The organism is Enterobacter sp. MGH119 (assembly GCF_001037675.1).
GTDB lineage: Bacteria > Pseudomonadota > Gammaproteobacteria > Enterobacterales > Enterobacteriaceae > Enterobacter > Enterobacter hormaechei_C.
The window spans coordinates 365,826-596,511 of the sequence record NZ_KQ089929.1; the positions used below are offsets into that span (position 1 = coordinate 365,826).

The 230,686-nt window shown below is 54.4% G+C and carries 208 protein-coding genes, 7 tRNA genes, 2 pseudogenes, 1 riboswitch and 1 other annotated feature (1 of these 219 running past the window's edge); of the genes and pseudogenes, 119 read left to right on the forward strand and 98 right to left on the reverse strand.

The genetic code is table 11. The annotated features are described in order from the left end of the window. From galS to mglC, 4 genes are all read left to right on the forward strand, one after another. Positions 1 to 196 carry the 3' portion of an HTH-type transcriptional regulator GalS gene (gene galS / locus SK53_RS01660; RefSeq protein ID WP_048208345.1) on the forward strand. It extends 827 nt beyond the left edge of the window, so only the last 196 of its 1,023 coding nucleotides appear in the window; its start codon lies beyond the left edge, outside the window; it ends in the stop codon at positions 194 to 196. Between the two features lie 294 nt (positions 197 to 490). Next, positions 491 to 1,489: a galactose/glucose ABC transporter substrate-binding protein MglB gene (gene mglB, locus SK53_RS01665; protein ID WP_003859322.1), complete on the forward strand. Its 999-nt coding sequence runs from the start codon at positions 491 to 493 to the stop codon at positions 1,487 to 1,489. A 79-nt stretch (positions 1,490 to 1,568) separates the two neighbouring features. Further along, on the forward strand, positions 1,569 to 3,089 hold the full coding sequence (gene mglA / locus SK53_RS01670) for a galactose/methyl galactoside ABC transporter ATP-binding protein MglA (protein WP_003859320.1): 1,521 nt from the start codon (positions 1,569 to 1,571) through the stop codon (positions 3,087 to 3,089). Positions 3,090 to 3,104: 15 nt separating this feature from the next. Continuing rightward, on the forward strand, positions 3,105 to 4,115 hold the full coding sequence (mglC, locus tag SK53_RS01675) for a galactose/methyl galactoside ABC transporter permease MglC (RefSeq protein WP_003859318.1): 1,011 nt from the start codon (positions 3,105 to 3,107) through the stop codon (positions 4,113 to 4,115). A gap of 38 nt (positions 4,116 to 4,153) precedes the next feature. Here mglC and SK53_RS01680 read toward each other — a convergent pair whose 3' ends face one another. From SK53_RS01680 to SK53_RS01705, 6 genes are all read right to left on the reverse strand, one after another. Next, positions 4,154 to 4,591, reverse strand: coding sequence for a helix-turn-helix transcriptional regulator (locus SK53_RS01680; RefSeq protein WP_003859317.1), 438 nt, complete (start codon positions 4,589 to 4,591; stop codon positions 4,154 to 4,156). Further along, entirely contained in the window at positions 4,588 to 5,937 is a 1,350-nt protein-coding gene (locus tag SK53_RS01685; RefSeq protein ID WP_023314540.1) for a type II toxin-antitoxin system HipA family toxin, read from the reverse strand. The genes SK53_RS01680 and SK53_RS01685 overlap by 4 nt, the downstream gene beginning before the upstream one ends. Before the next feature lie 134 nt (positions 5,938 to 6,071). Then, positions 6,072 to 6,782, reverse strand: coding sequence for an outer membrane permeability protein SanA (sanA, locus tag SK53_RS01690; RefSeq protein WP_003859314.1), 711 nt, complete (start codon positions 6,780 to 6,782; stop codon positions 6,072 to 6,074). A 127-nt stretch (positions 6,783 to 6,909) separates the two neighbouring features. Further along, entirely contained in the window at positions 6,910 to 7,794 is an 885-nt protein-coding gene (gene cdd, locus SK53_RS01695) for a cytidine deaminase (RefSeq protein ID WP_048208347.1), read from the reverse strand. Between the two features lie 128 nt (positions 7,795 to 7,922). Then, a complete protein-coding gene (locus SK53_RS01700) occupies positions 7,923 to 8,618 on the reverse strand; it encodes a CidB/LrgB family autolysis modulator (protein ID WP_003859310.1) in 696 nt (231 codons plus the stop codon). Continuing rightward, positions 8,615 to 9,010 (reverse strand): CidA/LrgA family protein, encoded by a 396-nt coding sequence (locus SK53_RS01705; protein WP_003859308.1) that lies wholly within the window; start codon positions 9,008 to 9,010, stop codon positions 8,615 to 8,617. Before SK53_RS01705 ends, SK53_RS01700 begins: the two co-directional genes overlap by 4 nt. 168 nt (positions 9,011 to 9,178) lie before the next feature. Here SK53_RS01705 and dusC point away from each other — a divergent pair, with 168 nt between their 5' ends. The 3 genes from dusC (at position 9,179) to SK53_RS01720 (ending at position 12,680) form a co-directional block, all read left to right on the forward strand. After that, a complete protein-coding gene (gene dusC / locus SK53_RS01710) occupies positions 9,179 to 10,114 on the forward strand; it encodes a tRNA dihydrouridine(16) synthase DusC (RefSeq protein ID WP_003859306.1) in 936 nt (311 codons plus the stop codon). A gap of 332 nt (positions 10,115 to 10,446) precedes the next feature. After that, the gene (mdtQ, locus tag SK53_RS01715) at positions 10,447 to 11,865 is read left to right on the forward strand and encodes a multidrug resistance outer membrane protein MdtQ (protein ID WP_048208349.1); all 1,419 of its coding nucleotides are present in this window, start codon (positions 10,447 to 10,449) and stop codon (positions 11,863 to 11,865) included. A 50-nt stretch (positions 11,866 to 11,915) separates the two neighbouring features. After that, the gene (locus SK53_RS01720; RefSeq protein ID WP_074135101.1) at positions 11,916 to 12,680 is read left to right on the forward strand and encodes an SDR family oxidoreductase; all 765 of its coding nucleotides are present in this window, start codon (positions 11,916 to 11,918) and stop codon (positions 12,678 to 12,680) included. Positions 12,681 to 12,736: 56 nt separating this feature from the next. On the opposite strand, the gene SK53_RS01725 is transcribed toward SK53_RS01720, so the two are convergent. Beyond that, complete coding sequence (locus SK53_RS01725; protein WP_022651512.1) at positions 12,737 to 13,309, reverse strand: DedA family protein; 573 nt, start codon at positions 13,307 to 13,309, stop codon at positions 12,737 to 12,739. A gap of 157 nt (positions 13,310 to 13,466) precedes the next feature. Between SK53_RS01725 and SK53_RS01730 the strand changes: the two genes are divergently transcribed. Continuing rightward, positions 13,467 to 14,054 carry a Yip1 family protein gene (locus SK53_RS01730; RefSeq protein WP_048208351.1) on the forward strand — a complete coding sequence of 196 codons (588 nt, stop codon included), beginning with the start codon at positions 13,467 to 13,469 and terminating at the stop codon, positions 14,052 to 14,054. A 167-nt stretch (positions 14,055 to 14,221) separates the two neighbouring features. Then, positions 14,222 to 15,145 (forward strand): D-alanyl-D-alanine endopeptidase, encoded by a 924-nt coding sequence (gene pbpG, locus SK53_RS01735; protein ID WP_048208353.1) that lies wholly within the window; start codon positions 14,222 to 14,224, stop codon positions 15,143 to 15,145. Positions 15,146 to 15,241: 96 nt separating this feature from the next. On the opposite strand, the gene SK53_RS01740 is transcribed toward pbpG, so the two are convergent. Beyond that, the gene (locus SK53_RS01740) at positions 15,242 to 15,796 is read right to left on the reverse strand and encodes a GNAT family N-acetyltransferase (protein ID WP_003859289.1); all 555 of its coding nucleotides are present in this window, start codon (positions 15,794 to 15,796) and stop codon (positions 15,242 to 15,244) included. A 102-nt stretch (positions 15,797 to 15,898) separates the two neighbouring features. Next, entirely contained in the window at positions 15,899 to 17,656 is a 1,758-nt protein-coding gene (dld, locus tag SK53_RS01745) for a D-lactate dehydrogenase (protein ID WP_048208354.1), read from the reverse strand. A gap of 189 nt (positions 17,657 to 17,845) precedes the next feature. On the opposite strand from dld, the gene bglX reads away from it, so the two are divergent. The 5 genes from bglX (at position 17,846) to SK53_RS01770 (ending at position 24,031) form a co-directional block, all read left to right on the forward strand. After that, complete coding sequence (bglX, locus tag SK53_RS01750; protein ID WP_047054757.1) at positions 17,846 to 20,143, forward strand: beta-glucosidase BglX; 2,298 nt, start codon at positions 17,846 to 17,848, stop codon at positions 20,141 to 20,143. A 136-nt stretch (positions 20,144 to 20,279) separates the two neighbouring features. Next, positions 20,280 to 21,197, forward strand: a complete 918-nt coding sequence (locus SK53_RS01755; RefSeq protein WP_003859284.1) for a glycine betaine ABC transporter substrate-binding protein OsmF — start codon at positions 20,280 to 20,282, stop codon at positions 21,195 to 21,197. A gap of 12 nt (positions 21,198 to 21,209) precedes the next feature. After that, on the forward strand, positions 21,210 to 22,367 hold the full coding sequence (locus SK53_RS01760) for an ABC transporter permease (protein ID WP_048208356.1): 1,158 nt from the start codon (positions 21,210 to 21,212) through the stop codon (positions 22,365 to 22,367). After that, entirely contained in the window at positions 22,360 to 23,310 is a 951-nt protein-coding gene (locus SK53_RS01765) for an ABC transporter ATP-binding protein (protein WP_048208358.1), read from the forward strand. Before SK53_RS01760 ends, SK53_RS01765 begins: the two co-directional genes overlap by 8 nt. Beyond that, positions 23,294 to 24,031, forward strand: a complete 738-nt coding sequence (locus tag SK53_RS01770) for an ABC transporter permease (RefSeq protein WP_017383373.1) — start codon at positions 23,294 to 23,296, stop codon at positions 24,029 to 24,031. The genes SK53_RS01765 and SK53_RS01770 overlap by 17 nt, the downstream gene beginning before the upstream one ends. Here the strand turns inward: SK53_RS01770 and SK53_RS22410 are convergent. Together SK53_RS22410 and mlrA are read right to left on the reverse strand one after the other, a co-directional pair. Further along, positions 24,006 to 24,119, reverse strand: coding sequence for a protein YohO (locus SK53_RS22410; RefSeq protein ID WP_022648678.1), 114 nt, complete (start codon positions 24,117 to 24,119; stop codon positions 24,006 to 24,008). The two genes, SK53_RS01770 and SK53_RS22410, sit on opposite strands and share 26 nt — an antisense overlap. 69 nt (positions 24,120 to 24,188) lie before the next feature. After that, positions 24,189 to 24,929: an HTH-type transcriptional regulator MlrA gene (mlrA, locus tag SK53_RS01775; protein WP_003859273.1), complete on the reverse strand. Its 741-nt coding sequence runs from the start codon at positions 24,927 to 24,929 to the stop codon at positions 24,189 to 24,191. 218 nt (positions 24,930 to 25,147) lie between these two features. On the opposite strand from mlrA, the gene SK53_RS01780 reads away from it, so the two are divergent. The 3 genes from SK53_RS01780 to SK53_RS01790 are packed head-to-tail and all read left to right on the forward strand — an operon-like array spanning position 25,148 to position 28,063. Next, on the forward strand, positions 25,148 to 26,833 hold the full coding sequence (locus SK53_RS01780) for a sensor histidine kinase (protein ID WP_023300577.1): 1,686 nt from the start codon (positions 25,148 to 25,150) through the stop codon (positions 26,831 to 26,833). Further along, positions 26,827 to 27,546 (forward strand): two-component system response regulator BtsR, encoded by a 720-nt coding sequence (btsR, locus tag SK53_RS01785; protein WP_022648676.1) that lies wholly within the window; start codon positions 26,827 to 26,829, stop codon positions 27,544 to 27,546. The genes SK53_RS01780 and btsR overlap by 7 nt, the downstream gene beginning before the upstream one ends. A gap of 46 nt (positions 27,547 to 27,592) precedes the next feature. Beyond that, the gene (locus SK53_RS01790; RefSeq protein ID WP_015572337.1) at positions 27,593 to 28,063 is read left to right on the forward strand and encodes a YehS family protein; all 471 of its coding nucleotides are present in this window, start codon (positions 27,593 to 27,595) and stop codon (positions 28,061 to 28,063) included. A 109-nt stretch (positions 28,064 to 28,172) separates the two neighbouring features. Here SK53_RS01790 and metG read toward each other — a convergent pair whose 3' ends face one another. Next, positions 28,173 to 30,206: a methionine--tRNA ligase gene (gene metG / locus SK53_RS01795; protein WP_048208360.1), complete on the reverse strand. Its 2,034-nt coding sequence runs from the start codon at positions 30,204 to 30,206 to the stop codon at positions 28,173 to 28,175. A 137-nt stretch (positions 30,207 to 30,343) separates the two neighbouring features. Between metG and apbC the strand changes: the two genes are divergently transcribed. Continuing rightward, positions 30,344 to 31,453 (forward strand): iron-sulfur cluster carrier protein ApbC, encoded by a 1,110-nt coding sequence (apbC, locus tag SK53_RS01800; RefSeq protein ID WP_003859263.1) that lies wholly within the window; start codon positions 30,344 to 30,346, stop codon positions 31,451 to 31,453. A gap of 89 nt (positions 31,454 to 31,542) precedes the next feature. Here the strand turns inward: apbC and SK53_RS01805 are convergent, their stop codons facing one another. After that, on the reverse strand, positions 31,543 to 32,022 hold the full coding sequence (locus tag SK53_RS01805) for a GNAT family N-acetyltransferase (RefSeq protein ID WP_032609688.1): 480 nt from the start codon (positions 32,020 to 32,022) through the stop codon (positions 31,543 to 31,545). After that, the gene (locus tag SK53_RS01810; protein WP_003859260.1) at positions 31,973 to 32,305 is read right to left on the reverse strand and encodes an RcnB family protein; all 333 of its coding nucleotides are present in this window, start codon (positions 32,303 to 32,305) and stop codon (positions 31,973 to 31,975) included. The genes SK53_RS01805 and SK53_RS01810 overlap by 50 nt, the downstream gene beginning before the upstream one ends. A gap of 480 nt (positions 32,306 to 32,785) precedes the next feature. Here SK53_RS01810 and SK53_RS01815 point away from each other — a divergent pair, with 480 nt between their 5' ends. From SK53_RS01815 to SK53_RS01825, 3 genes are read left to right on the forward strand one after another with little or no spacing between them, the layout of a single operon-like run. After that, a complete protein-coding gene (locus tag SK53_RS01815) occupies positions 32,786 to 33,925 on the forward strand; it encodes a polysaccharide export protein (protein ID WP_032609687.1) in 1,140 nt (379 codons plus the stop codon). Then, positions 33,925 to 34,374: an arsenate reductase/protein-tyrosine-phosphatase family protein gene (locus SK53_RS01820; RefSeq protein ID WP_003859256.1), complete on the forward strand. Its 450-nt coding sequence runs from the start codon at positions 33,925 to 33,927 to the stop codon at positions 34,372 to 34,374. The genes SK53_RS01815 and SK53_RS01820 overlap by 1 nt, the downstream gene beginning before the upstream one ends. Further along, positions 34,374 to 36,572, forward strand: a complete 2,199-nt coding sequence (locus SK53_RS01825) for a polysaccharide biosynthesis tyrosine autokinase (RefSeq protein WP_048208363.1) — start codon at positions 34,374 to 34,376, stop codon at positions 36,570 to 36,572. The genes SK53_RS01820 and SK53_RS01825 overlap by 1 nt, the downstream gene beginning before the upstream one ends. Positions 36,573 to 36,616: 44 nt before the next feature. Here SK53_RS01825 and SK53_RS01830 read toward each other — a convergent pair whose 3' ends face one another. The 4 genes from SK53_RS01830 to SK53_RS24005 form a co-directional block, all read right to left on the reverse strand. Further along, a complete protein-coding gene (locus SK53_RS01830) occupies positions 36,617 to 38,083 on the reverse strand; it encodes a pyridoxal phosphate-dependent decarboxylase family protein (RefSeq protein WP_048208365.1) in 1,467 nt (488 codons plus the stop codon). A gap of 18 nt (positions 38,084 to 38,101) precedes the next feature. Then, positions 38,102 to 39,478, reverse strand: a complete 1,377-nt coding sequence (locus SK53_RS01835; RefSeq protein ID WP_003859250.1) for a diaminobutyrate--2-oxoglutarate transaminase — start codon at positions 39,476 to 39,478, stop codon at positions 38,102 to 38,104. Between the two features lie 311 nt (positions 39,479 to 39,789). Beyond that, complete coding sequence (locus SK53_RS01840) at positions 39,790 to 40,233, reverse strand: hypothetical protein (RefSeq protein WP_003859249.1); 444 nt, start codon at positions 40,231 to 40,233, stop codon at positions 39,790 to 39,792. Positions 40,234 to 40,417: 184 nt separating this feature from the next. Next, positions 40,418 to 41,473 carry a YadA-like family protein gene (locus tag SK53_RS24005; protein WP_071886174.1) on the reverse strand — a complete coding sequence of 352 codons (1,056 nt, stop codon included), beginning with the start codon at positions 41,471 to 41,473 and terminating at the stop codon, positions 40,418 to 40,420. A 615-nt stretch (positions 41,474 to 42,088) separates the two neighbouring features. Further along, positions 42,089 to 42,185: riboswitch (TPP riboswitch) on the forward strand. Positions 42,186 to 42,220: 35 nt separating this feature from the next. Between SK53_RS24005 and thiM the strand changes: the two genes are divergently transcribed. Genes thiM through SK53_RS01865 form a run of 3 tightly spaced genes read left to right on the forward strand, consistent with a single transcriptional unit; the run spans position 42,221 to position 44,577 of the window. Further along, on the forward strand, positions 42,221 to 42,991 hold the full coding sequence (gene thiM, locus SK53_RS01855; protein ID WP_048208367.1) for a hydroxyethylthiazole kinase: 771 nt from the start codon (positions 42,221 to 42,223) through the stop codon (positions 42,989 to 42,991). Continuing rightward, positions 42,988 to 43,788, forward strand: a complete 801-nt coding sequence (gene thiD, locus SK53_RS01860; RefSeq protein ID WP_003859244.1) for a bifunctional hydroxymethylpyrimidine kinase/phosphomethylpyrimidine kinase — start codon at positions 42,988 to 42,990, stop codon at positions 43,786 to 43,788. The genes thiM and thiD overlap by 4 nt, the downstream gene beginning before the upstream one ends. 42 nt (positions 43,789 to 43,830) lie before the next feature. Then, positions 43,831 to 44,577 (forward strand): GntR family transcriptional regulator, encoded by a 747-nt coding sequence (locus SK53_RS01865; protein WP_003859242.1) that lies wholly within the window; start codon positions 43,831 to 43,833, stop codon positions 44,575 to 44,577. On the opposite strand, the gene SK53_RS01870 is transcribed toward SK53_RS01865, so the two are convergent. Genes SK53_RS01870 through SK53_RS01880 form a run of 3 tightly spaced genes read right to left on the reverse strand, consistent with a single transcriptional unit; the run spans position 44,551 to position 47,779 of the window. Next, complete coding sequence (locus SK53_RS01870) at positions 44,551 to 45,504, reverse strand: PfkB family carbohydrate kinase (RefSeq protein WP_003859240.1); 954 nt, start codon at positions 45,502 to 45,504, stop codon at positions 44,551 to 44,553. The genes SK53_RS01865 and SK53_RS01870 overlap by 27 nt on opposite strands. Further along, positions 45,501 to 46,505: an ADP-ribosylglycohydrolase family protein gene (locus SK53_RS01875; protein ID WP_048208369.1), complete on the reverse strand. Its 1,005-nt coding sequence runs from the start codon at positions 46,503 to 46,505 to the stop codon at positions 45,501 to 45,503. The genes SK53_RS01870 and SK53_RS01875 overlap by 4 nt, the downstream gene beginning before the upstream one ends. After that, positions 46,502 to 47,779, reverse strand: a complete 1,278-nt coding sequence (locus SK53_RS01880; RefSeq protein WP_003859236.1) for a nucleoside permease — start codon at positions 47,777 to 47,779, stop codon at positions 46,502 to 46,504. The genes SK53_RS01875 and SK53_RS01880 overlap by 4 nt, the downstream gene beginning before the upstream one ends. 248 nt (positions 47,780 to 48,027) lie before the next feature. Between SK53_RS01880 and fbaB the strand changes: the two genes are divergently transcribed. After that, entirely contained in the window at positions 48,028 to 49,080 is a 1,053-nt protein-coding gene (gene fbaB, locus SK53_RS01885; RefSeq protein ID WP_000129585.1) for a class I fructose-bisphosphate aldolase, read from the forward strand. Between the two features lie 57 nt (positions 49,081 to 49,137). Here fbaB and yegS read toward each other — a convergent pair whose 3' ends face one another. The 11 genes from yegS to yegD all read right to left on the reverse strand — a co-directional run bounded on the left by yegS (position 49,138) and on the right by yegD (position 66,669). Continuing rightward, the gene (gene yegS, locus SK53_RS01890) at positions 49,138 to 50,037 is read right to left on the reverse strand and encodes a lipid kinase YegS (RefSeq protein WP_023314523.1); all 900 of its coding nucleotides are present in this window, start codon (positions 50,035 to 50,037) and stop codon (positions 49,138 to 49,140) included. 170 nt (positions 50,038 to 50,207) lie between these two features. Further along, entirely contained in the window at positions 50,208 to 50,813 is a 606-nt protein-coding gene (locus SK53_RS01895) for a hypothetical protein (protein ID WP_050871419.1), read from the reverse strand. Positions 50,814 to 50,820: 7 nt separating this feature from the next. Continuing rightward, positions 50,821 to 51,786 carry a hypothetical protein gene (locus tag SK53_RS23720; RefSeq protein WP_048208372.1) on the reverse strand — a complete coding sequence of 322 codons (966 nt, stop codon included), beginning with the start codon at positions 51,784 to 51,786 and terminating at the stop codon, positions 50,821 to 50,823. A 409-nt stretch (positions 51,787 to 52,195) separates the two neighbouring features. Continuing rightward, positions 52,196 to 53,557, reverse strand: a complete 1,362-nt coding sequence (gene yegQ / locus SK53_RS01905; RefSeq protein ID WP_022651495.1) for a prephenate-dependent tRNA uridine(34) hydroxylase TrhP — start codon at positions 53,555 to 53,557, stop codon at positions 52,196 to 52,198. Between the two features lie 605 nt (positions 53,558 to 54,162). After that, on the reverse strand, positions 54,163 to 54,885 hold the full coding sequence (gene baeR, locus SK53_RS01910; protein ID WP_015572364.1) for an envelope stress response regulator BaeR: 723 nt from the start codon (positions 54,883 to 54,885) through the stop codon (positions 54,163 to 54,165). Further along, positions 54,882 to 56,285 carry an envelope stress sensor histidine kinase BaeS gene (gene baeS / locus SK53_RS01915; RefSeq protein WP_006811258.1) on the reverse strand — a complete coding sequence of 468 codons (1,404 nt, stop codon included), beginning with the start codon at positions 56,283 to 56,285 and terminating at the stop codon, positions 54,882 to 54,884. Before baeS ends, baeR begins: the two co-directional genes overlap by 4 nt. After that, positions 56,282 to 57,697, reverse strand: coding sequence for an MFS transporter (locus SK53_RS01920; protein ID WP_003862087.1), 1,416 nt, complete (start codon positions 57,695 to 57,697; stop codon positions 56,282 to 56,284). The genes baeS and SK53_RS01920 overlap by 4 nt, the downstream gene beginning before the upstream one ends. Continuing rightward, positions 57,698 to 60,775, reverse strand: a complete 3,078-nt coding sequence (gene mdtC, locus SK53_RS01925; protein ID WP_045350252.1) for a multidrug efflux RND transporter permease subunit MdtC — start codon at positions 60,773 to 60,775, stop codon at positions 57,698 to 57,700. Beyond that, positions 60,776 to 63,898 carry an MdtB/MuxB family multidrug efflux RND transporter permease subunit gene (locus SK53_RS01930; RefSeq protein ID WP_022651491.1) on the reverse strand — a complete coding sequence of 1,041 codons (3,123 nt, stop codon included), beginning with the start codon at positions 63,896 to 63,898 and terminating at the stop codon, positions 60,776 to 60,778. Further along, positions 63,898 to 65,100, reverse strand: coding sequence for an MdtA/MuxA family multidrug efflux RND transporter periplasmic adaptor subunit (locus tag SK53_RS01935; RefSeq protein WP_022651490.1), 1,203 nt, complete (start codon positions 65,098 to 65,100; stop codon positions 63,898 to 63,900). The genes SK53_RS01930 and SK53_RS01935 overlap by 1 nt, the downstream gene beginning before the upstream one ends. 216 nt (positions 65,101 to 65,316) lie before the next feature. After that, on the reverse strand, positions 65,317 to 66,669 hold the full coding sequence (gene yegD / locus SK53_RS01940; protein WP_048208374.1) for a molecular chaperone: 1,353 nt from the start codon (positions 66,667 to 66,669) through the stop codon (positions 65,317 to 65,319). Between the two features lie 130 nt (positions 66,670 to 66,799). Between yegD and alkA the strand changes: the two genes are divergently transcribed. Further along, on the forward strand, positions 66,800 to 67,672 hold the full coding sequence (alkA, locus tag SK53_RS01945; protein ID WP_003862082.1) for a DNA-3-methyladenine glycosylase 2: 873 nt from the start codon (positions 66,800 to 66,802) through the stop codon (positions 67,670 to 67,672). Here the strand turns inward: alkA and SK53_RS01950 are convergent. Next, positions 67,637 to 70,966 (reverse strand): diguanylate cyclase, encoded by a 3,330-nt coding sequence (locus tag SK53_RS01950; protein WP_048208376.1) that lies wholly within the window; start codon positions 70,964 to 70,966, stop codon positions 67,637 to 67,639. The two genes, alkA and SK53_RS01950, sit on opposite strands and share 36 nt — an antisense overlap. 342 nt (positions 70,967 to 71,308) lie before the next feature. Here SK53_RS01950 and udk point away from each other — a divergent pair, with 342 nt between their 5' ends. From udk to asmA, 3 genes are all read left to right on the forward strand, one after another. Further along, on the forward strand, positions 71,309 to 71,950 hold the full coding sequence (udk, locus tag SK53_RS01955) for a uridine kinase (protein WP_000130320.1): 642 nt from the start codon (positions 71,309 to 71,311) through the stop codon (positions 71,948 to 71,950). A gap of 91 nt (positions 71,951 to 72,041) precedes the next feature. Beyond that, positions 72,042 to 72,623: a dCTP deaminase gene (dcd, locus tag SK53_RS01960; protein WP_013097886.1), complete on the forward strand. Its 582-nt coding sequence runs from the start codon at positions 72,042 to 72,044 to the stop codon at positions 72,621 to 72,623. Positions 72,624 to 72,646: 23 nt separating this feature from the next. Then, entirely contained in the window at positions 72,647 to 74,497 is a 1,851-nt protein-coding gene (gene asmA / locus SK53_RS01965) for an outer membrane assembly protein AsmA (protein ID WP_048208378.1), read from the forward strand. Positions 74,498 to 74,610: 113 nt separating this feature from the next. Here asmA and SK53_RS01970 read toward each other — a convergent pair whose 3' ends face one another. Further along, positions 74,611 to 76,194, reverse strand: a complete 1,584-nt coding sequence (locus SK53_RS01970; RefSeq protein ID WP_023314474.1) for a TerC family protein — start codon at positions 76,192 to 76,194, stop codon at positions 74,611 to 74,613. A gap of 693 nt (positions 76,195 to 76,887) precedes the next feature. Between SK53_RS01970 and SK53_RS01975 the strand changes: the two genes are divergently transcribed. The 32 genes from SK53_RS01975 to ugd all read left to right on the forward strand — a co-directional run bounded on the left by SK53_RS01975 (position 76,888) and on the right by ugd (position 112,354). Next, positions 76,888 to 78,024: a polysaccharide export protein gene (locus tag SK53_RS01975; RefSeq protein WP_003862079.1), complete on the forward strand. Its 1,137-nt coding sequence runs from the start codon at positions 76,888 to 76,890 to the stop codon at positions 78,022 to 78,024. Between the two features lie 6 nt (positions 78,025 to 78,030). Next, positions 78,031 to 78,474 carry a low molecular weight protein-tyrosine-phosphatase Wzb gene (wzb, locus tag SK53_RS01980; protein WP_003862078.1) on the forward strand — a complete coding sequence of 148 codons (444 nt, stop codon included), beginning with the start codon at positions 78,031 to 78,033 and terminating at the stop codon, positions 78,472 to 78,474. A 2-nt stretch (positions 78,475 to 78,476) separates the two neighbouring features. Beyond that, positions 78,477 to 80,639, forward strand: coding sequence for a tyrosine-protein kinase Wzc (gene wzc, locus SK53_RS01985; RefSeq protein WP_015572374.1), 2,163 nt, complete (start codon positions 78,477 to 78,479; stop codon positions 80,637 to 80,639). A 151-nt stretch (positions 80,640 to 80,790) separates the two neighbouring features. After that, positions 80,791 to 81,633: a colanic acid biosynthesis glycosyltransferase WcaA gene (gene wcaA, locus SK53_RS01990; protein WP_003863502.1), complete on the forward strand. Its 843-nt coding sequence runs from the start codon at positions 80,791 to 80,793 to the stop codon at positions 81,631 to 81,633. Beyond that, positions 81,633 to 82,124 (forward strand): colanic acid biosynthesis acetyltransferase WcaB, encoded by a 492-nt coding sequence (gene wcaB, locus SK53_RS01995; protein ID WP_003863505.1) that lies wholly within the window; start codon positions 81,633 to 81,635, stop codon positions 82,122 to 82,124. The genes wcaA and wcaB overlap by 1 nt, the downstream gene beginning before the upstream one ends. Further along, the gene (gene wcaC, locus SK53_RS02000; protein ID WP_048208380.1) at positions 82,121 to 83,338 is read left to right on the forward strand and encodes a colanic acid biosynthesis glycosyltransferase WcaC; all 1,218 of its coding nucleotides are present in this window, start codon (positions 82,121 to 82,123) and stop codon (positions 83,336 to 83,338) included. The genes wcaB and wcaC overlap by 4 nt, the downstream gene beginning before the upstream one ends. Continuing rightward, positions 83,313 to 84,533 carry a colanic acid polymerase WcaD gene (gene wcaD, locus SK53_RS02005; protein WP_003863508.1) on the forward strand — a complete coding sequence of 407 codons (1,221 nt, stop codon included), beginning with the start codon at positions 83,313 to 83,315 and terminating at the stop codon, positions 84,531 to 84,533. The genes wcaC and wcaD overlap by 26 nt, the downstream gene beginning before the upstream one ends. Positions 84,534 to 84,549: 16 nt before the next feature. Then, positions 84,550 to 85,296: a colanic acid biosynthesis glycosyltransferase WcaE gene (gene wcaE / locus SK53_RS02010; protein WP_003863510.1), complete on the forward strand. Its 747-nt coding sequence runs from the start codon at positions 84,550 to 84,552 to the stop codon at positions 85,294 to 85,296. Positions 85,297 to 85,312: 16 nt separating this feature from the next. Continuing rightward, entirely contained in the window at positions 85,313 to 85,861 is a 549-nt protein-coding gene (gene wcaF / locus SK53_RS02015; RefSeq protein WP_003863512.1) for a colanic acid biosynthesis acetyltransferase WcaF, read from the forward strand. Positions 85,862 to 85,885: 24 nt separating this feature from the next. Beyond that, the gene (gmd, locus tag SK53_RS02020; protein ID WP_003863514.1) at positions 85,886 to 87,007 is read left to right on the forward strand and encodes a GDP-mannose 4,6-dehydratase; all 1,122 of its coding nucleotides are present in this window, start codon (positions 85,886 to 85,888) and stop codon (positions 87,005 to 87,007) included. 2 nt (positions 87,008 to 87,009) lie between these two features. Next, complete coding sequence (locus SK53_RS02025; RefSeq protein ID WP_015572377.1) at positions 87,010 to 87,975, forward strand: GDP-L-fucose synthase; 966 nt, start codon at positions 87,010 to 87,012, stop codon at positions 87,973 to 87,975. Between the two features lie 2 nt (positions 87,976 to 87,977). Next, the gene (locus SK53_RS02030; RefSeq protein WP_003863519.1) at positions 87,978 to 88,457 is read left to right on the forward strand and encodes a GDP-mannose mannosyl hydrolase; all 480 of its coding nucleotides are present in this window, start codon (positions 87,978 to 87,980) and stop codon (positions 88,455 to 88,457) included. Beyond that, positions 88,454 to 89,677: a colanic acid biosynthesis fucosyltransferase WcaI gene (gene wcaI / locus SK53_RS02035; RefSeq protein ID WP_048208383.1), complete on the forward strand. Its 1,224-nt coding sequence runs from the start codon at positions 88,454 to 88,456 to the stop codon at positions 89,675 to 89,677. Before SK53_RS02030 ends, wcaI begins: the two co-directional genes overlap by 4 nt. A gap of 3 nt (positions 89,678 to 89,680) precedes the next feature. Then, positions 89,681 to 91,117 carry a mannose-1-phosphate guanyltransferase gene (gene cpsB / locus SK53_RS02040; RefSeq protein ID WP_003863522.1) on the forward strand — a complete coding sequence of 479 codons (1,437 nt, stop codon included), beginning with the start codon at positions 89,681 to 89,683 and terminating at the stop codon, positions 91,115 to 91,117. 109 nt (positions 91,118 to 91,226) lie between these two features. Further along, entirely contained in the window at positions 91,227 to 92,597 is a 1,371-nt protein-coding gene (cpsG, locus tag SK53_RS02045) for a colanic acid biosynthesis phosphomannomutase CpsG (protein ID WP_048208385.1), read from the forward strand. Positions 92,598 to 92,725: 128 nt separating this feature from the next. Then, a complete protein-coding gene (wcaJ, locus tag SK53_RS02050) occupies positions 92,726 to 94,120 on the forward strand; it encodes an undecaprenyl-phosphate glucose phosphotransferase (protein WP_003863525.1) in 1,395 nt (464 codons plus the stop codon). Between the two features lies 1 nt (position 94,121). After that, positions 94,122 to 95,600, forward strand: a complete 1,479-nt coding sequence (gene wzxC, locus SK53_RS02055; RefSeq protein WP_045897078.1) for a colanic acid undecaprenyl disphosphate flippase WzxC — start codon at positions 94,122 to 94,124, stop codon at positions 95,598 to 95,600. Positions 95,601 to 95,615: 15 nt separating this feature from the next. Next, on the forward strand, positions 95,616 to 96,896 hold the full coding sequence (gene wcaK / locus SK53_RS02060) for a colanic acid biosynthesis pyruvyl transferase WcaK (RefSeq protein WP_006811234.1): 1,281 nt from the start codon (positions 95,616 to 95,618) through the stop codon (positions 96,894 to 96,896). Then, positions 96,893 to 98,113: a colanic acid biosynthesis glycosyltransferase WcaL gene (wcaL, locus tag SK53_RS02065; protein ID WP_023314466.1), complete on the forward strand. Its 1,221-nt coding sequence runs from the start codon at positions 96,893 to 96,895 to the stop codon at positions 98,111 to 98,113. The genes wcaK and wcaL overlap by 4 nt, the downstream gene beginning before the upstream one ends. Positions 98,114 to 98,125: 12 nt before the next feature. Further along, entirely contained in the window at positions 98,126 to 99,517 is a 1,392-nt protein-coding gene (gene wcaM, locus SK53_RS02070; protein ID WP_048208388.1) for a colanic acid biosynthesis protein WcaM, read from the forward strand. A 174-nt stretch (positions 99,518 to 99,691) separates the two neighbouring features. Then, a complete protein-coding gene (gene galF, locus SK53_RS02075; protein WP_048208391.1) occupies positions 99,692 to 100,588 on the forward strand; it encodes a GalU regulator GalF in 897 nt (298 codons plus the stop codon). Positions 100,589 to 100,946: 358 nt separating this feature from the next. Then, positions 100,947 to 102,032 carry a dTDP-glucose 4,6-dehydratase gene (rfbB, locus tag SK53_RS02080; RefSeq protein WP_045896142.1) on the forward strand — a complete coding sequence of 362 codons (1,086 nt, stop codon included), beginning with the start codon at positions 100,947 to 100,949 and terminating at the stop codon, positions 102,030 to 102,032. Beyond that, positions 102,032 to 102,931 carry a dTDP-4-dehydrorhamnose reductase gene (gene rfbD / locus SK53_RS02085; protein ID WP_045896141.1) on the forward strand — a complete coding sequence of 300 codons (900 nt, stop codon included), beginning with the start codon at positions 102,032 to 102,034 and terminating at the stop codon, positions 102,929 to 102,931. The genes rfbB and rfbD overlap by 1 nt, the downstream gene beginning before the upstream one ends. A gap of 52 nt (positions 102,932 to 102,983) precedes the next feature. Further along, on the forward strand, positions 102,984 to 103,862 hold the full coding sequence (gene rfbA, locus SK53_RS02090) for a glucose-1-phosphate thymidylyltransferase RfbA (RefSeq protein WP_045896140.1): 879 nt from the start codon (positions 102,984 to 102,986) through the stop codon (positions 103,860 to 103,862). Between the two features lie 3 nt (positions 103,863 to 103,865). Next, positions 103,866 to 104,402 carry a dTDP-4-dehydrorhamnose 3,5-epimerase gene (gene rfbC, locus SK53_RS02095; protein ID WP_045896139.1) on the forward strand — a complete coding sequence of 179 codons (537 nt, stop codon included), beginning with the start codon at positions 103,866 to 103,868 and terminating at the stop codon, positions 104,400 to 104,402. Between the two features lie 47 nt (positions 104,403 to 104,449). Continuing rightward, positions 104,450 to 105,577 carry a hypothetical protein gene (locus SK53_RS02100; RefSeq protein ID WP_126501384.1) on the forward strand — a complete coding sequence of 376 codons (1,128 nt, stop codon included), beginning with the start codon at positions 104,450 to 104,452 and terminating at the stop codon, positions 105,575 to 105,577. Then, on the forward strand, positions 105,570 to 106,406 hold the full coding sequence (locus SK53_RS02105) for a polysaccharide pyruvyl transferase family protein (protein ID WP_049126683.1): 837 nt from the start codon (positions 105,570 to 105,572) through the stop codon (positions 106,404 to 106,406). The genes SK53_RS02100 and SK53_RS02105 overlap by 8 nt, the downstream gene beginning before the upstream one ends. A 28-nt stretch (positions 106,407 to 106,434) precedes the next feature. Beyond that, a complete protein-coding gene (locus SK53_RS02110; protein ID WP_048208395.1) occupies positions 106,435 to 107,490 on the forward strand; it encodes an EpsG family protein in 1,056 nt (351 codons plus the stop codon). After that, entirely contained in the window at positions 107,487 to 108,305 is an 819-nt protein-coding gene (locus SK53_RS22420) for a glycosyltransferase family 2 protein (protein ID WP_072050905.1), read from the forward strand. The genes SK53_RS02110 and SK53_RS22420 overlap by 4 nt, the downstream gene beginning before the upstream one ends. Before the next feature lie 33 nt (positions 108,306 to 108,338). Next, positions 108,339 to 109,421, forward strand: a complete 1,083-nt coding sequence (locus tag SK53_RS02115; RefSeq protein WP_048208396.1) for a DUF1972 domain-containing protein — start codon at positions 108,339 to 108,341, stop codon at positions 109,419 to 109,421. A 135-nt stretch (positions 109,422 to 109,556) separates the two neighbouring features. Further along, a complete protein-coding gene (gene gndA, locus SK53_RS02120) occupies positions 109,557 to 110,963 on the forward strand; it encodes an NADP-dependent phosphogluconate dehydrogenase (protein WP_045896134.1) in 1,407 nt (468 codons plus the stop codon). 224 nt (positions 110,964 to 111,187) lie between these two features. Further along, positions 111,188 to 112,354 (forward strand): UDP-glucose 6-dehydrogenase, encoded by a 1,167-nt coding sequence (gene ugd, locus SK53_RS02125; protein WP_045343191.1) that lies wholly within the window; start codon positions 111,188 to 111,190, stop codon positions 112,352 to 112,354. Between the two features lie 49 nt (positions 112,355 to 112,403). Here ugd and SK53_RS02130 read toward each other — a convergent pair whose 3' ends face one another. Next, the gene (locus SK53_RS02130; RefSeq protein WP_048208398.1) at positions 112,404 to 113,408 is read right to left on the reverse strand and encodes an NAD-dependent epimerase; all 1,005 of its coding nucleotides are present in this window, start codon (positions 113,406 to 113,408) and stop codon (positions 112,404 to 112,406) included. Positions 113,409 to 113,600: 192 nt separating this feature from the next. Between SK53_RS02130 and wzzB the strand changes: the two genes are divergently transcribed. Further along, positions 113,601 to 114,581, forward strand: a complete 981-nt coding sequence (gene wzzB, locus SK53_RS02135) for an LPS O-antigen chain length determinant protein WzzB (RefSeq protein ID WP_048208399.1) — start codon at positions 113,601 to 113,603, stop codon at positions 114,579 to 114,581. A gap of 39 nt (positions 114,582 to 114,620) precedes the next feature. On the opposite strand, the gene hisIE is transcribed toward wzzB, so the two are convergent. The 9 genes from hisIE to hisL all read right to left on the reverse strand — a co-directional run bounded on the left by hisIE (position 114,621) and on the right by hisL (position 121,837). Next, the gene (gene hisIE / locus SK53_RS02140) at positions 114,621 to 115,232 is read right to left on the reverse strand and encodes a bifunctional phosphoribosyl-AMP cyclohydrolase/phosphoribosyl-ATP diphosphatase HisIE (protein ID WP_048208401.1); all 612 of its coding nucleotides are present in this window, start codon (positions 115,230 to 115,232) and stop codon (positions 114,621 to 114,623) included. Further along, positions 115,226 to 116,002: an imidazole glycerol phosphate synthase subunit HisF gene (gene hisF / locus SK53_RS02145; protein ID WP_003859481.1), complete on the reverse strand. Its 777-nt coding sequence runs from the start codon at positions 116,000 to 116,002 to the stop codon at positions 115,226 to 115,228. The genes hisIE and hisF overlap by 7 nt, the downstream gene beginning before the upstream one ends. Further along, entirely contained in the window at positions 115,984 to 116,721 is a 738-nt protein-coding gene (gene hisA, locus SK53_RS02150) for a 1-(5-phosphoribosyl)-5-[(5-phosphoribosylamino)methylideneamino]imidazole-4-carboxamide isomerase (protein ID WP_045330397.1), read from the reverse strand. The genes hisF and hisA overlap by 19 nt, the downstream gene beginning before the upstream one ends. Then, positions 116,721 to 117,311 carry an imidazole glycerol phosphate synthase subunit HisH gene (gene hisH / locus SK53_RS02155; protein WP_032609636.1) on the reverse strand — a complete coding sequence of 197 codons (591 nt, stop codon included), beginning with the start codon at positions 117,309 to 117,311 and terminating at the stop codon, positions 116,721 to 116,723. Before hisH ends, hisA begins: the two co-directional genes overlap by 1 nt. Further along, the gene (gene hisB / locus SK53_RS02160; protein WP_003859487.1) at positions 117,311 to 118,378 is read right to left on the reverse strand and encodes a bifunctional histidinol-phosphatase/imidazoleglycerol-phosphate dehydratase HisB; all 1,068 of its coding nucleotides are present in this window, start codon (positions 118,376 to 118,378) and stop codon (positions 117,311 to 117,313) included. Before hisB ends, hisH begins: the two co-directional genes overlap by 1 nt. Then, positions 118,375 to 119,436, reverse strand: a complete 1,062-nt coding sequence (hisC, locus tag SK53_RS02165; protein WP_048208404.1) for a histidinol-phosphate transaminase — start codon at positions 119,434 to 119,436, stop codon at positions 118,375 to 118,377. Before hisC ends, hisB begins: the two co-directional genes overlap by 4 nt. Beyond that, positions 119,433 to 120,737, reverse strand: a complete 1,305-nt coding sequence (hisD, locus tag SK53_RS02170; protein WP_048208406.1) for a histidinol dehydrogenase — start codon at positions 120,735 to 120,737, stop codon at positions 119,433 to 119,435. Before hisD ends, hisC begins: the two co-directional genes overlap by 4 nt. A 5-nt stretch (positions 120,738 to 120,742) precedes the next feature. Beyond that, positions 120,743 to 121,642, reverse strand: a complete 900-nt coding sequence (gene hisG / locus SK53_RS02175) for an ATP phosphoribosyltransferase (RefSeq protein ID WP_003859492.1) — start codon at positions 121,640 to 121,642, stop codon at positions 120,743 to 120,745. Between the two features lie 45 nt (positions 121,643 to 121,687). Then, positions 121,688 to 121,811, reverse strand: a sequence feature (His leader region). Continuing rightward, complete coding sequence (gene hisL, locus SK53_RS23465; protein ID WP_099516347.1) at positions 121,787 to 121,837, reverse strand: his operon leader peptide; 51 nt, start codon at positions 121,835 to 121,837, stop codon at positions 121,787 to 121,789. (Overlaps the previous feature by 25 nt.) 172 nt (positions 121,838 to 122,009) lie before the next feature. On the opposite strand from hisL, the gene SK53_RS02180 reads away from it, so the two are divergent. From SK53_RS02180 to plaP, 4 genes are all read left to right on the forward strand, one after another. Next, positions 122,010 to 122,834 carry an SDR family oxidoreductase gene (locus tag SK53_RS02180; protein WP_023314447.1) on the forward strand — a complete coding sequence of 275 codons (825 nt, stop codon included), beginning with the start codon at positions 122,010 to 122,012 and terminating at the stop codon, positions 122,832 to 122,834. 41 nt (positions 122,835 to 122,875) lie between these two features. Further along, positions 122,876 to 123,805, forward strand: coding sequence for a LysR substrate-binding domain-containing protein (locus SK53_RS02185; RefSeq protein WP_023314446.1), 930 nt, complete (start codon positions 122,876 to 122,878; stop codon positions 123,803 to 123,805). Positions 123,806 to 124,024: 219 nt separating this feature from the next. After that, entirely contained in the window at positions 124,025 to 124,087 is a 63-nt protein-coding gene (gene yoeI, locus SK53_RS23470) for a membrane protein YoeI (protein WP_099458931.1), read from the forward strand. Continuing rightward, positions 124,077 to 125,435 carry a putrescine/proton symporter PlaP gene (gene plaP / locus SK53_RS02190; protein WP_003859499.1) on the forward strand — a complete coding sequence of 453 codons (1,359 nt, stop codon included), beginning with the start codon at positions 124,077 to 124,079 and terminating at the stop codon, positions 125,433 to 125,435. The genes yoeI and plaP overlap by 11 nt, the downstream gene beginning before the upstream one ends. Positions 125,436 to 125,558: 123 nt before the next feature. Here plaP and sbcB read toward each other — a convergent pair whose 3' ends face one another. Beyond that, the gene (sbcB, locus tag SK53_RS02195) at positions 125,559 to 126,995 is read right to left on the reverse strand and encodes an exodeoxyribonuclease I (RefSeq protein WP_023314445.1); all 1,437 of its coding nucleotides are present in this window, start codon (positions 126,993 to 126,995) and stop codon (positions 125,559 to 125,561) included. 191 nt (positions 126,996 to 127,186) lie between these two features. Between sbcB and dacD the strand changes: the two genes are divergently transcribed. The 4 genes from dacD (at position 127,187) to SK53_RS02215 (ending at position 130,584) form a co-directional block, all read left to right on the forward strand. Continuing rightward, complete coding sequence (gene dacD / locus SK53_RS02200; protein ID WP_047740833.1) at positions 127,187 to 128,359, forward strand: serine-type D-Ala-D-Ala carboxypeptidase DacD; 1,173 nt, start codon at positions 127,187 to 127,189, stop codon at positions 128,357 to 128,359. A 118-nt stretch (positions 128,360 to 128,477) separates the two neighbouring features. Continuing rightward, positions 128,478 to 128,951 carry a DNA gyrase inhibitor SbmC gene (gene sbmC, locus SK53_RS02205; RefSeq protein WP_023314443.1) on the forward strand — a complete coding sequence of 158 codons (474 nt, stop codon included), beginning with the start codon at positions 128,478 to 128,480 and terminating at the stop codon, positions 128,949 to 128,951. Positions 128,952 to 129,042: 91 nt separating this feature from the next. After that, positions 129,043 to 130,101, forward strand: coding sequence for an FUSC family protein (locus SK53_RS02210; protein WP_003859506.1), 1,059 nt, complete (start codon positions 129,043 to 129,045; stop codon positions 130,099 to 130,101). Positions 130,102 to 130,248: 147 nt separating this feature from the next. After that, positions 130,249 to 130,584, forward strand: coding sequence for a DUF496 family protein (locus SK53_RS02215; RefSeq protein ID WP_000450410.1), 336 nt, complete (start codon positions 130,249 to 130,251; stop codon positions 130,582 to 130,584). A gap of 147 nt (positions 130,585 to 130,731) precedes the next feature. On the opposite strand, the gene SK53_RS02220 is transcribed toward SK53_RS02215, so the two are convergent. After that, positions 130,732 to 130,807 (reverse strand) — tRNA-Asn (locus SK53_RS02220). A 226-nt stretch (positions 130,808 to 131,033) separates the two neighbouring features. Here SK53_RS02220 and emmdR point away from each other — a divergent pair. After that, positions 131,034 to 132,452: a multidrug efflux MATE transporter EmmdR gene (emmdR, locus tag SK53_RS02225; protein WP_048208407.1), complete on the forward strand. Its 1,419-nt coding sequence runs from the start codon at positions 131,034 to 131,036 to the stop codon at positions 132,450 to 132,452. A 103-nt stretch (positions 132,453 to 132,555) separates the two neighbouring features. Then, positions 132,556 to 132,631 (forward strand) — tRNA-Asn (locus tag SK53_RS02230). Between the two features lie 135 nt (positions 132,632 to 132,766). On the opposite strand, the gene SK53_RS02235 is transcribed toward SK53_RS02230, so the two are convergent. Then, complete coding sequence (locus SK53_RS02235; RefSeq protein WP_048208408.1) at positions 132,767 to 134,221, reverse strand: AMP nucleosidase; 1,455 nt, start codon at positions 134,219 to 134,221, stop codon at positions 132,767 to 132,769. A gap of 76 nt (positions 134,222 to 134,297) precedes the next feature. Beyond that, positions 134,298 to 135,614, reverse strand: a complete 1,317-nt coding sequence (shiA, locus tag SK53_RS02240) for a shikimate transporter (RefSeq protein ID WP_017383305.1) — start codon at positions 135,612 to 135,614, stop codon at positions 134,298 to 134,300. Positions 135,615 to 135,870: 256 nt separating this feature from the next. Here shiA and pagP point away from each other — a divergent pair, with 256 nt between their 5' ends. Continuing rightward, positions 135,871 to 136,446, forward strand: a complete 576-nt coding sequence (gene pagP, locus SK53_RS02245; protein WP_023324932.1) for a lipid IV(A) palmitoyltransferase PagP — start codon at positions 135,871 to 135,873, stop codon at positions 136,444 to 136,446. On the opposite strand, the gene SK53_RS02250 is transcribed toward pagP, so the two are convergent. The 3 genes from SK53_RS02250 to SK53_RS02260 are packed head-to-tail and all read right to left on the reverse strand — an operon-like array spanning position 136,443 to position 141,552. Next, the gene (locus SK53_RS02250; protein ID WP_023324931.1) at positions 136,443 to 137,408 is read right to left on the reverse strand and encodes an acyltransferase; all 966 of its coding nucleotides are present in this window, start codon (positions 137,406 to 137,408) and stop codon (positions 136,443 to 136,445) included. The genes pagP and SK53_RS02250 overlap by 4 nt on opposite strands. After that, positions 137,405 to 140,467, reverse strand: coding sequence for an efflux RND transporter permease subunit (locus SK53_RS02255; RefSeq protein ID WP_048208410.1), 3,063 nt, complete (start codon positions 140,465 to 140,467; stop codon positions 137,405 to 137,407). Before SK53_RS02255 ends, SK53_RS02250 begins: the two co-directional genes overlap by 4 nt. Then, positions 140,467 to 141,552 (reverse strand): efflux RND transporter periplasmic adaptor subunit, encoded by a 1,086-nt coding sequence (locus tag SK53_RS02260; protein WP_048208411.1) that lies wholly within the window; start codon positions 141,550 to 141,552, stop codon positions 140,467 to 140,469. Before SK53_RS02260 ends, SK53_RS02255 begins: the two co-directional genes overlap by 1 nt. 472 nt (positions 141,553 to 142,024) lie before the next feature. Here SK53_RS02260 and SK53_RS02265 point away from each other — a divergent pair, with 472 nt between their 5' ends. From SK53_RS02265 to ldtA, 3 genes are all read left to right on the forward strand, one after another. Further along, complete coding sequence (locus tag SK53_RS02265) at positions 142,025 to 142,456, forward strand: universal stress protein (RefSeq protein WP_003859525.1); 432 nt, start codon at positions 142,025 to 142,027, stop codon at positions 142,454 to 142,456. A gap of 47 nt (positions 142,457 to 142,503) precedes the next feature. Beyond that, positions 142,504 to 145,197, forward strand: a complete 2,694-nt coding sequence (locus tag SK53_RS02270) for a cation-transporting P-type ATPase (RefSeq protein WP_032609618.1) — start codon at positions 142,504 to 142,506, stop codon at positions 145,195 to 145,197. Positions 145,198 to 145,259: 62 nt separating this feature from the next. After that, a complete protein-coding gene (gene ldtA, locus SK53_RS02275; RefSeq protein ID WP_003859528.1) occupies positions 145,260 to 146,183 on the forward strand; it encodes a L,D-transpeptidase in 924 nt (307 codons plus the stop codon). Between the two features lie 92 nt (positions 146,184 to 146,275). Here ldtA and SK53_RS02280 read toward each other — a convergent pair. Next, positions 146,276 to 146,351, reverse strand: a tRNA-Asn gene (locus tag SK53_RS02280). Between the two features lie 320 nt (positions 146,352 to 146,671). Between SK53_RS02280 and nac the strand changes: the two genes are divergently transcribed. Beyond that, on the forward strand, positions 146,672 to 147,589 hold the full coding sequence (gene nac / locus SK53_RS02285; protein ID WP_003859531.1) for a nitrogen assimilation transcriptional regulator NAC: 918 nt from the start codon (positions 146,672 to 146,674) through the stop codon (positions 147,587 to 147,589). Between the two features lie 96 nt (positions 147,590 to 147,685). Continuing rightward, a complete protein-coding gene (cbl, locus tag SK53_RS02290) occupies positions 147,686 to 148,636 on the forward strand; it encodes an HTH-type transcriptional regulator Cbl (protein WP_003859532.1) in 951 nt (316 codons plus the stop codon). Between the two features lie 99 nt (positions 148,637 to 148,735). On the opposite strand, the gene SK53_RS02295 is transcribed toward cbl, so the two are convergent. The 6 genes from SK53_RS02295 to SK53_RS02320 form a co-directional block, all read right to left on the reverse strand. Beyond that, positions 148,736 to 148,811: transfer RNA gene (locus SK53_RS02295), tRNA-Asn, on the reverse strand. Positions 148,812 to 148,978: 167 nt separating this feature from the next. After that, positions 148,979 to 151,168 (reverse strand): TonB-dependent siderophore receptor, encoded by a 2,190-nt coding sequence (locus tag SK53_RS02300; protein ID WP_023324924.1) that lies wholly within the window; start codon positions 151,166 to 151,168, stop codon positions 148,979 to 148,981. A 26-nt stretch (positions 151,169 to 151,194) separates the two neighbouring features. Next, on the reverse strand, positions 151,195 to 152,520 hold the full coding sequence (locus tag SK53_RS02305; protein ID WP_048208413.1) for a lysine N(6)-hydroxylase/L-ornithine N(5)-oxygenase family protein: 1,326 nt from the start codon (positions 152,518 to 152,520) through the stop codon (positions 151,195 to 151,197). After that, positions 152,517 to 154,259: an IucA/IucC family protein gene (gene iucC / locus SK53_RS02310; RefSeq protein ID WP_075262505.1), complete on the reverse strand. Its 1,743-nt coding sequence runs from the start codon at positions 154,257 to 154,259 to the stop codon at positions 152,517 to 152,519. The genes SK53_RS02305 and iucC overlap by 4 nt, the downstream gene beginning before the upstream one ends. Further along, positions 154,256 to 155,203, reverse strand: a complete 948-nt coding sequence (locus SK53_RS02315; protein ID WP_003859536.1) for a GNAT family N-acetyltransferase — start codon at positions 155,201 to 155,203, stop codon at positions 154,256 to 154,258. The genes iucC and SK53_RS02315 overlap by 4 nt, the downstream gene beginning before the upstream one ends. After that, a complete protein-coding gene (locus SK53_RS02320; protein ID WP_048208415.1) occupies positions 155,203 to 156,945 on the reverse strand; it encodes an IucA/IucC family protein in 1,743 nt (580 codons plus the stop codon). Before SK53_RS02320 ends, SK53_RS02315 begins: the two co-directional genes overlap by 1 nt. A 138-nt stretch (positions 156,946 to 157,083) precedes the next feature. Here SK53_RS02320 and SK53_RS02325 point away from each other — a divergent pair, with 138 nt between their 5' ends. Next, positions 157,084 to 158,283 (forward strand): MFS transporter, encoded by a 1,200-nt coding sequence (locus SK53_RS02325; protein ID WP_048208416.1) that lies wholly within the window; start codon positions 157,084 to 157,086, stop codon positions 158,281 to 158,283. A 3-nt stretch (positions 158,284 to 158,286) separates the two neighbouring features. Here SK53_RS02325 and mtfA read toward each other — a convergent pair whose 3' ends face one another. Then, positions 158,287 to 159,084 (reverse strand): DgsA anti-repressor MtfA, encoded by a 798-nt coding sequence (mtfA, locus tag SK53_RS02330; RefSeq protein WP_003859539.1) that lies wholly within the window; start codon positions 159,082 to 159,084, stop codon positions 158,287 to 158,289. 266 nt (positions 159,085 to 159,350) lie between these two features. Here mtfA and SK53_RS02335 point away from each other — a divergent pair, with 266 nt between their 5' ends. Beyond that, positions 159,351 to 160,253 (forward strand): L-proline-binding transcription factor PsrA, encoded by a 903-nt coding sequence (locus SK53_RS02335; protein WP_003859540.1) that lies wholly within the window; start codon positions 159,351 to 159,353, stop codon positions 160,251 to 160,253. On the opposite strand, the gene SK53_RS02340 is transcribed toward SK53_RS02335, so the two are convergent. The 3 genes from SK53_RS02340 to SK53_RS02350 all read right to left on the reverse strand — a co-directional run bounded on the left by SK53_RS02340 (position 160,225) and on the right by SK53_RS02350 (position 163,877). Continuing rightward, entirely contained in the window at positions 160,225 to 161,013 is a 789-nt protein-coding gene (locus tag SK53_RS02340) for a substrate-binding domain-containing protein (RefSeq protein ID WP_048208418.1), read from the reverse strand. The genes SK53_RS02335 and SK53_RS02340 overlap by 29 nt on opposite strands. 6 nt (positions 161,014 to 161,019) lie before the next feature. Then, on the reverse strand, positions 161,020 to 162,321 hold the full coding sequence (locus SK53_RS02345) for an MFS transporter (RefSeq protein WP_003859542.1): 1,302 nt from the start codon (positions 162,319 to 162,321) through the stop codon (positions 161,020 to 161,022). 260 nt (positions 162,322 to 162,581) lie between these two features. Then, complete coding sequence (locus SK53_RS02350) at positions 162,582 to 163,877, reverse strand: serine hydrolase domain-containing protein (RefSeq protein WP_048208420.1); 1,296 nt, start codon at positions 163,875 to 163,877, stop codon at positions 162,582 to 162,584. 95 nt (positions 163,878 to 163,972) lie between these two features. Here SK53_RS02350 and SK53_RS02355 point away from each other — a divergent pair, with 95 nt between their 5' ends. Continuing rightward, positions 163,973 to 164,878: a LysR family transcriptional regulator gene (locus SK53_RS02355; RefSeq protein ID WP_048208421.1), complete on the forward strand. Its 906-nt coding sequence runs from the start codon at positions 163,973 to 163,975 to the stop codon at positions 164,876 to 164,878. Here SK53_RS02355 and fumA read toward each other — a convergent pair. Then, positions 164,867 to 166,516: a class I fumarate hydratase FumA gene (fumA, locus tag SK53_RS02360; protein WP_048208423.1), complete on the reverse strand. Its 1,650-nt coding sequence runs from the start codon at positions 166,514 to 166,516 to the stop codon at positions 164,867 to 164,869. The two genes, SK53_RS02355 and fumA, sit on opposite strands and share 12 nt — an antisense overlap. Before the next feature lie 52 nt (positions 166,517 to 166,568). Continuing rightward, the gene (locus SK53_RS02365) at positions 166,569 to 168,077 is read right to left on the reverse strand and encodes an anion permease (protein ID WP_003859551.1); all 1,509 of its coding nucleotides are present in this window, start codon (positions 168,075 to 168,077) and stop codon (positions 166,569 to 166,571) included. A gap of 609 nt (positions 168,078 to 168,686) precedes the next feature. Here SK53_RS02365 and SK53_RS02370 point away from each other — a divergent pair. Together SK53_RS02370 and SK53_RS02375 are read left to right on the forward strand one after the other, a co-directional pair. Continuing rightward, entirely contained in the window at positions 168,687 to 171,467 is a 2,781-nt protein-coding gene (locus SK53_RS02370; RefSeq protein ID WP_023324913.1) for a flavocytochrome c, read from the forward strand. A gap of 58 nt (positions 171,468 to 171,525) precedes the next feature. Then, the gene (locus tag SK53_RS02375) at positions 171,526 to 172,488 is read left to right on the forward strand and encodes an FAD:protein FMN transferase (protein WP_048208425.1); all 963 of its coding nucleotides are present in this window, start codon (positions 171,526 to 171,528) and stop codon (positions 172,486 to 172,488) included. Here the strand turns inward: SK53_RS02375 and dcuR are convergent. Together dcuR and SK53_RS02385 are read right to left on the reverse strand one after the other, a co-directional pair. Next, a complete protein-coding gene (dcuR, locus tag SK53_RS02380) occupies positions 172,469 to 173,188 on the reverse strand; it encodes a two-component system response regulator DcuR (protein WP_003859556.1) in 720 nt (239 codons plus the stop codon). The two genes, SK53_RS02375 and dcuR, sit on opposite strands and share 20 nt — an antisense overlap. Beyond that, positions 173,185 to 174,801 (reverse strand): sensor histidine kinase, encoded by a 1,617-nt coding sequence (locus SK53_RS02385; protein WP_045350305.1) that lies wholly within the window; start codon positions 174,799 to 174,801, stop codon positions 173,185 to 173,187. The genes dcuR and SK53_RS02385 overlap by 4 nt, the downstream gene beginning before the upstream one ends. A 153-nt stretch (positions 174,802 to 174,954) precedes the next feature. Between SK53_RS02385 and SK53_RS02390 the strand changes: the two genes are divergently transcribed. Then, positions 174,955 to 175,818: an N-acetylmuramic acid 6-phosphate etherase gene (locus SK53_RS02390; RefSeq protein ID WP_003859560.1), complete on the forward strand. Its 864-nt coding sequence runs from the start codon at positions 174,955 to 174,957 to the stop codon at positions 175,816 to 175,818. A 55-nt stretch (positions 175,819 to 175,873) separates the two neighbouring features. Here the strand turns inward: SK53_RS02390 and ompC are convergent, their stop codons facing one another. After that, positions 175,874 to 177,040: a porin OmpC gene (gene ompC, locus SK53_RS02395; protein WP_003859562.1), complete on the reverse strand. Its 1,167-nt coding sequence runs from the start codon at positions 177,038 to 177,040 to the stop codon at positions 175,874 to 175,876. Positions 177,041 to 177,324: 284 nt separating this feature from the next. On the opposite strand from ompC, the gene SK53_RS02400 reads away from it, so the two are divergent. From SK53_RS02400 to SK53_RS02410, 3 genes are read left to right on the forward strand one after another with little or no spacing between them, the layout of a single operon-like run. Then, positions 177,325 to 178,026 (forward strand): phosphohydrolase, encoded by a 702-nt coding sequence (locus SK53_RS02400; RefSeq protein WP_045350306.1) that lies wholly within the window; start codon positions 177,325 to 177,327, stop codon positions 178,024 to 178,026. A gap of 43 nt (positions 178,027 to 178,069) precedes the next feature. Beyond that, positions 178,070 to 179,503 (forward strand): DNA cytosine methyltransferase, encoded by a 1,434-nt coding sequence (locus SK53_RS02405; RefSeq protein WP_057979973.1) that lies wholly within the window; start codon positions 178,070 to 178,072, stop codon positions 179,501 to 179,503. Then, positions 179,484 to 179,975: a very short patch repair endonuclease gene (locus tag SK53_RS02410; RefSeq protein ID WP_023324908.1), complete on the forward strand. Its 492-nt coding sequence runs from the start codon at positions 179,484 to 179,486 to the stop codon at positions 179,973 to 179,975. Before SK53_RS02405 ends, SK53_RS02410 begins: the two co-directional genes overlap by 20 nt. Here the strand turns inward: SK53_RS02410 and yedA are convergent. Next, entirely contained in the window at positions 179,947 to 180,861 is a 915-nt protein-coding gene (gene yedA / locus SK53_RS02415; RefSeq protein ID WP_003859569.1) for a drug/metabolite exporter YedA, read from the reverse strand. The genes SK53_RS02410 and yedA overlap by 29 nt on opposite strands. Positions 180,862 to 181,039: 178 nt before the next feature. On the opposite strand from yedA, the gene SK53_RS02420 reads away from it, so the two are divergent. From SK53_RS02420 to dgcQ, 3 genes are all read left to right on the forward strand, one after another. After that, positions 181,040 to 181,951, forward strand: coding sequence for a DUF808 domain-containing protein (locus tag SK53_RS02420; RefSeq protein WP_048208428.1), 912 nt, complete (start codon positions 181,040 to 181,042; stop codon positions 181,949 to 181,951). A 77-nt stretch (positions 181,952 to 182,028) separates the two neighbouring features. Next, positions 182,029 to 182,211, forward strand: coding sequence for a YodC family protein (locus SK53_RS02425; protein WP_003859574.1), 183 nt, complete (start codon positions 182,029 to 182,031; stop codon positions 182,209 to 182,211). Positions 182,212 to 182,295: 84 nt separating this feature from the next. After that, on the forward strand, positions 182,296 to 183,996 hold the full coding sequence (gene dgcQ, locus SK53_RS02430; RefSeq protein ID WP_048208430.1) for a cellulose biosynthesis regulator diguanylate cyclase DgcQ: 1,701 nt from the start codon (positions 182,296 to 182,298) through the stop codon (positions 183,994 to 183,996). Here the strand turns inward: dgcQ and SK53_RS02435 are convergent. Beyond that, positions 183,981 to 184,781, reverse strand: a complete 801-nt coding sequence (locus tag SK53_RS02435) for a mannosyl-3-phosphoglycerate phosphatase-related protein (protein ID WP_003859579.1) — start codon at positions 184,779 to 184,781, stop codon at positions 183,981 to 183,983. The genes dgcQ and SK53_RS02435 overlap by 16 nt on opposite strands. A 295-nt stretch (positions 184,782 to 185,076) precedes the next feature. Then, on the reverse strand, positions 185,077 to 185,304 hold the full coding sequence (yodD, locus tag SK53_RS02440) for a YodD family peroxide/acid resistance protein (protein ID WP_017383339.1): 228 nt from the start codon (positions 185,302 to 185,304) through the stop codon (positions 185,077 to 185,079). A 128-nt stretch (positions 185,305 to 185,432) separates the two neighbouring features. On the opposite strand from yodD, the gene dsrB reads away from it, so the two are divergent. Continuing rightward, positions 185,433 to 185,621 (forward strand): protein DsrB, encoded by a 189-nt coding sequence (dsrB, locus tag SK53_RS02445; protein WP_003859583.1) that lies wholly within the window; start codon positions 185,433 to 185,435, stop codon positions 185,619 to 185,621. Between the two features lie 99 nt (positions 185,622 to 185,720). Here dsrB and rcsA read toward each other — a convergent pair whose 3' ends face one another. From rcsA to fliF, 14 genes and pseudogenes are all read right to left on the reverse strand, one after another. After that, a complete protein-coding gene (rcsA, locus tag SK53_RS02450; protein ID WP_003859584.1) occupies positions 185,721 to 186,344 on the reverse strand; it encodes a transcriptional regulator RcsA in 624 nt (207 codons plus the stop codon). Positions 186,345 to 186,634: 290 nt separating this feature from the next. Next, positions 186,635 to 187,427, reverse strand: a pseudogene (fliR, locus tag SK53_RS02455) (flagellar biosynthetic protein FliR); the annotation flags it as partial. A 6-nt stretch (positions 187,428 to 187,433) separates the two neighbouring features. Beyond that, positions 187,434 to 187,703 (reverse strand): flagellar biosynthesis protein FliQ, encoded by a 270-nt coding sequence (fliQ, locus tag SK53_RS02460; RefSeq protein WP_003859587.1) that lies wholly within the window; start codon positions 187,701 to 187,703, stop codon positions 187,434 to 187,436. Positions 187,704 to 187,713: 10 nt separating this feature from the next. Then, positions 187,714 to 188,451 carry a flagellar type III secretion system pore protein FliP gene (gene fliP, locus SK53_RS02465; protein ID WP_003859589.1) on the reverse strand — a complete coding sequence of 246 codons (738 nt, stop codon included), beginning with the start codon at positions 188,449 to 188,451 and terminating at the stop codon, positions 187,714 to 187,716. Then, positions 188,451 to 188,825: a flagellar biosynthetic protein FliO gene (gene fliO, locus SK53_RS02470; RefSeq protein ID WP_003859591.1), complete on the reverse strand. Its 375-nt coding sequence runs from the start codon at positions 188,823 to 188,825 to the stop codon at positions 188,451 to 188,453. Before fliO ends, fliP begins: the two co-directional genes overlap by 1 nt. 2 nt (positions 188,826 to 188,827) lie before the next feature. After that, positions 188,828 to 189,241 carry a flagellar motor switch protein FliN gene (gene fliN, locus SK53_RS02475; protein ID WP_003859592.1) on the reverse strand — a complete coding sequence of 138 codons (414 nt, stop codon included), beginning with the start codon at positions 189,239 to 189,241 and terminating at the stop codon, positions 188,828 to 188,830. Further along, a complete protein-coding gene (gene fliM / locus SK53_RS02480; protein ID WP_003859594.1) occupies positions 189,238 to 190,242 on the reverse strand; it encodes a flagellar motor switch protein FliM in 1,005 nt (334 codons plus the stop codon). The genes fliN and fliM overlap by 4 nt, the downstream gene beginning before the upstream one ends. 4 nt (positions 190,243 to 190,246) lie before the next feature. Further along, positions 190,247 to 190,717, reverse strand: a complete 471-nt coding sequence (gene fliL / locus SK53_RS02485) for a flagellar basal body-associated protein FliL (RefSeq protein WP_003859598.1) — start codon at positions 190,715 to 190,717, stop codon at positions 190,247 to 190,249. 106 nt (positions 190,718 to 190,823) lie between these two features. Continuing rightward, positions 190,824 to 192,038, reverse strand: a complete 1,215-nt coding sequence (gene fliK, locus SK53_RS02490; RefSeq protein WP_032609585.1) for a flagellar hook length control protein FliK — start codon at positions 192,036 to 192,038, stop codon at positions 190,824 to 190,826. Next, positions 192,035 to 192,478, reverse strand: coding sequence for a flagellar export protein FliJ (gene fliJ, locus SK53_RS02495; RefSeq protein ID WP_006811155.1), 444 nt, complete (start codon positions 192,476 to 192,478; stop codon positions 192,035 to 192,037). Before fliJ ends, fliK begins: the two co-directional genes overlap by 4 nt. Positions 192,479 to 192,499: 21 nt before the next feature. Continuing rightward, positions 192,500 to 193,870 carry a flagellar protein export ATPase FliI gene (fliI, locus tag SK53_RS02500; RefSeq protein ID WP_032609583.1) on the reverse strand — a complete coding sequence of 457 codons (1,371 nt, stop codon included), beginning with the start codon at positions 193,868 to 193,870 and terminating at the stop codon, positions 192,500 to 192,502. Continuing rightward, complete coding sequence (gene fliH / locus SK53_RS02505) at positions 193,870 to 194,577, reverse strand: flagellar assembly protein FliH (RefSeq protein ID WP_048208433.1); 708 nt, start codon at positions 194,575 to 194,577, stop codon at positions 193,870 to 193,872. The genes fliI and fliH overlap by 1 nt, the downstream gene beginning before the upstream one ends. After that, positions 194,570 to 195,568 carry a flagellar motor switch protein FliG gene (gene fliG, locus SK53_RS02510; RefSeq protein WP_003859608.1) on the reverse strand — a complete coding sequence of 333 codons (999 nt, stop codon included), beginning with the start codon at positions 195,566 to 195,568 and terminating at the stop codon, positions 194,570 to 194,572. Before fliG ends, fliH begins: the two co-directional genes overlap by 8 nt. Continuing rightward, positions 195,561 to 197,243 (reverse strand): flagellar basal-body MS-ring/collar protein FliF, encoded by a 1,683-nt coding sequence (fliF, locus tag SK53_RS02515; protein ID WP_017383346.1) that lies wholly within the window; start codon positions 197,241 to 197,243, stop codon positions 195,561 to 195,563. The genes fliG and fliF overlap by 8 nt, the downstream gene beginning before the upstream one ends. A gap of 229 nt (positions 197,244 to 197,472) precedes the next feature. Between fliF and fliE the strand changes: the two genes are divergently transcribed. Continuing rightward, positions 197,473 to 197,787, forward strand: a complete 315-nt coding sequence (gene fliE / locus SK53_RS02520) for a flagellar hook-basal body complex protein FliE (protein ID WP_048208434.1) — start codon at positions 197,473 to 197,475, stop codon at positions 197,785 to 197,787. Positions 197,788 to 198,889: 1,102 nt separating this feature from the next. Here the strand turns inward: fliE and SK53_RS22280 are convergent. Then, positions 198,890 to 200,752 (reverse strand): acyltransferase family protein, encoded by a 1,863-nt coding sequence (locus SK53_RS22280; RefSeq protein ID WP_053070159.1) that lies wholly within the window; start codon positions 200,750 to 200,752, stop codon positions 198,890 to 198,892. Positions 200,753 to 201,147: 395 nt separating this feature from the next. Here SK53_RS22280 and SK53_RS23290 point away from each other — a divergent pair. Further along, positions 201,148 to 202,063, forward strand: a pseudogene (locus SK53_RS23290) (DUF4113 domain-containing protein); the annotation flags it as partial. A 294-nt stretch (positions 202,064 to 202,357) separates the two neighbouring features. Beyond that, a complete protein-coding gene (gene yedD, locus SK53_RS02530) occupies positions 202,358 to 202,771 on the forward strand; it encodes a lipoprotein YedD (RefSeq protein WP_003859613.1) in 414 nt (137 codons plus the stop codon). A 506-nt stretch (positions 202,772 to 203,277) separates the two neighbouring features. On the opposite strand, the gene amyA is transcribed toward yedD, so the two are convergent. From amyA to fliD, 4 genes are all read right to left on the reverse strand, one after another. Further along, a complete protein-coding gene (amyA, locus tag SK53_RS02535) occupies positions 203,278 to 204,765 on the reverse strand; it encodes an alpha-amylase (protein ID WP_003859614.1) in 1,488 nt (495 codons plus the stop codon). A 98-nt stretch (positions 204,766 to 204,863) separates the two neighbouring features. Continuing rightward, entirely contained in the window at positions 204,864 to 205,235 is a 372-nt protein-coding gene (gene fliT / locus SK53_RS02540; protein WP_003859615.1) for a flagella biosynthesis regulatory protein FliT, read from the reverse strand. Further along, on the reverse strand, positions 205,235 to 205,645 hold the full coding sequence (gene fliS / locus SK53_RS02545; protein WP_006811147.1) for a flagellar export chaperone FliS: 411 nt from the start codon (positions 205,643 to 205,645) through the stop codon (positions 205,235 to 205,237). The genes fliT and fliS overlap by 1 nt, the downstream gene beginning before the upstream one ends. A gap of 30 nt (positions 205,646 to 205,675) precedes the next feature. Further along, positions 205,676 to 207,088 (reverse strand): flagellar filament capping protein FliD, encoded by a 1,413-nt coding sequence (gene fliD, locus SK53_RS02550; RefSeq protein WP_032659217.1) that lies wholly within the window; start codon positions 207,086 to 207,088, stop codon positions 205,676 to 205,678. A gap of 267 nt (positions 207,089 to 207,355) precedes the next feature. Between fliD and SK53_RS02555 the strand changes: the two genes are divergently transcribed. The 8 genes from SK53_RS02555 to sdiA all read left to right on the forward strand — a co-directional run bounded on the left by SK53_RS02555 (position 207,356) and on the right by sdiA (position 214,934). Continuing rightward, positions 207,356 to 209,083 (forward strand): FliC/FljB family flagellin, encoded by a 1,728-nt coding sequence (locus SK53_RS02555; protein ID WP_032659212.1) that lies wholly within the window; start codon positions 207,356 to 207,358, stop codon positions 209,081 to 209,083. 163 nt (positions 209,084 to 209,246) lie between these two features. After that, positions 209,247 to 209,966, forward strand: a complete 720-nt coding sequence (locus SK53_RS02560; RefSeq protein WP_003859623.1) for an RNA polymerase sigma factor FliA — start codon at positions 209,247 to 209,249, stop codon at positions 209,964 to 209,966. A gap of 54 nt (positions 209,967 to 210,020) precedes the next feature. After that, the gene (gene fliZ, locus SK53_RS02565; protein WP_015570235.1) at positions 210,021 to 210,572 is read left to right on the forward strand and encodes a flagella biosynthesis regulatory protein FliZ; all 552 of its coding nucleotides are present in this window, start codon (positions 210,021 to 210,023) and stop codon (positions 210,570 to 210,572) included. A gap of 86 nt (positions 210,573 to 210,658) precedes the next feature. Beyond that, positions 210,659 to 211,459, forward strand: coding sequence for a cystine ABC transporter substrate-binding protein (gene tcyJ / locus SK53_RS02570; RefSeq protein ID WP_003859627.1), 801 nt, complete (start codon positions 210,659 to 210,661; stop codon positions 211,457 to 211,459). Positions 211,460 to 211,562: 103 nt separating this feature from the next. Beyond that, positions 211,563 to 212,549, forward strand: a complete 987-nt coding sequence (gene dcyD / locus SK53_RS02575; protein ID WP_048208438.1) for a D-cysteine desulfhydrase — start codon at positions 211,563 to 211,565, stop codon at positions 212,547 to 212,549. 21 nt (positions 212,550 to 212,570) lie between these two features. After that, the gene (gene tcyL, locus SK53_RS02580; protein ID WP_003859632.1) at positions 212,571 to 213,239 is read left to right on the forward strand and encodes a cystine ABC transporter permease; all 669 of its coding nucleotides are present in this window, start codon (positions 212,571 to 212,573) and stop codon (positions 213,237 to 213,239) included. Next, complete coding sequence (tcyN, locus tag SK53_RS02585) at positions 213,236 to 213,988, forward strand: L-cystine ABC transporter ATP-binding protein TcyN (RefSeq protein ID WP_003859634.1); 753 nt, start codon at positions 213,236 to 213,238, stop codon at positions 213,986 to 213,988. Before tcyL ends, tcyN begins: the two co-directional genes overlap by 4 nt. Before the next feature lie 223 nt (positions 213,989 to 214,211). Next, the gene (gene sdiA, locus SK53_RS02590; RefSeq protein WP_003859639.1) at positions 214,212 to 214,934 is read left to right on the forward strand and encodes a transcriptional regulator SdiA; all 723 of its coding nucleotides are present in this window, start codon (positions 214,212 to 214,214) and stop codon (positions 214,932 to 214,934) included. A gap of 64 nt (positions 214,935 to 214,998) precedes the next feature. Here sdiA and SK53_RS02595 read toward each other — a convergent pair whose 3' ends face one another. After that, positions 214,999 to 215,223: a DUF2594 family protein gene (locus SK53_RS02595; RefSeq protein ID WP_003859644.1), complete on the reverse strand. Its 225-nt coding sequence runs from the start codon at positions 215,221 to 215,223 to the stop codon at positions 214,999 to 215,001. 464 nt (positions 215,224 to 215,687) lie between these two features. Here SK53_RS02595 and uvrY point away from each other — a divergent pair, with 464 nt between their 5' ends. The 7 genes from uvrY (at position 215,688) to SK53_RS02630 (ending at position 219,962) form a co-directional block, all read left to right on the forward strand. Further along, the gene (uvrY, locus tag SK53_RS02600; protein ID WP_003859647.1) at positions 215,688 to 216,344 is read left to right on the forward strand and encodes a UvrY/SirA/GacA family response regulator transcription factor; all 657 of its coding nucleotides are present in this window, start codon (positions 215,688 to 215,690) and stop codon (positions 216,342 to 216,344) included. Continuing rightward, positions 216,341 to 218,173 carry an excinuclease ABC subunit UvrC gene (uvrC, locus tag SK53_RS02605; RefSeq protein WP_048208441.1) on the forward strand — a complete coding sequence of 611 codons (1,833 nt, stop codon included), beginning with the start codon at positions 216,341 to 216,343 and terminating at the stop codon, positions 218,171 to 218,173. The genes uvrY and uvrC overlap by 4 nt, the downstream gene beginning before the upstream one ends. A 56-nt stretch (positions 218,174 to 218,229) precedes the next feature. Next, positions 218,230 to 218,778 carry a CDP-diacylglycerol--glycerol-3-phosphate 3-phosphatidyltransferase gene (gene pgsA, locus SK53_RS02610; RefSeq protein WP_003859652.1) on the forward strand — a complete coding sequence of 183 codons (549 nt, stop codon included), beginning with the start codon at positions 218,230 to 218,232 and terminating at the stop codon, positions 218,776 to 218,778. A gap of 163 nt (positions 218,779 to 218,941) precedes the next feature. Further along, positions 218,942 to 219,017 (forward strand) — tRNA-Gly (locus SK53_RS02615). 51 nt (positions 219,018 to 219,068) lie between these two features. Next, positions 219,069 to 219,142, forward strand: a tRNA-Cys gene (locus SK53_RS02620). Between the two features lie 11 nt (positions 219,143 to 219,153). After that, positions 219,154 to 219,240, forward strand: a tRNA-Leu gene (locus SK53_RS02625). A 278-nt stretch (positions 219,241 to 219,518) separates the two neighbouring features. Beyond that, complete coding sequence (locus SK53_RS02630; protein ID WP_032634721.1) at positions 219,519 to 219,962, forward strand: hypothetical protein; 444 nt, start codon at positions 219,519 to 219,521, stop codon at positions 219,960 to 219,962. A gap of 139 nt (positions 219,963 to 220,101) precedes the next feature. Here SK53_RS02630 and SK53_RS02635 read toward each other — a convergent pair whose 3' ends face one another. The 8 genes from SK53_RS02635 to SK53_RS02665 form a co-directional block, all read right to left on the reverse strand. Then, complete coding sequence (locus SK53_RS02635; protein WP_048208443.1) at positions 220,102 to 221,112, reverse strand: tyrosine-type recombinase/integrase; 1,011 nt, start codon at positions 221,110 to 221,112, stop codon at positions 220,102 to 220,104. Beyond that, complete coding sequence (locus SK53_RS22430) at positions 221,112 to 221,339, reverse strand: DUF4224 domain-containing protein (protein WP_072207491.1); 228 nt, start codon at positions 221,337 to 221,339, stop codon at positions 221,112 to 221,114. The genes SK53_RS02635 and SK53_RS22430 overlap by 1 nt, the downstream gene beginning before the upstream one ends. Positions 221,340 to 221,379: 40 nt before the next feature. Next, complete coding sequence (locus SK53_RS02640; RefSeq protein WP_048208445.1) at positions 221,380 to 222,213, reverse strand: hypothetical protein; 834 nt, start codon at positions 222,211 to 222,213, stop codon at positions 221,380 to 221,382. Positions 222,214 to 222,356: 143 nt separating this feature from the next. Further along, a complete protein-coding gene (locus tag SK53_RS02645) occupies positions 222,357 to 222,569 on the reverse strand; it encodes a hypothetical protein (protein ID WP_048208446.1) in 213 nt (70 codons plus the stop codon). After that, positions 222,556 to 223,590 carry a chromosome partitioning protein ParB gene (locus SK53_RS02650; RefSeq protein WP_048208448.1) on the reverse strand — a complete coding sequence of 345 codons (1,035 nt, stop codon included), beginning with the start codon at positions 223,588 to 223,590 and terminating at the stop codon, positions 222,556 to 222,558. Before SK53_RS02650 ends, SK53_RS02645 begins: the two co-directional genes overlap by 14 nt. After that, positions 223,590 to 223,949, reverse strand: a complete 360-nt coding sequence (locus tag SK53_RS02655; RefSeq protein WP_226868919.1) for a hypothetical protein — start codon at positions 223,947 to 223,949, stop codon at positions 223,590 to 223,592. Before SK53_RS02655 ends, SK53_RS02650 begins: the two co-directional genes overlap by 1 nt. 461 nt (positions 223,950 to 224,410) lie before the next feature. Continuing rightward, complete coding sequence (locus tag SK53_RS02660; RefSeq protein ID WP_156174849.1) at positions 224,411 to 224,683, reverse strand: hypothetical protein; 273 nt, start codon at positions 224,681 to 224,683, stop codon at positions 224,411 to 224,413. A 199-nt stretch (positions 224,684 to 224,882) separates the two neighbouring features. Next, on the reverse strand, positions 224,883 to 225,539 hold the full coding sequence (locus SK53_RS02665; RefSeq protein ID WP_032634713.1) for a LexA family protein: 657 nt from the start codon (positions 225,537 to 225,539) through the stop codon (positions 224,883 to 224,885). Positions 225,540 to 225,638: 99 nt separating this feature from the next. Between SK53_RS02665 and SK53_RS02670 the strand changes: the two genes are divergently transcribed. The 10 genes from SK53_RS02670 to SK53_RS02715 all read left to right on the forward strand — a co-directional run bounded on the left by SK53_RS02670 (position 225,639) and on the right by SK53_RS02715 (position 230,683). Continuing rightward, entirely contained in the window at positions 225,639 to 225,836 is a 198-nt protein-coding gene (locus SK53_RS02670) for a Cro/CI family transcriptional regulator (RefSeq protein WP_032634882.1), read from the forward strand. 25 nt (positions 225,837 to 225,861) lie between these two features. Further along, on the forward strand, positions 225,862 to 226,332 hold the full coding sequence (locus SK53_RS02675; RefSeq protein ID WP_032634711.1) for a YmfL family putative regulatory protein: 471 nt from the start codon (positions 225,862 to 225,864) through the stop codon (positions 226,330 to 226,332). A 240-nt stretch (positions 226,333 to 226,572) separates the two neighbouring features. Further along, positions 226,573 to 226,752, forward strand: coding sequence for a DUF4222 domain-containing protein (locus SK53_RS22435; protein ID WP_063945205.1), 180 nt, complete (start codon positions 226,573 to 226,575; stop codon positions 226,750 to 226,752). Then, entirely contained in the window at positions 226,742 to 227,620 is an 879-nt protein-coding gene (locus SK53_RS02685; RefSeq protein ID WP_048208454.1) for a conserved phage C-terminal domain-containing protein, read from the forward strand. Before SK53_RS22435 ends, SK53_RS02685 begins: the two co-directional genes overlap by 11 nt. Further along, a complete protein-coding gene (locus SK53_RS02690; protein ID WP_006809182.1) occupies positions 227,617 to 228,111 on the forward strand; it encodes a hypothetical protein in 495 nt (164 codons plus the stop codon). The genes SK53_RS02685 and SK53_RS02690 overlap by 4 nt, the downstream gene beginning before the upstream one ends. Beyond that, complete coding sequence (locus SK53_RS02695; RefSeq protein ID WP_048208456.1) at positions 228,111 to 228,770, forward strand: MT-A70 family methyltransferase; 660 nt, start codon at positions 228,111 to 228,113, stop codon at positions 228,768 to 228,770. Before SK53_RS02690 ends, SK53_RS02695 begins: the two co-directional genes overlap by 1 nt. Continuing rightward, on the forward strand, positions 228,767 to 228,994 hold the full coding sequence (locus SK53_RS02700) for a hypothetical protein (RefSeq protein ID WP_032659073.1): 228 nt from the start codon (positions 228,767 to 228,769) through the stop codon (positions 228,992 to 228,994). Before SK53_RS02695 ends, SK53_RS02700 begins: the two co-directional genes overlap by 4 nt. Beyond that, on the forward strand, positions 228,991 to 229,311 hold the full coding sequence (locus SK53_RS02705) for a LexA family protein (RefSeq protein WP_045617017.1): 321 nt from the start codon (positions 228,991 to 228,993) through the stop codon (positions 229,309 to 229,311). The genes SK53_RS02700 and SK53_RS02705 overlap by 4 nt, the downstream gene beginning before the upstream one ends. Next, positions 229,308 to 229,697 carry a RusA family crossover junction endodeoxyribonuclease gene (locus SK53_RS02710; protein ID WP_045325138.1) on the forward strand — a complete coding sequence of 130 codons (390 nt, stop codon included), beginning with the start codon at positions 229,308 to 229,310 and terminating at the stop codon, positions 229,695 to 229,697. Before SK53_RS02705 ends, SK53_RS02710 begins: the two co-directional genes overlap by 4 nt. Beyond that, complete coding sequence (locus SK53_RS02715; protein WP_048208458.1) at positions 229,694 to 230,683, forward strand: DUF968 domain-containing protein; 990 nt, start codon at positions 229,694 to 229,696, stop codon at positions 230,681 to 230,683. Before SK53_RS02710 ends, SK53_RS02715 begins: the two co-directional genes overlap by 4 nt. Positions 230,684 to 230,686: the final 3 nt, after the last annotated feature.

Consider the following 230,686-nt stretch of genomic DNA (forward strand, 5'->3'; position numbering starts at 1 on the left):
GATTGCCCGTTACACCGATCCGCAGCTGACAACGGTACGTTATCCCATTGCGTCGATGGCGAAACTGGCGACAGAGCTGGCGTTACAGGGGGCGGCTGGGCTGTTAGATCCGGACGCAACGCATTGTTTTATGCCGACTTTAGTACGCCGCCATTCGGTCGCTATCCGGCAAACTGTGGCTCCGATCACTAACTGATAACATCACGTGATGTAACCGTTTTCAATCTGTGAGTAAATTCACAGTATCTTAACAAGCCGCTGTCTATGATGTCAGCGTTTTAGGGGCTGAAACACAATGTAACGGTGATTATTCACTTTTACCGTTATCACCATGCCTCAAACAACGAATAAAACGCATTTCTGGAGCGTTACCGAACACGGAAGCTGGACATTTTATAAGTGAACTTCGGCGATCAGTAACGTTTTATTAACATCTGCCCGCCGACCGTTTTTCACAAGAACTACCCTGCATAAAAAAACCGGAGATACCATGAATAAGAAGGTGTTGACTCTGTCTGCTGTCATGGCAAGCATGCTTTTTGGCGCAGCAGCACACGCAGCGGATACCCGTATTGGCGTGACTATCTATAAATACGACGATAACTTCATGTCCGTTGTGCGTAAAGCAATTGAAAAAGATGCTAAATCAGCGCCAGACGTGCAGCTGCTGATGAATGACTCCCAGAATGACCAGTCCAAACAGAACGATCAGATTGACGTTCTTCTGGCAAAAGGCGTGAAAGCGCTGGCTATTAACCTGGTTGACCCTGCTGCGGCAGGCACGGTGATCGAGAAAGCGCGCGGCCAGAACGTGCCAATTGTCTTCTTCAACAAAGAACCTTCCCGTAAAGCGCTGGACAGCTACGACAAAGCGTATTACGTGGGTACCGACTCCAAAGAGTCCGGGATTATCCAGGGCGATCTGATTGCGAAACACTGGGCGGCGAACCCAAACTGGGATCTGAACAAAGATGGTCAGATTCAGTTCGTTCTGCTGAAAGGCGAACCGGGCCATCCGGATGCTGAAGCACGTACCACCTACGTTATTAAAGAGCTGAACGACAAGGGCCTTAAAACCCAGCAGCTGGCGTTAGACACCGCAATGTGGGACACCGCTCAGGCGAAAGATAAGATGGACGCGTGGCTGTCCGGCCCTAACGCCAACAAAATTGAAGTGGTCATTGCCAACAACGATGCGATGGCAATGGGTGCGGTAGAAGCGCTGAAAGCACACAACAAATCCGCCATTCCTGTATTCGGTGTGGATGCCCTGCCAGAAGCGCTGGCGCTGGTGAAATCTGGCGCTATGGCCGGTACCGTGCTGAACGATGCTAACAACCAGGCGAAAGCCACCTTCGATCTGGCGAAAAACCTGGCCGATGGTAAAGGTGCCGCTGACGGGACTAACTGGAAAGTTGACAACAAAATCGTTCGCGTTCCTTACGTGGGCGTAGACCAGTCCAACCTGGCTGAGTTTATCGGTAAATAAGTTATCTGCATTGTCTTCACTGGGCGCAATTCGTTGCGCCCTTTTATAACGCGATATGCGAGGCCAACAAGGTATAATTATGGTCAGCACAACTACTCAGTCGTCCGGTGAATACTTGTTGGAAATGACCGGTGTCAATAAGTCATTCCCCGGTGTTAAGGCGCTCGATAATGTTAATTTAAAAGTTCGTCCTCACTCTATTCATGCATTAATGGGTGAAAACGGTGCGGGTAAATCAACATTATTAAAATGCCTTTTTGGGATCTATCAAAAAGATTCTGGCAGCATTCTTTTTCAGGGAAAAGAGATCGACTTCCATTCAGCGAAAGAAGCGCTGGAGAACGGTATCTCGATGGTACACCAGGAATTAAACCTGGTCCTGCAACGTTCAGTTATGGATAATATGTGGTTGGGTCGTTATCCAACCAAAGGTGTCTTTGTCGATCAGGATAAAATGTATCGCGACACCAAAGCCATTTTTGATGAGCTGGATATTGATATCGACCCGCGCGCCCGCGTCGGGACATTATCCGTTTCCCAGATGCAGATGATCGAAATTGCCAAAGCGTTCTCCTATGATGCGAAAATTGTGATCATGGATGAACCGACATCGTCATTAACGGAAAAAGAGGTTAACCACCTTTTTACCATTATTCGTAAGCTGAAAGATCGCGGCTGTGGCATTGTCTATATCTCACATAAAATGGAAGAGATCTTCCAGCTGTGCGATGAAATCACCATCCTGCGCGACGGTCAGTGGATTGCCACCCAGCCGCTGGAAGGGCTGGACATGGACAAGATCATCGCCATGATGGTTGGCCGTTCTCTGAACCAGCGCTTCCCGGATAAAGAAAACAAGCCAGGCGAAGTGATTCTGGAGGTGCGTAACCTGACCTCGCTGCGTCAGCCGTCTATCCGCGATGTCTCTTTCGATCTGCACAAGGGGGAGATCCTTGGCATCGCAGGGCTGGTGGGCGCTAAGCGCACCGATATCGTGGAAACCCTGTTTGGTATCCGTGAGAAAGCCGAAGGCACCATTACGCTGCACGGTAAGAAGATCAACAACCACAACGCCAACGAAGCCATTAATAATGGCTTTGCGCTGGTGACGGAAGAGCGTCGTTCCACCGGTATTTACGCTTATCTGGATATTAACTTTAACTCGTTAATTTCTAATATTCGCAATTACAAAAACAAGGTCGGGCTGCTGGATAATTCCCGCATGAAGAGCGATACCCAGTGGGTGATTGACTCCATGCGCGTGAAAACGCCGGGCCACCGCACGCAAATTGGCTCACTTTCGGGAGGAAACCAGCAGAAAGTCATTATTGGTCGCTGGCTATTAACCCAGCCTGAAATTCTGATGCTGGATGAACCTACGCGCGGTATCGACGTGGGTGCAAAATTCGAGATTTATCAGCTTATCGCAGAGCTGGCGAAAAAAGATAAAGGGATCATTATTATTTCTTCCGAAATGCCGGAATTGTTAGGGATCACAGACCGTATTCTGGTTATGAGCAATGGTCTCGTTGCCGGTATTGTTGAAACCAAAACGACAACGCAAAACGAAATTTTGCGTCTTGCGTCTTTGCACCTTTAAGATCAGGGGCTCCTCATGAGTGCGTTAAATAAAAAAAGTTTTCTCACTTATCTGAAAGAAGGCGGTATTTACGTTGTTCTTTTAGTCTTGCTGGCGATTATTATTTTCCAGGACCCTACGTTCTTAAGTCTGCTGAACTTGAGTAACATTCTGACCCAGTCTTCCGTACGTATTATTATCGCGCTTGGCGTGGCGGGACTTATCGTTACCCAGGGGACTGACCTTTCGGCAGGGCGCCAGGTGGGTCTGGCGGCGGTCATTGCGGCGACCCTGTTGCAGTCGATGGAAAACGCCAACAAGGTATTCCCGGAGATGGCGACCATGCCGATTTTCGTGGTGATCCTGATCGTGTGTGCCATCGGCGCGGTAATTGGCCTGATTAACGGCATCATCATTGCTTACCTGAACGTGACGCCATTCATCACTACGCTTGGCACGATGATCATCGTTTATGGTATCAACTCCCTGTACTACGATTTCGTCGGCGCGTCTCCAATCTCTGGCTTCGACAGCGGCTTCTCGACCTTCACGCAGGGGTTTGTTGCGCTCGGCAGCTTCCGTCTCTCCTATATCACCTTCTATGCGCTGATTGCGGTGGCATTCGTCTGGATCCTGTGGAACAAAACCCGCTTCGGTAAAAACATCTTTGCTATCGGCGGTAACCCGGAAGCGGCGAAGGTCTCCGGGGTCAATGTGGCTCTGAACCTGCTGATGATTTATGCCCTGTCCGGGGTCTTCTACGCCTTCGGCGGGATGCTGGAAGCAGGCCGTATCGGCTCTGCAACCAACAACCTCGGCTTTATGTACGAACTGGATGCGATTGCGGCCTGCGTGGTTGGCGGCGTCTCCTTCAGCGGCGGCGTGGGTACCGTGCTGGGCGTGGTGACCGGTGTGATCATCTTCACCGTTATCAACTACGGCCTGACCTACATCGGTGTGAACCCGTACTGGCAGTACATTATCAAGGGTGCGATCATCATCTTCGCAGTTGCCCTGGATTCACTGAAGTACGCGCGTAAGAAATAAGCGCTGGAATGAAAGAACCCGCAGCGATGCGGGTTTTTTTATGAGAAAAGTGAAGCGATAAGCGATTTTGAAACGGGCACTAGTCCGGTTTGAAGCCCAAAGGGTTTAAAGATTTTATTTATGACGTCAGCGGAATAATTGCCTCTGTTATTTTCTACATCCGACAATGTTTTCCGGGATACGCTGACCAGCTTTGCATATTCATCCTGCTTCAGCCCTAACACCTCGACCCTGAGCCTTTTCAGCGCCTCTCCCTGTGTGATTTTCCCCAGCAAAATGTCCCGTATGGCTGCATGCAGTACAGCCTGGCGATCGAGAGTACTAATCCGCGTTAAGCCTTGTGTAACGCGTTGCCTCTTCACTACCGATGGCTTATCCGGCTCTTCCGCCTCGTCATGATGTCGCTTTTTATTTACGCTGCGTACTTGAGCTAATGTCTGTAAAAGCTCTGATTCAGCTTCATTAGGTGTTTTCATAATAAACCCCAACGGGAAAGTTTATCCGGGATGTAGCGAAAACCCATCGCGGGCATTTCCATTATCTGTTCGGGAACGCCTCGCGCCGCCAGCCTTTCCGGGAGATCAATAAGCTGAACGGCTGTTTCATGCAGAGCATCAAGTAATGTTGCGGGAGGGATCCACTCCGCCAGCGTTTGTGCGATAGTGTTGAAATTATAATCCCCCCCTGATTCGCAAGATAATGACCACTTCAGGGTTCTTGGTATCCCTTCAGGATCGGCTTTCATCGGCGCAAAGTCATATACAGGGGAGAGCATAATTTGATTTTCAGCCTTCACAAAGGCGGTATTTCGCCCATGGTTGTCACTATTTCCAAAAATAATATTTAGCAGATCGCGACGCACCCATTCTGTTACAAATCCCGGAATATCAAAATGATAACCCTGCTGCTGGACCATATGGCTGGAGGTGATTTTATTAATTAACGCGCGCAACGTTGTCTCATGATCAAGGAGGGTGCCGGGTGCCTTTTGTAATAGCGAATACACCGATTCCATACCCAGCCTGACCAGTTGGTCCTGCTCATTTCTCACTATGTCGAAACGCGGTAACCACAGAGACGGGTAATGGCTACCTTCTTCAAGGCGCATTGTTTCCACTGGGATCGTGGAAAAACCCATCGCGTTAAGCTCATGATAATAATGGAATTCAGCTCGCAGAATATTACAATCCACTTCTGTCCTGTTACCGCGTGGATATTTAACCAAATAATAGCGGTCCCGGTTATCCGGCTCGTTTTGCCAGGTATCGATCCAGATGGCATCAGTTTCACTACAGCGCAGCAAAAGTTTAGGCGCTTCACCGCCAGCACCGGTTGCACCACCCGCCGCCGCGCCTCTTTCCTGGGCATAATCCAGAAAATCGGCCGCACGATCGATGACGTCCGCAACCGTAAACGTTTTAGTGCTGGCGAATTTATTCCATTCTGGGACGGATTCCTTTATGCGCAAATTCCCCACAGGGGACATTGTGCCAAATTTCAGCAATAAGAAATTTTGCTGGCCAACGGGTAACTCACTGATGTCGAGCGCATTAATCCAGTAACGGCGGCTTGCTCCGGCGGGAATGATATCGTCGATAAATCGCAGCCAGCCCGGTTGGCCATGGTCATCAAAAAAGAGTGATACAGGGTGATTGACTGAGACTGCGTGAAAATCATCATAGTCGAGAAAATTAATCGCATACTCAGTAAGATAGTCTAACTGCGTGGTATTCCAGTCATTTTTTTCACTTCCAGGATATTTGATGAGAGCGATATCCGTCCATGTTTCGTTCAGATATGCCTGTACGGTTAACGTCTCCATCTCACCTCCATAACGCGACAATGTGTAAAATATTACTCATAGTCAGTGATAAAAACAAGTATTGCTACTTATATCACTCATTAGGTGTCTAAAAAGAGAGTAATGCGTTTTATATCACGCACTGTAGATCTGGATTACTTCTTCTGAATTTCCAGCAACTGCTCCGGCGTTACCGCCGGATAACCCTGCGCATCTTCCGGCACTTCATGCATCGTTGGGATCGGCACCAGCGGGCCTAAAAAGCGCGGTTCACGTTTGAACAGGTACAGGTCAGCCAGCGCGCCGAAACGGGCGCCAAACTCACGCACGCGCACGCTCAGCATATCTTTTGGCGATGGCACCGCATAACACTGCGCCTGAATGCCCATATGCAGGGCGATAAACAGCGCCCGCTCGCAGTGGAAACGCTGGGTAATGATGATGAAATCATTGGTGTCGAACACCTTGCGGGTACGCACGATGGAATCAAGCGTGCGGAATCCGGCGTAGTCGAGCACGATATCGGCCGGGTCGACGCCTGCGGCAATCAGATCTTTGCGCATCGTCACCGGCTCGTTATAGCTTTGCAGCGCGTTATCGCCGCTCAACAGCAGATAGTTCACCTTGCCGCTGTTATAGGCGTTCAGCGCGCCTTGAATACGATACCGGTAATACTGATTTATGACGCCGGTGCGGTAATACTTGGCGGTGCCAAGCACCACGCCAACCTGACGGTAGGGGAGGTCCTGTAGGTCATCAAAAATGTAGGGGGCTGTTTTCCAGCTCATCCAGCGGTCGAGACCCAGCACGATCAACAGCAGTATGCCGACCAGGACAGACAGGCTGTAAAACACGCGCTTTAACATGCAGATGGCTCGTACCGATGATGAAATTTCCCTCAGGCTACTGTACCCGCCTGGTTAGCGCAAGAAACAGCGATTCAACTGAGGGGTTTTTCGTCAGACTAGCGGGCAACTCTGCCCGCCGAACAGATTATGCCAGCAGCACGCGGTCGATGGTTGAACAGCCCAGCGCTTTCAGCGTGGCTGCGGTCGCGTCCCACTGGATCAGCGGCGCATCGGCCTTTTCAGCCAGGATTGCGCGCTGAATATCCGGGTAGTCATACCCGTTCAGGCTAAGCAGGTTCAGGGCGCCCTGAAGCGGAGGCAGCGTAGGGTTAAACGCGGCGTTCTCTGCGTAACTGCCGGTGAAGATGCGGCCGTCGCGGCACTGAAGGGCGACGCCGCTTGGAGATTTGCTGTATGGCGTGTGGCTTTTATTGGCGGCGGCAATGGCCGCTTCGTTCAGCTCATCCCCTGAGAGCGCATAACCGTGGTCCTGCTCGTCCATCAGCAGGGTTTTGATCTCAAGATCTTTCGGGCCGAAAGCATCCGGCAGGTAATCACTCAGCGTATGCGGTGCGCGTCCCGGCAGGTTGATACGCAGTTCAAGACCGCTGTTCAGCTCATTCATAAACTGGCGGCAGTGGCCGCAAGGGGTATAGTTGACGGTGATGGCGCGCAGGGCTTTTTCGCCGCGTAGCCAGGCGTGACTGATGGCGCTCTGCTCCGCGTGGACGGTTTGCTGCATGGTCGCACCGAGAAACTCCATGTTTCCGCCGAAGTACCAGGTCCCGCTCACACCGCGCGCAATTGCGCCTACGTTAAAATGGGAAAGGTCAGCGCGGGCGCAGGCAGCCGCCAGGGGCAGCAGGGCGAAAGCCAGCGCGTCTTCGTCCAGCCCCGTTGCCTGTTTAAGCGTCGTGACCTGATCTGCCGTCAGCAGGGCGGGGAAATGCGCATCCGCCAGAACCGGAGCCAGGGCTGATTGCAAATTCTCTGCAAGCTGAGAGAAAGCAGCTTGAAAACGTGGATGCATGACGTTGCCTCATCAAGGTTAATGGATCGGTAGTGTACGGAGCCGTACGGCCTTTATATGTGATCCAAATCTCATTATGTGTGCAACTTATGAAATGAAAATGAAATTTGCGCGACGCATCGCAAATTTTAGCCCATTACTGCCAGAATAATCGGGAAGATAAACGGCGCGACCAGGGAAGTGATAATCCCGCAGATCACCAGCGCCAGCGAGCTGAATGCCCCTTCCTGATAATCCAGTTCCGCGCAGCGTGCGGTGCCCAGCGCGTGCGAGGCGGTACCCATCGCCAGACCGCGTGCCGCTTTGGTACGAATTTTCATGATATTCAGCAGCGTATGACCAAACACCGCGCCCAGGATACCGACGAAAATCACGCACACGGCGCTGATGGCCGGAATGCCCCCGATGCTGCCGCCCACGGCCATGGCAATCGGCGTGGTGACGGATTTAGGCAGGATAGAGGCGGCGATCTGCGGCGATGCGCCCATCATTAAGGCCACCGAGGTGCCGGTGATCATCGCAACAAGGCTCCCCACGAAGCAGATGGTTATGATGGATTTCCAGCGCGCGCGGATCTGATGCAGTTGCTCATATAAAGGAAACGCCAGCGCCACCACGGCAGGCTGCAACAAATCGTTAAGGATCTTGCTCCCGGCGAAGTAACGCTCATAAGAAATGCCGGTGAGCAGCAGAAAAGGAATAATCACCACCATGGCGACCAGCAGCGGGTTGAGCAACGGCATTTTGAAACGCACCGCAAGCTTACGCGCAGCAAAGAACACCACCAGGGTTAACGGCAGGGACCACCAGATATTCGCCATCATTTTTTTGTTTTCTCCCCGACGACCTTACGTTCGCCATGCACAATGTGTGAACTCCAGCTGACGACGAGGAAAACCACCAGCGTACTGATGGCGCAGGAGACCACAATCGGGCCGAACTGCGCTTTAAGCACATCGTAATACTGCATAACCCCAACGCCGATAGGCACAAAAAGCAGGGCCATGTAGCGAATGAGAACGAAGCACCCTGGGTTGACCCATTTTGCGGGCAGCACCTGTAATGCCAGCAGTACAAACAGGATCAGCATGCCGATAATGCTGCCGGGTATCGTAATCGGCAGCAGCGAAGCGATAAAAATGCCGGCGTACAGGCAGGCATAAATGAGGACGAAGGCGCGAAGGTATTGCCAGATAGTATTCAGTGATTTGCTCATGGTGAAAGTCCTTGCTGAGACGTATTCATCATACAATTAAACCTGAAAATGTGCCACGGATCACATCATGAATTTTGGGCATACCAGACATTCCGGAATGGAACGCCGGGCTTTCAACATACATAGAGAGCAGCTACTATAGCGCGTCTTTTTTCACAGGTACTCAGAATGCGTGTTTTACTGGCCCCGATGGAAGGCGTGCTCGACTCTCTCGTGCGCGAGCTGCTTACCGAGGTGAACGATTACGATCTCTGCGTGACGGAGTTTCTGCGCGTGGTCGATATGTTGCTGCCAGAAAAATCATTTTATCGTCTCTGTCCGGAACTGCATCGTCAGAGCCGCACGCCGTCCGGTACGCTGGTGCGCGTCCAGCTGCTCGGCCAGTATCCTGAGTGGCTGGCTGAAAACGCCGCCCGCGCGGTAGCGCTTGGTTCGTACGGCGTCGATCTTAACTGCGGCTGTCCGTCAAAGCTGGTCAACGGCAGCGGCGGGGGGGCGACGCTACTTAAAGATCCGGAGCTGATTTATCGCGGCGCAAAGGCCATGCGTGAGGCAGTGCCATCGCATCTGCCGGTGACGGTCAAAGTCCGTCTGGGATGGGACAGCGGCGATAAGCAGTTTGAAATTGCTGACGCGGTGCAGCAGGCGGGCGCCACCGAGCTGGTGGTGCACGGGCGAACCAAAGAGGATGGTTATAAAGCCGAGCGCATTAACTGGCAGGCGATTGGCGAGATCCGCAAACGGCTTACGATTCCGGTGATTGCCAACGGCGAAATCTGGGATTACGAGAGCGCGCAGGCCTGCCTCAAAGAGACCGGCTGTAATGCCGTGATGATTGGCCGCGGTGCGCTGAACGTGCCGAACCTCAGCCGGGTGGTGAAATATAATGAACCGCGGATGCCGTGGGCGGATGTGGTGAAACTACTGCAAAAATACACGCGGCTGGAAAAGCAGGGCGATACCGGCTTGTATCACGTCGCGCGCATTAAACAGTGGCTGAGTTATTTGCGTAAAGAGTACGACGACGCGCTGGGATTATTTCAGGAGATCCGTACCCTACAGACGTCTGCGGATATTGCCCGGGTGATCCAGTCGAAGTCCTGAGCGAAGTGTGAAGAGTTTGCCCGGCGCGGAGCCGGGCAACGGAATCAGAAAATCATCTTGAATACGCCGGTTACCACCAGCAGCCCTATCAGAAATATAATCAAAATAACCCACAATAATATTTTCATTCGCCTCTCCTGCGTATGTCTGTCGAAGTAAGTGTAGCAGTCAATTCATAATTAGCATGAATACATGAAATTAACTCATTGTCTTGGGGAATAAATTTCCGGATATGAAAATGTATAACAATATGCGGATTGCCACGCGTTACTAAAAAACGGAACGTCAGTAAGCGTAAGTTGCGCCTTTATTTTTTTTGAGTTCATGGCGTAATGAAACGTTCTCTTACTTTATCTCTGAGTGCTCCTCTTGTTTTTATGCTGGCCGCCTGCGCGCCGGAACATGCCACGGTGTCACCAGTAAAAACGCAAGCCGCCGCCGCAACTGTAAATACCCAACTGCGTCATGCCGACTGGCCAAAAAGCGAATGGTGGAAAGACTTTAACGACCCCCAGCTCAACGCGCTGATCGACAAAGCGCTGGCGGATGCGCCGGATATGCAAATTGCCCGTCAGCGTATCACCCTGGCGGAAGCACAGGCGAAAGCCGCTGTCGCTGCTGAGGGTCCACAAATGGATTTTTCCGCAGATGTGGAACGGCAAAAGATGTCGGCAGAGGGGTTGATGGGGCCATTTGCACTGACCGACCCGGCAGCGGGGACCACCGGCCCCTGGTATACCAACGGCACCTTTGGTCTGACGGCGGGTTGGGATCTGGATTTATGGGGTAAAAACCGCGCCCAAATTGAGGCCCGCATCGGTAAGGTGAATGCGCAAAAAGCGGAGCTGGAGCAGACCCGCCAGCTGCTCGCCAGCAGCGTCGCGCGGCTGTACTGGGACTGGCAGACCGAGGCCGCGGTGGGTGACGTGCTCGCGCAGATCAAACGGGAGCAGGAAAATATCATCGGTGCCGATAGGGAGCTTTATCAGCACGGCATTACCTCCTCGGTGGAAGGGGTTGAAACGGATATCAGTGCCAGCAAAACCGATGAACAGCTCGCTGACGTGCACGGCAAAATGAAGGCCATTGAGGCGCGTCTGAATGCGTTGACCAATACCCCTTCAGTCACGCTCGCACGGCATGCCTTACCTGACGCAGAGGCATCGCTGCCATCAACGCTCGGTTATGAACTGCTGGCTCGGCGCCCGGATTTGCAGGAGGCGCACTGGTATATCGAAGCATCCATGAGCGAAGTCGATGCCGCCAGAGCCGCGTTCTACCCTGACATCAATTTGATGGCGTTTTTGCAGCAGGATGCATTGCACCTGAGCGACCTGTTCCGCTCATCTGCGCAGCAAATGGGCGTAACCGCGGGGCTGACGCTGCCAATTTTTGACAGCGGTCGGTTGAATGCGAACCTGGATATCGCCCAGGCGCAAAACAACCTCTCCGTGGCGAACTACAACAAGGCCGTGGTAGATGCCGTAAACCAGGTCGCCCGGACGGCCAGCGAAGTGGAAACGCTGACCGCCAAAAATCAGCACCAGCAGCAGATCGAAAAAGATGCGGCGCGCGTCGTCGCGCTGGCGCAGGCGCGCTTCAGGGCGGGGATCATTGCCGGCTCCCGGGTGAGTGAAGCAAAAATTCCGGCGCTCAAAGAGCGTATTGCCGGGTTGATGCTGAAAGGTCAGTACGTGGATGCCAGGCTCCAGCTCACCTCCGCGCTGGGTGGCGGATATCATCACGGCTAACATTGCGCATTATCTATACTTACCTCTTTGCAGATTTTCAGGAGGTGAGTATGACGCGAGTCGCAATTGTTACCGCATCGGATTCAGGAATTGGCAAAACGACGGCCCTGATGCTGGCCGAGCGCGGGTTTGATATCGGGGTGACCTGGCACTCAGATGAGGAAGGGGCGCTGGCAACCTGCCGTGAAATTGAAGCGCGCGGGCAGCGTGCCGAGGCCATTCAACTCAACTTAAGCCATTTACCGGAAGGCGCAAAGGCCATTGAAACCCTGATTACGCGTTTCGGGCGGCTGGATGTGCTGGTTAACAATGCCGGGGCGATGAACAAAGCGCCATTTCTGGACCTGTCGTTTGACGACTGGCGGCACATATTCACCGTTGACGTGGACGGCGCGTTTCTCTGCTCGCAAATCGCGGCGCGTCAGATGGTGAAGCAGGGGGAAGGGGGGCGGATCGTGAACATCACCTCGGTGCATGAACATACGCCATTGCCGGACGCCAGCGCCTATACGGCGGCCAAACATGCGCTGGGCGGGTTAACCAAGTCGATGGCGCTGGAGCTGATTAAACATAAGATTCTGGTGAACGCCGTTGCGCCCGGTGCGATCGCCACGCCGATGAATGATATGGACGACAGCGAAGTGAAAGAAGGCTCAATGCCGGAAATCCCGCTGGCACGGCCAGGGCATACCAAAGAAATTGCCAGCCTGGTGGCGTGGCTGTGTGACAGTGACGCCAGCTACACCACCGGGCAGTCGTTTATCGTTGACGGCGGTTTTATGCTGGCGAATCCGCAGTTTAAGCCGGAAGGGTAGATACCCTTCTCCCTCTCCCTGTGGGAGAGGGGCGGGGTGAGGGCAGCAGGCCGAACTCACTCTTCATCCCGCCGCTTTTCACGATGCTTCAGCCACAGCCGTACCCCAATCACCGCCACAACCACCAGGATCAACCACGCCCAGTGCTTCAGGTGCTGGTCAAGATTATGCAGCCATGGGCCAATCACTTCGCCACCCACGTAGCCAAGCGTGGTGAAAATCAGCGCCCAGGCAATCGCCCCGAGAATGTTCAGCGGCAGGAAAATTTTCGGTGGTAAACGACTCGCGCCAATCAGTATCGGCCCAATGATGCGAAAACCGTACATAAAGCGGGTGCCAATCACAAACAGCCAGGGACGTCGCTGGATAAGCCGCTGAGCACGGCGAATTTTCTTTTGATGCCTGGCAAAACGTTGCAAAAGCGTCGGGCCAAAGCGCAGCCCCAGAAAATAGAGCAGCTGATCGCCAATCATACCGCCCAACGCGACGGCGGCGACCACCAGCGAGAATTTCAGCAATCCCTGGTGTGCGGCCACCCCGCCCAGCAGCGTGATAGTTTCGCCTTCCGCCACGCTGCCGATCACCAGCGCGGCGTATCCATATTGTTCAATAAGACCGTTGATATCCATTACGTAAACGTCGTCTCCCTTACTGTGCCTGCGTTAATCATATACCCCATCCATTAACCGCGCGGCAATCAACGGAAATTTCCCACTGTACATAAAATAATCTAAAGCCTGCATTATACTTAAGCTATCGCTGACGGGCCGACAACAAGGGGGCGTTATGAACCATGTCTGGGGACTTTTCTCCCATCCCGATCGTGAAATGCAGGTCATCCGTAACGAGAACGAAACGGTCGCGCATCACTATACCCACCATGTCCTGCTGATGGCAGCGGTGCCGGTGGTCTGCGCATTTATTGGTACTACGCAGATAGGCTGGAACTTTGGTGACGGCACCGTGGTTCAGCTTTCCTGGTTCACCGGACTGTACCTGGCCATTCTGTTTTATGGCCTGATGCTGGCCGGGGTGGCGGTGATGGGGCGGGTCATCCACTGGATGGCGCGCAACTATCCGCAGCGCCCGTCGCTGGCACACTGTATGGTCTTCGCCGGATACGTCGCGACCCCGCTGTTTTTAAGCGGTATTGTCGCGCTCTATCCACTGGTCTGGCTGTGCGCGCTGATCGGTACGGTTGCCCTCTTTTATACCGGTTATCTGCTGTATGTAGGGGTGCCAACCTTCCTCAATATCAATAAAGAAGAGGGCCTGAGCTTCTTCAGCTCTACGCTTGCCATCGGCGTACTGGTCCTGGAGGCGCTACTGGCCCTGACAGTTATTCTTTGGGGTTATGGATACCGTCTCTTCTAAGTTCCCTGCATTGCTGGCGTAAATGCCAGCAATGCAGCATCTGGTTATGATTCTCCGCTGGCGACAACGCACGGTGACCGCTATGATGCCGAAGCCAGCCTGTGTTTATCCGTCGACACAGGCGGTGTACGTCATAACGTGCGTGAATCATTATCAGAAGTCTCATCATGCTGAAATTTCGAGTGTCACTCCTTAGTCTTGCGCTGCTGTTGGGCGTCTCCGCTACCGCGCCAGCCATCGCCAAAACGACCGCAGTCGCCACCGCTGCTGCGCAACCCCATATTGCGTCCGGCAGCGCGATGATCGTTGACCTGAATACCAACAAGGTGATCTACGCCAGTCATCCGGATCTGGTGCGCCCGATCGCTTCCATAACCAAAGTCATGACCGCGATGGTGGTGCTTGATGCACGACTGCCGCTGGACGAAAAGCTAAAAGTGGATATCAGCCACACGCCAGAGATGAAAGGGATCTACTCTCGCGTGCGTCTGAAAAGTGAAATCAGCCGTAAAAATATGCTGCTGTTGGCGCTGATGTCCTCAGAGAACCGCGCGGCGGCGAGCCTTGCCCACCATTATCCTGGCGGTTACGACGCGTTTATCCGCGCGATGAATGCCAAAGCCAAAGCGCTGGGGATGAAAAATACCCATTTCGTGGAGCCAACCGGTCTGTCGATCCATAACGTCTCGACGGCGCGTGATTTAACAAAGCTGCTGATCGCCAGTAAGCAATACCCGCTGATTGGTCAGCTCAGCACCACGCGTGAGGAGATGGCGACATTCTCGAACCCGGCGTATACGCTGCCGTTCCGCAACACTAACCATCTGGTGTATCGCGATAACTGGAATATTCAGTTAACCAAGACCGGATTCACCAATGCGGCAGGACACTGCCTGGTGATGCGCACCGTATTTAACGGTAAGCCAGTGGCGCTGGTGGTGATGGACGCCTTCGGCAAATATACCCACTTCGCGGATGCCAGCCGCCTGCGTACCTGGATTGAAACCGGGAAAGTGCAGCCGGTGCCGGCTTCAGCGCTGGCGTATAAAAAGCAGAAAGCGGAACAGATGGCGACGGCGCAGAACGATTAGGAAAAAGCAAAACGGTAACGCATGTTACCGTTTTTTATGTTTTCTCCCTCTCCCTGTGGGAGAGGGCCGGGGTGAGGGCACCAGACCGCACTGCGTTTATTCCGGCAGCGTCCAGTCCCCGTCGTTGAGCGGGCGCTGCATCATCACCGTGTCCCGCCAGTCGCCTTTTTTATATCCCACACTTCTGAGCTGACCCACAATTTCGAAACCGTGCTTTTTATGCAGCCGCAACGACCCGGGGTTATTTTGCCCGTCGCCGACCACGGCAATCATCTGCCGCCACGGTCCTTGTTCACAACGGGCGATCAGTGCCTGGAGTAAGGCCGAGCCAAACCCGCGGCCGGTGGTGCTGGCATCCACATAAATGGATTCTTCAAGGGTATAGCGATAAGCCTGGCGTGGACGATAAAACGTGGCGTAGCAGTAGCCGACAACAATGCCGCGATACAGCGCAACCAGCCACGGTAAACCGCTGTCGGTCACGCTCTTCATCCGCTGACGCATCTCATCGACGGTGGGGGGAACTTCCTCGAAGGACGCACGGCCATGAAGCACATGCCAGGCGTATATCGCCGAGATGGCATGCGCATCGTCAGGAAGGGCGTCGCGCACCTCGATTTCAGTTTCGGGGAAAGTTTCTACAGCCGACATGTTCTGCCCGCTCCTTGTTTGGAAAGCCAGAGAAACGTTTCTCTGGCAACAGGCAGATACTCTAGTACGTTTGAGGAGAGCTTAACAATCTCTTAAATTTGGCTATATGAGTTCATCAGAGGCTTGCGTATTGTGCTGCTCTGATTCGGCACTCTCTTTCCAGTATTTCTTCCGCGTTGTCTTACCAATGCCGGGGTTCATACTGTTTGTAGGGTCATTTTTGCGATAAAACTGTTTAAGCGTCTCCGGCGCTTTATACAGGTGTCCCACGTTGTGCTCGGCAGGATATTGCGCGCCACGCTCGTGCAGCAGCGCCAGCATCTGTTCTTTCAGCGCGTGTGCATCAACCCCTTTTTTCACGATGTAATCCTGGTGGAAGACATAGCACATAAAGTGGCCGTAATAGAGCTTATGCACCAGCTTGCTGTCGATCTCCGGCGGCAGATGTTCAAACCACTCGGTATCGTTGCGACGCAGGGCGATATCCAGCGCCAGAATATCCTCCACTTCTTCGGAATGCACCGCCTGATAACGGATAGCGGCACCCGCCGCGGCGAAACGATGCAGGAAGGCTTTGCTGCCTTCTTTCGGCGTGCAGGCAAAGAAATCCCCGTCGGCGGTTTTGAAGAATTCGGTGAGCCAGCTCTGCGCTTCGTCAATTCCGTCCCCGGCCATTTTCAGCAGCAGATGGTGCTCATACTTGTCGCGCCAGGTCTTCATCCGCTCCGGTAAATGCGCCGGGAAGACGTTGCCCAGCTTCTGCATAAAGCGGTCGGTGAAGTGCGGCTTGAAGAGCGACACTTTCTCCAGCATCGCATCGGTGCGGCCCTTCATGGTGAAGAAGAACGGCATTTTGTCGGTGCCGAGCTTGTCGATCATCAGGAAGGTATCTTTGCCGTAGCGCTCGGCGATGTCGTAAATGTCCCGGTGCATATACTCGCCCGCCACCGGCAGGTGAGTGAACTCGGCCAGAATATGACGGCGGATCTCCGTCAGCACCTCCGGCTGATTGGTGCCGATGTAAAACACCTGCTGCTTTTTCTCTGCCGGGAAGGTATCGAGGCGCACCGCAAAAACGGCCAGCTTGCCCGCGCAGCCGGAGGATTCAAACAGGCGATCCGGATCGGCGTTATAGCGCGCCGGTGTATCGGCATTGATATCGCGCACGCGGGTGATGTAATCGTGGTCATGCGCGTGACGGCCATCGTGCTGAACGTCTTCGTCCTTCACGCGGTCATCGTCAAGTTTGCTGAGGATCTGCTCTGGCGTTACGCCCAGATCGATCCCCAAATGGTTAACCAGCGTCAGCTTGCCGTTTTCATCGATACGGGCAAACAGCGACATCTCCGTGTAGGCCGGGCCGCGCTGCACCAGCGAGCCGCCGGAGTTATTGCAGATCCCACCGATCACCGAGGCGCCAATGCACGACGAGCCGATCACCGAGTGCGGTTCGCGACCCAGCGGCTTAAGCGCCTTTTCCAGCGAGTAGAGCGTGGTGCCGGGGAAGGCGAGTACCTGTTCGCCCTTGTCCAGCAGGTGCAGTTTGTCGAGGCGCAGGGTGCTGATAATCACGATGTCACGATCGTAATCGTTGCCGTTCGGCGTGGAGCCTTCAGTCAGGCCGGTGTTAGCAGCCTGCATTAAAATAATCTTGTCTGCCGCAACGCAGGCGCTGAGCACGCGCCACAGTTCGAGCAACGTACCGGGGAAGACCACCGCCAGTGCCTCGCCCTGACCGGAGCGGAAGCCCTTGCGGTAGCGGGCGGTTTTAGCCGGGTCGGTAAGCAGGTGAGAGTGACCAACCAGGCGCGACAGTTCGTTAATAAATGTAGTGTTATCGTCAGTTCGAACAGAAGACATCTTCCACTCCTTGTGGTGGGGCAAATTTCTCGCTGTAAAGCATAGCGCGATTAGCCGTTGAGCGGTCGGGTATTCATGAGAAAAATCAGAGAATAACCCTGCAAGGTTTTCAGGCTTTGTGGCACACTGCGCTTTTCGCACGGTCTGGCCGGGTGCTTCCCGCGGTTATTGATGAGAGAGAATAACAACATGAAATGGCTATGTTCTGTAGGTGTCGCCGTCAGCCTGGCGCTGCAACCTGCGCTGGCAGAGGATTTGTTTGGTAATCACCCGCTCACGCCCGAAGCCCGCGACGCCTTTGTCACGGATTTACTCAAAAAAATGACGGTCGATGAGAAAATCGGCCAGCTGCGCCTGATCAGCGTCGGCCCGGATAACCCGAAAGAAGCCATTCGCGAGATGATCAAAGACGGGCAGGTAGGAGCCATTTTTAACACCGTTACCCGCCAGGATATCCGCAAGATGCAGGATCAGGTGATGGAGCTGAGCCGCCTGAAAATCCCACTGTTCTTCGCTTATGACGTGGTGCACGGCCAGCGTACCGTCTTCCCGATCAGCCTCGGCTTAGCCTCCTCCTTTAACCTCGATGCGGTGAAAACCGTCGGGCGCGTATCGGCATATGAAGCCGCAGACGACGGCCTGAACATGACCTGGGCGCCGATGGTTGACGTCTCCCGCGATCCGCGCTGGGGCCGCGCTTCGGAGGGCTTTGGAGAAGACACGTATTTAACCGCCACGATGGGCAAAACCATGGTGGAAGCGATGCAGGGCAAAAGTCCGGCAGATCGTTACTCGGTGATGACCAGCGTCAAGCACTTCGCCGCCTACGGCGCGGTGGAGGGCGGTAAAGAGTACAACACCGTCGACATGAGCCCGCAGCGCCTGTTTAACGACTACATGCCGCCATACAAGGCAGGGCTGGACGCGGGCAGCGGGGCGGTGATGGTAGCGCTGAACTCTCTCAACGGCACGCCTGCCACCTCCGATTCGTGGCTGCTGAAAGACGTGCTGCGCGACCAGTGGGGCTTCAAGGGCATCACCGTTTCTGACCACGGCGCGATTAAAGAGCTGATCAAACACGGCACGGCGTCTGACCCGGAAGATGCGGTACGCGTGGCGCTCAAGTCCGGCATCAACATGAGCATGAGCGACGAGTACTACAGCAAATACCTGCCGGGGCTGGTGAAGAGCGGGAAGGTGACGATGGCAGAGCTGGACGACGCTGCTCGCCACGTGCTGAACGTGAAATATGACATGGGGCTGTTTAACGATCCTTACAGCCATCTGGGGCCGAAGGATTCAGACCCGGCGGACACCAACGCCGAAAGCCGTCTGCACCGTAAAGAAGCCCGGGAAGTAGCTCGCGAAAGCCTGGTGCTGCTGAAAAACCGTCTCGACACGCTGCCGCTGAAAAAATCCGGCACCATTGCCGTGGTCGGTCCGCTGGCCGACAGCAAGCGCGACGTCATGGGCAGCTGGTCCGCCGCAGGCGTGGCGGATCAGTCCGTTACGGTGCTGACCGGCATTAAGAGCGCCGTGGGTGATAACGCAAAAGTGGTTTACGCCAAAGGTGCGAACGTCACCGACGATAAAGACATCGTGACCTTCCTCAACCAGTATGAGGAAGCGGTGAAGGTGGATGCGCGCACGCCGAAAGAGATGCTCGACGAAGCGGTTAACGCCGCGAAGCAGTCCGACGTGGTGGTCGCGGTGGTGGGTGAAGCGCAGGGGATGGCGCACGAAGCCTCCAGCCGTACCGATATTACCATTCCGCAGAGCCAGCGCGATCTGATCGCGGCCCTGAAAGCCACCGGCAAGCCGCTGGTGCTGGTGCTGATGAACGGGCGTCCGCTGGCGCTGGTGAAAGAAGATCAGCAGGCTGACGCCATTCTGGAAACCTGGTTCGCCGGTACCGAAGGCGGTAACGCCATTGCCGACGTGCTGTTTGGCGATTACAACCCGTCCGGCAAGCTGCCGATGTCCTTCCCGCGCTCCGTCGGGCAGGTCCCGGTTTACTACAGCCACCTGAACACCGGTCGTCCGTATAACGCCGACAAGCCGAACAAGTACACGTCCCGTTACTTCGACGAAGCTAACGGCCCGCTCTATCCGTTTGGCTATGGCCTGAGTTACACCACCTTCAAGGTGTCTGACGTCAAAATGTCGGCGCCGACCCTGAAGCGTGACGGCAAAGTGACCGCCAGCGTAGAGGTGACCAACAGCGGCAAACGCGAAGGCGCGACGGTGATCCAGATGTACGTTCAGGACGTCACGGCCTCCATGAGCCGTCCGGTGAAACAGCTGCGCGGCTTCGAAAAGGTCAACCTGAAACCGGGCGAAACCAGAACGGTCAGCTTCCCGATTGACGTAAATGCGCTGAAGTTCTGGAATCAGCAGATGAAATACGATGCTGAGCCTGGCAAATTCAACGTCTTCATCGGCGTGGATTCCGCCCGCGTGAACAAAGCCGAGTTCGAACTGCAATAATCTTACCTTTCTCCCTTTCCCCCGCCTGGCGGGGGATGCCTCTCATCTTGTACGAAAAACGGTTAAATTCACTGTTTTAAGCTACGCTTTTCTCTCAAGCCTATGAAAAAGGCCACAAAATAATGAGGAAAGCAGAATGACGATGATTAAGGGGATAACAGGGTCGGCGGTGCTTCTGGCGGCGCTGAGCCTGCCGTTACAGGCCGCAGAGCCGGTTAAGGTGGGTTCCAAAATTGATACCGAGGGCGCGTTGCTCGGCAATATCATTTTGCAGGTACTCGAAAGCCACGGCGTGAAAACGGTCAATAAAGTACAGCTTGGCACCACGCCTGTCGTGCGCGGTGCCATCACTTCCGGCGAGCTGGATATCTACCCGGAATACACCGGCAACGGGGCATTCTTCTTCAAGGATGAAAACGATCCGGCCTGGAAAAATGCCAAAGCCGGGTACGAAAAAGTCAAAAAGCTGGACGCAGAAAAAAATAAGCTGGTCTGGCTAACGCCGGCACCGGCCAACAACACCTGGACCATCGCGGTGCGCAAAGATATCGCCGAGAAAGGCAAGCTCACCTCGCTTGACGATCTCAGCCGCTACCTGAAAGAGAAGGGCGAGTTTAAGCTCGCGGCCTCGGCAGAGTTTATCGAGCGCGCTGATGCCCTGCCAGCGTTTGAAAAAGCCTATGATTTCAAGCTCGATCAGGCACAGCTGCTCTCTCTGGCAGGCGGCGACACGGCAGTGACCATTAAGGCGGCGGCGCAGCAAACCTCCGGCGTCAACGCGGCGATGGCCTACGGCACAGACGGCCCGGTCGCGGCGCTTGGCCTGCAAACCCTGACCGACCCGAAAGGCGTTCAGCCTATTTACGCCCCAACCCCGGTCGTGCGCGAGGCGGTGCTGAAAGCCTACCCGGATATTGCGGAATGGCTCAAACCGGTATTTGAAAAACTGGATGCGAAAACGCTGCAACAGCTGAATGCCAGCATTGCCGTTGAGGGGCTGGATGCCAAAAAAGTGGCTGCCGACTTCCTGAAACAACAAGGGCTTGTGAAGTAACGGGATAAGGCTGTGCCAATAAAATGCCATAACCGCGTCCTGCTGCTGTTGGCCTGTGTGGCCATCGCGGCGGTCGCGTTACCTTTTGTGAATGTCGCGCCAAACCGTCTGGTGTCGGGCGAACCGCGCGCGCTCTGGCAGATCTGGGCATTTACGCCGCTGCTGCTGGGCGCGGCGCTGGCGAGTACTGTTGCTTTAGCCTTCTGGCCGGGGCGAACCGCCCTGTGGCTGACGTTTTTGCTCAGCGAAGCGCTGTTTATCGTACTGTTCTGGAGCGCGGGACAGGCGGCAACGCAGATGGCCGCGGTTGAAAGCCCGCTGGCGCGCACGTCGGTTGGTAGCGGGCTGTGGCTGTGGCTGGCACTTTGTCTGCTGGTCTGTAGCGATGCCATTCGCCGTCTGACGCCGCAACCCGTCTGGCGCTGGCTGCTGAACGCGCAATTCTGGGTTATCCCTCTGCTGATCCTCTTCAGCGGCGATCTGAATCAGCTCTCGCTGTTAAAAGAGTACGTCAACCGCCAGGAGGTATTTGACAACGCGCTGGCGCAACATCTGACGATCCTGTTCGGGACGCTGATCCCGGCGCTGCTGCTGGGCGTGCCGCTGGGCATGTGGTGCTACCGACATACCAGCCGCCAGGGCGCCGTCTTTACCGTGCTCAACGTTATTCAGACCATCCCCTCCGTCGCCCTGTTTGGCCTGCTGATTGCCCCCCTCGCCGGTCTGGTGAAATCCTTCCCTGCGTTGGCCGCGGCAGGCATTGCCGGAACCGGGCTGACGCCAGCGCTGATTGCCCTTGTGCTGTATGCGCTGCTGCCGCTGGTGCGCGGCGTGGTGGCGGGGTTAAGCCAGGTTCCGCCCGACGTGCTGGAAAGCGCCCATGCGATGGGGATGAGCGCGCGCCAGTGTTTCTGGAAAATACAGCTGCCGCTTGCGCTTCCGCTGCTGGTTCGCAGCCTGCGGGTGGTGACAGTGCAAACCGTGGGGATGGCGGTGATTGCCGCGCTGATCGGGGCGGGCGGCTTTGGGGCACTGGTCTTCCAGGGGCTGCTCAGTAGCGCGCTGGATCTGGTGTTGCTGGGCGTCGTGCCCACAATTGTGCTGGCGGTCGTACTGGATGCCCTGTTTGCCCTGTGGCTCGCGCTGCTCAGGAGAAGAGCCAATGATTGAATTTCATGATGTGAGTAAAACCTTTGCGGGCCGTCCGGCGGCAAGCCACCTTAATCTGCATTTTGCCGAGGGGGCGTTCTCGGTATTGATCGGGACATCGGGGTCGGGAAAATCCACGACGCTGAAGATGATCAATCGGCTGGTGGAACACGACAGCGGGACGATTCGCTTTGCCGGAGAGGAGATCCGCAGCCTGCCGGTGCTGGAGCTGCGGCGGCGTATGGGCTACGCCATTCAGTCCATCGGCCTGTTTCCCCACTGGACGGTGGCGCAGAACATTGCCACCGTGCCACAGCTGGAAAAATGGTCCCGGGGGAAGATCAATGAGCGTGTCGACGAACTGATGGCGCTGCTGGGCCTGGACGCGTCGCTTCGTAACCGCTATCCGCACCAGCTTTCCGGCGGACAGCAGCAGCGGGTCGGGGTGGCGCGCGCGCTGGCCGCTAACCCGCAGGTACTGCTGATGGATGAGCCCTTCGGCGCACTGGATCCGGTCACCCGCGGCGCACTTCAGGCCGAGATGAGCCGCATCCACCGTATTCTCGGGCGCACCATCGTGCTGGTGACGCATGATATCGACGAAGCACTGCGGCTGGCCGATCGTCTGGTACTGATGAATCACGGCGAAGTCGTCCAGCAGGGTACGCCGCTTGAGCTGTTAACGTCGCCGGCAAACGATTTTGTGCGTGAATTCTTTGGCCGCAGCGAGCTGGGCGTCAGGCTGCTCTCGCTGCGCACCGTCAGGGACTATCTGCGTCCGCAGGATGCGCAAATCGGTGGTGAACCGCTGCACGATGGGATGAGCCTGCGCGATGCCCTGTCGGCGTTTGTCGCCCGGCAGTGTGAGGTGTTACCCGTTGCGGACGGGCAGGGGACGCCATGCGGGACGATCCATTTTCGCGATCTGCTGGCGGGGGAGGTGACGCGTGAAGTGGGTCCGTGATCCGTTACTCTGGCTGACAGGGCTGTTTATCGCCTTACTCTACCTGATGCCGCACAGCGCGGCGCTGTTTAATGCGCTTATTCCCGGGCTGCCGCGCCCGGTATACCAGCAGGAGAGCTTTGTTAATCTCACCCTGGCGCACTTCTGGCTGGTGGCAGTGTCAAGCGTGATTGCCATCGTCCTGGGCACAGGCGCCGGTATTGCGGTGACGCGGCCTGCGGGCAGGGAGTTCCGTCCGCTGGTGGAGACCATCGCCGCAACGGGGCAGACCTTCCCACCGGTGGCCGTGCTGGCGATTGCCGTGCCGGCGATCGGTTTTGGGCAGGAGCCTGCCATCATTGCGCTGATTTTGTACGGCGTGTTGCCCATTCTGCAAGGGACGCTGGCAGGGATTGCGGCGGTGCCTGCATCGGTGCTGAGCGTAGCGGAAGGAATGGGGATGAGCGCCTGGCAGCGGCTGGTGAAGGTCGAACTGCCGCTGGCCGCACCGGTGATTATCGCTGGCGTGCGAACGTCCGTGATAATCAACATTGGTACGGCAACCATCGCCTCGACGGTCGGAGCCAATACGCTGGGAACGCCGATCATTATCGGGTTAAGCGGGTTTAATACGGCTTACATCATTCAGGGGGCGGTTTTGGTTGCGCTGGCGGCAATTGTGGTGGATCGCCTGTTTGAACGCCTGGCCGGATACCTCAGCCAACACCGCCGCGAACAATAAATGAATAACCTGCAAGCATAACGCCACCGATACCGCTGACAGCCATCAGTGCAAAAAGGGTAATTACGGCCAGTTTCGTTGCCTTCATCATGTGCTCCTGTTGTTAACGGAACAATTATACGGTGAAGCGCAGCTGTTAATGAACCATTAAATGCCGTTACGACGCATTTGGACCCAGTGAGTAAACGGGATAACCATGTTCGCGCCACTCCGTAAGGAGCTGCTGCTGGGAAGCGGAGGGGACTTCGCCGCACCAGACCAGCAGCGTCTGTCCCTCAAACAGTTCCGGCCTGAGCTGGGCCAGGGAGTGGGCAAGCACGTCAACGCGCCAGCCCTGCTGGGTGGCAATCCAGGCTTCGAGCCACAGCCGGGTGGTATCGTGTACGTTCCAGCCGATCACCAGTGCATCTTTGCTGTTTTTATTCCGCGCTGAGGCAAGACAGACGGAAATATAGTTAATCAGCACGCCATCAAGCATGCTGAGCAGCGCCTGTAAGGTGGTTTGCTGACACTGAAGCCGACGCCGTAGGGGAATAAAAAGATGAGTGATCAGGGTTTGCGCCGGGTAGTCTCGACCCTGTTCTTTGATCCAGCCGCGCAGACGCTGCAAATTGCCACTCTGCAACAGCCTCAGCAGGGTTTCCTGCTGCTCGCGCCAGAGATGCTGCGTATCAGGATCGTCCTGGCTTAGAAGCGATTTTACCTTGCCGACCTGTACGCCGTTGTCGATCCAGCTTTTTATCTCGCGGATCCGGTCAATATCCGCATCGTTAAACAGGCGGTGCCCGCCGTCCGTTCTTTGCGGCTTAAGCAATCCATACCGTCGCTGCCACGCCCGTAGCGTAACGGGATTGATATCACACAGGAGTGCCACTTCACCTATTGTGTAAAGCGCCATTTTCGCCCCCAGGCTTGCGCGTCCCCAGCTTAACTGTAGACCCACTTTGCGGAACCAGGAAGATTTGATTCTTTTTTGTACAAATTATACGAAAGAAAGGTTATCTCCGGCAAAAGGTGTGATGACGGACACGATTTATCGCTTTTTTGGCACGTTTCAAAGAAAGTTAACCGCTATCAGTGTATGTTACGCGTTTTTAGAATGTGCGGTTTGTGAGTATGTACGAGTTTAATCTGGTGCTGCTGTTGCTTCAGCAGATGTGCGTGTTTCTTGTCATCGCCTGGTTGATGAGCAAAACGCGTCTGTTCATTCCGCTGATGCAGGTCACCGTCCGTCTGCCGCACAAATTCCTCTGCTACGTCGTATTTTCCATATTCTGCATTATGGGGACCTGGTTTGGTCTCCATATTGAGGATTCCATCGCCAATACGCGTGCCATCGGCGCGGTAATGGGCGGGCTGCTCGGAGGCCCGGTTGTCGGCGGTCTGGTGGGGTTAACCGGCGGCCTGCACCGCTATTCGATGGGCGGTATGACGGCGCTAAGCTGCATGATCTCCACCATTGTCGAAGGGCTGCTCGGTGGTCTCGTCCACAGCTATATGATTAAGCGCGGACGGCCGGATAAAGTGTTCAGTCCCCTTACCGCCGGGGCGATCACCTTCGTGGCGGAAATGGCGCAGATGGCGATCATCCTGCTGATCGCGCGCCCGTTTGACGATGCGTTACATCTGGTCAGCAGTATTGCCGCACCGATGATGGTCACCAATACCGTAGGTGCGGCGCTGTTTATGCGCATTCTGCTCGACAAACGCGCCATGTTCGAAAAATACACCTCGGCATTTTCTGCCACCGCCTTAAAAGTTGCGGCGTCGACGGAAGGGATCCTGCGGCAGGGATTCAACGAGGAGAACAGCATGAAGGTGGCGCAGGTGCTGTATAAAGAACTGGATATCGGGGCCGTGGCGATTACCGATCGCGAAAAGCTGCTGGCGTTTACCGGCACCGGCGACGACCACCATCTGCCGGGCAAACCGATCTCATCGGCCTATACCCTGCGCGCTATTGAAACGGGTGAAGTGGTGTATGCCGACGGGAATGAAGTGCCGTACCGCTGTTCCCTGCATCCGCAGTGCAAACTCGGCTCTACGCTGGTCATTCCCCTGCGGGGCGAAAATCAGCGCGTTATGGGCACCATTAAGCTTTACGAAGCCAAAAACCGCCTGTTCAGCTCCATCAACCGCACGCTGGGGGAGGGGATCGCCCAGCTGCTTTCGGCGCAAATCCTGGCGGGGCAGTATGAACGGCAAAAAGCGCTGCTGACGCAGTCAGAAATTAAGCTCCTGCACGCTCAGGTGAATCCGCATTTCCTGTTTAACGCGCTTAACACGCTGAAGGCAGTGATCCGCCGCGACAGCGATCAGGCCGCGCAGCTGGTGCAATTTCTGTCGACCTTTTTCCGCAAAAATTTGAAGCGTCCCTCGGAGATCGTCACCCTCGCGGACGAGATTGAGCATGTAAACGCCTATCTGCAAATTGAAAAAGCGCGCTTCCAGTCACGTTTACAGGTGTCGTTATCCGTCCCGGATGAGCTGGCGTATCAGCATCTTCCGGCCTTTACCCTGCAACCGATTGTAGAGAACGCCATTAAGCATGGGACCTCGCAGCTGCTGGGTACCGGAGAAATCATGATTTCCGCGTCCCGTTTTAACCACCATCTGGTGCTGGATATTGAAGACAACGCGGGGCTGTATGAAGCTTCCGCGTCAGGCGGTCTGGGCATGAGCCTGGTGGATAAACGCCTGCGCGCGCATTTTGGTGACGACTGCGGTATCACCGTCGCCTGTGAGCCAGACCGCTATACCCGAATTACCTTACGATTGCCGCTGGAGGAGAGCGCATGTTAAGAGTGCTGATTGTTGATGATGAGCCGTTAGCACGGGAAAACCTGCGTGTCCTGTTGCAGGAGCAGAGTGATATCGAGGTTGTGGGGGAATGTGCCAATGCCATTGAAGGCATCGGTGCGGTGCATAAACTGCGCCCTGACGTGTTGTTCCTCGATATTCAGATGCCGCGCATCAGCGGGCTGGAGATGGTCGGCATGCTCGACCCGGAGCACCGTCCCTATATCGTCTTTCTGACGGCCTTTGATGAGTACGCGGTAAAGGCATTTGAAGAGCACGCGTTTGATTATCTGCTGAAACCGATTGAAGAGAAACGGCTTGAAAAGACCCTGACCCGTCTGCGCCAGGAGCGTACCGCGCAGGACGTGACGCTGCTGCCGGAGCATCAGCAGCCCCTGAAGTTTATCCCCTGTACCGGGCACAGCCGGATTTACCTTCTGCAAATGGACGACGTTGCTTTTGTCAGCAGCCGTCTGAGCGGGGTATACGTCACCAGCGCCGAAGGCAACGAAGGCTTTACCGAGCTGACCCTGCGCACGCTGGAGAGCCGCACGCCGCTGATCCGCTGCCATCGTCAGTATCTGGTGAACATGGCGCACCTGAAGGAGATCCGCCTGGAAGATAACGGCCAGGCCGAGCTGGTGTTACGTGCCGGGCAAACCGTTCCCGTCAGTCGTCGCTACCTGAAAAGTTTGAAAGAGGCGATAGGGCTGTAAAACTGGTACACTGCGCGCCATTGCATCATCGACATTCGAAGGCTCTATGCTAAGTAACGATATTCTTCGTAGCCTGCGCTACACCCTGAAAGCGAACAATAATGACATGGTGCGCATTCTTGCGCTCTCCGACATGGAATCCACGTCCGCCGGGTTCGACACCTGGATGACTAAAGAAGATGAAGAGGGTTTTGTTCGCTGCCCGGACATCATTCTGTCGGGCTTTCTGAACGGCCTGATCTACGACAAGCGCGGCAAAGATGAATCTGCTCCTGAGCTGGCGCTGGAGCGTCGGGTGAATAACAACACGGTGCTGAAAAAGCTGCGTATTGCTTTCTCCCTGAAAACTGACGACATTCTGGCGATCATGACCGAGCAGAAATTTCGCGTGTCGATGCCGGAAATCACCGCCATGATGCGCGCGCCGGATCATAAGAATTACCGCGAGTGTGGGGATCAATTTCTGCGTTATTTCCTGCGTGGGTTGACGCAGCGGGTGCATAACCAGAAGGGGTGATTTTTAGCCGGACGGCGGCTTCGCCTGACCCGGCCTACAAAACCCGTCGGCCCGTGCAAGCGTAGAGCCGCCAGGCAAAAAAAAGCCGGATTCTCATCCGGCTTTTTTATTACTTCACCTGCTGACCCGGCTTCGCGCCTTCGTCAGGGCTTAACAGGAATATATCTTTCCCGCCCGGGCCTGCGGCCATCACCATCCCTTCGGAGATGCCGAAGCGCATTTTACGCGGCGCCAGGTTTGCCACCATCACGGTCTGACGACCGATCAGCACCTGCGGTTCAGGGTACGCGGAACGAATGCCGGAGAAGACGTTACGTTTCTCGCCGCCCAGATCCAGCGTCAGACGCAGCAGTTTGTCAGAGCCTTCCACGAACTCAGCGTTTTCGATCAGCGCCACGCGCAGGTCGACTTTAGCGAAATCATCAAAGGTGATGGTCTCCTGAATCGGATCGTCCGCCAGCGGGCCGGTCACCGGTGCGGCAGCCGCTTTCACCTCTTCTTTGGATGCTTCCACCAGGGCTTCAACCTGCTTCATCTCGATGCGGTTGTACAGCGCTTTAAAGGTGTTCACCTTGTGGCCGAGCAGCGGCTGCTGGATGGCATCCCAGGTCAGTTCGGTGTTCAGGAATGCTTCCGCGCGGGCTGCCAGCTGAGGCAGAACCGGCTTCAGCCAGGTCATCAGCACGCGGAACATGTTCAGACCCATGGTGCAGATCGCCTGCAAGTCGGCGTCGCGGCCTTCCTGTTTCGCCACCACCCACGGCGCCTTCTCGTCCACATAGCGGTTGGCCACGTCTGCCAGCGCCATGATTTCGCGAATGGCTTTACCGAATTCGCGGCTTTCCCAGGCCTCGCCAACCGCAGCGGCGGCGTCGGTGAAGGTTTTATACAGCTCAGGATCGGCCAGTTCGGCAGAAAGCACGCCGTCAAAGCGTTTGGCGATAAAACCTGCGTTACGGGACGCCAGATTCACCACCTTGTTGACGATGTCCGCGTTCACGCGCTGCACGAAATCTTCCAGGTTCAGGTCGATATCGTCGATGCGGGAAGAGAGCTTCGCGGTGTAGTAGTAGCGCAGGCTGTCCGCGTCGAAGTGGTTCAGCCAGGTGCTGGCCTTAATAAACGTCCCGCGAGATTTAGACATCTTCGCGCCGTTCACCGTTACGTAGCCATGTACGAACAGGTTGGTCGGCTTGCGGAAGTTGCTGCCTTCCAGCATTGCTGGCCAGAACAGGCTGTGGAAGTAAACGATGTCTTTACCGATGAAGTGATACAGCTCGGCATCGGAATCTTTCTTCCAGTATTCGTCGAAGCTTACGGTGTCGCCGCGCTTGTCACACAGATTCTTGAAGGAGCCCATGTAGCCAATCGGCGCATCCAGCCAGACGTAGAAATATTTGCCCGGCGCGTTCGGGATTTCGAAGCCAAAGTATGGCGCATCGCGGGAGATATCCCATTGTTGCAGACCGGATTCGAACCACTCCTGCATTTTGTTCGCGACCTGCTCCTGCAATGCACCGCTGCGGGTCCATGCCTTCAGCATTTCGCTGAACGACGGCAGGTCGAAGAAGAAGTGCTCGGAGTCACGCATCACCGGCGTCGCGCCGGAAACCACGGATTTCGGTTCGATAAGCTCGGTCGGACTGTAGGTCGCGCCGCACACTTCGCAGTTATCGCCGTACTGGTCCGGGGATTTACATTTCGGACAGGTGCCTTTAACGAAACGGTCCGGCAGGAACATGCCTTTTTCCGGATCGTACAGCTGAGAAATGGTGCGGTTTTTAATGAAACCGTTCTCTTTCAGACGGGTGTAGATCAGCTCTGACAGCTCGCGGTTTTCGTCGCTGTGTGTGGAGTGATAGTTGTCATAGCTGATGTCAAAGCCAGCAAAATCGGTCTGATGCTCCTGACTCATTTCGGCGATCATCTGTTCCGGGGAAATGCCCAGCTGCTGCGCTTTCAGCATGATCGGCGTGCCGTGGGCATCGTCCGCACAGATAAAGTTCACCTCGTGGCCGCGCATTCGCTGGTAACGGACCCAGACATCAGCCTGGATATGCTCCAGCATGTGGCCGAGGTGGATTGAGCCGTTGGCGTACGGCAGGGCGCACGTTACCAGAATTTTTTTCGCGACTTGAGTCATAGTAGGCATTACTTCTTTTAACTGTGAAAAGGGTTTTCGATATTACCAAAAGGGGCATTATTAAGTAAGCACAAACCGCGGCCTTTCAGGTAAACTTGTTTGTCTAAGGTCTTATTCACAAGAACAAAGGAGTCGGGATGAGTTCTCAATCCCAGGCCAAATCACCGGAAGCCTTACGAGCAATGGTCGCCGGGACGCTGGCTAATTTTCAGCATCCAACCCTGAAGCACAATCTCACGACGCTGAAAGCGCTTCATCACGTCGCATGGCTGGACGATACGCTTCACATCGAGCTACAGATGCCGTTCGTCTGGACCAGCGCCTTTGATGCCCTGAAAGAGCAAACCAGCTCTGAGCTGCTGCGCATTACTGGCGCAAAAGCAATTGACTGGAAGCTAAGCCACAGCATCGCCACGCTCAAGCGCGTGAAAAATCAGCCGGGCGTTAACGGCGTGAAGAACATCATCGCCGTCAGCTCTGGCAAGGGCGGGGTGGGTAAATCATCTACCGCCGTGAATCTGGCGCTTGCACTGGCGGCAGAAGGGGCGAAGGTCGGCATTCTGGATGCGGATATCTATGGCCCGTCCATTCCAAACATGCTGGGGGCGGAAAACCAGCGTCCAACTTCGCCGGACGGCACCCACATGGCGCCAATCGTGGCGCACGGTCTGGCGACCAACTCCATTGGTTACCTGGTCACGGACGATAACGCAATGGTCTGGCGTGGCCCGATGGCCAGCAAGGCGCTGCTGCAAATGTTGCAGGAGACAATGTGGCCTGACCTCGATTATCTGGTGCTGGACATGCCGCCGGGCACCGGTGATATCCAGCTGACGCTGGCGCAGAACATTCCGGTTACCGGCGCCGTCGTAGTCACCACGCCGCAGGATATCGCGCTGATCGACGCCAAAAAAGGCATCGTCATGTTCGAGAAGGTAGAGGTGCCGGTACTGGGTATCGTCGAGAACATGAGCATGCATATTTGCAGCAACTGCGGACACCATGAGCCCATCTTTGGTACCGGCGGTGCGGAGAAGCTGGCTGCGCAGTATCACACCCAGCTGCTGGGGCAGATGCCGCTGCATATTTCCTTGCGTGAAGACCTGGACAGCGGGAAACCAACGGTGGTCAGCCGCCCGGACAGCGAATTTGCCCAGATGTATCGCCAGCTTGCAGGGCGCGTTGCGGCGCAGCTCTACTGGCAGGGGGAAGTGATCCCGGGTGAAATCGCCTTCCGCGCGGTGTAACGCCTCTGCGCGTTAGTGCCGGGTGACGGCTTTGCCTTACCCGGCCTACCTCGATTTTGTAGGTCAGGTAAGCATAGCGCCACCTGACTTTACCCAAGCCGATAGTGCATCAAATAATACTCCCCGTCCGGAGAATCTCCCGTCGCTTCAATGTGCCAGCCGTGGCGATGGTAAAACGCAATAGCCCGTTCATTCTTCACCAGACACTTCAGCGCGCCTGTACTGGTAAACGTCTTCTGTACTTGTTCCAGTAACAAATGACCCACTCCCAGACGCTGATACTGCGGATCGACAAACAGGTTGTGCAGAAAATTATCGTTCGTCCAGACTGAGGCAAAGCCAAGTCGGTGCCCATCCTGCTCCGCCACCCAAATCTCTTCGTCCAGGGTTGCCGCGTCAAAATCTTCAAGCTGCCACGCAGAACTGTCCAGCCACGGCCAGGCTTCACGCCGGGCGTGGAGGAACAGCGTGCGCAGGAAAGGGCGATCGCTCTCCTGCCACGGACGGATTAGGATCGTATCAGCGGTGATAGAAAATATCTCCGTTATAGGCTTTGTAGATTTTGCCATCGGCATCGCCAATCAGAACATAATTCTCGCCCATGTAGGTCCAGTGTGTGCCGGCATCGGGCGCAGGAAGGTTACGTAGCTGGTACTGTTTGATGGTGTACTCGGGCGTCTGATACTGCGCGGGCGCGGTGTCGCCAATTTTGAACTTCGTAAAATCGGCAATAAACTCTTGTTCTTCGTAGGCCTTGATGCCGGAAGGCGCTGTCGACGCTTGCGGTGCAGCGTGCGCGGCCCCCGCCAGTGACACTAATACACCCAGAAGCAACAATTTACGCTTAGCCATTTTTTCTCCAGTCATATCGTTACTGATACTTTTTGTGTGCAGATCCGCAAACGGATGGCAGACAGTTCATTTTAAGTATCCTCACAGGGTGAGTTTGCAAAAAATGTAACAAAAGCGCACGGTTTTGTGTAGTCGCAACCGTCATTAATTATTTCTTCGATGAATAAATATTGGCTTACGCAGATAACATAATTATGGGTTTATTAATTAATTCTGAAAAAACTTTTTCAAAGCAAATTTACAAAGATCCAGGCATGCATTAAACGAATAGAACATTTAAGATTGCCCGAAACCCTCTTTCCTAATCCGTAAGTCAGACGATGCATGGCTGTAAAAGCCAGGCCGCAGGAATGCTGTGGTTTTTTAAATGTTACTGCCATCACTGTTAATTAATTTAGCGGTAAGGGGTTGTTTTAGAATGGAAAGAATCATTTCGGTACGTATTCGATAATCAATACTATAAAAAGAAATTTTTACTCAATGAAAAACACAACAGTCTTTTCGATATTGTTTTTAATTATTACGCCATTATCTGGCTGCGTATTTTCACCGGGTCAGCATCTGGATCTTGCTGGAAAACAGGTGATGACCACAGAAAATGCAAACGATCGTCTGGAGAAGCGGATTGATGTTTATCCTCTTACGCCTTCGTTAATTGAAAAATTGCGACCATCGGCCCTTAAATCTCAGGCAAATCCTAAGCTGGATGAACAGGTCAAAAACTGGGAATACCGTATCGGCGTTGGGGATATTTTGACCGTCACCGTCTGGGATCACCCTGAACTGACAACCCCGGCAGGGCAGTATCGCAGCGCCAGTGACACCGGTAACTGGGTTAATGCCGACGGTACGCTTTTCTATCCTTATGTCGGTAAATTGCAGGTGGCAGGCAAAACGGTCGCACGGGTACGCGAGGAGATCACGGCCCGGCTGAACAATGTCATTGAAAGTCCGCAGGTGGACGTCAGCGTCGCCTCTTTCCGCTCGCAAAAAGCCTATGTGACGGGCGAGGTGGTGAAGTCGGGGCAGCAGGCTATCACCAATATTCCGTTAACGGTAATGGATGCCGTGAACGCCGCAGGGGGGCTCTCTGCCGACGCGGACTGGCGCAATGTCGTGCTGACGCATAATGGGAAGGATATGCGCCTCTCGCTATATGCGCTGATGCAGCATGGCGATCTCACCCAAAATAAGCTGCTCTATCCCGGCGATATTCTGTTTGTCCCCCGTAACGATGCGCTGAAAGTGTTCGTCATGGGCGAGGTCGTTAAACAGAGCACGCTGAAAATGGATCGCAGCGGCATGACCCTGGCCGAAGCGCTGGGCAATGCGGGTGGGCTGAACCAGAATATGGCCGATGCCACCGGAATTTTTGTCATTCGTTCGCTGCCGAAAAGCGAGCGTTCAGAGAAAATTGCCAACATCTACCAGCTCAATGCTCAGGACGCATCAGCCATGGTGTTAGGCACCGAGTTTCAGCTTGAGCCTTATGACATTGTCTATGTCACCACTGCACCACTGTCCCGCTGGAATCGCGTGATATCACAGCTTGTTCCGACCATCAGCGGGGTGCATGACCTTACCGAAACGGTTCGTTACATCAGATCGTGGCCGCAATAATGTTCAAATCAATACTCGTGGTTTGCACCGGAAATATCTGCCGTTCTCCGATTGGGGAGCGGCTTTTACGCCAGCACCTGCCCGACAGACATATCGCCTCGGCGGGGATATACGGGCTTGAGGGGTGCCCGGCGGATGACAGCGCCCAGGACGTCGCCTGGCGGCATGGGATCTCCCTCGACGGTCATGTGGCGCGCCGGCTGACACGCAATCTGATGCAGGGATCCGATCTTATCCTGGTGATGGAGCCGGAACATCTTCGCTTCATTGCGGCCATGGCGCCGGAGAGCAGGGGAAAGTCGCTGCTTTTTGGGCAATGGCTGGAGCCGCAGGATATCCCCGATCCCTACCGTAAAAGCCGGGAAGCGTTTGAATATGTGTTCGGGCTATTGGGTAAAGCCAGCCAGGAATGGGCACGTCGTTTAGGTCAGAAAGGAATGAAGCATTAATGTCGTCTTACACAACAGACAATTATGGTGCAGCGGCACCCCAACAACATGAAGTCGATCTCGTTCGTTTGCTCGTCGAGATGATCGACCACCGCACGATGATTCTGTGCGTAACATTCCTGTTCACCCTATGCGCCGGTCTCTATGCCTGGGTTACGCCCCCTGTTTATCAGGCGGATGCCATGGTGCAAATAGAAAGCAAACAGGATAACAGTCTGCTTAAAGGGTTGAGTCAGCTGGGCACCGATGTTTCGCCGGATGTTGCCCCTGAAATTTTACTGCTGAAATCACGCATGATCCTCGGCGAGACCGTCGACAAATTAGGTCTGACGCAGCAGGCAAAGCAGCGGGTTTTGCCTGTGGTGGGGCGTCTCTGGCAGCGTCTGCAAGGGCGTGGGCAGGGTAAGATCACGTTAGGCGAACTCCAGATCCCGCAGGTGGAAGGCAAAGCGCAAGAGCTCACGCTGACCGTACAGGAAGCGGGAAAATATCACCTGACGGGCGAAAACATTGAGGCAGACGGTCGGGTTGGGAAAACGCTGGTCACGCAAGGGATCGTTCTGCTGGTGACGTCGATTGAGGCGACGCCAGGCACGCAATTTTCGCTTAAATCGTTGACGCGGCTGGAGACGATCAACGCCCTGAAGAAGAGCCTCACGGTTGCGGAGTCGGAGAAACAGAGTGGTATCGTGACCTTAACCCTGACGGGTGAAGATCCTGACAACATCGCCCGGGTGCTGAATGCGATTGCTGACAATTATCTTCAGCAAAATATCGCGCGCCAGGAGGCTCAGGATTCTCGTAGTCTGGATTTTTTACAGGAGCAGTTGCCGAAAATCAGAGCGGATCTGGATCAGGCTGAAGCACGGCTGAATGCTTATCGGGCGCAGCGTGACTCGGTGGATCTGTCTTTAGAGGCAAAATCCGTACTGGATCAGGTAGTGAACGTTGAGAACCAGCTAAATGAGCTGACGTTCCGGGAGGCAGAGATCTCCCAGCTCTTTAAAAAGAGTCACCCTACCTATCGTGCATTGCATGAAAAGAGACAGACCCTTGAGCGGGAACGGGATCGCCTGAATAACCGTGTGTCAGCTATGCCCTCCACGCAGCAGGAGATTTTACGCCTGAGCCGCGATGTTGAGTCGGGCCGCACCATTTATTTACAGCTATTGACGCGTCAGCAGGAGCTGAATATTTCCCGCTCCAGCGCTGTCGGGAACGTGAGGATCATTGATGAGGCGGTTACGCACCCGGATCCGATAAAGCCGCGAAAAGCGTTAATCATCATTCTTGGCGCGCTGTTCGGCCTAATGCTCGCAATGGGGACCGTGCTGGTACGCCAGGCGTTCAAACGTGGGATCACGCTTTCCGAGCAGCTGGAAGCGCAGGGGCTGCCGGTTCTGGCTACGTTGCCACGTTCCCAGTGGCTGTGGAGTAAAACGCATTTGCGCAGAAAAAATCCGTTCTCTCGTCGCTGGAAACACAAAACCTCGGATGTGCCTTTCCTGCCCGTCGATCGCCCTGCTGATATGTTTGTTGAAGCGGTACGCGGGCTGCGAACCAGTCTGTATTTCGCCATGATGGAGGCTGAGAACCGCATTGTGATGATTTCTGGCCCCACTCAGGACTGCGGAAAAACGCTGGTGGCGACGAATCTGGCGGCCGTCGCCGGGCAGAGCGGTCAGCGGGTGCTGTTTATTGATGCGGATATGCGCCAGGGCTATGTTCATAATATTTTTGGCCTGGAGAACCGCTACGGATTGTCCTGCCTGCTCGAAGGGAAATGCGACTTTACGGAGGTCATTCAGCATGCTGAAAAAGCGGGAATTGACGTCATCACCTGCGGCCCGGAACCCCTGCGCCCGTTAGAATTGCTGTTAAGCGAACGCTTCCTTGACATCATGTCCTGGGTTAACGAGCAATATGACATTGTCATCATCGATACACCGCCAGTCCTGGCCGTCACCGATGCCTCGCTGGTCGCCAGAGCAGCCGGAACAACGCTAATGGTTGCCCGTTTCGATAAAACCAGCGTGAAAGAGATGGAGAATACTGTTAAACGTCTCCAGCATGTTGGTGTGAAGGTCAGCGGCACAATCCTCAACGATATTGTTAAATCCGCAGCGCTGTTTTACAGCTCGGGGTACAGCCAGTGTGATTACGGTTATGCTTCGAAGAAAAAAGGAGACAGGCGTTAGAGCGGGAAAAACAATCCCTCTCCCGGGTGGGAGAGGGATAAGCATTACTTCGCCATCACTTCCTGCGCGGTACGCTCAACCAGAGACAGCAGGACTTTAACATCCTCCAGCGTCACGGTTGGGTTCAGCAGAGTCAGCTTCAGGCAGGTGATACCGTTATGCTCGGTCACACCGACGTTTGCACGGCCAGACTCCAGCAGCGCATCGCCAATTTTCTGGTTCAGCAGGGCAATACCGGCGTCATCCATTTGCGCCTGCGGACGGAAGCGGAACAGCACGCTTGCCAGTTGGGGTTGCATCACCAGTTCCAGAGCAGACTGCTCTTTCACGTAAGCCGCAACCTGCTGTGCCAGCGTCACGCCGTGATCGATGATTGCCGCGTATTGCTCCTGACCCAGCGCTTCCAGGCTCATCCACAGTTTCAGCGCGTCGAAACGGCGCGTGGTTTGCAGAGATTTGGAGACCAGGTTAGGTACACCTGCTTCTTCATCGAACTCAGAGTTCAGATAGGCCGCCTGATAGCGCATCAGCTCATAGTGACGCGCTTCCTTCAGCAGGAACGCACCGCAGCTGATGGTCTGGAAGAACTGCTTGTGGAAGTCCAGGGTGACAGAATCCACCAGCTCGATACCGTCCAGGTAGTGACGATACTGCTCAGACATCAGCAGCGCGCCGCCCCAGGCCGCATCAACGTGCACCCAGATATTCTGTTTCGCAGCCAGCTCAGCAATAGCACGCAGCGGATCGATAGCACCCGCATCGGTCGTACCGGCCGTGGTCACAATCGCCAGGATCTGCTCGCCGTTCGCGTTGCACTGTTCGATTTTCGCCGCCAGATCGGTGAGATCCATGCGGGAGAATTCGTCCGTTTTCACCTGCACCACGGACTGGTAGCCCAGACCCATCAGCGCCATGTTTTTCTGCACGGAGAAGTGTGCGTTTTCCGAGCACAGAACGCGGATCTTACGCAGATCGCCTGTCAGACCGTCCTGCTGAACAGAATGGCCCTGACGCGCAAAGAACGCGTCACGCGCCAGCATCAGCCCCATCAGGTTACTCTGGGTACCGCCGCTGGTGAAGACGCCTGCGTCGCCAGCCTGGTAACCCACGCGGGTACGCAGCCACTCGATCAGTTTGATCTCAATGATGGTTGCGGACGGGCTTTGATCCCAGGAGTCCATACTCTGGTTGGTGGCGTTAATCAGTACTTCCGCCGCCTGGCTAACCACCAGGCTTGGGCAGTGTAGATGCGCCACGCACTGCGGGTGATGAACGGACAAGCTGTCTTTCAGGAAGAACTCCACGGCGCGTTCAATCGCCGCTTCGTTACCCAGCCCTTTCGGGTTGAAATCCAGCTTAATACGGTCGCGCAGCTCCGCGACCGTTTTGCCCTGGTACATCTCAGGCTGTTTCAGCCACTGCATCACAGCCTGAGTGCTTTGTTCAATCGCCTGCTGGTAAGCTTCAATGCTCTGCGCAGAGGAGAACAAAATTGGGTTTGAATCAGACATCGTAATCAATAACTCCGGTTACGCCGGGCTAACGCCCGCAGCAAGCAGTGCCTGCTCGAATTTATCCAGGAAGACTTTCAGCTCGTCATCGCTGATCAGCAGAGAAGGCAGCAGACGCAGAACGATACCGTTACGGCCGCCACGCTCCAGAATCAAGCCTGCTTCGAAGCACTTCTTCTGAATCAGTGCAGACAGCTCGCCGTCGCCCGGGAAGCAACCCATGTGGTCAGCGGCTTCGTGCGGCTTAACGATCTCAATACCGATCATCATGCCCAGACCGCGAACGTGACCGATAACCGGATAGCGTTTCGCCATCTCTTTCAGCTGGCCTTTCAGCCATTCGCCCTGTGCGGCCACTTTGCTCGCGATATTCTGGTCTTTCAGGATCTTCAGCGTCGTCAGACCGGTTGCCATCGCCAGCTGGTTGCCGCGGAAGGTACCGGTATGGTGGCCTGGCGCCCATGCATCGAACTGCTTTTTGATACCGAGCACGGCCAGCGGCAGACCGCCACCGACTGCTTTAGACATCACGATGATGTCTGGCTCGATACCTGCGTGTTCGAAGGCAAAGAATTTACCGGTACGGGCAAAGCCAGCCTGGACTTCGTCGAGGATCAGCAGGATACCGTGTTCCTGAGTGACTTTACGGATGCGCTGCAACCACTCAACAGGTGCCGGGTTCACGCCACCTTCACCCTGAACGGCTTCGAGGATCACCGCGGCAGGTTTACGCACGCCGCTTTCAACGTCGTTAATCAGATTTTCGAAGTAGTAGGTCAGCGCCTTCACGCCCGCTTCACCACCGATACCCAGTGGGCAACGGTACTCGTGTGGGTAAGGCATGAACTGGACTTCTGGCATCATACCGTCAACCGCTTCTTTAGGAGACAGGTTGCCGGTGACGGACAGTGCGCCGTGGGTCATACCGTGGTAACCACCAGAGAAACTGATGATACCGCTACGACCGGTCACTTTTTTCGCCAGCTTCAGCGCCGCTTCAACGGCGTCAGCCCCGGACGGGCCAGTGAATTGCAGGCAGTACTCTTTGCCCTGACCAGGCAACAGAGAGAGAAGGTATTCTGAAAACGCGTCTTTCAGCGGCGTGGTCAGATCCAGGGTATGTAACGGCAAGCCGCTGGTAATGACATTTTGGATGCTTTTCAGCACATCAGGATGATTGTGTCCAAGCGCGAGGGTGCCTGCGCCTGCTAAACAGTCAAGGTATTCTTTATTATCTGCATCGGTGATCCACACGCCTTCTGCTTTTGTGATCGCTAAAGGCAGTTTGCGCGGATAACTCCTGACGTTAGATTCAAATTCGGCCTGACGGGCCAGATAGGTTTCGTTGCTTTTGTGGGCATCTACGGTGTCAATACGGACTTTATCCGTCATCATATCACTCCTACAACCGCCGCTTCGTTATGAGCCACGATTGAATAAAAAGTTAAAAAACAGATGGGGCCTGAAAAAAACGCCGCCAATATAGAGCCTTTTGTCACCGGGCTCAATGGTTAATTTGTTTACTGTTTTGTGACACAGGGCACAGGGCAGGGAAGAACGCCGTTTGTATGGGGAAGATTGCACTTTATGCTAAATAAAAACAGCAGCTTACGTATGATTTGTCAGCATTGTAAAATCAGACAAAAGAGTGTGACAAATCGTGCGATTGGCAGGCGAAAAGGAGGCAGAGAGCCTCCTTACGCTGTTTATTTCTGACTAACGCGTAAAACGCCGTGTTCGCGTCCCTTCGTTTTATTCCATGACGCGTCCGTAATACCGTTTTCATCCAAGCTTATCGATATCACAAAACCGTTACCATGGATCTCATAGAAATTCGCATTCAGACGTTTAACGCTGGCTTTTTTGCCGTTCACGGTAGCGCTAAAAAAGCCGTTAGAAAGCGTGGCGTTAACCGTATCCGACGAGAACGAGGCTTCACGCAGGGGATCGTGAACGGATGCCGTTGGTTCGTGTTGTGCCGTGTTTTCCGCTTTGGTTTTGCTGACATCGCAAGAGCCATCGCCAGCGCTAATTTGCGTGCATCCCGAACGTTCTAATTGAGCGCGATAATGGGCGTTTATGGCGTGCGCAGGCGAGACACAACCTGCAAGCACGGTACCACTTATGACTAACATCATTAATTTTTTCATTTTATTGCCTTAATAACGACACAAATACCAGGAGACATACATCACGCCGATCCAGATCCCGACCGAAATCAGCATTAGATACAGGGCTACCGAAATAAAAATATATTTAGACATCTTTTTGTATCAACGAAATGCTCATCCGCAAAATGAGGCTTTATACTTGTCCCGACGATTTTTTTACGCTTTAAAAGCCCATACCAATCCCAACCGAAGCGCCCATATTATTCGCAGTGTCATCTGAGAAGCTCACTTTCGCGATGACATGGGAATTAAAGTTAACGGACGCACCGACAGCAAGCGCGCTCTCACCGTTGTAAGTCGCACCACCAGCAGAGAACATGACGCGCTGATTGGTTTGCACTTGTGGCAAACCCGCCATCGCCATCGCCCCTGAAATACCGGCATTAGCCTGCTTCTTATTATTGTCCACTTCATCACGCAGAGATTTAAATTGCTGGCTGGTGTTAGTATTCATTGCCTGTAATGACTGCCTGGTGGCTTGCAGATCCTGCGTGGCGGCAGTAACAGCCAGGCTATTTTTAGCGACCTTCGCCTGGGTAGCCGTATCCAGCTGTCGTTGTGTCACGGTGGTTGTCACACCATCTTTACCGTTATGACCGTCTGCACCGTCGCGACCGTTTCTTCCCGCAATGCCTTGTGCGCCAGTATCACCCTTATCACCTTTCATACCTGTCGCGCCAGCATCGCCTTTTTCACCCTTCGCGCCAGTTACACCGGTATCCCCTTTATCGCCCTTTGCGCCAGTCGCGCCGGTATCCCCTTTATCACCTTTCGCTCCATCTGCACCGTTGATGGGTTTAGGTGCATTTTCGAGAGCAGTAAGGCGGCTATCCTGAATATTATCGACGTGTTGAAGGTTGATAATGGCTGTGCCGTTAGTCGCCACACCCTGTAAGGCCGTCTCACTTTTCAGACTGGCGGTATCGGCAAGTGCGCCAGCAAGCAACGCTTTCTGATGTGCGTCGTTAGCCATTTTATCCACGACTAACACGCCCAGTTTTGTGGACTGAAGGTCGTCGTTAACCTGCGTTAAGCGGTTATCCGTTGCGCTATCACGGTTAATACTATCAGCGTTGTTTTGTGTAATTTGATCCTGATGGTCATTTACAATATTAGTGATTTGCTGATCGTCCCAAACCGTATTCGCGGCTTCAGCCTGGCTCATTGTACCCGCTAAGACAATGCCCATTACAAAAATAGCAGTAAAGTTTTTATTCATAGATTTCATTTAAAAAGCTCACATCATTAATTATCGAAAATACTGAAGCTGAACAGCTTTATTTTTTGGATTTAAAAAACGGTTGAAGGTTGTCTAAATCTTATTTAGTAACGCGAGTGAACTATCAATTAAACGCAGATCAATGATGTTGATCTAAGTCATAAATACTATGAATAGTTCCGAGGGCGTAAAAGTCATTTTGCGGTTGTTATTAATGTAAACATTAAAGTGAAAATGACGAGGGAAATGAGAGGGTCAGATTAAGTAATTGACAGAAATAAATTTCTGCAAAATAAATGTTTACATTGATGCCTGAGTTTATTTCATACGAAAGCAGGTGGGCTGTCTTATAAAATCACTCCCGGTGAGTCATTATGGATAAAAATAAAATTTCTCAGCACAGAAAGTGAATATTATATTTAATGAGTTCTTAACAAATATGGCGGGATAATTAACTGAACAATAATGTATACATATTGAGCGTAGTTAATATCTTGTCGTTTATTGTTCGTTACAGGGGGTTAACGGACAGCCCAAAACTCCTTGCACCCGGGTTACCCCCCGGTTACACTACATGACTACGAAATGCCATTTTGTAAGTAACTGTTTTATAAGTAATTTGACTCGGGGTGCCCTTCTTTGTGAAGGCTGAGAAATACCCGTATTACCTGATCTGGATAATGCCAGCGTAGGGAAGTCAGATGCCTACCCGGTCATCGCTTCTTCACGCACGGCAGGAGCGAAACCATGCAGCCTGACCTGCTCGACTCACACTTTTTACATCAATTCCGAACCCGTTCCCCGCTCACGCACTGTATGACCAACGATGTCGTGCAGACCTTCACCGCCAACGTGCTGCTCGCGCTGGGCGCTTCCCCGGCAATGGTGATCGAAGCCGAGGAAGCGGAACAGTTTGCCGCGCTTGCCGATGCTCTGCTCATCAACGTGGGTACACTCACCGCACCGCGCGCCCAGTCGATGCGTCGGGCTATTGAGAGCGCTGTAGCCGCGGGCACACCCTGGGTTCTGGATCCGGTTGCGGTTGGCGCGCTGGCGTTCCGCACCCGTTTTTGCCAGCAAATATTATCCCTTAAACCTGCGGCCATTCGTGGAAACGCCTCCGAAATCCTCGCCCTTGCCGGAATGAGTGCGGGCGGGCGGGGGGTTGATTCCACCGATACGGCAGCGAGCGCGTTGACCGCTGCGCAGACGCTCGCCCGTCAGACCCATGCCGTTGTGGTCGTCACAGGAGAAGTGGATCACATCACTGATGGTCAGCGAACCCGTACGGTCGCGGGCGGCGACCTGCTGATGACCCGCGTGGTAGGAACTGGCTGTGCGCTCTCGGCGGTCGTCGCCGCCTGCTGCTCGCTGCCTGGCGACAGGCTTGATAACGCGACGGCTGCCTGCGGCTTTATGAAGCGCGCAGGGTCAGTTGCCCTGACTCAAAGCCGGGGGCCCGGCAGCTTTTCCTCCGCGTTTCTGGACGCGCTTTACGCGCTGGAGGAACAGGTATGACACGCATAAATGCCCTGACTATTGCGGGAACCGATCCCAGCGGCGGAGCGGGGATCCAGGCAGACCTGAAAACCTTCTCTGCGCTCGGCGCTTACGGATGTTCGGTTATCACCGCGCTGGTGGCGCAAAACACGCGCGGTGTACAGTCGGTGTATCGCATTGAGCCGGATTTTGTCGCCGCACAGCTGGATTCGGTATTCAGCGATGTACGTATCGACACCACCAAAATTGGCATGCTCGCAGAGGCGGACATTGTTGAAGCGGTCGCGGAACGTCTCAAACGTTATCAGATAAAAAACGTGGTGCTCGATACCGTGATGCTGGCCAAAAGCGGCGATCCGCTGCTCTCCGCCTCGGCCGTCGACACCCTGCGTAAAAAGCTGCTGCCGCAGGTGGCGCTGATCACGCCAAACCTGCCTGAGGCCGCCGCGCTGCTGGATGCGCCACACGCGCAAAACGAACGTGAAATGAAAGAGCAGGGCAATGCGCTGCTGGCGATGGGGTGTCGCGCGGTACTGATGAAAGGCGGTCATCTCGATGATGCAGAAAGCCCGGACTGGCTCTTCACCCACGATGGCGCGCAACGTTTCACCGCCCCGCGCGTACAGACCAAAAACACCCACGGCACGGGCTGTACGCTCTCGGCGGCGCTGGCGGCGCTGCGTCCCCGAAACGCGAACTGGGCGGATACGGTACAGGAGGCGAAGATCTGGCTCTCGGACGCGCTGGCAAAAGCCGATTCTCTGGAAGTGGGTCACGGTATTGGGCCGGTTCACCATTTTCATGCATGGTGGTAAGCCGTATACTGGCATAAAACCTTATGCCAGAGAAAAACAGAGATGGAACAAGCGCATACCCGGTTAATTGCTCAACTCAAGGAACGAATTGCCGCACCGGACAACACGCCGCTGTATCTGAAATTTGCCGAAACGGTTAAAAACGCGGTACGCAGCGGCGTGCTCGCGCACGGTAATATTTTGCCTGGCGAGCGCGATCTGAGCCAGCTTGCCGGTGTGTCGCGCATTACGGTGCGTAAAGCGATGCAGGCGCTGGAAGAGGCTGGCGTCGTCACCCGCGCGCGTGGATACGGTACGCAAATCAACAATATCTTTGAATATTCGCTAAAAGAGGCGCGCGGGTTTTCTCAGCAGGTGGTGCTGCGGGGCAAAACGCCCAACACGCTGTGGGTTAATAAACGCGTCGTGAAATGTCCGGAGGAGATCGCCCGCCACCTTTCCCTTGCGCCAGACAGTGATGTATTTCTGCTTAAGCGCATCCGCTATGTGGATGACGATGCAGTATCGATAGAGGAGTCCTGGGTACCAGTAGGATTAATTCCCAACCCGGACGACATTGGCGTCTCGCTTTATGATTACTTCCGCAGCCAGAATATCTTTCCGCAGCGCACCCGGTCCCGCGTCAGCGCCCGGATGCCGGACAGCGAGTTTCAGGCGCATATCAAGATGGACGATAAGATACCGGTGCTGGTGATCAAGCAAGTCGCGCTCGATCAACAGCACCGGCCAATTGAGTACAGCATCAGCTACTGCCGCAGCGACCTATACGTCTTTGTGTGCGAGGAGTAGGGCCTCGCGCGTGGGGGCGCAGTCGCCACCGCGATGGCTGACTACCCAGGCGGCTACGGCATTGCCAAGCTGCACCGCCTCTGGCAGTGACCATCCCGCGGCCAGACCGGCAAGGGTACCTCCCGCATGGCTGTCACCCGCGCCGATGGTATCGACCACGGTAGCAGGAAACGCCGGAACGTGTCCGGAAGCGTCACCGTCATACCAGACCGCCCCGTCTTTATCATGGCGTACGATCAGCGCAGCGCCAAACCTCTGCTGCCACCGTGTGCCGAGCTCTTCCACGCTTACGCCAAGCCATTCTGCGGCAAGTTCCGCCTCCTGACGATTAAGCGAGACCATCGGTTTGCAGGCCATAATCCTTGCCATCAGCGGGTCGGGAATATCCGCGATGCGCGGACCGAAATCGATAAAGAGCGTCGCATCCTGAAGACTTTCCAGCCAGGCCGTCAGCAGCTCACCGCTGGGGGACGCCAGCTGGTAGCCGGACAAAGAGATCAGGCTCCCTGCCGGCACGCTTAACCCGTCCAGCCAGCGCTGCTGCCACTGATTCTCCACGCCGCTGAACGACATAAAGGTCCGTTCACCGTCAGGCTCCACCAGCGCCAGGCACCAGCCGTTATCACCCGTTTCCGCTTCCACGGCGCTGTGCAGATCCTGCTTCGCCATGGCGTTACGGATAATATCGGCCCACACGCCGTGGCCGACAGGAAGCGCGTTTTGCGCAGCAATGCCGAGCCGCTTCAGGGCGATGGCGATATTCAGCGCGCAGCCGCCAATATTCACTCCCTGTTGCTTCAGTTCGATATCACACCCGCGCCAGGGCAGGGCGTAGGCGTCGGCAATCACGTCGATGACCGCCGCGCCGAGCACCGTTACGGGACGCGTGGCGTGAAGGGTTTCGAGACGGCGGGCAAAAGCACTCATACGCCCTCCCTGTGCTCCCGGAAGTGCAGCAGTTTTTCACAGTAGTGGCCGAAATCGAGCCGGTTTACGGCATCAAGTTCTTTTTTGAGTGCCGGATCAATGGCCTGTACACCGTGCAGCGCGCCGCAGATGGCCGTTGCCATCGCGCCGATAGTGTCAGTATCACCGCCCAGGTTGGCGCATAACACCGCGCAGCGGTTCGGATCGGTACCCGCGAGTTCGACCATCGCAATCGCCGCCGGAACGGACTCAAGGGTGCTCGTGCCCGCGCCAATAAGCTGATAGATCTGCTCGCTGGCGGACTCGGTACCGTTGGCTTCGCGCACGGTTTTCAGGGCCAGCTCAATACGAGCGGAAAGCGATGCGCTGAAGGTGGTCGTGTTCGCCTCCTGCGCCGCACGGGCAATACCCGGCAGGGCATCGGCGATGTGATGCCAGCGCTCGCCGTCGATAGCGCGTGAAACCGCCCAGGCGATCACCACCGCACCGGCGATGGCGAGATCCGATTTATGGGTCGGGCTGGAGGCTAACGCAACCTGTTCCACAAAGTGCGCCAGACGCGTGGCCGGCAGCAGGCATCCCAGCGGGGAGGCTCGCATCGCCGCCCCGTTGGTGACGCCGTTGTTCTCCAGCTGGCTCACCGGCTTGCCGTCACGGATGGCGTTCAGGGCAATTTTGGAGGTCGGGCCGAGCACATTCTTATTGAACGCGTCAAAATCCAGCGCCCAGTCCAGAATATGCTTACCGATAACGTCAGGGTTAATTTCCCCCTCGCATTCGATAATCGCATCGGCCAGGCACAGCGCCATCGACGTATCATCCGTAAATTCGGCCTGCTTAAAGTAACAGGCGGCATTATTCTCAGCCGGGCCGGGTAAGAAACGGTCGATCCAGCCGAAGTGCGCTTTCACCCGCTTGCGCGGCCACAGCTCCGACGGCATTCCCATCGCATCCCCTAACGCCTGCCCGTAAAGAGCACCGAGAATACGGTCTTGTTTCATTTAACTTCCCCTCGTGTCAGCGCGGTATCGCCATCAACCACCTCAATTGCGGTGATCTCTTTATCCGATTCGCGGAAAAACAGCATAAACAGCACGGCAATCACCACAATCATGATTGCACCAAACGTCCACATTCCGGCCCAGTTGAAGGTCAGCCCATTCACCGGCTCTTTATATGCGAACATTTTTTCCATCATCACGCCGCCGAGACGGTAACCTAGCAGGCTACCAAAGCCCTGACAGCACAGCGTGATCAAGCCCTGCGCCGCGTTGCGCATATGCACGGGCGCTTTTTTATCCACGTAGATGTACGCGGTGACGTAATAGAAGTCATAGCTTACGCCGTGCAGCAGAATGCCGAGGAACAGCAGGGCGTAGGTGAAGTATTGCTCGGCGCCGCCGTAAACAAAGAAACCGTAGCGAATGGCGGCGGTGATCAGACCCAGCAGCAAGACCTTCTTAATACCAAAGCGTTTGGTAAAGAACGGCAGAGCGAGCATGAAGAAGATTTCAGAGAACTGGCCGAGGGTCATCCAGCCGGTGGCGTTTTTCATCCCCACTTCGGTGAGATAGCCGTTGGCAAAGATGTAGTAGAAGGCCAGCGGCATGGCGAACAGGAACGAGCAGAAGAAGAACACCAGAAAGTTTTTATCGCGCAGCAGGATCAGCGCATCCAGCCCCAGCATCACTTTGAAATCCAGCTTGCCGGTACTCTTCGGCGGGGTATTCGGCAGGAACAGCGCGAAGACGCCAAGCAGAAGGGAGCTGGCAGCGGTCATAAGCAGCGGGATATTGGTGTCAGAGATGTCGCTATAGCCCATCATCTGCGGCAGGAAGCCGCACGCCAGGCCGGAGGCAATCCAGCCGATGGTGCCCATCACGCGGATGCGCGGGAAATCAGCCTCTACGTCATCGACGTTCGCGAAGGCGATGCTGTTGGTCAGCGCGATGGTCGGCATATAGGTCAGGGAGTAGGCCAGCAGCAGCGGGAAGAAGGTGCTGAACTGGGTTTGCTGCGCTGCGAAATACATCAGAATCGCGCCAGCGAACATCAGCACGGCCAGCACTTTCTGAGCGGCGAAGAAACGGTCCGTCAGCGAGCCGACCAGGATAGGAGAGAGGATCGCGGCAATCGCAGTACAGGCATACGACCAGCCAATTTCCCCGGCGGTGAACCCGCTCTTACTCAGCCACAGCCACAGCGGCACAAACCATGCGCCCCAGATAAACCATTCAACGAACATCATGAATGACAGTTGGACTTTCGTTTTCATTTTTTAATCCTGCATGTCAGAGGTACGCATGTAACATACCATGTGATAATACCTTTTAAATACCTTTAAGGCGATTGTTTGATCAGTGTAACAAAAATGTTGTACACGAAACGAGCCAGCAGATTGTGCTTAAAAAAGTTGCAAATGGTGGAAAATAGGTTAAGTCGGTACCAGGCTTAGTCTGCCTGCAAAAACGTGGGCTTGGATCACACGCTCCGACATCATGTCGGACTTACGGGAGCATCACTATGACTGATATTGCGCAGCTGCTTGGCAAAGACGCCGACAGCCTTTTACAGCATCGTTGTATGACCATTCCAGCCGACCAGCTTTATCTGCCTGGCCATGATTACGTAGACCGGGTCATGGTCGACAACAACCGTCCGCCTGCCGTACTGCGAAACATGCAGACGCTTTACAATACCGGCCGTCTGGGCGGGACCGGCTATCTCTCCATTCTGCCCGTTGACCAGGGCGTAGAGCACTCGGCGGGAGCGTCGTTTGCTGCTAACCCGCTCTACTTTGACCCGAAAAACATTGTCGAGCTGGCGATTGAAGCAGGGTGTAACTGTGTGGCATCGACGTATGGCGTGCTGGCCTCCGTTTCTCGCCGCTATGCTCACCGCATTCCGTTCCTCGTCAAGCTGAACCACAACGAAACCCTGAGCTACCCAACCGAATATGACCAGACCCTGTACGCCAGCGTCGAGCAGGCGTTCAATATGGGCGCGGTGGCGGTCGGGGCAACCATCTATTTCGGCTCTGAACAGTCGCGACGTCAGATTGAAGAAATCTCCGCGGCGTTCGAGCGTGCCCACGAGCTGGGCATGGTAACCGTGCTGTGGGCCTATCTGCGTAACGCGTCATTCAAGAAAGACGGCGTGGATTACCACGTATCAGCGGATCTGACCGGTCAGGCAAACCACCTGGCGGCAACCATCGGCGCGGACATCGTGAAGCAGAAAATGGCCGAGAATAACGGCGGCTATAAAGCGGTGAACTTTGGCTATACCGACGACCGCGTGTACAGCAAGCTGACCAGCGACAACCCGATCGATCTGGTGCGCTACCAGCTGGCGAACTGCTACATGGGCCGCGCCGGGCTGATTAACTCCGGCGGTGCGGCAGGCGGTGAAACCGATCTGACCGACGCGGTGCGCACGGCGGTGATTAACAAACGTGCGGGCGGCATGGGGCTGATCCTCGGCCGTAAGGCGTTTAAAAAGTCCATGGCCGACGGCGTGAAGCTGATTAATGCGGTTCAGGATGTCTATCTGGACAGTAAAGTCACGATTGCCTGACGCCACCGTATCCCTCTCCCTCAAAGGAGAGGGCATTATCGCGCACCCTGTCAAACATCAGCGCAACAGCACGCAGTCCGGCGGCAATCGGCACTGCAACGCCCCGGGCAACACCTCAATGCGGAATCGCTCGCCGCTGAGCGGCTCTCCGTCGAGGTTAAAGGTCATGCCGTGTGGGGCGATCACTTCAAACCACGCGGATTTCCCGTCGATGATATTGGGGCTCTCCTCTGGCTGCGTCAGCGTCGTAAACAGCGCAGGCAGCAGCCCGTCGCCGGTAAAAATACGCAGCTGTAATTGACCGTCGTTGATCAATGCTTCCGGGCAAAGCTGTTGACCGCCCCCCGCCTGCCGCCCGTTGCCGATACCAATCACCAGCGCGTCGCCCTGCCAGTGGAAGTTCTCACCGTGAATTTCACAGCTGTCGGGCTTGAGGGTGTCCATGCGCATTAGGCCGTGAATGAGATACGAGACGCCGCCCAGCGCGGCTTTCAGTTTTTCCGGTGTTTCGCTGGTGATCCGCGTGCCGAAACCGCCCGTTGCCATATTGATAAAGCAGGTTCTTTCATTCACCTGCGCAATATCGACGGCGGTCGCTTTCCCGAGGATAGCCAGTTGCAGTGCTTTGCCTAAATCCTCAGGTATACCGGCGCTGGTGGCAAAATCGTTGGCGGTACCGAGCGGTAAAATCCCCATCGCCGGGCGAGCTGCGGCGTTGAGGTCAATGAGCGCACCGGCGATCTCGTTGATCGTTCCGTCGCCGCCGCCGGAAATGATGGTCTCAGCGCCTAACCTGATACCTTCATCGATATAGCGCGCCGCATCGCCTTTTTCAAAGGTCACCCGCACGTGAATGCGCGCGCCATCTTCACGCAATTCGGTAATCGCCTGGCGCAGCAGATCGTTGCCTGCACTCTTGCCGTTAAGAATTAATAAACTGTCTGGATAGGTTGCCATCCGGGTTGCTCCCTTTTTTAGCTATAGAAAGAGTGTATCCCAGAGAGGGAAAAAGCGGGTAAGAACAGGATGAAAGGCAAAAAATAAGCCCGCGTAAGGGCTTTGAAATCGACTAAAGAACCCCGTAGCGCTTACAGTGCATACTACTGCCGCTCAATTGACTATTGTGGTCAACGTTTGAGGTGTGACATTGGCCTTGCCTCGATTTTGAGCTGCTTACGCCAGACCCGATTATGTAGCGTTAGCGCAATGGAGCGGTAAAAAATCGATGAATTCATCCACATAATGTTCAGAAAGAAAAATCCCAGCCCCAGCAAAGAGGTTATTTGCGGTGTGTAGTTCTCAACAGGGCCGAATAAAAGCGAAATCCCCGTCCAGATGAAATAAATGATGCTCATTATGCCTGTCAGCGTAATGACGAAAATATGCAGTTTATATCCAGGTAAAGAACCTCGTGTAGTCAGAAACATCGTGCTCATCACTACCAGACAATACACAATCGCTGCAATGAATACTCCCATCATAACCTTAAATTCGGGTAAGCCGAGCCAGCGAAACAGCAACAACCAGAGGGACACTTGCAGCATGGCGTAGCAAAAAATAGCCAGTAACGTGCTCACTGCCAAAGGAATTCCTGTCATATGGACGCCCACAGGAACGCCGAACCGATCTTTTAACTGTTCTTTTAATGTTTCAAGCTGGTTGAGATCATCGGTCGCCATTTTACTTTTAACCAAAGCACTTAATGCAAGGCTATCTCTAATGTATTTCATCATGGACGGGTCAATAATTTCCTGTAAATGAAAAAGACTGAATTAAACCAAAAATGTATTTACCCGTTTGTGCAACATTCTGTGGATTTCTGATATTTCCTGAGATGGCACTTCCAACGAAGGCAGAAGAATTTGAAATGGTATTCAGCAACTCACGCTGTAAGAGCAACTGCAACGCTTCTGACGGATAACGTTTGGGATACACGCCTGCCTTCATTGCTGCTTTTACACCTGAATTCGAGATGCCGGGATTGCGGATACGAATAATCTCCTCTGTTAATCGCGTACGGTCGGCCCGGCTCATTTTTTGTAATAAGGAGAGCAAACTCTCAGACGATGAGCGGTTAAGAAGGCGATATGTTAATGCAGCGCTTTTTAAACCCGCAGCAGCCCCGGCAAGAGAAATCGCATCCAGGGCTGTGTTGGTTGCTGTATACCACTCCTGGGAATCCATCCACGCAACGTAATCATCATGATTCATAGCAATCAACGATAGTCGGCCAAGCCCATTTGCACATTGGATTCCAGTTGCTACACCACCGGCTAAAATCACAGCGGCTATAGCACCGGAAGACCCTGCAGTGAGAGGTATAGCCATACCGGCCCCTGCCGCAAGTACAACAGTAAGAATTGCGGCTCCGCAGGAAATTGCCGTTGAACCAATTTCAGTTGCCAGGGAAGGGGAATTAATCGTCGCCGTTGTTGCCTGAACAGGGTTAACTAATGCGGCATTTACTTTGGTTATGACTACATGACTAACCGAGCTTTCGTTTGGTGTCGCAATCCTTCTTGATGGCCGTACTAGCCACTGACGTGTACCGTCTGAGTAGATAATCCCGGCCTGGCTAAAATTTCTGCTACAGTCCAGTTGACCTGCAAGTGCTGTGAAATTTATATCGCCGCCAGAGGCAAGACCAAGACTGCGTGCGAGTTCGTAATCTGGAAGATCCTTTGAAAATTGTCCTGTGAATGTCACTTCATCTCTCCGTCCGTGTGAAACGTTGATTGTTAATAAATCAAGAGTAAAGGTCCTGTTAACACTTAAAATTAGGAATGTTCCGAATAGTGTTCATCCCTCTCAAATCCATTAAAAAATGTGATTAGGATCCTTTGTTCGTTCGATTTGCTTAGATGATACGCCTAATGCTGACACAACCTTTCCCGGGTCAATGCAACGCCATATTTATCAGGGGGAAAAATTTCAGGAGTTAACAAAAAAATAAGCCCGCGTAAGGGAGATTACGCAGGCTAAGGAGGTGGTTCCTGGTACAGCTAGCATTTATGGGTTATGTTTTTCAGCGGGGGGGATAATACCCGTATTGAACGAAGCGGTATGTGATCCGATTCTAAGAATTATCCCAGCGTGAAAAAATCCCGTTGATTGACTATTTGCCGTGTGGATTTCGGGTATTTTCACCTTCAAAATTACGCATCAGCAGCGCAAACTCCAGCTCCACCTCTTCAGGAACCGGCAGCCAGACCACATGGCCGTCGCCAGGTGCGACCTCAATCGCCTCACCTTTTTTGTTTTCCAGGTGCTCCAGTCGGAAGTTCATGTTGCCCTGCGGCGTCATCAGCTCCAGGCTGTCGCCTTTAGTGAATTTGTTTTTTACGGCGACGGCGGCCAGCGGGCCTTTACGCTCGCCGGTGAAGTCGCCTACAAACTGCTGGCGTTCGGAAATCGAATAGCCATGCTCGTAGTTCTGGTAGTCGTCGTGAGTGTGACGACGCAGGAAACCTTCGGTATAGCCGCGATGCGCCAGACCTTCCAGCGTTTCCAGCAGGCTGGTGTCGAACGGTTTACCGGCAGCGGCATCGTCGATGGCTTTGCGATATACCTGTGCGGTACGGGCGCAGTAGTAGTAAGACTTGGTGCGGCCTTCAATTTTCAGGGAGTGTACGCCCATCTTGGTTAAACGCTCGACGTGCGCGATGGCGCGCAGATCTTTAGAGTTCATGATGTAGGTGCCGTGCTCGTCTTCGAAGGCGGTCATGTACTCACCCGGACGTTTGGCTTCTTCGATCATAAACACGCTGTCGGTAGGCGCGCCGATACCCAGCGTTGGCTCAACGTTGGTGACCGGGATCGGCTCGTGTTTATGCACGATGTTACCGATGTCATCCTCTTTGCCTTCCTGAACGTTATATTCCCAGCGGCAGGCGTTGGTGCAGGTGCCCTGGTTCGGGTCACGCTTGTTGATATAGCCAGAGAGCAGGCAGCGGCCGGAGTAGGCCATGCACAGCGCGCCATGAACGAAGATTTCGATCTCCATATCCGGCACCTGGGTGCGGATCTCTTCGATCTCTTCGAGGGACAGCTCGCGGGACAGAATGACGCGGGTCAGCCCCATCTGTTTCCAGAATTTCACCGTTGCCCAGTTGACGGCGTTAGCCTGCACTGAGAGGTGAATGTCCATCTCCGGGAAATTCTCCCGAACCAGCATGATTAAACCCGGGTCCGACATGATCAGCGCGTCCGGCCCCATCTCCACGACCGGCTTCAGGTCACGAATGAATGTTTTCAGCTTGGCGTTGTGCGGCGCGATGTTCACCACCACGTAGAATTTTTTGCCCAGGGCATGCGCTTCGTTGATGCCGAGCTGAAGATTCTCGTGGTTGAATTCGTTGTTACGCACGCGCAGCGAGTAGCGCGGCTGGCCCGCGTAGACGGCGTCGGCGCCATAGGCGAAAGCGTAACGCATATTTTGCAGCGTTCCCGCCGGGGAAAGGAGTTCCGGTTTAAACATGTTTGTTCTCGTTCTGATGACAGGTCAGATCCGCATGCACCTGATGCAGCGGTAAGGGGAGATCCCCCACTTTAAGGGCGGGCATTGTAGCGCTGCGGGGAAGAGAGGTAAAGCTTTGCCCCTCACCCTAACCCTCTCCCCTTTGGGGCTGAGGGTTCCCCACAAAATAATGCCTGCACAGACGGCCCCCTCTCCCTTGAGGGAGAGGGCTGGGGTGAGGGGGAACATACGGCTCTGGTGGTCATTCCGTTCACGTTATGTTCCTTGCTACTCTGTCACGACATGGCCGGTGAACGTGCCAGGGTGGCTCAGTCGCCACCACCCTGGCGACCCGGGCTTCCGGCGGTAAATCGCCGCTTCGCGGTGCCTTCGGCTTATTCCTTCCGGCTTATCGGGGAAGGGCGGAGGTAACATCCCTGTAAAGCCCGCCCTCTCGGCGCATCCCTGCGCCTCGCCCCGGCCTACAGGAAACGCCTCAGCGATTTACAGCCGGACCGAGGCATCGCTGAAAGCCCTCAGTTATTCTGAGGCAACGTTATAGCTTTTGCTTTCAAATTGCTGGGGAACCCTCTCCCTTTGGGGAGACGGCAGGGTGAGGGGGGTATTCAGGCAATCCTGCACGCATCCGCTTCCCAGCGATACCCCACGCCGTACACCGCGCGAATAAACGACTGGTCGGCGTCCAGCGCCTCCAGCTTGCGGCGCAGGTTTTTGATGTGGCTGTCGATGGTGCGGTCGGTCACCACGCGGTAATCGTCATACAGATGGTTGAGCAGCTGCTCGCGGGAAAACACTTTGCCCGGCTCGTGGGAGAGCGTTTTCAACAGGCGAAACTCTGCGGGGGTGAGATCCAAAAGTTTGCTGCGCCAGCTCGCCTGGAAACGGCTTTCGTCGACGATCAGCGGGCTTTGCGCATCCAGCACCTGCAATTCACGCTGCGGCTTACAGCGGCGGAGGATGGTTTTCACGCGAGCGACCACCTCCCGCGGGCTGTAAGGCTTGCAGATGTAATCGTCAGCGCCGATTTCGAGCCCCAGCAGACGATCGATCTCTTCGATTTTGGCCGTCACCATCACGATGGGAACATCGGAGAAACGACGAATTTCGCGGCACAGGGTCAGGCCGTCGGTACCCGGCAGCATCAGATCCAGCAGGATCAGATCCGGCGGCGTCTGGCGCACGTAGGGCAGCACCTGGTCGCCGTGGCTGATAAGCGTTGGCGCGTAACTCGCAGCGCGCAAATAGTCGATCAGCAGTTGCCCAAGTTTAGGCTCGTCTTCCACGATCAAAATACGCGGTGTGTTGTCGTCAATCGGTAACTCGGTCATGCTTCCCTCGATAAATCCCGTTCCAGAGGTAACTCTACTGTAATGCTAACCCCGCCAAAAGGCGAATGGGCGGCGCGGATGGTGCCGCCATGGGCCTCCACAATGTTAACGCAAATGGCCAGCCCAAGGCCGGAACCGCCGCTGGCGCGGTTGCGTGAACCTTCGGTGCGATAGAAGCGCTCGAACAGTTTTTCCAGCTGCGCATCCTTCACGCCAGGGGCGGAGTCCGCAAAGGTCAGGGCAAAGCGCCCGTTTTCCTGCCTGCCGGAGATATGCAGCGCGCCGCCGCCGTCGGTGTAGCGGAGGCTATTCTCCAGCAGATTATTGAACAGCTGCATCAGGCGATCTCTGTCGCCGAACACCACCGCACTGTCCGGCAGCGAAAGGTTGATTTTCAGGTCACGGCTGGCGAAGCGCTCGCGGAATGCGCCGGTCACGACTTCAAGGATATTGATCACATCGATCGGTGCTTTCTGGTAAGCCAGGGCGCCTTCGTCGGACATGGAAAGCTGATGCAGATCGTCCACCAGTTTGGTCAGCGTACCGACTTCCGCCTGAAGCGAGGCCACCGACTCGGGGGTGAACTGCCGCACGCCGTCCTGAATCGCCTCCAGCTCGCCGCGCAGCACCGCCAGCGGGGTGCGCAGCTCGTGCGAAATGTCGGCCATAAAATCGCGGCGCATCTGCTGGTTTTTTTCCAGCGTGCTGGCGAGCTGGTTGAAGTCCTGCGCCAGCTTGCCCAGTTCATCCTGGCTGCGGGTGTCCACGCGGGTCGAGAAATCACCCGCCGCCAGCTTGTGCGTGCCTTCCACCAGGCGCTTAACCGGCGCCAGCAGGCCGCGCGCCAGCGGGAAGGTGGCGAGCGCCGCAAGCAGGGTAGAAAGCGCGACAATCAACCAGCTGGTCTGACGCTGCTGGCGGTCAAAGTTGATGTCGGTGTTGCGCGTCAGCCGCTCGACCGGGGAGGCGATAACCCAGCCCACCGTGGCGCCGTTCGAGGTAATGGCGCGCTTTGTGCCGTCCGGCGGTACCGGAGAGCGTGGGCCAACGAGCACGCGCATCTCCTGATCAATCACCCAGAACTGGGTGCGCCAGCCGTGCGGCGGCATGCCCGGTCCCGGACGGTCGTCGTCATTATCGTGCTCCAGCGAGCGCAGAATTTGAAATATAAAGCGATCGTTGTTGCGCAGAAAACGCCAGTTACCGTGCAGGCTATACTGTTCCCCCAGCGCGTCGCTTAAGCCCTGTAAACGCTGTTCGTTACCGTGCTTGATGTAGTCAATAAAGCCGCGCTCAAAGCTGACCCGCACCGCCCAGTGCATAGTAATCAGCAGGACGATACAGGTGGCGAAAATCGCCACAAAAAGCTTACCGGTGATCCCCGGACGCCAGAATTTCATGGTGCACTCCTTTTGCCGCGTCGGATCACGACGTTTTTGGTCGTGTCATTCGGCACTCTGGCAAAGATAAAAGCGGGCAGAGCGATAATTACCGCCATGCTGAGGTAAGTGTATAAAAAGACCTGATGCGCGACGGGGGTGTCGGCGCTGAGATGGTGCTGACCGTACATGCCGAGCAGCAATCCGGCAACCGTGACCCCCACGCTCATGGAGAGCTGCATGATCATCGACAGCAGACTGTTACCACTGCTTGCCAGCTCGTCCGGCAGATCTTTCAGCGTCAGGGTGTTCATCGACGAGAAGCGCATGGAGTTGATGATCCCCTGGCAGAACAGCACCAGCGGCAGGATGTAGTACCAGCCCAGCAGCGCCACGGCCATAAACAGCAGGCAGACCAACGCCAGCCCGATCGTGGCGGCCACCAGCACGCGGCGATAGCCAAAGCGGTTCACCACCTGCACCACAATACGCTTCATCCCCATGCTGCCAAGTACCATCGGGATCATCATCAGCCCGGCATGGAACGGCGAGAAGCCCATCCCAATCTGTAAAAATACCGGCGTCATAAACGGCAACATGCCGCTGCCGATGCGTCCGGCAAAGCTGCCGAACAGACCAAGACGGTAGGTGGGATTCTTGAACAGATTCAGGCTGAACAGCGCGTTAGCGTTACCTCTGGCATGCCACAGATACCAGAGAATGGCGGTGACACCCAGCGCTACCAGCAGGGCGAGCGACAGGGAGGAGATCCCCAGCCCTTTTTGCCCGTCGAGCGCGAGGGTAAGCGTCGCCATGCCAGCTGCCAGCAGGATGAAGCCAAAGAAATCAAAGCGCCGGGTCTGCATTTTATAGTTCGGCATCAGCGTCAGGGTGGCAATCGCGCCGATAATACCGACCGGCAGGTTGATCAGGAAGATCCAGTGCCAGGAGGCATACTCCACCAGAATCCCGCCCAGCGCCGGGCCAAGCAACGGGCCGACCTGACCGGGCAGGGTGACGAAGGTCATCGCCGCCATATACTGCGCGCGCGGAACAATTTTCATCACCGTTAACCGCCCGACGGGTACCATCATCGCGCCGCCGACGCCCTGTAGCACGCGCGCCATCACCAGCTGGTCGAGGGTATTGGCCTGGGCGCAAAACAGCGACCCGGTGGTAAACAGCACAATGGCGGTGAAGAAGATGTTTCGCACGCCGACTTTATCCGCCAGCCAGCCGCTGGCAGGCAGCATCACGGCGACCGTCAGCACGTAGGCGACAATCACCATATGCATGTGCAGCGGGCTCTCCCCCAGGCTTTTCGCCATCGAGGGGAGGGCGGTGTTCACGATAGTCGTGTCCAGCGACTGCATAAAGAAGCCGAACGCGACGATCCACAATTGCCAGCGAACGTTACTGGGTAGGTCGGTCATTTACTCGGTCACCGTGGTTCTCTTTTTACGCGAAAAACGCAGCCGCAGGCGGTCAAAGAACAGATAGACTACCGGCGTCGTGTAGAGCGTCAGCAGCTGGCTCATCACCAGGCCGCCAACGATCGTGATCCCCAGCGGCTGGCGTAGTTCAGAGCCGTCACCGCCGGATATGACCAGCGGCAGCGCGCCGAACAGCGCGGCCAGCGTGGTCATCATGATCGGGCGAAAACGCAGCAGACAGGCCTGGAATATCGCCTCGTCCGGCGTCAGGTTGCCGTTGCGCTGGGCGTCCAGGGCAAAGTCGACCATCATTATCGCGTTTTTCTTCACGATGCCAATCAATAGCATGATCCCGATAAGCGCGATAAGACTGAATGGGGCACCGAACAGCTCCAGCGCCAGCAGCGCCCCCACGCCCGCAGAGGGAAGCGTGGAGAGAATGGTCAACGGGTGCACGTAGCTTTCGTACAGCACGCCCAGCACGATATAAACCGTGGCAATGGCCGCCAGAATCAAAATAACCTGCGAGTTCATGGTGTCCTGGAACACCTGCGCCGTACCGGCAAAGCTGCCGCGCACCGAGGAGGGCACCCCGAGCTGGGTCATGGCGCGATTAATGGCATCGCTGGCCTCAGACAGCGACGAGCCGGTTGGCAAGTTAAACGAGACGGTCGAGGCGGCGGAAAGCCCCTGGTGGTTCACCGACAGCGGGGCGTTCGACGGCTGCCAGCTGGCGAAGTACGACAGCGGAATCGCCTTACCGTCATCATTGATCACAAACATCTTGTCCAGCGCGCTGATGTCCTGGGTGTAGCGCGGATCCACCTCCATCACCACCTTGTACTGGTTCATCGGCTGATAGATGGTAGAGACTTCACGCTGCCCGAAGGCGTTGTTCAGCAGGCTGTTGGCCGCCTCCACGTTAATGCCCAGGCGGGCCATGGTTTCACGATCGTAGGTGAGCGCCATCTCCGCACCGTTGTTTTGGCTGTCAGAGTTCACGTCCGCCAGCTGCGGCAGCGCGGCCAGCGCTTTACGGATCTTCGGCTCCCACTCGCGCAGGGCGGCTAAGTCATCCGAGAGCAGGGTGTACTGATAGCTGGCGTTAGCCTGTCGTCCGCCGACGCGGATATCCTGAACGGCCATCAAAAACAGATTTGCCCCCGGCTCTTTGGCAAGCTTCAGCCGCAGGCGGTCAATGATCTGCTGCGCCGTTTCGTGACGTTCACCGCGCGGCTTAAGGGTAATAAACATCATCCCGCTGTTAACGCGCGAGCCGCCGGTAAAGCCGGTGACGTTATCCACGGCCGGATCTTCCCGGATGATTTTCATAAAGTCTTGCAGTTTGCCGCGCATCGCCTGGAACGAAATGCTCTGGTCCGCCTGAATGCCCCCCATCAGCACCCCGGTATCCTGCTCCGGGAAGAAGGTTTTCGGGATGGTGATATACATCCAGACGTTGAGGACGATGGTGCCGATCAGCACCAGCCCGACAATACGCGTGTGGTTCAGCACCCATTTCAGCGATTTGCCGTAGCCGGACTGCATCGCCATCAGGACGCGGCCAAAGCCTTTCCTGCGCGGCTGCGAGTGCGGTTGGCTGCGCTTTAGCATCCAGCCGCACATCATCGGCGTCAGCGTCAGCGAAATCACCAGTGAGATACCAATGGCGACGGAAAGCGTGACGGCAAATTCGCGCAGCAGTCGCCCCGGCAGGCCGCCCATCAGCAGCAGTGGCAGGAATACCGCTACCAGCGACAGGCTCATGGACAGGACCGTGAAGCCCACTTCGCGCGTCCCCTGAAGCGCCGCCTGGAGCGGCTTCATGCCCGCTTCCAGATGGCGCGAGATATTCTCCAGCACCACGATGGCGTCATCCACCACAAACCCGGTGGCAATCGTCAGCGCCATCAGCGACAGGTTGTTAAGGCTAAAGCCGCACAGGTACATGGCGGCAAAGGTGCCTATCAGCGATACTGGCACCGCCACCGCCGGGATCAGCGTCGCGCGCCCCGAGCGCAGGAACAGGAACACCACCAGGATCACCAGCGCGACGGAGATGATCAGCGTTTGCTCTACCTCCTCAAGCGAGGCGCGGATGGTGGGGGAGCGGTCCTGCGCAATCTGGAGATCGATGGCCGCCGGAATCGTTTCCTGAAGCTCCGGCAGGCGCGTGCGGATGCTGTTCACCGTCTGAATGATGTTGGCTTCCGGCAGCTTGCGGATCATCAGCAAAATCGCCGGTTTGGCGTTGGTCATCCCGGCGTTACGCACGTCCTGCACCGAATCGGTGACGCTGGCGACGTCGCTCAGGCGCACCGCCGCGCCGTTGTTGTAGTGAATAATCAACGGCTGATACTCGGCGGCGGTTTTCAGCTCGTCGTTAGTCTGGATCTGCCAGCGGTGGCTGTTGTCCTCAATCGCGCCCTGCGGCTTACGCACGTTGGCGTTGCTGATGGCGGAACGCACGTCGTCCAGCGACACGCCCTGGTTAAACAGCGCCTGCGGATTCAGCCCCACGCGCACGGCGGGCAGGGAGCTGCCGCCGACGTCCACGTCGCCCACGCCGTCAATCTGGGCGATGGTTTGCGCCAGCTGGGTGGAGGCAAAATCGTACAGCTCGCCCTGGGAGTAGGTCTCTGACGTAAGCGTCAGGATCATGATCGGCGCGTCGGAGGGGTTGGCCTTGCGATAGGTTGGACGGCTCGGCATGCCGCTCGGCAGCAGGCTTTGGGCGGCGTTAATCGCGGCCTGCACGTCACGCGCCGCGCCGTTGATGTCCCGGTCGAAATTGAATTCCAGAATGATGCGCGTGCTGCCCAGCGAACTGCTGGAGGTCATCTCGTTAACCCCGGCAATTCGACCAAGCGAGCGCTCAAGCGGCGTCGCCACCGATGAGGCCATGGTTTCCGGCGAGGCACCCGGCAGCGAGGCGCTGACCATGATCACCGGGAAATCGACCTGCGGCAGCGGGGCCACCGGCAGCAGCCGGAAGCCCAGCACGCCGCACAGGGTGATAGCGACGGAGAGTAAAATCGTCGCCACCGGACGGTAAATGAAGAGGGCGAAAAACTTCACTTACGCCTCCTCTTCACGTTTCGGGAAGCGGCTTTTCGTCCACAGGGCCAGACGGTCAAACAGCAGATAGATAACCGGCGTGGTAAACAGCGTCAGCACCTGGCTTACGAGCAGGCCGCCGACCATCCCGATGCCCAGCGGACGGCGCAGTTCGGCCCCCACGCCGGTGCTCAGCATCAGCGGCAGCGCGCCCAGCAGGGCGGCGAGGGTGGTCATCAGGATCGGGCGAAAACGCAGCAGACAGGCCTGGTAAATGGCCTCGCGCGGCGCCATACCCTGCTCGCGCTCGGCGGCCAGCGCAAAGTCGATCATCATGATGGCGTTTTTCTTCACGATGCCGATAAGCAGAATGATGCCGATGATCGCAATCACGTCCAGTTCGCTCCCCGCCAGCATCAGCGCCAGCAGTGCCCCCACGCCCGCCGTCGGCAGGGTGGAGAGAATGGTGATCGGGTGGATAAAGCTTTCATACAGCACGCCAAGCACGATATACATCGCCACCACCGCCGCGACAATCAGCCAGACGGTGCTGCCCAGCGCGGCCTGGAACGCCAGAGTACTGCCCTGGAACTGGGTCTGAATATCTGACGGGAAGCTGAGTTCTTTCTCCGCACCCAGAATGGCCTCCACCGCTTCGCCCAGGGAATAACCGTCCGGCACGTTGAACGAAATGGTGGTGGATGGGAACTGATCGAGATGGTTAATCGACAGCGGGGTGTGACGCTCTTCCACGCTGGCAATGGCGCTGAGCGGCACAATCCCGCCGTCTTTGCTGGTCAGGCGTATCGAGTCCAGCGCGGCAAGCCCGGGCGTGTTCTCGGTGTTATGTTCCAGCACCACGCGATACTGGTTCGCCTGGGTGTAAATGGTGGAGATAAGGCGCTGGCCAAAGGCGTTATACAGCGCGTTATCCACGTCGGACATGGTAATGCCCAGACGGCTGGCGGTGTCGCGGTTGACGTTTACGTACGCCGCCAGCCCTTTATCCTGCCAGTCGCTGCTTACGTCAGAAATCTGCGGCAGTGCTTTCAGCTTGTCCACCAGCTGCGGCACCCAGGTGCTGAGTGCATCAAGCGAGGTGGCCTGGAGCGTAAACTGGTACTGCGTGCGGCTCACCTGCGTATCAATGGTTAAATCCTGGATCGGTTGCAGATACAGCTCAATGCCCGGTACGCGCGCCACAGCGCTTTGCAGACGCTCAATAACCGCGTTGACGCGATCGTCACGGTCATCGAGCGGTTTAAGGTTAATTTGCAGGCGCGCGCTGTTAAGCGACGGGTTGGTGCCGTCCACGCCCACGTAGGCAGTCAGGCTTTCCACCGCCGGATCTTTCATGATGATCTCAGACACCTGCTGCTGGCGCTGCGCCATGTTGGCGAAGGAGACCGTCTGTGGCGCCTGAAGCGTGCCCTGAATAATGCCGTTGTCCTGAATCGGGAAGAAGCCTTTCGGAATGAAAATCCACAGCATGACGCTGAGCGCCAGCGTGCCGAGGGCCACGCCGAGCGTCGCCCAGGGATGGTTCAGGACTTTCGCCAGCACGCGGCCGTAGGCGGCAATAATGCGCTCGAACATCCGCTCGGAGGCGAGGGAGAAGCGGTTTTGCTTGCGCAAAGATTCGTGGCTCAGCATGCGGGCGCACATCATCGGCGTCAGCGTCAGCGACACCACGGCAGAGATCAGAATGGCGACCGCCAGCGTCACGGCAAACTCGCGGAACAGCCGCCCGACGATATCGCCCATAAACAGCAGCGGGATCAGCACCGCAATCAGCGAGAAGGTGAGCGAAATAATGGTAAAGCCGATCTCCCCCGCGCCCTTCAGCGCGGCGGCTAACGGCTTTTCACCTTTCTCGATATAGCGCGAGATGTTTTCGATTACCACGATGGCGTCGTCCACCACAAACCCGGTGGCGATGGTGAGCGCCATCAGCGTCAGGTTGTTAATCGAGAAGTCGAGAAATACCATTACCGCGAACGTCCCGACCAGCGAGAGCGGCACGGCAACGGCGGGAATAATGGTTGCCGGAACGTTGCGCAGGAACAGGTAGATGATCATCACCACCAGCGCAATCGCCAGCATCAGCTCGAACTGGGTGTCAGTCACTGACGCGCGAATATTCGTGGTGCGGTCAGAGAGCACTTTCACGCTGACCGATTTTGGCAGGCTTTCCACCAGCTGCGGCAGCATGGTGCGAATGCTGTCGGCGGTATCAATAATGTTCGCGCCCGGCTGGCGCTGAACGTTCATGACAATCGCCTGCTGCTTATTAGCCCACGCCCCGAGCCAGCTGTTTTCCGCGCCTTGTTCGACGGTTGCCACGTCGCCCAGGCGGATCGGTGCGCCGTTCTGGTAGGCAATAATCAGCTGACGGTATTCATCGGCGGACTGCATCTGGTCGTTGGCGGAGAGCGTGACCGCGCGGGTCGGGCCGTCCAGCGAGCCCTTCGCTGAGTTAACGTTGGCGCTGCTGATGGCGGTGCGAATGGTTTCGCTGGTTAACCCCAGCGCGGCAATGGCCTGGGCATTGAGCTTAACGCGCACCGCGGGGCGTTGTCCCCCTGCGAGCGTCACCAGCCCGACGCCTGTCACCTGCGAAATCTTCTGCGCCACGCGGGTTTCGACCATGTCTTCCACCTGCGTCATCGGCATGGCGGAGGAGGTGACGGCAAGCGTCATGATCGGCGGGTCTGCCGGGTTGACCTTGCTGTAAACCGGCGGGTTCGGCAGGTCAGACGGCAACAGGTTGGTGGCGGCGTTAATGGCGGCCTGCACCTCCTGTTCCGCGACGTCCAGCGACAGCGCGAGCTGGAACTGAAGCGTGACGACCGAGGCACCGCCCGAGCTCTGGGAGGACATCTGCTTCAGGCCAGACATCTGGCCAAACTGACGCTCCAGCGGGGCGGTGATGGCGGACGTCACCACATCCGGACTGGCGCCCGGATAGAGGGTGACAACCTGAATAGTCGGGTAGTCCACTTCCGGCAGCGCCGACACGGGCAGAAAACGGTAGCCAATGATCCCGGCCAGCAGGATCGCCACCATCAACAGGGTCGTCGCAACCGGTCGTAAAATAAACAGGCGTGATGGCCCACCTGTAGAGCTCGGCGGCATCACCTGCATCAGGCTTTTGCTCCTGTATTCTGCGCTTCCACCACCTCGACCTGCGCCCCTTCGGTCAGCCGGTCAATACCGTCGGTTACGACGCGGTCGCCTGCGGACAGCCCGGCGCTGATCACCACCGTCTGACTGTCCTGGATCCCGGTTTTCACCAGGTGTTTGCTGACCTTGTTTTCGCTGTTCAGCACCCAGACAAAGTTGCCTTCACTGCCCATTTGCAGGGCCGCCGTCGGGATCACCACGGCGTTTTCTTCGGTCGCGACCAGCATTCGCGCATTGACGAACTGATTCGGGAACAGGGCATCGTCCTGATTGTTGAAGCGTGCTTTTAACTTGATGGTGCCGGTGGTGGTGTCGATCTGGTTATCCAGGCTCAACAGCGAACCTTCGCTCAGCTTCTGCTTGTTGGTGCGATCCCAGGCTTCAACTACCAGCGATTTTCCGGCCTTCTGCGCCTGTATCACCGTCGCAATGTCGCTTTCCGGCAGGGTAAAGACGAGATCGATAGGGTGCGTCTGGGTGATCACCACGATGCCCGTGGTATCGCCGCTGGAGATTTGGTTCCCGATATCAACCTGTTTCAGGCCCACGCGGCCGTCAATCGGCGCGGTGATCCGGCTCCAGTCGAGCTGGAGCTGGGCGCTGGCGACCGCGGCTTCGTCGGCCTTGATGGTGCCCTGAGATTCACTGACCAGAGATTGCTGGGTATCCAGCTCCTGGCGCGACACGAGGTTGGTTTTTACCAACTGCTGATAGCGGGCTAAATCGCGGCGGGCATTGGCGAGGGTGGCTTTGTCTTTCGCGAGTTGCCCCTGCGCCTGCGCCAGGGCCACCTTAAACTGGCTTGGATCGATTTCCGCCAGCAGATCGCCCGCTTTCACCTGTTGACCTTCCTGGAAGTGGATGGCCATCAGCTGACCGTCTACGCGGCTACGTACCGTCACGGTGTTGGCGGCAGTGATGGTTCCCAGCCCGGAGAGATAACGAGGCACCGCTTTATTCACCGCCGTTGCCGCCTGCACCGGTGCCAGCGCACCGCCGCGCATACCGTGGCGCCCGCCGCCCGTTGGGCGTTGTGAGGGGCTACTGGCGCCAGCAGGTGCCGTGGAGTTCGCGGACTGGCTGTGCCAGTACCAGGCGGCGGCCAGGACCACCACAATCAGACCAGCGGCGATTGCCCAGCGGGATTTGTTACTGCCTTTCATCGTTATACGTTCTCATCCTGAAACTCTTTCGGGGAATGATACTAGTTTAGTCAGGTAACACAGTGGAAAAATGGAGGAAATATGGAAGACTGTCAGGAATGGTCTGAGTGTGGTGCCGCGGTTTCGCCTTCGCCGGGTGGCGCTGCGCTTACCCGGCCAACGGTTGGAGGATCTTGTTGGCCGGGTAAGGCGAAGCCGCCACCCGGCACAACTCCATTAGCTAAACACCACCTGCGCCCAGCGCGCCAGCCCTGCCGTAACGGAGCCAAAGTCATCGCCGCCGGCAATCGGGATCCCCGGCAGCTGTTCCGCCAGCGCTTTCTTGATCAGCGGCGAACGGGCGCTACCGCCGGTCAGGTAAATCACGTCCGGCTTCACTTTGCCATTCTCAAGCGCCAGCTGCACCTGCTCCAGAATACGCTGAAGCGGCTGAGTCAGCGCCATTTCCAGCCCTTCCTGGGTGATAGCCGTAGCCAGATCGTCACTGATAAACGGCAGCGAAACCGCATGCTCAGGACGATCGGAAAGGGCGATTTTGCTCTCTTCGGCGGTGCGCACCACGCGGTAGCTCAGGCGCTGACGCCACACCTTATACAGCAGCGCGACCTTCTCTGCATCCTGTGCATCACGCACCAGATCGTTGAGGAAACGGCCATTCGCGGTGCTGTAAAAATCACTCTGGGCAGGGACGTCGTTGATGGCAATCGCGTTCCACCACGGCAGGATCGGCAGGGCGATGCCTTTCTCGGTTTGACCGCCCATGCCGAGCAGCGGCATCAGGCTCTTGAATGCCAGGGCAATATCCAGATCGTTACCGCCCACTCGGCAGCCGCTGTGCCCCAGCAGACTGTTTTCACGATCGCGACGGTGATGCCACTTCGGACCCATCAGCAGTAATGAGCAGTCCGTCGTTCCGCCGCCGATGTCCACTACCAGCACCCGTTGTTCTTCCGTCAGCGTGGCTTCAAAATCCAGCCCCGCTGCAACCGGCTCATACTGGAATACCACGTCACGGAAGCCAGCCCGGTGCGCTGCACGCTCAAGGATCCCCTGCGCCTGCTGGTTGGCGTCGTCGCCGCCCAGCCCCTGGAAGTTGATCGGACGGCCAATTACCGCCTGGTTGATGGCATCCGGCACCTGGGACTGCGCCTGATTGCGGATGTGCAGCATCATCGCGCAGACCAGATCTTCAAACATCGCCACTTGCTGTGGCTTCAGGCCGCTGGCGCCGAGGAAGGATTTCGGCGATTTAACGAAGTAGACCTCTTCCGGATCTTCAATGTACTGCCCGAGGGAAGAGAGGCCGAACTGCACGCTGGAAGGGGTAACGTCGATATCTTCCTCGCGGTTAAAGCTGACCGCACGGCGCAGCAGCGCCTGGGTTTCCGCTGCGGTAGCAGGAACCTGATGATGGCGGAACAGCCACTCGCTCACCGCTTCACGCGTCGGCGCACAGAGCATTGACGGCAACAGCGTACTGCCGTTTTCCATTTTCAGGAGCTGCGGTTGTCCGTTTTGCATTATCGCAACCGAGCAGTTTGCGGTGCCATAGTCGAATCCAATAAACACAATAAATCCCCATGCCGGTGAGAAGGGGCGAGACTTTAGCGAAATGTCTGTCAGGCGACAACAGGAATATGAAAGCAAGGCGCAACGCGATCTTTCGGTTTATGCTGAGGTAAATACAAAAGGAGAGACAATGTACACCCTGAACTGGCAACCGCCTTACGACTGGTCGTGGATGTTTGGCTTTCTTGCCGCGCGTGCGGTCACGGGGGTTGAGACCGTTACGAAGGATTACTACGAGCGCAGTTTTGGCTATGCCGGGCACAAGGGCGTTTTCCGGGTTACGCCAGACAGCGCAACCCATACGCTTGCGGTGTCGCTTAGCCCTGGCCTGATCCCGGTGGCGGATATCTGCCTAGACCGCATCGCCCGCCTTTTTGACCTCGATTGCGACCCGCAGCACATTGCACAGACCCTCGGCGATCTCGGCGCGGCGCGGCCGGGGTTACGTTTGCCCGGCGCAATGGATGCTTACGAGCAGGGCGTGCGCGCCATTCTTGGACAACTGGTAAGCGTGGCGATGGCGGCTAAACTGGCGTCACGGGTGGTGGCGCTGTGCGGTGAACCCATCCAGGACGCGCCGGGCTACCTCTGCTTTCCTCCGCCAGAGGTACTGGCCGCGGTGGATCCGCTGGCGTTGAAAGCACTCGGGATGCCGCTCAAGCGTGCGGAGTCGTTGATTCATCTGGCGCAGTCGGTGGTGGACGGTGAATTCCCGCTGTTCCCGCCCGCGAACGTTGAGGACGGGATGAAGGCGCTACAGCAGCGCCCCGGCATCGGGCGCTGGACCGCGAATTATCTGGCCCTGCGCGGCTGGCAGGCGAAGGATGTTTTCCTGCCGGATGATTATCTGATTAAACAGCGCTTTGCCGGTATGACGCCCGCGCAGATCCGTCGCTACGCCGAGCGCTGGCAGCCGTGGCGCTCGTATGCGCTGTTACATATTTGGTACACCGACGGCTGGTCGCCGTCAGTTGATGGCGAAATAGCTGGTATTCAGCAGTAGATCGAGCGGCTGCGCTTCCCCAATGGTGTCGCCGTAGATAAAGTCAACGCCGATGCCCGACAGCGTATTCATCATGATCGACTGATGGCATGGCCCGGCAATGGTTTTTATGCCCAGACGCTGGGCATGGCCCTGAATGATGGTCACCATCATCTCGTCCATCAGATTACCGTGGACGTTGGTCACCACGTCTGCATCCAGCAGCAGATAATCAGCGGTGTTGGCGCTGAGCTGGCTGAAGACGTTCATATCGCGTCCAACCCGCGTTAGCACCACGCGACAGCCAGCCTGACGAAGCTTTTGCAGACCCTGCTGCACGTTTTCATCCGTATTGCTCAGCACATCAGCGGCGATCGCCAGATGCAGCAGCCGCGCCGGCAGCGGACCTTTGGTAATGAGGTCGAGCAGCTCATCCACCAGCGTGACGCTGGCTAAACCCGCTTCTGAGAGCGGCAGCGCGACGCCCATTCCTTTGGCCGACACCTGTGCGGCATAGGTACGGAAGAATTCGCTGAAGATACGTCGGTCCAGGGCGTGCAGCAGCTCCGGCTCCGCCAGCCCGGCGCGGAAGGCATGCTCTTCCAGCACTTCCCCCTGGCTGGTCCACAGCCGCAAGGAAATCAGCCAGAAGCTACTGCTCTCGGGAATGCGCGGCGAGGCGACGCTGCGGGCGATCATCAGCAGATGGTTATCTTTAATCATGTGCCACTGCTCATCCAGCGACATCATGCTGCGCGTGCTGTGGATCCGCTCCTGCTGGGGTTCGTAGACGGTGACTACACCGCGCCCGCTGTTTTTCGAGGCGTAGCAGGCGATATCGGCCTGAGACATCACTTCCGCAGCCTGATAATTGGTGTCGTCAATCAGCGTAATCCCCGCACTGGCACCAATACGGTGCAGGCGTCCTTCCCAGGAAAAATGATAGTTGTTGATGGCGTCGATCAACCGGCCCGCAATGTAGCGTGCGCTTTCGACGTTGCAGTCCGGCAGCAGCAGGCCAAACTCGTCGCCGCCCAGACGCGCCAGCACGTCGCTTGAACGCAGCATAGTCAGCATCAGCGAAGAGAGTTCGCGCAGGAGCGCGTCGCCCGCCGCGTGACCTGCGGTATCGTTCACCGCCTTAAAACGGTCAAGATCGATAAAGACCAGCGCGTGATGCTGATGGGTCTCCTGTACTGTCTGCAACAGACGCTTCAGATGGTTTTCAAAGCTGACGCGGTTCGCCAGGTGGGTCAGGGCGTCATGTGAGGCGCTGTAACTCAGCTGGCGCAGCATTTTGCGCGACTCGGTCACGTCCTGAATCACCAGCACCGAGCCGATGGTGTTACCTTCCAGAGTGCTGAGGGGGGTAATGCTGTAATGAATGTCGAAACTGCCGCCATTGCGGCAGTTAAGCACCACGTCCTGTTCGATATCGGTACGGGACATATCGCCGCTGTGGATGTTTTCCATTAACGGACCGTTCTCGCCGAAGGTAATGTGCAGCACCTTCAGAACGGGCTGACCCAGCGCTTCGCTTTGCGACCAGCCGCTCATCTTCTCGGCGACCGGGTTCATAAAGGTGATGTTCATGTCGATATCGGTGCACAGCACCGCTTCGCCGATGGAGTCGAGGGTGATATGCAGGCGCTCTTTTTCCTGGAACAGCGCCTCGTTCAGCTGCTTCACCTCGGTCATATCCATGTTGATCCCTAACAGCCGCTCCACTTCGCCCTGTTTGTTCAGTACCCGGTTCGCCAGCGAACGAATGTGGCGGATGCCATCCTTGACGCGAATGCGAAATTCCAGCTTGAAAGGCACCCTGGCCTGAAGGGATTCTCGCAGCACCTGTTCGGCGTGGGGGCGATCTTCAGGCACCATGGCCGCATGCCAGAGCTGCCAGGTGGGTTTAATGTGCGGGGGGATCTCGTACAGCTCAAACATCCGCTTATCCCAGCTGATCACGTCCGGCTCGAGATCCCACTCCCATATCCCGATGCCACCGGCTTCGTTCGCGAGGGTGATACGCTCCATCAGACGCTTATTGACCCACTCGGTCTGTTTCAGGTCGTTGATATCTTCAATCTGGGCAATAAAGTAAAGCGGGGTGCCGTCGGCATGGCGCACAACGGAGACGGCCAGCAGCGCCCACACCACCTCGCCGCTGCGAGTGTAGTAGCGTTTTTCGAGGCTGTAGCTATTGATCTCCCCGTTAATCAGCTGTCCCAACTGCTCCAGGTCGGTATTTAAATCTTCTGGCCAGGTTAACTGCTGAAACGTGAGCGACTGGAGTTCAGACTGGCTGTAACCGAGGAAATTGCACAGCGCCTTGTTGGCCTGGAGCCACTGGCCCTCAATGCCCACCAGCGCCATACCAATCGCGGAATATTCCATCGCATTACGAAAACGTTCTTCGCTTTCCGTAATATGTTTACGCTCGGCCCGGAAGGCATACATCACCATCGTCGTAATATTGGCGGGGAGCAGCATCATCAGGAAGGGGAGCCACGGCGCGTTGAAGGTGACGATCATGGAGGAGGGCGTCATGGAGAGCGGATTTCGCGCCATCATCAGGGACACCATCATGATGGTGAATAAAAATATCAGGAACGCTTCCATACGCGGCAGACGTACCGCGCTCCACATCAGCAGAACGATGATGCAGGTGAATGGCCACGGCAGCCAGGTGATTGCCGTCCAGCAAAGAACCAGCGTAACGACCAGGGTCACCAGCGTTTCCAGCAGCAGTTTCGGATTGCGGTGGCGCAGCAGGTAATGCGGTTTAAACAGCAGACCTAAAGGCACCAGCGCCAGCGCGCCAATGGCCTCTGAAAGTACCCAGACAAGGAAATTACGCAGCGGCTCCGCGCTCGGCACCAGAAAATGAACCAGAACGCCCCCCACCAGCGGCGGCACAAGGGCACTGCCGAGGGCAAGCCGGACCCAGTCGTTGAGGTTTTGCAGCGGATTATACCAGGGGAGCAGTTTACGCAGTAACAGCGCGCCAACCGTGGCCTCAATGATATTGATCGCCGTGTAGGTGATGTTGAGCGATTCCCATGAGAAGAGCATCCACGAGGCAAAGATATTGCCAAAAGAGCAGGCGAGGGCAATGCCGGGCCACATTTTTCCCGCGTGGCGGTAAAACGCTACCATCATTATTGAAGTCGGGAACCACAATGGCGCCAGCAGCGTACCGAAGCGAGTCAGCTCGAGGGAAAATAAGGTGAAGATGAACGTGACCAGACCCAGACAGACAAGCCGCAGTAAAGGATGTGGGGTAGTAACCAAAACCCGCTGGTATTGTTTATTCATTACCGCTCTATCCAGGGACGCCATGTTGTCAGGAGCCAGGTCCGGACGCGTGAAATTAATAATTTGGTTTATGCTAGTACAAACATTTTACAATTCATATGCCGAGTGCTCAGATTTTGACTTCATAGACTTATAAAATAGTTACTCTGCGAAGAATGGTGATGAAATGGTGAAAATCCGCGCGTAAAAATTTCGCTAAAGGCGTGAAACGGCGCTTTTCAGCCCGCCTCGCATAACCTGCGCATTCGACTGGTATCACGCCCCCGAAATCCCTATAATTGCCGCGTTTGACGCTCCGGCGTCGTCCTTCCTTACATCCAGGTTAATCAGGTCGCTAAATTTATGACTGATAAGTCTCATCAGTGCGTCATCATAGGCATCGCCGGCGCATCGGCTTCAGGTAAAAGTCTTATTGCCAGTACGCTTTATCGCGAACTACGTGAACAAGTGGGTGATGAGCATATCGGTGTTATTCCCGAAGATAGCTATTACAAAGATCAATCCCATCTTTCGATGGAAGAGCGCGTAAAAACCAACTACGACCACCCCAGTGCGATGGATCACAGCCTGCTGTTCCAGCATCTGGAAGCGCTAAAGCGCGGCGAGGCAATTGAGCTGCCCGTCTACAGCTACGTGGAACATACCCGCACCCAGGAAACGATCCGTATCGAGCCCAAGAAGGTGATTATCCTTGAAGGGATTTTGCTGCTCACCGACGCCCGTCTGCGCGAATCAATGAACTTCTCGATTTTCGTCGACACTCCTCTGGATATCTGCCTGATGCGGCGTATCAAACGCGACGTTAATGAACGTGGCCGCTCCATGGACTCGGTGATGGCGCAATATCAGAAAACCGTTCGCCCGATGTTCCTGCAATTTATTGAGCCTTCGAAACAATACGCCGATATTATCGTGCCTCGTGGCGGTAAAAACCGTATTGCCATTGATATCTTAAAAGCGAAAATCAGTCAGTTTTTTGAATAAGCCGTGTGAATTGTGTACCGTTCAGAGATAACCTGGTTTTGCCCTGACGCCGTAAGGCTTCAGGGCGCGATGCACGAAAGGAGAAAGTGCCATGCGTCTTTGTGACCGCGATATAGAAGCCTGGCTGGATGAAGGCCGCCTGTCTATCACCCCGCGTCCGCCGGTTGAGCGTATTAACGGCGTGACCGTCGATGTGCGTCTGGGGAATAAATTCCGCACCTTCAGCGGCCACACGGCACCGTTTATCGACCTCAGCGGGCCGAAAGACGAAGTCAGCGCGGCGCTGGATCGCGTCATGAGCGACGAAATCGTCATCGACGAAGGAGAGGCGTTTTATCTCCATCCTGGCGAACTGGCGCTGGCGGTGACCTTTGAATCGGTCACGCTGCCTGCGGATCTGGTCGGCTGGCTTGACGGACGCTCTTCCCTGGCGCGTCTGGGCCTGATGGTGCACGTCACCGCGCACCGTATCGATCCGGGCTGGTCGGGCCGTATCGTGCTGGAGTTCTTTAACGCCGGTAAACTGCCGCTGGCGCTTCGTCCGGGAATGATGATTGGTGCGTTGAGCTTCGAACCGCTGACCGGCCCGGCAGACCGTCCTTATAACCGCCGTCAGGACGCAAAATATCGCGACCAGCAGGGTGCGGTTGCCAGTCGTATCGATAAAGACTGATCTGTGAGTTCACTGAGGAAGCCATGAGAAGAGTTCTGACAACGCTGATGATTTTGCTGGTGGTGCTGGTGGCTGGCCTTTCAGCGTTGGTGCTGCTGGTTAACCCGAATGACTTCCGGGCCTACATGGTGCGGCAGGTGGAAGCGCGCAGCGGGTATGAACTCAAGCTGGACGGGCCCCTGCGCTGGCACGTTTGGCCGCAGCTCAGCATTCTCTCCGGACGTATGTCGCTCACCGCGCCGGGCGCCGCGCAGCCGCTGGTGACGGCGGATAACATGCGTCTTGATGTTGCGCTCATCCCGCTCTTATCCCATCAGCTCCAGGTTGAACAGGTGATGCTGAAAGGGGCGGTGATTCAGCTTACGCCGCAAACCGAAGCCGTTCGTCAGGCGGATGCGCCGGTCGCACCGCGTGAAAACACCTTGCCTGACGTCCCCTCTGATACCGGCTGGTCGTTCGATATTGGTAATCTGAAAGTTGCTGACAGCGTGCTGGTTTTCCAGCATGAGGATGACGAACAGATCACCGTACGCAATATCAATCTCAGGATGGAGCAGGACGCCAATCATCACGCCACCATGGAGTTCTCCGGGCGGATCAACCGCAATCAGCGCGATCTCAACCTGTCGATGAACGCAAACGTGAACGCTTCTGACTATCCGCACCAGCTGACGGCGGACGTTCAGCAGCTCAACTGGCAGCTGACCGGCGCGGATTTACCCGCGAAGGGGATTGCCGGCCAGGGCACGATGCAGGCGGTGTGGCATGAAGAGCGCAAACAGCTCGAACTGAACGCGCTCAACCTCCAGGCCAACGACAGTTCCCTGAAGGGGCAGGCGAGCGTCACGCTTGATGAGAAACCTAAGTGGGTGCTGGATCTGCAATTCGACAAGCTGAATCTCGAGAACTTGCTTCCGCTCCAACCGGTGAACGCGACCGATGAGGGAGCCACGCAGGTAGGGCAAAGCCAGGCCACGCAGTCGCGTCCGGTGATCTCCTCAAATCTCGATCTGCCTGACTACAACGGCCTGCGCGGATTTACCGCCGACATTCTGCTGAAAGCGAACAGCGTGCGCTGGCGTGGAATTGATTTTACCGACGTCAGCAGCCAGATGTTCAACCACAACGGCCTGCTGGTCATCTCCGAGCTCAGCGGAAAAATGGGAGCAGGGAACCTCTCGCTGCCGGGCACGCTGGATGTACGCAAAGACGTTGCCAGCGCCGCGTTCCAGCCGCGTCTGGAAAACGTTGAAATTGGCACCATCCTGAAAGCCTTTAATTACCCAATTGCCCTCACGGGGCAGCTGTCGCTGGCAGGGGATTTCTCTGGCACGAAGATCGATGCGGATGCCTTCCGTCGTAGCTGGCAGGGGCAGGCGCACGTTGAGCTGAAAGATACGCGCATGGAAGGGCTGAACTTCCAGCAGCTGGTGCAGCAGGCGGTAGAGCGCAGCAGCAGCGTGAAAGCGAATGAAAACTACGACAGCGCAACCCGTCTCGACAGCTTTACCAGTGAGCTTGCCCTCGACAACGGTCAGCTCTCGCTTGACGACATGCAGGGCACTTCGTCACTGCTGGCGCTGACCGGAACCGGCGTGCTGGATCTGGTGAAAGAGACGGCAGACACCCGCTTCAACGTCCGCGTGAAGGCTGGCTGGGAAGGCGAAGGCCAGCTTGTAGAGTTCCTGAAAGAGACGCCGATACCGCTGCGCGTTTACGGAAAATGGCAGGCGCTGAATTACAGTTTGCAGGTCGATCAGATCCTGCGTAAGCACCTTCAGGATGAAGCGAAACGTCGGCTGAATGACTGGGCGGACCGCAATAAAGAGACTCAGTCAGGTAAGGACGTGAAAAAACTGCTCGATAAGCTGTGATGCCTGTTGTGCCGGGTGGCATGTACGGCCTGATGCCCTCACCCTGGCCCTCTCCGACGGGGAGAGGGAGCAAACACTAAAAACGGCAACGAGGTTGCCGTTTTGCTTTTTACCTACACCTCAAAATCCATCTCATCTTCACCGCGCAGCGGTATCAGCTGCACCTTCTGCACGCGATGGCTCTCAACCTGCAAGGTTTTGAGCATGTAATCCCCCACCTGAACCTCTTCCCCCGGCTGCGGAATACGTTGCAGATTTTCCATCAGCAAACCGGCGATGGTGTGATATTCGCGCTTCTCGTCCAGCGGAAGCGGAACGAACTGCACCAGATCTTCGAGCGGCATGTGGCCGTTGGCGGTCCAGCTGCCGTCGGCGTTTTTCTGAATATCGTGGCGCGCATCGATCTCATCCACCTCATTAGGCAGATTACCGGCGATGGTTTCCATCACGTCGCTGAGCGTCACCAGCCCTTCCACAGAACCAAACTCATCAACGACAAACGCGAAGTGGGTGCGCGCGTTGCGGAACTGCTCCAGCGCGGAGAGCAGCGGCAGCGCTTCCGGGAAGACCAGCGGCTGGCGCACCAGCGCGCGCAGGTTGAGCGGCTCGCCGTGAAGCTGCTGTTGCAGCAGGTCAATCACGTGTACCACGCCCAGCAGCTCTTCTTCCTCTTCACCGCCGGTCACGACCACGCGGGTGTGCTGGTTTTTATCCAGCAGGGCACGGATCTGCTCTTCCGGCGCCGTCAGGTCAATATGCTCAATGTCATGGCGGGAGGTCATGATACTGCTCACTGTGCGCTGGTTGAGGTTAAGCACGCGCTCTATCATCCGGCGTTCCTGCGGGTTGAAGATCTGCCCGTCGCTGTGGTCGGCAAGCATCGCCGCGGATTCAGCATCCAGCTCGGCATCCTCTTTTTTGCCGCTCAGCAGGCGCATCACCGTATCTGCGGTGCGCTGACGTAATGTCTGGTTCGCGGAAAGAAAACGGCGACGGTTGAAAATGGCCAGTTGGTTGAGAAACTCAATCAGCACCGAGAAACCAATGGCGGCGTACAGATACCCTTTCGGGATATGGAAGCCAAAACCATCCGCTACCAGGCTAAAGCCAATCATCAGCAGGAAGCTCAGACAGAGGATGACGATAGTCGGGTGACTGTTCACGAAGCGCGTCAGGGCTTTACTGGCGAGCACCATCAGGGTGATGGCGATGATCACGGCGGCCATCATCACCGCCAGATGGTCAACCATCCCGACGGCCGTGATCACGGAGTCGAGAGAAAAGACGGCATCCAGCACCACTATCTGTGCGACCACCGGCCAGAATTTAGCGCCGCGTCGCTGGGTGGGGTTTTCACTGTCTTTTCCTTCCAGCCGCTCATTAAGCTCAACCGTGGCTTTGAACAGCAGGAACAATCCGCCGAAAAGCATGATCAGGTCGCGGGCGCTAAAGCTCAGACCCTGCACGCTGAATAAGGGTTTGGTCAGCGTCACCAGCCACGAGATTGAGGCCAGTAACAGCAGACGCATCACCATGGCGAGCAGAAGACCCGTCACGCGGGCGCGGTCGCGTTGTGAAGGGGGTAATTTATCGGCAAGGATGGCGATAAACACCAGGTTATCAATGCCGAGCACTAATTCGATGACGACCAGCGTCACCAGCCCGGCCCAGATTGATGGATCGGCAATCCATTCCATAGTAAATGCAATACCTTCTGTTATATGACTAATGTCACACTTCGATCATGGATAAAGCCGACGGAAATTGCAATGCCGGGGTGAGATTTCTCTTAATGCTACACTCAGGTAAACCCCATTTGCCGGGCGGTGTAAATAAGTTAATTGCGAAGATTTAATTACAGAAGTCGTTATTTAGGAAATATCGCAATAAATGGTCCGGCGATCTATTTTGTCAATATAAAGAAAATCCGAAAACCTTAAAACTTTGCTCTTAATATTAATCTTAAAAACGAATATTAGGACGGTTGTCTCCTTGCCTGCTATTAGGTTAGCTGCAACAATTCTTCCAGCATCAAATGTTAAAACTCCTTGTTGCTATTTTTGTTTCGGTCTTTGGTGAAGGTTATACATTATCAATCGCCCCTGTGAGGCGTTTGATATATTTCGCAAAAGGCCTTATCCAAGAGGGTGTCTAACCATAACGCATTGTTTAGTCAGTGGATTGGTAACTGAAAGCCAAGGGCGGTAGCGTGCCTGAAAGCGTGTGAATCAGCCTCAATTATTCTGTCAATAGCCAATGGATGAATAAGCTTTTTTTAGGACTGATGCCAGTTATATTGCTAAATGATTAACTGCATTCTGATTGTCACCACGACCCGCGCTTATTTTAATTGCACAGGATAATTACTCTGCCAAAGTGATAAATAATCAATGATGAAATCCAAAATGAAATTGATGCCATTATTGGTGTCTGTGACCTTGATGAGTGGTTGCACGGTCTTTCCCGGCAGCAATATGTCGACAATGGGCAAGGATGTGATTAAACAGCAGGATGCTGATTTTGATCTCGACAAAATGGTGAATGTGTATCCATTAACCCCACGTCTGGTGGAACAATTACGCCCACGTCCAAATGTTGCTCAGCCAAATATGTCTCTGGACCAGGAAATTGCCTCTTACCAGTATCGCGTGGGTCCGGGTGACGTCATTAACGTGACCGTCTGGGATCACCCGGAGCTGACCACGCCTGCGGGCCAGTACCGTAGCTCAAGCGACACCGGTAACTGGGTACAGTCCGATGGCACCATGTTCTATCCCTACATTGGCAAAGTGCACGTCGCGGGTAAAACGCTTGCTGAGATCCGTAGTGATATTACCGGCCGCCTGGCGCAGTACATTGCTGACCCGCAGGTGGACGTTAATATCGCCGCGTTCCGATCCCAGAAAGCCTATATCTCTGGCCAGGTCAATAAATCCGGCCAGCAGGCCATCACTAACGTCCCGCTCACCGTTCTCGATGCGATCAATGCCGCAGGCGGCTTAACCGACGGCGCTGACTGGCGCAACGTGGTGCTAACCCACAACGGCAAAGAGCAGCGCATTTCGCTTCAGGCGCTGATGCAAAACGGTGACCTGACCCAGAACCGCCTCCTCTATCCGGGCGACATTCTGTACGTGCCGCGCAATGACGATCTGAAAGTGTTCGTGATGGGTGAAGTGAAGAAACAGAGCACCCTCAAGATGGACTTCAGCGGTATGACCCTGACCGAAGCGCTGGGCAATGCGGAAGGCATCGACCTGACCGCCTCCAACGCCAGCGGTATCTTCGTGATCCGTCCTATCAAAGGCGAGAACGCGAAGGGCAAGATTGCCAACATCTACCAGCTGGATATGTCCGACGCGACGTCGCTGGTCATGGCAACGTCGTTCCGTCTCCAGCCGTACGATGTGGTCTATGTCACCACCGCGCCGGTCGCCCGCTGGAACCGTCTGATCAACCAGTTGCTGCCTACCATCAGTGGCGTTCGCTACATGACGGATACGGCGAGCGACGTTCATAACTGGTAAGCCGCGATGTTTAACAAAATTCTGGTGGTGTGCGTGGGGAACATTTGCCGTTCCCCCACGGCTGAAAGGCTGTTGAAAAATTACCAGCCTGCGTTAACGGTCGACTCCGCAGGGCTGGGCGCGCTGGTCGGAAAAGGTGCCGACGAACGTGCCGCAAGCGTTGCCCTTGAGCATAACCTCTCACTCGACGGGCACGTTGCCCGTCAGGTCTCTGGCCGGATGTGCCGAGAATATGACCTGATCCTCGCGATGGAAAAACGCCACATTCACGCGCTGTGCGATATCGCACCGGAGATGCGCGGCAAGGTGATGCTGTTTGGTCACTGGGATGGTGAGCGCGAAATTCCCGATCCGTATCGCAAGAGCCGCGAGGCCTTTGAGGCGGTATACACCTTACTAGACCAGTCTGCCCGTCAGTGGGCGCAGGCACTGAAAGCTCAGCAGGGATAACAATGACAGAAAAAACAAGACCTTCTGCCGCCCCGACGTCGGGCAGTGATGAAATCGATATCGGTCGCCTGGTCGGGACCGTTATTGAAGCGAAATGGTGGGTGCTGGGTATTACCGCCATTTTTGCCGTGGCGGCGATCGTTTATACGCTGTTCGCGACGCCTATTTACAGCGCCGACGCGCTGGTGCAGATCGAACAAAATACCGGAAACTCGCTGGTTCAGGATATCGGCTCGGCGCTGGCCAACAAGCCGCCGGCATCGGAAGCCGAAATTCAGCTGATTCAGTCGCGCCTGGTACTGGGCAAAACGGTTCACGATCTGGGGCTGGATATCGCGGTCACCAAAAACACCTTCCCGGTGTTTGGCGCAGGCTGGGATCGCCTGATGGGGCGCAGTAACGATACGGTAAAAGTGACCGACTTCGTGATCCCAAAAGGGGCAGGGGACCAAACCTTTACCCTGACCGTGCTGGGACCAAAACAGTATCAGCTGACCAGCGACGCGGGCTTCAGCGCACGCGGCGAGGTGGGGCAGATGCTGACTAAAGAGGGCGTCAGCATCAAGGTCAGCGCAATTCAGGCGCATGAGGGCGGGGAGTTTACGGTCACCAAATTCTCGACGCTCGGGATGATCAACAACCTGCAAAACAACCTGACCGTCACCGAAAACGGCAAGGATACCGGCGTTCTGAGCATGACCTTCACCGGTGAAGACAAGGATCAAATCCGCGACATCCTTAATAGCATCACCCGCAACTATCTTGAGCAGAACGTAGAGCGCAAGTCAGCGGAAGCCGCAAAAAGCCTGGCGTTCCTCAGTAAACAGCTGCCGGAGGTGCGCGCCCGTCTGGATGACGCTGAGAACAAGCTGAACGCGTACCGTCAGGACAAAGATTCCGTCGATCTGCCGCTGGAGGCGAAATCGGTTCTCGACTCCATGGTGAATATTGATGCGCAGCTGAACGAGCTGACCTTCAAAGAGGCGGAGATTTCCAAGCTCTATACCAAACGTCACCCGGCGTACCGCACGCTGCTGGAGAAACGTCGTACCCTGGAAGAAGAGAAGGCGAAGCTGAATGACCGCGTGACCGCGATGCCGAAGACGCAGCAGGAAATTGTACGCCTGACGCGTGATGTGGAATCCGGCCAGCAGGTTTACATGCAGCTGCTGAACAAACAACAGGAGCTGAAAATCACCGAAGCCAGCACCGTCGGCGACGTGCGTATCGTTGACCCGGCGATTACCCAGCCGGGCGTGCTGAAGCCGAAGAAGGCGCTGATTATCCTCGGCAGCATTATTCTCGGCCTGATGCTTTCCATTGTCGGCGTGCTGCTGCGCTCGCTGTTCAACCGCGGTATCGAAAGCCCGCAGGTGCTGGAAGAGAACGGGATCAGCGTGTACGCCAGCATCCCGCTCTCCGAGTGGCAGAAGTCCCGTGACAGCGTCAAAACCGTTAAGGGCGTCAAGCGTTACAAACAGAGCCAGCTGCTGGCCGTGGGTAACCCGACTGACCTGGCGATTGAAGCGGTGCGCAGCCTGCGTACCAGCCTCCACTTCGCCATGATGCAGGCCAAAAACAACGTCCTGATGATGACCGGCGTTAGCCCATCAATCGGTAAAACCTTCGTCTGCGCCAACCTGGCGGCGGTGGTGAGCCAGACCAACAAGCGCGTGCTGCTGATCGACTGCGACATGCGTAAGGGCTACACCCACGAGCTGCTGGGGACCAACAACGTTAACGGACTGTCGGAAATCCTGCTCGGTAAAGGGGAAATCAGCGAGAGCGCCAAGCCGACGTCGATTCCGAAATTTGACCTGATCCCGCGTGGCCAGGTGCCGCCGAACCCGTCTGAACTGCTGATGAGCGAGCGCTTTACGCAGCTGATTGAGTGGGCGAGCAAAAACTATGACCTGGTGCTGATCGATACCCCACCAATTCTGGCGGTCACCGACGCTGCCGTGGTAGGGCGTCATGCGGGCACCACGCTGATGGTCGCACGCTATGCGGTGAATACCCTGAAGGAAGTGGAAACCAGCCTGAGCCGCTTTGAGCAGAACGGTATTGAGGTGAAGGGGGTCATTCTGAACTCCATCTTCCGCCGCGCGACCGGGTATCAGGATTACGGCTATTACGAGTACGAATACAAGTCTGACAGTAAATAACAAAATGCACCCCACACCCCTCACCCTAACCCTCTCCCCAAAGGGGAGAGGGGACTGTTCGGTGCTGGATTTGGGGGACGAACGTAATGATAACCACTGGATGCCTTTCACCCTCTCCCCTATGGGGAGAGGGCCGGGGTGAGGGGAAAATATGACCACACAACGCCCTTTGATTTCTATCTATATGCCGACATGGAATCGTCAGCAGCTGGCGATCCGCGCGATTAAATCGGTCCTGCGTCAGGATTACGATAACTGGGAACTGATTATCGTGGATGACTGTTCCTCCTCTTACGAACAACTGCAAAAGTTTGTTGAAGACCTGAACGACCCGCGCGTGGTGTACACGCACAACGCTATCAACTCCGGGGCGTGTGCGGTGCGCAACCAGGCGATTATGCAGGCGAAAGGGCAGTATCTGACCGGTATCGACGACGATGACGAATGGACGCCAAACCGTCTGTCGATCTTCCTGTCGCACAAAGCGCAGCTGGTGACCCACGCGTTTCTGTATGCCAATGACTATGTCTGCCAGGGCGAGGTCTATTCGCAGCCGGCCAGCCTGCCGCTGTATCCGAAATCACCGTATTCCCGCCGCCTGTTCTACAAGCGCAACATTATCGGCAACCAGGTGTTTACCTGGGCATGGCGCTTTAAGGAGTGCCTGTTCGATACCGAGCTGAAGGCCGCGCAGGATTACGACATTTTCCTGCGGATGGTGGTGGAGTACGGCGAGCCGTGGAAGGTGGAAGAGGCCACGCAGATCCTGCACATCAATCACGGGGAGATGCAAATCACCTCGTCGCCGAAGAAATTCTCGGGCTACTTCCATTTTTACCGCAAGCACAAGGGCAAGTTTGACCGTGCCAGCCGGAAGTATCAGCTCTTCACCCTGTATCAGATCCGTAACAAGCGCATGAACTGGCGCACGTTGCTGACGTTGCTGTCGGTACGTAACGGCAAGCGTCTGGCTGACGGGCTTCGGGGGAAATAATGTTTCTGGAAGATTGTCGCGCTAACAGCTGGAGCCTGCGCCCGTGCTGCATGGTTCTGGCCTACCGTATTGCGCACTTTTGCTCGGTGTGGCGCAAAAAAAATGTGCTGAACAATATCTGGGCCGCGCCGGTGCTGGTGCTGTACCGCATCATCACCGAATGCTTTTTTGGCTATGAAATTCAGGCCGCAGCCACCATTGGCCGCCGCTTTACCATTCATCACGGTTATGCGGTGGTCATCAACAAGTTCGTCGTCGCGGGTGATGATTTCACCATTCGCCACGGGGTGACGATCGGCAACCGCGGGCCGGACAGCCTGGCCTGCCCGGTCATCGGCAATAACGTCGAGCTGGGCGCCAACGTGGTGATGATCGGGGACATTACCGTGGGCAATAACGTGACGATTGGCGCAGGCAGCGTGGTGCTGGACAGCATTCCGGACAACGCGCTGGTGGTGGGCGAGAAAGCCCGCGTGAAGGTGATAAAATGAACATTCTGCAATTTAACGTACGCCTCGCAGAGGGCGGGGCGGCAGGCGTAGCGCTGGATCTGCACCAGCGCGCGCTGCAAAAAGGACTCCAGTCGCGCTTTGTTTACGGTTACGGCAAAGGTGGCAAGAAAAGCGTCAGCCATGATAACTATCCGCAGGTGCTGAAGCAGACGCCACGTCTGACCTCCATCGCCAATATTGCGCTGTTCCGCCTGTTTAACCGCGACCTGTTCGGCAACCTGAATAATCTCTACCGCACCGTCACCCGCACTCGCGGCCCGGTTGTGCTGCACTTCCACGTGCTGCACAGCTACTGGCTGAATCTGGAGGAGGTGGTGGCGTTTTGTGGCAAGGTGAAGGCGCACAAGCCGGATACCCGATTTGTCTGGACGCTGCACGACCACTGGAGCGTGACCGGACGTTGCGCCTTTACCGACGGCTGCGAAGGCTGGAAAGATAACTGCCAGAAATGCCCTACGCTCAGCAACTACCCGCCTGTGAAGGTCGATCGCGCGCATCAGCTGGTTGAGGGTAAGCGTCAGCTGTTCCGCGATATGCTCTCGCTCGGCTGCACCTTTATCTCCCCAAGCCAGCACGTGGCGGACGCTTTTAATAGCCTGTACGGAGCAGGGCGCTGCCAGATCATCAACAACGGTATTGATGTGGCGACGGAAACGATCCTGGCCGAACTGACGCCCGTAGCCGTTACCGCCGGTAAGCCGAAAATTGCGGTCGTCGCCCATGACCTGCGTTACGACGGCAAAACCAACCAGCAGCTGGTGCGCGACATGATTGCGCTCGGCGACAAAATTGAACTGCATACCTTTGGCAAATTCTCGCCGTTCGAAGGCGCTAACGTGGTGAACCACGGGTTTGAAACCGACAAGCGTAAACTGATGAGCGCGCTCAACGGTATGGACGCGCTGGTGTTCAGCTCCCGCGTGGACAACTACCCGCTGATCCTGTGCGAAGCGCTCTCCATCGGCGTACCGGTGATTGCCACCCACAGCGACGCCGCGCGGGAAGTGCTGGAGAAATCCGGCGGTAAAACCTTCAGTGAAAACGAGGTGCTGCCGCTGGTGCAGTTGTCGAAGGCCGATATCGCGCAGGCTGTTTTTGGCACTGACCTGGAATCGTTCCGCAACCGCAGCCGTAAAGCGTACAGTGGACAACAGATGCTGGAGGAGTATGTCTCGTTCTATCAGAATCTGTAGTTATCTGCTGCTGCCGCTGATCTACCTGCTGGTCAACGTTAAGATTGCCCAGCTCGGCGAAAGCTTCCCGATCACTATCGTCACCTTCCTGCCGGTTCTGCTGTTGCTTTACGTTGACAAGCTTAACCTCAAAAAGCTGATGATTGCGCTGGGCATCGGGTTTGGTCTTACGGCGTTTAACTACATCTTTGGTCAGTCGCTGGACGCCAGCAAATATGTCACCTCCACCATGCTGTTTGTTTATATCGTTATCATTATTGGCATGGTGTGGAGTATTCGCTTTAAAACTATTTCTCCGCACAATTATAGGAAAATCCTCAGGTTCTTTTATATTGTCGTCGGGCTGATTGTTGTGCTTGCGGCAATGGAGATGGCGCAAATTATTCTCACAGGCGGAAGCAGCCTGATGGAAATAATTTCGAAATATCTTATATACAGTAACAGCTATGTACTGAACTTCATTAAGTTTGGTGGCAAGCGTACAACCGCGCTCTATTTTGAACCGGCGTTTTTTGCTCTGGCATTAATCTCAATTTGGCTCAGCATCAAACAGTTCGGTATCAAAACCCCCAAGACCGATGCTATGATTCTTGCAGGAATCGTTCTGTCAGGGTCGTTCTCCGGGGTAATGACGTTTATTCTGTTTTACCTGCTGGAGTGGGCGTTCCAGTACCTGAACAAAGAGGCGATTAAGAAAAAGCTGCCGCTGGCGATAATCTCTCTGACGGTATTTTTAGTGGGCGTGATATTTGCGTTTCCGTACATTTCTGAGCGTCTGGGTGATTTGGGAACGGAAGGTTCATCGTCCTATTATCGCATCATTGGTCCACTGGTGATGGTGGGTTATTCCTTAACCCATATAGATGGCGTAGTAAGATTCGGCTCACTTTATGAATATGTTGCATCATTCGGAATCTTTAACGGTGCGGATGTCGGTAAAACCATAGACAATGGTCTGTATCTGTTAATTATCTATTTTTCCTGGTTCGCCGTACTGTTGACACTGTGGTATCTGTTTAAAGTTTTCAAAATGATGATTAACGCGTTTGGTGATAACCAGAACTTTCGCGTGCAACTTTATCTGTTCACACCGGTGTCGTTGTTTTTTACCGGGTCAATATTTAGCCCGGAATATGCATTCTTAATTGTATGTCCGTTTATTTTGCGCAAGGCGCTGAATATTACGAGCGTATGACGAAATGAGGTGATTTATGTTTCTTAGCGTCATTACTGTCGCCTTTCGTAACTACGAAGGGGTGGTAAAAACCTGGCGCTCGCTGCGCAACCTGGCGCGCGATCCGAGCCTCACGTTTGAGTGGATCGTGGTCGATGGCGGCTCGAACGACGGCACGGCGGAGTTCCTGGAAAAACTCAACGGTGAGTTCAACTTACGTTACATCAGCGAGAAAGATAAAGGCATTTACGATGCCATGAATAAAGGCATCAACATGGCGCAGGGGCGTTACGCCATCTTCCTCAATTCCGGCGATGTGTTCCATGAAGATGTGGCGCTGTTTGCCCGTCAGCTGGCGCGCCAGAAAGAAGATGCCATGTTTATCGGTGATGCGCTGCTTGATTTCGGCGAGGGGAAAAAAGTGCTGCGCGGTGCGAAACCAGGCTGGTATATCTACCACAGCCTCCCGGCCAGCCATCAGGCTATTTTCTTCCCAATGAGCGGCCTGAAAAAACAGCCTTACGATTTGCGCTATAAAGTGTCATCAGATTATGCCCTGGCCGCCAGCCTTTACAAATCTGGCTACCCGTTCCGTCGAATTAAAGGACTGGTATCTGAATTTTCAATGGGCGGCGTGTCAACCTCGAATAATCTGGAACTGTGCCAGGATGCCAAAAACGTGCAGCGTAAAATATTACGCGTGCCGGGGTTCTGGGCGGAATTATCTTATTTCTTACGTCTGAAAACGACGGGTAAAGCGAAAGCCTTATATAACAAAGCCTGAGATATAAGGAAACGTAATGCAGGAATTAAATGGATTCTCCGTACCGAAAGGTTTTCGGGGCGGGAGCGGTATTAAAGTTCAACTGTGGTGGGCTGTACAGGCAACGTTATTTGCCTGGTCGCCGCAAATACTGTACCGCTGGCGCGCATTTTTACTGCGTCTGTTTGGCGCAAAAATAGGAAAAAACGTAGTCATTCGACCTTCGGTGAAAATTACTTATCCCTGGAAATTAACGCTTGGGGATTACGCCTGGGTTGGGGATGACGCAGTGTTATATACCCTTGGTGAGATTACGATTGGCGCAAATTCGGTGGTTTCACAGAAGTGTTATTTGTGCACCGGCAGCCACGATTTTATGAGCCCGCATTTTGATATTACCGCTTCGCCTGTTGTGATCGGTGAAAAATGCTGGCTGGCAACAGACGTCTTTGTTGCACCCGGTGTTTCTGTTGGCGATGGCACGGTAGTCGGTGCCCGCAGCAGCGTTTTTAAATCGCTTCCGGCAAATAAAATTTGCCGTGGCAACCCCGCAGTGGTGATACGCGAACGCGTTGAAACTGATTAAATTCATAAGTAGAGGAATATAAACATGTCTAAAGTCGCTCTCATCACCGGCGTTACCGGGCAGGATGGTTCTTACCTGGCAGAGTTACTGCTGGAAAAAGGGTATGAAGTTCACGGTATTAAGCGTCGTGCCTCTTCATTTAATACCGAGCGTGTCGATCATATTTACCAGGATCCTCACGCGGCGAACCCGAAATTCCACCTGCATTACGGCGACCTGACCGATACCTCCAACCTGACCCGTATCCTGCAAGAAGTACAGCCGGATGAAGTGTACAACCTGGGGGCGATGAGCCACGTTGCGGTTTCCTTCGAGTCCCCGGAGTACACCGCTGACGTGGACGCCATGGGTACCCTGCGTCTGCTGGAAGCGATTCGCTTCCTGGGTCTTGAGAAGAAAACCCGTTTCTACCAGGCATCCACCTCTGAGCTGTACGGTCTGGTGCAGGAAATTCCACAGAAAGAGACCACGCCGTTCTACCCGCGTTCTCCGTACGCTGTGGCGAAACTGTACGCCTACTGGATCACCGTGAACTACCGTGAATCCTACGGCATGTACGCCTGTAACGGCATTCTGTTCAACCACGAATCTCCACGTCGCGGCGAAACCTTCGTGACCCGCAAAATCACCCGCGCGATCGCTAACATCGCTCAGGGCCTGGAGTCTTGCCTGCACCTCGGCAACATGGATTCCCTGCGTGACTGGGGCCATGCGAAAGACTACGTGAAAATGCAGTGGATGATGTTGCAGCAGGAGCAGCCAGAAGACTTCGTGATTGCGACCGGCGTGCAGTACTCCGTACGTCAGTTCGTTGAGATGGCTGCGGCACAGCTGGGCATCAAGCTGCGCTTCGAAGGCACCGGCGTGGAAGAGAAGGGTATCGTTGTTTCCGTGACCGGCCATGACGCACCGGGCGTGAAGCCAGGCGACGTGATTGTCCAGGTTGATCCGCGTTACTTCCGTCCTGCTGAAGTGGAAACCCTGCTGGGCGACCCAACCAAAGCGCACGAGAAACTGGGCTGGAAACCAGAAACCACCCTGCAAGAAATGGTATCCGAGATGGTGGCCAAAGATCTTGAAGCAGCGAAAAAACACTCCCTGCTCAAGTCCCATGGCTACGAGGTTGCCATCGCGCTGGAGTCCTGAGAATGACAAAACAACGTATTTTTGTCGCCGGTCATCGCGGAATGGTGGGTTCCGCGATTGTTCGCCAGCTGGAACAGCGCGGCGACGTGGAGGTGATTGTTCGCACCCGCGACGAGCTAAACCTGCTTGACAGCAAAGCGGTGCAGGACTTCTTCGCCAGCGAACGTATCGACCAGGTGTATCTGGCGGCGGCGAAGGTGGGCGGCATTGTCGCTAACAATACCTACCCGGCGGATTTCATCTACGAGAACATGATGATTGAGAGCAACATCATTCACGCGGCGCATCTGCACAACGTGAATAAGCTACTGTTCCTCGGCTCATCCTGTATCTACCCGAAAATGGCGAAGCAGCCGATCGCCGAGAGCGAACTGTTGCAGGGCACGCTTGAAGCCACCAACGAGCCGTATGCGATTGCCAAAATTGCCGGGATCAAGCTGTGTGAATCCTACAACCGTCAGTATAACCGCGACTATCGCTCGGTGATGCCGACCAACCTGTACGGACCGCACGACAACTTCCACCCGAGCAATTCCCACGTGATCCCGGCGCTGCTGCGTCGTTTCCACGAGGCGACTGCCGAAAACGCCCCGGACGTGGTGGTGTGGGGCAGCGGTACGCCAATGCGCGAGTTCCTTCACGTGGACGATATGGCGGCGGCCAGCATTCACGTCATGGAGCTGGATCGCGAAGTGTGGCAGGAAAACACCGAGCCGATGCTGTCGCACATTAACGTCGGGACCGGCGTGGACTGCACCATTCGCGAGCTGGCGCAGACCATCGCGCAGGTGGTGGGTTACAAAGGACGCGTGGTGTTTGACGCCACCAAACCGGACGGCACGCCGCGCAAGCTGCTGGACGTGACCCGTCTGCATCAGCTGGGCTGGTATCACGAGGTCTCACTGGAGCAGGGGCTGGCCAGCACCTACCAGTGGTTCCTGGAAAACCAGCACCGCTTCCGGGGGTAATGATGTTTTTAAGTCAGGAAGATTTTGCCACGGTAGTGCGTTCCACTCCGCTGATCTCAATTGATTTGATCGTGGAGAACGAACGCGGCGAGTTCTTGCTGGGGAAACGAACCAATCGTCCTGCACAGGGCTTCTGGTTCGTGCCCGGCGGGCGCGTGCAGAAGGATGAGACGCTTACCGATGCGTTTGAGCGTCTCACTCTGGCGGAACTGGGCCTGCAACTGCCGATGGCAGCGGGCCAGTTTTACGGGGTCTGGCAGCACTTCTATGACGATAACTTTTCAGGCACCGGATTCACCACGCACTACGTCGTGCTGGGGTTCCGCCTGAAGGTGAGTGAGGCAGACCTGCGTCTGCCTGATTCTCAGCATGACGATTACCGCTGGTTAACGCCAGAGGCGCTGCTGGCAAGCGACAACGTCCATGACAACAGTCGGGCGTACTTCCTTGCGGAACGTCAGGCCGAGGTGCCAGGTCTATGAAAATCCTCGTCTACGGAATTAACTACTCGCCGGAGCTTACCGGTATCGGGAAATACACCGGCGAGATGGTCGAGTGGATGGCGAGCCAGGGACATGACGTGCGGGTGATTACTGCCCCGCCGTATTACCCGGAGTGGAAGGTAGGCGAACGCTATTCCAGCTGGCGCTACCGCCGCGAAGAGGGCGCCGCGACCGTCTGGCGCTGCCCGCTCTACGTGCCGAAACAGCCCTCGACGCTGAAACGTTTAATTCATCTGGGCAGCTTTGCCCTGAGCAGTTTCTTCCCGCTGATGGCGCAGGGTCGCTGGAAGCCGGATCGCATCATCGGCGTGGTGCCGACCCTGTTCTGCACGCCAGGCATGCGCCTGCTGGGAAAACTCTCCGGCGCGCGCACCCTGCTGCACATTCAGGATTATGAAGTGGACGCCATGCTCGGGCTGGGTATGGCCGGGAAAGGCAAGGGCGGCAAGGTGGCGAAGCTCGCCAGCGCCTTTGAGCGCAGCGGCCTGCACAACGTGGATTACGTCTCGACCATCTCGCGCTCGATGATGAACAAGGCGCAGGAGAAGGGCGTCCCGGCGGAAAAAGTGATCTTCTTTCCGAACTGGTCCGAAGTGGCGCGCTTCCGCGATGTGACAGACCAGGACGCGCAGGCGTTGCGCGCGCAACTCGGGTTGCCTGCTGAGCAAAAAATCATTCTTTACTCAGGCAACATCGGCGAAAAACAGGGGCTGGAGAGCGTGATTGACGCCGCGCTTCAGCTGAGCGAACACCCGTGGATGTTCGTAATAGTCGGGCAGGGCGGTGGTAAAGCGCGGCTGGAAAAAATGGCCAGCGAGCGCGGACTGACCAACATCCGCTTCTTCCCGCTTCAGTCTTATGACGCGCTGCCCGCGCTGCTGAAAATGGCGGACTGCCATCTGGTGGTGCAAAAACGCGGCGCGGCGGATGCGGTGCTGCCGTCCAAGCTGACCAACATTCTGGCAGTGGGCGGAAATGCGGTGATTACGGCAGAAGCCGCAACAGAATTAGGCCAGCTGTGCAACAGCTACCCGGGCATTGCCGTTTGCGTAGAGCCTGAATCGGTTCCTGCGCTGGTGACCGGAATTGAGCAGGCACTCGCCATGCCAAAAGAGAACACGGTGGCACGTGAATATGCCGAACGCACGCTCGAGAAAGAGAACGTGCTGAGCCAATTTATTGCAGATATACGGGGATAAATCATGAGTCAAACCACTTTGTATCCGGTCGTAATGGCGGGTGGATCCGGGAGCCGGTTGTGGCCACTGTCCCGCGTGCTTTATCCAAAACAATTTCTGTGCCTGAAAGGCGACCTCACCATGCTGCAAACGACGGTTAACCGTCTGCACGGCGTGGAGTGTGAAAGCCCGGTGGTGATCTGTAACGAGCAGCACCGCTTTATCGTTGCCGAGCAGCTGCGCCAGCTGAACAAACTGACCGAAAATATCATTCTGGAGCCTGCCGGACGCAACACGGCGCCTGCCATTGCTCTTGCGGCGCTGGCAGCAAAACGCAGCAGCCCGGACTGCGACCCGCTGATGCTGGTGCTGGCGGCTGACCACGTCATCCAGCAGGAAGAGGCCTTCCGCGACGCGGTACGCGCCGCGATTCCTTACGCTGAGAACGGCAAGCTGGTGACCTTCGGCATCGTGCCGGATCTCCCGGAAACCGGCTATGGCTACATTCGCCGCGGCAGCGTTACGCCTGGTGAAGGCGACAGCGTGGCCTTTGACGTGGCGCAGTTTGTCGAAAAACCGAATCTGGAAACCGCGCAGGCGTATGTCGCCAGCGGTGAATACTACTGGAACAGCGGTATGTTCCTGTTCCGCGCCGGTCGCTACCTGGAAGAGCTGGAAAAATATCGCCCGGATATCTTAAGCGCCTGCGAAAAAGCGATGGCGGTGGTGGATCCGGATCTCGATTTTATCCGCGTGGACGAAGAAGCCTTCCTCGCCTGTCCGGAAGAGTCCATTGACTATGCGGTGATGGAACGTACGGCAGATGCGGTAGTGGTACCGATGGATGCGGGCTGGAGCGACGTCGGCTCCTGGTCGTCACTGTGGGAGATCAGCGCGCATACCCCGGAGGGTAACGTCCATCACGGGGATGTGATCAGCCACAAAACGGAAAACAGCTACGTCTACGCCGAATCTGGCCTCGTCACTACGGTAGGGGTGAAGGATCTGGTGGTCGTGCAGACCAAAGACGCGGTGCTGATTGCCGACCGTAATGCCGTGCAGGACGTTAAAAAAGTGGTGGAGAAGATCAAGGCCGATGGTCGCCACGAACACCATATTCACCGTGAAGTCTACCGCCCGTGGGGCAAATATGACTCCATCGACGCCGGCGAGCGTTATCAGGTGAAACGCATCACCGTGAAGCCGGGAGAAGGGCTGTCGGTGCAGATGCACCATCACCGCGCCGAACACTGGGTGGTGGTGGCAGGGACCGCCAAAGTGACCATCGACGGTGAAGTGAAGCTGCTCGGTGAAAACGAGTCCATTTATATTCCGCTGGGCGCCACGCACTGTCTGGAAAACCCGGGGAAAATTCCGCTCGACTTAATTGAGGTGCGTTCCGGCTCCTATCTGGAAGAGGACGACATCATCCGCTTCCAGGATCGCTACGGGCGCGTGTAGCACTCCGCATCATGCCCGGTGGCGCTGCGCTTTCCGGGCCTACGAATGAAAAAAATAAATTTGGCCATTACATGGTCAGGGCCAACTGTTGCCTGAAAAAGGGGTCATCATGGAAAAATTAACCTGTTTTAAAGCCTACGATATTCGCGGCAAGCTGGGCGAAGAGCTGAACGAAGACATTGCGTGGCGCATCGGCCGCGCGTACGGCGAATACCTGAAACCACAAACTATCGTGCTTGGCGGCGACGTGCGCCTGACAAGCGAATCCCTGAAGCTGGCGCTGGCGAAAGGGCTACAGGACGCGGGCGTCGACGTACTGGACATTGGCCTTTCCGGTACCGAAGAGATCTATTTTGCCACCTTCCACCTGGGCGTGGACGGCGGTATCGAAGTTACCGCCAGCCATAACCCGATGGACTACAACGGCATGAAGCTGGTGCGCAAGGGCGCCCGTCCTATCAGCGGCGACACCGGCCTGCGCGACGTGCAGCGTCTGGCCGAGGCCAACGACTTCCCGCCGGTTAACGACGCAAAACGCGGCAGCTATAAGCAGATTAACCTGCAAAAAGAGTACATCGACCACCTGCTGGGCTACATCAATGTGGCAAACCTCAAACCGCTGAAGCTGGTGATTAACTCCGGCAACGGCGCGGCAGGCCCGGTTGTCGATGCACTTGAAGCCCGCTTTAAGGCGCTGAACGTGCCGGTGACCTTCGTCAAAGTGCACAACACGCCAGACGGCAACTTCCCGAACGGTATTCCTAACCCGCTGCTGCCGGAGTGCCGCGACGACACCCGCAACGCGGTGATTGAGCACGGCGCCGATATGGGTATCGCCTTTGACGGCGACTTCGACCGCTGCTTCCTGTTCGATGAGAAAGGGCAGTTTATGGAAGGCTACTACATCGTTGGCCTGCTGGCGGAAGCGTTCCTCGAGAAAAACCCGGGGGCGAAAATCATTCACGATCCGCGTCTTTCCTGGAACACCGTCGACGTGGTGAAGGCCGCGGGCGGCGAGCCGGTGATGTCCAAAACCGGCCACGCGTTTATCAAAGAGCGTATGCGTGAGGAAGACGCCATCTACGGCGGCGAGATGAGCGCCCACCACTATTTCCGTGATTTTGCCTACTGCGACAGCGGGATGATCCCGTGGCTGCTTGTGACCGAGCTGCTGTGCCTGAAAGGGCAGAGCCTGGGCGAACTGGTGCGCGACCGCATGGCGGCGTTCCCGGCCAGCGGGGAGATCAACAGCAAACTGGCACAGCCCGCTGAGGCCATTGCCCGCGTGGAACAGCACTTTGCCATTCATGCGCTGGAGATTGACCGTACCGACGGTATCAGCATGGCGTTCCCGCAGTGGCGCTTTAACCTGCGCTCGTCCAATACCGAGCCGGTGGTGCGCCTGAACGTGGAGTCCCGCGCTGACACCGCGCTGATGGAAGCCCGAACGAAGGACATTCTGGCGCTGTTGAATCAGTAAAAAGAAAACCTTACCCCTCACCCTAACCCTCTCCCCAAAGGGGAGAGGGAACTTGAACACCCTCTCCCCTTTGGGGAGAGGGCCGGGGTGAGGGGCGAGGGGTAAGGTTTAGAACTAAAGGAACAACGATGACAAATCTAAAAAAGCGCGAACGAGCGAGAACGAATGCATCGTTAATCTCTATGGTGCAGCGTTTTTCTGATATCACCATCATGGTCGGCGGACTGTGGGCGGTGTGTTGGGTCAGCGGGCAGTCGTTCTTATACATGCACTTGCTGATGGCGTTGATTGCGCTGGTGGTGTTTCAGATGATCGGCGGCATGACCGATTTCTATCGTTCATGGCGCGGCGTCAAAATGACCACCGAACTGATGCTGCTGCTCCAGAACTGGACCTTAAGCCTGATTTTCAGCGCAGGCCTGGTGGCGTTCAGCCATGATTTTGATAACCGTCTTGTGACCTATCTCTGCTGGTATCTGTTAACCAGCATTGGCATGGTGGTCTGCCGCTCGCTGATCCGCTTTGGCGCGGGCTGGCTGCGCAACCGCGGGTATAACCGTCGCTTCGTTGCCGTGGCGGGCGATCTGCCGGTGGGACAGGTGTTGCTCGACAGCTTCCGCAAAGAGCCGTGGTTAGGTTTTGAAGTGGTCGGGATTTATCACGACGCGAAGCCCGGCGGCGTACCGTCCGACTGGGCAGGTAACTACGAACAGCTTATTGACGATGCGAAAGCCGGCAAAATTCATAACGTCTACATCGCCATGCAGATGAAAGATGAATCCCGCATCAAGAAACTGATGCGCGAGCTGGCGGATACCACCTGCTCGGTGATCCTCATCCCGGATGTCTTCACCTTCAATATTCTCCACTCCCGTATTGAAGAGGTGAACGGGGTACCGGTTGTTCCGCTGTACGACACGCCGCTGTCGGGGATTAACCGCGTGCTGAAGCGCGTGGAAGATATCGTGCTTTCGTCCCTGATCCTGCTGCTCATCTCCCCGGTGCTGTGCTGCATTGCGCTGGCGGTGAAGCTCAGCTCGCCGGGGCCGATCATCTTCCGTCAGACCCGCTACGGCATGGACGGTAAGCCGATCATGGTGTGGAAATTCCGCTCCATGAAGGTGATGGAGAACGACAAGGTGGTGACCCAGGCGACGCAGAACGATCCGCGCGTCACCCGTGTGGGCAACTTCCTGCGCCGTACCTCGCTCGATGAACTGCCGCAGTTCATTAACGTGTTCACCGGCGGGATGTCCATCGTCGGGCCTCGTCCTCACGCCGTGGCCCATAACGAGCAGTACCGCACCCTGATTGAAGGCTACATGCTGCGCCATAAGGTGAAGCCAGGCATCACCGGCTGGGCGCAGATCAACGGCTGGCGCGGCGAGACCGACACGCTGGAAAAAATGGAAAAACGCATCGAGTTCGATCTGGAGTACATCCGCGAGTGGAGCCTCTGGTTCGATATCAAGATTGTTTTTCTGACCATTTTCAAAGGCTTCGTGAACAAAGCGGCGTACTAAGATGAGCTTACGAGAAAAAACCATCAGCGGTGCGAAATGGTCAGCCATGGCCACCATCGTCATCATTGGCCTCGGCCTGGTGCAGATGACGGTCCTGGCGCGCATTATCGATAATCACCAGTTTGGTCTGCTGACCGTCTCGCTGGTGATTATCGCCCTGGCCGATACGCTGTCGGACTTTGGTATCGCCAACTCCATTATCCAGCGCAAGGAGATCAGCCATCTGGAGCTGACCACCCTCTACTGGCTGAACGTCGGGCTGGGTATCTTCGTTTTTGTGCTGGTGTTCCTGCTGAGCGATGTGATTGCCGGCGTGCTGCATAACCCGGACCTGGCGCCGCTGATGCGCACCCTGTCGTTCGCTTTCGTGGTGATCCCGCACGGGCAGCAGTTCCGCGCGCTGATGCAGAAAGAGCTGGAGTTCAACAAAATCGGCATGATTGAGACCAGCGCCGTGCTGGCGGGCTTTACCTTCACCGTGGTCAGCGCCCATTTCTGGCCGCTGGCGATGACCGCCATCCTCGGCTACCTCGTTAACTCTGCCGTGCGCACGCTGCTGTTCGGCTTTTTTGGCCGCAAGATTTATCGCCCGGGGCTGCATTTTTCGCTGGCGTCTGTTTCATCCAACCTGCGCTTCGGTGCGTGGCTGACGGCAGACAGCATTATCAACTACGTGAATACTAACCTCTCCACGCTGGTACTGGCGCGCATTCTGGGCGCGAGCGTCGCGGGTGGCTACAACCTGGCGTATAACGTCGCGGTTGTCCCGCCGATGAAGCTCAACCCGATTATTACCCGCGTCCTGTTCCCGGCGTTCGCCAAAATTCAGGACGATACCGAGAAGCTGCGCGTGAACTTTTATAAGCTGCTCTCCGTGGTGGGGATCATCAACTTCCCGGTCCTGCTGGGGTTGATGGTGGTCGCCAGCAATTTCGTACCGCTGGTGTTTGGCGAGAAGTGGAACAGCATCATCCCAATCCTGCAACTGCTGTGCGTCGTAGGGCTGCTGCGCTCGGTGGGGAACCCGATTGGTTCTCTGCTGATGGCAAAGGCGCGCGTGGATATCAGCTTCAAGTTCAACGTGTTTAAAACCTTCCTGTTTATTCCGGCAATTATTGTGGGCGGGCACATGGCGGGTGCCATTGGCGTGACGCTCGGCTTCCTGCTGGTGCAAATCTTCAATACCGTGCTGAGCTACTTCGTGATGATCAAACCGGTGCTGGGCTCCAGCTACCGTCAGTACATCCTCAGCCTGTGGCTGCCGTTCTATCTCTCCTTACCGACGCTTGCGGTGAGCTACGGCCTGGGCGTGGTGCTCAACGGGCATCTGCCGCTGGTGGCGCTGCTTGCGGTGCAGGTCGCGGCAGGCGCGCTGGCGTTCGGCGTGATGATTGTGCTGTCACGCAATGCGCTGGTGGTCGAGATGAAGCGCCAGTTTTGCCGTAACGAAAAAATGAAAACGCTGCTTCGCGCAGGCTAATTTTACGAGGCCATTATGAAATTACTTATTCTTGGCAACCATACCTGCGGCAACCGTGGCGACAGCGCCATCCTGCGCGGTTTACTGGATGCAATTAACACCCTTAAGCCTGAGACAGAAGTGGATGTGATGAGCCGTTATCCGGTCAGCTCATCCTGGTTACTGAACCGCCCGGTGATGGGCGACCCGCTCTACAGCCAGATGAAACAGCACAACAACGCTGCGGGCGTGATGGGGCGCGTGAAGAAAGTGCTGCGTCGCCGCTACCAGCATCAGGTGCTGCTTTCTCGCGTAACCGACACCGGCAAGCTGCGCAACATCGCCATCGCGCAGGGCTTTACCGATTTTGTGCGTCTGCTGTCCGGCTATGACGCGATTATTCAGGTGGGCGGTTCGTTCTTCGTCGACCTGTACGGCGTGCCGCAGTTTGAGCATGCGCTTTGTACATTCATGGCGAAAAAGCCGCTGTTTATGATTGGCCACAGCGTCGGGCCATTCCAGGATCCGCAGTTTAACCAGCTGGCGAACTATGTCTTCGGCCACTGCGACGCGCTGATCCTGCGTGAATCGGTCAGCCTCGACATGATGAAGCGCAGCGAAATCGACACCACCAAAGTGGAGCACGGTGTAGACACCGCCTGGCTGGTGGATCATCAGGATGACAGCTTCCAGGCCAGCTACGCGGTACAGCACTGGCTGGACGTGGCGGCAAAGCAGAAAACCGTCGCCATTACCCTGCGTGAACTTGCGCCGTTCGATAAACGCCTCGGCACGACCCAGGCGGCGTACGAGAAAGCCTTTGCCGACGTGGTGAACCGCGTGCTGGACAGCGGTTACCAGGTGCTGGCGCTTTCCACCTGTACCGGTATCGACAGCTACAACAAAGATGACCGTATGGTGGCGCTCAACCTGCGCAACCTGGTGAACGATCCGTCCCGCTATCACGTGGTGATGGACGAGCTGAACGATCTGGAGATGGGCAAGCTGCTCTCCGCCTGCGACCTGACCGTGGGCACGCGTCTGCACTCGGCCATTATCTCGATGAACTTCGGCACGCCAGCCATCGCCATCAACTACGAACACAAGTCCGCGGGCATTATGCAGCAGCTCGGTATGCCTGAAATGGCCGTCGATATTCGTCATCTGCTGGACGGATCGCTGGGTGCGATGGTGGGCGACACGCTCGGCCAGTTGCCTGCGATCAACGAACGTCTGGCGGTGGCGGTAAAAGCCGAACGCGAAAAAGGTATTGGCATGGTGAAATCCGTACTCGACCGCGTCCGGGAGGGGAAATGAAGGTTGGTTTCTTCTTACTGAAATTTCCGCTGTCGTCTGAAACTTTTGTGCTGAACCAAATCACCGCGTTTATCGATATGGGGTATGACGTGGAGATTATCGCCCTGCAAAAGGGCGATACGCAAAACACCCATGCGGCATATACCCGGTATGGGCTGGAGGCAAAAACCCGCTGGTTGCAGGATGAACCCGCCGGACGGATGAACAAACTGCGCCATCGCGCCGGACAGACGCTGCGCGGCCTGCATCGCGCCTCGACGTGGCGGGCGCTGAATATGTCGCGCTATGGGGCGGAGGCTCGCAACCTGATCTTATCCGCCATTTGCGGGCAAACGGCGCAGCCGTACCGGGCCGATGTCTTTATCGCCCACTTTGGCCCGGCGGGCGTAACGGCGGCAAAACTGCGTGAGCTGGGGGTGATTGACGGCAAAATCGCAACCATTTTCCACGGTATCGACATCTCCAGCCGGGAAGTGCTGAACCACTACACACCGGAATATCAGCAGCTGTTCCGCCGTGGCGACATGATGCTGCCGATAAGCAACCTGTGGGCCGGGCGCCTGAAAACCATGGGGTGCCCGAGCGAGAAAATCACCGTTTCACGCATGGGCGTGGACATGGAACGCTTCACCCAGCGACCGGTCAAGGTGCCGGGCAAGCCGCTGCAAATTATCTCTGTTGCCCGCCTGACTGAAAAGAAAGGGCTGCACGTAGCCATCGAAGCCTGTCGCCAGCTGAAGGCGCGCGGCGTGGACTTCCACTACCGCATCCTGGGTATCGGGCCGTGGGAGCGTCGCCTGCGCACGCTGATTGAACAGTATCAGCTGGAAGACGTGGTCGAGATGCCGGGCTTCAAGCCGAGCCATGAAGTGAAAGCCATGCTTGATGACGCGGATGTGTTCCTGCTGCCTTCCGTAACCGGCGCCGACGGCGATATGGAAGGCATTCCCGTGGCGCTGATGGAAGCGATGGCCGTCGGCATTCCGGTGGTCTCGACCCTTCACAGCGGCATCCCGGAGCTGATAACCTCTGAGCATTCTGGCTGGCTGGTCCCTGAAAACAATGCGCTGGCGCTGGCGGATCGTCTGGCCGCGTTCAGCAATATCGATCAGCAAACGCTGATCCCTGTGCTGCAAAATGCGCGGCAAAAAGTTGAAGCAGAATTCAATCAGCAGGTGATTAATCGCCAGTTAGCGAGCCTGCTGCAAACGCTGTAACGCTGAGGTTGTATGCTGAAAAAGATTACCCGACGCCGATTTGTCTCTTCTTTATCCGTCCTGGCTGCCATGCCGCTGCTGTCGCCCCGCGCTGCGCGGGCGGCGACCGGGAAGACGGTTTCTGTCGATCGCTACAACAATAACGACTGGATCGCCGCCTTTAAGCAGGCCTTTGCCGAGGGCGACACCGTTGTTGTTCCCGCCGGGTTAACCTGTGAAAACATCAATACCGGCATTTTCATTCCTGATGGCAAAACCCTGCTGATCCGCGGCGCGCTGAAGGGCAACGGGCGCGGGCGGTTCGTGCTCCAGGAAGGCTGTAAGGTCATTGGGGAAGGAGAGGGGCGCACGCATAACATTACGCTGGACGTGCGTGGCTCCGACTGTGTCATTAAAGGGCTGGCGATGAGCGGCTTCGGCCCCGTCACCCAGATCTACATTGGCGGTAAAAAGCCGAGAGTGATGCGTAACCTGCTTATCGATCGCATTGCCGTGAGTCAGGCCAACTACGCCATTCTGCGCCAGGGTTTCCATAATCAGGTGGATGGTGCGCGCATTACCAACAGCAAATTCAGCCATTTGCAGGGTGACGCGATTGAGTGGAACGTGGCGATTAACGACCGTAACATCCTGATCTCTGACCACGTGATCGATAACATCAACTGCACGAACGGCAAGATCAACTGGGGCATAGGCATTGGGCTGGCTGGCAGCACGTACGACAATGACTATCCGGAACAGCAGACCGTTAAAAACTTCGTGGTGGCGAATATCACCGGCAGCAACTGTCGGCAGCTGGTGCATGTTGAAAACGGTAAACACTTTGTGATCCGTAATATCAAGGCCAGCAATATTACTCCCGACTTCAGTAAAAAGGCCGGAATTGATAACGCAACGGTAGCTATTTATGGTTGTGATAATTTCGTTATCGATAATATCGATATGGTGAACAGCGCCGGAATGTTAATCGGGTATGGCGTGATCAAGGGCGATTATCTGTCGATACCGCAAAACTTCAAACTTAACGATATTCGCCTGGATAACCGACAGCTTGCCTATAAGCTGCGCGGGATACAGATTTCCTCCGGCAATGCCACCTCGTTTGTTGCCATCACCAACGTCAACATGCAGCGAGCAACGCTTGAGCTGCACAACAAGCCACAGCACCTTTTCTTGCGCAATATCAAGGTGATGCAGGAGTTAGCAACGGGGCCTGCGCTTAAGATGAACTTCGACTTGCGCAAAGACGTGCGCGGGAAGTTTATGGCCAAAAACGAGACGCTGTTGTCGCTTGCGAACATAAAAGCGGTTAATGAAAAGGGGCAGAGTTCGGTAGATATTGATCGGGTCGATCAACACGTGGTGAATACGGAACGGTTGAATTTTGCGCTGCCGCACAGGTAATCGCACAGACTATTTTGCGACTATTCCTGGAACAGAATCGCGATCTATTCAGATTACAACTACTGTAATTTGTGGTGGGGTGACCTAGGATTACTTCATATTTACGGCAAAACATGCTGGCGAAAACAGGTTTAAAAGCTATAATTCGTCAACCATTTTAAGGTGGAAGAAATAATGATTAATTTGAAAGCAGTCATACCGGTAGCGGGTCTGGGCATGCACATGTTGCCCGCCACAAAGGCCATTCCTAAAGAGATGCTGCCGATCGTTGACAAGCCGATGATTCAGTACATCGTCGACGAGATTGTTGCTGCGGGGATCAAAGAAATCGTTCTGGTGACGCACTCTTCGAAGAATGCCGTTGAGAACCACTTCGACACCTCTTATGAACTCGAGGCTCTGCTTGAGCAGCGCGTTAAGCGTCAGCTTCTGGCAGAAGTTCAGTCTATCTGTCCTCCTGGCGTGACCATCATGAACGTGCGTCAGGCGCAGCCGCTGGGTCTGGGCCACTCAATCCTCTGCGCGCGTCCGGTAGTGGGTGATAACCCGTTCATCGTGGTTCTGCCGGACATCATTATTGATACCGCTTCCGCCGATCCGCTGCGTTATAACCTGGCGGCAATGGTCGCTCGCTTCAACGAGACGGGCCGCAGCCAGGTGCTGGCGAAACGTATGAAGGGCGATCTCTCCGAGTATTCTGTTATTCAGACTAAAGAGCCACTGGAGACAGAAGGGCAGGTGAGCCGGATCGTTGAGTTTATCGAAAAACCCGATCAGCCGCAGACTCTGGACTCTGACCTGATGGCAGTCGGCCGTTATGTGCTGAATGCGGATATCTGGGCTGAGCTGGAAAAAACCGAGCCGGGTGCCTGGGACCGTATCCAGTTGACCGATGCGATTGCCGAGCTGGGGAAAAAGCAGTCCGTTGATGCCATGCTCATGACCGGCGACAGCTATGACTGCGGTAAGAAAATGGGGTATATGCAGGCGTTTGTGAACTACGGTCTGCGTAACCTGAAGGAAGGGGCGAAGTTCAGAAGCCGGATTGAGAAGTTGCTGGCTAACGACTGATACTTCTTCCGCAGCCTGAAAGTCTTCATGCGCGGCAGTCATCATTTTAGTTATGTTGTTACATAACAAAAATGATGACTGCCGCTTTTTATTATTAATTCCTAAAATAACAGAGAGTTATCTGCTTCAAATCTGGGCTGATTTGTAACGATTTGTGCTTGTTTCCGAATCCATTTAAGACGACAATTAACGCCAGTTTTTGTCTGAAATCAGACAGCCAATCTTATATACAACACTCGCTCAGTGCACTGGTAGCTGTCAAGCCAGGGGCGGTAGCGTGCAAAATTTCTAATCCTAAATTAATACCAGGGTTTAGAACGCCAATATCTCGATATATCTACAAAACGGAATAGATAACGTGAAAATTCTTGTGACGGGTGGAGCCGGCTTTATCGGCTCAGCGGTTGTACGACATATTATTACTAATACCCATGACGAAGTCGTCAATGTGGATAAACTGACGTATGCCGGCAACCTCGAGTCCCTTAACGATGTCAGCGCCAGTGAACGTTATGTTTTTGAGCATGCAGATATTTGTGATAAAGCGGCTATGGATCGTATTTTTGCTGAACATAAACCGGATGCGGTAATGCATCTGGCGGCCGAAAGCCACGTTGACCGTTCCATTACTGGCCCGGCGGCATTCATTGAAACCAACATTGTTGGGACGTATGTGCTTCTGGAAGCTGCACGTGCTTACTGGTCAACCCTCGATGACGCAGCGAAAAAAGCGTTTCGCTTCCATCATATCTCCACCGATGAAGTGTACGGGGATCTGCCGCACCCGGATGAACATCCGGCATCCGCAGACCTGCCGCTTTTCACTGAAACCACAGCCTACGCGCCAAGCAGCCCGTACTCTGCCTCCAAAGCATCCAGCGACCATCTTGTTCGTGCCTGGCTGCGCACTTACGGCTTCCCGACCATCGTGACTAACTGTTCGAATAACTACGGACCGTATCATTTCCCTGAGAAGCTGATCCCACTTGTGATCTTGAACGCCCTTGACGGTAAAGCGTTGCCGATTTACGGCAAAGGCGACCAGATCCGTGACTGGCTTTATGTAGAAGATCATGCGCGTGCGCTTTACACCGTTGTGACTCAGGGCAAACCGGGTGAGACTTACAACATCGGTGGTCATAACGAAAAGCAAAACCTGGACGTTGTGCACACTATTTGCGATCTGCTGGATGAGATCGTCCCGAAAGAAGGCTCGTACCGCGACCAAATTACGTATGTTGCCGATCGCCCAGGACATGACCGCCGCTATGCGATTGATGCGCATAAAATTGGGGTGGAACTGGGCTGGAAGCCTGAAGAGACGTTCGAAAGCGGAATTCGTAAGACCGTGGAATGGTATCTGAGCAACCAGGAGTGGGTTAATAACGTAAAAAGCGGTGCTTATAAAACCTGGATCGAACAGAACTACGGGGAACGTCAATAATGAATATTCTTCTGTTCGGCAAAACAGGGCAAGTGGGCTGGGAGCTTCAGCGCGCGCTGGCTCCACTTGGCAATCTGATTGCGCTTGATGTGCATTCTAAAGATTACTGCGGTGATTTCAGCAACCCGGAAGGGATTGCTGAGACGGTTCGTAATATTAAACCTGACGTGATCGTCAATGCAGCCGCACACACCGCAGTGGATAAAGCAGAGTCGGAACCAGAGTTTGCGCAGTTACTGAATGCGACAAGCGTTGAGGCTATCGCGAAAGAAGCTGCAAAAATCGGCGCCTGGGTTGTTCACTACTCCACGGATTACGTCTTCCCCGGTGATGGCGAAACCCCCTGGAGTGAAACGGATGCGACGGCACCGCTGAATGTTTATGGTCAGACGAAGCTGGATGGCGAAAAAGCATTGCAGGATAATTGCCCTAATCATCTGATTTTCCGTACAAGCTGGGTATATGCAGGTAAAGGCAACAATTTTGCTAAGACCATGCTACGTCTGGCGAAAGAACGCAAAGAACTTTCCGTCATTAACGATCAGGTGGGTGCCCCAACAGGCGCTGAGCTGTTAGCCGACTGTACCGCCCACGCCATTCGTATCGCGATGGTGAAACCAGAAGTTGCCGGGCTTTATCATCTGGTCGCTTCTGAGACGACAACCTGGTACGACTATGCGGCGCTGGTGTTTGAGGAAGCCCAAAAGGCAGGCGTTGAGTTGGCGATTGAAAAGCTGAATGCTGTACCAACCACGGCATATCCGACGCCTGCGCGTCGCCCGCATAACTCACGCTTAAATACCATGAAGTTCCAGCAGAACTTCAACCTGGTATTACCAGCATGGCATGTTGGTGTGAAGCGTATGCTGGCTGAGCTTTTCACGGCGCAATCCATTTAATCATTAAATAAATGCCCGTTTACGGGCATTTCGTGTTTATAGAGAAATTATAATGGCTACACGAAAAGGTATTATCCTTGCCGGCGGATCCGGCACTCGTCTCTACCCAGTGACCATGGCGGTTAGCAAGCAACTACTGCCAATTTACGACAAACCCATGATTTACTACCCGTTGTCTACGCTGATGCTGGCAGGGATTAAAGATATTCTGATCATTAGTACGCCGCAGGATACTCCGCGCTTTGAGCAGTTGCTCGGTAACGGCAGCCAGTGGGGGTTAAACCTTCAATATAAAGTCCAGCCAAGCCCGGACGGACTGGCACAGGCCTTTATCATTGGCGAAGAGTTTATTGGTGACGATAGCTGTGCGCTGGTGCTGGGCGATAATATTTTCTATGGTCATGACTTGCCGAAACAGCTGGAAGCCGCAGTAAACAAAGGTGATGGTGCAACCGTATTCGCCTACCACGTTAATGATCCTGAACGTTATGGTGTGGTGGAGTTCGATAAAGATGGCACGGCAATTAGCCTCGAAGAGAAACCGCTGGAGCCGAAGAGCAACTATGCCGTAACGGGACTCTATTTCTACGATAACGATGTAGTGGAGATGGCTAAGAACCTGAAGCCTTCTGCACGCGGTGAGCTGGAAATTACCGACATTAACCGTATTTATCTGGAGCAGGGGCGTTTGTCCGTTGCGATGATGGGGCGTGGCTATGCGTGGCTGGATACAGGAACCCATCAGAGCCTGATCGAGGCGAGCAATTTTATTGCAACGATTGAAGAGCGTCAGGGGCTGAAAGTGTCCTGCCCTGAAGAGATTGCGTATCGCAAAGGGTTTATTGATGCTGAGCAGGTGAAGAAGCTGGCTGAACCATTGAAGAAAAATGCCTATGGCCAATACCTGCTGAAGATGATTAAAGGTTATTAAGACATGAACGTAATTAAAACTAATATTCCTGATGTGCTGATTTTTGAACCAAAGGTATTTGGTGACGATCGTGGTTTTTTCTTTGAAAGTTTCAGCCAAAAAGTATTTGAAGAGGCGGTAGGTCGTAAAGTCGAGTTTGTGCAGGATAATCATTCTAAATCTTGTAAAGGCGTTTTGCGTGGTCTGCATTATCAACTGGAACCGTACGCACAGGGTAAATTGGTGCGTTGTGTCGCTGGGGAAGTATTTGATGTAGCGGTTGATATTCGAAAATCTTCACCTACTTATGGGAGCTGGGTAGGGTTTTATCTTTCTGCTGAAAATAAACGACAATTATGGATCCCTGAAGGGTTCGCTCATGGTTTCTACGTGATAAGTGACACTGCGGAATTCGTATATAAAACAACCAACTATTATCATCCGGATAGTGATCGTGGTATAAAATGGGATGATACAACGATTGGTATTAATTGGCCTTTAAGTGAAAAACCTAGCTTATCAGCAAAAGATGCTAATCAGTCGAATTTTATCGATCTATGACATACAATAAAAAAGCACAAAGCCTCATTTTTACTGTGGACCAGATTATGGACTCTGGTCTTATATTTCTTTTTATCGCAATTGGCGGAAATTTACTTAGTGGGACAGAGATGGCAAAGGTTGTTGTCGCTCAGTCTATTGCCTTAGTATGTGTATTATTTTGTTCTTGTTTTACAACACAGTATCTTTTGCTAAGATATAAAAACCAAACTCATAGTTATTGGTTAAAGTTGTTTTTATTCTTTGTGGTTATTACTGCTGCTATTATTGTTGTTTGGTTCAAGTCACCTCTGATACTGTCACTTTTTGTTATAGGTATTGTCTCTGAATTTTTTAAACGTTATTGCTATTATACTGATAAGTCATTGATATCTGGTTGCGCAATGATCTCAACAGCCACGATATTTACAGTAATGATGCTTTTGGCATGGTTTAAAATAATAACTTTCGATTCGACTAGCTATGTTTATTTCTATTGCCTAGCAAAATTTCTCCCTTTTTTAATAGTGGTTCCGTTTTTCTTCAAAAGCAAAGAAAAAAGCAAAGCCCATGCTGTGTGTAATGATCCTTTCAAGCATATAATTCAGGATTCTTTGAAGCTGGGAGGGGTATTCTCAATAATCACGATCATTTATTGGGTCACTAACCAAGGCTTTTTTATCCTTTTCAAAAATGAAATTCCAGCAAATGAATTAGTAAAGTTAAGAATTACTCAAAATGTATTCGGCATTGTAACAATGTTGATAACATTGTACGATTCAATATTTCTCAAAAGTAATATCAACAATGATGAGAAAATATTTATCTGGAAAAAATATTTTCATTTTATATTTGTTGCTATAGGTTTGATCATTGTCAATTACTTAATACTCTATTTTCTTTCTATAACCATTTATATTCACATTGATGTTTTTGAATATGCCTTTTATCTTGCTATGGGACAATTATTTTATTTGTTTTCACGGATGCCTATTTTAATAATGAAGTTAAGATATAATCTCACACTGATATTAATATTGTACTTAGTGTCTCTGTTTATATCATTTGCTTATCTTTTGTTAAATAAAAACAATAGTGATTTCCAATACATTGTAGAGTCGATAGCACTCGCCAATTTCCTAATATTTGTTTTCTCATTGATCATCGTTTCTAAAAAGGAAAAACAACATGGGTAAGTATACTGAGGCATTTTTTGCTCTGTCGACTGAGTTCAAAGATCGATTGTTAGCAATTGGAAAAGATAAAGTGCCTGTTAATTATTACACTCGACATAATAATTGGGGTGATCAGCTTAACAAATATTTGATTGAGAAAATTACGAAGAAAACGGTAGTAAAAAATAATTTCAAACAATCACCTCATATACTTGCGATCGGTAGTGTTTTGTCCAGTGCATCGTCAAAAAGTATAATATGGGGAAGTGGTTTTATATCCAAGGATGCCCCGTTAAAAACCAAAGATTTAGATATTAGATCTGTACGTGGTGTTTTAACTCGTAATCGTCTGAGGAATGAATTTGGTATCAATTGCCCAGATGTGCTGGGGGATCCTGCTGTGTTGCTTCCTCTGTTCTATGATGCGAAACACATTACCAAAAAATACAAAGTGGGAGTAATTCCACATTACAAAGATAAAGAATTGCCTGCGGTGCAGTCATTACTCAAAAACGGTTGTGTTTTGGTTGATATTCAGAATGATATTGAACCATTTATTGATAAAATGAATGAGTGCGAATTCATTATTTCCTCCTCACTACATGGGTTGATAGCCGCAGATACTTATGGCATACCTAATCTTTGGGTTGCTTTTAGTGACAAAGTTCTTGGAGGTGAATATAAATTCTGTGATTACTATAGTACCACTGATAACAATGCGCCGAAGGTATGTATCGTTAGCGGAGCTGGCAATTATTCGCTTGAAGATTTATTAGCAAAGTGTCGTTGTAACCAATTTACTCGTAGTAAAGAAGATTTGCTTAAGGCGTTTCCTACTGAATATCGATAACTGTACTACTTCTTAGATGAGTTTTTAAATGCTAATAGCACTACTCGCAATATTACTTTTACTACAATTCCTTTCGTTATATCTTGAAGGTAATAAAGTAAATTCTCAGGTTTTAAATAGATTTTTATCATTTTTTGTATTTCTTACACTTCTGGTGCTATTTTTATTCAAAAATGAATATTTTGGTGCTGATACCAAGAACTATCTAAATGAATTTACGGACTATTGTTTAAATCCAGAATCTTACACTGGCTTAGACTATACCTATAAAATAATCTTTAACCTTTTGAATTTTTTAATGGCCGAAAGATGTGAAGTGAATTGGATAATTTGGCTATGGCCGTATTTTGTTATTAGCATAATTTTCATTACAACGCTGGTATTTAAGCTTGATGAACTGATAATAATAACGCTCTTCTCTTCATTTATTGGTATTGAATTATTAACAAATGCCATGAGGCAAGGGTTTTCAATTGCAATACTTTTTTTATCTTTTTCATTTTATTTCAAACGACGCTATGTTTCTTTTGGAGTCCTGGCTGCACTATCTCTACTTTTTCATCAGGCATCTGCACTAATTATTGTTATATTTATAATATCAAGGTTAAATTATAAGTTAATCGTTCCATCAATGGTAATGGGTATATTCTTATTATTTGGAACGGCATATCTAGATTTTGTGCCAGGTGTATTAAGTTTCAAAGCTTCAATTTACAAATATATGCCATATGCCAGTGATGATTTTATCGTAAGGTTAATTAGTCTAATAAATTTAATGCTAACTTTTTTTGTTTATTTGTCCTTTGCAAGAAAGTTCTTAGTAAAAGATGTCCTTACATTAAATGTTATTATTAACATAGTTGCTATATGCTCAATAGTTTCAATCGTGCCATATTTAGGCTTTAGAGTGGTTTACGGAGTATATCCTTTATTTTTATTAATGACGTATATTAGCGTTAAACGGTATAGTCAACAATCGTACAAATTTCTTTCATATGTGACATGTGGTAACATCTTTATTACCATTTTGTGGTTATGTGGTTCGGCTCATATGCGTGCAATACCTTTTGTGAGTATAATATGAAAACAAGAGAATTTGGTATCTCTGTTGTAATTCCATCTTATAATAGAATTGATACTTTACTTAGAGCTGTAGATTCAATTGATTCTTGTCAAAAAGAAAAGGTGGAGATTATAGTTGTAGATGATTGCTCAGATTTTGATATTTATTCGGTGTTACAGCGTTATAATAAAAATAATATTCCAATTCGTATTTTTAAAAATAGCACAAATAAAGGGCCACAGGTCTCCAGAAATGTAGGGATTAGGCGTGCTTCATTTGAGTTTGTTGCGTTCCTCGACTCAGATGATTATTTTAGCCCTGATAAGATTGACTGGCTTTTACAAATTTTAGCGAATCAAGATATTGATCTTTTATATCATGCCGTTGATGGTTGCGAAAAGTACAATAAAATCTCAAATTTATGGTTTAAAACTTTTGGTAAATTACTCCATTTTCGCTGGTTTATATGTCTCCTTAATCCATGTGTAACGCCTAGTGTGGTGATTAGAGTTAAAAAATGCCTTTTTAATCCAACATTAAGATATTCGGAAGATTATGCATTTCTTTTATCATATGTAGAATCCACAACTAGGGTTAAGTATTGTGATAGCGTGCATACTACGGTACCACGAGCAATTGGTACTACTGGCGGGGTGTCTGGTAATTTAATTAAAATGCGTAAAGGTGAAATTAAAGGTAAGGAAAATCTACTTCGGAAAAACAACGTATCACATATTTTCCAGTATGCCCTCTCTTTAATTTTTGTCAGTGCTCGTGTATTATCTGATTTAATACGAAAAAGATATAATTTCAAAGACTTTATCAAATCAAATTGAAATGCATATCCTTGCTAAGGATTTAGGTTTTATATGCGTAATGAGAATGCAAAAAAAAATATCGATATCATTGGGATTGTGGGGGTGCCGGCTTGTTATGGTGGTTTTGAGTCACTTGTTCAAAATCTTGTTGATCATCAAAGTGAAAAAATTAATTATACGATTTATTGCTCTGGAAAGTCTTATAAGTCAAAAAGTAAAAATTATAAAGACGCTCAACTTAAATATGTACCATTGAAGGCTAACGGCAGTTCGAGTATCCCTTATGATATATTCTCACTGATGAGATCCATGTTCTGTAAGCCTGATGTTGTTCTCGTGCTAGGTGTTTCAGGTTGTATTTTTTTGCCTCTTTTTAAATTCTTTTCTTCAGCTAAGATTATTATAAATATTGATGGGCTTGAATGGCGACGTGATAAATGGGGGAAATTTGCAAAATGGTTCTTGAAATATTCGGAAAAAATTGCGGTTCATTATTCTGATACTATAATTGCAGATAACGAAGCGATATCAAACTATGTGTTAAAAGAATATGGAGTTAAAAGTAGTGTGATAGCTTATGGTGGCGATCATGCTATCGGGAATAAAGTAGTGGCTCAAGATAAGGATAATTATTACTTTACAGTTTGTCGCATAGAGCCAGAAAATAATATTGAAATGATCCTTGAAGCATTCAGCCAGACAAATAGCTGCTTTAAAATGGTAGGTAACTGGAATTCAAGCGCGTATGGGCGTGAACTAAGAAATCGATATAGTCCTTTCAAAAATATTGAATTGCTGGATCCGATATATGACATCAACATTCTCTTTGAGTACAGAAGTAAGTGTCGAGGATACATTCATGGTCATTCTGCTGGGGGAACAAATCCTTCATTAGTAGAAGCAATGCATTTCAATACGGCTATTTTTGCGTTTGATTGTGATTTCAATAGGTATTCCACGGAGAATTCAGCCTTTTACTTTAAAAATTCTAAAGAACTAGTTAACTTGTTGGAACAACGATCACAGGTGCTCCACACAGCTGAAGATGAGATTTGCGCAAATAAATTAAAGCATATTGCGGACCAACGATATACTTGGATTAATGTTACTAAACAATATGAAGATCTGTACTGATACATGAAAAATGTCAGTGCGGAAAAGCCTTTAAGGCACAACTTTACTACACAGTTGCGGCTAATTTGAGTTAACATAATTGATACATTCAAGCCACGTCTTTTGCGTGGCGACCACACCTGACAGGAGTATGTAATGTCCAAGCAACAGATCGGCGTTGTCGGTATGGCAGTGATGGGGCGCAACCTGGCGCTCAACATCGAAAGCCGTGGTTATACCGTCTCCGTTTTCAACCGCTCCCGTGATAAGACCGAAGAAGTCATCGCTGAGAATTCAGGCAAAAAACTGGTTCCTTTCTATACGGTTAAAGAGTTCGTTGAGTCTCTGGAAACACCTCGTCGTATCCTGTTAATGGTGAAAGCGGGCGCAGGAACCGACGCTGCTATCGATTCACTTAAACCGTATCTTGATAAAGGCGACATCATTATCGATGGCGGCAACACCTTCTTCCAGGACACCATTCGTCGTAACCGTGAACTGTCTGCTGAAGGCTTTAACTTCATTGGTACTGGCGTATCCGGCGGTGAAGAAGGCGCTCTGAAAGGTCCATCCATCATGCCTGGCGGTCAGAAAGAAGCGTACGAACTGGTTGCGCCAATCCTGACTAAAATCGCAGCCGTTGCTGAAGACGGCGAGCCATGCGTGACATATATCGGTCCTGATGGCGCTGGTCATTACGTGAAAATGGTTCACAACGGCATTGAATATGGTGATATGCAGCTGATTGCTGAAGCCTACTCTCTGCTGAAGGGCGGTCTGAACCTCTCCAACGAGGAGCTCGCAAAGACCTTCACCGAGTGGAACAAAGGCGAGCTGAACAGCTACCTGATCGACATCACCAAAGATATCTTCACCAAGAAAGATGAAGAGGGTAAATACCTGGTTGATGTGATTCTGGATGAAGCCGCGAACAAAGGCACCGGGAAATGGACCAGCCAGAGCTCTCTGGATCTGGGTGAGCCACTGTCCCTGATCACCGAGTCTGTATTTGCACGTTATATCTCTTCTCTGAAAGAGCAGCGTGTGGCGGCATCTAAGGTGTTGTCTGGTCCTCAGGCCAAACCCGCTGGTGATAAAGCAGAGTTCGTTGAGAAAGTCCGTCGCGCGCTGTATCTGGGTAAAATCGTCTCTTACGCGCAGGGCTTCTCTCAGCTGCGTGCAGCTTCAGACGAGAACAACTGGGATCTGAACTACGGTGAGATTGCGAAGATCTTCCGTGCCGGCTGTATCATTCGTGCTCAGTTCCTGCAAAAAATCACCGATGCCTATGCTGAAAATGCGGGTATCGCAAACCTTCTGCTGGCACCTTACTTCAAGCAGATTGCTGACGAATATCAGCAGGCGCTGCGTGATGTGGTTGCGTACGCGGTGCAGAATGGTATCCCGGTTCCGACCTTCTCCGCTGCGGTGGCATACTACGACAGCTATCGTTCTGCCGTTCTGCCAGCTAACCTGATTCAGGCACAGCGTGACTACTTCGGTGCGCATACCTATAAGCGTACTGATAAAGAAGGCGTGTTCCACACCGAATGGCTGGAATGAGTTGATTGATTCGTTGTGAATATAACCCGGAGACCTCTCCGGGTTTTTTTACGCTAAAAATAACAATTCGTTTCGAAGTTGTCTGAATGTTTGTCCTCTCGCGGGGATTACTCCTGGTTTGCCTTGACAGTTCTGTCGGGCAGGAGGTACAAAGCCCAACAGCCAAGTTTATCGCGATGGTCAGGCGACCATCTGTTCAGTTAACTTAAAGAAGTCATTAGCGAATGAAAATAACTATTTCCGGAACAGGCTATGTCGGACTCTCGAACGGTATTCTGATTGCACAAAACCATGAAGTGGTTGCGCTGGATATCGTGCAGGCCAAAGTGGATATGCTCAATCAGAAGAAGTCTCCGATTGTCGATAAAGAGATTCAGGATTACCTTTCTAATAAGTCGCTTAATTTCCGCGCTACCACGGATAAAGAAGACGCTTATCGCGATGCGGATTTCGTCATCATTGCCACCCCAACCGACTACGATCCTAAAACCAACTACTTCAATACCTCAACCGTTGAAGCGGTGATCAAAGACGTTACGGCAATCAACCCGAACGCAGTGATGATCATCAAGTCGACAATTCCAGTGGGTTTCACCAAATCAATTAAAGAAGAGTTGGGTATTGATAATGTCTTCTTCTCGCCGGAATTTCTCCGCGAGGGCAGGGCGTTATACGATAACCTGCACCCATCCCGTATCGTGATTGGCGAGCGTTCCGAGCGTGCAGAGCGTTTTGCTGCGTTGCTTCAGGAAGGCGCAATCAAAAAAGATATTCCTGTCCTGTTCACCGATTCCACCGAGGCAGAGGCCATTAAGCTTTTCGCCAATACCTATCTGGCGATGCGTGTGGCTTACTTCAACGAGCTGGACAGCTATGCCGAGAGCTTAGGTCTGAACACCCGTCAGATCATCGAGGGCGTGTGTCTTGACCCGCGTATCGGTAACCATTACAACAACCCGTCCTTCGGTTACGGTGGTTACTGCCTGCCAAAAGATACCAAGCAGCTGCTGGCTAACTATCAGGCGGTGCCGAACAACCTGATTTCCGCCATTGTGGATGCCAACCGCACGCGTAAAGACTTTATCTCGGATTCCATTCTGGCGCGTCAGCCGAAAGTGGTGGGTGTTTATCGTCTGATCATGAAGAGCGGTTCCGATAACTTCCGCGCTTCTTCCATTCAGGGGATCATGAAGCGTATTAAGGCGAAGGGCGTGCAGGTCATTATTTATGAACCGGCGATGCAGGAAGATGAGTTCTTCCATTCGCGTGTGATCCGCGATCTGGATGCGTTTAAGAAAGAAGCGGATGTAATTATCTCCAACCGTATGGCGGAAGAGCTGGCGGACGTGAAAGATAAAGTCTATACCCGCGATTTGTTCGGCAGCGACTGATCAAAATCGTGATATAAAAAAACCCGGCACTGTGCCGGGTTTTTTGTTTTTAAACGTTATAGAAGTTGCGGTACCAGTCGACGAAGTTTTTCACGCCTTCTTTGACTGAGGTTTGTGGTTTAAACCCAATAACGTCATACAGCGCTTTGGTGTCCGCACTGGTCTCCAGCACGTCCCCCGGCTGGATCGGCATCATATTTTTCACCGCTTCTTTCCCCAGCGCCTCTTCAAGCGCGGTGATGTAATCCATTAGTTCGACAGGTGAGCTGTTACCGATGTTATACACGCGATACGGGGCAGAGCTGGTTGCTGGCGAACCGGCTTCGACCGTCCAGTCGGCATCGGCCTGAGGAATAACGTCCTGTAGGCGAATAATCGCCTCCGCAATATCATCGATATAGGTGAAGTCGCGCTTCATCTTGCCGTAGTTGTATACGTCGATGCTGTTGCCTTCAATCATGGCTTTGGTGAATTTGAACAGCGCCATGTCCGGTCGGCCCCACGGGCCGTAGACGGTAAAGAAGCGGAGGCCAGTGGTCGGCAGGTTGTACAGATGCGAATAGGTATGCGACATCAGCTCGTTAGCTTTTTTGGTTGCCGCATACAGGGATACCGGGTGATCCACGGAGTCGTCAGTAGAAAACGGCATTTTACGGTTGAGGCCGTAGACAGAGCTGGATGAAGCATACAGAAGATGCTGAACCTTGTTGTGGCGACAGCCTTCCAGCACGTTCAGGTGACCTACCAGGTTAGAATCTGCGTAGGCATGCGGGTTTTCCAGCGAGTAACGCACGCCCGCCTGGGCGGCAAGATGGATCACGCGGTCAAATTTTTCATTGGCGAAGAGCGCAGCCATGCCCTCGCGGTCCGCTAAGTCCAGCTTGTGGAAAGTGAAACTCTCGGATTTGAGCAGTTCGAGGCGAGCGAGCTTGAGGTTTGGGTCATAGTAATCATTCAGATTATCAAGCCCAACAACTTCATGCCCTGCATCAAGCAGGCGCTTGCTGACATGAGAACCGATAAAGCCCGCGGCGCCCGTTACAAGAAATTTCATAGCTTCCCTCATTCACAGTGTTCTTGTTGATGTCCCAGGACATCAGAATCCGACTATGATAGCGCGTCGCACTTCACTTACATAACCCATCTTTCCGATATAACTCATCGGATTCTTATAGAAAAATCGCCAGCAACAGATACACTATGGAAACAAGATTGTTTTTGCCCTTTTTCATCTGTTAGGGATTGTATGACGCACAACAACGATAACCTGGTCACACGCAACAATGACCCGGAGCAAATTGATTTACTGGATTTAGTGCTACAGCTGTGGCGTGGTAAGTGGGTAATAGGGGCCGTTATTGCTGCTTTTATCGTTCTCGCCGTTGTTTACATCACTGTTGCTAAAGAGAAATGGACATCATCGGCTATCATTGCTCAACCTGATGCTGCTCAAATAGCTACTTATTCCAATGCGTTGAATATTCTCTATGGCGGTGCTGCTCCCTCAATGCTGGACATTCAATCTCGAGCTATCAGTCGTTTCAACTCTTCTTTCTCTGCTTTGGCACAAGCACTTGAGAATCAGGAAGACCCCGAAGAACTGACTATTGAACCTACTGTAAAAGGTCAAGGTTTACCTTTGACCGTAACCTACCAGGGGGAGACAGCTGAAGCGGCACAAAAGCAGCTTGCGCAATATATCCAGCAGATCGATGAACAGACAGCAAAAGAACTGACGCTTGACCTCAATGACAATCTCAAGCAGCAGATCACAACCCTGAACGACTCCCTCCAGAACCAGGAGAAAGTCGCACAGGAGCAAAAAGATCTGCGTATTAAACAGATCACTGAGTCATTTAAGAATGCGGAAGCCGCGAAGATTACTACACCCCAGATTCAGCAAACACAGGATGTGACTCAAGAAACTATGTTCCTGTTGGGGACAGCAGCGCTGAAATCAATGATTGATAACGAAGCGTCACGTCCGCTGGTCTTCTCAGGCGCTTACTACCAAACCAAACAGAACTTACTGGATATCCAGAATCTCAACGTTAACCCAGACACTATTCACGTCTATCGTTACGTCATGAAGCCGAACCTTCCTATCCGACGCGACAGCCCGAAAATTGCTATTACCCTCATCCTTGCCGTTCTCCTCGGCGGGATTATCGGTTCTGCTGTCGTCCTCGGCCGTAACGCGCTGAAAAACTACAAACCAAGAGCCTGATTTACACATAAAAAAAGACCGGGTCTCCCCGGTCTTTTTTTATTTATGTCGTTTTCGCAAATTCTCAATCACCGTCGTTAAATCCAGCTTCTGATCCTGAAGCAGCACCAGCAGGTGATACATCAAATCAGACGCTTCGTTCGTCAGCTCCTCACGGTCATGCACGGTGGCCGCCAGCGCCGTTTCAACGCCTTCCTCACCCACTTTCTGCGCAATACGTTTGGTGCCGCTGGCGTACAGCTTCGCCGTGTATGAGCTCTCAGGATCCGCTGATTTACGTTCTGCCAGCAGCTGTTCCAGCTGATAGAGAAACAGCCACTGGTGGCTCGCCTCACCGAAGCAGCTGCTGGTGCCTTTGTGACAGGTCGGCCCAATCGGGTTGACCAGCACCAGCAGGGTGTCGTTGTCGCAGTCTGGCGTAATGCTGACCACATTCAGGAAGTGACCCGAGGTTTCCCCTTTCGTCCACAGGCGCTGTTTGGTGCGCGAGAAAAACGTCACCTTGCCGCTGTCGAGCGTTTTTGTCAGTGCCTCCTGGTTCATGTATCCCAGCATCAGCACTTCGCCTGAAACGGCATGCTGTACAACCACCGGCAGTAATCCGTCAGTTTTTTCCCAGTCCAGCTGCGCCTGTTGTTGCTCTGTTAACATACCCTGATCTCCACGCCCTGGTCGGCCAGGTACGTTTTTAACTCACCAATATTGATAATCTGTTTATGGAACACGGAGGCGGCCAGCGCGCCGTCCACGTTCGCATCGCGGAAGGCTTCAAGGAAGTGTTCCATGGTGCCTGCGCCGCCGGAGGCAATCAGCGGAACCTGGCAGACCGCGCGCACTTTTTTCAGCTGCTCGAGGTCGTAACCGTTACGAACGCCGTCCTGGTTCATCATGTTCAGCACGATTTCACCTGCACCGCGTTTTTGAACTTCCTGCACCCAGTCCAGCGTCTCCCATTGGGTGACGCGCGTGCGGCTTTCATCGCCGGTGTACTGGTTAACGTGATATTTGCCCGTCGCGGTATCAAACCAGGTGTCGATCCCCACGACAATGCACTGCACGCCAAAGCGGTCCGCCAGACGCGTAATCAGCTCCGGATCTGCAAGCGCAGGGGAGTTAATCGAAATTTTGTCCGCACCGAAAGAGAGAATTTTCGCCGCATCGTCAGCAGATTTAATCCCGCCCGCCACGCAGAAGGGTATATCAATCACCTCTGCCACGCGCGCCACCCAGCTTTTGTCCACCACGCGGCCATCGCTGGAGGCGGTGATATCGTAAAATACCAGTTCGTCTGCGCCTTCTTCGGCATAGCGTTTTGCCAGAGGAACGATGTCGCCAATGATCTCATGGTTGCGGAACTGCACGCCTTTTACAACCTGACCATCACGCACGTCCAGGCAGGGAATTATCCGTTTTGCCAGCATTGAATCGCCTCCTTCACCGTAAATTTGCCTTCCAGCAGCGCGCGACCCACGATCACGCCGCGTACTCCGGTTCCGCGCAGAGCGGCGATATCCGCCAGGTCGCCGATACCGCCAGAGGACTGAAACGCCACCTGCGGATAACGCGCGCATACCTCTTCATACAGCGAGACGTTAGATCCTGCGAGCGTACCATCGCGTGAAATATCCGTGCACAGCACATGCTTCAGCCCTACCGGGAGATACATCCCGACCAGCTCTTCCAGCGTTACGCCGGAGTTTTCCTGCCAGCCGCTGACCGCGACCTGCTTATTACCCTGCTCGTCAATGCGTACATCCAGCGCCAGCACCAGCGCATCCGCACCGAAGCGGCGGAACCAGCCCTTGACCGTCTCAGGATCTTTCACAGCGGTCGAACCGACCACCACGCGCGCCACGCCCGCGTCCAGTAAGGCGGCAACATCGGCTTCCGTACGCACGCCGCCGCCCACCTGCACCGGGACGTCCACGCCAGCCACCAGTGTTTTAAGCAGCGGGATCTGGCGCTTCGCCGGATCTTTCGCGCCGGTCAGATCGACCAGATGCAACACCTCAGCGCCCTCGGCGGCGTAAGCCTGTAACCGCGGCAGCGGGTCGTTGCCGTAGTCGCGCTGCTGCCCGTAATCGCCCTGGTGGAGACGAACAACCGTGCCGTCAATTAAATCTAAAGCGGGAATTATCATCACATCTCCAGGAAATTTTTCAGCAGTTGCGCACCGGCGGCACCGGAGCGTTCCGGGTGAAACTGCACGCCGTAAAAGTTATCTTTCTGCACGGCGGCGGTGAACGCCTCGCCGTAATTGCACTGGGCGATGGTGTAGGTATTCACGGGCATGGCGTAGCTGTGGACGAAATAGAAGTACGCGCCGTCTTCAATACCCTGGAACAGCCTGTTGCCCGCCTTCGGATAAACGCGGTTCCAGCCCATGTGCGGCAGCGGCAGGCCGTGGTCGGTCATTTTCGGCACGTCTTCTTCTATAATGCCCAGCAGATCGACACCGTTGCTCTCTTCGCTGCGGCGGCCAAGCAGCTGCATCCCGAGGCAAATGCCCAGCACCGGTTGAGTACAGGCTTTGATGAGATCAACCAGCTCGCGCTCGTGGATCTGATCCATCGCCGCCTGGGCGGTGCCTACGCCCGGCAGAAAGAGTTTATCCGCACGCAGCACCACGTCCGGGTCGCGGCTCACCAACGGCTCGTAGCCGTGGCGCATAATCGCCGACTGTACGGAGTTCAGATTGGCGCATCCGGTGTCCAGAATCACCACGTTCATTACAGCACTCCTTTCGACGAGGGCAGGGCGTCACCTTCCACGCGGATCGCCTGGCGCAGGGTACGGCCAAAGGCTTTGAACAGGCTCTCGACGCGGTGGTGATCGTTTTTGCCTTTGGTTTTCAGGTGCAGCGTCAGGCCCATAGTGTAAGAAAGCGAGCGGAAGAAGTGTTCCACCATCTCGGTGCTGAGATCGCCCACGCGCTGGTAGGTGAAGTCAGCTTTATATTCCAGGTGCGGACGTCCGGAGATATCCATCGCGCAGCGCGCCAGGCACTCGTCCATCGGCAGAACAAAGCCGAAGCGGTTGATGCCGCGCTTGTCGCCGAGCGCCAGCTTCAGGGCTTCGCCCAGCGCCAGGCCGGTATCTTCCACGGTGTGGTGATCGTCGATATACAGGTCGCCCTTAACCGTGATCTCCATACGGAAGCCGCCGTGCGTGGCGATTTGATCCAGCATGTGGTCAAAGAAACCGACGCCGGTGTGGATCTTGCTGCCGCCTTCGCGGTCGAGCCAGACCTTCACGTCGATCTGCGTCTCTTTGGTGTTGCGTTCAACGTGGGAATAGCGGTCGCGTCTGGTGAGCTGCTCGCCAATCATCGCCCAGTTTAGCGTGTCGCGGTTATAGCGCAGACCCGCAATGCCCATGTTTTCCGCCAGCGTGATATCCGTGACGCGATCCCCGATCACATAGCTGTTGGCTTTATCCAGCGCCTCTTCAGCCAGATAACGTTCAACAAGCTTCAATTTCGGCTTCCGGCAGTCACACTCGTCGGCAGGCATATGCGGGCAGATAAGCACCTCGTCGAAGGCGATGCCCTGCGAGGTCAGCACCTGCATCATCAGGTTGTGCGGGCCGTCAAAGTCCGCCTGCGGGAAGCTGTCGGTGCCCAGACCATCCTGGTTGGTGATCATCACCAGCTTATAGCCTGCTTTCTGAAGCTTCAGCAGCACCGGGATCACATCGGGTTCAAAGGCCAGCTTGTCGAAACGATCGACCTGAAAATCGCTGGGTGGCTCCGAGATGATGGTGCCGTCACGATCGATAAAGAGATACTTCTGACTCATACTTTCTCCGCTTTCAGGGCGTCAATCACGCGCTGGCTCTCTGCACGGGTGCCGACGGTAATACGCAGGCAGCCGCTCAGGGTAGGTTGTTTATTCTGGTCTCGTAAGATAATGCCCTGATCCCACAACGATTTAAATATCGCGCTTGAGGCGGTGAAGCGCACCAGGATGTAGTTGGTTTCCGAGTCGAACACCTCTTCCACGCACGGAATCGTTTTCAGGGCATCGACAAGATACTGACGCTCTTCCAGGATCTGCGCCACACGCTCGCGCATCGCGCTGATGCCCTGCGGGGCCAGCGCCTGTGCCGCAATATCGGCAACCGGCGTCGAGAGCGGATACGGGGCGATGACTTTCAGCAGCAGGTCGATAATCGCTTTATTCGCCAGCGTAAATCCACAGCGAAGGCCGGCGAGGGCGAAGGCTTTGGAAAGGGTACGCAGCACAACGAGATGCGGATACTCTTCAAGCCAGCCTGCCAGTGTCGCCTGTGGGCAGAACTCAATGTAGGCTTCATCAGCGACGACCAGCGCCTTGCCGCGCGTCATCTCCAGCAGGGTGCGGATATCCTGCGGATGAATAATCTGCCCGGTGGGGTTATTCGGGCTACAGACAAACACCACCTTCACGCCGTCGAGGTTATCGGCGATGCCCTGCAAATCCAGCTGCCAGTTGTCCAGCGCCTGCACGTTGCGGCAGGCCACGCCAAAGGTTTCGGCGCTGACGCTGTACATGCCGTAGGTCGGCTGGCAGTACATCACCGCGTCTTTACCCGGCTCGCAGAAGGCGCGGATCAGCAGCTCAATCCCTTCATCCGCCCCACGGCTGACCAGCACCTGCTCAGGCTTTACGCCTGCATACTGCGCATAGTTCTCGATCACCGCTTTCGGCTGACACTCCGGGTAGCGGTTCAGCGTCTGCTGCGACAGCTCAAAGGCCACCGCCGTGGGGTATTCGTTGGCATTCAGCCAGACGTCGCCGTTGCCGCCCAGACGACGCGCAGACTGATAGGGCGTCAGGCGACGGACATTTTCGCGGGCTAATTCTTCGATGTTCATGCTTGCTCCTTCAGGGCGGCAACGCGCAGCGTCACGGCATTTTTGTGGGCAGTCAGGCGCTCGGCGGCGGCCAGGGTTTCAATGGTCGACGCCAGCGAGGCAAATCCCTCGCGGGAGAGTTCCTGCACGGTCATGCGCTTCTGGAAATCCGCCAGCCCCAGGCTGGAGCAGGTTGAGGTATAGCCATACGTGGGCAGCACGTGGTTGGTGCCGGAGGCGTAATCCCCGGCGGATTCCGGTGACCAGTCCCCGAGGAACACTGAGCCTGCGCTTGTTATGCTGTCGACCAGATCGCGCGCGTTACGGGTCTGAATAATCAGGTGCTCAGGACCGTACTGGTTGGAGATGGCGATGCACTGGTCAAGATCGCGAGCCACAATCAGGCGGCTGGCCAATAGCGCCTGACGCGCCGTTTCCGCACGCGGCAGGTCAGCCAGCTGACGCTCAACGGCGTTGCCCACGCGTTTTGCCATGTCGGCATCTGGCGTCAGTAAAATCACCTGCGAGTCAGGGCCGTGCTCGGCCTGCGAGAGCAGGTCAGAGGCCACGAAATCCGGTGTAGCGCCGCTGTCGGCAATCACCAGCACTTCAGACGGACCGGCAGGCATATCAATCGCCGCGCCGTCCAGACGCTGGCTGACCTGACGCTTCGCTTCGGTTACGTACGCATTGCCCGGACCAAAGATTTTGTCGACCTTAGGAATGGATCCCGTCCCGAACGCCAGGGCGGAAATCGCCTGCGCACCGCCCACTTTATAGATCGCCTGCACGCCGCACAGCTTCGCCGCGTACAGGATCTCGTCGGCGATCGGTGGCGGAGAGCAGAGCACAACCTTCTGACAACCGGCAATACGTGCCGGGGTGGCCAGCATCAGGACGGTCGAAAACAGCGGGGCAGAGCCGCCGGGAATATAGAGGCCGACGGACGCCACCGGGCGCGTCACCTGCTGGCAGCGCACGCCGGGCAAGGTTTCCACATCCACCGCCTGCAATTTCTGCGCGGTGTGGAAGGTATCAATATTTTTCACCGCGACGGCCATCGCCTGTTTGATGTCATCACCCAGACGATTGCTGGCATCATTGATTTCCTGCTCGGTAACCTGTAAAGCGCCGACTTCCGTCTTGTCAAACTTCGCGCTGTACTCGCGCAGCGCGTCGTCTCCGCGGGCTTTGACGTTATCGAGGATCTCCGCCACGGTGCGGGTGATGCTCTCCGAAGCGGAAATTGCCGGGCGCATCAGCAGCTCGCGCTGTTGCGCGTCGCTACAGGTATTCCAGTCGATGATTGTGTTAAAGCTCATGGTCGTTACTCCATCATCTTCTCAATTGGCAGCACCAGAATGGAGCTTGCGCCCAGCGCCTTCAGTTTTTCCATGGTTTCCCAGAACAGGGTTTCGCTGCTCACCATGTGCATCGCCACGCGCTGCTGGTCGCCCGCCAGCGGCAGAATGGTTGGACGCTCAGCGCCCGGCAGCAGGGCAATCACTTCCTCCAGACGCTCGGTTGGCGCGTGCATCATGATGTATTTGGATTCACGCGCCTGAATCACGCCCTGAATGCGGGTCAGCAGTTTGTCGATGAGCTGCTGTTTGGCGTCGGCCATCTCGCCGTCGCGCTGGATAAGGCACGCTTTGGAGCGGTAGATCACCTCCACTTCGCGCAGGCCGTTCGCTTCGAGCGTGGCGCCGGTGGAGACGAGGTCACAGATGGCATCGGCCAGGCCCGCACGCGGCGCCACTTCAACAGAGCCATTCAGCAGACAGGATTTAAACTGCACGCCTTTTTGATCGAGGTAACGCTTCAGCAGGTGAGGGTAAGAGGTGGCGATACGTTTGCCGTTCAGCGCGGCCGGGCCGTCCCAGGCTTCATCGACCGGCGTGGCCAGCGACAGGCGGCAGCCGCCAAAGTCCAGACGACGCAGGGTAAAGTAGCGCGGATCTTCGCCCTGCGCGCGGCGGGTTAACAACTCTTCTTCCAGTACGTTTTCGCCGATGATGCCGAGATCAACGACGCCATCCATCACCAGGCCCGGGATATCGTCATCACGTACGCGCAGAATGTCGATCGGCATATTTTCAGCCAGGGCGATCAGGCGCTGGGTGTGCAGGTTGATTTTAATCCCGCAGCGGGCCAGCAGTTCGCGTGAATCGTCGCTTAAACGGCCTGATTTTTGAATAGCTATGCGTAAACGTGAGTTATCTAACATTCTGTGTTCCTCGTTAACCTGTTTTAACCTGTCTGAATGCGGTCCAAAAAAAAGCCCCCGGAAGAAGATCTTCCGGGGGCTTTTTCATGCGTTCATGCACCACTGGAAGATCCAAACGTCTTCCAGCACACATCGCCTGAAAGACTAGTCAGGATGATGGTGATGATGGTGGTTTTTAAAAGGAACGCGTGTCATATAAATTCTCGTTGAATGCTTATGCATTTGATGTCTTTTAACCTAAACCAGTTGTACGCCATAAAGCAAGGGCTTTTTTTGATCATTAATTCATTTCATATTGATGGTATGAATTGTGCGTTCCACCAGGCTGGCGTAGCCTTATAACAGGCATCGTTAAGCGGAGAATGTAATGAAAAAGGTCGCGATTGTCGGGTTAGGATGGTTAGGAATGCCACTGGCGATGTCATTAGCCGCGAAAGGCTGGCAGGTGACAGGGAGTAAGACCACCCGAGATGGGGTTGAAGCGGCACGCATGTGCGGCATTGATGGTGTCGAGCTGCGTCTCGAACCCGAGCTTATCTGCGATACCGACGAGCTGGATGAACTGATGAATGTGGACGCGCTGGTCATTACCTTACCGGCGCGGCGCAGCGGCCCGGGCGAGACGTTTTACTTGCAGGCGGTGCAGGAGATTGTCGACAGCGCCCTGGCGCACCATATCCCGCGCATCATTTTCACCAGCTCCACCTCCGTCTATGGCGATATCGACGGTACGGCGAAAGAAAACACCGAGCGCCGTCCGGTGACCGCCAGCGGCCGGGTGCTGAAAGAGCTGGAAGACTGGCTGCACAATCTGCCTGGCACGCAGGTGGATATTTTACGCCTCGCCGGGCTGGTGGGGCCGGGGCGTCATCCGGGACGCTTCTTTGCCGGTAAATCCGCGCCGGATGGCCAGCACGGCGTTAACCTTGTACACCTTGAAGATGTTATCGGTGCAATAGAGCTGCTTTTACAGGCTCCGAAAGGGGGGCACATCTATAATATATGTGCGCCTTCGCATCCGCCGCGTAGTACCTTTTATCCGCTGATGGCGCGCCAGCTTGGCCTGGCGCCGCCGGTATTCAGTGATGCGCAGGGGGAGCGCAAAGGCAAAATTATTGATGGCAATCGTATTTGCCATGAACTGGGATTTGAATATCAGTATCCCGATCCGCTGGTAATGCCCATGGAATAATTGCGCCGGCGGAGACAATCGCACACCGCAAGGGGGCGAAGATGAAACCGCTGCTGGATGTTCTTGTTATTCTGGATGCGCTGGAAAAAGAGGGGAGCTTTGCCGCCGCCTCGGCGAAGCTCTATAAAACCCCTTCGGCTCTGAGCTACACCGTGCAAAAGCTCGAGAGCGATCTTAATATCCAAATCCTTGACCGCACCGGGCATCGCGCGCGTTTCACCCGTACAGGGCAGATGCTGCTGGAAAAAGGGCGTGACGTGCTGCATACGGTTCGCGAGCTGGAAAAACAGGCCGTTAAGCTTCACCAGGGCTGGGAAAATGAGCTGGTGATTGGGGTTGATGATACATTCCCTTTCTCCCTGCTTACCCCGCTTATTGAGGCGTTCTATCAGCGCCACAGCGTCACGCGGTTGGTTTTTATCAATGGCGTGCTGGGCGGTTCCTGGGAGGCCCTGACGCAGGGCAGGGCGGATATCATCGTTGGCGCGCTGCATGAGCCTCCCCAGTTGAGCGAATTTGGTTTTGCGCGGCTGGGTGTTCTGGAGCAGGTTTTTGCCGTTGCGCCTCATCACCCGCTGGCGAATGAACCGGAGCCGGTTACCCGACGCGTCATTAAAAACTATCGTGCCATTGTGGTTGGAGACAGTTCTCGCCCCGAGTGCGGCATTTCATCGCAGCTGCTGGATGAGCAGGAGGCCATCACCGTTTTTGATTTTAAAACCAAGCTGGAGCTGCAAATAAGCGGCCTGGGGTGCGGTTACCTTCCCCGTTATTTAGCGCAGCGGTTTATTGACAGCGGAGCGCTGGTGGAAAAACAAGTTTTAGCGCAGAGCAGTAACGAATCGGTATGGGTGGGCTGGAATGAACAGACCGCCGGCCTTGCCAGCGCCTGGTGGCGAGACGAAATTTTAGCAAATAGTGCTATCGCGACAGTTTACACTCAGGCAGATGATGGTAAATCAACCAGTTAGAAAAATTATTTTATGGGCAGGTTTCTCAATGTATTGCCTTTTGTATCTTGAATAGGGCAAAATGCCGCCGCTGCAAACAAATAAATAATCGACGATATAAAAGGCGTCGGTTATTTTTTTTTGCATGTACGAAACGAAACTAAAAACCAAGAGGCCGGGCTTCGTACCGGATAGATACTTACTAAAATCCGACAGTTGTTGTCGCTGAGGAAGAAAGAAATGGGGCAATTTTTCGCTTACGTGGCGGTTATCACCGTAAAGGAGAATAACTATGTCGCATAACGCAACTCCAAACACCTCTCGCGTGGAATTACGTAAAACGCTTACGTTGATTCCGGTTGTCATGATGGGCCTTGCCTATATGCAACCGATGACGCTGTTCGATACATTCGGTATCGTTTCAGGCCTCACGGACGGTCATGTGCCGACGGCTTACGGCTTTGCACTGATTGCGATCCTCTTTACCGCGCTCAGCTACGGTAAACTGGTGCGCCGCTATCCGTCTGCCGGTTCCGCCTACACCTATGCCCAGAAATCCATCAGCCCGACGGTGGGCTTTATGGTGGGCTGGTCTTCGCTGCTCGACTATCTGTTCGCGCCGATGATCAACATTCTGCTGGCAAAAATTTATTTTGAAGCGCTGGTGCCATCGATTCCATCCTGGATGTTCGTCGTGGCGCTGGTGGCCTTTATGACGGCCTTCAACCTTCGCAGCATCAAGTCCGTTGCCAACTTTAACTCCGTTATCGTTGTGCTTCAGGTTGTACTGATTGCCGTGATCCTCGGCATGGTGATTTACGGTGTGTTCCACGGTGAAGGCGCGGGCACTCTGGCGAGCAGCAAGCCGTTCTGGTCTGGTGATGCGCATGTGATCCCGATGATTACCGGGGCGACGATTCTGTGCTTCTCCTTTACCGGTTTTGATGGTATCAGCAACCTGTCTGAAGAAACGAAAGATGCAGAGCGCGTAATTCCGCGTGCAATCTTCCTGACGGCGCTGATTGGTGGCCTGATCTTTATTTTCTCGACCTATTTCCTCCAGCTGTACTTCCCGGATATCTCTCGCTTCAAAGATCCGGATGCTTCTCAGCCGGAAATTATGCTCTATGTGGCGGGTAAAGCGTTCCAGGTCGGCGCGCTGATCTTCTCCACCATCACCGTACTGGCGTCCGGTATGGCCGCACATGCAGGCGTTGCGCGTCTGATGTACGTTATGGGCCGCGATGGCGTATTCCCGAAAAGCTTCTTCGGCTACGTGCATCCAACATGGCGTACCCCGGCGATGAACATCATTCTGGTCGGTGCGATCGCGCTTCTGGCGATTAACTTTGACCTGGTGATGGCAACGGCGCTGATTAACTTTGGTGCGCTGGTGGCGTTTACCTTTGTTAACCTGTCGGTGATCTCTCAGTTCTGGATCCGTGAAAAGCGTAACAAGACGCTGAAAGACCACTTCCAGTATCTGTTCCTGCCGATGTGTGGTGCTATGACCGTGGGCGCGCTGTGGGTTAACCTGGAAGAGAGCTCAATGGTGCTTGGCCTGATTTGGGCAGGTATCGGCCTGGTTTACCTGGCCTGTGTGACGAAGAGCTTCCGCAACCCGGTTCCTCAGTACGAAGACGTCGCGTAAGACTGCGTCGGGTGGCGGCTACGTCTTACCCGACCTAAATACCCCGCAGGCCCGCGTAAGCGAAGCGCCATCGGGCAAAAAAAAAGCCGGAGACATCGCCTCCGGCTTTTTTGTACCCGCTATTCAGACAATCTCTTGCGCATACTGGAACAGCGCTTTCAGCAGCGCCTGCTTCTCAGCATTCCCTTCATACTGACCGTAAAGCATCTCCAGCTCCTGGGCGTAGCTATTAAGAAACTCCGGCGTAAACACGTTGCGCCGATGCTGTAACCAGCGTTCCTGCTCTGCTTCATCCAGCGTGCCGGGATAGTTACGCGCGCGATAATTAAATATCAGCTTCTCAATGCGCTTATCTGCGAAGGTGATATCCAGCGCGGGCAGGTTACGCGGGTCGGTTTGCAGCACGATATTCATCGCCGCGCGATCGGCATCGCTGAAGAAGCCGTTATAAAGCTGCGCATCCACATTCTCAGACGGCACGAACTGCTCTGCTTCGGCAAAAATGGCGACGACTTTCTCGCGCACCTGCGGGTTGTCGCGCAGCACTTTCAGGTTATCGAGGCAGTGCTGACGGTTAATCCCCAGCCGGTCGGCGTCTTCCGGGCGTAGCGTGTTGGCCTGCGCCAGCACCGGGCACTTATTAATGTGCACCAGTTTTACCGGTACGGCTGGCAGGTCACCCAGCGCCTCTTTCGGCGTATAGAGCCGTTCACGTAAGGTGTCGCTGTCGAGCTCAAGCAGCGGGGAGATATCTCCGGCGAGATCCACCATGATGACGGCGTTACGGTTGTCCGGATGCCAGGCAAGCGGCGCCACCCAGCTTGTGTTCCCGCGCCACGCGCCGAACATCCCTGAAATATGCACCAGCGGTTTCATCTGCGGCACGTCAATCAGCGTCATCAGCTTTTGCTTGCTGCGATGGCTCAACAGATACTCAAACAGGCGCGGCTGCGCGGTTTTTACAAGTTTCGCCATTGCGATGGTCGCGTAAACGTCTGCCATCGCGTCGTGGGCATTGCTGTGCTCAATGCCGTTGGCCCGCGTCAGGTGCTCGAGCCTGAAGCTCGGCAAGCCGTCGTCATTCTCCGGCCAGTTAATCCCCTCCGGGCGCAGCGCATAGCAGGCGCGCATGATATCCAGCAAATCCCAGCGTGAATTACGGTTCTGCCAGCTCCAGGCGTACGGATCGTAGAAGTTGCGGTAGAAGATATTGCGCGTCACTTCATCGTCAAAACGGATGTTGTTGTAACCCACCACGCAGGTATTGGGCACCGTGAACAGGTCGTGGATGCGACGGGCAAATTCTGCTTCGCTAACGCCTTTATCCCGCGCTTCCTGAGGCGTGATGCCCGTCACCATCACCGCGCCCGGCTGCGGCAGATAGTCATCGGCGGGCTTACAGTAAAACACCTCGGGTTCGCCGATGACGTTAAATTCGTCATCGGTACGGATAGCCGCAAACTGCGCCGGTCGGTCCAGCGCCGGATGGGTGCCAAAGGTTTCGTAATCATGGAACAAAAAAGTCGGGCGCGCGGCAGAGTCAGACACCAGTAATCTCATCCTGTTAAAAGTTGACGTCTCTATGGTAAACGATTGGGGTGAGCAGTCCGAACAAAAAGCACCGTCAGGCAAGAAATTTGCGAGATTTGTTCCGAAAAAATCTGCGTTCTGTCACATTTTTTTGCAATTAAGGCAGGTAACGACATCAGAACTCCCGTAAAAAGGTCATCGATTTTTACTGACCTGAGGATATACCGTTGAAACGCCGTCTGTTTATTGCTGTTTCTTTACTCGCTTCGAGTATTTCATCCGCGCTGGCTGCCGAGCCGCTGGATTTTTCACCTCAGCCGCCTGCCATCCAGGCTGGCTCCTGGGTATTGATGGATTACACCACGGGTCAAATCTTAACGGCGGGCAACGAACATCAGCAGCGCAATCCGGCGAGCCTGACCAAACTGATGACGGGGTACGTTGTCGATCGCGCCATTGATAGCCACCGCATCAGCCCCGATGACATTGTGACGGTCGGACGTGACGCCTGGGCAAAAGGCAATCCGGTCTTTGACGGTTCGTCGCTGATGTTTCTGAAGGAGGGCGATCGGGTTTCCGTGCGCGATCTCAGCCGCGGCCTGATTGTTGATTCCGGCAATGATGCCTGCGTGGCGCTGGCGGATCACGTGGCGGGCGGTCAGCCGCAGTTCGTCAGGATGATGAATGACTATGTTGAAAAACTGAACCTGCGCGATACCCACTTCGAAACCGTACACGGGCTGGATGCACCGGGTCAGCACAGCTCCGCCTACGATCTCGCCGTGCTTTCCCGGGCCATCATTCACGGCGAGCCTGAGTTCTACCACATGTACAGCGAGAAGAGCCTGACCTGGAACGGCATCACCCAGCAGAACCGCAACGGCCTGCTGTGGGATAAGACCATGAACGTGGATGGCCTGAAAACGGGACACACCTCGGGCGCGGGCTTTAACCTGATTGCCTCAGCGGTGGACGGTCAGCGTCGACTGATTGCGGTGGTGATGGGGGCAGACAGCCCGAAAGGACGTGAAGATCAGGCGCGCAAGCTGCTGCACTGGGGACAGCAAAATTTTGATACGGTGCAGATCCTGCATAACGGTAAAAAAGTGGGAACCGAGCGCATCTGGTACGGTGATAAAGAGCAGATCGCGCTGGGCACGGATCAGGACTTCTGGCTGGCATTACCCAAATCGGAAGTGCCGAACATCAAGGCGAAATACGTGATGGATAAAAAAGAGCTGGAAGCGCCGATCGCCGCGCATCAGCGGGTAGGGGAGATCCAGCTGTACGATCGTGACAAGGTGGTCGCGCACTGGCCATTGGTTACGCTGGAAAGCGTTGAAAAGGGTGGGCTTTTCTCCCGTCTTGGCGACTATCTGCATCATAAACTCTGACCTTTTCGGGCAGACTGGCAGTGTTGCGAGTCTGCTCACATAATAAACACTCCTGGATTGCCGATAATCTCGATTCTGCTTAACAGTGTATATATATACAGTAATAAACGGAGGCAGCATGGACTACAGCATCAGGCAGCAACAGAAACGTACGATTGCAGGCTTTCATCTCGTGGGGCCGTGGGAAAAGACGGTCAAGCAGGGATTTGAACAGCTGGTCATGTGGGTAGATGGTCGTCATATTCAGCCGCAGGAGTGGGTGGCCGTTTATTATGACAATCCGGATGACGTGCCGGCAGAAAAGCTCCGCTGCGTTACCGCCGTAACGGTAGTAGACGATTTCACTATTCCTGAAAACAGCGAAGGGGTGATGATGACCGAAATTGCTGCCGGAGAATATGCTATTGCTGCCGCGCGCGTCGAAAATCATGATTTCGCCACGCCGTGGTATCAGTTCTTCAACTCCCTTCTGGAAGACAGCAAATTCCAGATTGCAGCAAAACCCTGCTTCGAACGCTATCTGAACGATGGCAATGCTGACGGCTACTGGGATATTGAGATGTTTGTACCGGTAGAGCACAAAGTGGGATAATCCTGCGAAACGCAGGGTTTTTCAGCCGGGCGCGATCCACCCGGCTGAAAACACAGTACAATTGTGGTTTGCCGTAGAGCTGGAGACGGGTGTGCGCCCCGACAAGTCATTAACCCCTTTTGAAATTCGGTTATACAAACATTATCGCGTGGTGCACGGTTGCCGCATTGCGCTGGCGTTTGTGTTGACCTTCGTACTGGTTCGTTTGCTGGATATCCCGGAAGGGACGTGGCCGCTGATCACGCTGGTGGTGGTGATGGGGCCGATCTCATTCTGGGGGAACGTGGTCCCGCGCGCTTTCGAACGTATAGGCGGTACCGTTTTAGGCTCAGCGCTTGGGCTTATCGCCCTGAAGCTGGAGCTGATTTCATTTCCGTTCATGTTGCTGTGGTGCGCGGTGGCGATGTTTCTTTGCGGATGGCTGGCCCTCGGCAAGAAACCGTATCAGGCGCTGCTGATTGGCATTACGCTCGCGGTTGTGGTCGGCGCACCTGCGGGCGATATGACCACCGCATTGTGGCGAAGCGGGGACGTGATCCTCGGCTCGTTGCTCGCCATGCTGTTTACCGGCATCTGGCCGCAGCGCGCCTTCCTGCACTGGCGCATTCAGATGGCAAACTACGTCACGGCATTTAACCGGGTCTACCAGGCCGGGTTTTCGCCGAATCTGATTGAGCGTCCGCGGCTGGAAAAGCATCTGCAAAAAATCCTCAATGATGTGGTCAAAATGCGCGGGTTAATTACGCCAGCAAGCAAAGAAACCCATATCCAGAAAGCCATCTTTGAAGCTATTCAGACGGTCAGCCGTAATCTGGTCTGTATGCTTGAACTGCAAATCAATGCCCACTGGGCCTCACGCCCCAGCCATCTTCTGATGCTCAACGCGCATACGCTGAAAGAGACGCAGCAGATGACGCAACAAACCCTGCTGACCATCGCTCATGCGCTCTATGAAGGTAACCCGCAGCCAATACGGGCGAACAGCGAGCGGCTGAACGAAATCGTCGCCGAGCTCAAACAGCTGATGAATGAGCGCCAGGGCGACAATGTGGCGGAAACGCCCATCCATGGTTATGTCTGGCTGAGTATGGAGCTGGCGCGGCAGCTGGAGTTGTTATCGCAGCTGATTTGCCGGGCTCTGCGCAAATAAAAAGCGTATGTGATGCCTGCTGCTTCGATTCAGCAACAATTAGGGTTATGATGGTTTTAAACGATATACTCATTGTCATTCGCAGCCGCTGTCTGTTAAAACGGTTGCTTTAACGAATCCGAATCTCACATTATCAGGGGTGTAAAAATGGAAACTACCAAGCCTTCGTTCCAGGATGTTCTGGAGTTCGTCCGCCTGTTCCGCCGCAAAAACAAGCTACAGCGCGAAATCCAGGACGTAGAGAAGAAGATCCGTGACAACCAGAAACGTGTCCTGCTGCTGGACAACCTGAGCGACTACATCAAGCCAGGTATGAGCGTTGAAGCTATTCAGGGCATCATCGCCAGCATGAAGAGCGATTATGAAGATCGCGTTGATGACTACATCATCAAAAACGCTGAGCTGTCCAAAGAGCGTCGCGACATCTCCAAGAAGCTGAAAGTGATGGGCGAAATCAAAAACGTCGACGCGAAAGGCGAGTAATCGCACACTCTGTTGCCCGGTGGCGCTGCGCTTACCGGGCCTACAGGACTGTTATCACGTAGGTCGGGTAAGGCGAAGCCGCCACCCGACAATTTTACCGAACGCAAAAAAGCAAAAAGCCTGCTCTAAAAGCAGGCTTTTTAAATTTGGCTCCTCTGACTGGACTCGAACCAGTGACATACGGATTAACAGTCCGCCGTTCTACCGACTGAACTACAGAGGAATCGTTGTGGAGGCTTATCTTAGCGGCGAAAAAACTTTTGTCAAACCTGATCTCAGGCAAAAGCGTTTGTTTGATGATTCTGTCGTCATTTTGTTGTAAATCCAAACATAATTTTATGGAAAATACTTTGCAGGATACGCATTTCTGCCCCATCATTTGAAATGGAGTTTCAACTTTCTCGCTAAGGTCCATTTTGAACGTCACCGCACCCCTACGCCAGGCGATTATGCGCACGCCCTGGTATGCAAAACGTAAAAGTTATCGAGTTCTCTTCTGGCGTGAAATCACCCCCCTTGCTGTGCCTATTTTCCTGGAGAATACCTGCGTCCTGTTGATGGGCGTGCTGAGCACATTCCTGGTGAGCTGGCTCGGTAAAGAAGCTATGGCCGGGGTAGGGCTGGCGGATAGTTTCAATATGGTGGTGATGTCCTTCTTTGCCGCTATCGATCTCGGTACGACGGTGGTGGTGGCGTTTAGCCTGGGTAAGCTCGATCCGAAGCGTGCCCGCGAAGCGGCCAGACAGTCGCTGATGATCATGACCCTCTTTTCGATCATCCTTGCGGCGGTTATCCATTATTACGGCAAAGAAATTATCGACTTTGTCGCGGGAGAAGCGACCAGTGAGGTGAAGGATCTGGCTCTCACCTACCTGGAAATGACGGTGCTGAGTTATCCGGCGGCTGCCATCGCGCTGATTGGTAGCGGTGCGCTTCGTGGAGCAGGGAATACCAAAATCCCGCTGCTGATCAACGGCGGCATGAACATCCTGAACATCATTATCAGCAGCGTTTTGATTTATGGCGTCTTTTCCTGGGAGGGGCTGGGCTTTGTCGGCGCGGGTTTAGGACTGACCATTTCCCGCTATATTGGTGCGGCGGCGATAATCGGCGTACTGATGGCGGGAATTACGCCATCGCTGCGCCTGACGCTGAAAAGTTATTTCCGTCCGCATAACTTCGCCATTATCTGGGAAGTGATGGGGATCGGGATTCCGGCCAGCATCGAATCCGTGTTGTTTAACGGCGGGAAACTGCTGACGCAGATGTTTGTTGCCGGGATGGGAACAGACGTCATCGCCGGCAACTTTATTGCCTTCTCCATTGCCTCACTCATTAACCTGCCGGGAAACGCGCTGGGGTCGGCGTCGACGATCATCACCGGCAGACGTCTCGGAAAGGGGCAGATAGGGCAGGCGGAACGGCAGCTTCGGCATGTCTTCTGGCTTTCAACCATTGGACTGACGGCGATTGCGTGGGGAACTGCGCCTTTTGCCGGGCTGATGGCCTCGTTCTATACGCATGAAAATGACGTGAAAGAGGTCGTGAAGGTGCTCATTTGGCTCAACGCGGCGTTTATGCCAATCTGGGCCGCGTCCTGGGTACTTCCTGCCGGGCTGAAAGGGGCGCGCGATGCCCGGTTTGCGATGTGGGTCTCCATGCTCGGCATGTGGGGCTGTCGCGTCGTGGCGGGCTACACGCTGGGGGTAATGTTAGGTATGGGCGTTGTCGGCGTCTGGCTGGGGATGTTCCTTGACTGGGCCGTGCGCGGCGCGCTGTTCTACTGGCGCATGGTGAGCGGGCGCTGGCTGTGGAAATATCCGCGAAAAAAACCGGAGCAGGAGGTTTCGGAAACGGCAAGTGCCTGACAAATGTGCGAAGTGGAGAATAAATCGGCAAACGATTGAAAATCTGCATTCACCCTTTGACATCCTCAGGGCGCATCGATAATATGCGCCCCGTTCACACGATTCCTCTGTAGTTCAGTCGGTAGAACGGCGGACTGTTAATCCGTATGTCACTGGTTCGAGTCCAGTCAGAGGAGCCAAATTTAAAAAAGCCTGCTTTTAAAGCAGGCTTTTTGCTTTTCTGCGTTCGGTAAAATTGTCGGGTGGCGGCTTCGCCTTACCCGACCTACGAAATCCCAGGCCGGGTGAGTGGTGTGCGTGATGTGTCCTTGTTATCAGCGGAACGGTGGCTCATTGAAGGTGCGCAGCTTGCGGGAATGCAGTTTGTCGCCCTCTGCACGCAGTAAATCGATGGCGCGAATACCAATCTGAAGGTGCTCTGAGATCGCCCCTTCGTAAAAACGGTTCGCCTGGCCCGGCAGTTTGATCTCGCCGTGCAGCGGTTTATCGGACACGCACAGCAGCGTGCCGTAAGGGACGCGGAAGCGGTAGCCCTGCGCGGCAATGGTGGCGCTTTCCATATCGATTGCGACCGCACGGCTGAGATTGAAACGCAGGGCGGAGGCGGAATAGCGCAGCTCCCAGTTACGATCGTCGGTGGTAACGACCGTACCGGTACGCAGGCGCTGTTTCACCTCTTCACCCGGCATGCCGCTCACCTCTTTGGTGGCGTCGTACAGAGCGCGCTGCACTTCCGCGATACTCGGGATAGGAATATCCGGCGGCAGAACCGCGTCAAGAACATGGTCGTCACGCAGATAAGCGTGGGCGAGGACGTAATCGCCAATCAGCTGGCTTTCACGCAGGCCGCCGCAGTGGCCGATCATCAGCCAGACGTCCGGGCGCAGTACCGCCAGATGGTCGCAGATGGTTTTCGCATTCGACGGGCCAACGCCGATGTTAATCAGCGTAATGCCCTGACCGTCGGCGGTGATCAGGTGCCAGGCCGGCATCTGGTGCTTTTTCCACGCCAGGTCGGAGATGGCCTCTTCCGGTGCTTCGGTTTCGGCGGTGATCCAGATCCCGCCCGCGCAGGAGAGGGCGACGTAAGGGCTGTCCGGGGCGAGGATCTGGCTACAGCCCCAGCGGACAAATTCGTCTACATAGCGGGTGTAGTTGGTAAACAGCACGAACGGCTGGAAATGTTCGGCTGGCGTGCCGGTGTAGTGGCGCAGGCGTGCCAGCGAGAAATCGACACGGCGGGCATCAAAGTGCGACAGCGGTGAAAACTCTGCCGGGTGATAGATCCCGTCCGCCGTCTCATCGCCAATCTGCGACAGCTCAGTGGTCGGGAAATGACGGGTCAGCCCTGCGCTCATGGAGCGATCCAGCGTCAGCGCTGAGCCGTCTATCACGTACGGGTAAGGGATCTCGTGCAGGGACGGCTCAACGCTGATATGCGCGCCGTAATCCTGATACAACAGGGTAAGCTGCTCTTCCAGGTAGGGGCGGAACAGCGCAGGTCGCGTGATGGTTGTGCTGTAACAGCCGGAGTGGGTGAAACGCGCATAGGCGCGGGTTTTCGGATTGCTGCTGGCGCTACCGTCCCAGGTGACAGAGAGCGATGGATAAACAAAAAGGCCCTGGGTTCTGGCCTTTTCATCGGGAAGTTTCCCTGTTTCGATATAGTCACTGATGGCGCTGCGCAGTGCATTGACGGACTGTTCATACAGCGCGTCGAGTTTTTCCAGTGCCTGAGCCGGGGTCAGGCTGGAGCCCTTATTATTCATGTCTGTCTCCTTGTTCCACAGGTGTGCGGCTTTACCCGATAGTATGTCACACGCCTGTGAAACAAAAGTGAGGAGATCAGCTGTGCGCGGTTTCCTTCATCAACAGGGCGGTGGCAGCAGAAAGCAGGCAACCCGCCAGCAGATAAATCGCCACGCTATGCCAGTTACCGCCGGAGAACGTCACCAGCGCGGCGGCGATAAACGGCGTAAACCCGCCGCCGACCACGCTCGCCACCTGATATCCCACGCCCGCGCCGCTGTAGCGGTAGCTTGCGCCAAACAGCTCGGTAAACATCGGCTGCTGCACGCAGACCACCATATCGTGAGCGATGTTCGCAAGCATGATCGCGAAGAAGACAATCCAGAAGACCGACTGTGCCTCCAGGGCCATAAAGAACGGCCAGGCGCTAAGTGTGCCTATGAGCGCCCCGGTGATATACACCCGTCGACGGCCAAAGCGATCCGCCAGCCAGGCGAAGCAGGGGATGGTCAGGCAGCTGATCCCGCCCACCACCAGGCCAATATTCAGGAACAATTCCCGCGGAAGGCCGAGGTTTTGCGTGGAATAGTTGAGGGCAAAGGCGGTGACGATATACATCGTCAGCAGTTCGCACAGGCGCAGGGCGATAATTTTCAGAAAAGCGCCAGGGTGCTGCACGAGCGCTTCCATCACTGGCAGCCGTTTTTTGGCGACCGGTTTTTCGCGCTGCTGCCGCTCAAACTCAGCCGACTCTTCCATGCCGTTACGGATCCACAGGGCCACCACGACCAGCACAATGCTGAAGATAAACGGAATACGCCAGCCCCAGCTCAGGAACTGCTCGTCTGTCGTGAGCTGGCTTATTAGCGACACCAGACCCGTGGAGAGCAGCAGACCCACGCCATAACCTACCTGCACGCCGCTGCTGTAGAACGCTTTCTTGTTCTTCGGCGCGCTTTCCACGGACAGCAATGCCGCGCCGCCCCATTCGCCGCCAACGGCAAAGCCCTGAATGGCGCGCAGCGTCACCAGCAACACCGGGGCCCACCAGCCAATCGATGCAAAGGAGGGCAAAATACCGATTAGCGCGGTGGCAATACCCATCATCCACACGGTGAGCATCAGCATACGTTTACGGCCAAGGCGATCGCCGAAGTGGCCGAAAATTATCCCGCCCAGCGGACGAAACAGAAAACCGACGCCAAAGGTGGCAAACGCAGCAAGCGTACCCATGGCGGGGCTGATCTGGGGAAAGAATTCACGGTTAAAGACCAGCGCAGCGGTAATACCGTAGAGCAGAAAGTCATACCAGTCGACGACGGCGCCTGCGAAGCTACCTAAAGCGGCGCGGCGGGCGCGGTTAAGCGAAGGTGTCTCCTCGTTGCGGCGAGCGGAGATAAGGGTGGAGTCCATAGTTGTCCTGTCTGTACTGATTTTTAATTATTGGTATAAGAAAAGGTCACTCACATCACGGCCGTCATATTGGCGGAACGTATGAGACTACCGCGACACGCGGCCTGAGAAAACGTTTTTATCTTTCCTGAAAGCGCAGAATAAATAAATTTCATCTTATCGGGCGACAACATAAATCAGCCTGTTTGGCTCCGGTTAGGGCTGAATGGTTTACAGTAATAATGATCGCTGTATGACGTAAGCTGAGGGAATAACGATGCAACGCCTCTTTCCTGCACTGTGGGTAGTCCTGTTTTTAGTCGTATCTCCGCTGCATGCGGAGCCGAAAGTCTATGGCGAACAGCGTATTCATCGCTGGTGGGATGCAGTAACGGACGATATTGCGCAAACCTGGGAACAGCCGGATCGTTACGATCTCTACCTTCCGTTTTTGAGCTGGCATGCACGCTTCATGTATGACAAAGAGAAAACGGATAATTACAACGAAATGCCGTGGGGCGGGGGGCTGGGCGTGTCTCGCTACAACGACGAGGGCAACTGGAGCGCGCTGTTTGCCATGATGTTTAAAGATTCCCACAACGAGTGGCAGCCCGCGATGGGCTACGGCTGGGAGAAGGGGTGGTTTCTGGATAACGCAAAAGATTTCCGTCTGGGGCTCGGGGCCGCCGCGGGGATCACCGCGCGCGACGACTTTGCCAACTATGTCCCGCTGCCGTTTATCTTCCCGCTTTTCTCTGCCGGATATAAGCGTGTCACCGTCCAGTTCACGTATATTCCTGGGACCTACAACAACGGCAACGTGCTGTTTGCCTGGCTGCGCCTGGGCTTTTAGAGGGTGATCACTTTTTTGGCCACTGTGTTGGACAGGATCAGCAGCGAAAACAGGACCGACGTAACAAACGTAAGCACAATCAGAGCAAGTTTGGTGCTCAGGGACGTCACCGGAATGAGCGCGGTCAGCAGGTGAAACACCGAGTAGTGCATGATATAGACCCCGGTCATCGTTTTGCTAATGGCGGCCAGCACGGACTCTTTAAACTCCGCATTGCGGCGAAACCGCACGCCATTTGCCGCAATCACCAGGGCAATAATCAGAATGTAAATTTGCGATCCGGTGAGGATAAAGGCGTTTCTGTCTGCTTTAAATAGCGCAAAAAAGAAGTGCCGTTCGTAAAACCATGTGAAGAGATAGATGAACGGTATCGCAATCACCGCGGCCCTGACCACGTTTTTGCGGCCGATCCACGCCGCGATCTGCGGATCGCAAAAGAGCTGGCCTGTCAGATAAAACAGCAGCCACGTCCACAGGCGATACTGCGGCGACAATGAAAGGACGTGGGCATCAGGATAGAGGGCCGACAGCAAATCGTACCCGTAAGAGAAAAGCAGCAGGGCGGTAATCACCCCGCAAAAGAGCATTCGTCGCTGGCTGAGCCGCTCCACCACCGGGTGAAACGTGTAAATCACGATAAACGCGAACACGAACCAGGGCTGGATCAGATATCCGCGCTGGTAGGGTTCCCACAGGTAGTAAATCGTTACCCAGAACAGAAAGACGATCACCAGGCGTTTGATCTTATCCAGCTGCCAGCGCGTGCCGTGTCGGGATTGCCCGTCCAGATACCCTGCAACCACAAAAAACAACGGCGTGGCGATGGTCGAAATGAAGGTTAAAAAACCGAGGATCCAGTGATAGTCATAATCGTAATGATCCCAGGTGTTGTAGATGGTGAAAAAGGTAACCGCCGTCATACAGCCCAGCGTCTTGATGATATTCAGCCCTGTCGCATTCATTGTTGTTCAGCTTTGTCCTTACGATGGAAACACGCGTAAATTACGGGGAGTACCAGCAGCGTCAGGATTGTAGCAAACCCAAGCCCAAACATAATCACAACGGCCATGCTCTGGAAGAACACATCCAGCAGCAGGGGGGCGAGGCCGAGTACGGTCGTAAAGGCGGTGAGGAGGATGGGACGCAGGCGCGACGTGGCGGCGTAAACGATCGCACTGTGCTGATCCTGCTGCGCTTTCTGCTGCTCTATCTCTTCCACCAGCACAATGCCGTTGCGGATCAGCATCCCGCTCAGGCTCAGCAGGCCAATCAACGCCATAAAGCCAAAGGGGATGCCGGTAATTAAAAACCCCGGCGTCACGCCGATCAGCGCCAGCGGCACGGTCAGCCAGATAGCGACGGCGTTTTTCACCGAACTGAACATCAGCACCGTGATCACAAACATCACCAGATACCCGATCGGCAGCGTGGTAAATAGCCCCTGCTGCGCTTCGCTGGAATTCTCCGCGTCCCCGCCCCACTCAATGCTGTAGCCGTGAGGCAGGGGCAGGGCATCTATTTGCGGCTTCACGCGGGCGAGAATATCGCCGGACGTTTGCTGGCTCAACGGGTCAGGGTCGGTCTGCACGGTCAGCACGCGCGAGCGGTCGCGACGCAGGATCAGCGGATCTTCCCACTCCAGCGCGAAGCCGCTGACGACGTTGCTCAGCGGAATATACTGCTGCCGGGTCTGGCTCCAGACCAGGACGTTGTTCAGGTGGTTGGCGTCCAGCCGCTCGCTTTCCGGCGGGCGCACCACCACGGGTAACAGATCGCTTCCTTCTCTGTACAGTCCTGCCCGGCTGCCGGAGAAATTCATCTCCAGTGCGTTATCGACGTCCTGCTTATCCACGCCAAGCTCACGTCCGAGCGCGGTGATGTACTGCGGGCGGATCACTTTGCTGCGGTTTTGCCAGTCGTTCCTGACGCTGTCCGTCGCCGGATCGCGCGTAAGAATGTTGTCTACCTGGCTGGCGATCAGACGCAGCCTGTCCGGGTCAGAGCCTTTAATACGCACTTCAATAGCGCTGTCGCCGGAGGGGCCAAACATCACCCGCTTCGTGCTGGCGTTAACCTGCGGATAGTTCCGGGCGATGTACTCATCAACGTGGCGGGTCAGGGCGGGGATGTTACGCTGGTCGTCCATTCTCACCATGATTTGCGCATAGTTGCTGTACTGCCGCTGTCCGCTGTAGGTCAAAATAAATCGCATACTTCCCTGACCAATCGTCGAGACCGTGGTTTCCACGCCAGGCTGGCCGTTAATGGTTTTCTCGATATCACTGGTCATCTTCTCGGTCCATTTAATGTCGGTACCGTAAGGGAGCCAGAGGTCGACAAAGAAAATCGGCGTGCTGGAGGAGGGGAAGAAGTTCTGCCGCACCGAGCCAAAGCCCCAGATGGCGGCTGCCAGCAGTGCGGCCATCACCACCAGCGTTGGCGCTTTACGCCGTAACAGCGCGTTGAGCACCGCCTGATAGATCCGATAGATGCGTTTGTCATAGGGATCCGTTTCGTCAGCCTCTGGCGGCGCAGCGTCCCGTTTAAACAGCCACCATTTGATCAGCACCGGTGTAATGGTGAGGGCAGAGAACCAGCTCAGCATGAGCGAAATCAGCAGAACCTGAAACAGCGACTTACAGTATTCGCCGGTAGAGTCCTGCGACAGCCCGACGGGCGCAAAGGCCAGGATGGCGATCACCGTCGCACCCAGCAGCGGCAGCGCAGAACGGCGAATAATGTTGCTAATGGCGTTCATCAGGGACGAGCCCTGCTGCCGGGCTATCAGTACCCCTTCGACAATAACAATGGCATTGTCAACCAGCATGCTGAGGGCGATGATCAGCGCGCCCAGTGAAATGCGCTGTAGTTCAATACCCCAGAGATACATGATCAGCAGCGTACCCAGCACATTAAGCGCGAGGGAAAAGGCGATAATGATCCCGCTGCGTAAGCCCATAAAGATCAGCAACACACCGACGACAATCGCCAGCGCCATCACGAAATTAATGATAAATCCGTTGACGGAATGCCCGACCTCCGCCGCCTGATCGTAAAACAGGTCGATGTGGATACCTGCCGGTTTCTCGGCTGACATCTGCTCAAGCTTCGCCTCCAGGGCATGTCCCACGTCGATCACGTTAACGCCGGGGATAAAGGAGACGCCCATGGTGACGGCTTCTTTGCCGTTGGCATGGTAGATGCTGGCAGGGGAGGCATCCAGCCCGCGTGACAGGGTGGCAATATCCCGTAAGCGGGTAGCCGCCCCAACGCCCGGCGGGGTCACGATGAGATCGGCCAGCTCGTCAATACTTTCGAATTCACCGGTAGGATGCAGACGAATTGACTCGGTACCGGAGGGGATCTCTCCCGCGCTGGAGACCACGTTCAGCCTGCTGAGCTGGGCAGAAAGCTGGTTCAGCGTTATCCCGCGCGCGGCCATTTTGCTCAGAGAAATATCTACGTTAATCTGCTGGGTGAGGGCTCCGCCGATGGCCACTTTGCCCACGCCTGGCACGAGGACCAACTCCCGGCGCAGCTGCTCGGCATACCGGACCAGTTCCGGATTGCTGAATTCATCGCCGGAAATGGCAAAGAAAAAGCCGAACACATCGCCAAAATCGTCATTTACAAACGGGGTCACTACGCCGGGTGGAAACTGTCGGGCGGCATCTCCCACCCGGCGACGCAGTTCATCCCAGATTTGCGGCAGCGCATTTGAGTGGTAGCGCGAGGCTATATTGACCGTAATCTGCGACAGGCCGCTGGAGGAGATGGAGCTGACGTTATCCAGGTAAGGTAATTGCTGAAGCGCGTTTTCCAGCGGCAGAGTGACCTCTTCCTCAACCTGCTGCGCCGACGCGCCCGGATAATGGGTGATCACCACCGCCGTTTTGATGGTAAACGCCGGATCTTCCAGTCTGCCGATGTTCAACAGGGCAATAATGCCACCTACGCCCAGCAGCAAAATCGTCAGCCAGACGCGAACCGGGTTGCTGATAAACTGACGAGAGATATCCATTATAGTCCCCGTTCACGCGTCCAGATACGTACCGGCTGGTTGGGATGTAACTCCCCAACGCCTGCGGCCACCACGCGTTCACCCGCCTTAAGCCCACCGACGATGATGACCCCCTCAGCGCTGACTTGTCCCACGCTGACCTTACGATCTTCAAGGTGCAACGTATCGCCTTCGCCCGTCACCACCCAGACGTGTGGCTCATTGCGCGGGCGGTTATCCGGGTTAAAGACCGCTTCAACCGGCACCACCAGCGCCTCACTGCCCACGCCCGCCGGTAGGTTGGTTAAATTGATGGTGACCGTTCCGCTGACGCCGCCCACGACGGGAAAATCATCCGGGCGGGGCATGGTTAAAATTACCTGCCAGGTCAAAGTGTTGCTGTCGCTACTGCCTGAGTGCTCTTTGTACACAGCGGTAAACTCGCGACCGGGCAGGGCGTTGATCTTCACTACCGGTTTGTACTGCGCATTGCGAATATCGAAGGTGTTAAACAGGTTCTCTGGAAGGCTGAACACCACGTCCAGCAGATCGGTACGGGTCAATGTGACGACGGGCTGGCCGGCTGAGACGACCTGATGGTTTCGCACATGTACGCTGGCCGCTGTCCCGCTGAAGGGGGCGACGAGCGTCATCTGACCCAATTCTTCGCGTGCAATCTGTAGCGCGGCGTTTGCAGAATCGCGGTTTGCGCGCTGGACATCCATCTCGGCCTTCGACACGGCCTGGCGTCCTGCCAGGGTCTGGAAGCGGTCGAATTGCCGCTGAGCCAGGGTCGCCGTCGTTTGCCTGTCGTTCAGACGCTGCCGGGCTTCGCGATCGTTAAGACTGGCGAGCCGTTGCCCCTGTTTGACAACGGCACCCTGGCGAATGTCCAGGGTCTCAATCTGCCCGGCACGTTTGAACGCAAGATCCGTGGCGTCGCCGGATTCGATACGGGCGGGAAAGACGCGCTGCTGCGCGTTGCCAGCCTTCACCACCTCTGCGACTTTTACCATTTTCGGCAGGGGCGCGGCGCGGTCGGATTTCGGATCGCACGCCGTCAGCAGCAATAAAACAGCAGGCAGAAGAGAGAGGTAGCGCTTCACAGTATTCCCCTGATAATAATTGTTTTATTTATTTCGTCATCAATGCTGGGGTGGCGCTATTCTGCCAGGGCCGAGACGACCACATAGGTAAATAAACCGATTGCTGTGCTGGCGATAATGGCGAGCGCAATAAACAAACCAAGGCGAATCAGGCTTAAACCGTACATGCATTCCTCCATGAGGTTGAAGGTGGCGCGGGATAAAGAGAATGAACGTATTGCATGCCTGACTATGAGCATAGTCGGTGAATAAATAAATGTTAAATAACCATTATTAGTGGCGTGACATACTCAGGCTATACAAGCGTTACGATAGCGTATCCCCTTTGAATAACATCCTGATATTCCTGTGCTACGTTTAATAGCATCCATTCCTTTTTTCCGTAAAAGGCATTCACGCCTGTACCCATGGGGTTGATGCGATCTCTCCTGATTCACTCACTGTTGTGTTGGTTATAAAAAGGATGCTTGATATGTATAAAACGATTCTGGTGCCGGTGGATGTATACGAAACAGCGTTGTCTGATAAAGCGCTACAGCATGCCCAATTCCTGGCGCAAAGCGCATCGGGTAATGTCCATCTGCTGTACGTTATGCCAAAGTTCTCGGCGGAACTGACCCGCGGTTTTATTGCAGACGCGAGAAAGATGGATGAATATATGATTAATAATGCTAAAGAAAAACTGGCTGCGCTGGTAAAAAAAATCAACCTGCCGGAAGCAAATGTCCATCTGCATGTTCGCAGCGGGAATATACGTGATGAGGTAATCAAACTGGCGGATGAACTTAACGTCGGTGCGATTATTGTGGGATCGCGTAATCCCAATATTCAAACCCATTTATTAGGGTCAGAGGCGGCGAGTATCGTTCGTTATGCGCATGTTCCTGTTTTCGTTATTCGTTAATGACATGAAAGCAAGGTGATTTCTGAAAAGAACCCGAGGAAGGAACGATGATAACAGAAAAGCCTCACCGCCCGTATTATCAACAGACCGTTGATGAAACCCTGACAAATATCCAATCCAGCCTCGACGGACTCAGCAGTACAGAAGCGACCGCCAGGCTGGAAAAATACGGCGAAAACGCCTTACCGCAAAAAACGGGTAAACCCGGCTGGCTGCGCTTTCTGGCCCATTTCAACGATGTCCTTATTTACGTCCTTCTGGCGGCGGCGCTGCTGAAGCTGATAATGGGACACTGGGTGGATATGTTTGTCATTCTTGGGGTGGCTATCATTAACGCCCTGATTGGCCATATTCAGGAGAGCAATGCGGAGAAATCGCTGCAAAGCATTCGTAATATGCTCTCCAGCGAGGCTGTGGTCATCCGGCAGGGCAACCATGAAACTATCCCGACGACAGCGCTGGTGCCCGGAGATATCGTCGTGATACGCGCCGGGGATCGCATTCCTGCCGATCTTCGCGTGATAGAGGCGCACAACCTGCGGGTGGAAGAAGCTATTCTCACCGGCGAATCCACGGTAGTGGAGAAAAGCAGCGATGTGCTCAGCGGCGAACTCCCGTTAGGTGACCGTTACAATCTGCTGTATTCGGGCACCACCGTCAGCTCCGGCGGGGGAAAAGGGCTGGTGGTGGCAACCGGTGGGGAGACCGAACTCGGCCATATCAACCAGATGATGTCAGACATTGAAAAACACCGTACCCCGTTGATGGTGCAAATGGACAAGCTCGGCAAGACCATTTTTATCACCATTCTGGTGATGATGCTGGCGCTGTTCGTTTTCAGCCTCATCTTCCGCGATATGCCCGTTTCAGAGCTGGTGCTGTCGCTGATTAGCCTTGCGGTGGCGGCGGTGCCGGAAGGATTACCGGCCATTATCTCGATCATCCTCTCGCTGGGCGTGCAGGCGATGGCGCGTCGCAAGGCGATTATTCGCAAGCTGCCTACCGTGGAAACGCTGGGGGCGATGACGGTTATCTGCTCGGATAAAACCGGCACCCTGACCATGAATGAGATGACGGTAAAAGCGGTGATTACCGCGGACACCACCTACCGCGTCGAGGGAGACAGTTACGAACCGGTGGGCGCTATTCACCCTGTTGACGATCCAACACCGGTCACCGTGACCCAGGGGTCTGTGCTTGAGCGCTATCTGCGCACCGTCGATCTCTGTAATGACAGCCAGCTGATCAAAGATGAGCAGGGGCTGTGGAAAATCACCGGCGGGCCAACCGAAGGCGCGCTGAAGGTGCTGGCGGCCAAAATCCCGCTTCCGACAATTGACGCCGAATTGCGCAGTAAAATCCCATTCGATTCGCAATATAAATACATGTCCACCCTTTATCGCCTGGGCGACGAAGAGGTGATGTTAATCACCGGTGCGCCGGACGTCCTTTTCCGTCTTTGCCAGCACCAGCAGACCCAAAACGGGCTGGAGCCGTTCAACCTGCACTATTGGGAAGAGAAGATTGAAGAGTATGCGCGCGAGGGATTGCGCATGGTGGCTGCGGCCTGGAAACCGGCCGCCAGCGGGCAGCGCGAGCTGACGCATGCGGATCTGCAAGAGGGGGTCATACTGCTCGGCATTGCGGGCATGATGGATCCCCCGCGCCCGGAAGCCATTTCGGCCATTGCCGACTGCTTGCAGGCGGGCATTCGCGTGAAAATGATTACCGGGGATCATCCACAAACGGCGATGAGCATTGGACAGATGCTGGGTATTGGCAACGCGGCGAGCGCCATTACCGGGCGCGAGCTGGAAGCGATGGACGACCACCAGCTGAGCGAGGCGGCGCAAAAATACGATATCTTTGCCCGAACCAGCCCGGAAGATAAATTCCGCCTGGTGCAGGCGCTGCAAAGTAAGCAGGAAGTGGTCGGAATGACCGGGGACGGGGTGAACGATGCGCCTGCGCTGAAGCGGGCGGATGTCGGCATCGCGATGGGGATCAAAGGTACTGAAGTCACCAAAGAAGCCGCCGATATGGTGTTAACGGATGATAACTTTGCCACCATTGCCCGGGCGGTCCATGAAGGGCGTCGGGTCTACGACAACCTGAAAAAGACCATTTTGTTCGTTATCCCGAGCAACATCGCCCAGGCCCTGCTGATCATTATTGCCCTGCTGGCGGGGAACCTGATCCCGTTAACGCCGGTACTGATCCTGTGGATGAACATGGCAACCTCGGCAACGCTGTCGTTTGGCCTGGCGTTTGAAGCGGGTGAGAAGGACATCATGAACCGGCCGCCGCGTAAGTCTAACCTGCATGTGATGGACGGTTATGCCATCTGGCGAGTGGTGTTTGTCGGCCTGATGATTGCCATCAGCGCCTTTGTGCTGGAGGCCTGGCTGCAACCTCGCGGCTACTCGCCGGAGTTCATCCGCACCGTGTTGCTGCAAACGCTGGTCACCGCCCAGTGGTTTTACATGCTCAACTGCCGCGTCACCGACGGCTTCTCCCTGAGTAAAGGTCTGCTGGCTAATAAGGGGATATGGATCGTGAGCGGCGTACTTCTGGCCCTTCAGCTTCTGATCATCTATGCGCCGTTCATGCAAATACTGTTCGGTACCGAAGCGCTACCGTTCCGCTACTGGATCATTACCTTCCTGATTGGGTTTGCGATGTTCATGATTGTTGAAGCAGAAAAAGTCCTTACCCGGAGATGGCGCACGACGAAAAGATGACTGAATGAGCAGGCTAAGCCTGCCCACCGGCAGGCTTTCTCTTTGACTGAGTACAGAACACTATGATTCGATTTGCCTCGTTCGTTTTTACGCTTGGTATTCTGGTTCCCGCTGCATCTGCTGTAACCTACCCCCTCCCTCCGGAGGGCAGCCGCCTGGTGGGGGCGCCGATCACCATCACCGTGCCTGAGGGCAATACTCTGCCGCTCGAAGCGTTTGCAGCGCAGCACGGACAGGGGTTGAGCAATATGCTGGAAGCCAACCCGGGGGTGGATCCGTTTTTACCGCGAGCCGGAACACAGCTGGTGGTACCCCAGCAGCTTATTCTGCCGCCAACGGTGCGCGAGGGAATTGTGGTGAACGTCGCGGAAATGCGACTTTACTATTATCCACCCGGCAGCAACACGGTTGAGGTGCTGCCTATTGGCATCGGTCAGGCCGGGCGCGAAACGCCGCGTAACTGGGTAACCGCCGTTGAGCGCAAACAGGAAGGCCCAACCTGGTCACCCACGCCAAATACGCGACGCGCTTACGCGAAGGAAGGGAAAACGTTGCCCGCGTTCGTTCCCGCCGGGCCGGATAACCCGATGGGGCTGTATGCCCTTTATATCGGCAGGCTGTACGCGATCCACGGTACTAACTCAAATTTCGGCATTGGTCTGCGCGTCAGCCAGGGCTGCATTCGCCTGCGTAATAACGATATCAAATACCTGTTCGATAACGTTTCGGTGGGGACGCGGGTACAGCTTATCGATCAGCCCGTAAAAGTGACCACGGAGCCGGACGGTAGCCGTTGGGTAGAGGTTCACGAGCCGCTTTCACGCAATCGCGCGGAATTTGAATCGACAAATAAGGTGCCGCTGCCCATTTCAGCCGCACAAAGGACGCAGCTGATAAGTGAAGGGGCGGGCGCTGAACTGGAACGGCGGTCGGGGATGCCGGTGAAGCTTGCTATGACTGGTAGCGCTTCGCTTGCCGGGCCTTGAGTACCGTAGGTCGGGTAAGCGGAGCGCCACCCGACAAACTTACCGAACGCAGAAAAGCAAAAAGCCTGCTTTAAAAGCAGGCTTTTCAAATTTGGCTCCTCTGACTGGACTCGAACCAGTGACATACGGATTAACAGTCCGCCGTTCTACCGACTGAACTACAGAGGAATCGTGTGAACGGGGCGCATATTATCGACCTCCGTACGCCTTGTCAAAGGATGGATCGCCCACTTTAGACTGTTTGCTGACAAAACCAGCAAAGTGACGTTTTTGCCAACGGAATGCACCATTATTGTGCAGATATACCCCGAATGGGGCAGATCGGAAACCGTTGTCCCCATCTCAAAACAGGCATCAGTGATTGGCTTTCCTTATTTTCAGCCGCTTAGCAGAGACATACACCCGCTGCAAAAAACTGGCATCCATATTGCAAAACCTGTTTAACAACACAGCCGTTACCGGCACGCTATTTTCGAACAGGGGGCAACATGAACTTAAGACGACTGAAATACTTCGTAAAAATCGTCGATATCGGCAGCTTGACCCAGGCGGCTGAAGTGCTGCATATCGCGCAGCCTGCGCTGAGCCAGCAGGTCGCGACTCTGGAAGGCGAAATGGACCAGCAACTGTTGATCCGCACCAAGCGCGGCGTAACGCCTACCGAAGCGGGAAAAATTTTATATACCCATGCCCGCACGATCCTGCGTCAGTGTGAACAGGCGCAGCTGGCCGTGCACAATGTGGGTCAGACCCTGAGTGGCCATGTCTCCATCGGGCTGGCGCCGGGAACGGCCGCATCGTCGGTAACCATGCCGCTGCTTCAGGCGGTGCGCGCAGAGCTACCGGAAGTGCTGGTTTATCTGCATGAGAACAGTGGTTCCGTGCTCAATGACAAACTGCTCAACGGTCAGCTGGATATGGCGGTGCTGTACGATCGCTCCCCGGTTGCCGGGATCACCAGCCAGCCGCTGCTGAAGGAAGATCTTTATCTGGTCGGTACCCGTGATTGCCCTGGCCAGAGCATTGATTTAACCGCTGTGGCAGAGATGAACCTGTTTCTGCCGCGCGACTACAGTGCCGTGCGCGTGCGCGTTGACGAAGCGTTTTCGCTGCGCCGTCTGACGGCGAAGATCATCGGCGAGATCGACTCCATCTCCACGCTGACTGCCGCCATTGCCAGCGGCATGGGTGTAACGGTTCTGCCCGAGTCTGCCGCACGTTCACTGTGCAGCGCGGCAAACGGCTGGATGGCGCGTATCACCACGCCATCCATGAGCTTACCGCTGTCGTTAAATATGTCCGCGCGCGGCTCCCTGTCACCGCAGGCGCAGGCGGTGAAAGAGATCCTGATGTCTCTGGTCAGTAAGCCGTCGCTGGAAAATCGCGAGCTGCAACTGGTCAGCTGATATTCCAAATAAGCATAAGATGCTGGTTTTTATTATTTGTTCTCCAGCCCGGCTGACTCTAACAATAGCCTTATGTCAGATGCGCCGGAGTGAATTGTGAATTTCCAGCAACTTAAAATTATTCGTGAGGCGGCCAGGCGGGATTACAACCTGACCGAAGTCGCCAATATGCTTTACACCTCTCAGTCGGGCGTCAGCCGGCATATCCGCGAGCTGGAGGAGGAGTTAGGCATTGAGATTTTTATCCGTCGCGGCAAGCGCCTGCTGGGTATGACCGAGCCAGGCAAGGCATTACTGACCATCGCTGAGCGCATTCTCAACGAGGCCAGCAACGTTCGCCGGCTGGCGGATCTCTTTACCAACGACGCTTCCGGTGTGCTGACTATCGCCACCACCCATACACAGGCGCGCTACAGTCTTCCGACGGTTATCAAAGCATTTCGTGAGATCTTCCCGGACGTACGTCTCGAACTGATCCAGGGCACGCCGCAGGAAATCGAAGTGCTGCTGCATAACGGCGGAGCCGATATCGGTATCGCCAGTGAACGGCTGAGCAACGACCCGCTGCTGGTGGCGTTCCCGTGGTTCCGCTGGCACCACAGCCTGCTGTTACCCGCCGATCACCCGCTGAATCAGGTTTCGCCGTTGACGCTGGAAGAGATCGTCAAATGGCCGCTGATTACCTACCGGCAGGGCATTACCGGGCGCTCGCGCATTGATGAAGCGTTCAAGCGTAAAGGGCTCACGCCGGACGTGGTGCTGAGCGCGCAGGATTCCGACGTGATCAAAACCTACGTCGAGTTAGGGCTGGGGATTGGCCTGGTGGCCGAGCAGTCTGGCGGAGAATATGAGGCCGGAAATCTGGTGCGTCTGGATACGCGTCACCTGTTCGATGCGAATACCGTCTGGCTGGGGCTAAAGCGCGGGCAGCTTCAGCGTAACTACGTGTGGCGTTTTATTGAGCTATGCAATGCGGGGCTGTCGGTGGATGAGATCAAACGCCAGGTGATGGAGCCGGAAGAGGTGGCGATTGATTATCAGATTTAGTCGCTAATCAGTAGGCCGGGTAAGGCGCAGCCGCCACCCGGCAAATTTACCGAACCCACAAAAGCAAAAAGCCTGCTTTAAAAGCAGGCTTTTCAAATTTGGCTCCTCTGACTGGACTCGAACCAGTGACATACGGATTAACAGTCCGCCGTTCTACCGACTGAACTACAGAGGAATCGTGTGAACGAGGCGCATATTATCGACCTGCGTGCGCCTTGTCAAAGGGGAAAACACCGTTTTTGTTCGTTTGTCGACAATTTCAGCAAACCGATGATTTAATAGCAAATTTGCTTTCAAATTGCACAGCAAATCGCGCCGCCCGCAGACAGGCGGCGCGCAGGATCAGAACAGAACGGAGTAGTTCAGACCAAACGTACGTCCACGGCCTTTATAAGTATAAAGACCCGGTGCGCCGTAGGTTGGGCTATACAGCCCCGGTGCGCGCTGGCCCCAGGCGGTGGTGTAGTCTTTGTCCAGCAGGTTCTCCACGCTGAAGCTGACTTTGCCCACCGGCAGGGCGTAGCTACCCAGGAAATCAACGGTGTTATAGCCATCAATCTTCTTACCGTCGGCGTCAGACACGTCAAAGGTTTGTGTGCTCTGCACGCGTAGCGTCCAGTCGCCCGGCGCCCAGTTGACCCATGCGCTGGCTTTAGACGGGCTGGCGCTGTCGACCGTCAGCTTCTCCCATTTCCCGTTTTCACGCGTTTCGGACTTGATGGCGTTAAAGTTCGCCCCGGTGCTCCAGTCGCTGTCGGTGAAGAAATAGTCCACCTGGCCTTCAACCCCATAGATACGACGTTTGTCGTCCTCCAGGTTGATGGTCATGTCGCTCTTGTTGATGGTGATGGTTTTATCCGAGAGCGAGTAGTATGCCGCCACCTGGGTACGCAGGTTATCGCCGGTGAAGCGCCAGCCGAGCTCGTAAGCATTGACCTTAATCCCGTCCAGCGTTGAGTCGTTCACATTGACGCTGTTTTGCAGACGATAGTGACCATCGACCAGCTGATAGGTGCCGGAGCCGTAGTACTTCGCCAGGTCCGGGATCTCGAAGCCCTGGGAGAAGTTAAACCACAGCTGTTGCTGTTCGGTCAGACGTCCAAGGATCCCGGCGTTAAACAGGAAGTTGTTGTAGTCGGTTTTCCCGCCCGGCACCGCGTCAGCGGAGGTGGCTTTGCCCGTGGCGATTGCCTGCTGCTGGGCGTAACCGACAAAATCGTCCACCTTGTTTTCGGTGTACTGATAACGCACGCCGCCGCTCAGGGTGATGGCGTCAATGTCATAGCTGGCTTGCAGGAACGGCGCGAGGTTGGTAATGCTGTAACCCGGATAACGGCCCACGTTGTAGGCATTGTCCAGCTCCATGCCGCCGCTCGCCGCCGCTTTGCTTAAGTCGAAGAACTGCTGGTTGGCATCGAACGTTTCATGGTCGGCATCCACGCCCCAGGTGAGGGTCAGGTCGTCCATCGGCTTGCTGTTCAGCGTCAGCTTGCCGCCGTAAAAATCGGTTTTCTGCTGGGACGCGCCAATGCTGGTCACCGCGCCTTTGCTCAGCGTCGGGAACGGGTAGTAGGTCAGACTCTCATCACGGTAGTAAATCTGCGCAACCAGATCCTGACCCCAGAAATCGGTGTTCGAGTATTGCAGGTTGATCAGGTGACGCTCTGTGCCCGGGATACGGTCAGAGTTCAGGTTGTCTTTGTTATAGGCTTTGGCATCGCCCGTGACCGCAGCGAAATTCTCCCCAAGGAACAGGCCGTGCTTGCCGTCAGATTCGCTCTTGTAGTACTGCGTGGTTAACTGGAGCTGCTGATGATCGTCGATGTTGATGGTGCCTGTCCCCATCACGTCGATACGGTCGGAATACTGCAAGCCGGTCTGGGTGTTATCGATAATCACCTCGTCGCCGTTGCCGTCATACCAGCCGCCGTAGCGCTGATAGGAGACCGACAGACGACCAGAGGCGTTGTCATTGCCGCCGCTCACGGCTGCGGAGACGTTCTCATCATGGTCGTTATGGCTGTTAAACCCGCTTTTTGCCCCGGTCTGGAACTCCACTTCGGTCTCCGGCTGGCCTTTTTTGGTGACGATGTTCACCAGCCCGCCGGTACTGCCGCCGCCGTACAGCGAGGTGGCGCCGGAGATCACTTCGATGCGGTCAATGTTGAACGGATCGATAGAGTCGAGCTGGCGGCTGTCGCTGCGGGACGAGTTCAGACGTACGCCGTCCACCATCACCATCATGGAGCGACCGCGCAGGTTCATGCCGTAGTTGGTACGTCCCTGGCTGCTGACGTCCATGCCGGGGATCAGCTGGGCCAGAACGTCTTTAATCTCTTTCCCGCCCTGAACCTGCTGCTCAATTTCCGCCCGCTCAATAACCCAGGTGGTTTGCGCCATCTCTGCCACGCTGCGATGTGCCCGGCTGGCGGAGACCACAATATCTTCTTCCTTTTGTTCTTCCGCCCACGCAGAGGTAGAAAGCATGGCAAGCAAGCACGGATTTAAAACCCAAAGATGAGAACGTTTCATTGTTATGTTGATCCTGAATGTGTGTGTCAGTACTCGGTGGTCTTTATTAATGATTTAAAAACCTGGCTGCTCTCCGGGCTGGTGGTGCTCCGCCAGTGGATCACGCCGGGGGTGGTTGCCAGCTCAAACGGCTCGTCATCGTGAGCGCGATTCAAAATTCGCGCCGCGCGCCAGGCCATCAGGCTGAGCTGGGGTTCGGCAATACCGAGACGGTGCATCCCGGCATTCACGGCAAACAGGCGGTTGCTCTGCGGGCCGTCCCATTCAAGGGTAAAATCGTTGTTGATGCAGAAGGCTTCATCCTCATCCAGACGCAGTCGGGAAGAGAGCGGGGCGAGAAACGCGGGCTGCACGGCGCGGTAGCCGGTGGCGAAAATCACCACGTCGCTTTCAAGCTGTTCGCGCCCGCCGTCCAGGTGATGCTGGATGCTGAGGCGATGTCCGGTTTCCTGGCGCGTCAGCGCCGTCACCGAGCGGGACGGCATCAGGTGCGCCCAGGGTTTTTCACGCAGCACTTCGAAACGGTGGTACATGGCGCGGTAAATCGCCAGCAGGGACTCGGTGGTGATCCCGTCGGAGGTCATTTTCTGCTCCTGCAACATCTGACGTCGGGCGTCGTCACCGAGGGTCGAGAAGCTGTCCACATACTCTGGCGTGAAATACTCGTTAGCAAACGCGGCTTCATCCAGCGCGTTGTAGTTGTTGCGGCGCGACACCCAGTTGAGGCTCAGCGGCTGGCCCCATTCCCCACGGAAGATATTCAGGAACAGATCCGCACCGCTCTGGCCGCCGCCGACGACGGTGACGCGCTTGCCCGCTAAATCCGGCGTGCGCAGCATCATTTCGCTGGCGTGGAAGCAGGTATCGTCCTGCGCGGTGACGCAGTCTGGCAGATTGATCTGCTTCCCAATCCCCACGCAGACGTGCCGCGCCAGGAAGCGATCCCGCTGGGTCACGATCTCAAACAGGCCGTTTTGCTCATCAAAGCTGACCTGCTGTACCTGCTGGCTGAAGGCCAGGTTGGTGAGGTTATCCGCCGCCCAGCACAGGTAGTCGGCAAACTCCTCGCGCGACACGGTGCGCTGCTCGGTGGTGAGGAAACGGTAGAACTTTTTGCGCTGTACCAGGTAGTTCAGGAAGCTGTGGCGGTTGGTTGGCTCTACGGCGCTGACCAGATCCTTAAGGAAGCTGGTCTGCATATGGCAGTCCGGCACCATCATCCCCGGGTGCCAGGAGAAGTGCGGCTTGCGTTCAAGAAACAGCGAGCTAAAACCGTCCAGCCCCTCCGCCAGCGCGGCAATACTGAGGTTGAACGGACCGATACCAATGCCGATGAAATCATAGGTTTTCATTGCGCTGACTCCCGGGAGGCCAGAAAAAGAGGGTTATCAAGATCGCAGACGTAGTTCGGCAGCATGCGGCTGCCGCCGTCGTGTTCAGAGAAGGTCAGTTTGACCGGGTTGAGGATCACGCGAATAATCTGCGGCTTAAACAGGTCGAACTTCGCGAAGCGCGCCGCAAGATCCGGATGGGCGGCCATATAACGATGTAACACCAGCGCCAGGATCTGATAGAAGCGGGTTTCATTCACGCCGCATTGCAGGGTGAGGCGGGATATAAAGCGCAGCACCGTGACAAAGTTGCCGGTTTGCAGGTCGTGGATGATGTAATCCGCGCTGAGGCGCGCCGTCACCGCTTTTACCTGCTCCGGCAGGCTCTGCGCCTGCGGGAAATCTTCATCCACCAGGCGCATATCGCCCTGGAAATCCTTCAGCAAAATGCGCTGCGGAACGTAATCTTTCATCACCAGCGTGACGTTCTGGCCGTGGGCGATGAGCGCCACCCCGTAGCGACAGAGCAGGTGATAGAAGGGGATCACCGTCGCCTCAAACAGCTTTTCCAGCCATGCGTCAGCGGTTAACCCCGAGCGTTTGATCCATGCGTCAATCAGCGGGCGCCCCTGATTATCGGTTTCCATCAGCGCCGCCATCAGCACCGCCTGTTCACCATCCTGTAAATAGCAGGATGGGTTCTCGCGCCAGATCACCCCCAGCATCTCCTGATAGCGGTACGGCGCCTCAGGCAATGCGGCATAACCCGGATGCGACAGATATCCGGCAGCGGGTTCGCCAAGCACCTGCGCCCCGGAGCGAATCAGCGTGGCATCGCTGGCAAACTGCTGCTGTAGCCAGCGCGAGGCCAGCGGACCGGCGGCAATATACTTGCCCGGAATACCGCGATAGCAGGAGGTGTTGTAGATGGTCAGCGGCAGCTTGATGTCATACGGCGCGCGACGGCTGGCGTTGGTCAGCGTGCGCAGGGACTGCTGCGCCAGATACTCATCGCCGAACTCACCCAGCTCCACCATTTCACCGCGTGCGAGCTGCGCCAGGAAATGAATGGCAATTTTTTGTTGCCACTGCCACGGGTGCAGCGGCACCGGCAGCCAGCTATCATCCAGATCCAGCTCCTGCCAGCGGGCGTCGAACCGCTCGCGCTCGGCATCGTCCATGGCGCTGGAGAGCAGGGCGTTAATATCGCAATCGGTGTCGCTGCTCCAGACCAGACGATCGCGCTGCACGGCGACCCAGTGCAGACGAAAACGCCCGCGATATTCCGGCGCGTACAGGCGCAGGGCATCCAGCCCCCAGCCGCGGCGTCCCTTGTTGAAAATAAACTTCGGGTGACCGCGCATCAGGCACTGTAGCTCGTCCGGGTCAAGGTGGATCAGCGCATCGGCATCCAGCGTTTCACGCGCCTGCAACAGCTGCATGTCGCCCCGCAGCGTGGCGTAGAGATCTTCCATGTGCTCCGCTGTTTGCGCGTCGCTCATCTCCAGCACGGTGGCCAGTTGCAGCAGCGCGTTTTCCGCTTCGACCGCCGCGCCGCTGGTGGTGGTCAGGGTATCAGGGTCAATATGCAGCCAGCCCCAGATCCCACGCGTGGCGCGAAACTGCCAGCACGCGTTGCCCATACTGATGCGCCAGTAGTCCGCCGAATCCGGCTCGGCGCGCAGGGTGCGTTCATATTCCAGTTCGGCGAGGATCTTCGCCACCATCTCGCGGTTCACTTTCTGCCAGAGCGCGTTCACAGTTCCACCTCGTGGAAGAAGCGATGACGCTCGCTCATGATGAGACGGGAGCGTTTGTGCGGGAAGTCGAACTCTTTCACTGTGTCGAAACCGGCGGACGCCAGATGGCGGAACAGACGCTGGTTGTCGAAGCGCGGTTCCGCCACAATGCGCGCCGTGCGCGGTTCATCGAGATACAGATAGTGGCTCAGGCCGCGCAGCCAGCTGCGGATATACTGCGCTCCGCGCCAGTTCTCTTCGCCCACCAGCATATGCAGCCCGCGGTCAAAGGGCTGCCAGCGATAGTGGCGGCCAATGCGGTCTTCCGCCGCCCAGTAGAGTTCAAAATAGCCGAATGGCTGATCGTCAAAGCAGCCGATCACCGGATAGCAATAGGTCGAGTCGAGCTGGCGACGCAGGTAGTTCTCCTGCTCGGCCTGCGGGCCGGCCATCTCCCAGAAAGCGTTCACGCGTGGGGTGTTCATCCAGCGGGTAAAACGCTCGCCGTCCAGCGCCACGTCCGCCACGCGGAAGCTCAGGGTGCGCTTAATCTGCGGATCGTAACGGCGATACACCTCGCCCTGTGGGCGGTGAGGGCGCAGCGGGAAGTACAGCTGACGGCTTTCGTCAAACTGCATTCCGCCGCTCGCCTGCGGGCGTTCGCCTTTCAGCCACAGCGGCAGCTGCCAGAAAATTTCACGCGCCAGATAATCTCCGTGAACGAGGCTAAACAGCGCCTGCGCCTGAGGTTCATCCTGCCAGGCTGCCCACGGCAGGGTAATGCCGGTCAGGGCGGGCGCGGCAACAAACAGCTGGTCGAGGGCGTCCACCAGCCAGCCGTCCGGGAGCCCGGTCAGCCGCTCCAGCACCGCGCAGCCGTCGAGACCCAGCGTCAGCGGCAGGTTTTGTTCCGTGACCGTGCAGCGAAAGCCGTAGCCGGAATGGACGATATTCGCGTTTGCCATCACGCCTTCTCCTTGTAAAACGGGTTGCTAAAGTCGAAATAGATCACCGCCGGATCGACGATGGTGTTTTCGTTGCGATCGTGCAGATAGCAGAAGAAGTTGCCTTTGCAGTTCCAGGTCGGGCTGTCGAGCACATAATCAAGGCTGCGGGTCTGCTTCGCCGTCGTGCGCAGTTCGGCCAGCGCGTCACGCACGCGGGACATCAGGTTCTCTTCGCTGTCGAAACCGGCAGCGGCGAGCGCGGCGGTGACGGCAAGGGTAGAGTTCAGCAGCAGGTAATAAGGGAAGTAGCGCAGCAGCTGGCTCTCACCGAAGCGGTTTTCAACTTCGGTTTCACCTGCCTCATTCAGCCACGCGTCGGCCCCTTCGGTCCAGGCGCTGCCCTGGCAGTCACGGTAGATCAGCCCAACGGGGAAATCCTGCTGCATCTCAACGAGGATATTTTGCTGGTGCGCCAGCAGGACCAGACCGTAGTCCGCCTCGGCGCTGAACAGCGGAAGCAATACGCGGTCGCAGTAGGCGTCCAGCCAGCAGCGCGCGGCCTGGGCGAGGGGTAAGTCCAGACGCTGGCTCAGACGACGCACCGCCGCGCCGAGCAGGCTGTCGCCGCCGTCCGGCGCGGCCTGGGTCAGGCTCACCAGCACGTTGGTTTGCGTTTCAGGGGTATCGAACAGCAGATTGACGCGCAGGGCCATCAGGCTCTCTTCCTGAATGACGCCGTGCTCATCGCGCAGCCCCGCCCAGCCGTCTTCCTGCATCACACGCATGGTCGGGTAGCGCGCCTGAAGTTCCTGCCAGCGTGCCGTTTTCGCCAGCCGCGCCAGGCGCATGCCGCGCTTAACCTCTTTCACCGACAGCGTGCGCACGGAGTTGGTCAGCCGCACGCTCAGGGAAAACTTAATCATGTCGCTGTTGGTTTCACTGTACAGCGAGCGGGAAGAGCTGGTGGGTAGCCATGGCGCACCGGCTTCGCCCAGATCGCGCAGCGCGCCTTTTTCTACCAGACGCTGGCACCAGTCCTGCTCCAGCAGATAGTCGGCCTGCCACGGGTGCATCGGCAGCAGCCAGCAGGTGTCGGTGAAGTGACCGAGAAGAGCCGGCGCGCTCTGCGCTGCAAAGCGCAGCAGACGTTCCCGCAGGGAGACATTCAGGCTGTCGCCGGTAATCAGCTCATGCTCAACCGCAAACCAGCGCAGCGGGAAGCGGGAGGCGAAATCCGGCAGATAGCGACGCGCCTCGGCCTCGTTAAACGGCTCGTGCGACTTTGGGGCAGGATGAAAAGCATGGCCGACCAGCAGCGCCTGTTCCGCTTCGGCAAAGGTCAGCGGCTTATCGCGCAGGTTTGCCCAGTTGTGGCGTAAATCAATGGCCTGCCAGGTGTGTGTATGGCTTTCCAGGACGCGCTGCTTAAAGCGAGCCAGCGTATCGGCATCCAGAGCGCCTTTAACCGTCTCTTTTTCAATAATTAAATCAATCAGTTGATGGAATGTGACCGTGTCACCGCCGTCGCTGTCGGCCTGAATCAGCGTTGCCGGGAAAAGATACTGGTGATGCTGTGTGGGGGAGAAATAGCGTACCGGAACCCGAATGGCCTGGGTTGGGGAGAGCGGGATATGAATCAGTGATAACTCATCCGCACGGGTTGCGGGAAGATAGTGCCAGTCCTTCGTTTCGCGCAGCAGCGCGTTCAAAAAACACTGGGCCGCAACATCTGTACCGGCGGAGCGGGGCAGAGTACGCATAGTTGTACCTCATTCCATGACTGATAATAATTCTCGTTATGATATTCATTCTGTTTACAGTGGCAACTATTTTTGCAATATTTGTTTTCATAAACTTCATAATTTCCACACATTTATTGACATTATCTTCACAATTTTATGCGCACCCGTACCGAGAATCTCACTGACGTTGTGGCCCCCAAAGCTAACTGGCCCCTGGCACTGGGCGCCGGTTTATTAGGTATTGGACAAAACGGTTTGCTGGTCATGCTGCCGCAGCTGGTCTCCCTGACCGGATTGTCGCTCTCCGTCTGGGCCGGGCTGTTGATGTTCGGCTCGATGCTCTTTTTACCCGCATCGCCCTGGTGGGGACGCCAGAGCGAGCGGCACGGCTGTCAGATCGTTATGCTGGCCTCGCTGGGCGGCTACCTGGCGAGCTTCGTCGTGATGGCGCTGGTAGTCTGGGCGATGGCGAACGGCGCGCTGAATGCCCTCTGGGGAATGGCGGGCCTGGTTCTGTCGCGCATGCTGTACGGCCTGACGGTATCAGGGCTGGTGCCTGCGGCCCAGACGTGGGCCATTCAACGCGCGGGGTTGGATAAAAGGATGGTGGCGCTGGCGACGATAAGCTCTGGCCTGAGCTGCGGGCGTCTGCTGGGACCGCCTCTGGCCGCGCTGATGCTCGGCGTCAGCCCGGTCGCACCGCTCTGGCTGATGGCGCTGGCGCCGTTGATTGCGCTGCTGCTGGTGCTGCGCGAAGCCGCCGATCCCCCGCTGCCGCCGGTGGCGCACCAGTCGACGCGGTTACAGGCCTCCATGCTGCCTTTCCTGGTGCTGGCGCTGCTGCTGGCAGCGCTGGTCAGCCTGATGCAGCTTGGCTTATCGCCGCATCTTCATCCGTTATTCAATGGCGATGCCGTGCAAATCAGCCATCATGTCGCGCTGCTGCTAAGTCTGGCCGCCCTGGCGACCCTGGCGGCGCAGTTTCTGGTGGTACGCCCGCAGCATTTTACCCCGAGAGTTTTACTCTTAATTGCCGCAGTGCTGATGGTGGCGGGTCTTGGGCTGATGTCTCTCGCCAGTTTAGCCCTGTTCTACGTGGGCATTGTCATCACTTCGCTGGGGGCCGCCATGGCAACGCCGGGATACCAGCTTTTGCTCAACGATCGGCTGACGACGGGCAAAGGCGCAGGGGTGATCGCCACCAGCCATACGCTGGGCTACGGGGCCAGCGCGCTGCTGGTACCCGTGGTGACGCGCTTTTACGGTGAGCAGTTTTTGATTACTGCCGCATGGGGAATGGCCCTGCTGTTTCTCGCGGTGAGCGTGTGGGTACGATCGACCGATCGTACCCCTTAAACATTAGTGGAACGGATGAGAGGATGTGCTGGCTGCGTCCTCACTTTGCCGCAGACGCTGGAGTGGATCCTGCTGATAAAATTGGCAAAAACGCTGCCACAGCGCCGGGAAGCGCGGGGCAAAAAGCTCAGGTGCGCTAAAGAAATACTCGGACAGCACCGCAAAACACTCGGCGGGATCGGTCGCGGCGTAGGCATCAATGCTGGCCGCGCTTTCACCCACCAGGTCGATCTCATCCTGAATGTTTTCCATCGCCGCGTGCAGGTCGTGCTCCCATCCCGCGACTTCACGCAGCGGGATCAGCGGCACGCCGCTGGCGCGATCGCCGTTACGGGTATCCAGCTTATGCGCCACTTCGTGAATGATCAGGTTGAAGCCCGAGGCATCGAACGAGTCTTGAATATCCAGCCAGTTGAGGATGATTGGCCCTTGCTGCCAGCTCTGCCCGGACTGCACCATACGCTGGTTGTGCACCAGCCCGATGTCATCCTCCCACTCATCATCGACGATGAACGGCGCCGGGTAGATCAGCACTTCGTGGAAGCCATCCAGCCATTCGATACCCAGCTCCAGCACCGGCAAGCAGAAGAGCAGGGCGATGCGCGAATTTTTAAGCGGATCCAGTTCGAAGCCCTGTAGCGGTACCAGCCGTTTTTGCTGTAAAAAACGCTCGGCCAGCTGAATCAGCTTTGATTGCTCTTCAGGCAAGAGATTCGCCAGCACGGGGATCGCCAGAGCCTCATCCCAGGGGAGCGCCATATTTCGACCAGCGTCGTTCGTTTTCCAGGGCCACTTAATCATCGCTTTGCTCGTTACTCGCACGTGAACAAAATGGAAAGGTCAGGGGCTGTTAGCATGCCAACATACTCTCTTAAGCAGTATGACACTCCTCATCGGCTGCATGCAGAGTGGCGGCCTGTTTAAGAGGAATCCAGCCCGCATAAACTATCACTATGTGCCGTCAGGTTGATAGCGCTTTAGGGGTATCCCCTTCATTTTGTGAAGTATGTCGTGCGCGGCTATGATAAATCTCTTCTTACCCTACCATGCTTAAGGATCCCGTCAGTATGCCCGTCAATTTTGACCTCAACGATCTCTATGCCTTCCGCGCTTTACTGGAATACGGCAATTTCCGTCTTGCGGCAGAATCTATCTGCCTTTCCCAGTCGGCGTTGAGTCGCAGAATTGAAAAGCTGGAGGCGGCACTGGGGACAAAACTGTTCGACAGAACCACCCGGCGCGTCACGCTGACCCTGTATGGACAGACCTTTGCCGACCGGTGCGGGCAACTGCTTGCTGACGTGGAGTCCATGCTTTCGGATATCGATAAGGCCAGCGAAGAGCGCACGGGGCTGATCACCGTGGCGACGGTGCCGTCAGCCGCCTGTTACTTTATGCCGGATGTGATCCGCCGCTTTCAGTCCCGTTACCCCCGCGTGCGCATAAAACTGATCGACAGCAGCGCCGGAAATGTTATCGAGGCCGTCACCCGCGGACAGGCGGATTTTGGTATCTGCTTTGCCCGGAGTTTGCAGCCCGACATCGAGTTTGTCCCGCTAGTGGAGGATGTCTACGTGGCCGCCTGCCGACGCGACAGCCCGCTTGCAAAAAGAAAAAGCCTGACGTGGCAGGCTTTTTATCAGCAGGATTATATCGGTCTGGATAAGACCTCCGGCAACCGCAATCTTCTCGACCAGCGGGTCGGGCATATTCGGCCTGAGCGCCCCAGCATCTGCGAAACGCGGCACGTGACGACCATGCTGGGGATGGTTGAAGCCGGGATCGGCATTGCGGCCGTTCCCGCCATGTCAATGCCCCGCGCAGAGCATTCGCTGCTGACGTCGGTACCTTTAACCGAGCCTGAAGTCAGGCGAACCGTGGGGCTGATCCGCCGCCGCGGTCGGATCCAGTCCTATATTGCTGCCGAACTCGAAACGCTGATTACCGAGCAGTATCGCGAGGTGCACTGACGGGCGTTAAGCCCGTTGCCGTAATGACGCTGGCGGCCTGTGGCGAGGCGAGAAAAGTCAGCAGCGCTTTTCCCTGTTCAGGATGGTCGGCCTTCTGCGTTACGGCTCCGGCGAAACGGGTAATGTACTGCATGTCGTCAGGCAACTTACCGACAAACGTCACCCCCGGGACCGGCAGAAGCTCGCTCACCTGCTGAAAGCCGAGGTCGTATTTCCCTTTTGCCACTTCAGACGCCACCGGGATACGCTCAACCCGGTGCGCTTTATCGTGGACCTGGCCGTCTATGCCCAGCTTACGGAACAGCTGGCTCTCAACATACCGGCCGCTGGCGCTGTCGGAATAAGCCATGGAATGCGCCTTCAGCAGCGTTTGCCGCAGGGCAGGCACCGTACTGATATCCGGCACCGGCGCGCCCGCTTTGACGACCATCCCGACGGGCGAATCCGCCAGCTCCACGCGGGAGCCCGCCGCCGTCCTGCGATTCTGTTCCAGTTTCGCCAGCGCATCGCCCACCATAATCACCACGTCCGCTTTTTCGCCCCGGGCGAGCCGGGCCGGAATGGCCTGCGGCGTTTTGCCCATCGACGGGCCGGAGATCACAATGAGCCTGTCGCCGCTTTGCGCTTCGTACTGCGGCGTCAGCTTCTCCAGCGCCGCTTTGAAGCCGCCAGAAATCATCACCGTCACATCCTGCGCAAGCGCGCCCGCGCTGAGGGTGGCGAAGGTCAGGGCGGCAATCACCGTTCTGAATGTAAGCATGAGGGATCACTCCTTAACGGCAGTTTGCAGGATTAACGTGCGACGACGATAGAGATAGAGCGTTGCCAGCAGGGCGCAAACGGCGGCAAAGCTCATCCAGTAGCCCGGGGAAGCTTTGTCGCCGGTGTACTCAATTAAGGCGGTCGAAATCACCGGCGTGAAACCGCCAAAGACCGCCGTTGCCAGGCTGTAAGCCAGCGAGAAGCCCGCCACGCGCACCTCTGCTGGCATGATCTCAGTCAGGGCCGGGATCATCGCGCCGTTATACAGGCCGTAGAGGAAAGAGAGCCACAGCAGCACGGTCAGCATCATTGAGAAGCTCGGGGCTGCGGCCAGCATCGTCAGCGCCGGATAGCTGGTCGCCAGCGCCAGCAGCGTCATAGCGATCAGCACCGGTTTACGCCCGAAGCGATCCGACAGCGCGCCGCCCACCGGAAGCCAGATGAAGTTGGACACCGCCACCAGCAGCGTGACCAGAAGACTGTCCGACGCGCTAAGCATCAGGACTTTTTTACCGAAGGTCGGCGCGTAAACGGTGATCAGGTAAAACGCGGTGGTGGTCATCGCCACCATCAGCATGCCCGCGACGACGACCGGCCAGTTGGCGAGCAGCGTTGTGAAGACCTGACGCATCGCCAGATGGTGGCGACGGGCGCTGAATTCCTCGGTCTCTTCGAGCTTGCGGCGCAGGAAAAAGATGAACGGCACAATCAGACAGCCAAACAGGAACGGAATACGCCACCCCCATTCGCGAATGGCACTCTCTTCCAGCACCACATTCAGCGCGAAGCCCATCGCCGCCGCGATCATAATGGCGACCTGCTGGCTACCTGACTGCCAGCTGGTATAGAAACCCTTGCGGCCCGGCGTGGCGATCTCCGCCAGATAAACCGAAACCCCGCCCAGCTCGGCACCTGCCGAAAAACCCTGCAACAGGCGGCCGGTCAGCACCAGCAGCGGTGCCCACAGGCCAATGCTCTGATAAGAAGGGATCAGCACAATCAGAAAGGTTCCGGCGGCCATAATCGACAGGGTGACGATCAGCCCTTTACGGCGGCCCACTTTATCAATGTAAGCCCCCAGCACAATGGCCCCGATCGGACGCATCAGGAAGCCCGCGCCAAAGACGGCGAAGGTCATCATCAGTGACGCAAATTCACTGCTTGCCGGGAAAAAAGTATGGGCGATGTAGGTGGCATAAAAGCCGAACAGAAAGAAGTCGAATTGCTCAAGAAAGTTGCCCGACGTGACGCGGAAAATCGCGCCCGCTTTCGCACGAACCGTTGCAGGTGAGGTTGAGGAAACCATGATTATCTCCAGTTTTATAGCGACGTTATGCTCGTCTGTTTCTGAAAACTGGATCAGGAAGTGGAAATTAATAAGCGCAAATAGCGCATAAACCGATGCGTGTGGTGCATTAATGACAATGCGTTGACCAGTATTTACATATTCAACAATAACTTAACATTTCGATGATCTTTTATTTACCACGTTTCGCTAAGTCGCTGATATATCAGTTTTGTGACACCGCGCAGATGAGAAGCCAGGCGGGGCCTGGCTTGGGATTATCAGCGCAGCGCGTTCGCAATCGCGCTAAACATCAGCGACGCTTCCAGCGGCTGGGCGCTGAATGACGGCTCTGCCTGCGGCCAGGTGGACCACTGGACGATAACCAGATTTTCTTTCTGATTAACCATGATCATCTGCCCAAAAATACCCAGCGCCCACAGGGAATCCTTCAGCGAATTTTCGACTTTCGGCTCCACATTTGTGGCGGTGGCTGGCACTTCATTGTTCCACCACTGGTAGCCGTACAACCCCTTCGGATGCGCCTCGGACACCGATCCTTTGGCCTGTGTCCAGGCTGAGGACTGTTTCACCCAGCCCTCGGGGAGGATCTGCTTTCCGTCCGGCAGGGTACCGTTATGCAGGATAAACTCCCCGAAACGCCCCCAGTCTTCCAGCGTGGCGTTGAACCCATGCGCACCCACGTCGTGCTGGCCTTTGCTGTAGGCATGCCACACGCCGTCGCTCGCCATACCGTACGGCTGCCAGATGCTTTTCTCCAGATACGCCGCGAGCGTCATGCCGGTGGCGCGCTCAAGCACATCGCCTAACAGCCAGGCACCACCCGAGGAATAGGACCAGTTTTCGCCCGCCGGGTGTTCACGGTGTAACCCCTTCACCAGGGTGCGCACACAGTCGTAGGTGCCCGGTTTCGCTTCGCATTCGGTAAGCCGGGCGAAGTCAGATTGCGCGTTGGTGTAATCTTCAGTCCACGCCACGCCCGAGGTGTGGGTGATGAGCTGTTTCAGCGTTACGCCCTCCCAGGCGGTGCCTTTTAAATCCGGTTCGTATTGGGTGACAAGGTCGTCCAGGGAGTGGATTTTCCCTTCTTTAATCGCAACACCCACCAGCGCGGAGACCACGGATTTGCCCACGGAACGCGATGTCCAGAGCGTAGAGTCGGTATTGCCTTCTCCCAGATATTTATAGGCCACTTTGCCATTTTTCAGCACCAGCATGCCGCTGACGTTCTGGCGTTTCAGGTAATCCTGAAGATTGTAAATCTTACCCTTCACCTGATAGCGGGCATCGATGAGCGGTTTTTCTGCGGGCAGCAGTGGCGTAGCGTTGCCGTGGCGGAACACATCGCCCGCGTAGTTGCGGTAGTCATTGCGAAAGCCCACCACGCGATCGGCCTGGCTCCAGGTGAGCATGGTATGTGCGTCCGGGAGTCTGGCATCGAAAGGCGCCGGACAGGTCGTGAGTTCGGTACCGTTGCAGGCCGCCATGACGGCGGGCGAGAGCAGGCTGCTGATAACCAGCGCCGCGAGCAGCGTGCGGTTTGTTTTGATTTTCATATTTATCTCGTTTGGCTCAGGAATGACTTCAGTTTAAGAACCTGAGGCCTATAATAAAAAACGCGTTATGGGGGAAAATCCCCCGGAAAAATCGCGTGGAGAATGACGTGGCATCACTGATCTATTCCTTTGCCCAGCTTGAGGCGTTCACCGCCGTCGCTGAGCACGGCAGCCTGATGAAGGCGGCCAGTAAACTCGGCAAAGATCGTACAACCCTGCGGGATCTGATCGATTTCCTTGAGGATGGGCTGGGCTACGCGCTGTTCCTGCGGGAGGGGCGTAGCCTGCGCCTGACGCCGGAGGGGGAGCAGCTTCAGCGGCAGGCGCACCTGCTGATGCGGCAGGTCAAAGCGTTTGAGGCGTTTGCCCGTACGGTGCCGGACAGCGCCACGCAGGACATTGCCCTCGTTTACGATCCGTTCACCCCCAGAGCCTTTTTGCAGGCGCTGATCGCTACGCTGGCGACGAAAAAGATCCGCCTGAGCCTGACCAGCGCATCGCGCAATGAGGCGGAAGCCATGCTGGCGAGCGGTCAGGCCGATCTGGGCATCTGCCAGGCGCGCAACCGCAGCGTGGGCAATGAGATGGAGTGGCGGGCGCTGGGGGCGATCGAAATGGATTTTTACGCCGCAACGGCGCTTTTTGCGGAGGTTGCGTCGCCGGTGTCGCTGCTCGATCTCTCTCTGGTTCCACAGGTGGTTATGCATGCCGCGTCAGACGAGCCGGTTGCCCGTCGCCTGCAAATTTCAGGGCACACGCTTTTCACTAACGAACTGGAGATGCTGCGCGGCCTGCTGGAGCAGGGCTGCGGCTGGGGATTTTTGCCGACCCATCTTCACGCAACGCAGTGGAAAAACGTAAAAAGGCTGCCCACCGAAGTGGGCAGCCAGGGGATAAGCCAGACGGTGGTCACCATCTGGAAGCCGGGCAGCGACAAGCGCGGGTTGATCAACGATACGCTGTCGCAGCTTCCGGCGTTATGGAAACGCTCAGCGCTGTGAGCACCCTTTGCACTGTTTATTCTGGATCTCCTGGAAGAAGTCGTTGCCTTTGTCATCCACCAGGATAAACGCCGGGAAGTTCTCCACTTCAATTTTCCAGATGGCTTCCATTCCCAGTTCAGGATACGCCACGCACTCCAGACTCTTGATGCTGTTTTGCGCCAGTACCGCCGCCGGGCCGCCAATGCTGCCGAGGTAGAAGCCGCCGTGCTTATGGCAGGCGTCGGTGACCTGCTGGCTGCGGTTACCTTTGGCCAGCATGATCATGCTCGCACCGTTGGATTGCAGTAAGTCTACGTAGGAGTCCATACGCCCGGCGGTGGTCGGGCCTAAGGAGCCAGACGCGTAACCTTCTGGCGTTTTCGCCGGGCCTGCATAGTAAATCGGGTGATCTTTAACGTACTGCGGCAGTTCTTCCCCGTTGTCGAGCAGCTCTTTCAGCTTCGCATGGGCGATGTCGCGCGCCACAATAATGGTGCCGTTCAGCGACAGGCGGGTGGAGACAGGGTGCGCGGAAAGCTGCGCCAGAATGTCGGGCATCGGCTTGTTCAGATCAATGCTTACCACGTCGCCTTCTCCCTGCTGGCGCAGGGATTCAGGAATATACTGGCCCGGATTGTGCTCCAGCTTCTCAATCCAGATCCCCTCGCGGTTAATCTTCGCCTTGATGTTGCGGTCAGCGGAGCAGGAGACGCCCATGCCGATCGGGCAGGAGGCGCCGTGGCGCGGCAGACGGATTACGCGAATATCGTGCGCGAAGTATTTCCCGCCAAACTGCGCGCCCAGGCCGAGGTTTTGCGCTTCCTGAAGCAGTTCCAGCTCGAGCTGGACGTCGCGGAACGCCTGGCCGTGCGCGTTGCCTTCGGTTGGCAGGCCATCGTAGTAGCGCGCAGAGGCGAGCTTGACGGTTTTCAGCGTGGCTTCCGCAGAGGTGCCGCCGATAACGAAGGCGATATGGTAAGGCGGGCAGGCCGCGGTGCCCAGGGTCCGCATCTTCTCAACCAGATAATTTTTCAGCTTCGCCGGGGTGATCAGCGCTTTGGTTTCCTGATATAGATAAGTTTTGTTGGCGGAACCGCCGCCTTTCGCCATGCACAGGAATTTATACTCGTCACCATCAACGCTGTAGAGGTCGATCTGCGCGGGCAGGTTGGTGCCGGTATTCACCTCTTTATACATATCCAGCGCCGCATTCTGCGAGTAGCGCAGGTTGTCTTCAATATAGGTGTTATACACGCCCTGACTCAGCGCCGCTTCGTCGCCGCCGCCGGTCCAGACGCGCTGGCCTTTCTTACCCATAATGATTGCCGTACCGGTATCCTGACAGGTGGGCAGCACGCCTTTCGCCGCAATTTCGGAGTTGCGCAGGAATTGCAGGGCAACGTACTTATCGTTCTGGCTGGCTTCCGGATCGTTAAGAATGGCGGCAACCTGCTTCTGATGAGACGGACGCAGCATAAACGCGGCGTCGTGGAAAGCCTGCTGCGCCAGCAGGGTCAGGGCTTCCGGCTCCACTTTCAGCATTTCCTGACCGTCGAACTCGGCAACGGAGACATGCTCTTTGGTCAGCAGATAGTATTCGGTGTCGTCATGCGCGAGAGGGAAGGGGTTCTGGTAAATAAAGGGTTTGTTTGACATAGCTTGCTCCACAAAAATAAAACCGCCGGAGGATATGTCCGGCGGTCAGGAATCAGAACATCATGGACATCCACGGGTAGCCAATCAGCAGCAGGGCCGCCAGGAAGATGGCGCCGAAGATGGTGCCGAGGCGCCAGTAGTCTTTGGTTGGCAGGTAACCGCTACCGTAGTAAATCGGGCTTGGACCCGTACCGTAGGGGGTGATGATCCCCATCACGCCCAGAGAGGTCACCATCAGCAGGACGAACACTTCCATATTCATGCCCGGAATGGTGGAGGCGATAGTCAGCATCGCAGGCAGCAGCGCCGTGGTGTGCGCGGTGGTGCTGGCGAACAGATAGTGCAGCAGGTAGAACGCCAGCAGCAGCACGATGGTGGCGACACCCGGAGAAATACCGCTCATCAGCAGGCCGCCTTCTTTACCCAGCCAGCTGATAAAGCCGGTGGAGGAGAGGCCATCCGCCAGCGCCACCAGGGTGGCGAACCACACGAAGGTATTCCACGCGGCTTTGTTACCGGTGATATCGTTCCACTCCAGCACGCCGGTCCACAGCATCAGGCCAACGATCAGCAGGGCAGCCATGGCCGGTTCAATCCACGCCGCGGCGAAGATCCACATCAGCAGCGCACAGCACACGAACACCAGCAGCAGGATCTCATTGCGCGACAGTTTGCCCAGTTTTTCCAGTTCACGGGTCGCCCACAACGGTACTTCGTTGTTTACCTTCACTTCCGGCGGGTAGAACCAGTAAGCCAGCAGCGGCATGGTCAGGATCAGCAGAATACCCAGCGGCAGGAAGGCGAGGAACCAGGTCCCCCATGAGATATCAATTCCGACCGTGCTTTTTACCAGCGCCAGCGCCAGCAGGTTAGGTGCCAGAGCGGAAAGGAACATCGAGCTGGTGATACAGGCCGCGGTAATTGCCACCCACATCAGATACGAACCGATTTTGCGCGCGCTTGGGTCGTTGGGTTTTGAACCGTACAGCGGCGGCAGGTTGGCGATGATCGGGTAGATGGTCCCACCGCTGCGCGCGGTATTGGACGGGGTAAACGGGGCCAGCAGCAGGTCTGCGAAGGTAATGGCGTAACCGAGCGTCAGGCTGCGACGGCCCAGATATTTCACCAGTATCAGCGCCAGGCGGCGGCCGAAGCGGGTTTTGTCGTAGCCCGCAGCAAACATAAAGGCACCGAAGATCAGCCACACGGTGGAGTTACCAAACCCGCTGACCGCCCATTTAAAGGAGGCGCCCGCCAGCTTGAATTTTGGGTCAGCCAGCTGTTCCGGGCTAAAGAGCACCCACTGGCTGCACAGCGCAATCGCCACGACGCCGGTAAGACCGATCACGGCGCCCGGCAGCGGTTCGAAAATTAACCCGACGATGACGCCGACAAAGATGGCGAAGTAGTGCCACGCATAAGGCGGCAGCCCGTCCGGAACGGGAACAAACAACAGCAGGACGGCAACAATGACGGGCAGGGCCATCATCAGCAGGCGTTTTGCTGTTCCATTTGATGCCAGATTCGCCGCAGGAGGCGTTACAGCAGTTTTTGTTTTCATAGTTTCACGTCTTAAGTTGTCAAAAATTCGTCGTACAGCGAAAACACAAATTCGATTGCTTTATTCGTTTTGCTTTTTTTAGTTATTTAAGGTGCGTTTTTGTGTTTTCAGTAATAGCGATTTAACGCATTTTTGTTTGCGCCAAATAAAAAATGATGATGTTTTTATATTGCTCTTTTGAATGCCATAACTATTGATCACGATCAAAAAAACGGAACTGAATGACTATTTTTATATTTTTTATAATAACCACTCTGAGTAGTGTGGTTATTCGCTGATTTTACGCATTTTATGTATCAAAACTATAACATTTAAATTTTGGTGCTTTTGCTTGTTGTTGTTTTATTTGGTTTTTTGATAGTTGTGGTGTATTGGTTTGACCTTTTGTGATTTAACTTTTTTTAAATTATTGTGAACGAGTGAAACATTCCCGCTAACACCAATGTGTTATTAATGTTATCGAAGGGATTAAATAGTTTATTAACTAACGTAATGGCTTTAGAAACTAAAAAAAGCCTTATATTACTATCATGACATCGGCAAAAGACACGAAATAAAAAAATCATCCCGATAACGAATTCTTAATTTTTAAAGTTTGGAGTTTCTATTATGAGCACTAACGAACGTATTTTAAGCCCCTTCACATTACCGAATGGTACTGAACTGAAAAACCGTTTGTTAATGGCCCCGATGACAACCTGTACCGGTTATTACGATGGCACCGTGACCAGCGAGCTGGTGGAGTACTACCGCGCCCGCGCGGGCAGCATCGGCACCATCATCGTTGAGTGCTGTTTTGTTGACGATCTCGGCCTGGCGTTCCCGGGCGCAATTGGCATTGATAACGACGAGAAAATCGCCGGGCTGGCAAAAATCGCTGACGCCATCAAGTCAAAAGGCTCCAAAGCCCTGCTGCAAATCTACCACGGCGGCCGTATGGTCGACCCAAAACTGATCGGCGGTCGCACGCCGGTTGGCCCAAGCGCCGTTGCCGCGCCGCGTGACGGTGCCGCCACGCCGGTTGCCCTGACCGCGGAAGAGGTGGAAGGCATGATCGGCAAGTTTGGCGAAGCCGTGCGCCGCGCAATTCAGGCCGGGTTCGACGGCGTCGAAATCCACGGGGCGAATACCTATCTGATCCAGCAGTTCTTCTCCCCGAACTCCAACCAGCGCGACGACGAGTGGGGCGGCAGCCGCGAAAACCGCGCGAAATTCCCGCTGGCGGTGCTGGACATTACCCACAAGATGGTGCGCCAGTACGCGGACGACGCGTTTATCATTGGCTACCGTTTCTCTCCGGAAGAGCTGGAAGTCCCGGGCATTCGCTTCGAAGATACCCTGTATCTGCTGGAAAAACTGGCCGCGCGCGGGGTGGATTATCTCCACTTTTCCCTTGGCGCCGCCCTGCGTCCTTCTATCGTCGATACTCAGGACCCGACGCCACTTATCGAAAAATACTGCGCCATGCGCTCAGACACGCTGGCTCAGGTACCGGTGATGGGCGTTGGCGGCGTGGTGAATGCCACGGATGTGAATGAAGCGCTGGATCACGGTTACGACCTGATTGCCGTTGGTCGTGCCACCATCGCCTATCCGGACTGGACCGATCGCATCGCGGCGGGCGAAAGCCTGGAGCTGTTTATGGACAGTACCCGACGCGAAGAACTTAGCATCCCGGAACCGCTGTGGCGCTTCTCGCTGGTGGAAGCGATGATCCGCGACATGAGCATGGGCGAATCTAAATTCAAACCGGGCACCTTTATTGAAAAAGTGCAGGACGATGCTAACGAACTGGTGATTAACGTCAGCCTCGAAACCGATCGTATTGCCGATATCGAACTGGCCTCCGGCCCGAGTGAAGACGTCGAGTTTGTCACCAGCTTCGAAGAGATCCGTACCCGAATTCTTGATGCCAACACTCCGCACGTGGATGCTATCACCGGCGCGACCAGCCAAAGCGAGGCGGTGAAAAAAGCGGTCTCGAAGGCGATGCTGAAATCCAGCAAAGCGCTGGCGGCAGAAGAGGGCGCTGACCCGAATGAGACTAAAAGCGTGGACGTGGTGGTTGTCGGCAGCGGCGGCGCCGGTCTGGCGGCGGCGATTCAGGCTCACGACGAAGGCGCGAGCGTGCTGATCGTTGAGAAAATGCCGACTATTGGCGGGAACACCATTAAAGCCTCTGCCGGGATGAACGCGGCGGAGACCCGCTTCCAGCGCGTGAAGGGCATTCAGGACAGCAAAGAGCTGTTCTACCAGGAAAGCCTGAAAGGCGGTGGCAATAAGAACAACCCTGAACTGTTGCGTCGCTTTGTCGAGAACGCGCCGCAGGCCATCGAATGGCTGGCAACGCGCGGCATTATGCTGAACGACATCACCACCACCGGCGGGATGAGCATCGACCGTACGCACCGTCCGAAAGACGGTTCCGCAGTGGGCGGGTATCTGATCAGCGGCCTGGTGCGTAACGTCAACAAGCGCAACATCGAGGTGATGCTGGATACCTCCGTGAGCGACATCATCTTCGAAAACGGCGAAGTGACCGGCGTGCGTCTGACCACCGAAGAGAACGAAACCCTCACCGTGGCAACCAAAAGCGTGATTGTCGCAACGGGTGGCTTCAGCGCCAACAGCCAGATGGTGGTGAAATACCGTCCGGATCTGGCAGGGTTCGTTACCACTAACCACAAAGGGGCGACCGGGGGCGGTATCGCGCTGCTGGAGCGTATCGGTGCGGGCACAGTGGATATGGGCGAAATTCAGATCCACCCAACCGTTGAGCAGAAAACGTCGTATCTGATTTCCGAATCCATCCGCGGCGGCGGGGCGATTCTGGTAAACCAGCAGGGCAACCGATTCTTTAACGAAATGGAGACCCGCGATAAAGTCTCGGCGTCAATCATCGCGCTGCCGGAGAAATACGCTTACATCGTCTTTGACGAGCATGTTCGCGTCAAAAATAAAGCCGCGGATGAGTACATCGCGAAAGGGTTTGTTACCAGCGCCAGTTCGCCAAAAGCCCTGGCGGAAGCGCTGGGGATGGATCACCACCAGTTCCTGGCAACGCTGGAACGCTACAACGGCTTTGTGGAGAAACAGCACGATGACGACTTTGGACGTACCACCGCGCTGCGTGCGCCAATCAACGAAGGGCCGTTCTACGCCATTCAGATTGCACCAGGGGTTCACCACACCATGGGCGGCGTGACCATCAATACCGATACCTGCGTGCTGGACAGCAACCACAACGTATTGCCGGGAGCGTTTGCTGCGGGTGAGGTTGTCGGGGGCATCCACGGCGGTAACCGCATCGGCGGTAATGCGGTGGCAGATATCATTATTTTTGGTACGCTTGCAGGACATCAGGCGGCTATGCGTTCGAAAACACGGTAAGGCTCCTGTTTCCCCGGCGGCGCGGTGCCTGCCGGGGCTACCCCTGAGGACTCATGCAATGCCTGATAGCCATCGCGTTTACAGCTACTCCGCCGTTCTGATGGGCTCGCCCATCCTCCTGAAACTCTTTTCCCATGACGAAGCGCTTGCCTCCCGCGTGTTTCTCCTGATCAAACAGTACGAAGATCTGCTCACCGTTAACCGTGCGCACTCCCAGGTAATGGACATCAACCATGCGGCCGGTCAGCATCCGGTTGCCGTCAGTCGTCCGGTGTTTGAGCTGATCCGCTGCGCGAAAGCGGCAAGCCTGCTTAAAGACAGCGCCTTTAACCTGGCGATCGGCCCGCTGGTGAAATGCTGGAAAATTGGCTTTAAGGGGGACGCGGTACCGCCCGCGGACGAGATCGCCGCCTTGATGGGCATCACGGATCCTGCGGACGTGGTGCTGGATGAAGCCAATAGCAGCGTGTTTCTTACGCGCCAGGGAATGGAGATCGATCTGGGTGCTATTGCTAAAGGCTATATCGCCGACAGGGTGCGGGATCACCTGCATAAAGAGGGCGTTGAACTTGGGCTGATCAACCTTGGCGGCAACGTCCAGACGTTAGGTTCGCCGGAGGGCGGCTGGCGCGTCGGCCTGAAAAAACCGTTCGCCGGTGACGCGCTGATTGGCGCTATGACGGTAGAGAACCGGTCGGTGGTAACGTCAGGCACCTATGAGCGCTATTTCGAGCAGAACGGCAAACGTTATCACCACATACTTGACCCGCGCACCGGCTACCCGCTGGATAACGAACTGGACAGCGTGACGATTATTTCGCCAGACTCTCTCGACGGCGATATCTGGACCACGCTGATCTACGGCATGGGTGTGGAAAAGGGCTGCGCCGCGCTGCGTTCGCGCCCCGATATTGAAGCCATTTTTGTCACCAAAACAAAAGAAGTGGTGATCTCCTCGATGCACCACTTCCGTTTTACCCTTCTGGACGACAGCTACCGAATTACTGGCAGTACTGTTTGAGCAGTCCGACCTGTTCCGGCTGCAAACGGTAGCGATATACCGGTCGGCCGGTAGCGCCGTAATGAATGCTGGTGAACAGGATATTAATTTGCGCCAGCCAGATCAGGTATTTGCGGCAGGAGACGCGGGAAATGTTGACCGCATTCGCCAGATCGTCGGTGGAAAATTCTATCTCCGGATGGCTGTCGATCCACTGGCAAATGGTGCGCAGCGTCTGCGGCGTTAGGCCTTTCGGTAATTTTTTGCTGTCAGCCAGCTCCGGCGCGCCGCCGTGGATCAGCCTGTCGACGTCGGCCTGTTCATAATACTGATGCGATCCCATCAGGCTGCGCTTTGCCTTCCAGCCGTTCAGCGCCTCTTCAAAACGCGGGAACTGGAACGGTTTAATCAGGTAATCCACCACGCCATAGTGCATGGACGTCTGGATTGTTGCGGCGTCGGAGGCCGACGAGATCATGATGACGTCAATCGGGCGACCCGACGCGCGAATGATGGGGAGCAGATCCAGCCCGTTATCCTGCTGCATATAGACATCCAGCAGCACCAGATCGATCGGCTGGCCTGGGTTGGCGATCAACGCCTCGGCCTGGTTGAGCGTGGAAGCGACGCCGCAGCAGCTAAAACCCTCAACGCGGTTAACATACAGACGGTTGAGGTCGGCTACCATGGCGTCATCATCGACAATTAACACATTTATCACGCGATATTCCTCTCGCTATCCCAGGGGATCTGAACAAAAAATTGGGTAAATACGCCAGGTTCAGACTCGACGGTAATATCTCCGCCCAGATTCTGGATCTGCTGACGCGCAAGGAACAGCCCAACGCCGCGGTTTTCACCTTTTGTTGAGTAGCCCTTTGTAAAAATAGCCTCCAGCCGCTCGGGATCAATACCGGGACCGTCATCGCTGACCTCACCGCTCAGCCAGCCGTTCTGATAATGCAGCAGCAGGCCGATCTCGCCTTCCGGCTGGCCTTCCATCGCATCCAGGGCATTTTCGATTAAATTGCCCAGCACGGTGATCAGCACCGCAACCTGCTCTTCATTGGCGGTGTCAGGAAGCTGACTCTCCTCCGCCAGCGTCAGGGTCACTCCGGCCTCTTTGGCGCGGTTAATTTTACCCAGCAGGAAACCCGCAATGACCGGCGATTTAACTTTGCGCTGTATCGCGCCGATATCCGTCTGATAATTCTGCGCGGTCTGGATGATGTACTCCTCCAGCTTATCGTAGCGCTTCATGTGCAGCAGGCCGAGGATCACGTGCAGCTTGTTCATAAACTCATGCGTATGGGAGCGCAGGGCATCAACATAGTTGACCATGCCATCGATACGCTGCATTAACTGGCTGATTTCGGTCTTATCGCGGAAGGTGCTGATTGCCCCGATCACCTGATTCTGGCTTTTCACGGGGACCATGTTGCACAGCAGTAGCCGTCCGTTACAGCCGATCTCCTGATCCTGGCGAGCAATGCCGGTTTTCGCCACTTCCCGCAGGCTGGCCAGCAGTGGTTCGCCGCTGCTCTCGGAGTGCTCACCCGAGCTCAGGAGCAAAATCTCTCTGGCGGTGTGGTTAATCATCGTCACGCGCCCGTGCATATCCACGGCCATCACGCCTTCGCGCAGGGACTGCAACATGGCCTGGCGCTGCTCAAAGAGGGCTGAGATCTCGTAAGGCTCCAGCCCAAAGAGGATACGTTTCAGAACCCGGACCAGACCCCAGATCGCCACTGAGCTCATCAGAACGCTGAATAAGATGGTCCACACGGCGTTGAGCCGCCCGCGGGCAATCTGATCTTCAACTTTATTCAGCGAAATGCCCACCACCACCACGCCGATCTGGTCGTGCTGGTCGTCATACACGGGGGTAAAGACGCGCAGCGCTTCCGCGAGCGCGCCGCGGTTAACGGAGACATTCTCTTTCCCTTCCAGGGCGGGCGTCAGATCGTCGCCAATAAAATGCAAACCTAACAGCGCTTCGTTTGGATGGGAATAGCGGATCCCACGCAGGTCGGTGACCACGGTAAACAACAGGTCGTTGCGCTTCGTCACCGCCTCGGCTAGCGGCTGGATGATGCCAGCCTGCGGCGATTCCATCAGGCCACGCTTGATCTCCGGGCTGTCGGCCAGCGTCCGGGCGATACCCAGCGCGGTATCTTTCACGTCATCGCGCGTGGCGCGGGTGATCTGCACAGAGTAGAGCGCGAAGACCACCAGCAGCACCGAGCCGATAATCGCGCACACCATCAGCGTAACCAGCGTATTCAGCTTCATAGGGCGCTTGCGCGTCGGGGGGAAAGGCTGCAAATCGCTCATTAACACTCCGCGATGAAAAAGAAAGGGCTAATTATCGCTGATGACGGGCGTTTCATAAAGCCATGTAAAGAGAGGCGTTTCGTGAGCCTCCTCTCAGGTGACCTATATAAAACACTTTATAGTGTGTGGGTACTCATAATAAGGAGGCAGTTTATGAGCATTATGCTTACCGGTACGGCCAGGGAAAGACGGCACGCCAGCACGATGAACATCGACAGATTATCGACGCTGGATATGCTTAATGTCATACACCAGGATGACGCGCAAATCTCTTCTGCACTTACCCCACACTTAAGTATGCTGGCCCGCGTGGTGGATAACGCGGCGGCGACGCTTAGCCACGGCGGACGTCTGGTGCTGACCGGCGCGGGCGCGTCCGGACGCGTGGCTGAGCAGGCGGCAGAAGCGTTTGCGCCGGGCAAACACCCCGTCATTGCGATGACAGCAGGCGATAACGCCGGAAGCTACGCGAGCGGCGTTGCCGACCTTCAGACGATAGAATTTGGCGAGCATGACATGATGCTGGCGCTGTCCGTCAGCGGCAAAACCCCATGGGTATGGGGCGCGATGCGTCATGCGTGGTCTCTGGGCTCAACGGTTGCGCTCATTACGGAGGATGCGCAAAGTGAAGCGGCGCAGCTGGCGAGTATGGTCATTGCTCCCGATCTGGGCGCGGATGTGGTGGCCGGGTATACCAACGCTAAAGCAGGCATTGCGCAAAGCATGATCCTGCATATGATCACCACCGGTCTGGCGGTACGGACAGGACGGGTGTACAGCAACCTGCGCGTTGATCTGGAGGCAAGCAACACCAGATGGGCCGAACGACAAATTGCCATTGTGATGGAAGCGGGGGGATGTAGCCGGGCGCAGGCGAAGGCCGCGCTGGAAAGCTGTAACCACCAGTGCAAAACGGCGGTACTGATGGTGCTGACGGGTCTGAATGCCTGGAAAGCGCATGAATTGCTGGCGCAGAATAACGGGTTTGTTCGCCTGGCCTTGCAGGAAGCGCCATAACATTTCAGTGTCAAATAAAAAAAGCCCGCATCGCGGGCTTTAATTTTGATAGTGCTTAGAACTGGTAGGTCATGCCTACGCCAACGATGTCATCGGTAGAAATACCGTTGTCATTGTAGAAGGCATCATCTTCGTCCAGCAGGTTGATTTTATAATCAACGTAGGTGGAGAAGTTCTTGTTGAAGCTGTAGGTCATGCCCACGTCGATATAGTTAACCAGATCCTGGTCTACATAGTCATAACCATTGCCTGGATGATAATCGTTACCACCCAAATCGATGCCTTTAGAATAGACCCACGCCAGGGATGGACGCAGACCGAAGTCAAACTGGTACTGTGCTACGGCTTCAAAGTTCTGGGTTTTGTTGGCGATGCCATCGTTGCCGTACGGAGTCATGTTACGGGTTTCCGCATACATCATGGCCAGATAGACATCATTAGCATCGTATTTAGCGCCGATTGTCCACGCTTCCGCACGTTCACCGCCAGCATATTTGCTGAAGCGGTTATAGGTGCCAGCGCCGTAAGCGACCTGGTCGTTAGTACGGTCAGAGGAAGAATAAGCCGTACCCAGCGTCAGGCCGAAATCGAAGTCATAGGTGGTAGACATACCGAAGCCGTCGCCGTTCTGGAAACGAACATCATCATGACCGTTTTTGGTGCCTTCCTGATTTTCGTTTGCGTTAGCACCTTCGTTAGCACCCTGGTATTGCAGCGCAAAGTTCAGGCCATCGACCAGACCGAAGAAGTCATTATTACGGTAGGTCGCCACACCGTTAGTACGGCCAACCATATAGTTGTCGGTCCAGGTATAGGAGTCGCCACCAAATACCGGCAGCATATCGGTCCAGGCTTCAACGTCATACACGACGCCGTAATTACGGCCATAATCGAATGAGCCATATTCGCCGTATTTCAGGCCAGCAAAGGCCAGACGGTTAAAAGAGGTGTCGCCTGCGCCTTCGGTATCGTTAGCGTAGGTTTTATATTCCCACTGGCCGTAACCTGTCAGGTCGTTCGTGATCTGCGTTTCGCCTTTGAAACCCACCTGTACATAGGTTTCATCGCCGTCGTCGCCTGGGTTGTCGGAGAAGGTATGACGCGCATCAACCTTACCGTACAGGTCAACTTTGTTGCCGTTTTTGTTATACATTTCCGCTGCATTTGCTGCGCCAGCCATTAATAACGCGGGTACAAGAATTGCCAGAACTTTTCTTTTCATTATATATTCCCTTTAAATATAAATTGTCTGAATATATGTAATTACCCTCCGTAACTACATGGCTGATACTATTCTATGGATTATTATTTAGGTTCAAAAATAAATGTAATTAAACTGGTAAAAATATTACAAAATATTTCTTTTTATCTCTTTATTTTTCATGTGAATTAATTAATTGAAAATATAGCGGGTAATTATTATTAAGTATTTCGCAATTCTATTTATTAAAGATTTTGATTCGGATGTATTATAATTCACTCTCTTTTGAGCAACAGGATGGGATGATGGAACTTGCGCAGTGGCAGCACCGTTATGAGCGCTGGCTCGACGAAAATCATTTTACTGATGATGCGGCGCACGATATCGCCCATTTTCGCCGCGTCTGGATGACGGCGCAGGGTATTATGGCTGACGAGGATAGCGATCCGCTGGTTGTGTTGACCGCATGCTACTTCCATGACATTGTCAGCCTGCCGAAAAATCACCCGGAACGTAGCCACTCCTCGCGGCTGGCAGCGCGAAAAACGCGCGAGATCCTCAGTCGCGACTTTCCTGATTTTCCGCCGGATCGTTATGCAGCCGTTGAGCATGCTATTGAAGCGCACAGCTTCAGTGCCGGTATCGCGCCGCAAAGCCTGGAGGCCAAAATTGTGCAGGATGCCGACCGGCTGGAGGCGTTAGGCGCTATCGGCCTGGCGCGCGTCTTTGCCGTCTCCGGTGCGCTGGGCGCCGCGCTGTTTGATGCCGACGACCCGTTCGCCGTAACACGAGCGCTGGATGATAAAGCCTTCGCGCTCGACCACTTTCAGACCAAACTCCTGCGCCTGCCGGACACTATGCAAACCGCGCGGGGGCGCAAACTTGCGCGTCACAATGCCGATTTTCTGATCCAGTTTATGGCGAAGCTGAGTGCCGAATTACAGGGCGATTACCTCGGAACCGACAGCCAGATATTGACCCATTTCCGTCGCAGTGTGCGATCCTGAACTGTGGTACTCTGTTTTCTGTCTTTATTGTCCGGTTAAGAGAATGCAGGAAAATCGATCAGTGACTGTGCCCGCGCCTGAGCGGGTTGAGAAATCAACGGCAGCCGTGCAGGCACTCCTGCGTCAGCTGCTGGAAATGTATGATGCTAAAACGCTGGCAAACCAGCTGGTGGCCCATGGCGAGAGTCACTGGAGCCCGGCGATACTCAAGCGGTTGCTGATAAGCGACAGGGCAGGGCACCGCCTGAGCGACGGCGAGTTCCGTTATCTGCGCAACCTGCTGCCGCGTCCTCCTGCTGCGCATCCGAATTATGCCTTTCGATTTATCGATCTCTTTGCCGGTATCGGCGGCATTCGCCATGGCTTTGAAGCTATTGGCGGGCAGTGTGTGTTCACCAGTGAATGGAATAAACATGCCGTCCGTACCTATAAAGCCAACTGGTATTGCGACCCCGACGCGCACCAGTTCAACGCGGATATTCGTGATGTCACGCTGAGCCACAAAACTGGCGTCAGCGATGAAGAGGCCGCCGAACACATTCGCAATACCATTCCGGCGCACGATGTGCTGCTGGCAGGCTTTCCGTGTCAGCCGTTCTCGCTGGCTGGCGTGTCGAAAAAGAACGCGCTGGGACGCGCACACGGCTTTGCCTGTGATACGCAGGGCACACTGTTTTTTGACGTTGCCCGGATTATTGATGCCCGCCGCCCGGCAATTTTTGTGCTGGAGAACGTCAAGAATTTAAAGAGTCATGACGGCGGCAAAACCTTCCGCATTATCATGCAAACGCTGGATGAACTGGGTTACGACGTGGCGGATGCAGAGGATATGGGGCCGGACGATCCGAAAATTATCGACGGTAAACACTTCCTGCCACAGCACCGCGAACGTATTGTGCTGGTGGGCTTCCGCCGCGATCTCAACCTGAAAGGCGATTTTACGCTGCGTGATTTGCCTTCGCTGTATCCGGCGCGCCGCCCGACGGTAGCCGATCTGCTGGAGCCGGCCGTCGATGCAAAATTCATTCTGACCCCGGTGCTGTGGAAATACCTCTATCGCTATGCCAAAAAGCATCAGGCCAAAGGCAATGGCTTTGGGTTTGGCATGGTCAATCCGCTTAATCCTGACAGCGTGACGCGTACGCTGTCGGCGCGCTATTACAAAGATGGCGCGGAAATTCTTATCGATCGGGGCTGGGATAAGGCGCTGGGCGAAAAAGATTTCGACGATCCACAGAACCAACAGCACCGACCGCGGCGCTTAACGCCGCGCGAGTGCGCTCGCTTAATGGGCTTTGAGACGCCGCAGGGCTACAGTTTTCGCATCCCCGTGTCGGACACCCAGGCCTATCGTCAGTTTGGCAACTCGGTGGTAGTGCCCGCCTTTGCCGCCGTAGCTAAACTGCTGGCCTCACGTATCAGCAAGGCCGTTCAGCTTCGTCAGAGTGAGGCCGTCAATGGCGGACGTTCACAATAAGGCCACGCGCAGTAAAAACATGCGTGCCATCGGCACGCGTGATACCGCGATCGAAAAACGGATCGCGGGCCTCCTGACCGCCGTCGGGTTTGAATTCAGGGTTCAGGATGCCACGCTTGCCGGGCGTCCTGATTTCGTCATCGACGCGTACCAGTGCATCATCTTTACCCACGGCTGTTTCTGGCATCATCATGACTGCTATCTGTTTAAAGTCCCGGCGACACGCACCGACTTCTGGCTGGACAAAATTGGCAGGAACGTCGAGCGTGATAAACGCGATGTTTCGCAGCTTTACGCTCAGGGCTGGCGGGTGCTGATTGTCTGGGAGTGCGCGCTGCGCGGAAGAATGAAGCTGAATGACGTGGAACTGACGGAGCGGCTGGAAGAGTGGATCTGCGGCGGCGGTCAGGCCGCGCAGATCGATACCCAGGGCATTCACCCGATCACGGTTTCTCCACCTCACACGTCGTAACAATCGGTTTCGCGGGCAGCAAATATTTACCCAGCGTGACCAGCACCACGGCAAAGACAATCACGCCCAGCGCCAGCCATTCAATCGTCGACAGCACTTCGCCCGCAAAACCGGTACCCAGCAGCACGGCCACCACCGGGTTAACGTAGGCGTAGCTGGTGGCAACCGCCGGTGAGACGTTGCGGATCAGGTACATATAGGCGTTAATGGCGATAATGGAGCCAAACAGCGCCAGATACCCGACGGCCAGGAAACCTGAAAGGTCTGGCATCGCCGTCAGTTTTTCACCCGTCAACGCGGAGGCCATCAGCAGCACAATGCCTGCCGCGAGCATCTCAATGGCACCCGCCATCATCCCGGAAGGCAGCTCGATGCGGGAACCGTAGACCGAGCCGAAGGCCCAGCTCATGGAGCCGATCATGATCAGAACGGCAGCCCAGGGGTTCCCGCTCAGGTTACCGCCGCTGTTCAGCAGGATGATACCCACAAGCCCAATCGCGATGCCCAGCCATTCGAGCTTACGGGTGCGGATCCCGAAGAGACGACTAAAGCAGAGCGTAAACAGCGGCACGGTCGCGACGACCACGGCGGCGATGCCCGACGGTACGTTCTGGTGCTCGGCGACGGTTACCGCGCCATTGCCCACCGCCAGCAGCAGCAGGCCAATCAGGGCGGCGTTAAGCAAGGGACGCAGCGGCGGTAGCCTGTGGCCGCGCAGCAATAAAAATGCCATCAGCAGCACGCCGGCCGTAAGGAAACGAATACCGGCCATCATCAGCGGGGGCCAGCTTTCCACGCCTATACGAATGACAAAATAGGTGGATCCCCAGATGATATAAAGAGAAAAGAGTGCTCCAATGAGCGGTAATAAATGCCGAAAACGCATAGTCCCTCACGACGAAATAAAAAGTTCGCTCATAGTTAACGCCAAAACTATCGGGCTGGCGAGTGCTTTAATTGTGTAGTTAATGTGAAATTTTTGTTGACGTGAGGTGCCTGTTTCCGGGCGGTGAGTTTTGTTCCATACTATTCACTTAATTAGCAAAAAAAGAAGGATAGAGATTTTGGCAGGAAGTAGCTTATTAACATTGCTGGATGATATCGCCACCTTGCTGGATGACATTTCGGTTATGGGAAAACTGGCGGCGAAAAAAACCGCCGGGGTACTGGGAGATGATTTGTCGTTGAACGCGCAGCAGGTCAGCGGCGTGCGGGCGAACCGTGAGTTGCCGGTGGTGTGGGGCGTAGCGAAAGGGTCCTTTATTAACAAGGTGATCCTCGTTCCGCTGGCGTTGCTGATTAGCGCCTTTATACCCTGGGCCATTACGCCCCTGCTGATGATTGGCGGGGCGTTCCTGTGCTTCGAGGGTGCCGAAAAAGTGTTGCATATGTTCGCTGCACGCAAAGAGAAAGACACCCCGGAAATGCGCCAGCAGCGTCTGGAAGCGCTGGCCGCGCAGGATCCAAAAACGTTCGAGCGCGATAAGGTCAAAGGCGCGATCCGTACTGACTTCATCCTCTCGGCCGAAATTGTGGCGATTACGCTGGGGATCGTCTCAGAAGCCCCTCTGATGAACCAGGTGCTGATCCTGTCCGGCATTGCGATCCTCGTGACGATAGGGGTTTATGGTCTGGTCGGGCTGATCGTCAAGCTGGACGATATCGGATTCTGGCTGGAAAAAAAATCCAGCGCAATTGCGCGCGGCATCGGGAAAAGCCTGCTGGTGGTAGCGCCGTGGCTGATGAAAACCTTATCCGTGGTGGGAACCCTGGCAATGTTCCTGGTCGGCGGCGGAATTATCGTGCACGGTGTTGCTTCGCTGCATCACATGATTGAACATTTTGCGTCAGGCCAGGGAGCGGTAGTCGCTGCGATCCTGCCCACACTGCTTAACCTCGTGCTGGGCTTTATCGTCGGTCTGATTATGGTAGCCGTTGTTAAGCTGGTTGAAAAAGTACGCGGGAAATCGCATTAATTATTGCTGACCCCGGGTGCAAAAAGACTATTCCTCGTCTAAATTGAAAACGTTTCACCCTGATACAGGAGGCAGGTATGGTCTTTTTGATCAGTGATGAAGTTAAGCCTAAAAATGGTGGTCCAGGCATGATCGTCACCGGGTATTCCAGCGGAATGGTGGAGTGTCGGTGGCATGATGGATACGGCATTAAGCGGGAGGCTTTTCGTGAAGACGAGCTTCAGCCTGCTAATAAAAGGCAAAAACGCGACAAGGCTTAATCACACAACGCCCGGCCTTGCCGGGCGTTTTTACTGGCAGAAGACTTATCATATCGGATGGTGAGCGACAATCAGGGAGTGTGTGTGCAGCACGATACCTTTGTTGTAAAACAATCTTTTTTGCAGTGGCTGCATAAGCGTAGCAATCCCAGTTTGATTGTTAACTTCTGTTTTATCGTTGTCCTGATTTTTTCCACTCTCCTGACCTGGCGCGAAGTTGTGGTACTGGAAGATGCTTATATCTCCAGCCAGCGTAACCATCTGGAAACGGTTGCCAGTGCGCTGGACAGACAGCTTCAGTTCAGCGTCGATAAAATGCTGTTTTTTCGCCACAGCATGCATGATGCGCTGGAAACGCCGCTGGCGTTTGGCGCGCTGCATGATGCGGTAAAGCGTTTTGCGCATTTGCGCACGTCTCCCACCTGGCAAATTGCGGTTGATAAACGGCGCACATTACCGATCAACGGTGTTTCGGATGCCTTCGTTGAAAAGACCACTCTTCTAAACCGTGATGATGAGTACCTTGATAATGAATTGTCCGCGGCGCTTGAAGTGGGGTATTTACTGCGTCTGGCATCCAGCCCTTCCCGCAACGAAGAGCGCGTGATTTATGTCTCTCGCGCCGGATTCTTTCTGGAAACGGATACGCCGGGAAATTCCAGCGATATCGTGCAGCGCTATTATCATCTGGTCACTCAGCCCTGGTTTACCCAACAGTCCGAGCGTGAAAACCGTGCGCGTGCCGTGCGCTGGTTTATCTCGCCGCCTTCCTCTTTTGTGGGCAAAAAGCCGCTGATTACCGCCAGCGTGCCGGTTTATTACCATCACGTCTGGTATGGCGTGGTGGCGATGGATTTCACCTTTGCCACCCTGCGTCGCCTGCTGGTGGAAGCCGTGGGCGATAACCCGGAAGGGGAATACCAGCTGTATGACAGCCGGCTTACCCTGCTTGCGACATCTGAGTCACCTGCTGTGGACGTTAATCATTTTGACGCGCGCGAATTAGCCCAGATAGCGCACGCGATAGAATCGGATTCCGAAGGCGGCATTCGTCTGGGGAGTCGTTTTGTCAGTTGGGAGCGTCTTGACCATTTTGATGGCGTCATCCTGCGCGTGCACACCCTGGATGAAGGGGTGCGCGGCGATTTCGGTAGCATCAGCATTGTGCTGGCATTGCTTTGGGCGCTGTTCACCGCGATGCTGCTCATCTCATGGCTGGTGATCCGGCGCATGGTCAGTAATATGTATTCGATGCAGAACTCGCTGCAATGGCAGGCCTGGCATGACCCTCTGACCCGGCTGAATAATCGTGGATCGCTGTTTGATCAGGCGAAAATACTGGCGAAGCAGTGTGAACAGCAGTCGCTGCCTTTCTCGGTCATTCAGATCGATCTTGACTGTTTCAAGAGTATCAATGATCGGTTCGGGCATCAGGCGGGTGATAAGGTGTTGTCCCATGCCGCGGGGCTGATTGCCAGCACCCTCCGTGATAAAGATATTGCCGGACGTGTCGGGGGGGAAGAGTTCTGTGTGGTGCTGCCCGGCATGACCCTTGAAGAGGCGGCGGAAGTCGCAGAGCAGATCCGCGAGCGTATCGACAGCAAAGAGATTCTGATTAAGAAAAGTACCACCCTGCGCGTGAGTGCGTCGTTTGGCGTCTCTGGTGCGCAGGAGAAGGGCAATTATCACTTCGAAAATCTGCAATCCACCGCCGATGCGCGTCTGTATGAGGCGAAACAGCGCGGGCGTAACCGGGTCATCTGGCAAGATCACCTCAAAAAGTAATCAAGTCCCTCGCACCAGCCGGTCGGCCCGGTGTGCTGAGTGTGATAAACCCGGGCTGGATCGTTGTTTATAAGGCTGATACCCTCCCGGTTGAAGCCTTTCACCACCACGGCGAAGCCTACGCTGTCCAGCAGCGGGGCATCATTGGGGCCGTCGCCCAGGCCCAGCGTCGTCGGTTCGTAGCCCTCGTGCAGGCGATACTGGTCCACAAGCCAGTGAACCGCCACGTCTTTGCCGCAGCAGGTGTCCAGAATATGCCAGAAGCGTGCACCCTGGACGATCTTCAGCCGCTGCCGGGCGAGTTCGGCGGCAAAGTATCTCATTTGTTCATCACTGTCACGCCAGATCAGCGTCACGGAAGCCTCGTGCTTGCGCGCAAGCACCGAACGGGGGCGGCTCAGCCCGGTCCATTCGGCGACTACGTGCTCGTCCACATCATCGAAGGTGGTGAATTTCAGATGCATCTCCTGGCGTACCCGGGCAATACACTGCCGGATATCGTCATGCTTCTTTTCTGAGATGAACCGTGCGGCGTTTTCCCACCGTACGTCAGGCTGGATCACCGCGCCGTTTTCCGCAATGTAGGGCAGCCCGCCAAGCCCCAGTTCCTGCTGGATGTCATCCATCTCGGACGCGGTTTTGCTGCTGCACAGAATGACCGGTATCTGTTCATCCATTAATTTTTCCAGCCACGGGGCCGCAGGCTGCCAGTCAAGGGTGTGAAAATCCAACAGCGTGCCGTCGAGGTCGGTAAAGACAAGAAGAGTCTCCTCAAGCGAAGGCATAATGTCTCCCGGATGATGATTTTTCCTAAGAAAAATCTTAAAAAAAATAGGCATTGAAGCGCCGTTTAAGTGGAATCGATCCCGACAAACCCACACGCGGCGCAGGTTTATACTCATAACCAAAATTCACATGTATAAAATATAATATTCGCTAAGAGAATATATGCTTGTAAGACAATTCTGTTGGGGATAATGTCTTACTTGCATCAGATTTCCTGGTGTAACGAATTTACAAGTGCTTCTTGCATAAGCAAGTTTGATCCCGGTCATCCCCATGACCGGGATTTTTTTCGTCTTAGCGGTTCGTTTCCGAGACGCTAAAGTCATGGATATCCAGCTCGAATGCTTCAGCCAGTTCACGGTAGGTATGGTAATCCCGACCATTGACCACGACACGGTCTGAATTATCCTCCGCGCGATGAACTTCGGACTCACTAATTTCATTGATGGCGGCAAGCAGGGCATCGACATCCACTTCAACCTCACGCTTAATGGTGTCGCTGTACTCTTTGTCAGTCTTCATGGCGGGCTCCTCATTTAACCGTCTCAACAGCTAAGTATAGACCGCACACAAAAACGCCATTCGCGCCAGGCGGCGATGCCAGGCAATGTAATTTGTTCTACACTGGCTCAAAACCACAGGAGGAATGTATGAAGGTCAACGATCGGGTAACCGTCAAAACGGACGGTGGGCCGCGCCGCCCGGGCGTGGTTCTGGCAATAGAAGAGTTTAATGAAGGCACAATGTATCTGGTGTCGCTGGAAGATTACCCGCTCGGCATCTGGTTCTTCAACGAACTGGGGCACCCGGATGGGATCTTTGTGGAAACGGCGGAATAGGGCGGCGTCGGGGGCGTCTTCTCCCCGGCTCCGGCTGCTTAAAAGCAAAATCTCTGGCCAGGCCAGAGATCAAGGTAGGGTACAACATGGCCGTGCAAATTAGCGCATATTAACGAAAATCCCATTCGTCACATTATCTGTCAGGCGTACGACATGGTATATTACTTGCTTATTATGCGTTTTAATTTTCCTTTTAATATTTCCTTTGTGTGACGATACTGTTTTTGCCTTGATATTCATCTGGTCTGAGATCTGAATTGTCCCTTGTCCAGCCATCCACATTCTTAGCATACTTGATTCAGTTCTGCTTAATGATAGGGTGGGTAAGTTAATCGCCCCTACATTCTTAACTTCTTTATTCAAATAATCGCCCAGAATGTCATCAAGTGACTCTGGTTTAATCGATTTCGAGCTGATTAATAAGTTTTTACGCACCAACAAATACTCATCGAAATGAATATTGGCGATCGCCATAAAAACAATGAACAGGGTCTTAGGATGCTGATTAATGATCTGCTTAATGTGCTGACTGTTAGCGGGGTCGTGAATGAAACAGTCCTCATTAATAAACACCACGCCGGGCTTGTGGGCGTCACAAGCGGCTGCGAGTTCTTCAACGGTGTGTGCATCGTTGATGTCTCTCTTTCTAACCCCTCTGCTTGCTAAGTACCCGGTTAACCCTAGCCGGGTGTAGCTGCATAAATCCATAATGATCGTTGACATGGCATACCCTCACTCAATGCGTAACGATAATTCACCACCTGCCTGAGAGCTCATAAACAGCCATACGGGATGGAAAAAATCTAATAAAACCTGTGAGCATGACAAAGACTTTCAGGCGAACTCACTATCCCGTAAAGTTACGTATAATTTGCCAGGAATCATCTTAAAGTAAAGTAAATATTAAGTATTGTGAGGTGGTTAGAAACATTTAAACCGCGTCAGATATATCCTGGTAGATGTTTTTCGAGATTATTTTTAGGAATATCCTCAGAAAGACATTGCAAACACTGCGGGTTATTATTTGCGTGGAAGTTCGCTAACAATATCCGCTAACAGATTGAATATCTCACTGAATAAATGTTCGCAGAAGGGGGCGATAAGTGGCATCAATAATGACATTAATAAAAGGCCAACCGTCAACGTCACCGGAAAGCCGATGACGAATACCGACAGCTGCGGAGCCATTCGGTTGAGTAAACCTAATGCGAGGTTAACGGTGAGCAGCAGGGTAATGATCGGCAGCGCCAGCATCAGCCCGTTGAGGAAGATCAGCCCGGCAGCCCTCACCAGCGCCAGAAACGCGTTGCTGTTGACCGGGTTGTCGCCAATCGGCAGCGTGTGGAAGGTGTCCACCAGCATCGAGATAAGCCACAGGTGGCCGTTGAACGAGAGAAACAACAGCATCGCCAGCAGGTCGATAATACGTGCCAGCACGGGCATATTCAGGTGGCTGCCCGGGTCAACGAACGTCGCGAAAGACAGGCCCATTTGCAAACCGATAAGTTCACCCGCCGTTCGTACCGCGGCGAAGGCGAGCTGCATCGTGAACCCGACCGCCACGCCAATCATCACCTGTTGCAGGGCAATCCAGATCGCATTCGGGGAAAAGATCGGGATATCCACCGCCGGCAGGGAAGGGGCAACGATAATCGTGATAACCATGCCCAGCCCAACTTTGACGCGTTTAGGCACCGACTTTTCACTGAGTATGGGGGCGGTGGAGATCAGCGCCATGATGCGCAGCATCGGCCAGAAATAGATCCCGAGCCACTGAACAAACTGATCGCTGGTGAAATGCAGCATCGTCCGTCAGCCGATGATGTAAGGCAGATTGGTGAACAGGTTGCGCATATAGTCCAGCAGCAAATTGAGCATCCATGGCCCGGCAACGATAATCGCCACGAAGACGGCAATGATCTTCGGGATGAACGACAGGGTCATTTCGTTAATCTGCGTGGCGGCCTGGAGAATACTGATAATCAGACCGGTGACTAGCGCAACCAGCAGCAGGGGCGCGGCGACAGCAATCGCGACTTTCATCGCCTCCGTGCCCATCATCATGACCGACTCAGGCGTCATTGCGCGCTCCTCAACTGTAGAAACTCTGCGCCAGCGAGCTGACCAGCAGCTGCCAGCCGTCGACCAGCACGAACAGCATGATCTTAAAGGGCAGGGCAATGGTCGCGGGCGGAACCATCATCATCCCGAGCGCCATCAGGACGCTGGCGATCACCAGGTCGATAATCAGGAACGGAATGAAAATGGTGAAGCCAATCTGGAACGCGGTTTTCAGCTCGCTGGTGACATACGCTGGCAGCAGGATGCGCATCGGCACCGCTTCCGGTCCCTGTAACTCGCCCGTGTTAGCGAGACGGGCAAATAGGGCCAAATCCGCTTCACGCGTCTGGCGAAGCATAAATTCACGTAATGGCTGAGCCCCCTTTTCCAGGGCAACCTGCATGGAAATTTTATCTTCGCTGAACGGCTGGTACGCCTCGGTGTAAATCTTGTCGATAACCGGCGACATAATGAAAAAGGTCAGGAACAGGGCTAAACCCAGCAGCACCTGATTGGGCGGTGCGGACGGTGTGCCGAGCGCATTTCGCAGCAGACCAAACACAATGATGATGCGGGTGAAGCTGGTCATCATCAGCAGGATCGCCGGGATAAAGGTCAGCGAGGTGATGAACACCAGCGTCTGCACGGACAGGGACCAGCTTTGTCCCCCGTTCGCCAGCGGCGTGGAAACCAGCCCCGGCAGTTGCGCATACACAGAGGGCGCGAACAGGCCCAGGCCTGCCAGCGTAAGGAATAACAAACGGCGCATCAGGATCTCCCGGGACGCTTGAGCAAACTCTTCATAACGGACTGGAAATCCGCAGGGGCCTGGGCGTTAGCCTCCACCGTGGCAGGCGCAGGGGGCAGCGTGTGAAGAACGTTAATGCTGGAGGCGGTCACGCCCAGCACCAGTCGCGCATCTTCCACCTCCACAATGACCACGCGTTCGCGCGGTCCTAGCGGGGTGCTGGCGCTGACCTTCAACCCGCGGGTACCGGCCGTTTTCCCCGCCAGACCGAAACGCTTTGCCAGCCAGGCGGCGATAAGGATAAAGGCAATAATACCGAACAGCGCGCCGCTCACCTGGAGCAGCGGTGAGCCGGGTACGGCGGAGGGCGCGGACAGTGTTGCCTGGGTTTTCATACTTAACGGCTCAGACGACGCATACGTTCGGAAGGGGTAATGATGTCGGTGATACGTACGCCGTATTTATCGGCCACCACCACCACTTCGCCTTGTGCAATCAGGTAGCCGTTGATTAGAATATCCAGCGGCTCACCCGCTAAACCGTCAAGCGCCACCACGGAACCCTGCGTCAGGCGCAGCAGCTCTTTAATGGTCATGCGGGTGCGACCCAGCTCAACGGTCAGCTTGACCGGAATGTCCATAATCAGGTCGATGTCCTGCAACGTGCCGCTGACGTCGCCGCCGCCTAACTGCTGAAAGACCGCGTCTGCCGCGCTTTTCGTCGGCGTTGTTTTCTGCTCGTTTAACGCGTCAGCCCACAGATCGTCCAGTGCTCCGCTGTTTTCATCGGACGGATTGTTCATGTCACTCATTTGGGCTGTTCCTCATTCAGCGAATTCAAAATCGGGTTGATCAAGTGCTCAACGCGTAACGCATACTGGCCGTTAATCGTGCCGTACTGGCTTGTCAGCACGGGTACGCCATCCACATGGGCAATAATGCGGTCGGGTTTATCTATCGGCAAAACGTCGCCGGGTTGTAATTTCAGGATCTGCGATAACCGCATGGAGATGTCGGCAAAGTTGGCTACCAGCTCCAGCTGCGAGTGCTGCACCTGACGCACCAGGTTCTCACGCCAGTTCTGATCTTCGTGACGTGAGTTCTCCAGCGGCGGGTTCACCAGCAGTTCGCGCAGCGGTTCAATCATGCTGAACGGCAGGCAGATGTTGAACTCGCCCGTCAGGTTGCCGATCTCGACGTGGAACGGGGTATTCACGACGATGTCATTCGGGGAGGTGGTGATGTTGGTAAATTTCACCTGCATCTCGGAACGCACGTACTCCACTTCCAGCGGGTTAATCGCTTTCCACGCGTCGCTGTAGGATTCCAGCGCCAGCTTCAGCATGCGGTTAATCACGCGCTGTTCGGTATGGGTAAACTCCCGGCCTTCCACTTTGGTCGGGAAACGGCCATCGCCACCGAACAGGTTGTCCACTGCGATGAACACCAGGCTTGGCGAGAACACCACCAGGCCGGTACCGCGCAGCGGTTTCAGATGGATCAGGTTAAGGTTGGTTGGCACCGGCAGGTTGCGGGCAAACTCATGATACGGCTGAATGCGGATGGCACCGACGGTGATATCCGGGCTACGACGCAGCAGGTTAAACAGCCCCATACGGAACTGACGTGCGAAACGTTCGTTGATGATCTCCAGCGCCTGTAAACGCTCGCGCACCACGCGACGCTGGGTATTGGGATCGTAGGGACGAATATTATCGTCGCCGGTCAGACCCGGTTTCGGTTCGTCACTCTTATCGCTGTCGCCGTTGAGCAGCGCATCGATTTCTGCCTGAGAAAGAATACTGTCGCCCATGTCGTTACCGCAGAATGAAGGCTGTATACAGAACGTCAGTGACTTCCTGCTTAGGTTGGCCGTTTACCAGCGGGGTCGCCAGCGTCTGTTTGATGGCATCGACCAGCTTTTGCTTGCCCACATCGGTGGCGAGCGCGGAGGCATCCTGACGAGAAAACAGCAGCAGCAGACGGCTACGCACTTCTGGCAGGTAGTCGTTCAGACGTGCACGGGTCGCTTCATCTTTCAGACGCAGCGTAATACCCACGTAAAGCACGCGATCCGCATCGCCCAGGTTCACGGTGAACGTATCCAGCGGGTAGAAGACCGGCGCCGGTGGAGGCGGCGCTTCAGCTTTGGCGGCCGCGCTGGAGGGTTCCTGCTGCATACGCCAGTAACTGTAGCCTGCGGTGGCGCAGGCCGCGAGGGTAATCAACACCAGCAGCGGGATCCAGATGGAACGCTTGCTTTTTTTGGTGATAGCGGAGTCTGTCATCTGATACGAGCTTCCTGTTTCGGTACAGCTTAATACGGTGATTATCCCGTGTCCGGCTTAGGTCAAAGCGTGGAAAAGACGGGGATAATCACGTTACCTCTGGCGTTTAGGCAAAGATGTCTACGGCACGGCTGCCGCGCGCGGCGGATTGCAGGGCGGCAGGGGCAGGCAATAACTCTTCACTCTCATCGTTAAACCCGCCATGCTGGCCGGAACGCGAAGCGTGCTGTTGCTGCCCGGATGAGGACTGCTGCTGCCCGGCAAAGCCCTCGCTGCTGACGCTGCTTTGAGAAAGCTGAATGCCGTTTTCCGCAAGCTGCGTGCGCAGGATCGGCAGGGCCGCTTCCAGCGCCGCGCGAACGTGGCTGTGGGGCGAAACCATCTGCAACTGTGCCTGGTTGTCATCCAGCTTAAGCGAAATTTGCACCTGACCCAGATCTTCCGGGTGCAGACGCAGCTCTGCGGTCTGCTGTCCCTGTCTGGTGAACAGGGTGATGTGCTGGCTCAGATTCTGCTGCCATTCGTGCGTGCCCAGCGGCTGGCTTAACACCGGCGCTGTCGCAACGGTAGCGGCAGGCTGTGAAGGCGCCAGGTGACTGACGATCGGGGCAAGCGTCGCGGTTGGGCTGGCGGCAGGCGACGCCGCGCTCGCTACGTCCTGCTTCTCCGCGACGGCGGCGACGGCTGGCGTAACGGCTGCCGTGGCGGGCAGCGAGGTGTCGCTGTCCTGAACCGGCATTTTTTCCTGACCCGTTAACGCATGGCTAAGCGGCTGATGCTGGCCGTTATCCGTCTGGGCTAGCGCAGAGGGGAGGGCGGCACGGGGGGCGATCTCCCCGGTGCTCGCAGGCTGCGTCGCTACCGGGGTGGTGGTCTGCTGGTGCGGTAACATCGCCATCAGCGCGCTTAACCCGGCCAGCTCCTCTTCTTCAGTCGTGGTCTCGCTGTTTGTTTTCGCCTCCGGCTGGGTTAGCGCCTTCAGCGCATCCGTATTCGCGGCGGGTTTCAGGCCGGAGACGAGGCTTTGCAGGGAGACGGCGGTATCTTCACCGGTCAGCGTCTCCTGGCGGGAGAGCAGCTCGGCGATTTTGGCCTGGAGCGTGGTATCACCGTTTTTTTCCTGTGCCGCTGTCGACAGCTTGCTTCCCGCCGCTTTTAGATCGGCCAGCGTCAGCGGAGCATCTTTGCCTTTGCCAGTGGTCTCGGTCAGCGCGCCCGCCAGCAGAGAGAGAAAATCTTGCGCGCCCTCAGCGCCTTTCCCGGCAAGCGTGCCGCCGGACGGGTCGCTGTCGGTCATCAGCAGTTGTTGCAGTGTGATCATTCAGGTTTCCTCATTGATGCGCGCTGGGCAAACTCATCCATTTTTTTCTGATCCAGACGGTTTTCCGCCAGGGTCGAGGCTGCAATCTGCCGGTCCTGTAGGGTTTGCCAGGCCTGCAACCGCTGTTTTTTCTCGCGCCAGAAATTCAGCGCGGTATCGACTTTTTGCGTCCACTGGTTAAGCTGCTGGCGATGCTGCTCAATCGCCTTTTCCAGCGTCTGAATAAACTGCTGATAGTTAATCCAGCGCTGGCTACCAATGCCCTGCGTCATGTCGGTGTTAAGGTTGGTGCGATATTCATGCTGATAGTCGATTAACATCTTCAACTGTTCTTCAGCCTGCTGGCACCCGCGTCGCATTGCGCCAAGCTGCAATGCGGCATCATCAACTTCTTTTTCAGCCAGATCTTTCAGCGTTGATAACGCGCTGTTCTGCGCCATGACCTTCGCCCTCCACCTGTGTTACACCTGCGGGAAAATCAGCTCCAGTGCCTGGAGGGAATCTTCCCAGTCGGCGCGTTCAAAAATACCCTGTTGCAGAAATGCCTCCAGCTGCGGCCAGAGGGCAATCGCTTTATCGAGCATCGGGTCGCTGCCTTTGGCGTACGCCCCGACGCTTACCAGATCGCGGTTGCGCTGGAAGCTGGAGAGCAGTTGTTTGAAGTTACGCACGCGGGCGTAGTGTTGCTCGGTGATCAGGGCCGTCATCGCACGGCTGATCGACGCTTCAATATCAATCGCCGGGTAGTGCCCGGCTTCGGCCAGACGGCGCGACAGCACGATATGGCCGTCGAGGATCGCGCGTGCGGAGTCGGCAATCGGGTCCTGCTGGTCATCACCTTCGGTCAGTACCGTATAGAACGCGGTGATGGAGCCGCCGCCGCTGATGCCGTTCCCCGCGCGCTCAACCAACGCCGGGAGCTTGGCGAAGACCGACGGCGGGTAGCCTTTGGTCGCGGGCGGCTCGCCGATGGCCAGCGCAATCTCACGCTGCGCCATCGCGTAGCGGGTCAGGGAGTCCATAATCAGCAGAACGTGCTGGCCCCGGTCGCGGAAATCTTCCGCAATACGCGTGGCGTAGGCGGCACCCTGCATACGCAGCAGCGGCGACACGTCCGCAGGCGCGGCGATCACCACCGAGCGGGCGCGGCCCTCCGTACCCAGAATGTTTTCGATGAAATCTTTGACTTCGCGACCACGCTCACCAATCAGCCCCACGACGATCACGTCCGCCTGGGTATAACGCGCCATCATGCCGAGCAGGACCGATTTACCCACGCCGGAGCCGGCAAACAGTCCCATACGCTGGCCGCGTCCCACCGTGAGCAGGGCGTTAATCGGCCGCACGCCGGTATCCAGTACGTGCTCGATTGGCGTGCGTTGCAGCGGGTTGAAGGGTTGGGTGATCAGCGCGCCGGTTTCGGTGGTATCAGGGGAGGGCAGGCCATCAAGCGGTTTGCCGCTTCCGTCCAGGACGCGGCCCAGCAGCGCCGGACCGAGCGGCAGCTGTTTGCTGCTTTGCAGGCCGTCACCGCTGATGTTTTTCGCGTAGACGCGGGCGCCGGGCAAAATCCCTTCCACTTCTTCAAGGGGCATCAGAAACAGGCGCTGACCGTTGAACCCGACCACTTCGCTTTCCACTTCACGCGTCTCCCCCCCGTCCTGCCGCTCAATCACGCAGGTGGCGCCGAGCGGAAGTTGCAGCCCCGTGGCTTCCAGAACCAGACCGGTGGCGCGCGTCAGGCGTCCATAACGACGAACGGATGGCAGCTGCGCCATCTTCGTTTCAAAATTATCAAGCGTGTTAAGCCAGCGCGTAAGGCGAGCGGTCATCAGACGACTCCCGGTGCCGCCAGGCGGCACAGTTCCTGCCAGCGGGTCGCGACGCTGGCATCCAGATCGCCCTCATCCGCCGAGACCTTACAGCCTCCATGATGAAGTGACGGATCGCCGCGCAGCCGCCAGCCGTGCAGGCTCAGCGTCGCGCCGAGGCTCTCTTCCACGCGCTGCAAATCATCAGGATGAACGCGCAGCTGCGGTTTGCCGCTGAACAGCGGCTCCTGCTGGAGCAGCCCCTGGATCTGCTTAATCAGCGCGGCGTTATCCACTACCGGCGTCTGGCCGATTACCTGACGGGCCGCCTCCAGCGCCATCTGCATCAGGCGCGAGGCAATCACGCTGTCGAGCGCATCCAGCGTATGCTGAAACTCGCTCACCAGCTGCTGCATGCGAGCATGTAGCGGCGCCTGCTGCTGGCGCGCCTGCTCGATGCCCTGCTCTAAACCTTTCGCCAGCCCTTCCTGATAACCCTGTGCGTGCCCGGTCTGACGGCCTTCGTTCATCCCTGCATTGAAGCCCTGTTCGTGCGCCTGCATTTGCATCTGGGCCAGCAACTGGGCGCGCTGTTCCTCTTCACTCAGCTCGGGTTCGCCCGCCCCGGCGTCGCCCTCGTCGGACGACACAACGGCAGGGGTGAGCTCTGCGCTGGGAGGGGAGAGGTCGTCAGGCGTCCAGCGCTTCCACGACAGTTCATCAGACATAGGTGTCGTCTCCGCTGCCAATCACCATCTCGCCGGTTTCGGCCAGTCGACGAACAATAAGCAGGATCGCTTTCTGTTCGTTTTCCACCTGAGACAGACGTACCGGGCCACGGTTGGCCAGGTCGTCGCGCAGGATATCGGCCGCACGCTGGGACATGTTGCGCAGGAACTTCTCGCGCAGCGGCTGCTCGGCGCCTTTGAGGGCGATAAGCAGCGATTCGGAGTCCACCTCCTGAAGCAGGCGCTGGATGCTGCGGTCGTCCACTTCGACCAGGTTTTCGAACAGGAACATCTCGTCGATAATTTTCTGTGCCAGTTCGCCGTCGAACTCGCGTACCGCCGTAATAACCGCCTCTTCCTGCTGCGTTTTCATCAGGTTGATGATTTCCGCTGCCGTTCTCACGCCGCCCATTTTGCTGCGCTTGAGGTTCTGGCCGTCGAGCAGGTTGTTCAGCACTTCGGTCAGCTCCGCCAGCGCGGCTGGCTGGACGCCGCCGAAGGTGGCGATACGCAGCATCACGTCGTGGCGCAGGCGCTCGTCGAACAGCGCCAGAATATCGGCCGCCTGGCCCCGTTTGAGGTGGACCAGAATGGTGGCGATAATCTGCGGGTGCTCGTCGCGAATAAGATCGGCGGCGCTTTGCGGCTCCATAAAGTTGAGCGTTTCGATCCCACTGGCGGTGTCGCGCGTTTCGAGAATATCTTCCAGCAGGCTGGCGGCGCGCTCTTCGCCCAGCGCCTTAACCAGCACGGAGCGCAGGTATTCGTTGGCGTTGACGTTGAGGGCGGCAAACTGCTCGGCTTCCTGCTCAAACTCCGCCAGCACCTCGGTCAGCTGCTTGTTAGAGATCTGGCGCACGTTGGCCATCGCCGCGCTGAGGATCTGCACTTCTCGCTGGGAGAGGTGTTTAAACACCTCCGCCGCGCGATCTTCCCCAATGGTCATCAGCAGGATGACGCTCTTATCGGTGCCTGTAAGCGTATTACTCATGTTCGTTACCCATCCAACCGCGGATGACCAGCGCGACGACGCGCGGATCGTTATCTGACATTTCGCGAATGCGCTGGCTCATCACCTCTGCGCCCATGCGCTGGTTAGCACGACGCTGCTGCATCTGTTCATCTTTGCTGAGACGAACTTCAACCGCTTCTTCCTCGTCCGGACGCGCGTTCTTCTGTTCCAGCGCGGCTTTCTCGGCTTCAGCACGACGCTGTAGCTGAGGACGAACGCCCTTACGCCACAGCAGCCACGCGACAATCAGCACCAGCAGCCAGCGGCCTGCGGACATCAGCTGATCGAAGAACGCCTGCTGTTGCCAGAACGGCAGTTCGCCACCGGTCTCATCCACCGGGTTGAACGGTGAGTTCACAACGTTGAGGGTATCGCCACGTTTTTCAGAGAAGCCCATCGCTTCGCGGGTCAAATCTTCGATCTGCTTCATCTGCTCCGCCGTGAGCGGCAGCGGTTTACCATCCGGCAGCGTTTTGTAGTTCACCACCACGGCAACAGAGAGACGCTGAATATCGCCCGTGTTCAGTTTGGTATGGCGGATGGTCCGGTCGACTTCGTAGTTGGTCGTTTCGTTACGGCTGCTGTTACGCGGGCCGGTACTGTTCGCGGTCGAGGTCGTCTGCTGATTCGTTTGCTGACCGTTCTGCGGGTTTGCCGGCGGGGTGGAGATTGGCGCGGCGTTGGCAGGTGCAGGCTGGTTAGAGAGCGCACCCGGCACACCGCCAGGATATTGGCCGCCGACCTGTTCCGTCTCATTGATCTGACGCGAGCGTAACACGGCGCGGGAGGCATCCCCGTTCGGAGCGTACTGCTCTTCGGTCTGTTCTTTATTCGAGAAATCAATCTGCGCGGTGACCTGCGCGTGCACATTGCTGCTGCCGACCACCGGGCCCAGAATCGCTTCAATGCGACGCTGAAGACGGCCTTCCACGTCGGCGGCGTATTTCAGCTGGGCGTCGTTGAGATCGCGCCCGGCGGTGTTGGACTGCGTCAGCAGATGACCACTCTGATCCACCAGCGTGACGTTACCTGGCGGCAGACCGGCCACCGCGCTGGAGACCAGGTGCGTGACGGCGCTGATCTGCCCTTCATCCAGCGCACGGCCAGGTTCGAGGTTAACGGTCACAGAGGCAGAAGGGGACTTTTGTTCGCGGACAAACAGGGACGGCTTAGGCATCGCCAGGTGCACACGGGCACTTTTCACCGGGCCTAAGGTTTCAATCGTACGGGCCAGCTCACCTTCCAGCGCGCGCTGGTAGTTAACCTGCTCGCTGAACTGACTGATGCCGAATTTTTCCTGATCCAGCAGCTCAAACCCAACCGCGCCGCCTTTCGGCAGCCCCTGCTGGGCGAGACGCAGGCGAAGCTCGTGCACTTTATCTGCCGGTACTTCAAGCGCACCGCCGTTATCGGCAAAGCGATACGGGATGTTCATCTGGGTTAACTGGGTGACGATGGCACCGCCATCCTGGTCGGAAAGGTTGCTGTAGAGCGTGCGGTAATCCGGGCTTTTTGCCCATAAGACCATCGCGACAACGATCGCAATGGCGGCAGCGCCTGCCACAATCAACGGGATCTTAGGGTTGGCGCGAAGGCGGTTCATCCACTCGAGTGATTTATTCTGTGGCGCTGTCGATGCTGCTGTCGCACTCATTGCGCACCTCTTAAATCCTGGTGGTTTACGTTATTCGTGTAGAGAAACAAAACTGACTCCCGGGTCGGCAAACACGACAAAAGTTCCATACTGATGGCCCTGCCATTATTTGATGATTCGGGATTTTCTATGCGTCAAATAACCTGGTTTTTTAACGCTATTTACCGCCATTATCTTATTGACAAGCTGTTAGTCTTGACCTCGTAAAAAAACATCCAGGGGGAGAGTCATGGCTATACAGGGCATTGAAGGGGTACTCAGTCAGTTACAGGCAACGGCGATGACCGCCCGTATTCAGAGCGTGGCTCACCAGCCGCCGGGCGTTAGCTTCGCCGGTCAACTGCATGCGGCGCTGGACCGGATCAGCGACAAGCAAAACGCGGCCCGTACCCAGGCTGAGAGATTTACCCTTGGCGAACCCGGCGTGGCGCTCAACGATGTGATGGCCGATCTGCAAAAAGCGTCGGTGTCATTGCAGATGGGGTTGCAGGTGCGTAACAAGCTGGTGTCGGCATACCAGGAAGTGATGGGCATGCAAGTTTAGGTTATCTAACCTAATGATATTTATAATTAATATCCATCCAATATTAACGCCAAGATTATAGAGGACGGGATTATCCAGGCAGCTAGGGTCATTCAGGTGCCGGGCATCTAAGATAGCAATCAGCAACAGGGTTGCATTACCGGTAGAGCAGGGAATGATGTTGATACCAGCGAGCCGATCGCGTTTACCGGTTCGATGCATGTACTGGTGACCTACAGCCTGGGTTATCCGACACTACTCTATCTGGTGAAGGCTCGAACCGATACGCAAATACGACTTCACCGCAGCAATTCTTATCACAATTAAATGCCACGTTGGATAAAGTATTGAACATTCTGGTTCATTACCTGATTATGCCAAGGTTGTGTTTAATGACATGAGGTTGCTTTCAAACTTTCCGAAGGAAGCGTTTTCTGACCAACCACATCGCTTGGTATAACTAGCTGTTATTATCAAAGCAAAAGTCTTTTGGATATGTTTAAGTCAGGTGTAAGCACACTTATTTCAGGCAAGTATTTTTAGGAATACACTATAAGAAAATTTATTACGTAATAGAAATTATTACCTAGCAAACCAGACCACATCCGCTACCAGTTTAAGGTTGGAGAGTCATGCTTTTGCAACCAGCGGCACAATCAATTCAGCAGGTCGCTGTCTTATACAGTAGAATTTACCGATTGGCTCAAACAGCCATGTAGCGGGTTGTAAGATGTGCGGTACACTCCTCGATTCCGGAGAAGGCGTAATCGACTATTTACGCCTCGTCCTTGCTCAATATAAGAATATTCATCAATGACATTTTCCATCAAGATTAGAAAAGGATTTGGTTGTTATTTTTTTTGAAGTTACTTATTTAACGATTTTAACATGTTATGGAAGCTCGTAGGATGCCAGGTGAATATTTTAATTATTAGATGGTTGCGTATTTATTTCATCGGTTTTTTCGATGTTAATACAGATATTACAGGAGGCAATACCACTCAAGAGTAACTTCAAGAGCCATAACCATATTCCGGGGGACTATGGTTATGGACGCAGAAAATGACCACTTGGACCTGTTCTTCAAAAATTAGGATGGGCCAGTGTATCTGGCCCATAAATATTACAGAAATAATTCAGGATGTGCACTCTTTAGCATTGAACCAAAGTTTATCGACCCGTTAAGAGTGAAGTGTCCTGCGTCAAAGTAATAAAATGATTTATTATGTTCACTTAGAAGTTTGCAATCATAGTTATTACCGCACTGAATATCCATTGCAGAGATATACGTCACTCTACTTGCATACTCCTTATGTTCAGAGAAAAATGTTTTTAAGTCTTTGTCAATTTTAATTTTTGGTTTGGAATAATAGTTTTTAGAGTATTCGTTCACCATTTCAACTGTGGTTTTTTTCTCATCCATTGAGTTAGCTACTATATCAATGGCGCTTTTAGTATATGTCATTTTTGGTCCAATAACATATATGTGAGCTTTAGTTTTTGAAAGATATTCATTCAGTGATTTACTCAGATTGAGCAGATCTTCTTTAGCCCAATCGTCGTGCATAAATACAACATCAGCATCATTTAATGCTTTATTATTGACTGCTTTATGGAAAACTGGAGGGCATTTATCTTTATATTGCGGATAATTTGGAGTAAATCCAAAGTTTGAGCAATAAGACGTTGTTCTAAGATAAGTGATATCACCCTTCAGCCCATTTTCGGTTAGCGCATAAGTTAGATCAACACCGTGCGAGTTTCCGATAATGACTATTTTTCTTGGTCCGTTCGCGGGCACTGGTTTTTCCTTATCACCGTCAACCCAATATCTAGCTCTCTCTTTAGCAATATCCTCAGACGTAAGAAGTGCGTAAGGGAATCTTGATGCAAATCCACCATTTTGACTTGAAAATGCGGAAACGCCGAAAGGAATCAATAAGATTAATATAATAGCTATGATTTCTTTATATGTTTGCTGACGGTATTGATTTAATACTCTTTTTGTCTGATTTTCAATTAGATTATAAGAAATAGCGCCAAGGATAAATGATAATATAATTCCAGCGAATCTCATTGATGAATCCGTTAAACCGAAATAATTCAACGCTACTACCACAGGCCAGTGGAATAGATAAACAGAGTAGGATATTTTTCCAATGAATTGCGCAACTGGATTACTTGATATCCATGAATCATGTCCTGAAGCGATAAAAACGGCCGCAGCAGAAACAGGTATCAATGCGAGCAACCCAGGCCACTGATCGTTTTTATCAAGACAGACTATAGCTGCAACCATAGTAAAGATAGATATATAATGTAATATAGCCAGGTAACGCCTGTTGATTTTTATCTGATTCAAATACACCAACCCGCCAATAACCATCTCCCAAGCTCTAGCTGGTAAAAGATAAAAAGCTTCAGATGCTTTATTTGATTCAACGAAATAAACTGATAGTGTTAGGCTTACTATAAAAACAAATTGTAGAACACTATTTATTGCCTTCCTATTAATTTTGTACACAATGAACATTAACAGTGGTAATAACATATAAAATTGCCACTCTACTGATAATGACCATGTATGCAGGAGCCACTTTTGACTAGCCGAAGCATCAAAATAGTTTATCTCTTTGAAGTATATTATATTCGATATAAACAATAAGCTTGAATAAATGTGTCGACCAAGCGTCTCGAAATCTGTTGGCGTTAAGAAGAACCAACATGATATAAATACTAGCAAACAGGTGCAAGATAACGCTGGTATGATTCTTTTAGCGCGATCTAGATAAAATTTAATGAATGAAAAGTTATTTGCTTCTAGCCTTGATTGGATTATACCAGTCATCAAGAATCCAGAAATCACGAAGAATATATCTACGCCAGAGAATCCTCCCGAGAAAAAAGGGGTGTCAAAATGATAAAGTACAACTGATATTACTGCTAGCGCTCTCAATCCGTTAATATCTTTTCTAAAAGTAATCATTGTTATGTCTTGTTGTTAAGTTAGTAAAAATCAGTATTTTCTTATTATAACATCAAAGAAAGTCTGGATCGACAGGCTAGTTTTGACGTGCTGTTTTAATACACAGTGGTTTTTTTGAGGGTTATGGTGCGCGCAGTAGACGTACAAGCCGTCTTCATCGACCTCACAGAACCATACCGTCCTTCCTGTGCAAACGCAGGAGGCTTTCATGTTTTCAATACTGAAGCGCTAAATGAGTGTGGTGACAAATTGCTCATTTGGTTTGTTGGGCGTCAATAGTCTGAAGATTTGGCCGATAACGCATCAATCCTTGAATGATGGCGAGGCTACATAAGGAGAGAAATTTGATGACGTGCGTGTTGTCGCGGTCGCTACACATTGCATTCTCCAGGTCTGGGTGGCCATTCTTTAAGCAAAATGAACTTTTCCGGCGCGCTGATGTTGTTTGCTTCAGTAGTATCTTCGAGCTATCCACTTCTATGTCGAGCCGGATAATGACCATCCTGGAAGAAATGAGCTGTTGTGAAAAATTTACAGTATAGACGAAGCTTCTTTTGCCCAGACTGGCTTAAGCAACTGCCCTGACCTAACTAATATTTGGGAAAGAGATACGCACGCTGGTGTTAAAGCGGACGTATATTACAGTTGGTATTGGCATAGCACAGACAAAGACTCTGGCGAATCTTGTAAACCATGCAGTGAGCAAAGGGCTAGCTGCTTGACCTCATAAACGTCGTCCGTCAGCGAAGCCTGGTGACGCTTATGCATGTAGAAGATGGATTGCATGTTGGACTTCTATTAGTTAGAAGCTAAGCGCGATGGATAGTTAAACTGCGTTGGATATATCAGAACAGAGCACATGGATAATCCGCAAGTACTTTAATTTAGTGCTCGAGCGAACCTTTCGCGAGCGGCCTGGCAATTCATGTGTCGACCTGGAAGAATTCGCGTCAGTGAAGCAGGAACAGCATTCAGCCGATCGTTTGGTGAACGTATTAACGAATACGAACAGATGCGGCAGGCCATTTGCAATAAAGCGGTCCGTGGCGCTAAGAAAATTCGCGGAGGGCACCAGTACTGCCGGTTTATCTCGACCTCAGTAAAGACATCCTCTTTTGTTCTTCAGGAGTGATATTACAGCGACAGCGCATCTCAACAGGTAGCGAGAAGTTAAAGAAGATTATGGCTAAGGACGGGAAGGGCACGCTTTATTTTGCAGGAAAGGGAATACAACATTCTTTGCAGACGAAGCGTGAAATACTTTCGACGCGCTACACTATCGGCTTTTCTGACCTGCCAAAGGTCCGATAATGAACTGGTGCACAGCTGTTAAATCCTACGAACATATTGGTGGTAATTATGATGAGAGGATCAACAGGAGTGGATGTGACATAAAACAGCACTCGTTCTAAGGCGAACTTAGACGACTGATGTTTTCGACGACTATAACCATCTGTTATTTGGTGCGCTCTTGGACGATCTTTGTCGATTATGAAAAATGTATGCTCATATGATGGGGATGCAGGTGTAAACCTTCCAATCTTACGCTGGCAGCCTGATGGCTTTAATGCCACAATATTTTTTTCTTCGCATGCAGGAAAGATGATGAAAAAAGTAGCAATTGTGGCTGCGATGCTGACGTTAGCGGGATGTGTTCAGGTTGATAACTATCAGGAAGTGATTAAGCACCCGGTACCTTCGCAACTGGCAGGTTACTGGCAGTCGAAAGGGCCGCAGAGCGCGATGGTGAGCCCGGAAGCGATCGCCACGCTGGTGGTGACGCCAGAGGGGGATACGCTGGATTGCCGTCAGTGGCAGCGCGTTATCGCGGTGCCGGGTAAGATCATGCTGCGTTCAGATGATTATTATAACGTGACGCGTAAGCTGGATGTCTATCCGCTGGAGCGTGATGGGGCGGCGCTGGAGTATGACGGTATGGAACTGTACAAGGTTGACCGTCCAACGGTGGAATGCGCAGATTACCTGAGCAAGAATCCGCTGGAGAGTAAGCTTCCGTAACCGTTTTGGAGTTTGCGCCCTCTACCCGTGGTCTGAGAGATCTCCACAAAATAATGCCTTCACCGTCGGCCCCCTCTCCCTGGAGGGAGAGGGCTGGAGTGAGGGGGAACATACGGCTCTGGTGGTCATTCCGTTCACTTTATGTTCCTTGCTACTCTGTAGCGACATGTGCGGTGAACGTGCCAGGGTGGCTCAGTCGCCACCACCCTGGCGACCCGGGCTCCCGGCGGAAACTCGCCGCTTCGCGGTACCCTCAGCTTTTTCCTTCAGGCTATCGGGTCGGGCATGAGCCTGCATCCATGCAGGCCACGCCCTCTCGGCGCTTCCCTGCGCCTCGCCCCGGCCTTACGGAAACGCTTCGGCGATTTACAGCCGGACCAGGGCATCGCTGAAAGTCCTCAGTTATTATGAAGGCAACGTTATTGCTTCTGCTTTCAAATTACTGGGGATATCTCTCCCTGTGGGAAAGGGTCGGGGTGAGGGCATCAGACCACACTGTTCCAGCACTACAGCGCGTCCTCAATCACCCAGACGCTGACGCTTCCCCCGTTACAGAAGAACGTCCCTTCGCCATCCGCCGCCGTGGTCACGGTTTCCTCGCGGTTGCCTAAAAAATCACGCCAGGTCTTATTGCCGTAATTTTCCCCGAGGCAGATCGTCTTCTCGCCGTCATCCCCATTCGACAGCACCACCACACAGCCCGGGTGCTCCTCAGTCCCGCTGCGGCTGAACGCAATACAGTTTGGATGATCGAAAAACAGCGTCTGCACGCCGTGGGCAAAACGCTGCCGGGCGAGGATCAGCTCGTGGAGCTGTTCAATCACCGGCATATCGATGTGATACGTCTCGCCATCCCCGCCGGTGTCGTCATAGCTGGCGCCAAAAAGATCCGGGTAGAACACGCTCGGCACGCCGTTTTCACGCAGCAGGATGAGCGCGTAGGCCAGCGGTTTGAACCAGGCTTCAACCGGGGCTTCCAGCGCCTGCAAGGGTTGGGTATCGTGGTTGGCTACCAGGGTCACGGCATGGAACGGATCGGCTTCCACTAGCGTACCGGTGAAAATCTGGCTCATATCGTAGTCGCGTCCCTGGCGTGACGCTTCGTGAAATTTCATTTGCAGCGGCGCATCAAACAGCATCGTTTTGCCGTCCACCTGATTGATGTAGTGCTGCAATTTATCCACTTCGTGAGACCAGTATTCCGCCACAATAAACAGCGGCTGCGGGGCCACCTCCTGGACGTGCTCAATCCACTCTTTATAGAACCAGGCTGGAATGTGTTTTACCGCGTCCAGGCGGAAGCCGTCGCAGTGGGTTTGCTCCATCACCCAGCGCGCCCAGTATTTGATCTCCTCCGTCACCGCATGGTTGCGAAAATCAATATTTTCACCCATCAGGTAATCGAAATTGCCCATCTCGTCGTCGACCTGATCGTTCCAGCCTTCGCCGGTGTAGTCGTTCACGATTTTGAAGATACCGTCCTCATTGGGGTTTTCAATGTGGTCGATACCGCTAAAGCATTTGTAATCCCAGATGAACTGCGAATACTGGCCGGCCCGAACGGGAAAGGTGTAGCGCGTCCAGGCTTCGCATTCGATGATCTCATCGCTGATTTGGGTGCGATCCTGCGCATCCACGCGCTGCACGCGGACGGGTTCCTTCTCATCGGCCCCCATTTTGTGGTTGACCACCACGTCCAGAAGCACCGCAATCTGGTTACTTTTTAAGGCGTTGATGGCCTCCAGCAACTGGGCTTTATCGCCGTATTTGGTGGCGACGCTGCCTTTCTGGTCAAACTCACCGAGGTCGAAAAGGTCATAAGAGTCATACCCGACGGAATAGCCGCCGGATGCCCCTTTGTAGGCCGGCGGTAACCAGACCATATTGATGCCGATTTCGTTCAGATTGGGGGCTAATGCCGTGACTTCTCGCCACAGTTCACCGCCGGTGGGGTAGTACCAGTGAAAACATTGTAAAAGTGTTGGGTTGCGCATGCACCATCTCCATGAGGTCGCGAAACTCAAGTATGGAGCAGGTTTGGCAGAAATGCCTGGCGAACGAAACGGTTAACGTTTGCCCGCCAGTTAAATGGCTAATTGATATCGCTATTACTTTGCGGAACCAGGACATGACCGCCCTGGTTACCGTAGGTGGAGAGAACGGTTTTCTGGATGGAAGATTGCCCGACCAGCTTCGCCAGCTCATCCATTCTGGCTTGCAGCAACGTTTTTACCTGGCCTTCGTTGTCCAGGATCACCCGCAGCGTCGGGCGAAGCTGCTCCTGAATCTGCGTCGAAGGTTCACTTTCCTGAGTGAGACGAGCCAGTGAGTGCACCGCATTAACATAGTCGGTTTCACAGATGATCAGATCATCCCATAGTCCCTGCCGGGCCAGTCGCAACATCAACTGGCTCTGCTCAAGGAGTTGCTGATAAAGGGCATAAAGTTGCGGTGCGTTACTCATTAGACGGCGTCCTGGACAAGAGTTGGTATACCTGCTGCCTCCTTCCAGCCATCCGCAATATTGCGCAGTAAATTTTCCACCTCTTCGATGGCACTGGCATCATTGCGAAGGTTGGCCTGAAGCAGGCGACGAACCATATAGGCATAGAGAGCGATCAGGTTTTGTGTTAACTCGTCTTTACTCTCTTCATCCAATCCGACCTTCAGGCCATTTTCGATGATATTAATCGCTTTGGAGAGCGCCAGCCCTTTTGCCTGGATATTACCGTCTGCAAGGAACAGACGTGCCCGTACCAGTGCGCTGAGGGCTCCATCAAATAGCATGATAACCAGCTGCTGCTGGCTGGCGCTCATCACCGCGCTTTCAACTTCTATCTTTGCGTAGGCTTGCGTGCCTTTTGCGCCGTACATGTTATCCCCCTAGGGTCTGATTAGCGTTTACTACTTGTTGCTGGACGTATTTTCGAACTGCTGCGTCAGGTAACTGCTGGTAGAGTTCAGCGAGTTCATCATGACGTCTAATTGCGTAAACTGTTCTTTATAACGCGCTACCATGGTGTCGATACGCTCGCTGGCCGCGTTATATTGCTTAGTTAAATTGTTCAGGGTTTTACTGACGCCATCTTTGGCAGCCTGAATGATGCCGGTGCTGGAGAGCCAACCTGTAAGGTTTGTTCCAACGGTGGTGGTGATACCGGATGTTTTCCCGTCACCGATCAGCAGGTCTTTGATACCAGCCGCGCTGTTTTTCATTGCCGCGCTAAGCTTGTCATCATCCACTTCCAGTTTACCGGTGCTTGGGTCGGTAGTGATGCCAGCTTGAGCAAGGGTCTTGATATTGGAACTGGTGTGAGGGTTATTCAGCACGCTTCTCAACTGAGTCTGAATAGTGCGTAGCGTACTGTCGCCTAATAACGCGCCGTTGCTGGTATTCTGAGCGTCTGAACCCGCGTCCACAGCAGTATATTTTGTGAGGCTGCTGAAAGTATCTTGCAGGGAGTTATACGCCGTCACCCAGTCGTTTATCGCTTTGGTCGCTTTAGTGTTATCGGTAGTGATCGTTAAGGTCTGATTACCGGTTGTCACGTCGTTCAGGTTGAGAGTGATATCTTCCAGCGCATCACTGATTGTATTGCTGCTGTTTTCAATATCAACGTTATTAACTTTCAATAGCGCATTTTGGGCCGTAACGCTTTCCATCATGCCGTTAGCGGTATCTGCGCTATTACCGTTGTAGCCCATGAAGGACTGAAGTGCCGTATCGCCGCTGACACTAATAGTCATGGCATTGTCTTTACCGGTATCTTTCGACGTAATGGACAGACGATACTCACCATTACCGACGTTAATAATACTGGCACTTACGCCAGCATCCGCTTTGTTGATCGCATCTCGGATACCACTCAGAGATGAGTTTTCCGCACTGATATTAATAGTGACAGGTTTCTTGTCACCACCTTGCTGAATGGTGATGGTGCTGTCCGCTGTCGCAATCGCCGTTTTATTATCACTTTGCGTTTTAGCTGTTGTCAGGGTTTGCGCCTGCGCAAGCTGCGATACGTTAATGGTGTATTTACCCGCAATCGCGCTGCCGCTGGTTGTGGCACTGAAGGCTGTGCTGCTGCTGGCGGTGGTAGTCGCTGTAAACAGATCGGCTTTGCTAAGTGCAGTATTTGCCGTCTGGAAGGATTCCAATGCACTTTTCAGCGTGCCGTAGGCACTAAGTTTTGCTGTATAGGAAGTTTGCTGCTTAGAGATCGGCGTCAGCTGTGCTTTTTGTGCAGCGGTCAGACTGTCCAGAATGTCGCCTAACTGCAAACCTGATCCGACTCCCAACGTAGAAATACTTGCCATATTTATTCCTTAATGTAACGACACGTAGAACGAATAGTGGGGTTATCGGCCTCAACTCAGGAAAGTTTACGGTTAGATTCTTTTTTTTAATGGCGAGAATAGCGCTAATAGAGAAGAGTATTTCTGTGGCTAAAAAAATGATGCGATCCTGAAAAAAAATCTAAAGGTTTTTTTGGACCAGACGATAACACCTTTGACGGCGATGAAGCCGAAGGGTGGAAACCCAAATCTAATCCACAGATTTGATGAACAACAGGAAACGAAATCATGGCACAAGTCATTAATACCAACAGCCTCTCGCTGATCACTCAGAACAACATCAACAAGAACCAGTCTTCAATGTCTACTGCCATTGAGCGTCTGTCATCCGGTCTGCGTATCAACAGCGCAAAAGATGACGCAGCAGGCCAGGCGATTGCTAACCGCTTCACCTCCAACATCAAAGGTCTGACTCAGGCTGCACGTAACGCTAACGACGGCATCTCTGTTGCACAGACTACTGAAGGCGCACTGTCTGAAATCAACAACAACTTACAGCGTATTCGTGAGCTGACCGTTCAGTCTTCTACTGGTACTAACTCTAAGTCTGATCTGGACTCAATTCAGGATGAAATCAAATCCCGTCTGGACGAAATTGACCGCGTGTCTGGTCAGACTCAGTTTAACGGTGTTAATGTGCTGGCTAAAGACGGTTCCATGAAAATTCAGGTTGGAGCGAACGATGGCCAGACCATCACTATCGACCTGAAACAAATCGACTCTAAAACTCTTGGTCTGACCGGTTTTAACGTTAATGGTCAGGGCTCTGTGGCAAACACTGCTGCTACCAAGGATGAACTGGCAGCGGCAGCAGCTACAGCAGGTACAACACCATCCACCGATGCTGCCGGTGTAACCAAATACACTGTAGACGCAGGTCTGAATAAAGCCACTGCTGCAAACGTATTTGCAAATCTGTCTGATGGTGCAATTGTCGATGCCACAATTTCTAATGGTTTTGGGACAGCGACAGCGACTAACTATACCTACAACAAAGCAACAAATGATTTCAGCTTCGGGGCGACCATCGCTGCTGGTGCGGCAGCTGGTGACAGCAATAGCGCTGCACTGCAATCCTTCCTGACGCCGAAAGCAGGGGATACTGCTAACCTGAGCGTTAAGATTGGTGGTACTTCTGTTGATGTTGTGCTGGCGAGTGATGGTAAAATTACTGCTAAAGATGGTTCAGCACTGTTTATCGATTCAACAGGTAACTTGACTCAAAACAGCGCCGGTACAGTTGCCGCGGCAACGCTTGATGGTCTGACTAAAAACCATGACGCTACAGGTGCAGTGGGTGTTTCAATTACTACGGCTGATGGCGCAACTATCGCTCTGGCGGGTTCTGCTGACGCAGCAACAGGTTCTCAATCAGGTACAATTACACTGAGCAACGTTCGTATCAGCGCTGATGCTCTGCAATCCGCTGCTAAAGGTACTGCTCTCAATGTAGATAATGACGCTGATGGTACTGACGATATTTCTATTAGCGCAACTGGCGTTGTTACCACTGGGGGCGCGGCTACTTATACAGCGACTGATGGTACTCTGACTACTACCAATACCGTTGATTACTTCCTGCAAACTGATGGCAGCGTGACCAATGGTTCTGGAAAAGCTGTTTACACTGACGCAGCAGGTAAATTCACTACCGACGCAGCGACTAAAGCTGCTACTACTACCGATCCACTGAAAGCATTGGACGATGCTATCAGCTCCATCGATAAGTTCCGTTCTTCTTTAGGTGCCATCCAAAACCGCCTGGGTTCTGCTGTCACCAACCTGAACAACACCACCACCAACCTGTCTGAAGCGCAGTCCCGTATTCAGGACGCCGACTATGCGACCGAAGTGTCAAATATGTCTAAAGCGCAGATCATCCAGCAGGCCGGTAACTCCGTGTTGGCCAAGGCTAACCAGGTTCCTCAGCAGGTTCTGTCTCTGCTGCAAGGTTAATCGCCTGATTACGCTTAAACCCCGCTTCGGCGGGGTTTTTTCTATCCACGCACAAGCGTAACCCCCCAAATAACCCCTCATTTCACCCACTATTCACCCGATTAAAACCCCTCCAGAATCGGATAATCATGCCGATAACTCAACTAACGCAGGGCTGTTTATCGTGAATTCACTCTATACCGCTGAAGGTGTAATGGATAAACACTCGCTGTGGCAGCGTTATGTTCCGCTGGTGCGTCACGAAGCATTGCGCCTCCAGGTGCGTTTGCCGGCGAGCGTGGAACTGGACGATCTGCTACAGGCGGGCGGTATCGGGTTATTGAATGCAGTTGACCGGTACGACGCTCTGCAAGGAACGGCATTTACGACTTACGCAGTGCAGCGTATTCGTGGTGCGATGCTGGACGAGCTGCGCAGCCGCGACTGGGTGCCGCGCAGCGTTCGCCGCAACGCGCGCGAAGTGGCGCATGCGATGGGGCAGCTGGAACAGGAGCTGGGGCGCAACGCGACGGAAACCGAAGTAGCGGAGCGTCTGGGCATTCCTGTTGAAGAGTATCGCCAGATGTTGCTCGATACCAATAACAGCCAACTCTTCTCTTATGATGAGTGGCGCGAAGAGCATGGCGATAGCATCGAGCTGGTGACCGATGAACACCAGCAAGAGAACCCGTTACACCATTTACTGGAAGGGAATTTACGCCAGCGCGTGATGGAAGCGATTGAAGCTTTACCGGAACGTGAGCAACTGGTGTTAACCCTCTATTACCAGGAAGAGCTCAATCTCAAAGAGATTGGCGCCGTGCTGGAGGTGGGCGAGTCACGGGTGAGCCAGCTGCACAGCCAGGCCATTAAACGCCTGCGCACAAAACTGGGTAAGTTATAGGTGAGTCATTCGCCTTGGAAATGCCGCACAACGTATTGACAACCAGGAGTTATCATGACGGTGCAGCAATCTAAAAGACGGCCTTTAAGCCGCTACCTGAAAGACTTTAAACACAGCCAGACGCATTGCGCCCACTGTAAAAAATTACTCGACCGCATCACGCTGGTTCGTCGCGGTGAAATCGTGAATAAGATTGCGATTTCCCGCCTCGATACGCTGATGGATGAAGCCGCCTGGCTTGAAGAGCAAAAAGAGTGGGTAGCGCTTTGCCGTTTCTGTGGCGATCTCCATTGCAAAGAGCAAAGCGACTTCTTCGATATTATTGGCTTCAAGCAATTCCTGTTTGAACAAACGGAGATGAGTCACGGCACCGTGCGTGAATACGTGGTTCGCCTGCGCCGCCTGGGTCAGCATTTGACCATGCAAAATATCTCCCGCGATCTGCTGACAACCGGATACCTGGATGAAAATCTGGAGCCCTGGCTGCCCGCCACCAGTACCAACAATTACCGCATCGCGCTGCGAAAGTACGCACAATATAAAGTCCAGATGCCGGGCGTCATAAAGCAGAAAGTCCGCGCCGGAACAACTTCTGATATATATTAAAAAAGAATAAGATGTAGCGCAGCCGCCTTTGACGTTGCAGGCGATTTCTCTACACTACTCAAAAATTCCACTGTATCGGAGTACTTATGAAATTAGCACTTCTGGGTCGTCAGGCGCTGATGGGGATGATGGCCGTTGCGCTGGTCGCGGGGATGAGCGTGAAAACGTTCGCGGCAGAGAATCTGCTCAACAAAGTTAAAGAGCGCGGCACGCTGCTGGTTGGGCTGGAAGGAACCTATCCTCCGTTCAGCTTCCAGGGTGACGACGGTAAACTGACCGGTTTTGAAGTGGAGTTTGCGCAGGAGCTGGCAAAACACCTCGGCGTTAAAGCCTCCCTGAAACCCACCAAATGGGATGGGATGCTGGCGTCACTGGATTCCAAACGTATTGACGTGGTGATTAACCAGGTAACCATTTCTGACGAACGTAAGAAGAAGTATGACTTCTCCACGCCGTACACCGTGTCCGGTATTCAGGCGCTGGTGAAGAAAGGTAACGAAGGCAGCATCAAGTCCGCAGCGGATCTGAAAGGTAAGAAAGTCGGCGTCGGTCTGGGCACCAACTACGAAGAGTGGCTGCGCCAGAACGTGCAGGGCGTGGACATCCGTACCTACGATGATGACCCGACGAAATACCAGGATCTGCGCGTAGGCCGTATTGACGCCATTCTGGTTGACCGCCTGGCAGCGCTGGATCTGGTGAAGAAAACCAACAATACCCTGGCTGTCGCGGGTGATGCGTTCTCCCGTCAGGAGTCCGGCGTGGCGGTGCGTAAGGGTAACGAGGATCTGCTGAAAGCCATCGATGGCGCCATTGCTGAGATGCAGAAAGACGGTAGCCTGAAGGCGCTTTCTGAGAAGTGGTTCGGCGCAGACGTGACGAAATAAGTCTCAGACTGACAAAAAAAGGCGCTTTTAAAAGCGCCTTTTTTATTTCTCGCGCGTCTGCGTGCATAATGAAATAACAATTGTTTGCGTGACCGGAGGAACCATGTCACTACAGAATTTAACGCGCTTTCCCCGTCTGGAATTTATCGGCGCACCCACGCCGCTGGAGTATCTGCCGCGATTTTCTGACTATCTGGGGCGCGATATATTCATTAAGCGTGACGATGTGACGCCCATGGCGATGGGCGGAAATAAGCTGCGCAAGCTGGAATTTCTCGCCGCCGATGCCCTGCGCGAGGGGGCGGATACGCTGATCACCGCCGGGGCAATTCAGTCTAACCACGTTCGCCAGACGGCGGCAGTGGCGGCGAAGCTGGGACTCCACTGCGTAGCCCTGCTGGAGAACCCGATCGGGACGCAGGCAGAGAATTACCTGACTAACGGTAACCGTCTGCTGCTGGATCTGTTCAACGTGCAGGTTGAAATGGTCGACGCGTTGACCGACCCGACAGCACAGCTCGACGAGCTGGCGACGCGTCTGGAAGCGCAGGGTTTTCGTCCGTACGTGATCCCGGTTGGCGGCTCGAATGCGTTGGGTGCCCTCGGCTATGTTGAGAGCGCGCTGGAAATCGCTCAGCAGTGCGAAGGCGCGGTAAGTTTATCCTCGGTGGTGGTGGCGTCCGGCAGTGCGGGGACCCATGCCGGTTTAGCGGTCGGGCTTGAGCAGCTGATGCCGGAGGTCGAGCTGATTGGCGTGACGGTTTCCAGAAGCGTTGCGGACCAAAAGCCGAAAGTCGTCACCCTGCAACAGGCGGTGGCTGAACAGCTTGCGCTTCAGGCGAAGGCGGAAATATTGCTGTGGGATGACTATTTCGCGCCGGGCTATGGCACCCCCAATGATGAAGGGATGGAGGCCGTTAAGCTGCTGGCCCGTCTCGAAGGTATTCTGCTTGACCCGGTCTATACCGGTAAGGCAATGGCGGGCCTGATCGACGGCATCGCCCGGAAGCGCTTTAAGGATGAAGGACCTATTTTGTTTGTTCATACTGGCGGAGCGCCTGCGCTGTTTGCCTATCATCCTCATGTCTAAAAATCAGGTAGAAAAATAATAATGCAAGAAAGTATTCAACTGGTTATTGATTCGCTGCCGTTCTTGCTTAAAGGCGCGGTGTTTACTTTACAGCTAAGTATCGGCGGGATGTTCTTCGGGCTGGTGCTCGGGTTTGTGCTGGCACTGATGCGCATGTCCAACATCTGGCCGGTGCGATGGCTGGCGCGGTTTTACATCTCCGTGTTCCGCGGAACGCCGCTTATCGCCCAGCTGTTTATGATTTACTACGGGCTGCCACAGTTCGGTATCGAGCTGGATCCGATCCCGGCGGCGATGATTGGCCTGTCGCTGAATACAGCGGCGTACACCTCTGAAACGCTGCGTGCGGCGATCTCCTCCATCGATAAAGGGCAGTGGGAAGCGGCGGCCAGTATCGGGATGACCCCGTGGCAGACGCTGCGCCGGGCGATCCTGCCCCAGGCGGCGCGCGTGGCGCTGCCGCCGCTGAGCAACAGCTTTATCAGCCTGGTGAAAGACACCTCCCTTGCGGCGACCATTCAGGTGCCGGAGCTGTTCCGTCAGGCGCAGCTGATCACCTCGCGTACGCTGGAAGTGTTTACTATGTATCTGGCGGCCTCGCTGATTTACTGGGTGATGGCGACGGTGCTGTCCGCTCTGCAAAACTATTTTGAAAACCAGCTTAACCGCCAGGAGCGTGATCCAAAATGAGTGCAATTGACGTCAAAAACCTGGTGAAAAAATTCCACGGGCAAACGGTGCTGCATGGCATTGATCTTGAGGTTGAGCAGGGCGAAGTGGTGGCAATTATCGGCCCGAGCGGGTCAGGCAAAACCACGCTGCTGCGCAGCATCAATTTACTGGAGCAGCCCGAAGGCGGGACGATCCGCGTGGGTGATATCACCATTGATACCGGGAAACCCATCAGCCAGCAAAAAGGGCTGATTCGCCGCCTGCGCCAGCATGTCGGCTTCGTGTTCCAGAGCTTTAATCTCTTCCCGCACCGCACGGTGCTGGAAAACATTATTGAAGGGCCGGTCATCGTCAAGGGGGAACCTAAGGAAGACGCCACGGTCCGCGCCCGCGAGCTGCTGGCGAAGGTTGGCCTGGCAGGGAAGGAGACGAGCTATCCGCGTCGCTTATCTGGCGGGCAGCAGCAGCGTGTCGCTATTGCACGCGCGCTGGCGATGCGCCCGGATGTGATCCTGTTTGACGAACCCACATCCGCGCTCGATCCTGAGCTGGTCGGGGAAGTGCTGAACACCATCCGACAGCTGGCGCAGGAGAAACGCACGATGGTGATTGTGACGCATGAAATGAGCTTCGCCCGCGACGTTGCCGATCGGGCTATTTTCATGGATCAGGGGAGAATAGTTGAGCAGGGGCCAGCTAAAGCGCTGTTTGCCAATCCGCAGCAGCCCCGTACCCGTCAGTTCCTTGAAAAATTCTTAATGCAGTAGCATTTTAGCGTTCAATTTGCTCCAGATGCCGCTTCTGGAGCAAATAATCCTCCCTTAAACTCCGTTCTGTTGCTTTTTTATTCCGCCTGAAGTGGATAAGCCATCGCCAAATTAAAGATAATCTGCCTGTGACCGATATTTTATATAAATAATCATGCTAAATGTGTTAGGTTATATTCACCATAATAATGATTATCTTTATCAGAGGCTTCATTCGGCAAGTATGAGGGATATAGACTTTTTCACCTGGCGACGGGAATGCGTCCTCCGGTTTCAGCAAATGACCTGTGCTGACGAGGTATATCAGGAACTTCAGCGACAAACGCAGGCGCTTGAATTCGATTATTATGCGCTTTGTGTTCGACACCCTGTGCCATTTACCCGCCCGCGAACCTCCGTCCATTCCAGTTATCCGCAACAATGGATGGCGCAATATCAATCCGAGAATTATTTCGCCATTGACCCGGTACTGAAGCCGGAGAATTTCATTCAGGGACATTTGCCCTGGACGGATGAATTATTCACGGATGCCCAGCAATTATGGGACGGCGCGCGGGACCACGGTTTACGCAAGGGAATAACGCAGTGTCTGATGATGCCAAATCATGCGCTCGGTTTCCTTTCCGTGTCATGTACCAGCTTACAGGCACACTCGATATCCAGTGAAGAAGTTGAGCTGCGTTTACAAATGCTGGTCCAGATGGCGCTCACTACGCTGTTGCGCTTTGAACATGAGACGGTGATGCCGCCTGAAATGAAATTCAGCAAGCGTGAACGGGAAATTCTGAAGTGGACCGCAGAAGGGAAGACGTCGGCAGAAATCGCCATCATTCTTTCCATCTCGGAAAATACCGTCAATTTCCACCAGAAGAATATGCAGAAGAAATTCAACGCACCGAATAAGATCCAGATAGCGTGTTATGCCGCGGCGACGGGACTTATCTGACTGATATCATGTTCTGCGTGTCAGACGAGAAAACGGCTGAATGCTTTGCATCCAGCCGTTTTTGTTACTGGCGGTAGGCTTGTTTAATTTGCTTAACCGTATTGGCAAAAACAGCGGATTCCGCCTGGTCTTCCATCTGCGCGATCTGTTTTTCCATTTTAATGATCACACGACCAGCATCAGCCTGGCCCATCGCCTGTAGCATAAGCGTCAGCAGCGACTTCAGGCAGTTTACTTCCTGTGCCAGTTCCTGGTTATTCTCGGCAGTGGCAAATTCAGGTGTGCTCATTTATTTTCCTCATTATAAAACAGCGCATGAGCGCGACGATGAAAGTTAAGGCGGCGGAGTATACCACAAGCTATGGCAAAAAATGCAGTGGTTGTTTTTTATACTTGTCGCGCCGCGATTATTGGTCGACGCGGATTATGAAGGTACTCTGTCCAATATGTTAGCGGCAATTAAATGTTTATCCCCGGTTCGTCATTCGTTAATTGTTGTTACAAAAAATCGCGCGCTCTTTTTCGTTTGAGTTAACAACTGTTTTAGTAACTTTTTGAATATCGATGCTAGAAAATAGCGGTAAAAGCCCAGCGGACAAGGGTTTTCTTTCCACTTGCTGTACAGCCTAATTTCCAAAAACGAGACCAGAATCGTATAGCCGATTTTTTAGCGTTTTAATCTTGCATGGAAAACCGTTAATATAAACCCAATTAGCAGTCAGTAGCGTTATCCCTATTCTGGAGACATTTCCTTTGATCAACGTCCTTCTTGTTGATGACCACGAACTGGTGCGCGCAGGGATACGACGCATTCTTGAAGATATAAAGGGTATTAAAGTTGCCGGCGAGGCGTGCTGTGGCGAAGATGCCGTCAAATGGTGTCGCGCTAACTCCGCAGACGTGGTGCTGATGGATATGAACATGCCCGGTATTGGCGGGCTTGAAGCCACGCGCAAAATCGCGCGCATGTTCGTTGATACCAAAGTTATCATGCTGACCGTCCATACCGAAAATCCGCTGCCTGCCAGGGTTATGCAGGCGGGTGCTGCCGGGTATCTCAGTAAAGGCGCCGCGCCGCAGGAAGTTGTCAATGCGATCCGCACCGTATACGCCGGGCAGCGTTACATCGCTTCTGATATTGCTCAACAGATGGCTCTGAGTCAGATTGAACCGGAAAAAACGGAATCTCCGTTTGCCAGTTTGTCTGAGCGCGAATTGCAGATTATGCTGATGATCACTAAAGGTCAGAAGGTGAATGAGATCTCAGAGCAGTTGAATCTCAGCCCGAAAACGGTCAACAGCTATCGCTATCGGATGTTCAGTAAATTGAACATTCACGGTGATGTCGAACTGACTCACCTGGCCATTCGCCATGGTTTGTGCAATGCGGAGTCGTTAATAAGTCAGTGAGTGAAGCGTTCGATTCAAAAGCATTTCTGAAAACCGTCACCAGCCAGCCGGGCGTCTACCGAATGTACGACGCTGGCGGTACGGTTATCTATGTCGGTAAGGCAAAAGATCTGAAAAAACGCCTTTCCAGCTATTTCCGCAGCAACCTTGCCTCCCGTAAAACCGAAGCGCTGGTCGCACTTATACACAACATTGATGTCACCGTAACGCATACGGAAACGGAAGCGCTGCTGCTTGAGCACAACTATATCAAGCTGTATCAGCCGCGCTACAACGTCCTGTTGCGCGATGATAAGTCCTACCCGTTTATCTTCCTGAGCGGTGATACCCATCCTCGCCTGGCGATGCATCGTGGCGCTAAGCATGCGAAGGGTGAATACTTTGGCCCTTTCCCGAACGGTTATGCCGTACGCGAAACGCTGGCGCTGTTGCAAAAAATCTTCCCCGTTCGCCAGTGTGAAAACAGCGTCTACCGCAACCGTTCCCGGCCGTGCCTGCAATATCAGATTGGCCGCTGCCTGGGGCCGTGCGTTGAAGGGCTGGTAAGCGAAGAAGAGTACGCGCAGCAGGTGGAATATGTCCGCCTGTTTTTAGCCGGGAAAGACGATCAGGTGCTGACGCAACTGATTACTCGTATGGAAAAAGCCAGCGCGGCGCTGGAATTTGAAGAGGCCGCACGCATCCGCGACCAGATCCAGGCGGTGCGCAGGGTGACCGAGAAGCAGTTTGTTTCTAATACGGGCGACGACCTCGATGTTATCGGCGTTGCCTTTGACGCCGGTCTGGCCTGTGTTCACGTGCTGTTTATTCGTCAGGGCAAAGTGCTCGGCAGCCGCAGCTACTTCCCGAAGGTGCCGGGCGGCACTGAGCTGGGTGAAGTGGTGGAGACTTTTGTCGGCCAGTTTTATTTGCAGGGCAGCCAGATGCGTACGCTGCCCTCGGAGATCCTTCTAGACTTCACGCTCGACGATAAAACCCTGCTGGCAGATTCGCTTTCAGAGCTGGCAGGCCGCCGGGTGAATGTCCAGACGAAACCGCGGGGCGATCGCGCGCGTTATCTGAAGCTGGCGCGAACCAATGCCGCCACGGCGCTGACCACCAAACTGTCCCAGCAGTCGACCGTCAGTCAGCGTTTAACCGCCCTTGCTACGCTGCTCAAGCTGCCGGAAGTGAAACGCATGGAATGCTTCGACATCAGCCATACGATGGGTGAGCAGACCGTGGCGTCGTGTGTGGTCTTTGATGCGAATGGCCCCCTGCGGGCAGAGTATCGTCGCTATAACATCACCGGCATTACGCCCGGTGACGATTATGCCGCCATGAACCAGGTGCTGCGCCGTCGCTATGGTAAAGCGATTGAAGAGAGCAAAATCCCGGACGTTATCCTTATCGACGGCGGGAAAGGGCAGTTGGGGCAGGCGAAGGCGGTATTCGAATCGCTCGACGTAGAGTGGGACAACAACCATCCGCTGCTGCTAGGGGTAGCAAAGGGGGCAGATCGTAAGGCTGGCCTGGAAACGCTGTTCTTTGAGCCGGAAGGCGAGGGCTTTAGCCTGCCGCCGGATTCCCCTGCGCTGCACGTGATCCAGCATATTCGCGATGAGTCGCACGATCATGCCATCAGCGGGCACCGTAAAAAACGGGCGAAAGTGAAAAATACCAGTACCCTTGAGACGATTGAAGGCGTCGGGCCAAAACGTCGCCAGATGCTGTTGAAGTATATGGGCGGATTGCAAGGATTACTCAACGCCAGTATGGAAGAAATTGCAAAAGTGCCGGGTATTTCGCAAGGGCTGGCAGAAAAGATCTACTACTCGTTGAAACATTGAGGGCTCTGTAGCAACATAGAGCTAAATTTTACTGACAACAGACAGTTACCGTCATCATGCGATTTAATATCCCTACGTTGCTCACTCTCTTTCGCGTTGTGCTCATTCCGTTCTTCGTCCTGGCATTTTACCTGCCGGTCGTCTGGGCGCCTTTTGCCTGTGCGCTTATTTTCCTGATCGCTGCCGTGACGGACTGGTTTGACGGTTATCTGGCGCGTCGCTGGAACCAGAGCACCCGCTTTGGCGCGTTCCTCGATCCGGTTGCGGATAAGGTGATGGTAGCAATCGCGATGGTGCTGGTGGCGGAACATTATCATACCTGGTGGGTGACGCTGCCTGCCGCGACCATGATTGGACGTGAGATTATTATCTCTGCCCTGCGCGAGTGGATGGCGGAGCTGGGTAAACGCAGCAGCGTGGCGGTGTCCTGGATTGGGAAAGTTAAAACCACTGCGCAGATGGCGGCGCTGGTGTGGATGCTGTGGCGTCCGAATGCCTGGGTAGAGTGGGCCGGCATTGGTCTGCTGTGGGTTGCGGCGGTGCTGACATTGTGGTCAATGCTGCAATATTTGAACGCTGCGCGCGGTGATTTGCTTGAACAGTGATCGTTTCGGCTTAATTTTCAGCAAACGATCCTGAGATGCAAAAAATAACGTTGACTCATAACGTCATATCAGTAGAATGCAACGCATCGAACGGCGGCACAGTTAGCCGGACGATAATGAAATCAAGTGGTTAGGAAGTCGTTAAATAGTTACTTGATGACATGCGGGAATAGCTCAGTTGGTAGAGCACGACCTTGCCAAGGTCGGGGTCGCGAGTTCGAGTCTCGTTTCCCGCTCCAGATTAAAGCATCGGCAGTTTGCGGGTGCAGGTCGAAAGACAACAGATTTAAGGCGCGTTAGCAAAGCGGTTATGTAGCGGATTGCAAATCCGTCTAGTCCGGTTCGACTCCGGAACGCGCCTCCACTTTCTTCCCTGGCCGGATGGTGGAATCGGTAGACACAAGGGATTTAAAATCCCTCGGCGTTCGCGCTGTGTGGGTTCAAGTCCCACTCCGGCTACCATGGGAAAACTAGAATAAAATCAATGATAAGCAGTGTCGTATAAACCACCGAAAGGTGGTTTTTTATTGCCTAATTTTCGCCATTCACCATTCTTTCGCCATTACGTTTCGCCATTCGAGAATTTTTTTACGGTGAAGTACCTAAGTACAAGTTAAATTTTACTTCAGGTTATTCGTTCTTGCTCTATGATGGTATACGTGTAATTTAACGAGAAGCCGAACTCGATATTCATACAAGTAAAATATCTCTCTAAGCATAAAATTTAAGGAGAATTTTAAATGCGTGCCTTTACTTCAGTAGTTTTGTTCCTTTGTTGTATTCTCAATCCAGTCCATGCTGAAGGCTGGTACATCAATAAACGTGGTGAACCAACAGTCATGTCAGATGATGGCTATTGGTATATGCTTCTTTCAAAGTCTATGAAAGGTGATGTGAATGCCTACCTGTTGCCTCGTAACGGTATCGAATGTAAAGCTTCTGGCAGTTCGTCAAGCATGTATGTTAATGGAACTAAATTGCGTTGGTGGCAGAACTGCGACCCATCTATGGGAATGTATTGGTACGCTTATACACAAGCAGGAATAAATCACCTAATTGGTGAATTCATGCGCCGTCAAACAGTCACCATCCGTGACGGTAGCTTAACAATTGTTTTTTCTGCGGTAGGCTTTAATGACAAAGCTCGACAGTTCATCGACGATGTAGCTGATCCTGGTTTATAAGATGTTTCGCGTCTTCAAGTTTGAAAAATACAAGTAAGAGCACCCTTCCTCGATTTTGAAGATGATAACTGGATCTGATTATTAGAATGAGAATGATTATCTGAAGAGTCTTGGTTCTTATGTGTATTTGAGGAGGGCATTACTGCCCCCCGACCACCGGTACTACAGAAATTTTTCGGTTATATCTCGCCGTTTGTGATGCATTTTTATGCCCTGAAATTTCCTGCTTCTCGTGAAGTGTTCCTTTCAGATCGGATATCCCTTTAGCTTTCAGATCATGGAACGTGAAGTTAAACTCAAGCTCAGAAAATTTTTCAGCAGCTAACTTTTTAGCTTTCATCCACTGCGCATTAAATGCATCTCGTGTGTAACGAGACCCTGACTGCTGGTGGATAACGTACAGACTTACCATGCCACTATTTAACGGAAGGGAATCGGCCAAGGTAATCGCTTTCGATAGGCGTGCTGTCCAGGCCTTAATCTGACTCACTGCCGTCTTGCTTTGCTGAATTAAAATGCCTTCATCAAGTATCTGACTCTTTTTAAGATCAAGAATGTCACCTTGACGTGCGCAGCATAAATACGCCAACTCCATGGCAATCTTCACTGGTAATGACGAAACGCTGAATAGAGCATCATATTCTTTGTCCGTGACGTACCGTGTGCGCGCCTGCTCCTTAAATTGCTTCACACCATGGCATGGATTCATCTTCACCTTGCCACGCTCATATGCCCACCTGAACACCCTCGACATAAACGCTTTCTCTCGGTTCGCCTGAACCCTGCTTTTAACACCTCTCTTATCCATATACTTCCTGATATGCTCAGGCTTAATGTTGTCTGGCTTCATCTTCCCGAAAACAACATTTACTTTTGAACCATATTTTCTGTAGTCCTTTCTGGTTTCGGTGGCCAGTTCATGAAAGTCGCCCGAGTTAAAGAACTCTTCACAAAGTGCGTGAAAGTTGGAACCTGCCCTGATATCGTTGATGAAGTTTTCATAGGCAGCCCAGACCTGAGACTTAGTAAGATCGCGATTGCACAATCTCACAGTTCTGCCGTCTGGCGTTCTGAACTCATAGGCTGATTTGCCCCGGCGAACGCGGGGCGGCATCCAGTTATCTTCCGGGTTTTTGCGGATTCTAGGCATTACATGTCCTTAAAGTTTGGTTCTTCTTCCTCTGGATTGTTGTCTACCTGCTTCAGGCCAGCTGGATTAGTTACATGATCCCATGTAGTTCCCGGCCTGCCATCTTTACGTGGTACAAAAAATACACCGCTTTCTTTCAGCGCTCTGCACTGAAGGGAAGGGCGGCGATAACCAGTAAGTTGATAGAGGTCATCAGGGGTAAGAAAACGTTGGCTTTGTCCGCTCATCGTATAGCTCTCCACTTAACCGGCTGCACCCGGCAAAATATCAATCAGTTTTTAAAACGCTGAATGCCATGAATACTTCTAAGGTGAATCTTCTGTAGAATTTTACGAACCCACAATAGAAAACATATGTCATCAGTAGCATAGATAAAGTTGATAATATGTTAAATCCAAACATTTCGTCTGTTAGGGTATTAATTACAAGTCTGACGAAAGCTACCCAAAAGAACAATAAAAATACCAAGCACACGTTCCTGCAAAATCCATATAATGCTACATAATTCTGTATTTTAGGCTGATGGTTGGAGGAGTGTTCATATGAGTAATGGTAGGCTAATCTAAAAAGATCACCTTGTAAGGCATAACCATTTTTAAGTTGAGATAAATCTACTGAAAAAATCTTCTTATAAGACTTTTCCAGCATGCTCCATAGCGGCGAAGCTAACTCCTTTGTAAGCTCTCGGGAGTACAGTTTATAAAAAGTAATTCTATCAAGAATAAATACTGGTAGTAATATCGTCTTAATTATTAGATACTTAGTTTTTCTGCCGTAATCTTTTTTGACTTCGTCTTTGAAATCATTATTTAACTCCCAAAAAAGATAGATAGAAGGGTACTGTAATGTATCATTCATATACTTTTCAACTAGAAAAGCAGAGCATATTGCTATTGCATGGCCAATGATATATGCAAGTATAACAATTGAAGAATATCCCAACAAACTGAGAGAAGATTCCTGTGCGATTGCAGTTTTCTTTAGTTGGATGATTACATCCCAATCCAGAGTGATCCCGCAAAAATATAGAAGATATAAAAACAATCCTCCTGGTATCAGGTAGCCAAGAAAATCATATATTGAAAAGGGGTTCTGGTTCATATCTTTTCACTCCCAAAATTGTGTTTGCTAGGGGGCAACACTATAAACGATCTACCTCACGAAGTTTATCTACTATTTTTTTTCGATTGGATTACGTTGTAAGTAACCGATTGATTTATTCATAAACCATTAATGTTCTTGATTTAGGCTTGTGCGTGTTTAAGCGACGTAGTATCCGCAACCTGCGCCGCCACGTTAGTACGGAGATTACGCAGTTCCAAAACAGCTACCTGCACTGCATAAGCGAACATAGCAGCAGGGCGGTCACTCACTTTTTCACTATCTCGTTGCATGTTGACAGCAATAGTCATCAGTTCATCCAGCTGTTCACCGGTCATTGGTTTATTGACTGTCATGATTTTGCTCCTGCTGCAATTTGTGTTGCTTAACGAAGTGGGCCACAGCCTTTGACTGGCTGGCGACAATGGTTTTGTCATCCATGTCCAGCCAAACGGTTTTACCGCGATACAGTGAGGCCCGACCAATTTCCTTACCATCGAGCATCACATACAGAGATCGTCCGCGAATTTCTGTTGTCGGTACTGGTTGTGACAAGCGATAGAGTTCACGTGCTTCAGCAATGGCTTTATGTTCGTCAATAATCGACAGCGCCTCGGCTAGGGCAGTGCCTTCAAGAGTGAAGACACCTTCATCACTGATCGTGGCCTGAGCCATCAGCTCAACGAAACGGCGCGCGTTCTTTACGCTCAGCACTGGCGCGATAGAGCTACGGGTAACTTTCGTTTTCCCCTGTGCAGCCGCTACAGCTTTATCGTGTTGGAGTACTTTCCCGGCCTGTTCGCCATACTCCATAACGCGATCAACCGCGACATCGACTGAAACAGCACCGGATTTAACCTCCTGCTGAACGTCATGGTTCGCCGTGCTGAGGAGCAGCAGCTTTTCGACGGTGGCCACAGACTTATTCACCAGCTTTGCTATCTCGCTGGTGGTCTGGTTAAAGGCGTTATGTAGCTCCTGAATAACAGCTGCCTGTTCCATATCGGATAGCGGAAGCTGGTTATTACTGGTCATGATGCGGGCCAGGCGCTGAACATCGTTACCGTTGAACGGCATGATGTGGATGCGGTCTACTGGCTTACCAGCTTCTGCACAACGCGCATAGCAGCGACGACGACGGTGGCCTTCAACAACCCACACTCCACCTTCATCACGGGCGATAACCTCCAGCGGGGGAACGGAGCCACCGTTCATCAGGTAGTTGAAGAGGTCATCATCTGCCTGGCGGGTACGTTCATCATCTTCGCGTTTGTTGAAACCTTCCCGCACATGGATTTGATCAAGGCTGATAAACATCCCGGTGTCGGTGCGCTTGATGGTCCCGTCACGTGTCATTTGCTTGAATGAGTTAGCCATCAGAGAGCCACCTCGTTATTTTGGGAAATGACGATGGGTGACAGCTCACGCAATTCTCGCTGGGCTTCCAGTAAATGCATATTGGTTCTGGTCTTCGTGTAGCGTTCAACAATGCGGTCACACTCTTTGGCCCAGCTTGCGACATCTTCACGCAGAGTAGCGTTCTGAAGAGCCAGTTCTTTACGCTGCGCCATCGCTTCGCAAAGCGCTACGCTTGTATAGTCCAGGCGGTTAGCCAGTTCGGTCATAATTCCGCGATAAGCTGGCGGAAGGAGAGGGGCGGCCTTACCCGCTGCGTCGATCAGCTGCTCCCGGGTCATGCGTGGTTGTAACTCGGTGACGTTCTGTGTGTTCGTCATGGATAGTTTCTCCGTGTTATACGCGCTCTGCACAGCGCTGAATTTTGGTTGCACGAATCCCTCGCCGACTGGCGACAAAAAATAATGGGGTTTCGTTTTAATAAGCACCCAACCAGAGCACTTAGTGAAACGGGCGGCTGCCACCGCCAGTCAGCTTCTCCACAATTGAGAGCGCGTTCTCCTGAGTTGATTTAACGACTACGGCCTCTCAAGTTGAACGCTGAACGCGCTTTCAGTTGTGAAAAAGGGGCGGTCGACATTAAGGACATTCAAAACTGCCGACCGCCAAGACTACACACAGCATCTGGTACCGTTACTACGGTTTACCACCTTCCTAACGTGATTCGTTTGTGGTGGCTGGTGCTGAACTTCAGCTCAGTGGCGCGGTGTTTCAATATCGTAACCGCCCGTTCCATCCGCGTTTGATCAGTCCGTATGCTCGCTTAGAACGTTTCGCCTGCTTATCTTTTCTCAACCGTTTGACGGTCAGCCCCGTCATTCACCACAACTGAAAAAGAGCGGTCCACCTTCACCATGCTTTGCCTGCCACCATTGGGATTGGTTACTACAGTAGTCGAAGGGTACAGTTTTTCATGCCCGCGCTCTTTCAGTTGCATCCTCGTCTCTTCCGAGGTGTCACACCTGATCGCCACGCTGGTGAAACGTCTCTGGCCGTCGTACTTGCCTGGCTTGCACATTCCGGCTACCCGCTGGATCTGGATATTGTCTTGCAAGGAATCCCCGGACCGCTGCGGCACATGTGCCATATGCCGTACTACTTACTACCACACCAACACAGGTAACTGTCAGTACCAGTGGTGTGATTCAAATGTAGGATATCTTACTTTGGTGTGTCAACACTAAAAGTAGGAAAACTTACATTAAGGATGAAAAAAAACCGACACGAATGTCGGTCTTAAGAGGGGAAAGATATTAGAGGTCAGTTACTACTTGTTTTACCACACCGACAATTTTGCAGTTACCATTGACTTCCATTACGCGGTAGTTAGGGTTTAACGGTACCAGGTATTTTAATGGCCCATCAATAACAAACTTTTTGAGAGTGGCCTCAGCAGAACCAACAATCTGAGCGACAACAATTTTGCCATTAACTTCTTGTGGGCTGCCGTAATCGGGGTCCACCACAACAAAGGAGCCTTCAGGAATACTTGGTGCTCCATTCGGGTTTGTCATAGAGTCGCCACGAACACGTAATGCAAAACCTTCATCAGATAAGTTGGCAGTGGTGAATATCCATTCGGAAATATCGTCCTCAGTAATGGGAGCACCACTTTCTGTCCATTCCCCAGCTTGAACCCAAGATAGGATAGGAATTTTCTTTACTCCAAATTTCTCAGTCGGCTTGTAAAGAATTTCGTCACAGTCTGGATCACCTTGTCCGGTAATAATCCACTGAGGGTTAGTTTTTAAGGCAGCCGCCAGCCCCTGTAGGTTAGATCCTCCAGGTTCATAATCACCAGACTCCCATCCTGTGACTGTTACTCGGTTTACACCAACCAACTTGGCGAGAACAGCCTGGGTGAGCTTTAGCTCTTTGCGTCTTGCGCGGATGCGTTCATTCATTTTCATGTAGGCAATCCTACCATTTTATGATGTAGGAATCCTTGACCTTTAAATGTAAGATATCCTACTATCATGGTGTGTGTTTCCCTTACATTTGAGGCAAAAATGAAAAAAGATGATGTGGTTTCTTACTTCGGCAGCGTGGGGAACGTAGCCAAGGCTTTAGGGATTTCCCATGCATCAGTATCTGGGTGGGGTGAAGTAATCCCAAAGGGCAGGGCATTCGAGATTCAGGCACTGACTGCTGAAAAGCTGAAAGTTGATCCAACCCTTTACGCTAAGCCTAATCAAAACGCTGCTTAATTTTAACTACCAAAGGAAAAACAACATGGTAGAGCCAAGCCTGAAAGAAGTAGTTAAAGCGATGTGCAAAGCGTATCCAGGAGGCCGTGAGGCTATGGCCGGTGCTCTTGGCATGTCAGTAACGCAGTTCAACAACAACCTGTATGAGAAGAACGGCTGCCGTTTCTTCGAAGTGAACGAGCTGGAGGCGATGGAAGACATCTCGAATACGTCCCTCCTGGCGGATTACTTTGCCCGTCGCCGTGGTGCGCTGCTGGTGGACGTTCCTCAACTTGAAGACCTTGATCGTGTCGACCTGTTTGATCGTGCCATGAGAACGTCAGCAGCGCGTGGACGTGTTGATACCGTGATCCAGAGAGCTCTCGAAGATGGAGTAATCGAACGTCATGAAGCTGAAGAAATCAATGAATACCACCGCCGTCATCTGGCAGCGCGTGAAGAAGAGATCCGCGCGATTGTCGCGCTGTTTAGCCGTAAGAAAAGCCAAAAAAAGTGACGCCCGCGAGTGTGCAGCTCCGGGCGTCGTGGCGTGTCGTATTCAGTGGAGAAACTAACGCATGAACAGTTTAAACCGATTGAGACCAGCGAAGCAATTCAGATGCCTTCCACTGGTAGGGAAAGATTCCCCGTTCGGCTATGTGGAGAGATTAAACAACCAGGCGGATGAGAACAACTACCAGCCTGTGAACGCGATGGTAGAGGCATTTGCACTGATGAACGAGAAGGGGCGTGAGGAATGGCTGAAGTTGACCGGCGATTCAGAGACCACAGAGGCATCACCGTCCACGTCATCAGATGGGAGCCCGAGACTCGACGCGTTATATACCTCCGCGAAGGGTACGATCATGAGTGCTTCAGCCCTCTTGAGCAATTCCAGCGTAAATTTACAGAGTTAAAGGACGACCATGAGCACTAAATTAACAGGTTACGTTTGGGACGCTTGCGCCGCTTCTGGCATGAAGCTGTCCAGCGTTGCCATCATGGCGCGTCTGGCAGACTTCAGCAGTGATGAAGGGGTTAGCTGGCCTTCCATTGCTACCATCGCGCGCCAGATTGGTGCTGGTGAGAGCACGGTACGCACAGCTATTTCTCAGCTGGAAAAAGACGGTTGGCTGACTCGCCAGCAGCGTCGTAAAGGCAACCGCAATGCATCGAATGTTTACCAGCTCAATGTTTCGAAATTACAGGCAGCTGCCTTTTCTCACCTGTCAGAATCTGACGCGTCAAAATCTGATGCATCAAAATCCGACCCGTCAAAATTTGATGCGTCGAAAAACAGTAATAATGGCAGTTTTCACCCGTCAGAATCTGGTGGGGATCCGTCAGTAAAATCAACTACTGATCCATCAGATAAAAAACCTAATTGTCAGGTTGCGTCGCAACCCGACACTGCATGTGTCAATCAGGTTGATTTGATAACTGGTCAGGCAGTCTTAATCCTCAACCATCTCAATGACGTTACTGGTAAGACATTCCGCAAGGGGAAAAGCTCCCTGGATAATATTCGCGCCAGACTTCGAGAGAACTTCACACACGATGAGTTGCTGTTGGTTATTGATTACAAGCACGAGCAGTGGAAAGAGACGAAATACTACGAACACATGCAGCCAACAACTTTGTTCAGGCCGACGAAGTTCGAAGGATATTTGCAGAACGCGTTGCGCTGGAATAGCAAAGGCCGACCTAAGCGTGAGGACTGGGACGCTGTCCGCAAACAAGATCCATTGAAATTCGGTCAGCCAGACAAAGTCATCCCGGCAGGTTTCAGAGGAGCGAACTCATGAGCCTTCTGAAAGATATTCAAATTTTCATCGCTGAAAACCCTGGGTTAACTAACAAACAGATTGCAGCTTCAATGCCTCAATACCGCCTTCATGCTGTTCAGCGCGGTGTATGCCATCTGGTCAAATTGAATCGCGCAACACGGCAGCATAACGGTAAGTGCTACCAGTATTTTGCCAAAGCGCCGGCTGGTGACGTTAGCGAGGGGCGTTCTGCACTGAAAATTAACCGGGCAGATACACCAGTTGTATCGGAACAGGAAGAAGCGCCGAATCCAGCTGTAACCAGGATGATGGATAAGGCTCAAGGCCTGTTTGAAAAAGGGCTCTACCAGCGTGCGGCCACAGTTCTGATGGATGCCTTCAATCGCTCTAAGAACGAAGAGCAGCGGTTGAAGATACTGATTGAGCGTCAGCGTTGCCTGAGCATGGCGCCGAAAGTTAAAGCACCCTCTGATGCATGGTGTCTTGCTGGCCGAGCGAGGAATGTCTGATGAAATACTCACTGATTTACGCTGACCCAGCTTGGCTCTATGACAACAAAGCCAGTAACGGTGCAGCAGAAGATCACTACGACACGATGAAACTGATCGACATGAAGCGCTTGCCGGTTTGGGACCTGGCTGCCGATGATGCAGTTCTGGCTATGTGGTTCACCGGTACGCACACCCGAGAGGCTATCGAGCTGGCTGAAGCGTGGGGCTTTAAGGTCCGCACGATGAAGGGCTTTACCTGGGTGCAGTTCAACCCACTGGCAGAGCAGCACATCAACAAAGCACTTCAGGCTGGCCGAGTGGAGGATTTTTACGACTTCCTTGACCTGCTGAACGCACAGACACGCATGAACGGCGGGAACTACACCCGAGCCAATACTGAAGACCTGCTGATCGCCACCAGGGGGAATGGACTTGAACGCAAGTGCGCCAGCATCAAGCAGGTTATCTACAGCCCACTTGGTGAGCACAGCCAAAAGCCAGCAGAGGCCCGTTTCCGCCTGGAAAAACTTTACGGTGACGTTCCGCGCATCGAACTCTTTAGCCGCTGCGGTGCGCCTGGATGGGACCACTGGGGGAATCAGTCAGTATCACCAGCTGTTGAGCTTATCCCGGCCGTAGCCGTTCCAATGGGCAAACCTCAGGAGCGTGCTGCATGAAAAAACTATCCACAGAGCAGGAAAATGCGGTTCGTGACGTTGCCCGTCAATGCAACGATGCCATCAAAAAAGCCCTAAAGCAGAAGCCAAAGCCAAGCTGGAATGTCGTAGTGCCTCCGATCCTGAAGGAGTACCACGAGAAGGTTAAACCGATGGGCGTAAGCCTGGTGATGTTCAACAGCGTAATCGGACGCCTGAACGGGCGTTATGGAGTCGAGTCATGATCGAATTAACGCCGCGTCAGAATGAAGTGTTCGAAGCTATCAAGGTTCATATCGAAAAGGCTGGCTTCCCACCTACGATGCTGGAGCTTGCCGGATTAATTGGCTGCGCATCACCGAACGCTGCTGTTGCGCACGTGAAGTCACTTAAGAAAAAGGGTTACATCACTGTTGCTCCTGGCGCAGCCAGGGGCATTACCGTCGTCAAAACGGAATGGGATGCAGATCCAGTGACGATCATCAAAGACCTGCTATCCGGTGGAGATAAGGCCAGAGATAACGCTGTTGATTGGCTGAAAAAACAGGGAGTGAGTTTATGAAACTGGTGCTCCCGTTCCCACCGAGCGTAAACACATACTGGCGAGCCCCAAACAAGGGGCCGTTAAAAGGCCGCCATCTTATCAGCGAGAAGGGCAGGGCATACCAGAGCGCGGCATGTGCAGCGATCATTGAGCAACTGCGTTGCTTACCAAAACCATCATCATCACCAGCTGCGGTGGAGATCCTTCTCTTTCCGCCAGATGCCCGCCGCCGCGACATCGACAACTACAACAAGGCGTTGTTTGACGCGCTCACGCATGCAGGCATTTGGGAGGATGACAGCCAGGTGCAGAAAATGCTGGTGGAGTGGGGACCTAAAGTGCATGGCGGAAGGGTAGAAATATCGATAACCAGGCATCAACCAACAATGGGGGGAATTGGGTGAGAGCCATACTGACGCCTGAAATTGCGCCGATGTCCGGGGTGGTTCTGTTCCGCCCTGGTACCGAACTGCTCTGGCTATTCCGTCAGGGAAGGGTAGTTATTGAGCCACCATCCGAAGCCATCCAGCATCTGCCATCTGGATTAATCCCTGAAGCCCACCAGCCCCTGACTGACGATGCCAACATGCAGGCTATTTTCGTTAACGAGAGGGTCATTCAGCGAGCTGGTGGATTGAGTAGCCTTGATGCCTGGCTGGAGAGAAAGTTTGAATGCCAGTGGCCTCACACTGACTGGCATGCCAGTGACTTTACGGTAATGCGCCACGCTCCGGGGAGCATTCGTCTTTGCTGGTCGTGTGATAACCATTTACGTGAGCAAACCACTGAAAGACTGGCAGGAATTGCCATGCAGAACCTGGTAAAATGGCTGCTGGAAAGGGTAAATATTGATTTAGGTTTCAGCCCTGACCACACTCTTTCGCTTCCTGAGTTCTGCTGGTGGATGGTACGTAATGATCTGGCTGACCTTGTTCCTGAATCGGTGGCGAGTAAAGCACTCAGAATCAAGCCAGAACAGCACAGTTCAGTGATGAGGGAAAGCGACATTGTCCCGTCATTACCGGCTACGCAAATCTTTCAGGAGAAGGCAAAAAAGATAGTGGCGGTGAAGGTCGATCCTGAAACGCCGGAATCTTTCATGCTGAGGCCAAAGCGCCGACGCTGGGAAAATGAGAAGTACACCCGCTGGGTGAAGTCGCAGCAGTGCTGTTGCTGTAATAACCCAGCAGACGACCCCCACCACCTGATAGGCCACGGGCAGGGTGGAATGGGTACCAAAGCGCATGACCTGTTTGTGATACCGCTGTGCAGAGCGCATCACGACGACTTACACGCTGATCCCGTGGCATTTGAAGCGAAATACGGTGACCAGTTAACGCTGCTGTTTCGGTTTTTAGATCGTGCGCTGGCAATCGGCGTACTGGCGTAAGTG

Excerpts from the sequence above, each read along its gene's own strand:
- sdiA (WP_003859639.1), top strand. The coding sequence starts at position 214,212 with ATGAGGGATATAGACTTTTTCACCTGGCGACGGGAATGCGTCCTCCGG.
- baeS (WP_006811258.1), bottom strand. The coding sequence starts at position 56,285 with ATGAAATTCTGGCGTCCGGGGATCACCGGTAAGCTTTTTGTGGCGATT.
- yedD (WP_003859613.1), top strand. The coding sequence starts at position 202,358 with ATGAAAAAAGTAGCAATTGTGGCTGCGATGCTGACGTTAGCGGGATGT.
- SK53_RS02705 (WP_045617017.1), top strand. The coding sequence starts at position 228,991 with ATGATCGAATTAACGCCGCGTCAGAATGAAGTGTTCGAAGCTATCAAG.
- SK53_RS02375 (WP_048208425.1), top strand. The coding sequence starts at position 171,526 with ATGCCTGATAGCCATCGCGTTTACAGCTACTCCGCCGTTCTGATGGGC.
- SK53_RS01685 (WP_023314540.1), bottom strand. The coding sequence starts at position 5,937 with ATGGAGACGTTAACCGTACAGGCATATCTGAACGAAACATGGACGGAT.
- SK53_RS02030 (WP_003863519.1), top strand. The coding sequence starts at position 87,978 with ATGTTTTTAAGTCAGGAAGATTTTGCCACGGTAGTGCGTTCCACTCCG.
- tcyN (WP_003859634.1), top strand. The coding sequence starts at position 213,236 with ATGAGTGCAATTGACGTCAAAAACCTGGTGAAAAAATTCCACGGGCAA.
- SK53_RS01825 (WP_048208363.1), top strand. The coding sequence starts at position 34,374 with ATGTCGTCTTACACAACAGACAATTATGGTGCAGCGGCACCCCAACAA.
- SK53_RS02100 (WP_126501384.1), top strand. The coding sequence starts at position 104,450 with ATGGACTCTGGTCTTATATTTCTTTTTATCGCAATTGGCGGAAATTTA.
- gndA (WP_045896134.1), top strand. The coding sequence starts at position 109,557 with ATGTCCAAGCAACAGATCGGCGTTGTCGGTATGGCAGTGATGGGGCGC.
- hisA (WP_045330397.1), bottom strand. The coding sequence starts at position 116,721 with ATGATAATTCCCGCTTTAGATTTAATTGACGGCACGGTTGTTCGTCTC.
- SK53_RS01975 (WP_003862079.1), top strand. The coding sequence starts at position 76,888 with ATGATGAAATCCAAAATGAAATTGATGCCATTATTGGTGTCTGTGACC.
- SK53_RS02115 (WP_048208396.1), top strand. The coding sequence starts at position 108,339 with ATGCGTAATGAGAATGCAAAAAAAAATATCGATATCATTGGGATTGTG.
- rfbC (WP_045896139.1), top strand. The coding sequence starts at position 103,866 with ATGAACGTAATTAAAACTAATATTCCTGATGTGCTGATTTTTGAACCA.
- SK53_RS01790 (WP_015572337.1), top strand. The coding sequence starts at position 27,593 with ATGCTAAGTAACGATATTCTTCGTAGCCTGCGCTACACCCTGAAAGCG.
- SK53_RS02025 (WP_015572377.1), top strand. The coding sequence starts at position 87,010 with ATGACAAAACAACGTATTTTTGTCGCCGGTCATCGCGGAATGGTGGGT.
- wcaJ (WP_003863525.1), top strand. The coding sequence starts at position 92,726 with ATGACAAATCTAAAAAAGCGCGAACGAGCGAGAACGAATGCATCGTTA.
- wcaL (WP_023314466.1), top strand. The coding sequence starts at position 96,893 with ATGAAGGTTGGTTTCTTCTTACTGAAATTTCCGCTGTCGTCTGAAACT.
- gmd (WP_003863514.1), top strand. The coding sequence starts at position 85,886 with ATGTCTAAAGTCGCTCTCATCACCGGCGTTACCGGGCAGGATGGTTCT.
- emmdR (WP_048208407.1), top strand. The coding sequence starts at position 131,034 with ATGCGCACGCCCTGGTATGCAAAACGTAAAAGTTATCGAGTTCTCTTC.
- mtfA (WP_003859539.1), bottom strand. The coding sequence starts at position 159,084 with ATGATTAAGTGGCCCTGGAAAACGAACGACGCTGGTCGAAATATGGCG.
- fumA (WP_048208423.1), bottom strand. The coding sequence starts at position 166,516 with ATGTCAAACAAACCCTTTATTTACCAGAACCCCTTCCCTCTCGCGCAT.
- baeR (WP_015572364.1), bottom strand. The coding sequence starts at position 54,885 with ATGACCGAGTTACCGATTGACGACAACACACCGCGTATTTTGATCGTG.
- fliZ (WP_015570235.1), top strand. The coding sequence starts at position 210,021 with ATGACGGTGCAGCAATCTAAAAGACGGCCTTTAAGCCGCTACCTGAAA.
- hisC (WP_048208404.1), bottom strand. The coding sequence starts at position 119,436 with ATGAACATCGAAGAATTAGCCCGCGAAAATGTCCGTCGCCTGACGCCC.
- SK53_RS02405 (WP_057979973.1), top strand. The coding sequence starts at position 178,070 with ATGCAGGAAAATCGATCAGTGACTGTGCCCGCGCCTGAGCGGGTTGAG.
- SK53_RS01730 (WP_048208351.1), top strand. The coding sequence starts at position 13,467 with ATGAACCATGTCTGGGGACTTTTCTCCCATCCCGATCGTGAAATGCAG.
- fliO (WP_003859591.1), bottom strand. The coding sequence starts at position 188,825 with ATGAAAACCCAGGCAACACTGTCCGCGCCCTCCGCCGTACCCGGCTCA.
- galF (WP_048208391.1), top strand. The coding sequence starts at position 99,692 with ATGATTAATTTGAAAGCAGTCATACCGGTAGCGGGTCTGGGCATGCAC.
- yedA (WP_003859569.1), bottom strand. The coding sequence starts at position 180,861 with ATGCGTTTTCGGCATTTATTACCGCTCATTGGAGCACTCTTTTCTCTT.
- udk (WP_000130320.1), top strand. The coding sequence starts at position 71,309 with ATGACTGATAAGTCTCATCAGTGCGTCATCATAGGCATCGCCGGCGCA.
- wcaF (WP_003863512.1), top strand. The coding sequence starts at position 85,313 with ATGCAGGAATTAAATGGATTCTCCGTACCGAAAGGTTTTCGGGGCGGG.
- SK53_RS02365 (WP_003859551.1), bottom strand. The coding sequence starts at position 168,077 with ATGAAAACAAAAACTGCTGTAACGCCTCCTGCGGCGAATCTGGCATCA.
- fliL (WP_003859598.1), bottom strand. The coding sequence starts at position 190,717 with ATGACAGACTCCGCTATCACCAAAAAAAGCAAGCGTTCCATCTGGATC.
- wzzB (WP_048208399.1), top strand. The coding sequence starts at position 113,601 with ATGACGCACAACAACGATAACCTGGTCACACGCAACAATGACCCGGAG.
- dsrB (WP_003859583.1), top strand. The coding sequence starts at position 185,433 with ATGAAGGTCAACGATCGGGTAACCGTCAAAACGGACGGTGGGCCGCGC.
- bglX (WP_047054757.1), top strand. The coding sequence starts at position 17,846 with ATGAAATGGCTATGTTCTGTAGGTGTCGCCGTCAGCCTGGCGCTGCAA.
- wzc (WP_015572374.1), top strand. The coding sequence starts at position 78,477 with ATGACAGAAAAAACAAGACCTTCTGCCGCCCCGACGTCGGGCAGTGAT.
- SK53_RS01810 (WP_003859260.1), bottom strand. The coding sequence starts at position 32,305 with ATGGCTAAGCGTAAATTGTTGCTTCTGGGTGTATTAGTGTCACTGGCG.
- shiA (WP_017383305.1), bottom strand. The coding sequence starts at position 135,614 with ATGGACTCCACCCTTATCTCCGCTCGCCGCAACGAGGAGACACCTTCG.
- dcyD (WP_048208438.1), top strand. The coding sequence starts at position 211,563 with ATGTCACTACAGAATTTAACGCGCTTTCCCCGTCTGGAATTTATCGGC.
- wcaD (WP_003863508.1), top strand. The coding sequence starts at position 83,313 with ATGTCTCGTTCTATCAGAATCTGTAGTTATCTGCTGCTGCCGCTGATC.
- hisG (WP_003859492.1), bottom strand. The coding sequence starts at position 121,642 with ATGTTAGATAACTCACGTTTACGCATAGCTATTCAAAAATCAGGCCGT.
- pgsA (WP_003859652.1), top strand. The coding sequence starts at position 218,230 with ATGCGATTTAATATCCCTACGTTGCTCACTCTCTTTCGCGTTGTGCTC.
- SK53_RS22435 (WP_063945205.1), top strand. The coding sequence starts at position 226,573 with ATGGCTGAAGTTGACCGGCGATTCAGAGACCACAGAGGCATCACCGTC.
- SK53_RS01920 (WP_003862087.1), bottom strand. The coding sequence starts at position 57,697 with ATGACCGACCTACCCAGTAACGTTCGCTGGCAATTGTGGATCGTCGCG.
- SK53_RS02670 (WP_032634882.1), top strand. The coding sequence starts at position 225,639 with ATGAAAAAAGATGATGTGGTTTCTTACTTCGGCAGCGTGGGGAACGTA.
- mdtQ (WP_048208349.1), top strand. The coding sequence starts at position 10,447 with ATGAAACGTTCTCTTACTTTATCTCTGAGTGCTCCTCTTGTTTTTATG.
- SK53_RS01840 (WP_003859249.1), bottom strand. The coding sequence starts at position 40,233 with ATGAAAAAATTAATGATGTTAGTCATAAGTGGTACCGTGCTTGCAGGT.
- SK53_RS01815 (WP_032609687.1), top strand. The coding sequence starts at position 32,786 with ATGAAAAACACAACAGTCTTTTCGATATTGTTTTTAATTATTACGCCA.
- cpsB (WP_003863522.1), top strand. The coding sequence starts at position 89,681 with ATGAGTCAAACCACTTTGTATCCGGTCGTAATGGCGGGTGGATCCGGG.
- fliI (WP_032609583.1), bottom strand. The coding sequence starts at position 193,870 with ATGACCGCTCGCCTTACGCGCTGGCTTAACACGCTTGATAATTTTGAA.
- SK53_RS01820 (WP_003859256.1), top strand. The coding sequence starts at position 33,925 with ATGTTCAAATCAATACTCGTGGTTTGCACCGGAAATATCTGCCGTTCT.
- wcaK (WP_006811234.1), top strand. The coding sequence starts at position 95,616 with ATGAAATTACTTATTCTTGGCAACCATACCTGCGGCAACCGTGGCGAC.
- SK53_RS02335 (WP_003859540.1), top strand. The coding sequence starts at position 159,351 with ATGCCCGTCAATTTTGACCTCAACGATCTCTATGCCTTCCGCGCTTTA.
- mglA (WP_003859320.1), top strand. The coding sequence starts at position 1,569 with ATGGTCAGCACAACTACTCAGTCGTCCGGTGAATACTTGTTGGAAATG.
- SK53_RS02675 (WP_032634711.1), top strand. The coding sequence starts at position 225,862 with ATGGTAGAGCCAAGCCTGAAAGAAGTAGTTAAAGCGATGTGCAAAGCG.
- SK53_RS01870 (WP_003859240.1), bottom strand. The coding sequence starts at position 45,504 with ATGAGTGCTTTTGCCCGCCGTCTCGAAACCCTTCACGCCACGCGTCCC.
- SK53_RS02255 (WP_048208410.1), bottom strand. The coding sequence starts at position 140,467 with ATGGATATCTCTCGTCAGTTTATCAGCAACCCGGTTCGCGTCTGGCTG.
- ugd (WP_045343191.1), top strand. The coding sequence starts at position 111,188 with ATGAAAATAACTATTTCCGGAACAGGCTATGTCGGACTCTCGAACGGT.
- SK53_RS01895 (WP_050871419.1), bottom strand. The coding sequence starts at position 50,813 with ATGATGAAATACATTAGAGATAGCCTTGCATTAAGTGCTTTGGTTAAA.
- apbC (WP_003859263.1), top strand. The coding sequence starts at position 30,344 with ATGAGTTCTCAATCCCAGGCCAAATCACCGGAAGCCTTACGAGCAATG.
- hisD (WP_048208406.1), bottom strand. The coding sequence starts at position 120,737 with ATGAGCTTTAACACAATCATCGACTGGAATACCTGTAGCGACGCGCAA.
- SK53_RS02555 (WP_032659212.1), top strand. The coding sequence starts at position 207,356 with ATGGCACAAGTCATTAATACCAACAGCCTCTCGCTGATCACTCAGAAC.
- wcaB (WP_003863505.1), top strand. The coding sequence starts at position 81,633 with ATGTTTCTGGAAGATTGTCGCGCTAACAGCTGGAGCCTGCGCCCGTGC.
- SK53_RS01755 (WP_003859284.1), top strand. The coding sequence starts at position 20,280 with ATGACGATGATTAAGGGGATAACAGGGTCGGCGGTGCTTCTGGCGGCG.
- SK53_RS01765 (WP_048208358.1), top strand. The coding sequence starts at position 22,360 with ATGATTGAATTTCATGATGTGAGTAAAACCTTTGCGGGCCGTCCGGCG.
- fliS (WP_006811147.1), bottom strand. The coding sequence starts at position 205,645 with ATGTACGGCGCAAAAGGCACGCAAGCCTACGCAAAGATAGAAGTTGAA.
- SK53_RS02235 (WP_048208408.1), bottom strand. The coding sequence starts at position 134,221 with ATGAATAATAAGGGCTCCAGCCTGACCCCGGCTCAGGCACTGGAAAAA.
- sbcB (WP_023314445.1), bottom strand. The coding sequence starts at position 126,995 with ATGAGATTACTGGTGTCTGACTCTGCCGCGCGCCCGACTTTTTTGTTC.
- SK53_RS01950 (WP_048208376.1), bottom strand. The coding sequence starts at position 70,966 with ATGAATAAACAATACCAGCGGGTTTTGGTTACTACCCCACATCCTTTA.
- wcaM (WP_048208388.1), top strand. The coding sequence starts at position 98,126 with ATGCTGAAAAAGATTACCCGACGCCGATTTGTCTCTTCTTTATCCGTC.
- dld (WP_048208354.1), bottom strand. The coding sequence starts at position 17,656 with ATGTCTTCTGTTCGAACTGACGATAACACTACATTTATTAACGAACTG.
- SK53_RS02385 (WP_045350305.1), bottom strand. The coding sequence starts at position 174,801 with ATGAGCGATTTGCAGCCTTTCCCCCCGACGCGCAAGCGCCCTATGAAG.
- metG (WP_048208360.1), bottom strand. The coding sequence starts at position 30,206 with ATGACTCAAGTCGCGAAAAAAATTCTGGTAACGTGCGCCCTGCCGTAC.
- yegS (WP_023314523.1), bottom strand. The coding sequence starts at position 50,037 with ATGGCAACCTATCCAGACAGTTTATTAATTCTTAACGGCAAGAGTGCA.
- mglB (WP_003859322.1), top strand. The coding sequence starts at position 491 with ATGAATAAGAAGGTGTTGACTCTGTCTGCTGTCATGGCAAGCATGCTT.
- SK53_RS02215 (WP_000450410.1), top strand. The coding sequence starts at position 130,249 with ATGGAAACTACCAAGCCTTCGTTCCAGGATGTTCTGGAGTTCGTCCGC.
- wcaE (WP_003863510.1), top strand. The coding sequence starts at position 84,550 with ATGTTTCTTAGCGTCATTACTGTCGCCTTTCGTAACTACGAAGGGGTG.
- wcaI (WP_048208383.1), top strand. The coding sequence starts at position 88,454 with ATGAAAATCCTCGTCTACGGAATTAACTACTCGCCGGAGCTTACCGGT.
- SK53_RS02645 (WP_048208446.1), bottom strand. The coding sequence starts at position 222,569 with ATGACAGTCAATAAACCAATGACCGGTGAACAGCTGGATGAACTGATG.
- mlrA (WP_003859273.1), bottom strand. The coding sequence starts at position 24,929 with ATGGCGCTTTACACAATAGGTGAAGTGGCACTCCTGTGTGATATCAAT.
- ompC (WP_003859562.1), bottom strand. The coding sequence starts at position 177,040 with ATGAAAAGAAAAGTTCTGGCAATTCTTGTACCCGCGTTATTAATGGCT.
- SK53_RS02650 (WP_048208448.1), bottom strand. The coding sequence starts at position 223,590 with ATGGCTAACTCATTCAAGCAAATGACACGTGACGGGACCATCAAGCGC.
- SK53_RS01865 (WP_003859242.1), top strand. The coding sequence starts at position 43,831 with ATGGAACAAGCGCATACCCGGTTAATTGCTCAACTCAAGGAACGAATT.
- SK53_RS02180 (WP_023314447.1), top strand. The coding sequence starts at position 122,010 with ATGAAAAAGGTCGCGATTGTCGGGTTAGGATGGTTAGGAATGCCACTG.
- SK53_RS02665 (WP_032634713.1), bottom strand. The coding sequence starts at position 225,539 with ATGAAAATGAATGAACGCATCCGCGCAAGACGCAAAGAGCTAAAGCTC.
- rcsA (WP_003859584.1), bottom strand. The coding sequence starts at position 186,344 with ATGTCAACGATCATTATGGATTTATGCAGCTACACCCGGCTAGGGTTA.
- fliJ (WP_006811155.1), bottom strand. The coding sequence starts at position 192,478 with ATGGCGCAGAACAGCGCGTTATCAACGCTGAAAGATCTGGCTGAAAAA.
- SK53_RS01875 (WP_048208369.1), bottom strand. The coding sequence starts at position 46,505 with ATGAAACAAGACCGTATTCTCGGTGCTCTTTACGGGCAGGCGTTAGGG.
- SK53_RS02685 (WP_048208454.1), top strand. The coding sequence starts at position 226,742 with ATGAGCACTAAATTAACAGGTTACGTTTGGGACGCTTGCGCCGCTTCT.
- yegQ (WP_022651495.1), bottom strand. The coding sequence starts at position 53,557 with ATGTTTAAACCGGAACTCCTTTCCCCGGCGGGAACGCTGCAAAATATG.
- SK53_RS02110 (WP_048208395.1), top strand. The coding sequence starts at position 106,435 with ATGCTAATAGCACTACTCGCAATATTACTTTTACTACAATTCCTTTCG.
- SK53_RS02655 (WP_226868919.1), bottom strand. The coding sequence starts at position 223,949 with ATGACGAACACACAGAACGTCACCGAGTTACAACCACGCATGACCCGG.
- fliM (WP_003859594.1), bottom strand. The coding sequence starts at position 190,242 with ATGGGCGACAGTATTCTTTCTCAGGCAGAAATCGATGCGCTGCTCAAC.
- fliP (WP_003859589.1), bottom strand. The coding sequence starts at position 188,451 with ATGCGCCGTTTGTTATTCCTTACGCTGGCAGGCCTGGGCCTGTTCGCG.
- pbpG (WP_048208353.1), top strand. The coding sequence starts at position 14,222 with ATGCTGAAATTTCGAGTGTCACTCCTTAGTCTTGCGCTGCTGTTGGGC.
- SK53_RS02130 (WP_048208398.1), bottom strand. The coding sequence starts at position 113,408 with ATGAAATTTCTTGTAACGGGCGCCGCGGGCTTTATCGGTTCTCATGTC.
- SK53_RS02425 (WP_003859574.1), top strand. The coding sequence starts at position 182,029 with ATGGTCTTTTTGATCAGTGATGAAGTTAAGCCTAAAAATGGTGGTCCA.
- SK53_RS02400 (WP_045350306.1), top strand. The coding sequence starts at position 177,325 with ATGGAACTTGCGCAGTGGCAGCACCGTTATGAGCGCTGGCTCGACGAA.
- SK53_RS02105 (WP_049126683.1), top strand. The coding sequence starts at position 105,570 with ATGGGTAAGTATACTGAGGCATTTTTTGCTCTGTCGACTGAGTTCAAA.
- SK53_RS01805 (WP_032609688.1), bottom strand. The coding sequence starts at position 32,022 with ATGGCAAAATCTACAAAGCCTATAACGGAGATATTTTCTATCACCGCT.
- SK53_RS02630 (WP_032634721.1), top strand. The coding sequence starts at position 219,519 with ATGCGTGCCTTTACTTCAGTAGTTTTGTTCCTTTGTTGTATTCTCAAT.
- SK53_RS22410 (WP_022648678.1), bottom strand. The coding sequence starts at position 24,119 with ATGAAGGCAACGAAACTGGCCGTAATTACCCTTTTTGCACTGATGGCT.
- SK53_RS02350 (WP_048208420.1), bottom strand. The coding sequence starts at position 163,877 with ATGAAAATCAAAACAAACCGCACGCTGCTCGCGGCGCTGGTTATCAGC.
- SK53_RS02345 (WP_003859542.1), bottom strand. The coding sequence starts at position 162,321 with ATGGTTTCCTCAACCTCACCTGCAACGGTTCGTGCGAAAGCGGGCGCG.
- fliG (WP_003859608.1), bottom strand. The coding sequence starts at position 195,568 with ATGAGTAATACGCTTACAGGCACCGATAAGAGCGTCATCCTGCTGATG.
- SK53_RS02370 (WP_023324913.1), top strand. The coding sequence starts at position 168,687 with ATGAGCACTAACGAACGTATTTTAAGCCCCTTCACATTACCGAATGGT.
- fliD (WP_032659217.1), bottom strand. The coding sequence starts at position 207,088 with ATGGCAAGTATTTCTACGTTGGGAGTCGGATCAGGTTTGCAGTTAGGC.
- fliN (WP_003859592.1), bottom strand. The coding sequence starts at position 189,241 with ATGAGTGACATGAACAATCCGTCCGATGAAAACAGCGGAGCACTGGAC.
- plaP (WP_003859499.1), top strand. The coding sequence starts at position 124,077 with ATGTCGCATAACGCAACTCCAAACACCTCTCGCGTGGAATTACGTAAA.
- hisIE (WP_048208401.1), bottom strand. The coding sequence starts at position 115,232 with ATGTTAACAGAGCAACAACAGGCGCAGCTGGACTGGGAAAAAACTGAC.
- SK53_RS01780 (WP_023300577.1), top strand. The coding sequence starts at position 25,148 with ATGTACGAGTTTAATCTGGTGCTGCTGTTGCTTCAGCAGATGTGCGTG.
- btsR (WP_022648676.1), top strand. The coding sequence starts at position 26,827 with ATGTTAAGAGTGCTGATTGTTGATGATGAGCCGTTAGCACGGGAAAAC.
- SK53_RS02390 (WP_003859560.1), top strand. The coding sequence starts at position 174,955 with ATGAGCATTATGCTTACCGGTACGGCCAGGGAAAGACGGCACGCCAGC.
- hisF (WP_003859481.1), bottom strand. The coding sequence starts at position 116,002 with ATGCTGGCAAAACGGATAATTCCCTGCCTGGACGTGCGTGATGGTCAG.
- SK53_RS01740 (WP_003859289.1), bottom strand. The coding sequence starts at position 15,796 with ATGTCGGCTGTAGAAACTTTCCCCGAAACTGAAATCGAGGTGCGCGAC.
- SK53_RS02435 (WP_003859579.1), bottom strand. The coding sequence starts at position 184,781 with ATGCCTTCGCTTGAGGAGACTCTTCTTGTCTTTACCGACCTCGACGGC.
- SK53_RS01835 (WP_003859250.1), bottom strand. The coding sequence starts at position 39,478 with ATGATGACGGATAAAGTCCGTATTGACACCGTAGATGCCCACAAAAGC.
- wcaC (WP_048208380.1), top strand. The coding sequence starts at position 82,121 with ATGAACATTCTGCAATTTAACGTACGCCTCGCAGAGGGCGGGGCGGCA.
- fbaB (WP_000129585.1), top strand. The coding sequence starts at position 48,028 with ATGACTGATATTGCGCAGCTGCTTGGCAAAGACGCCGACAGCCTTTTA.
- SK53_RS02640 (WP_048208445.1), bottom strand. The coding sequence starts at position 222,213 with ATGAACCAGAACCCCTTTTCAATATATGATTTTCTTGGCTACCTGATA.
- yodD (WP_017383339.1), bottom strand. The coding sequence starts at position 185,304 with ATGAAGACTGACAAAGAGTACAGCGACACCATTAAGCGTGAGGTTGAA.
- mglC (WP_003859318.1), top strand. The coding sequence starts at position 3,105 with ATGAGTGCGTTAAATAAAAAAAGTTTTCTCACTTATCTGAAAGAAGGC.
- SK53_RS22420 (WP_072050905.1), top strand. The coding sequence starts at position 107,487 with ATGAAAACAAGAGAATTTGGTATCTCTGTTGTAATTCCATCTTATAAT.
- SK53_RS02695 (WP_048208456.1), top strand. The coding sequence starts at position 228,111 with ATGAAATACTCACTGATTTACGCTGACCCAGCTTGGCTCTATGACAAC.
- ldtA (WP_003859528.1), top strand. The coding sequence starts at position 145,260 with ATGATTCGATTTGCCTCGTTCGTTTTTACGCTTGGTATTCTGGTTCCC.
- fliF (WP_017383346.1), bottom strand. The coding sequence starts at position 197,243 with ATGAGTGCGACAGCAGCATCGACAGCGCCACAGAATAAATCACTCGAG.
- SK53_RS02700 (WP_032659073.1), top strand. The coding sequence starts at position 228,767 with ATGAAAAAACTATCCACAGAGCAGGAAAATGCGGTTCGTGACGTTGCC.
- fliK (WP_032609585.1), bottom strand. The coding sequence starts at position 192,038 with ATGATCACACTGCAACAACTGCTGATGACCGACAGCGACCCGTCCGGC.
- cpsG (WP_048208385.1), top strand. The coding sequence starts at position 91,227 with ATGGAAAAATTAACCTGTTTTAAAGCCTACGATATTCGCGGCAAGCTG.
- SK53_RS01930 (WP_022651491.1), bottom strand. The coding sequence starts at position 63,898 with ATGCAGGTGATGCCGCCGAGCTCTACAGGTGGGCCATCACGCCTGTTT.
- SK53_RS02270 (WP_032609618.1), top strand. The coding sequence starts at position 142,504 with ATGATAACAGAAAAGCCTCACCGCCCGTATTATCAACAGACCGTTGAT.
- SK53_RS24005 (WP_071886174.1), bottom strand. The coding sequence starts at position 41,473 with ATGAATAAAAACTTTACTGCTATTTTTGTAATGGGCATTGTCTTAGCG.
- SK53_RS01880 (WP_003859236.1), bottom strand. The coding sequence starts at position 47,779 with ATGAAAACGAAAGTCCAACTGTCATTCATGATGTTCGTTGAATGGTTT.
- sanA (WP_003859314.1), bottom strand. The coding sequence starts at position 6,782 with ATGTTAAAGCGCGTGTTTTACAGCCTGTCTGTCCTGGTCGGCATACTG.
- sbmC (WP_023314443.1), top strand. The coding sequence starts at position 128,478 with ATGGACTACAGCATCAGGCAGCAACAGAAACGTACGATTGCAGGCTTT.
- fliQ (WP_003859587.1), bottom strand. The coding sequence starts at position 187,703 with ATGACGCCTGAGTCGGTCATGATGATGGGCACGGAGGCGATGAAAGTC.
- SK53_RS02635 (WP_048208443.1), bottom strand. The coding sequence starts at position 221,112 with ATGCCTAGAATCCGCAAAAACCCGGAAGATAACTGGATGCCGCCCCGC.
- hisH (WP_032609636.1), bottom strand. The coding sequence starts at position 117,311 with ATGAACGTGGTGATTCTGGACACCGGATGCGCCAATCTGAACTCCGTA.
- SK53_RS01680 (WP_003859317.1), bottom strand. The coding sequence starts at position 4,591 with ATGAAAACACCTAATGAAGCTGAATCAGAGCTTTTACAGACATTAGCT.
- fliH (WP_048208433.1), bottom strand. The coding sequence starts at position 194,577 with ATGTCTGATGAACTGTCGTGGAAGCGCTGGACGCCTGACGACCTCTCC.
- fliT (WP_003859615.1), bottom strand. The coding sequence starts at position 205,235 with ATGAGTAACGCACCGCAACTTTATGCCCTTTATCAGCAACTCCTTGAG.
- SK53_RS02595 (WP_003859644.1), bottom strand. The coding sequence starts at position 215,223 with ATGAGCACACCTGAATTTGCCACTGCCGAGAATAACCAGGAACTGGCA.
- SK53_RS02305 (WP_048208413.1), bottom strand. The coding sequence starts at position 152,520 with ATGAAAACCTATGATTTCATCGGCATTGGTATCGGTCCGTTCAACCTC.
- SK53_RS02340 (WP_048208418.1), bottom strand. The coding sequence starts at position 161,013 with ATGCTTACATTCAGAACGGTGATTGCCGCCCTGACCTTCGCCACCCTC.
- rfbA (WP_045896140.1), top strand. The coding sequence starts at position 102,984 with ATGGCTACACGAAAAGGTATTATCCTTGCCGGCGGATCCGGCACTCGT.
- SK53_RS02325 (WP_048208416.1), top strand. The coding sequence starts at position 157,084 with ATGCGCACCCGTACCGAGAATCTCACTGACGTTGTGGCCCCCAAAGCT.
- dcd (WP_013097886.1), top strand. The coding sequence starts at position 72,042 with ATGCGTCTTTGTGACCGCGATATAGAAGCCTGGCTGGATGAAGGCCGC.
- rfbD (WP_045896141.1), top strand. The coding sequence starts at position 102,032 with ATGAATATTCTTCTGTTCGGCAAAACAGGGCAAGTGGGCTGGGAGCTT.
- wcaA (WP_003863502.1), top strand. The coding sequence starts at position 80,791 with ATGACCACACAACGCCCTTTGATTTCTATCTATATGCCGACATGGAAT.
- SK53_RS02250 (WP_023324931.1), bottom strand. The coding sequence starts at position 137,408 with ATGAATGCGACAGGGCTGAATATCATCAAGACGCTGGGCTGTATGACG.
- SK53_RS01705 (WP_003859308.1), bottom strand. The coding sequence starts at position 9,010 with ATGAGCAAATCACTGAATACTATCTGGCAATACCTTCGCGCCTTCGTC.
- SK53_RS02410 (WP_023324908.1), top strand. The coding sequence starts at position 179,484 with ATGGCGGACGTTCACAATAAGGCCACGCGCAGTAAAAACATGCGTGCC.
- fliE (WP_048208434.1), top strand. The coding sequence starts at position 197,473 with ATGGCTATACAGGGCATTGAAGGGGTACTCAGTCAGTTACAGGCAACG.
- wzxC (WP_045897078.1), top strand. The coding sequence starts at position 94,122 with ATGAGCTTACGAGAAAAAACCATCAGCGGTGCGAAATGGTCAGCCATG.
- SK53_RS02690 (WP_006809182.1), top strand. The coding sequence starts at position 227,617 with ATGAGCCTTCTGAAAGATATTCAAATTTTCATCGCTGAAAACCCTGGG.
- tcyJ (WP_003859627.1), top strand. The coding sequence starts at position 210,659 with ATGAAATTAGCACTTCTGGGTCGTCAGGCGCTGATGGGGATGATGGCC.
- nac (WP_003859531.1), top strand. The coding sequence starts at position 146,672 with ATGAACTTAAGACGACTGAAATACTTCGTAAAAATCGTCGATATCGGC.
- SK53_RS02320 (WP_048208415.1), bottom strand. The coding sequence starts at position 156,945 with ATGCGTACTCTGCCCCGCTCCGCCGGTACAGATGTTGCGGCCCAGTGT.
- pagP (WP_023324932.1), top strand. The coding sequence starts at position 135,871 with ATGCAACGCCTCTTTCCTGCACTGTGGGTAGTCCTGTTTTTAGTCGTA.
- SK53_RS22280 (WP_053070159.1), bottom strand. The coding sequence starts at position 200,752 with ATGATTACTTTTAGAAAAGATATTAACGGATTGAGAGCGCTAGCAGTA.
- dusC (WP_003859306.1), top strand. The coding sequence starts at position 9,179 with ATGCGTGTTTTACTGGCCCCGATGGAAGGCGTGCTCGACTCTCTCGTG.
- SK53_RS01700 (WP_003859310.1), bottom strand. The coding sequence starts at position 8,618 with ATGATGGCGAATATCTGGTGGTCCCTGCCGTTAACCCTGGTGGTGTTC.
- tcyL (WP_003859632.1), top strand. The coding sequence starts at position 212,571 with ATGCAAGAAAGTATTCAACTGGTTATTGATTCGCTGCCGTTCTTGCTT.
- cdd (WP_048208347.1), bottom strand. The coding sequence starts at position 7,794 with ATGCATCCACGTTTTCAAGCTGCTTTCTCTCAGCTTGCAGAGAATTTG.
- amyA (WP_003859614.1), bottom strand. The coding sequence starts at position 204,765 with ATGCGCAACCCAACACTTTTACAATGTTTTCACTGGTACTACCCCACC.
- asmA (WP_048208378.1), top strand. The coding sequence starts at position 72,647 with ATGAGAAGAGTTCTGACAACGCTGATGATTTTGCTGGTGGTGCTGGTG.
- SK53_RS02710 (WP_045325138.1), top strand. The coding sequence starts at position 229,308 with ATGAAACTGGTGCTCCCGTTCCCACCGAGCGTAAACACATACTGGCGA.
- SK53_RS02315 (WP_003859536.1), bottom strand. The coding sequence starts at position 155,203 with ATGGCAAACGCGAATATCGTCCATTCCGGCTACGGCTTTCGCTGCACG.
- SK53_RS01725 (WP_022651512.1), bottom strand. The coding sequence starts at position 13,309 with ATGGATATCAACGGTCTTATTGAACAATATGGATACGCCGCGCTGGTG.
- SK53_RS02265 (WP_003859525.1), top strand. The coding sequence starts at position 142,025 with ATGTATAAAACGATTCTGGTGCCGGTGGATGTATACGAAACAGCGTTG.
- SK53_RS02185 (WP_023314446.1), top strand. The coding sequence starts at position 122,876 with ATGAAACCGCTGCTGGATGTTCTTGTTATTCTGGATGCGCTGGAAAAA.
- SK53_RS22430 (WP_072207491.1), bottom strand. The coding sequence starts at position 221,339 with ATGAGCGGACAAAGCCAACGTTTTCTTACCCCTGATGACCTCTATCAA.
- thiD (WP_003859244.1), top strand. The coding sequence starts at position 42,988 with ATGACACGCATAAATGCCCTGACTATTGCGGGAACCGATCCCAGCGGC.
- hisB (WP_003859487.1), bottom strand. The coding sequence starts at position 118,378 with ATGAGTCAGAAGTATCTCTTTATCGATCGTGACGGCACCATCATCTCG.
- SK53_RS01830 (WP_048208365.1), bottom strand. The coding sequence starts at position 38,083 with ATGTCTGATTCAAACCCAATTTTGTTCTCCTCTGCGCAGAGCATTGAA.
- SK53_RS01720 (WP_074135101.1), top strand. The coding sequence starts at position 11,916 with ATGACGCGAGTCGCAATTGTTACCGCATCGGATTCAGGAATTGGCAAA.
- SK53_RS01935 (WP_022651490.1), bottom strand. The coding sequence starts at position 65,100 with ATGAAAGGCAGTAACAAATCCCGCTGGGCAATCGCCGCTGGTCTGATT.
- SK53_RS02300 (WP_023324924.1), bottom strand. The coding sequence starts at position 151,168 with ATGAAACGTTCTCATCTTTGGGTTTTAAATCCGTGCTTGCTTGCCATG.
- SK53_RS01970 (WP_023314474.1), bottom strand. The coding sequence starts at position 76,194 with ATGGAATGGATTGCCGATCCATCAATCTGGGCCGGGCTGGTGACGCTG.
- wzb (WP_003862078.1), top strand. The coding sequence starts at position 78,031 with ATGTTTAACAAAATTCTGGTGGTGTGCGTGGGGAACATTTGCCGTTCC.
- thiM (WP_048208367.1), top strand. The coding sequence starts at position 42,221 with ATGCAGCCTGACCTGCTCGACTCACACTTTTTACATCAATTCCGAACC.
- alkA (WP_003862082.1), top strand. The coding sequence starts at position 66,800 with ATGTACACCCTGAACTGGCAACCGCCTTACGACTGGTCGTGGATGTTT.